General features: G+C 70.4%; 171 protein-coding genes, 4 tRNA genes and 1 rRNA gene. 104 read left to right on the forward strand and 72 right to left on the reverse strand.

The features are described 5' to 3' along the window. Positions 1 to 116: 116 nt before the first annotated feature. The 10 genes from ACFOY2_RS19515 to ACFOY2_RS19560 are packed head-to-tail and all read left to right on the forward strand — an operon-like array spanning position 117 to position 10,153. The gene (locus ACFOY2_RS19515) at positions 117 to 1,151 is read left to right on the forward strand and encodes a LacI family DNA-binding transcriptional regulator (protein WP_379529476.1); all 1,035 of its coding nucleotides are present in this window, start codon (positions 117 to 119) and stop codon (positions 1,149 to 1,151) included. Beyond that, positions 1,148 to 2,062, forward strand: a complete 915-nt coding sequence (locus ACFOY2_RS19520; protein WP_379529477.1) for a carbohydrate ABC transporter permease — start codon at positions 1,148 to 1,150, stop codon at positions 2,060 to 2,062. The genes ACFOY2_RS19515 and ACFOY2_RS19520 overlap by 4 nt, the downstream gene beginning before the upstream one ends. Next, a complete protein-coding gene (locus tag ACFOY2_RS19525) occupies positions 2,059 to 2,907 on the forward strand; it encodes a carbohydrate ABC transporter permease (protein ID WP_379529478.1) in 849 nt (282 codons plus the stop codon). Before ACFOY2_RS19520 ends, ACFOY2_RS19525 begins: the two co-directional genes overlap by 4 nt. Positions 2,908 to 2,916: 9 nt before the next feature. Beyond that, positions 2,917 to 4,221 carry an ABC transporter substrate-binding protein gene (locus tag ACFOY2_RS19530; RefSeq protein WP_379529479.1) on the forward strand — a complete coding sequence of 435 codons (1,305 nt, stop codon included), beginning with the start codon at positions 2,917 to 2,919 and terminating at the stop codon, positions 4,219 to 4,221. Next, the gene (locus ACFOY2_RS19535; RefSeq protein ID WP_379529480.1) at positions 4,218 to 5,237 is read left to right on the forward strand and encodes an ADP-ribosylglycohydrolase family protein; all 1,020 of its coding nucleotides are present in this window, start codon (positions 4,218 to 4,220) and stop codon (positions 5,235 to 5,237) included. The genes ACFOY2_RS19530 and ACFOY2_RS19535 overlap by 4 nt, the downstream gene beginning before the upstream one ends. Positions 5,238 to 5,243: 6 nt before the next feature. Further along, positions 5,244 to 6,203, forward strand: coding sequence for an ADP-ribosylglycohydrolase family protein (locus ACFOY2_RS19540; protein ID WP_379529481.1), 960 nt, complete (start codon positions 5,244 to 5,246; stop codon positions 6,201 to 6,203). After that, on the forward strand, positions 6,200 to 7,339 hold the full coding sequence (locus tag ACFOY2_RS19545) for an ADP-ribosylglycohydrolase family protein (RefSeq protein ID WP_379529482.1): 1,140 nt from the start codon (positions 6,200 to 6,202) through the stop codon (positions 7,337 to 7,339). Before ACFOY2_RS19540 ends, ACFOY2_RS19545 begins: the two co-directional genes overlap by 4 nt. Next, positions 7,336 to 8,739 (forward strand): ADP-ribosylglycohydrolase family protein, encoded by a 1,404-nt coding sequence (locus ACFOY2_RS19550; protein ID WP_379529483.1) that lies wholly within the window; start codon positions 7,336 to 7,338, stop codon positions 8,737 to 8,739. The genes ACFOY2_RS19545 and ACFOY2_RS19550 overlap by 4 nt, the downstream gene beginning before the upstream one ends. Then, positions 8,736 to 9,623: a ribokinase gene (gene rbsK, locus ACFOY2_RS19555; RefSeq protein ID WP_379529484.1), complete on the forward strand. Its 888-nt coding sequence runs from the start codon at positions 8,736 to 8,738 to the stop codon at positions 9,621 to 9,623. Before ACFOY2_RS19550 ends, rbsK begins: the two co-directional genes overlap by 4 nt. A 32-nt stretch (positions 9,624 to 9,655) precedes the next feature. Beyond that, positions 9,656 to 10,153: a nucleotidyltransferase domain-containing protein gene (locus ACFOY2_RS19560; protein ID WP_379529485.1), complete on the forward strand. Its 498-nt coding sequence runs from the start codon at positions 9,656 to 9,658 to the stop codon at positions 10,151 to 10,153. Here ACFOY2_RS19560 and pyrF read toward each other — a convergent pair. Next, complete coding sequence (pyrF, locus tag ACFOY2_RS19565; RefSeq protein WP_379529486.1) at positions 10,144 to 10,962, reverse strand: orotidine-5'-phosphate decarboxylase; 819 nt, start codon at positions 10,960 to 10,962, stop codon at positions 10,144 to 10,146. The two genes, ACFOY2_RS19560 and pyrF, sit on opposite strands and share 10 nt — an antisense overlap. A gap of 125 nt (positions 10,963 to 11,087) precedes the next feature. On the opposite strand from pyrF, the gene ACFOY2_RS19570 reads away from it, so the two are divergent. Beyond that, positions 11,088 to 11,564 carry a DUF2283 domain-containing protein gene (locus ACFOY2_RS19570; RefSeq protein ID WP_379529487.1) on the forward strand — a complete coding sequence of 159 codons (477 nt, stop codon included), beginning with the start codon at positions 11,088 to 11,090 and terminating at the stop codon, positions 11,562 to 11,564. Here ACFOY2_RS19570 and ACFOY2_RS19575 read toward each other — a convergent pair. Then, on the reverse strand, positions 11,561 to 11,932 hold the full coding sequence (locus ACFOY2_RS19575; RefSeq protein WP_379529488.1) for a hypothetical protein: 372 nt from the start codon (positions 11,930 to 11,932) through the stop codon (positions 11,561 to 11,563). The genes ACFOY2_RS19570 and ACFOY2_RS19575 overlap by 4 nt on opposite strands. A 37-nt stretch (positions 11,933 to 11,969) precedes the next feature. Here ACFOY2_RS19575 and ACFOY2_RS19580 point away from each other — a divergent pair, with 37 nt between their 5' ends. Further along, on the forward strand, positions 11,970 to 12,764 hold the full coding sequence (locus ACFOY2_RS19580; protein WP_379529489.1) for a Cof-type HAD-IIB family hydrolase: 795 nt from the start codon (positions 11,970 to 11,972) through the stop codon (positions 12,762 to 12,764). Between the two features lie 49 nt (positions 12,765 to 12,813). On the opposite strand, the gene ACFOY2_RS19585 is transcribed toward ACFOY2_RS19580, so the two are convergent. The 5 genes from ACFOY2_RS19585 to ACFOY2_RS19605 form a co-directional block, all read right to left on the reverse strand. Further along, complete coding sequence (locus ACFOY2_RS19585; RefSeq protein ID WP_379529490.1) at positions 12,814 to 13,068, reverse strand: hypothetical protein; 255 nt, start codon at positions 13,066 to 13,068, stop codon at positions 12,814 to 12,816. Positions 13,069 to 13,096: 28 nt separating this feature from the next. After that, on the reverse strand, positions 13,097 to 13,666 hold the full coding sequence (locus tag ACFOY2_RS19590) for a TIGR00645 family protein (protein ID WP_379529491.1): 570 nt from the start codon (positions 13,664 to 13,666) through the stop codon (positions 13,097 to 13,099). A 50-nt stretch (positions 13,667 to 13,716) separates the two neighbouring features. Beyond that, positions 13,717 to 13,866 (reverse strand): hypothetical protein, encoded by a 150-nt coding sequence (locus ACFOY2_RS19595; protein ID WP_357816042.1) that lies wholly within the window; start codon positions 13,864 to 13,866, stop codon positions 13,717 to 13,719. 95 nt (positions 13,867 to 13,961) lie between these two features. Beyond that, a complete protein-coding gene (locus tag ACFOY2_RS19600) occupies positions 13,962 to 14,171 on the reverse strand; it encodes a hypothetical protein (protein WP_379529492.1) in 210 nt (69 codons plus the stop codon). Between the two features lie 96 nt (positions 14,172 to 14,267). After that, a complete protein-coding gene (locus ACFOY2_RS19605) occupies positions 14,268 to 14,927 on the reverse strand; it encodes an endonuclease V (RefSeq protein ID WP_379529493.1) in 660 nt (219 codons plus the stop codon). A 55-nt stretch (positions 14,928 to 14,982) separates the two neighbouring features. Here ACFOY2_RS19605 and ACFOY2_RS19610 point away from each other — a divergent pair, with 55 nt between their 5' ends. Beyond that, positions 14,983 to 16,050 carry an alpha/beta hydrolase gene (locus ACFOY2_RS19610; RefSeq protein ID WP_379529494.1) on the forward strand — a complete coding sequence of 356 codons (1,068 nt, stop codon included), beginning with the start codon at positions 14,983 to 14,985 and terminating at the stop codon, positions 16,048 to 16,050. A gap of 60 nt (positions 16,051 to 16,110) precedes the next feature. After that, the gene (locus ACFOY2_RS19615) at positions 16,111 to 17,730 is read left to right on the forward strand and encodes an AMP-binding protein (RefSeq protein ID WP_379529495.1); all 1,620 of its coding nucleotides are present in this window, start codon (positions 16,111 to 16,113) and stop codon (positions 17,728 to 17,730) included. Between the two features lie 68 nt (positions 17,731 to 17,798). Here ACFOY2_RS19615 and ACFOY2_RS19620 read toward each other — a convergent pair whose 3' ends face one another. From ACFOY2_RS19620 to ACFOY2_RS19640, 5 genes are read right to left on the reverse strand one after another with little or no spacing between them, the layout of a single operon-like run. Continuing rightward, the gene (locus tag ACFOY2_RS19620) at positions 17,799 to 18,479 is read right to left on the reverse strand and encodes a type 1 glutamine amidotransferase (protein ID WP_379529496.1); all 681 of its coding nucleotides are present in this window, start codon (positions 18,477 to 18,479) and stop codon (positions 17,799 to 17,801) included. Next, entirely contained in the window at positions 18,472 to 18,870 is a 399-nt protein-coding gene (locus tag ACFOY2_RS19625) for a DUF5655 domain-containing protein (protein WP_379529497.1), read from the reverse strand. Before ACFOY2_RS19625 ends, ACFOY2_RS19620 begins: the two co-directional genes overlap by 8 nt. Beyond that, on the reverse strand, positions 18,867 to 19,694 hold the full coding sequence (locus ACFOY2_RS19630; protein ID WP_379529498.1) for a bifunctional 5,10-methylenetetrahydrofolate dehydrogenase/5,10-methenyltetrahydrofolate cyclohydrolase: 828 nt from the start codon (positions 19,692 to 19,694) through the stop codon (positions 18,867 to 18,869). The genes ACFOY2_RS19625 and ACFOY2_RS19630 overlap by 4 nt, the downstream gene beginning before the upstream one ends. After that, positions 19,691 to 20,296, reverse strand: coding sequence for a cyclodeaminase/cyclohydrolase family protein (locus ACFOY2_RS19635; RefSeq protein WP_357816064.1), 606 nt, complete (start codon positions 20,294 to 20,296; stop codon positions 19,691 to 19,693). The genes ACFOY2_RS19630 and ACFOY2_RS19635 overlap by 4 nt, the downstream gene beginning before the upstream one ends. 28 nt (positions 20,297 to 20,324) lie before the next feature. Further along, the gene (locus tag ACFOY2_RS19640; RefSeq protein ID WP_379529499.1) at positions 20,325 to 20,822 is read right to left on the reverse strand and encodes a hypothetical protein; all 498 of its coding nucleotides are present in this window, start codon (positions 20,820 to 20,822) and stop codon (positions 20,325 to 20,327) included. A gap of 191 nt (positions 20,823 to 21,013) precedes the next feature. On the opposite strand from ACFOY2_RS19640, the gene ACFOY2_RS19645 reads away from it, so the two are divergent. Then, positions 21,014 to 21,922 carry an SMP-30/gluconolactonase/LRE family protein gene (locus ACFOY2_RS19645; protein ID WP_379529500.1) on the forward strand — a complete coding sequence of 303 codons (909 nt, stop codon included), beginning with the start codon at positions 21,014 to 21,016 and terminating at the stop codon, positions 21,920 to 21,922. Positions 21,923 to 21,965: 43 nt separating this feature from the next. Here the strand turns inward: ACFOY2_RS19645 and ACFOY2_RS19650 are convergent, their stop codons facing one another. The 12 genes from ACFOY2_RS19650 to ACFOY2_RS19705 all read right to left on the reverse strand — a co-directional run bounded on the left by ACFOY2_RS19650 (position 21,966) and on the right by ACFOY2_RS19705 (position 29,226). Continuing rightward, positions 21,966 to 22,730 (reverse strand): chitosanase, encoded by a 765-nt coding sequence (locus tag ACFOY2_RS19650; protein WP_379529501.1) that lies wholly within the window; start codon positions 22,728 to 22,730, stop codon positions 21,966 to 21,968. 52 nt (positions 22,731 to 22,782) lie between these two features. Further along, positions 22,783 to 23,394, reverse strand: a complete 612-nt coding sequence (locus tag ACFOY2_RS19655) for an FMN reductase (RefSeq protein ID WP_379529502.1) — start codon at positions 23,392 to 23,394, stop codon at positions 22,783 to 22,785. 41 nt (positions 23,395 to 23,435) lie between these two features. Beyond that, the gene (locus ACFOY2_RS19660) at positions 23,436 to 24,506 is read right to left on the reverse strand and encodes an LLM class flavin-dependent oxidoreductase (protein WP_379529503.1); all 1,071 of its coding nucleotides are present in this window, start codon (positions 24,504 to 24,506) and stop codon (positions 23,436 to 23,438) included. 71 nt (positions 24,507 to 24,577) lie between these two features. Next, positions 24,578 to 25,198 carry an NAD-dependent epimerase/dehydratase family protein gene (locus ACFOY2_RS19665; RefSeq protein WP_379529504.1) on the reverse strand — a complete coding sequence of 207 codons (621 nt, stop codon included), beginning with the start codon at positions 25,196 to 25,198 and terminating at the stop codon, positions 24,578 to 24,580. Positions 25,199 to 25,220: 22 nt separating this feature from the next. Then, positions 25,221 to 25,811, reverse strand: a complete 591-nt coding sequence (locus tag ACFOY2_RS19670) for a DUF4291 domain-containing protein (protein WP_379529505.1) — start codon at positions 25,809 to 25,811, stop codon at positions 25,221 to 25,223. A gap of 49 nt (positions 25,812 to 25,860) precedes the next feature. Next, the gene (locus ACFOY2_RS19675) at positions 25,861 to 26,295 is read right to left on the reverse strand and encodes a nuclear transport factor 2 family protein (protein WP_379529506.1); all 435 of its coding nucleotides are present in this window, start codon (positions 26,293 to 26,295) and stop codon (positions 25,861 to 25,863) included. Between the two features lie 15 nt (positions 26,296 to 26,310). Then, positions 26,311 to 26,823, reverse strand: coding sequence for a nitroreductase family protein (locus ACFOY2_RS19680; protein WP_379529507.1), 513 nt, complete (start codon positions 26,821 to 26,823; stop codon positions 26,311 to 26,313). Positions 26,824 to 26,963: 140 nt separating this feature from the next. Next, positions 26,964 to 27,038: transfer RNA gene (locus ACFOY2_RS19685), tRNA-Val, on the reverse strand. A 1-nt stretch (position 27,039) separates the two neighbouring features. Further along, a tRNA-Cys gene (locus ACFOY2_RS19690) sits at positions 27,040 to 27,113 on the reverse strand. 15 nt (positions 27,114 to 27,128) lie between these two features. Beyond that, positions 27,129 to 27,200, reverse strand: a tRNA-Gly gene (locus ACFOY2_RS19695). Positions 27,201 to 27,283: 83 nt separating this feature from the next. Beyond that, positions 27,284 to 28,018 carry an SDR family NAD(P)-dependent oxidoreductase gene (locus ACFOY2_RS19700; protein ID WP_379529508.1) on the reverse strand — a complete coding sequence of 245 codons (735 nt, stop codon included), beginning with the start codon at positions 28,016 to 28,018 and terminating at the stop codon, positions 27,284 to 27,286. Positions 28,019 to 28,032: 14 nt separating this feature from the next. Then, on the reverse strand, positions 28,033 to 29,226 hold the full coding sequence (locus tag ACFOY2_RS19705; protein ID WP_379529509.1) for a hypothetical protein: 1,194 nt from the start codon (positions 29,224 to 29,226) through the stop codon (positions 28,033 to 28,035). A gap of 111 nt (positions 29,227 to 29,337) precedes the next feature. Here ACFOY2_RS19705 and ACFOY2_RS19710 point away from each other — a divergent pair, with 111 nt between their 5' ends. Genes ACFOY2_RS19710 through hutH form a run of 3 tightly spaced genes read left to right on the forward strand, consistent with a single transcriptional unit; the run spans position 29,338 to position 32,213 of the window. Further along, positions 29,338 to 29,889, forward strand: coding sequence for a hemerythrin domain-containing protein (locus tag ACFOY2_RS19710; protein ID WP_379529510.1), 552 nt, complete (start codon positions 29,338 to 29,340; stop codon positions 29,887 to 29,889). A gap of 49 nt (positions 29,890 to 29,938) precedes the next feature. Beyond that, the gene (locus tag ACFOY2_RS19715) at positions 29,939 to 30,646 is read left to right on the forward strand and encodes an ArsR/SmtB family transcription factor (protein WP_379529511.1); all 708 of its coding nucleotides are present in this window, start codon (positions 29,939 to 29,941) and stop codon (positions 30,644 to 30,646) included. Positions 30,647 to 30,662: 16 nt separating this feature from the next. Then, positions 30,663 to 32,213: a histidine ammonia-lyase gene (hutH, locus tag ACFOY2_RS19720; RefSeq protein WP_379529512.1), complete on the forward strand. Its 1,551-nt coding sequence runs from the start codon at positions 30,663 to 30,665 to the stop codon at positions 32,211 to 32,213. Here the strand turns inward: hutH and ACFOY2_RS19725 are convergent. Further along, positions 32,194 to 33,360, reverse strand: a complete 1,167-nt coding sequence (locus ACFOY2_RS19725; protein WP_379529513.1) for a Rid family hydrolase — start codon at positions 33,358 to 33,360, stop codon at positions 32,194 to 32,196. The two genes, hutH and ACFOY2_RS19725, sit on opposite strands and share 20 nt — an antisense overlap. Positions 33,361 to 33,417: 57 nt before the next feature. Here ACFOY2_RS19725 and ACFOY2_RS19730 point away from each other — a divergent pair, with 57 nt between their 5' ends. The 4 genes from ACFOY2_RS19730 (at position 33,418) to ACFOY2_RS19745 (ending at position 36,841) form a co-directional block, all read left to right on the forward strand. Then, entirely contained in the window at positions 33,418 to 34,335 is a 918-nt protein-coding gene (locus tag ACFOY2_RS19730; protein WP_379529514.1) for a LysR family transcriptional regulator, read from the forward strand. After that, positions 34,302 to 35,312 (forward strand): chorismate-binding protein, encoded by a 1,011-nt coding sequence (locus ACFOY2_RS19735; protein ID WP_379529515.1) that lies wholly within the window; start codon positions 34,302 to 34,304, stop codon positions 35,310 to 35,312. Before ACFOY2_RS19730 ends, ACFOY2_RS19735 begins: the two co-directional genes overlap by 34 nt. Then, on the forward strand, positions 35,313 to 36,143 hold the full coding sequence (locus ACFOY2_RS19740) for an aminotransferase class IV (protein WP_379529516.1): 831 nt from the start codon (positions 35,313 to 35,315) through the stop codon (positions 36,141 to 36,143). It begins immediately after the preceding gene. Between the two features lie 227 nt (positions 36,144 to 36,370). Then, a complete protein-coding gene (locus ACFOY2_RS19745) occupies positions 36,371 to 36,841 on the forward strand; it encodes a hypothetical protein (RefSeq protein ID WP_379529517.1) in 471 nt (156 codons plus the stop codon). 9 nt (positions 36,842 to 36,850) lie between these two features. Here the strand turns inward: ACFOY2_RS19745 and ACFOY2_RS19750 are convergent, their stop codons facing one another. Continuing rightward, the gene (locus tag ACFOY2_RS19750) at positions 36,851 to 38,239 is read right to left on the reverse strand and encodes an LVIVD repeat-containing protein (protein WP_379529518.1); all 1,389 of its coding nucleotides are present in this window, start codon (positions 38,237 to 38,239) and stop codon (positions 36,851 to 36,853) included. Positions 38,240 to 38,320: 81 nt separating this feature from the next. Between ACFOY2_RS19750 and ACFOY2_RS19755 the strand changes: the two genes are divergently transcribed. Continuing rightward, entirely contained in the window at positions 38,321 to 38,938 is a 618-nt protein-coding gene (locus tag ACFOY2_RS19755) for a DUF305 domain-containing protein (RefSeq protein WP_379529631.1), read from the forward strand. A 135-nt stretch (positions 38,939 to 39,073) separates the two neighbouring features. Here the strand turns inward: ACFOY2_RS19755 and ACFOY2_RS19760 are convergent, their stop codons facing one another. Then, positions 39,074 to 39,490: an SsgA family sporulation/cell division regulator gene (locus tag ACFOY2_RS19760; RefSeq protein ID WP_020547189.1), complete on the reverse strand. Its 417-nt coding sequence runs from the start codon at positions 39,488 to 39,490 to the stop codon at positions 39,074 to 39,076. A gap of 474 nt (positions 39,491 to 39,964) precedes the next feature. Here ACFOY2_RS19760 and ACFOY2_RS19765 point away from each other — a divergent pair. From ACFOY2_RS19765 to ACFOY2_RS19775, 3 genes are all read left to right on the forward strand, one after another. Next, a tRNA-Val gene (locus ACFOY2_RS19765) sits at positions 39,965 to 40,039 on the forward strand. A 464-nt stretch (positions 40,040 to 40,503) separates the two neighbouring features. Beyond that, positions 40,504 to 41,442, forward strand: a complete 939-nt coding sequence (locus tag ACFOY2_RS19770) for a phosphotransferase enzyme family protein (protein ID WP_379529519.1) — start codon at positions 40,504 to 40,506, stop codon at positions 41,440 to 41,442. Between the two features lie 349 nt (positions 41,443 to 41,791). Continuing rightward, entirely contained in the window at positions 41,792 to 43,120 is a 1,329-nt protein-coding gene (locus tag ACFOY2_RS19775; protein WP_379529520.1) for a hypothetical protein, read from the forward strand. A 166-nt stretch (positions 43,121 to 43,286) separates the two neighbouring features. On the opposite strand, the gene ACFOY2_RS19780 is transcribed toward ACFOY2_RS19775, so the two are convergent. After that, complete coding sequence (locus ACFOY2_RS19780; RefSeq protein WP_379529521.1) at positions 43,287 to 44,351, reverse strand: aldo/keto reductase; 1,065 nt, start codon at positions 44,349 to 44,351, stop codon at positions 43,287 to 43,289. Between the two features lie 247 nt (positions 44,352 to 44,598). Between ACFOY2_RS19780 and ACFOY2_RS19785 the strand changes: the two genes are divergently transcribed. After that, complete coding sequence (locus ACFOY2_RS19785) at positions 44,599 to 45,498, forward strand: LysR family transcriptional regulator (protein ID WP_379529522.1); 900 nt, start codon at positions 44,599 to 44,601, stop codon at positions 45,496 to 45,498. Between the two features lie 79 nt (positions 45,499 to 45,577). Next, complete coding sequence (locus ACFOY2_RS19790) at positions 45,578 to 46,321, forward strand: SDR family NAD(P)-dependent oxidoreductase (RefSeq protein ID WP_379529523.1); 744 nt, start codon at positions 45,578 to 45,580, stop codon at positions 46,319 to 46,321. A 24-nt stretch (positions 46,322 to 46,345) separates the two neighbouring features. Here the strand turns inward: ACFOY2_RS19790 and ACFOY2_RS19795 are convergent, their stop codons facing one another. The 3 genes from ACFOY2_RS19795 to ACFOY2_RS19805 are packed head-to-tail and all read right to left on the reverse strand — an operon-like array spanning position 46,346 to position 51,583. Further along, positions 46,346 to 49,558, reverse strand: coding sequence for an ATP-binding protein (locus tag ACFOY2_RS19795; RefSeq protein ID WP_379529524.1), 3,213 nt, complete (start codon positions 49,556 to 49,558; stop codon positions 46,346 to 46,348). After that, positions 49,555 to 50,847 (reverse strand): oxygenase MpaB family protein, encoded by a 1,293-nt coding sequence (locus ACFOY2_RS19800; RefSeq protein WP_379529525.1) that lies wholly within the window; start codon positions 50,845 to 50,847, stop codon positions 49,555 to 49,557. The genes ACFOY2_RS19795 and ACFOY2_RS19800 overlap by 4 nt, the downstream gene beginning before the upstream one ends. A 25-nt stretch (positions 50,848 to 50,872) precedes the next feature. After that, positions 50,873 to 51,583, reverse strand: a complete 711-nt coding sequence (locus ACFOY2_RS19805) for a Crp/Fnr family transcriptional regulator (RefSeq protein WP_357816143.1) — start codon at positions 51,581 to 51,583, stop codon at positions 50,873 to 50,875. A gap of 185 nt (positions 51,584 to 51,768) precedes the next feature. Between ACFOY2_RS19805 and ACFOY2_RS19810 the strand changes: the two genes are divergently transcribed. Then, complete coding sequence (locus ACFOY2_RS19810) at positions 51,769 to 52,341, forward strand: RNA polymerase sigma factor (RefSeq protein ID WP_379529526.1); 573 nt, start codon at positions 51,769 to 51,771, stop codon at positions 52,339 to 52,341. Positions 52,342 to 52,345: 4 nt separating this feature from the next. Here the strand turns inward: ACFOY2_RS19810 and ACFOY2_RS19815 are convergent, their stop codons facing one another. The 3 genes from ACFOY2_RS19815 to ACFOY2_RS19825 all read right to left on the reverse strand — a co-directional run bounded on the left by ACFOY2_RS19815 (position 52,346) and on the right by ACFOY2_RS19825 (position 55,597). After that, positions 52,346 to 53,626 carry a hypothetical protein gene (locus ACFOY2_RS19815; protein WP_379529527.1) on the reverse strand — a complete coding sequence of 427 codons (1,281 nt, stop codon included), beginning with the start codon at positions 53,624 to 53,626 and terminating at the stop codon, positions 52,346 to 52,348. Between the two features lie 270 nt (positions 53,627 to 53,896). After that, positions 53,897 to 54,316, reverse strand: a complete 420-nt coding sequence (locus tag ACFOY2_RS19820; RefSeq protein WP_379529528.1) for a hypothetical protein — start codon at positions 54,314 to 54,316, stop codon at positions 53,897 to 53,899. 120 nt (positions 54,317 to 54,436) lie between these two features. Then, entirely contained in the window at positions 54,437 to 55,597 is a 1,161-nt protein-coding gene (locus tag ACFOY2_RS19825) for an alpha-hydroxy acid oxidase (RefSeq protein WP_379529529.1), read from the reverse strand. 58 nt (positions 55,598 to 55,655) lie between these two features. On the opposite strand from ACFOY2_RS19825, the gene ACFOY2_RS19830 reads away from it, so the two are divergent. Then, positions 55,656 to 56,324 (forward strand): HD domain-containing protein, encoded by a 669-nt coding sequence (locus ACFOY2_RS19830; RefSeq protein ID WP_379529530.1) that lies wholly within the window; start codon positions 55,656 to 55,658, stop codon positions 56,322 to 56,324. Here ACFOY2_RS19830 and ACFOY2_RS19835 read toward each other — a convergent pair. The 4 genes from ACFOY2_RS19835 to ACFOY2_RS19850 all read right to left on the reverse strand — a co-directional run bounded on the left by ACFOY2_RS19835 (position 56,274) and on the right by ACFOY2_RS19850 (position 58,982). Then, complete coding sequence (locus ACFOY2_RS19835) at positions 56,274 to 56,540, reverse strand: DUF4031 domain-containing protein (RefSeq protein WP_379529531.1); 267 nt, start codon at positions 56,538 to 56,540, stop codon at positions 56,274 to 56,276. The genes ACFOY2_RS19830 and ACFOY2_RS19835 overlap by 51 nt on opposite strands. Before the next feature lie 22 nt (positions 56,541 to 56,562). Then, complete coding sequence (locus ACFOY2_RS19840) at positions 56,563 to 57,318, reverse strand: HAD family hydrolase (RefSeq protein WP_379529532.1); 756 nt, start codon at positions 57,316 to 57,318, stop codon at positions 56,563 to 56,565. 19 nt (positions 57,319 to 57,337) lie between these two features. Then, positions 57,338 to 58,519 (reverse strand): cytochrome P450, encoded by a 1,182-nt coding sequence (locus tag ACFOY2_RS19845; protein ID WP_379529533.1) that lies wholly within the window; start codon positions 58,517 to 58,519, stop codon positions 57,338 to 57,340. Positions 58,520 to 58,709: 190 nt separating this feature from the next. Further along, positions 58,710 to 58,982, reverse strand: a complete 273-nt coding sequence (locus ACFOY2_RS19850; RefSeq protein WP_379529534.1) for a hypothetical protein — start codon at positions 58,980 to 58,982, stop codon at positions 58,710 to 58,712. A gap of 315 nt (positions 58,983 to 59,297) precedes the next feature. Between ACFOY2_RS19850 and ACFOY2_RS19855 the strand changes: the two genes are divergently transcribed. Next, a complete protein-coding gene (locus ACFOY2_RS19855; RefSeq protein ID WP_379529535.1) occupies positions 59,298 to 60,539 on the forward strand; it encodes a hypothetical protein in 1,242 nt (413 codons plus the stop codon). Positions 60,540 to 60,556: 17 nt separating this feature from the next. Next, positions 60,557 to 61,252 carry a DUF2786 domain-containing protein gene (locus tag ACFOY2_RS19860; protein ID WP_379529536.1) on the forward strand — a complete coding sequence of 232 codons (696 nt, stop codon included), beginning with the start codon at positions 60,557 to 60,559 and terminating at the stop codon, positions 61,250 to 61,252. A gap of 150 nt (positions 61,253 to 61,402) precedes the next feature. On the opposite strand, the gene pgm is transcribed toward ACFOY2_RS19860, so the two are convergent. Then, positions 61,403 to 63,040, reverse strand: coding sequence for a phosphoglucomutase (alpha-D-glucose-1,6-bisphosphate-dependent) (gene pgm / locus ACFOY2_RS19865; protein WP_379529537.1), 1,638 nt, complete (start codon positions 63,038 to 63,040; stop codon positions 61,403 to 61,405). A 97-nt stretch (positions 63,041 to 63,137) separates the two neighbouring features. Between pgm and ACFOY2_RS19870 the strand changes: the two genes are divergently transcribed. The 3 genes from ACFOY2_RS19870 (at position 63,138) to thrS (ending at position 66,702) form a co-directional block, all read left to right on the forward strand. Beyond that, entirely contained in the window at positions 63,138 to 64,037 is a 900-nt protein-coding gene (locus tag ACFOY2_RS19870) for a TIGR03564 family F420-dependent LLM class oxidoreductase (protein ID WP_379529538.1), read from the forward strand. Between the two features lie 39 nt (positions 64,038 to 64,076). After that, positions 64,077 to 64,673, forward strand: a complete 597-nt coding sequence (locus ACFOY2_RS19875; RefSeq protein ID WP_379529539.1) for a glycoside hydrolase family 25 protein — start codon at positions 64,077 to 64,079, stop codon at positions 64,671 to 64,673. A 64-nt stretch (positions 64,674 to 64,737) separates the two neighbouring features. After that, positions 64,738 to 66,702, forward strand: coding sequence for a threonine--tRNA ligase (gene thrS, locus ACFOY2_RS19880; protein WP_379529540.1), 1,965 nt, complete (start codon positions 64,738 to 64,740; stop codon positions 66,700 to 66,702). A 137-nt stretch (positions 66,703 to 66,839) separates the two neighbouring features. Here thrS and ACFOY2_RS19885 read toward each other — a convergent pair whose 3' ends face one another. Beyond that, complete coding sequence (locus tag ACFOY2_RS19885; protein WP_379529541.1) at positions 66,840 to 67,559, reverse strand: PIG-L deacetylase family protein; 720 nt, start codon at positions 67,557 to 67,559, stop codon at positions 66,840 to 66,842. A 110-nt stretch (positions 67,560 to 67,669) separates the two neighbouring features. Here ACFOY2_RS19885 and ACFOY2_RS19890 point away from each other — a divergent pair, with 110 nt between their 5' ends. Further along, the gene (locus ACFOY2_RS19890) at positions 67,670 to 68,200 is read left to right on the forward strand and encodes an HIT family protein (RefSeq protein ID WP_357816193.1); all 531 of its coding nucleotides are present in this window, start codon (positions 67,670 to 67,672) and stop codon (positions 68,198 to 68,200) included. 16 nt (positions 68,201 to 68,216) lie between these two features. On the opposite strand, the gene ACFOY2_RS19895 is transcribed toward ACFOY2_RS19890, so the two are convergent. From ACFOY2_RS19895 to ACFOY2_RS19905, 3 genes are all read right to left on the reverse strand, one after another. Further along, the gene (locus ACFOY2_RS19895; protein ID WP_379529542.1) at positions 68,217 to 70,265 is read right to left on the reverse strand and encodes a hypothetical protein; all 2,049 of its coding nucleotides are present in this window, start codon (positions 70,263 to 70,265) and stop codon (positions 68,217 to 68,219) included. A gap of 132 nt (positions 70,266 to 70,397) precedes the next feature. Then, on the reverse strand, positions 70,398 to 71,963 hold the full coding sequence (locus ACFOY2_RS19900; RefSeq protein WP_379529543.1) for a glycoside hydrolase family 10 protein: 1,566 nt from the start codon (positions 71,961 to 71,963) through the stop codon (positions 70,398 to 70,400). Between the two features lie 130 nt (positions 71,964 to 72,093). Next, entirely contained in the window at positions 72,094 to 74,232 is a 2,139-nt protein-coding gene (locus ACFOY2_RS19905) for an elongation factor G-like protein EF-G2 (RefSeq protein ID WP_379529544.1), read from the reverse strand. Between the two features lie 146 nt (positions 74,233 to 74,378). Between ACFOY2_RS19905 and pgsA the strand changes: the two genes are divergently transcribed. From pgsA to ACFOY2_RS20015, 22 genes are all read left to right on the forward strand, one after another. Then, complete coding sequence (pgsA, locus tag ACFOY2_RS19910; protein ID WP_357816204.1) at positions 74,379 to 75,002, forward strand: phosphatidylinositol phosphate synthase; 624 nt, start codon at positions 74,379 to 74,381, stop codon at positions 75,000 to 75,002. Continuing rightward, a complete protein-coding gene (locus ACFOY2_RS19915) occupies positions 74,999 to 75,907 on the forward strand; it encodes a phosphatidylinositol mannoside acyltransferase (protein ID WP_379529545.1) in 909 nt (302 codons plus the stop codon). Before pgsA ends, ACFOY2_RS19915 begins: the two co-directional genes overlap by 4 nt. After that, positions 75,904 to 77,034, forward strand: a complete 1,131-nt coding sequence (locus tag ACFOY2_RS19920) for a glycosyltransferase family 4 protein (RefSeq protein WP_379529546.1) — start codon at positions 75,904 to 75,906, stop codon at positions 77,032 to 77,034. The genes ACFOY2_RS19915 and ACFOY2_RS19920 overlap by 4 nt, the downstream gene beginning before the upstream one ends. After that, on the forward strand, positions 77,031 to 77,573 hold the full coding sequence (locus ACFOY2_RS19925; protein ID WP_379529547.1) for a hypothetical protein: 543 nt from the start codon (positions 77,031 to 77,033) through the stop codon (positions 77,571 to 77,573). The genes ACFOY2_RS19920 and ACFOY2_RS19925 overlap by 4 nt, the downstream gene beginning before the upstream one ends. Positions 77,574 to 77,636: 63 nt before the next feature. Continuing rightward, positions 77,637 to 78,659: a DUF3048 domain-containing protein gene (locus ACFOY2_RS19930; protein ID WP_379529548.1), complete on the forward strand. Its 1,023-nt coding sequence runs from the start codon at positions 77,637 to 77,639 to the stop codon at positions 78,657 to 78,659. A 115-nt stretch (positions 78,660 to 78,774) separates the two neighbouring features. Continuing rightward, complete coding sequence (gene pdxS / locus ACFOY2_RS19935; RefSeq protein WP_379529632.1) at positions 78,775 to 79,689, forward strand: pyridoxal 5'-phosphate synthase lyase subunit PdxS; 915 nt, start codon at positions 78,775 to 78,777, stop codon at positions 79,687 to 79,689. 295 nt (positions 79,690 to 79,984) lie between these two features. Beyond that, positions 79,985 to 81,670 carry an alkaline phosphatase D family protein gene (locus ACFOY2_RS19940; protein ID WP_379529549.1) on the forward strand — a complete coding sequence of 562 codons (1,686 nt, stop codon included), beginning with the start codon at positions 79,985 to 79,987 and terminating at the stop codon, positions 81,668 to 81,670. 108 nt (positions 81,671 to 81,778) lie between these two features. Beyond that, positions 81,779 to 82,201 (forward strand): MarR family winged helix-turn-helix transcriptional regulator, encoded by a 423-nt coding sequence (locus ACFOY2_RS19945; protein ID WP_379529550.1) that lies wholly within the window; start codon positions 81,779 to 81,781, stop codon positions 82,199 to 82,201. Between the two features lie 61 nt (positions 82,202 to 82,262). Beyond that, positions 82,263 to 83,471 (forward strand): MFS transporter, encoded by a 1,209-nt coding sequence (locus ACFOY2_RS19950; protein WP_379529551.1) that lies wholly within the window; start codon positions 82,263 to 82,265, stop codon positions 83,469 to 83,471. Positions 83,472 to 83,481: 10 nt separating this feature from the next. After that, positions 83,482 to 83,832 (forward strand): hypothetical protein, encoded by a 351-nt coding sequence (locus ACFOY2_RS19955; protein WP_379529552.1) that lies wholly within the window; start codon positions 83,482 to 83,484, stop codon positions 83,830 to 83,832. 64 nt (positions 83,833 to 83,896) lie between these two features. After that, positions 83,897 to 84,475, forward strand: coding sequence for a pyridoxal 5'-phosphate synthase glutaminase subunit PdxT (pdxT, locus tag ACFOY2_RS19960; protein WP_379529553.1), 579 nt, complete (start codon positions 83,897 to 83,899; stop codon positions 84,473 to 84,475). 3 nt (positions 84,476 to 84,478) lie between these two features. Beyond that, on the forward strand, positions 84,479 to 85,231 hold the full coding sequence (locus tag ACFOY2_RS19965; protein WP_379529554.1) for a YebC/PmpR family DNA-binding transcriptional regulator: 753 nt from the start codon (positions 84,479 to 84,481) through the stop codon (positions 85,229 to 85,231). A gap of 166 nt (positions 85,232 to 85,397) precedes the next feature. Further along, positions 85,398 to 87,041, forward strand: a complete 1,644-nt coding sequence (locus ACFOY2_RS19970; protein WP_379529555.1) for a carbohydrate ABC transporter permease — start codon at positions 85,398 to 85,400, stop codon at positions 87,039 to 87,041. 11 nt (positions 87,042 to 87,052) lie between these two features. Next, positions 87,053 to 88,195, forward strand: coding sequence for a GNAT family N-acetyltransferase (locus tag ACFOY2_RS19975; protein ID WP_379529556.1), 1,143 nt, complete (start codon positions 87,053 to 87,055; stop codon positions 88,193 to 88,195). 307 nt (positions 88,196 to 88,502) lie between these two features. Continuing rightward, entirely contained in the window at positions 88,503 to 89,033 is a 531-nt protein-coding gene (gene ruvC, locus ACFOY2_RS19980; protein ID WP_379529633.1) for a crossover junction endodeoxyribonuclease RuvC, read from the forward strand. 379 nt (positions 89,034 to 89,412) lie between these two features. Beyond that, complete coding sequence (ruvA, locus tag ACFOY2_RS19985; RefSeq protein ID WP_379529557.1) at positions 89,413 to 90,033, forward strand: Holliday junction branch migration protein RuvA; 621 nt, start codon at positions 89,413 to 89,415, stop codon at positions 90,031 to 90,033. Between the two features lie 513 nt (positions 90,034 to 90,546). After that, on the forward strand, positions 90,547 to 91,578 hold the full coding sequence (gene ruvB / locus ACFOY2_RS19990; protein WP_379529558.1) for a Holliday junction branch migration DNA helicase RuvB: 1,032 nt from the start codon (positions 90,547 to 90,549) through the stop codon (positions 91,576 to 91,578). Positions 91,579 to 91,789: 211 nt separating this feature from the next. Beyond that, positions 91,790 to 92,170 carry a preprotein translocase subunit YajC gene (gene yajC / locus ACFOY2_RS19995; protein WP_357816249.1) on the forward strand — a complete coding sequence of 127 codons (381 nt, stop codon included), beginning with the start codon at positions 91,790 to 91,792 and terminating at the stop codon, positions 92,168 to 92,170. A gap of 43 nt (positions 92,171 to 92,213) precedes the next feature. After that, entirely contained in the window at positions 92,214 to 94,058 is a 1,845-nt protein-coding gene (gene secD / locus ACFOY2_RS20000; RefSeq protein WP_379529559.1) for a protein translocase subunit SecD, read from the forward strand. Position 94,059: 1 nt separating this feature from the next. Beyond that, entirely contained in the window at positions 94,060 to 95,046 is a 987-nt protein-coding gene (secF, locus tag ACFOY2_RS20005; RefSeq protein WP_379529560.1) for a protein translocase subunit SecF, read from the forward strand. A gap of 258 nt (positions 95,047 to 95,304) precedes the next feature. Then, positions 95,305 to 95,823 (forward strand): adenine phosphoribosyltransferase, encoded by a 519-nt coding sequence (locus ACFOY2_RS20010; protein ID WP_357816257.1) that lies wholly within the window; start codon positions 95,305 to 95,307, stop codon positions 95,821 to 95,823. A 204-nt stretch (positions 95,824 to 96,027) separates the two neighbouring features. After that, the gene (locus ACFOY2_RS20015) at positions 96,028 to 98,220 is read left to right on the forward strand and encodes a RelA/SpoT family protein (protein WP_379529561.1); all 2,193 of its coding nucleotides are present in this window, start codon (positions 96,028 to 96,030) and stop codon (positions 98,218 to 98,220) included. A 22-nt stretch (positions 98,221 to 98,242) separates the two neighbouring features. On the opposite strand, the gene ACFOY2_RS20020 is transcribed toward ACFOY2_RS20015, so the two are convergent. The 3 genes from ACFOY2_RS20020 to ACFOY2_RS20030 all read right to left on the reverse strand — a co-directional run bounded on the left by ACFOY2_RS20020 (position 98,243) and on the right by ACFOY2_RS20030 (position 101,589). Then, positions 98,243 to 99,334, reverse strand: coding sequence for a cupin domain-containing protein (locus tag ACFOY2_RS20020; RefSeq protein WP_379529562.1), 1,092 nt, complete (start codon positions 99,332 to 99,334; stop codon positions 98,243 to 98,245). A 78-nt stretch (positions 99,335 to 99,412) separates the two neighbouring features. Beyond that, positions 99,413 to 100,642 (reverse strand): DUF349 domain-containing protein, encoded by a 1,230-nt coding sequence (locus ACFOY2_RS20025; protein WP_379529563.1) that lies wholly within the window; start codon positions 100,640 to 100,642, stop codon positions 99,413 to 99,415. A 62-nt stretch (positions 100,643 to 100,704) separates the two neighbouring features. Next, entirely contained in the window at positions 100,705 to 101,589 is an 885-nt protein-coding gene (locus tag ACFOY2_RS20030) for a peptidylprolyl isomerase (RefSeq protein WP_379529564.1), read from the reverse strand. 138 nt (positions 101,590 to 101,727) lie between these two features. On the opposite strand from ACFOY2_RS20030, the gene ACFOY2_RS20035 reads away from it, so the two are divergent. Genes ACFOY2_RS20035 through aspS form a run of 3 tightly spaced genes read left to right on the forward strand, consistent with a single transcriptional unit; the run spans position 101,728 to position 105,397 of the window. Beyond that, positions 101,728 to 102,408: an MBL fold metallo-hydrolase gene (locus tag ACFOY2_RS20035; RefSeq protein ID WP_379529565.1), complete on the forward strand. Its 681-nt coding sequence runs from the start codon at positions 101,728 to 101,730 to the stop codon at positions 102,406 to 102,408. Then, complete coding sequence (hisS, locus tag ACFOY2_RS20040) at positions 102,408 to 103,664, forward strand: histidine--tRNA ligase (RefSeq protein WP_379529566.1); 1,257 nt, start codon at positions 102,408 to 102,410, stop codon at positions 103,662 to 103,664. The genes ACFOY2_RS20035 and hisS overlap by 1 nt, the downstream gene beginning before the upstream one ends. Continuing rightward, positions 103,661 to 105,397 (forward strand): aspartate--tRNA ligase, encoded by a 1,737-nt coding sequence (gene aspS / locus ACFOY2_RS20045; protein WP_379529567.1) that lies wholly within the window; start codon positions 103,661 to 103,663, stop codon positions 105,395 to 105,397. Before hisS ends, aspS begins: the two co-directional genes overlap by 4 nt. Positions 105,398 to 105,451: 54 nt before the next feature. Here aspS and ACFOY2_RS20050 read toward each other — a convergent pair whose 3' ends face one another. Further along, positions 105,452 to 106,342 carry a peptidylprolyl isomerase gene (locus ACFOY2_RS20050; RefSeq protein ID WP_379529568.1) on the reverse strand — a complete coding sequence of 297 codons (891 nt, stop codon included), beginning with the start codon at positions 106,340 to 106,342 and terminating at the stop codon, positions 105,452 to 105,454. A gap of 169 nt (positions 106,343 to 106,511) precedes the next feature. On the opposite strand from ACFOY2_RS20050, the gene ACFOY2_RS20055 reads away from it, so the two are divergent. The 9 genes from ACFOY2_RS20055 (at position 106,512) to ACFOY2_RS20095 (ending at position 116,769) form a co-directional block, all read left to right on the forward strand. Next, positions 106,512 to 106,991, forward strand: coding sequence for a DUF2231 domain-containing protein (locus tag ACFOY2_RS20055; RefSeq protein WP_379529569.1), 480 nt, complete (start codon positions 106,512 to 106,514; stop codon positions 106,989 to 106,991). Between the two features lie 119 nt (positions 106,992 to 107,110). Next, complete coding sequence (locus ACFOY2_RS20060; RefSeq protein WP_449290138.1) at positions 107,111 to 108,352, forward strand: replication-associated recombination protein A; 1,242 nt, start codon at positions 107,111 to 107,113, stop codon at positions 108,350 to 108,352. Between the two features lie 501 nt (positions 108,353 to 108,853). After that, positions 108,854 to 109,243 carry a DUF948 domain-containing protein gene (locus tag ACFOY2_RS20065; protein WP_379529571.1) on the forward strand — a complete coding sequence of 130 codons (390 nt, stop codon included), beginning with the start codon at positions 108,854 to 108,856 and terminating at the stop codon, positions 109,241 to 109,243. Between the two features lie 8 nt (positions 109,244 to 109,251). Then, positions 109,252 to 109,470 (forward strand): hypothetical protein, encoded by a 219-nt coding sequence (locus ACFOY2_RS20070; protein ID WP_379529572.1) that lies wholly within the window; start codon positions 109,252 to 109,254, stop codon positions 109,468 to 109,470. A gap of 21 nt (positions 109,471 to 109,491) precedes the next feature. Then, positions 109,492 to 112,164: an alanine--tRNA ligase gene (alaS, locus tag ACFOY2_RS20075; protein ID WP_379529573.1), complete on the forward strand. Its 2,673-nt coding sequence runs from the start codon at positions 109,492 to 109,494 to the stop codon at positions 112,162 to 112,164. Position 112,165: 1 nt separating this feature from the next. Further along, positions 112,166 to 112,645 (forward strand): Holliday junction resolvase RuvX, encoded by a 480-nt coding sequence (gene ruvX / locus ACFOY2_RS20080; protein ID WP_357816294.1) that lies wholly within the window; start codon positions 112,166 to 112,168, stop codon positions 112,643 to 112,645. Next, positions 112,642 to 113,997, forward strand: coding sequence for an endolytic transglycosylase MltG (gene mltG, locus ACFOY2_RS20085; RefSeq protein WP_379529574.1), 1,356 nt, complete (start codon positions 112,642 to 112,644; stop codon positions 113,995 to 113,997). Before ruvX ends, mltG (ACFOY2_RS20085) begins: the two co-directional genes overlap by 4 nt. A 214-nt stretch (positions 113,998 to 114,211) precedes the next feature. Beyond that, positions 114,212 to 115,369, forward strand: a complete 1,158-nt coding sequence (gene mltG / locus ACFOY2_RS20090; protein ID WP_379529575.1) for an endolytic transglycosylase MltG — start codon at positions 114,212 to 114,214, stop codon at positions 115,367 to 115,369. Between the two features lie 542 nt (positions 115,370 to 115,911). Beyond that, the gene (locus tag ACFOY2_RS20095) at positions 115,912 to 116,769 is read left to right on the forward strand and encodes a shikimate dehydrogenase (protein WP_379529576.1); all 858 of its coding nucleotides are present in this window, start codon (positions 115,912 to 115,914) and stop codon (positions 116,767 to 116,769) included. Here the strand turns inward: ACFOY2_RS20095 and ACFOY2_RS20100 are convergent. Both ACFOY2_RS20100 and ACFOY2_RS20105 read right to left on the reverse strand, forming a co-directional pair. Then, positions 116,741 to 117,160: a type II toxin-antitoxin system VapC family toxin gene (locus ACFOY2_RS20100; RefSeq protein ID WP_379529577.1), complete on the reverse strand. Its 420-nt coding sequence runs from the start codon at positions 117,158 to 117,160 to the stop codon at positions 116,741 to 116,743. The two genes, ACFOY2_RS20095 and ACFOY2_RS20100, sit on opposite strands and share 29 nt — an antisense overlap. Beyond that, positions 117,157 to 117,438 carry a type II toxin-antitoxin system Phd/YefM family antitoxin gene (locus tag ACFOY2_RS20105; protein WP_379529578.1) on the reverse strand — a complete coding sequence of 94 codons (282 nt, stop codon included), beginning with the start codon at positions 117,436 to 117,438 and terminating at the stop codon, positions 117,157 to 117,159. Before ACFOY2_RS20105 ends, ACFOY2_RS20100 begins: the two co-directional genes overlap by 4 nt. A 253-nt stretch (positions 117,439 to 117,691) precedes the next feature. On the opposite strand from ACFOY2_RS20105, the gene infC reads away from it, so the two are divergent. From infC to ACFOY2_RS20145, 8 genes are all read left to right on the forward strand, one after another. After that, on the forward strand, positions 117,692 to 118,372 hold the full coding sequence (infC, locus tag ACFOY2_RS20110) for a translation initiation factor IF-3 (RefSeq protein WP_449290139.1): 681 nt from the start codon (positions 117,692 to 117,694) through the stop codon (positions 118,370 to 118,372). A gap of 124 nt (positions 118,373 to 118,496) precedes the next feature. Further along, a complete protein-coding gene (rpmI, locus tag ACFOY2_RS20115) occupies positions 118,497 to 118,691 on the forward strand; it encodes a 50S ribosomal protein L35 (protein ID WP_379529579.1) in 195 nt (64 codons plus the stop codon). Positions 118,692 to 118,715: 24 nt separating this feature from the next. Beyond that, a complete protein-coding gene (gene rplT, locus ACFOY2_RS20120; protein ID WP_219538506.1) occupies positions 118,716 to 119,099 on the forward strand; it encodes a 50S ribosomal protein L20 in 384 nt (127 codons plus the stop codon). Positions 119,100 to 119,255: 156 nt separating this feature from the next. After that, positions 119,256 to 120,059, forward strand: coding sequence for a TrmH family RNA methyltransferase (locus ACFOY2_RS20125; protein ID WP_379529580.1), 804 nt, complete (start codon positions 119,256 to 119,258; stop codon positions 120,057 to 120,059). A 50-nt stretch (positions 120,060 to 120,109) separates the two neighbouring features. Further along, positions 120,110 to 121,201, forward strand: a complete 1,092-nt coding sequence (locus ACFOY2_RS20130) for a sensor histidine kinase (protein ID WP_379529581.1) — start codon at positions 120,110 to 120,112, stop codon at positions 121,199 to 121,201. A 125-nt stretch (positions 121,202 to 121,326) separates the two neighbouring features. Then, positions 121,327 to 122,367 (forward strand): phenylalanine--tRNA ligase subunit alpha, encoded by a 1,041-nt coding sequence (pheS, locus tag ACFOY2_RS20135; protein ID WP_379529634.1) that lies wholly within the window; start codon positions 121,327 to 121,329, stop codon positions 122,365 to 122,367. Beyond that, positions 122,367 to 124,922: a phenylalanine--tRNA ligase subunit beta gene (locus tag ACFOY2_RS20140; RefSeq protein WP_379529582.1), complete on the forward strand. Its 2,556-nt coding sequence runs from the start codon at positions 122,367 to 122,369 to the stop codon at positions 124,920 to 124,922. Before pheS ends, ACFOY2_RS20140 begins: the two co-directional genes overlap by 1 nt. A 55-nt stretch (positions 124,923 to 124,977) precedes the next feature. Continuing rightward, on the forward strand, positions 124,978 to 125,211 hold the full coding sequence (locus tag ACFOY2_RS20145; RefSeq protein ID WP_379529583.1) for a hypothetical protein: 234 nt from the start codon (positions 124,978 to 124,980) through the stop codon (positions 125,209 to 125,211). Between the two features lie 2 nt (positions 125,212 to 125,213). On the opposite strand, the gene ACFOY2_RS20150 is transcribed toward ACFOY2_RS20145, so the two are convergent. Further along, positions 125,214 to 125,819, reverse strand: coding sequence for a Uma2 family endonuclease (locus ACFOY2_RS20150; RefSeq protein ID WP_379529584.1), 606 nt, complete (start codon positions 125,817 to 125,819; stop codon positions 125,214 to 125,216). A 110-nt stretch (positions 125,820 to 125,929) separates the two neighbouring features. On the opposite strand from ACFOY2_RS20150, the gene ACFOY2_RS20155 reads away from it, so the two are divergent. After that, positions 125,930 to 126,670, forward strand: coding sequence for a metallophosphoesterase family protein (locus ACFOY2_RS20155; protein WP_379529585.1), 741 nt, complete (start codon positions 125,930 to 125,932; stop codon positions 126,668 to 126,670). 209 nt (positions 126,671 to 126,879) lie between these two features. Here the strand turns inward: ACFOY2_RS20155 and ACFOY2_RS20160 are convergent, their stop codons facing one another. The 3 genes from ACFOY2_RS20160 to ACFOY2_RS20170 form a co-directional block, all read right to left on the reverse strand. After that, positions 126,880 to 128,184 carry an MFS transporter gene (locus tag ACFOY2_RS20160; protein ID WP_379529586.1) on the reverse strand — a complete coding sequence of 435 codons (1,305 nt, stop codon included), beginning with the start codon at positions 128,182 to 128,184 and terminating at the stop codon, positions 126,880 to 126,882. Between the two features lie 94 nt (positions 128,185 to 128,278). Further along, on the reverse strand, positions 128,279 to 128,632 hold the full coding sequence (locus ACFOY2_RS20165; protein ID WP_379529587.1) for a nuclear transport factor 2 family protein: 354 nt from the start codon (positions 128,630 to 128,632) through the stop codon (positions 128,279 to 128,281). 14 nt (positions 128,633 to 128,646) lie between these two features. Beyond that, positions 128,647 to 129,051: a hypothetical protein gene (locus tag ACFOY2_RS20170; RefSeq protein WP_379529588.1), complete on the reverse strand. Its 405-nt coding sequence runs from the start codon at positions 129,049 to 129,051 to the stop codon at positions 128,647 to 128,649. Positions 129,052 to 129,310: 259 nt separating this feature from the next. On the opposite strand from ACFOY2_RS20170, the gene ACFOY2_RS20175 reads away from it, so the two are divergent. Then, positions 129,311 to 131,485: a glucuronyl esterase domain-containing protein gene (locus tag ACFOY2_RS20175; protein ID WP_379529589.1), complete on the forward strand. Its 2,175-nt coding sequence runs from the start codon at positions 129,311 to 129,313 to the stop codon at positions 131,483 to 131,485. Between the two features lie 371 nt (positions 131,486 to 131,856). Here the strand turns inward: ACFOY2_RS20175 and ACFOY2_RS20180 are convergent, their stop codons facing one another. Further along, the gene (locus tag ACFOY2_RS20180; RefSeq protein WP_379529590.1) at positions 131,857 to 133,518 is read right to left on the reverse strand and encodes a class I adenylate-forming enzyme family protein; all 1,662 of its coding nucleotides are present in this window, start codon (positions 133,516 to 133,518) and stop codon (positions 131,857 to 131,859) included. 258 nt (positions 133,519 to 133,776) lie between these two features. Between ACFOY2_RS20180 and ACFOY2_RS20185 the strand changes: the two genes are divergently transcribed. Beyond that, positions 133,777 to 135,441, forward strand: coding sequence for an endo-1,4-beta-xylanase (locus ACFOY2_RS20185; protein WP_379529591.1), 1,665 nt, complete (start codon positions 133,777 to 133,779; stop codon positions 135,439 to 135,441). Positions 135,442 to 135,583: 142 nt separating this feature from the next. Here the strand turns inward: ACFOY2_RS20185 and ACFOY2_RS20190 are convergent, their stop codons facing one another. Next, entirely contained in the window at positions 135,584 to 135,916 is a 333-nt protein-coding gene (locus ACFOY2_RS20190; protein ID WP_379529592.1) for a DUF4326 domain-containing protein, read from the reverse strand. 70 nt (positions 135,917 to 135,986) lie between these two features. Further along, the gene (locus ACFOY2_RS20195) at positions 135,987 to 136,592 is read right to left on the reverse strand and encodes a VOC family protein (protein WP_379529593.1); all 606 of its coding nucleotides are present in this window, start codon (positions 136,590 to 136,592) and stop codon (positions 135,987 to 135,989) included. 61 nt (positions 136,593 to 136,653) lie between these two features. On the opposite strand from ACFOY2_RS20195, the gene ACFOY2_RS20200 reads away from it, so the two are divergent. Next, positions 136,654 to 137,127, forward strand: coding sequence for an NUDIX hydrolase (locus ACFOY2_RS20200; protein WP_379529594.1), 474 nt, complete (start codon positions 136,654 to 136,656; stop codon positions 137,125 to 137,127). A gap of 10 nt (positions 137,128 to 137,137) precedes the next feature. Here the strand turns inward: ACFOY2_RS20200 and ACFOY2_RS20205 are convergent, their stop codons facing one another. Genes ACFOY2_RS20205 through ACFOY2_RS20215 form a run of 3 tightly spaced genes read right to left on the reverse strand, consistent with a single transcriptional unit; the run spans position 137,138 to position 140,242 of the window. Further along, on the reverse strand, positions 137,138 to 137,959 hold the full coding sequence (locus ACFOY2_RS20205; RefSeq protein WP_379529595.1) for a carbohydrate ABC transporter permease: 822 nt from the start codon (positions 137,957 to 137,959) through the stop codon (positions 137,138 to 137,140). Positions 137,960 to 137,972: 13 nt separating this feature from the next. Beyond that, positions 137,973 to 138,890 (reverse strand): carbohydrate ABC transporter permease, encoded by a 918-nt coding sequence (locus ACFOY2_RS20210; protein ID WP_379529596.1) that lies wholly within the window; start codon positions 138,888 to 138,890, stop codon positions 137,973 to 137,975. After that, positions 138,887 to 140,242 carry an extracellular solute-binding protein gene (locus ACFOY2_RS20215; RefSeq protein ID WP_379529597.1) on the reverse strand — a complete coding sequence of 452 codons (1,356 nt, stop codon included), beginning with the start codon at positions 140,240 to 140,242 and terminating at the stop codon, positions 138,887 to 138,889. The genes ACFOY2_RS20210 and ACFOY2_RS20215 overlap by 4 nt, the downstream gene beginning before the upstream one ends. An 86-nt stretch (positions 140,243 to 140,328) precedes the next feature. Here ACFOY2_RS20215 and ACFOY2_RS20220 point away from each other — a divergent pair, with 86 nt between their 5' ends. Continuing rightward, positions 140,329 to 141,495, forward strand: coding sequence for an ROK family transcriptional regulator (locus ACFOY2_RS20220; RefSeq protein ID WP_379529598.1), 1,167 nt, complete (start codon positions 140,329 to 140,331; stop codon positions 141,493 to 141,495). 17 nt (positions 141,496 to 141,512) lie between these two features. On the opposite strand, the gene ACFOY2_RS20225 is transcribed toward ACFOY2_RS20220, so the two are convergent. Beyond that, positions 141,513 to 144,485 (reverse strand): alpha-mannosidase, encoded by a 2,973-nt coding sequence (locus ACFOY2_RS20225; RefSeq protein ID WP_379529599.1) that lies wholly within the window; start codon positions 144,483 to 144,485, stop codon positions 141,513 to 141,515. 264 nt (positions 144,486 to 144,749) lie between these two features. Here ACFOY2_RS20225 and ACFOY2_RS20230 point away from each other — a divergent pair, with 264 nt between their 5' ends. After that, complete coding sequence (locus ACFOY2_RS20230; protein WP_379529600.1) at positions 144,750 to 148,484, forward strand: S8 family peptidase; 3,735 nt, start codon at positions 144,750 to 144,752, stop codon at positions 148,482 to 148,484. Here ACFOY2_RS20230 and ACFOY2_RS20235 read toward each other — a convergent pair. Then, complete coding sequence (locus tag ACFOY2_RS20235) at positions 148,469 to 149,017, reverse strand: TetR/AcrR family transcriptional regulator (RefSeq protein ID WP_379529601.1); 549 nt, start codon at positions 149,015 to 149,017, stop codon at positions 148,469 to 148,471. The genes ACFOY2_RS20230 and ACFOY2_RS20235 overlap by 16 nt on opposite strands. A gap of 71 nt (positions 149,018 to 149,088) precedes the next feature. On the opposite strand from ACFOY2_RS20235, the gene ACFOY2_RS20240 reads away from it, so the two are divergent. Next, complete coding sequence (locus tag ACFOY2_RS20240) at positions 149,089 to 149,889, forward strand: SDR family NAD(P)-dependent oxidoreductase (RefSeq protein WP_379529602.1); 801 nt, start codon at positions 149,089 to 149,091, stop codon at positions 149,887 to 149,889. Positions 149,890 to 149,899: 10 nt separating this feature from the next. Here the strand turns inward: ACFOY2_RS20240 and ACFOY2_RS20245 are convergent, their stop codons facing one another. Genes ACFOY2_RS20245 through ACFOY2_RS20255 form a run of 3 tightly spaced genes read right to left on the reverse strand, consistent with a single transcriptional unit; the run spans position 149,900 to position 152,891 of the window. Continuing rightward, entirely contained in the window at positions 149,900 to 150,634 is a 735-nt protein-coding gene (locus ACFOY2_RS20245) for a carbon-nitrogen hydrolase family protein (RefSeq protein ID WP_379529603.1), read from the reverse strand. 20 nt (positions 150,635 to 150,654) lie between these two features. Further along, the gene (locus ACFOY2_RS20250) at positions 150,655 to 151,731 is read right to left on the reverse strand and encodes a serine hydrolase domain-containing protein (RefSeq protein WP_379529604.1); all 1,077 of its coding nucleotides are present in this window, start codon (positions 151,729 to 151,731) and stop codon (positions 150,655 to 150,657) included. Further along, positions 151,728 to 152,891, reverse strand: a complete 1,164-nt coding sequence (locus ACFOY2_RS20255; protein ID WP_379529605.1) for an anhydro-N-acetylmuramic acid kinase — start codon at positions 152,889 to 152,891, stop codon at positions 151,728 to 151,730. Before ACFOY2_RS20255 ends, ACFOY2_RS20250 begins: the two co-directional genes overlap by 4 nt. A gap of 174 nt (positions 152,892 to 153,065) precedes the next feature. Here ACFOY2_RS20255 and ACFOY2_RS20260 point away from each other — a divergent pair, with 174 nt between their 5' ends. The 3 genes from ACFOY2_RS20260 (at position 153,066) to ACFOY2_RS20270 (ending at position 156,301) form a co-directional block, all read left to right on the forward strand. Continuing rightward, complete coding sequence (locus ACFOY2_RS20260; RefSeq protein ID WP_379529606.1) at positions 153,066 to 153,953, forward strand: sulfotransferase family protein; 888 nt, start codon at positions 153,066 to 153,068, stop codon at positions 153,951 to 153,953. A 97-nt stretch (positions 153,954 to 154,050) separates the two neighbouring features. Then, positions 154,051 to 155,658 carry an arylsulfatase gene (locus ACFOY2_RS20265; RefSeq protein WP_379529607.1) on the forward strand — a complete coding sequence of 536 codons (1,608 nt, stop codon included), beginning with the start codon at positions 154,051 to 154,053 and terminating at the stop codon, positions 155,656 to 155,658. Between the two features lie 124 nt (positions 155,659 to 155,782). Beyond that, complete coding sequence (locus tag ACFOY2_RS20270) at positions 155,783 to 156,301, forward strand: peptidoglycan recognition protein family protein (RefSeq protein WP_379529608.1); 519 nt, start codon at positions 155,783 to 155,785, stop codon at positions 156,299 to 156,301. A 7-nt stretch (positions 156,302 to 156,308) separates the two neighbouring features. Here the strand turns inward: ACFOY2_RS20270 and ACFOY2_RS20275 are convergent, their stop codons facing one another. The 6 genes from ACFOY2_RS20275 to ACFOY2_RS20300 all read right to left on the reverse strand — a co-directional run bounded on the left by ACFOY2_RS20275 (position 156,309) and on the right by ACFOY2_RS20300 (position 164,470). Beyond that, positions 156,309 to 156,845 carry an NUDIX hydrolase family protein gene (locus ACFOY2_RS20275; protein WP_379529609.1) on the reverse strand — a complete coding sequence of 179 codons (537 nt, stop codon included), beginning with the start codon at positions 156,843 to 156,845 and terminating at the stop codon, positions 156,309 to 156,311. Between the two features lie 127 nt (positions 156,846 to 156,972). After that, positions 156,973 to 157,974: an NrfD/PsrC family molybdoenzyme membrane anchor subunit gene (nrfD, locus tag ACFOY2_RS20280; protein ID WP_379529610.1), complete on the reverse strand. Its 1,002-nt coding sequence runs from the start codon at positions 157,972 to 157,974 to the stop codon at positions 156,973 to 156,975. Continuing rightward, on the reverse strand, positions 157,974 to 158,777 hold the full coding sequence (locus ACFOY2_RS20285) for a 4Fe-4S dicluster domain-containing protein (RefSeq protein ID WP_379529611.1): 804 nt from the start codon (positions 158,775 to 158,777) through the stop codon (positions 157,974 to 157,976). Before ACFOY2_RS20285 ends, nrfD begins: the two co-directional genes overlap by 1 nt. Before the next feature lie 3 nt (positions 158,778 to 158,780). Further along, a complete protein-coding gene (gene fdh, locus ACFOY2_RS20290) occupies positions 158,781 to 162,005 on the reverse strand; it encodes a formate dehydrogenase (RefSeq protein ID WP_379529612.1) in 3,225 nt (1,074 codons plus the stop codon). Positions 162,006 to 162,065: 60 nt separating this feature from the next. Beyond that, positions 162,066 to 163,472, reverse strand: a complete 1,407-nt coding sequence (locus tag ACFOY2_RS20295; RefSeq protein WP_379529613.1) for a rhamnulokinase — start codon at positions 163,470 to 163,472, stop codon at positions 162,066 to 162,068. Then, the gene (locus ACFOY2_RS20300) at positions 163,469 to 164,470 is read right to left on the reverse strand and encodes a LacI family DNA-binding transcriptional regulator (protein WP_379529614.1); all 1,002 of its coding nucleotides are present in this window, start codon (positions 164,468 to 164,470) and stop codon (positions 163,469 to 163,471) included. Before ACFOY2_RS20300 ends, ACFOY2_RS20295 begins: the two co-directional genes overlap by 4 nt. Positions 164,471 to 164,712: 242 nt before the next feature. Here ACFOY2_RS20300 and ACFOY2_RS20305 point away from each other — a divergent pair, with 242 nt between their 5' ends. From ACFOY2_RS20305 to ACFOY2_RS20365, 13 genes are all read left to right on the forward strand, one after another. Further along, entirely contained in the window at positions 164,713 to 166,638 is a 1,926-nt protein-coding gene (locus ACFOY2_RS20305; RefSeq protein ID WP_379529615.1) for a beta-galactosidase, read from the forward strand. A 123-nt stretch (positions 166,639 to 166,761) separates the two neighbouring features. Further along, on the forward strand, positions 166,762 to 167,079 hold the full coding sequence (locus tag ACFOY2_RS20310) for an L-rhamnose mutarotase (protein ID WP_379529616.1): 318 nt from the start codon (positions 166,762 to 166,764) through the stop codon (positions 167,077 to 167,079). 10 nt (positions 167,080 to 167,089) lie between these two features. Then, complete coding sequence (gene rhaI, locus ACFOY2_RS20315; RefSeq protein WP_379529617.1) at positions 167,090 to 168,247, forward strand: L-rhamnose isomerase; 1,158 nt, start codon at positions 167,090 to 167,092, stop codon at positions 168,245 to 168,247. A 6-nt stretch (positions 168,248 to 168,253) separates the two neighbouring features. Beyond that, positions 168,254 to 170,284 carry a bifunctional aldolase/short-chain dehydrogenase gene (locus tag ACFOY2_RS20320; protein WP_379529618.1) on the forward strand — a complete coding sequence of 677 codons (2,031 nt, stop codon included), beginning with the start codon at positions 168,254 to 168,256 and terminating at the stop codon, positions 170,282 to 170,284. A 286-nt stretch (positions 170,285 to 170,570) separates the two neighbouring features. After that, positions 170,571 to 171,593, forward strand: a complete 1,023-nt coding sequence (gene argC / locus ACFOY2_RS20325) for an N-acetyl-gamma-glutamyl-phosphate reductase (protein WP_357816413.1) — start codon at positions 170,571 to 170,573, stop codon at positions 171,591 to 171,593. A 46-nt stretch (positions 171,594 to 171,639) separates the two neighbouring features. Then, on the forward strand, positions 171,640 to 172,791 hold the full coding sequence (gene argJ, locus ACFOY2_RS20330) for a bifunctional glutamate N-acetyltransferase/amino-acid acetyltransferase ArgJ (protein WP_379529619.1): 1,152 nt from the start codon (positions 171,640 to 171,642) through the stop codon (positions 172,789 to 172,791). Further along, positions 172,788 to 173,660: an acetylglutamate kinase gene (gene argB / locus ACFOY2_RS20335; RefSeq protein ID WP_379529620.1), complete on the forward strand. Its 873-nt coding sequence runs from the start codon at positions 172,788 to 172,790 to the stop codon at positions 173,658 to 173,660. Before argJ ends, argB begins: the two co-directional genes overlap by 4 nt. Then, positions 173,660 to 174,826, forward strand: a complete 1,167-nt coding sequence (locus ACFOY2_RS20340; RefSeq protein ID WP_379529621.1) for an acetylornithine transaminase — start codon at positions 173,660 to 173,662, stop codon at positions 174,824 to 174,826. The genes argB and ACFOY2_RS20340 overlap by 1 nt, the downstream gene beginning before the upstream one ends. Further along, the gene (argF, locus tag ACFOY2_RS20345; RefSeq protein ID WP_379529622.1) at positions 174,823 to 175,761 is read left to right on the forward strand and encodes an ornithine carbamoyltransferase; all 939 of its coding nucleotides are present in this window, start codon (positions 174,823 to 174,825) and stop codon (positions 175,759 to 175,761) included. The genes ACFOY2_RS20340 and argF overlap by 4 nt, the downstream gene beginning before the upstream one ends. Then, positions 175,761 to 176,264 carry an arginine repressor gene (locus ACFOY2_RS20350; RefSeq protein ID WP_379529623.1) on the forward strand — a complete coding sequence of 168 codons (504 nt, stop codon included), beginning with the start codon at positions 175,761 to 175,763 and terminating at the stop codon, positions 176,262 to 176,264. Before argF ends, ACFOY2_RS20350 begins: the two co-directional genes overlap by 1 nt. 28 nt (positions 176,265 to 176,292) lie before the next feature. Continuing rightward, the gene (locus ACFOY2_RS20355) at positions 176,293 to 177,492 is read left to right on the forward strand and encodes an argininosuccinate synthase (RefSeq protein ID WP_379529624.1); all 1,200 of its coding nucleotides are present in this window, start codon (positions 176,293 to 176,295) and stop codon (positions 177,490 to 177,492) included. 105 nt (positions 177,493 to 177,597) lie between these two features. After that, on the forward strand, positions 177,598 to 179,019 hold the full coding sequence (gene argH, locus ACFOY2_RS20360) for an argininosuccinate lyase (RefSeq protein WP_379529635.1): 1,422 nt from the start codon (positions 177,598 to 177,600) through the stop codon (positions 179,017 to 179,019). Further along, positions 179,001 to 179,690: a DNA-3-methyladenine glycosylase gene (locus ACFOY2_RS20365; protein ID WP_379529625.1), complete on the forward strand. Its 690-nt coding sequence runs from the start codon at positions 179,001 to 179,003 to the stop codon at positions 179,688 to 179,690. The genes argH and ACFOY2_RS20365 overlap by 19 nt, the downstream gene beginning before the upstream one ends. On the opposite strand, the gene ACFOY2_RS20370 is transcribed toward ACFOY2_RS20365, so the two are convergent. Then, positions 179,630 to 179,938, reverse strand: a complete 309-nt coding sequence (locus tag ACFOY2_RS20370; protein WP_379529626.1) for a PH domain-containing protein — start codon at positions 179,936 to 179,938, stop codon at positions 179,630 to 179,632. The two genes, ACFOY2_RS20365 and ACFOY2_RS20370, sit on opposite strands and share 61 nt — an antisense overlap. Positions 179,939 to 180,125: 187 nt before the next feature. On the opposite strand from ACFOY2_RS20370, the gene tyrS reads away from it, so the two are divergent. Further along, positions 180,126 to 181,391, forward strand: coding sequence for a tyrosine--tRNA ligase (tyrS, locus tag ACFOY2_RS20375; protein ID WP_379529627.1), 1,266 nt, complete (start codon positions 180,126 to 180,128; stop codon positions 181,389 to 181,391). Between the two features lie 132 nt (positions 181,392 to 181,523). Here tyrS and ACFOY2_RS20380 read toward each other — a convergent pair whose 3' ends face one another. Beyond that, positions 181,524 to 182,966, reverse strand: a complete 1,443-nt coding sequence (locus tag ACFOY2_RS20380; RefSeq protein ID WP_379529628.1) for a glycosyltransferase family 39 protein — start codon at positions 182,964 to 182,966, stop codon at positions 181,524 to 181,526. Between the two features lie 32 nt (positions 182,967 to 182,998). Between ACFOY2_RS20380 and ACFOY2_RS20385 the strand changes: the two genes are divergently transcribed. After that, positions 182,999 to 183,589 carry an HAD family hydrolase gene (locus ACFOY2_RS20385; RefSeq protein WP_379529629.1) on the forward strand — a complete coding sequence of 197 codons (591 nt, stop codon included), beginning with the start codon at positions 182,999 to 183,001 and terminating at the stop codon, positions 183,587 to 183,589. A gap of 1,479 nt (positions 183,590 to 185,068) precedes the next feature. Beyond that, positions 185,069 to 185,157: ribosomal RNA gene (locus ACFOY2_RS20390) — 16S ribosomal RNA — on the forward strand; the annotation flags it as partial.

The following is a 185,157-nucleotide window of genomic DNA, read 5'->3' on the forward strand; positions in this document are numbered from 1 at the left end:
CCTGGCGTTATGCGATCGTGACTTGACCTGCAAGTTACATACAGGTTTCATGTCGCACACGCAGTAAACGTTTACAGGGCTGATCGTAAACGATTACACACCATGGAAGGACAACCTTGGCCGACGGACCCACGATCACCACGATCGCCGAGCGTGCCGGTGTCTCGATCGCCTCCGTATCGCGGGTCCTCAACGGCCTGCCGACCAGGCAGGAGACCGTGCGCAAGGTGATGGCCGCCGCCGACGAGCTCGGTTACGTGCGCAACGCCGTGGCCAGGTCGCTCAAGTCGCGCCGCACCCACCAGGTGGCCTTCGCCATGGCCGACGTCGGCAACCCCGCCTACCTGGCCATGCTGCGCCAGATCCAGCCCGTGCTCAAGGCCGCCGGCTACCGGCTCGTCCTGCACTCCACCGACGCCGTCGTGGCCGACGAGATCGACGTGCTGCACAGCCTCGGCGAGCGTTACGTGGACGGTCTGATCATGGTCCCGCTGCGGGTCACCGAGGCCCACCTGGAGATGCTCTCCGCCGCCAGGGCCCCCGTCGTGATCATCGGCCAGGTGCCAGAAGGGTCGCGCGTCGACAACGTACGGGCCGACTCCCACACCGGCGTCGGGCTGGCGATCGACCACCTGCACCAGCTCGGCCGCCGCAGGATCGGCATGATCAACGGCCCGCTCGACACCGTCCCCGGCGCCGCCAGAGCGGCCGGTTACCGGCAGGCGCTCGCCGACGTCGGCCTGCCCTACGACGACGACCTCGTCCAGATCGGCGACTTCTACCGGGCCGAGGGCCGCCACGCGGTGACCGAACTGCTCGCCAGGGTCCCCGACGTGGACGCGCTGTTGTGCGCCAACGACCTGATCGCGCTCGGCGCGCTCGACGTGCTGCGGGCCGCCGGCAAACGGGTGCCGCGGGACGTGGCGGTGGTCGGCATGGACGACACCGACCTGGCCGCGGCCTCCTGGCCGTCGCTGACGAGCGTGTCGCTCGGGTCGGCCGAGCGCGGCAAGGTCGCCGCCGAGTTGCTGCTCGAACGCCTCCAGGGCGGCGACCGCGAGCCCCGCCTGGTCACCGTGCCGCCCCGGCTCGTTGTCCGGGCGTCCACGGCGGGCGAATCCGACGCGCAAGGGAAGGGGAACCTCGAGTGACGGCGACCGTGACAAAGCCGGCGCCGCCGCGCGGATCACGTGCCAGGCCCCGCAGGATCTCGCGTCAGACGCGCGAGATGTGGCTGCTCATGCTGCCCGCGCTGGTGCCCGTGCTGCTGTTCAGCGTGGGCCCGCTGCTGTACGGCATCGGCCTGGCGTTCACCGACGCCCGTAACACGCGCGTCCATGAGACGAGCTTCGTCGGCCTGGACAACTTCGTCGAGCTGCTGGGCGCCGAGGACTTCTGGTCCTCGTTCAGGATCGGCCTGATCTGGGCCTTCTCGGTGACGGCGCTGCAGTTCCTGGCCGGCCTCGGCCTGGCGCTGCTGCTGAACGAGAAGCTGATGTTCAGCGGTGTGGCGCGGGTGCTGGCGGTGGTGCCGTGGGCGATGCCGCCCGTGGTCATCGGCCTGATGTGGAAGCTCGTCTACCACCCCGACGCGGGCATCCTGAACGACATCCTGAACACCGACGTCAACTGGCTGGCCGACTTCTCGCTCGCGCTGCCCGCCATCATCGTGGTCGGCGTCTGGACCGGCATGCCGCAGACGACGGTCGTCCTGCTCGCGGGCCTGCAGAACGTGCCCAGGGAGCTGCACGAGGCCGGCGAGATGGACGGCGCCGGACCATGGCGGCGTTTCTGGAACATCACGTTGCCGCAGCTCCGTCCGGTGATCGTGGCGATCACTTCGCTCGACTTCGTGTGGAACATCAACCAGTTCGGCCTGGTGTACGTGCTTACGCAGGGCGGGCCCGGCGGGCAGACGCGGCTGCCGATGTTGTTCGCCTACGAGGAGGCGTTCAGGTACCGGATGGCCGGTTACGCCTCGATGCTCGGCCTGGCCATGGCGATCGTCGTGCTCGCGGTGCTCGGGCTGTACCTGTGGCGGCAGATGAGGGAGGCCAAGTGAGAAGCCGCGTGGGTCCCACCAAGATCGTCGTCCAGGTCCTGCAGTATCTCGCGCTGTTCGCGTTCATCGCCTTCCTGGCCTTCCCGCTGCTGTGGCTGCTGTCCACGGCGCTGAAGACGCCGCGTGAGCTGGCGCTGACCGACCCGACGTGGATCCCGAGCCTGCCGACCCTGGCCAACTTCCGCGACGCGTTCGGGGAGCAGGACCTGGTGGGCGCGGCCGCGCGCAGCCTGGCCGTGGCGCTGTTCAGCAGCTTCATCACCGTGCTGATCTCGCTGCCCGCCTCCTACGCGATGGCGCGCTACCGGAGCCTGGTCAACCGGATCGCGATCGGGTGGGTGCTGGTCAGCCAGGTGTTCCCGTTCATCCTGATCATCATCCCGCTCTTCATGATCCTGCGGGACCTCGACCTGGTGAACACGCTGCCGGGGCTCGTGGTCGTGCACGTGACGTTCACGCTGCCGTTCGCGCTGTGGATGCTGCAGGGCTACGTGCGCGCGGTGCCGCCCGAGCTTGAGGAGGCCGCGGCCGTGGACGGCGCGTCCCGGCTGCGCTCGATCGCGAGCGTGGTGGCGCCGCTGCTCGCGCCGGGCGTGGTGGCCACGCTGCTGTTCGCCTTCATCTCCTCGTGGAACGAGTTCATGTTCGCGCTGGTGATCCTCCAGGATCCCGACGTCATGACGCTTCCTCTCACGCTGGTGAGGTTCACCGGCCCCGAGGGGGTGGCCAGGCTCGGTCCGCTGGCCGCGGCGTCGCTCATGGCGACGATCCCGAGCCTGATCTTCTTCGCAATCATTCAGCGGCGACTGAAGTCCGGCCTGATGGCCGGCGCCGTCAAGGGCTAGGAGGCTCACATGCGAATCAAGTCCGCTCTGGCGGCGGCGACGGTCGTCGCGCTCGCCGCCGCGTGCGGCAGTGGAGGGGGCGGCGAGTCCTCGTCCTCCTCCAACGAGCCGGTCAAGATCAATTTCCTCAGCCTGGCGTGGCAGAAGGAATCCGTCGCCGCGAACAAGCAGCTCGTGGACGAATGGAACAAGGCCAACCCCAAGATCCAGGTCACCTACGTCCAGGGCAGCTGGGACAACGTCAACGACCAGCTCGTCACCCAGTTCGCCGGCGGCACGGCGCCCGACGTCATCCACAACGACTCGCCCGCGCTGTCCGGGTTCGCCTCCGACGGCTACCTGCTCGACCTGAGCGCCAAGCTGCCGGCCGAGCTCAAGAGCGACATCCCGCAGGCCGCCTGGGACACCGTCACCTTCGACGGCGGCAAGGGCCAGCAGGGCGTGTACGGGGTGCCGTTCCTGCAGGAGTCACAGGTCATCATCGCCAACAAGAAGCTGCTGGACGCCTCGGGGGTGCGCGTCCCCACCTCCGACAACCCGTGGACGTGGGACGAGTTCTCCGAGGCCGCCAAGAAGATGACCAAGGGCGGCGCGTTCGGCGTGGCCTGGCCGATGAAGTCGCCGGTCAACAAGACCCTCAACCTGGCGCTCAGCTTCGGCGGCACGTTCTTCCAGAGCGCCGCCGGCAAGACCACGGTCAAGGTCGGGCCGGAGGAGCGCGAGGTGCTGCAGCGCATCCACGACCAGCTCAACAAGGACAAGTCGGCCGACCCGGGCGCGCTCGGCCAGGGCACCGCGGACCCGCTGCCCAACTTCTACGACGGCAAGTTCGCGATGCTGCCCGCCGGCGTCTTCCTGCGCCAGCAGGTCGTGGAGCAGGCCCCTGAAGGGTTCGAGTGGGTGACGCTGCCCGCGCCCAAGGGCACCAGCGCCCAGCAGGGGGCGGTCTCGCAGACGCTGTCGATCGCGCAGGACAGCGAGCACCCGGACGAGGCCATGAAGTTCATCTCGTTCTTCCTGAACAGCACCAACCAGGTCAAACTTGCCAAGGGCGACTGGCTCCTGCCGACCTCGCAGAAGGCCGCCGCCGACCCGTCGATGACCACGAAGGAGAACGGCTGGGACGTGGCCACCGCCTCCGCCAAGAACCTCGTCGTCGCGCCGTTCCTCAAGGTGAACGGGTTCGACGAGTGGCGGACCAAGGTCGCCACGCCCGCGCTGCAGGAGTACTTCGCCAATAAGATCACCATTGACGAGGTGTCGGCGAAGCTCGTGGAGGACGGCAACAAGGTGCTGGAGCGGTACCAGCGGTGACCTGTCGCGACAGAGCCCGGGGGTGTCTGCTCGGCCTGGCCGCCGGCGACGCCCTCGGGGCACCCGCAGAGAACCTGACGCCGTCGGAGATCAGGCGGCGGTGGGGGCGCCTCACCGAGATCGAGGGCGGCGGCACGGACGACACCGAGTACGCCATCTTCGCCGCCTCGCTGCTGGTACGGCACGGGCACGAGCTGACCTCCGGCGACGTGGCCGCGGCCTACCGCGCCGAGATCATCCCGCGGGTGACCGGGCCGATGCGCGGGGCGGGCTTCTCCGAACTGGGCACCGTCGAAGCGCTTCGCCGCGGCCTCGCGCCCCCGCTGACCGGGCTCGTGCACGCGCACGGGTGGTCGGACGGGCTGGCCATGCGGGCCGCGCCGTACGGGATCTTCTGCCCGGGTGACCCCGTCGAGGCGGCCCGGCTGGTCGAACAGGACGGGCTGGTCAGCGGGTCGGGCGAGGGCATCGTCGGTGGGCGGGCCGTCGCCGGCGCGGTGGCCGCCGCCATGGACGGGGCCGCGCCCCGCGACGTGGTACGCGCCGCGCTGTCGGTGATCCCGGCGGACTCCTGGACGGCCAGGAACGTCGTACGGGCCTGCGAGGTGCTCGGCTGGACGCCCGGCGAAGCCGAGAGGACCGGCGGCGCTGAGAGGCCCGGCGGTGCCGAGACGTCCGACGGCGGCGACGATGTCGTCGAGGCGCTGCACGAGGCCGTGGTCGTCCGGCACTATCCCTGGACCGACATCGCCCCCGAGGCCGTGGCGCTGGCGCTGGCCGCGTTCCTGGTCGGCGACGGCGAGGTGGAGGCGTCCGTGACGTTCGGGGTGAGCCTGGGCAGGGACGCCGACACGATCGGCGCCATCGCCGGAGCGATCGCGGGAGCGAGCAAGGGCGAGCGGGGCGTCCCCGAGCGGTGGGCCGCCAGGATCACCCCAGTGACGGGCAAGTGCCTGCCCGTCGTGGCAGGAAGACACGTGCTGGACGTCGCCGACGAACTGGCGGAAGGACTGTAGATCACGATGTCGGGGGACAGAATCAAGGGAGCCTTCATCGGGCTCGCCGTGGGCGACGCCGCGGGCTGGCCGGCCGCCAGACACCGCGCGGGCCTGCACGCCCCGTGGAGCCGGCGCCTGCACCGGGAGCTCGACGCGTTCGCCGAGGAGCACGGGGTCACCACGCTGCCGGTGCCGTTCGCGCTGAACCAGCCCACCGCGCCGCTGGCCGTCGGCCCGTCCGACGACGCCGAGTGGCTCGCCTGGACGGCGCTCACCGTCGACCGGCCGCGCGCCGAGGCGTTCGCGGAGCTCAAGGGCGTGCGGGCGCGCATCTCGGTCGCCACCGCGCTCGACAATCTGGCCAAGGGCGTGCCGCCGCCCGCCTCCGGGCACGACAACCCGCACCACTTCGACGACGCCGCCGCCGTCAGGGCCGTCGCCTTCGGGGCACTGGGACGCGACCCCACACAGGACGCCCAGGTGACGAACGCCCTCGACGGCGTCCTCGGCGCCCAGGCCATGGCCGCCGCGGTGGCCGAGGCCGTGGCGTCCGGGTCGGTGGCGGCGGCGGTCGAGGCGGCGCTGGCCGTCCTGCCGGAGGAGAGCGCCATCGGCCACAACGCCCGCGTGGCGCTGGCCGCGGCGCGCGCGGCGGGCGACCCGTTCGCCGCGGTGCCCGCGCTGGACGCGGCGCTGCTCGACCACGTCTACAGCTACGGCGTGGGCGCCGCGCAGACGGTGCCCGTGGCGCTGGCGCTGGCCGAAGCGGCGGGCGGCGCCCTGGTACGGGCGGTGCCCGCGGCGGCGTGCCTGGCCGCGCTGGCCGACTCGGCGCCCGCGCTGACCGGAGCGCTCACGGGAGCCTGCGGCGGGTACGGGGCGATCCCGGAGGGGTGGATCGCCTCGGCCCGCACGCTGGCCGGTTGCTGCCTGCCTGACCTGGCGGGCCTGGATCTGATCGAACTACTGGAGGGAATCGCATGACGCCGCTTGAGGACAGGGCCACCGGCTGCTTGGCGGGGGCGGCGGTCGGTGACGCGCTGGGCGGCGCCACCGAGGGCTGGACTCCCGAGCAGATCGTCGAGCGGTACGGGGGCCGCGTCGAGGGCATCGTGCCGCCGTTCAACGAGGACTGGCGCAACGCCCGGCCGATCGCGCCGTACCACAAGGGCGACGGCCACATCACCGACGACACGTTGATGACGCACGCCCTGGTGCGCGTGTACGAGAAGGCCGGCGGGCACCTGAACGCGTACTCGATGGCCGAGCACCTGGTGCCCGAGCTCATGGGGGAGCGGCGGTGGATTCCCGAGCTGGAGGCCGAGGCGCTGCCGCTGCAGCGGATCTTCCTGGCCGAGAAGTGGATCGTGGCCAGGCTGCACTACGGGCACGTGGACCCGCGTGAGGCCGGTGTCGGAAATATCGTGAACTGTGGCGCGGCCATGTACGTCGCCCCCGTCGGCATCGTCAACGCCGCCGACCCCGACGCCGCCTACGCCGAGGCCATCGACCTGACCGGGGCCCACCAGTCCAGCTACGGCCGCGAGGCCGCCGGGGTCCTGGCCGCCGCCGTCGCCGAGGCCATGCGGCCGGGCGCCACCGCCGACTCCGTGGTCGCCGCCTGCCTGCGCCTGGCCAAGGACGGAACCAGGGCCGCCATCGAGTCGGTCTGCGAGGCCGCCGCCGGTCTCGGCCACTGGGACGGGTCGTTCGAGGCGCTGCGCGCCGCCATGCGGCCCTACGACACGGTCGCCGACACCTACCGCGACCAGGGGCTGGGCGCGCGGCGGCCGAGCCGGGTGCACAGCATCGAGGAGCTGCCGCTGGCGCTCGGGTTCCTGGTGATCGCCAAGGGCGACTACCGCGACACCGTCCTGGGCGGCGTCAACTACGGGCGCGACGCCGACTCCATCGCCTCCATGGGCGGGGCCGTCGCGGGCGCGCTCGGCGGGCTCGGCGCCGTCCCGGCCGGGTGGGTGGAGCAGGTGGGGGCGGCCAGCCGCACGGACCTGGTGGCCCCCGGGATCGCCATCGCCGACGTGGCACGCCGGGTGCACGCCGACGACCTGGTACGGCGGCGCGGCCACGAGGCCGCCTTCGCCGACCTCGATCGCCGATGATCCGCCTCACCTGGGTCCAGCCGGAGGACCTGATCGGGCACGAGCTCCGCCAGGCGGGCGAGGACGGCCGGGACGAGGGGCGCGTACGCGATATCGCCGACCGCTGGCACAAGGCGGGCGGCCACGACGCGCCACCTCGGGCAGGAGCCTCAGAACCCGCGGCGGCGAGGCTGCGCGGACTGGCCGAGGAACTGCTGGACGAGCTGGCCGCCATCCCCTCACCCCTGGCCGAGCCATCGGACCTGGACGGCATCATCGCCGCCTGCCCCCAATGGCCGGGAATGCCCGGCGCTGCAGCCGGTGCGGCCCCCGAGACTTGGACCGACGTCGCCTCTTCCGGCGTGCGGGCCGACGGTGTCGTCGCCGTGGATCCGGCGCGGGTGCTCGGCGCCTGGCTCGGGCGCGCGGCCGGGTGCGTGCTCGGCAAGCCCGTCGAGAAGATCCCGCGCGCCGGCATCAGGGAGATCGCCGAGGCCACGGGCAACTGGCCGATCAGGGGCTGGTTCACCGCGCGCGGCCTGCCCGGCGACGTCGCCCGCCGCTGGCCGTGGAACCGCCGCAGCGCCGTCAACTCCCTGGCCGAGAACGTCGACGGCATCCCCGAGGACGACGACCTCAACTACCCGCTGCTGGCCCTGTCCGTCCTGGAGCGCCACGGCCGGGGCTTCACCACCGAGGACGTCGCGAAGCTCTGGCTGGACGAACTTCCGGCCGGCCGGACGTTCACCGCCGAGCGCGTGGCGTACCGCAACCTGCTGGACGGCGTCGAGCCACCTCTGACGGCCACGTACCGCAACCCGTTCCGCGAGTGGATCGGCGCGCTGATCAGGACCGACGTCTACGGCTGGGTCAATCCCGGCGCCCCGGCCGAGGCGGCGGAGCTGGCCTGGCGCGACGCCCGCCTGACGCACACCGCCAACGGGATCTACGGCGCGATGTTCGTGGCGGCCATGTGCGCCGCCTCCCTGACCGTCTCCTCGGCGGAGGAGGCGGTGCGGGCGGGCCTGTCCGTGGTGCCCGCCGGCTCCCGCCTGCACGAGGCGGTACGGCTGGCCGCCGAGGACGCCGCCGCCGAGCCGGACTTCGAGCGGGTCGTCGACCGCCTGCACGAGCGACACGGCGCGCTGCACTGGGTGCACACGATCAACAACGCCGCCCTCGTCGCCGCCACCCTGATCCACGGCGGAGGCGACTTCACCGCCACGATCGCGGGAGCGGTCGCCGGCGGCTGGGACACCGACTCCGCGGGCGCCACCGCCGGCTCGGTCGCGGGCGCGTTGAACGGCGGCGTGCCCGGCCGCTGGCGCCTGCGCGACAGCCTCGCCAGCAGTCTGACCGGCTTCGACGGGGTGAGCCTGGATGAGCTGGCGGCACGGACGCAGGAGATGATGGGGGCATGATCTCGGTTTTCGGCAGCGCCAACATGGACCTCGTCGCGTATGTCTCCGAAGCCCCCAAACGGGGCGAAACGGTGACCGGGCAGCGGTTCCGCACCGTGCCCGGCGGCAAGGGCGCCAACCAGGCCATCGCCGCCGCCCGCGCCGGCGCGCGGGTGGCCTTCCTCGGGGCGGTCGGCGACGACGGGTTCGGGGCCGAGATGCGCGCCACGCTGGCCGAGGCCGGAGTCGACGTACGCGGCCTGCGCCAGGTGCCCGGGCCCAGCGGCATCGCGCACATCGTGGTCGACGACGCGGGCGGCAACTCGATCATCGTCGTCCCCGGAGCGAACGGCACCATCACCGGCCCTTCCGGCGACGACCTGGCCGCCATCGCCAGGTCGAGTGCCCTGCTGCTGCAGCTCGAACTGCCGATGGAGGCCGTCGTGGCAGGGGCGCAGGCGGCCCAGGTCGCCGGCGTGCCCGTCTTCCTCACCCCGGCGCCCGCCAGGCCGCTGCCGCCCGAGCTGGTCGGCGCGGTCACCACCATCGTCCCCAACGAGCACGAGGCCGCCGCCATCACCGGCGTCACCGGCGCGGACGCCGCCCTGGAGGCGCTGCTCGAACAGGTCGAAGAGGTGGTGATCACGCTCGGCTCCGACGGCGCGCTCTACGGGTCCCGCTCGGGCAGGCGCCTGCGCGTGCCCGCGGTGAAGGTCAAGGCCGTGGACACCACGGCGGCGGGCGACACGTTCGTGGGCGCCCTGGCCGTGGCCCGCCACTCCGAGGGCATGGACATGGCGGACGCCCTGCGCTTCGCCTCGGCCGCGGCGGCGCTGTCGGTGCAGCGCGAGGGCGCCAGCACCTCGATGCCGACCCGGATCGAGATCGAGAACTCCATGCCCTGACAGGAAACCGACCGCGCTATGGTGTCGAAGTGATGTTCGAGGCGAAGACGGTCGTCCAGGTGGTGGAGTCGCTGCGCGCGGCGGGGTGCGAGGTCTGGATCGGGGGCGGCTGGGGCATCGACGCGCTCGTCGGCCGCCTCACCCGCGACCACAACGACCTCGACCTGCTGCACCGCGTCGAGCAGGAGCCCGAGGTGATCGCCGTCCTGGAGGCGGCCGGCTACACCGAGCGCGCGGGCGTCGTGCCCGGCCGCCCGGCCCGCTTCGTCATGGCGGGGCCGGGCGAGATCGACCTGCATCCGCTGGAGTTCGGCGCCGACGGGTCGGCGATCCAGCGGCTCGACGACCGGGGCGGCCACTTCGCCTATCCCGCCGACGCCTTCACCCGGGGCGTGATCGAGGGCGTCACGGTGCCGTGCCTGTCGGTGGCCCAGCAGGTGGCCTTCCACCAGGGCTACGAGCCCAGGGAACGCGACACGCACGACATGGCGCGGCTACGCGAGGCGTTCGGCGTGGCGACTCACTTCTGAGCGACGACGCCCAGCAGGGCCGCGCACTCGTCCCTGAGGGTGATGGTGCGTGAGCGCAGCCGCTTGGGGTCGGCCAGCACCGCCCTGGAGACCGACGGCACCACGGCGTGACGCACGGGCCCGAACAGCCGCGCCACGTCGGCGGGGGTCGCGCCCTGGGCGCCCAGCCCTGGAGCCAGGATGGGGCCGTTCAGGTCGGCCGGCGAGTGCTCCAGCTCCGGCAGCGTCGCTCCCATGACCAGCCCGACGGGCCCGAACGGGAAGTGGCCCTTGTTGGCCGCGGTGGCTCCGGCCACCACCTGGTCGGCCACCAGCCGCTGCAGCGGCGCCGCCTCCGGGTTGGAGGTGCGGGCCAGCACGAACACGCCCGCGTCGTTGGCCACGGCCGAGGCGATCGCGCCCGCCAGCGACTCGAACCCCAGGTACGGGCTGAGCGTCACGGCGTCGGCGGCCAGCGGACTGCCCCGGTCGAGGTAGGCCTCGGCGTAGGCGGCCATCGTGGAGTCGATGTCACCGCGTTTGACGTCGAGCACCACCAGCGTGCCCGCCTCGCGCAGCGCGGCGATGGTGCGTTCCAGGACGGCGATTCCGCGGCTTCCCCAGCGCTCGTAGAAGGCCGACTGCGGCTTGACCACGGCGGCCACGTCGCCGACCGCCTCGACGACCGAACGGCTGAAGCGTTCGAGACCGAGCGGCGAATCGTCCAGACCCCATGCGGACAGCAGCGCCGGGCTGGGATCGATGCCCACGCACAGCGGTCCGCACGCGTCGAGCCTGGCTCGCAGGCGCGCCCCGAAGGACTCGTTCATTTCACGGCTCCTCACGACCGTGAGCAGCCTAGCCCGAGGCGCCTGCCGGCAGGAAGGTCACCTCCGGCGACCGATATGGATCGGGCCGCACTCTTCCGGGAGCGCCAGGCGGGTAGTCAGCAGACATGTACGAGATCGCCCATCGGGTGCTGATGCTGCGTACCGATCCGCCGAGTGACGTGGTGGTCACGATCGGCGTGCCGTACGAGGAGCCGACCGGCGAATGGTCGTGCCCCTACCGGATCGACGGGCTTGACGGGTGGGAGCACGAGAGGAAGGTCACCGGCTTCGACTCGCTGGAGGCCGTCGAGCTGGCGACGGTGATGGTGCGGGCCGCGCTGGCGGGCTCGCACGAGGCCAGGGAAGGGCTGCTGAGCTGGGCCGACGGGCCGCCGAGGCAGCGGGCGAAGACGGTGTACGTGACGTGGGAACGGCATGCCGACATCGCCTATGTCGCGATGAAGCATGACGCGGTGCCGGGGGAGGCCGTCCGTCAGGTCGTCGCGGAGGACGTCATCCTCGACTACGGCGACACCGGCCAGCTCCTGGGCCTGGAGGTGATGAACGCCGAGAGCCGCCTGCCCGCCGAGATGCGCCTCTAGCGCGACGAACCACGCGCCAGCAGCCACCGCCACCGGGGTAGCTCCAGCACCACGGTGACCACGGCCGCCACCGACACCAGCGCTGCGGCGACGGCGTGCCAGACCACCCACGCCGCCGCGACGGCGGCGATCAGGTGCAGCCCCACCAGCACGATCGTCACGTACCCCGGCACGGCGACGATCACGTGGCGCTTGTCGCCCGGCGTGGAGAAGACCATCGGCAGCCCGATCAGCGCCACCGCTGACAGCACGGCCAGCGGCACGGAGGTCGACCACAGCGCCCACGGGGTGGCGACCCAGGCGATGAGCTCCATCCCGAACCGGAACACGGACGAGGCCCGGTCGTCGGGACGGTCGATGGGGGACACTCATGCACCTTACGCCTCAAACTGGATAATAGGGATCGTGATCTCTCCTCGCATCGTGGCCACCGATCTTGACGGCACCCTCCTCGCCACCGACGGCACCATCAGCACCCGCACCACAAACGCCCTCAAACGGGCCCGTGAGGCCGGGGCGGAGATCGTCTTCGTCACCGCCAGGGCGCCGCGCGGCGTCCGCGAACTCGCCGGTCAGGCGGGCGTGACCGGCAGCGTGATCTGCAGCAACGGCGCCATCGTGTACGACCTGGCCACGGACGAGATCACCACCAGCCACCCGATCGACCCCGCGGCGGGCAGGAAGATCGGGGACATCCTGGCCCAGGCGCTGCCCGGCGTCGGCCTGGCCGTCGAGACGGGCCGCAACGTGCTCACCGAGGCCGCCTACACCCGGCGGGTCGCCCACGACCTGGCCTACTACCGCGAGGTCGCCTGCGTCTTCGAGGAGCGGGAGCCGATCGTCAAGCTGCTGGCCCAGTCGAGCGGGCACACGGCCGACGAGATGCTCGCGGCCGTGTCCGCGATCATGGACGGGCAGGCCGAGGTCACGCACTCGGGCGTGGACGGGCTGCTGGAGATCAGCGCGCCCGGCGTGACCAAGGCGTTCACGCTCGGCCGGCTCTGCGAGGAACGGGGCGTCGGCCCGCACGAGGTGGTGGCCTTCGGCGACATGCCGAACGACCTGGCCGTGCTCGGCTTCGCCGGCGCCGGGTACGCCATGGCCAACGCGCACCCGCTGGTGCTGGCCGCGACCGAGCACCATGCGCTGTCCAACGACGAGGACGGGGTGGCCGTCGTGCTGGAGGGCCTCTTCCGCTGACGGGTGTGCCCGCCCCGCCCCGCGACCGGGGCGGGCACACCGGGTCTGTTCACGCGTCGTCGTCGGACACGCGTGAGGTGCCCTCGCATCGGCTGGGGTTCTTGCTGAGCACCTGCAGCACTCCTCCGCACGTGCTCACCGGCAGCGACACGGGCTCGATGATCTCGTCATTGAAGATGATCACATCGCCGACGAGGGAGGTGGGGGGCTTCTGGGGGGCTTCCTCGGCGTGCGCGGCGTGCGCGGCGGACAACATCCCGACGATCGCCGCGATCATGGCGCCCTTGGCCGTTACCACGGCCACGCGCACGATCGTGTTCCGGCCGGACGGTTCATGCGGCCACCCGCTCCTGTGAGAGGGGGGTGACCTGCTCGCCGTCGTTCGTGCCCTGTTTCGGACGGCCCCCGGCCATGATCCGATCGATCAGCGCGAGCGCCAGCGCCGAGACCACGAAGGTCAGATGGATCAGTGTTTTCCATAGAAGCTCCCTGTCGGTGATGGCCGGTCTGGCCGCGTTGATGAAGATCTGGAGAAGGTGGATGGAGGAGATCCCGATGATCGCCATGGCCAGCTTGACCTTGAGCACGTTGGCGTTGACGTGGGAGAGCCATTGCGGTTGGTCGGGATGTCCTTCGATGCGCAGACGTGACACGAACGTTTCATAGCCGCCGATGATCACCATGATCAGCAGATTGGAGATCATCACCACGTCCACGAGGCCGAGGACGATCAGCATGACGGCGGTCTCCGGGGGTGACCCGAGGAACCCGAGTTTGATCAGGTGCAGCAGCTCCATCATGAACCGCCACACGTAGACGACCTGGGCGGCGATCAGGCCCATGTAGAGCGGCGCTTGGATCCATCGGCTGAGGAACATGACGTAGCCGATGTATCCCACCATCGTCCGTGATTTCGCCGGGCTGTCAGCCACGGACAACCGTGCGATCTGCACTAGGACGTGAGGACGTTGATCTGCTGGATCCAGGACTCGACCGCGACGAGCGGCGGTCCGCCCGAGCCGAGCTGCTGGAGGACGATCGGCGGGGTGGCGACGGCCGCCAGTGCGAGGGCGGCCACGGCGGTCAGGGCACGAACCTTCAACGGGACTCCTTGCGCTTGCGCTACGGGGACTGGGTGACGGGCGTGCGGGAACCAGACGGCGCGGCGCACACGCGCCGCGCCGCCCCGGCCTGGAGTCAGGGCTGCAGGCAGGCCGCAGAGGGCACTTCGGCGGGTACGGCGGGAGCCATCGGATCGATCAGCGCCACGGACTCGGTGACGGAGCTGCCCAGGCACGTGACGATCGCGACGGGGTCGACCACGGCGTGGGCGGCGGGAGCGGCGAGCAGGGTCAGGCCGCCGGCGAGCAGCGCGGCGGCGGTGATCCGGCGTGGACTGGAATGCATGGAACCTCCTGGGTAAACGTAAAGAACAACCTTTCCCTTGCTACCCAGGGTAGTCGTACGGTAACGCTTCGTATATTAGAATTCGATGAGGGTGTGTCACCCCGGATGACGGGCCAGATGATCGGCCTGGCGGATCGGCTCGGGCAGGCGGTAACGGGTGGCCAGCCGCAACACCTGCTCCGTGGCCGTGTCCAGGGAGATGCGATGCCCCTGGGAGACGTAGACCGGCTTGACGCCGTCCTGCGTGCGCAGCGCCCGGCCCACCGTGACGCCGTCGTGCACGATGGGCGTCCACGCGCCGCGCTCGGGGGCCGGCGTCTCGTGGCTGCCCACGAACGGCGTCTTGCCCACCCCCAGCGCCGGCAGCCCGGTCAGCACCCCCAGGTGGCAGGCCAGGCCGAAACCGCGCGGATGCGCCAGGCCGTACCCGTCGCAGACCAGCAGGTCGGGCGTGACGGACAGCTCCTCCAGCGCCTCGACCAGCGCGGGCAACTCGCGGAAGGCGAACAGGCCGGGCACGTAGGGGAAGGCCACGCGCCCGTGGACCACCGCCCGCGCCACCGGCTCGAGCGAGACGGCGTCGAGCACGACCACGGCGGCCGTCAGCCGGTCGTCACCGTGATAGTGCACATCGAGGCCCGCCACCAGGGTGAAGGTGTCGGGCCCTGCGAGCTCGACGCGCTCGCGGAGGCGATCCTGGATCGACTCCGCCTCGGCGACGGTGGTGGGCCATGGGTGAAGCTGTCGTACCTGCACCCGGCCCAAGGTATCGGCCGGGTGACGTCCCGCCGCCGTTGTAGGGTTGGCTCCCGTGCGCGAGGTGCTGGTGGTCGTCGGCCCCGGGGTGGCCGCCGACGCCGCGTTGCTGGGTGAGGTGGCCGAGCGGGAGTTCGCCGCGCTGGGCGTGCGCGGCGCGGTCCGTCACGTGCGTGACGCCGCCGATCTGCCGACCGTCGCGGACGGGGTGTCGCTGGTCGTGATCCCCGGGCCCCAGTTGCGGGCGCCCTTGGGGCGGCCCGTGGTCCGGGTGGACGTCGAGCGGGCCGACCGGGTGGAACCGGGCCCCGGGGTCGCGCACATTCACGGACGGGGCATCGCCGGGGTCGCGTGGGGCATCAGGCACGCCGTGCACCGGACGCGGCATCCCGCGCGGCGGGTCCCCTACGGGCCGGAACGGGACCAATGGGGCGAGCTGTACCTGCCAGGGGACGTCGCGGGTGTGCCGGTTGTGGCGCTCGTGCACGGTGGCTATTGGCGCTCGATCTGGGCGGCCGACCTGATGGACGCGCTCTGCGCCGACCTGGCCGGGCGCGGGCTCGCGGTGTGGAACCTGGAGTACCGGCGTCCCGACCTGCACGGGTGGGCGGCGACGACCGCCGACGTGGCGGCCGGGCTGGAGGCGCTGGCCGGCCTCGACGCGCCGCTCGACCTCGGCAGGGTCGCGGTGGCGGGGCATTCGGCGGGGGCGCAGCTCGCGCTGCGGGCCGTCGCCGACGGGGCGCCGGTGGCGCTGGCGGTCTCGCTGGCGGGCGTGCTCGACCTCGTCGAGGCCGACCGGCGGTGGCTGAGCGCGGGCGCCGTCTCCGCCGCCCTCGGCGGACCCGCCGCCGAGCGCGACCGGCGCGTCGGTCGGCGCGACCAGTACGGTGCGGCGTCGCCGTTGCTCAGGTTGCCCCTCGGGGTGCGGCAGCTCGTCGTCCAGGGTGCGGCCGACGATCTGGACCTCGTCGACTTCGGCCGGCGGTACGCGCGGGCGGCCGTGCAGGCGGGCGATGAGGTGACATATCTGGAAATGGCGGGCGATCACTTCGACGTCATCACCCCGGGCACCCCGATCTGGCAGGCCACTGCCGAAGCTGTCACCGCCGCCCTGACCTGACCCGGGCTACGCGCCGCCGGGGTCTGGTGCGTACGCGGGAGCCGGGCTGACACTGTGGGCATGCTGTCGTACTCCAGCGCCACCGCAGGCGTTCCCCTGCTCGGCGAGACGATCGGCCAGAACCTCGAACGCACCGTGGCCCGCTTCGGCGACCGAGAAGCCCTCGTCGACGTGCCCACGGGCCGCAGATGGACCTACACCCAACTCAACGACGACGTGGACGACCTGGCCAGGGCACTGCTGGCCAGAGGCGTGGCCAAGGGCGACAGGGTCGGCATCTGGGCGCCCAACCGCGCCGAGTGGCTGCTCGTCCAGTACGCCACCGCCAAGATCGGCGCGATCCTGGTCAACGTCAACCCGGCCTACCGCACCCACGAGCTGCGGTACGTGGTCGAGCAGTCGGGCATGCGCCTGCTGTTCAGCGCGCTGACGCACAAGAGCGGCGACTACCGCGCGATGGTCGAGGAGATCGGCTTCCGCGACGTCGTCTACCTGGACGACCAGAGCTGGGACACCCTGGCGGAGCAGGCGGAGCGGACGGACCGGGCCGCGCTGGAACGGCGCATGGCGGAGCTGGCCTTCGACGACCCGATCAACATCCAGTACACCTCGGGCACGACCGGCTTCCCCAAGGGCGCGACCCTGTCACACCACAACATCCTCAACAACGGCTACTTCGTCGGCGAGCTGATCCACTACACCGAACACGACCGGGTCTGCCTGCCGGTGCCGTTTTACCACTGTTTCGGCATGGTCATGGGCAATTTGGGCGCGACCTCGCACGGCTCCTGCGTGGTGATCCCGTCGCCGGGGTTCGACCCGGAGGCGACGCTGGCGGCCGTGCAACAGGAGAGGTGCACGTCCCTGTACGGCGTGCCGACGATGTTCATCGCGGAGCTGGCCGTGGCCGCCGGCTACGACCTGTCCTCGCTCAGGACCGGCATCATGGCCGGCTCGCCGTGCCCGGTCGAGGTCATGAAGCGCGTCGTCGGCGAGATGAACATGCGCGAGGTCGCCATCTGCTACGGCATGACCGAGACCTCGCCGGTGTCCACGATGACCAGGTCCGACGACGACCTGGCCCGCAGGACCGAGACGGTCGGCCGGGTGATGCCGCACGTCGAGGTGAAGATCGTGCACCCGGAGACCCGTCTCACCGTGCCCAGGGGCGAGCCGGGCGAGCTGTGCACCCGCGGCTACTCCGTCATGCTCGGCTACTGGAACGAGCCGGGCAAGACCGCCGAGGCCATCGACGCGGCCCGCTGGATGCGCACCGGCGACCTGGCCACCATGGACGACGACGGCTACGTCAACGTGGTCGGCCGGATCAAGGACATGATCATCAGGGGCGGCGAGAACGTCTATCCGCGCGAGGTCGAGGAGTTCCTCTACGGCCATCCGGACATCTCCGACGTGCAGGTCATCGGGGTGCCCGACGAGAAGTACGGCGAGGAGGTCATGGCCTGGGTCGTCATGCGGCCCGGCGCCGAGCCGCTGACGGCCGAGCACATCAGGCGGTTCTGCGCCGACAGGCTGGCGCACTACAAGATCCCCAGGTACGTGCACGTCGCCGACGCCTTCCCGCTGACCGTGACCGGGAAGATCAGGAAGGTGGAGATGCGGGAGCGGTCGGTGGAACTGCTCGGACTGCGGGCCGCCGCCGAGGTCCGCAACGCCTGACAAGCGACGCCGACCGCAGCGTCCGGGGCCGAGCCACGGGCGTCGCGGACCGCGACACCTGACGGGAGCTACTGGGCGAGAGCCGCGAACCGCATCGTCACCTCGCGCCAGATCGGCGTCGAGATCGGCTCGTCGGCCACCGCCTTGGCATGCACCTCGTCGGGGTCGAAGCCGTCGGCCCGCCACTCGCGTATCCGCTCGGGCAGCACCTCGGGATGGAACTGCACACCCCACGCCCGCTCGCCCACCCGGAACGCCTGGTAGGGGCAGGCCGCGGTCTCGGCCAGCCAGACGGCCCCCGAGGGCAGCCTGGTGATGGCGTCCTTGTGGTGCTCGACGGCGGGCACCACCGAGGGCAACCCGTGGAAGAGCGGGTCGCCAGCGGCCTCGGGTCGCAGGGTGAGCGGCAGGCTGCCGTTCTCGGGCGCGCCCGTGTCGCCGGTCACCTCGCCGCCCGCGACCTGCGCGAGCATCTGCCCGCCCAGGCAGATGCCGAACAACGGCACGCCCTCGTCGAGCGCCTGCCCGACCAGCCGCCTGGCGTCGGCCAGCCACGGGGCCCTGGCGTCGTCGCCCGGCAGGTAGCCGCCGCCCAGCATGATCATGGCGTCGTGGCCGAGCCGGTCGGGCAGGAGAGCGCCCTCATGGGCGAGGACGACGTCCGGCTTGAGCCCAGCCTCCTCCAGCCAACCGCCCACGCGGCCGGGGCCGCCGCTCCTGCTGTTCTGCACGATCAGCACGTCACCCATCGCAGGCCTCCGCCATGAAGTCGAGGATCGGCTCGTCCACGTCCTCCACGCGGGTGAGCTTGAACAAGTGCACCGTGCGCCCGCCCGCCATCGGCAGCACCCTGGCGATGAGCGGGTGCTCGACCCGCCGGGGCAGCACCAGTTCCAGTGACAGGCTGCGGGCCTTCGGGCGTATCTCGGCGAACTTGTGCCGGCTCTTGAGGAACACCCCGACCCGCACGGCGTCCTCGTGAATCGGGCCGAGCCCGGCGACCAGCCGGTCGTAGATCTCCCGGTAGACCGGTGGGAAGGGCGCGAACGTCTCGTCCACCGTGCAGCCGGGCACGCACACATGGGACTGCCGCTGACGGGCGAACTCGCGATCGCACTGCGGGCACGTCCAGCGGGTCACGGCAGGTTCGCCGCCCTGGCGGTGTGGCGCAGCAGCAGCGCGGTGGTCACCGGGCCGACGCCGCCGGGCACCGGGGTGAGCGCGCCCGCCACGCCCGCGACCGCGCCGGAGTCGACGTCGCCGGTCAGCCCGCCGTCGTCGGTCGGGTTGGTGCCGACGTCGATCACCACCGCGCCGGGGGCCACGTGCCCGGCCCCGATCAGCGCGGCCCGGCCGGCGGCCGCGACCAGCACGTCGGCCGTGGAGGTGACGGCGGCCAGGTCGCGGGTGCGCGAGTGGCTGACCGTGACGGTGGCGTGCCGGTCGAGCAGCAGGTGGGCCAGCGGCTTGCCGACCACGGTCGAACGGCCGACCACCACCGCCCGCCGGCCTGTCAGGTCGACCTCGTAGTGGTCGAGCAGCGCCATGACGGCCGCGGCCGTTGCGGGCGGGAACGCGGGCAGCCCGGCCGCCAGGCGGCCGAGCGAGAGCGGGTTGGCGCCGTCGACGTCCTTGCGGGGGTCGATGGAGGCGGCCAGTTCCTGCGCCGAGGCGCCGGCGGGCAGCGGGGTCTGCAGCATGACGCCGTGCACGTTGGAGTCGGAGCTGAGCCTGGACAGCGTCTGGCCGATCTGTTCGGCCGTGGCCCGCGGGCCCAGGTCGACCACGTCGCAGGCGACGCCCACGCCGGCCGCGGCCTTGGCGATCGAGCGGACGTACCACAGGCTCGCCTCGTCGGCGGTCGCGACCACCACGGCCAGTCTCGGCTGGGGGCCCGCCGCGGCCTCGGCCTCCGTCTGGGTCCTGATGGCGGCGGCCAGGTCTTTGCCGGACAGGGTCTTCACGACGTGATCTCCTCGCGTACCTCGGCGGTGACCCAGTCTGCCCTGGCGACGGCGGTGTCGACACCGCCGACACGGTGGTTCAGCTCCTCGCGTACTCGCGGGTCCTTGATGCCGGCCAGGTTGATCTCGACGTTCATCCTGGCCGTGGTGAGCGCGGCGCGCGCCGCGTCGGCGGCGGCGGCCACGTCGGTGACCACGTTGCGGTTGGCGATGGGCAGCAGCAGCTCGCACAGCTCGACCACCCGGACGGCGGTCTCGACCACCCTGGCGGGCGGCTCGGCCGCGCCGGCCAACGCCCTGGCGATGGCGGCGCTGCGCTCCTCGCCCTTGGGAAGGCGGTAGGCGTCGGTGACCGCGGTGAAGGCCGCCGCGTCCTCTTCGGCCAGCCGCAGCGCCCGCGCCCGCAGGCTGTCGGTCTCGGCGATCACCGCGACCACGGTCTCGGCGTGGGAGGTGTACCTCTCGCCGGTCGTGTAGCGGGCGACCATGCCGAGCAGCGCGGCGGCCTGCGCCGCGTGCAGGGCGGCCGTCGCGCCACCTCCCGGCGCGGGCACGCGGTCTGCCAGCTCGGTCAGGAAGTCGACGATCTTCAAGTCGCGCATGGCGGCATTCTGCCAGGCGACCCGGTCCTCATTCGCGGTACATCGGCCGTGTGGTGTCGTCCGGGTAGTACGGCGACTGGGCGGGAGCGTAGTCGGGCTCGTAGACGGCCCGTTCGGCGGCCGAGCGCCACCGCGAAGGGAACAGCGACGTGACCACCAGGGCGATCCCCAGGAACAGCAGGACTCCCGAGGAGGCCAGGGTCTGGAAGCCCGGCTCGAACGTGACGGGCAGCCATCCGTCCGGCAGCAGCCGAAGCCCCTGCGACTCCAGGGTCGGCATGACGCCGAGCGCGCCGAAGGCCAGGCCGCCCAGCAGGGAGGCGATGGGCGACAGGCGCGAGCCGAACAGGAAGGCCGCCACGATCGCCGACGCGGCCAGGGCGGCCAGCCCCAGCCAGGAGATCTCGAACGCGGTCCTCGATCTGAGCAGTATTTCGCCGACGCCGAACCACAGCCCGGCGGCGACCAGCGGAGGGAGGAGCAGTCCCGCGACCACTCCCAGAACATGACGGGCACCGTTTGACATAACTAAACCCCGTTTGTTCGCTTCGTACCACAACCTACCGCTTGATCCCTCAGTGTGGTGTGCTCTTCGAGCCAAGCCTGATGCCGACGAACCGACCCCTTCGGTTCGTGCGCGAGGAAATTTCTCCAAACTCCCTGTGAAGCCCGTTCTGGGTCTTTGCGGAGACGATCTCCCCGGGCATCGTGAGCCGCATGAGATCCACGATCCTGAAGACCGCACTGGGCGCCATCATCGTGATCTTGCTCGGCGCCGCGCCCGCGCATGCCACGGGCAAACCCGACACCTTCGCGCTGCCCAACGGGTTCCAGCCGGAGGGGATAGAGATCGGGCCCGGCCCCTTCGCCTACTTCGGCTCCCGCGTGAGCGGTGACATCTACCGGGCCGACCTGCGCACCGGCAAGGGGTCGGTCGTCAGCAAGGGCCCCGGCACGCCCTCGCTCGGGCTCAAGACCGACGGGCGCCGGCTGTTCGTGGCCGGCGGCACGGGCGGCAACGCGCGGGTGATCGACCTGCGGACCGGCGAGGTCCTCAAGTCCTACCAGCTCACCGCCGACCCGGCGTTCGTCAACGACGTCATCCTCACCGGCGACAGCGCCTACTTCACCGACTCGCGCAACCCCGTCCTGTACAAACTGCCGCTCGGACGCGGCGGCGCGCTGCCCGACGCCGCCGTCACGATCCCGCTCAGCGGCGCCATCCAGTACGAGACCGGCAACAACGCCAACGGCATCGCCCTCAGCCCCGACCGCAAGTCATTGCTGATCGTCCAGTCCAACACCGGCAAGCTCTTCGAGGCCGACCCGGCCACCGGCGTCACCACCGAGGTGGACCTGGGCGGCGAGACGCTGGTCAACGGCGACGGGCTGCTGCTGTCCGGCCGCACCCTGTACGTCGTGCAGAACCGCCTCAACGCGATCGCCGTCATCGACCTGGCCAGGGACGGCTCGTCGGGCAAGGTCGCCAAGCGGCTGACCGACCCCCGCTTCGACGTCCCGACCACGGTCGCCGCCTTCGGCCACCGCCTCTACCTGCCCAACGCCCGCTTCACGACGACCCCGGCCCCGGACACGCCGTACTCGGTGGTCGCCGTCAAACCCTGACGAACGGCAGTCGCCCCGTCGTCACCGGCGGAGCGAGTCGGGGTCAGCTCTTGATGGTGTAGCTGTCGCCGTAGACCTTCCAGGTCAGCGGCGGGTTCAGCTCGAGGTTGCCGTTCTTGAGGAAGACCCGCTGCATGGTGTCCACCCGGGTCGTGTCCTCGTGCGCGTCCTCGGCCTTCATGGCCGTCCTGCGGGCGTCCATGAAGGCGTTCAGGTACCTCACCTCGTCCCCGCCCTGCGCCGGCGGCTTGGCCTTGGCCAGGGCGTTCTTCCTGATGCCGCCGAAGCTGAGCTTGCCGGTCCCCGGCCCGTGCATCACCATGGCGTCGTAGTAGGCGAACTGCCCCAGCGCCCGCAGCCCGTCCTTCCTGGCCTGCCAGACGGCCGGGTCGAAGTACACCCGGTCCCGCTCGTCGTTCTGCGCCTGCTGGAAGACGGGGTCCTTGGCGGCCGTCTTCCAGTCCTTGGTGAAGGTCGGGTCGAGCCCCTTGTGGGAGTCGGTGCCGTTGACCTTGCGCAGAGCGGGCAGGTACTTGGCCAGGACGTTGCCCGGCTTGCGCTTGGCGTAGAGCTCGACGAGTTCCAGCATGTCGCTCGTGCCGGAGCAGAAGCCGATGATCCCGGCCGTGTAGCCCCGGTCGTCCTCGATGTCCTCGATGTAGCCGTACTGGGCCTTCCAGTCGAGCGAGGAGTTCTCCGCGCTGGACACCAGCCGCATGGCGATGTCCTTCTTGTGCGGCTCGTTGAGGTCGACGGGGGCCGGAGCCGTGACGGTGAGGGAGAGGGCCAGGAGTGGGGCGGTCAGCACGTGTGCTCCTGTCAGAGTACGTTAGGAAAGTTTCCTAACGGACCATACTCCCTCAGGCGCCGGAAATTCCGTCGGTTCGGCGAAGAGCCGCGAGTTGCTCCTCGAACGGGACCAGTCTCTCCTCCTCCGGCCTTCGCGTGTGCGTCAGCAAAGCGGCCAGTTCGTCGGCGGCCCGCTCGATGCGCTCGCCGAGCCCGTCGGTGAAGGAGTCGGCCGCGCCGCCCCAGTCCTCCGAGGCCGCGTACACGGCGGTCGGGACGACCACGGCCCGCAGGTAGGCGAAGAGCGGGCGCAGCGCGTGCTCCAGGGCCAGCGAGTGGCGGGCGGTGCCGCCGGTGGCCGCGATGAGCACCGGCTTGCCCGTCAGCGCCGTGTTGTCCAGCACGTCGAAGAACGACTTGAACAGGCCGCTGTAGGAGCCGCTGAAGATCGGCGTGACGGCGACGAGCCCGTCGGCTTCCGTCACCGTCTCGATCGCCGCCCGCAGCTTCGCGTTGGGGAAGCCGGTCACGAAGGCGCCTGCGATGTCCACGGCCAGCTCGCGCAGCTCGACGACCTGGGTGCGCACGTCGGCGCGGCGCGAGACGGCCGAGGCCAGGCGGTCGGCGAGCAGGCGGGTGGAGGAGGGCTGGGTCAACCCCGCCGTGACGACGACGAGCTTCATAGAGGATGGGTCTCCTTCCGGATGTGGCGGGCCGTGAGCCGTCAAACGGCCGCGAGCAGCGAGGCGTGGGTCGGCGCGTCCGGCACCTCGGCGGGACGGCCTGCGGCGAACTCCTTGCGCAGCACCGGCACGACCTCCTCGCCCAGCAGGTCGAGCTGCTCCAGCACGGTCTTGAGCGGCAGCCCCGCGTGGTCCATCAGGAACAACTGCCGCTGGTAGTCGCCGAAGTGCTCCCTGAACTCCAGCGTCCTGTCGATGACCTGCTGCGGGCTGCCCACGGTGAGCGGCGTCTCGGCGGTGAACTCCTCCAGCGAGGGGCCGTGGCCGTACACGGGGGCGTTGTCGAAGTAGGGACGGAACTCGCGCACCGCGTCCTGGGAGTTCCTGCGCATGAACACCTGGCCGCCCAGGCCCACGACGGCCTGCTCGGGCGTGCCGTGGCCGTAATGGGCGTACCTCTGCCGGTAGAGGGTGATCAGGCGGATGAAGTGCTCTTTGGGCCAGAAGATGTTGTTGGCGAAGAAGCCATCGCCGTAGTACGCGGCCTGCTCGGCGATCTCCGGGCTGCGGATCGAGCCGTGCCACACGAACGGCGGCACGCCGTCCAGCGGGCGGGGCGTGGAGGTGAAGCCCTGCAGCGGCGTGCGGAAGCGGCCCTCCCAGTCGACCACGTCCTCACGCCAGAGCCGGTGCAGCAGCGCGTAGTTCTCGACCGCCAGCGGGATGCCCTGCCTGATGTCCTGGCCGAACCACGGGTAGACCGGCCCGGTGTTGCCCCGGCCCAGCATGAGGTCGACCCGCCCGTCCGCCAGGTGCTGCAGCATGGCGAAGTCCTCGGCGATCTTCACCGGGTCGTTCGTGGTGATCAGGGTCGTGGCGGTGGACAGCACCAGGCGTTCGGTCCTGGCGGCGATGTAGCCGAGCATGGTGGTGGGCGAGGACGGGACGAACGGCGGGTTGTGGTGCTCGCCCGTCGCGAACACCTCCAGCCCGACCTCCTCGGCCTTGAGCGCGATCGTCACCATGGCCTTGATCCGCTCGTGCTCGGTCGGCGTCCTGCCCGTGGTCGGGTCCATGGTCACGTCGCCCACGCTGAAGATCCCGAACTGCACTTGGTCACCATCCACGACTGTTGAATCTTTGACGGCTACGCCAGCGCCGGAGGGCGCCCGGTTATTCCAACCTATGAGGCCAGGGCGTTGATGTCGGCGGGGCCGAGGACGCGCTTGCCCGCCCCGCGCTCCGCCACATTGATCATGGCCTGGCCGATGCGCTCGGTCGTGGTCACCGTCGTGGGGAACAGCCGCCGCACAACCGGGAACACCGGCCTGGTCACGACGTAGGCCAGCCGGTAGAACCGCGTTCGGGAGCCGGACACGGGCCGGACGTAGCCGGGACGGAACACGTACGCCGAAAGCGGCAGGGCGAGCAGCGCGTTCTCCGTCACCCTGTCCCGGGCGTCGGCGCTGGAGACGTACACGAAGGTCGAGCCAGGACTCAGCCGCGCCAGCGTGGCCGCCACCGACAGCGTGAAATCGTGAGTGACGCGCCGGTAGGCGGGCTCGCTCATCCCGGCAGAGGAGACTTCGAGGCAGAAGAAGCAGGCGTCGTAGCCGGCCAGTTCGGCCTCGATCGGCCCCAGGTCGAGCAGATCGCCGTGGACGATCTCGCGGAGCTTGCCTCCTGAGACGCCCGTGGCGGCCCGCCCCACGGACAGCACGGCGCTCACCCGGTCGTCCAGCAGGCATTCCCGCAGGACCCCGCCCCCGATCATGCCGGTGGCCCCGAACAGGATCACTCTCATCAGACACCTCCGAGGAGACCCCTCACCCACCAGGCGGTGACCAAGCCTGAAGCGTCTCCACGATGTCGGTAGACAGAGGATATGGCCGCTCGGCGGGTAGCAGCGGGCTCACGTCGTCTCCGCGCGTCAGCGCCGCGCGCACCTCGCGGGCCAGGTCCGTGACGTCCTCGATGCCCAGCGTCCACTCCTCGACGTAGCGCCGCACCGCCTCGCCCGACAGCCCGACCTGGATCGACCGGTACGGCAGCGCCTCATGCCTCGGCCCCCGCTCGGGGTCCCACTGGATCCGCACCGGGCTACGCCGCAGGCGTGCGCCCCAATCGGGGCGGCGGTCGTCGTGGCTCGGGCACGAGTGCGCGAGCGCCCACGCGAACCCCTCCCGGCTGAGCGAGATCGCCAGCACCCGCTCCTGCCCCGCCTTGGTGGCGTACCCGCAGCGGTACATCATCCACAGGAACGACGGCTTGATCCAGGTCATGCGCTCCCGTTTGAACGGGGGCACGAACCGCCGCGCCGCCAGGGCCGGTTCGGCGATGGCGGCGGCGTAGGCCTGGTAGACGGTGATCGACTCCTCGGTGTAGCGGGCACGTATCTGCCGGTTCGGGACGTTCATGGAGCCGAGCGTGGCGAAGAACGCGGCCGGAGCACAACCGGATTACGCGTCAGTGGGCGGTGCGCCAGCTCTGCTCCTCCACCAGCTCCGCGCTACGCCACCCGTCGGGGGTGCGCCGCAGGCGGTGGTGGTACCAGCCGCCCCCGTGCAGGAAGCCCTCGGTACCGGCCGCGACCATGTCCCGCGTCGGCGCGAGGGTGTCGGTGAAGGGGGCGCTCACGCGCGCTTCACCGTCCTCCCCGAAGTCGATCGCCGGGGCGCCGATCAGGTGCAGGCGGCCGGGCCAGTGCGACAACACCTCCGCCAGCCAGGTTTTGGCCTCGTCCCGCGATCCCCTGATGCCTCCCGAGGAGGTGTAGTCGATCGTCGCGTCCTGGCTGAAGACGTCGTCGAGCAGATCCCACTGCCCGGAGTCGACGGCGCGGGTGTAGCGGGCCAGCAGATCGGCGATTTCGAGGCGGTCGGCGATTTCCTGAGCGTCCATGGGGTGATCGTCGCGCTACGGGCGCTCGATGACCAGATCACTCAGCGGCAGCCTTCCCTGAGGGACGGCAGGAACGCCGCGCGGGGCCGGGGCAGGACGGCCGAGCGAGACGGCCGTACGGACGTGCCACGGATCCCGCACGCCCGCGAGCTCCGTGGCCTTCCGGGCGTTCTCGGCGGGGAAGAACGAGGCGGGGCAACTCCCCAAGCCCAGAGCGTGGGCGGCCAGCATGAGGTTCTGGGCCGCCCTGCCCGCGTCGAACTCGGCGTCCTGCGTGCTCAGCGACGCGTCCACGGCCAGCAGAACGACCACGGGCGCCCCCGCCAAATGCCCTGCGTAGGCGCCGAGGCGGCTCAGCTCGCGCAGGAGGCCGCGGTCGCGGACCACCACGAACCGCCACGGCTGCCGGTTACGCGCCGACCCGGCCCACCGCGCGGCCTCCAGGACGGCCGTGAGCTGGTCTCGGGTGACGGGCTCCGCCGTGAACGCGCGGGTCGCCCTGAGGCTCTTGATCAACTCCATGGACATGCCCGCCAGGCTAGCCGCACGTCAATCCTGGACGCCGGGGTGAAACCGGCCGTCGGGAGAGCGCCGTTGCCACCGACGAGCATAGGGATCGCAGATCACGAAATAAGCCCCAGACCGGTGGTCTGGGGCTTATCGAGAAATGGTGGACGATACTGGGATTGAACCAGTGACCTCTTCCGTGTCAGGGAAGCGCTCTCCCGCTGAGCTAATCGTCCTTGGAGGTGGCGACGGGATTTGAACCCGTGTGGACGGCTTTGCAGGCCGCTGCCTCGCCTCTCGGCCACGCCACCGAGCCGGAAGCTCCGAGCGGAAGACGGGATTCGAACCCGCGACCCTCACCTTGGCAAGGTGATGCTCTACCACTGAGCCACTTCCGCGTGCCGCTTCGGTATCACCGGGCGACTGAGAGAACTCTAGCGAATCCTGGCCGAGTCCCCAAACTGGATTATGCCCACCCAGGTCACGTGTGGCCGCCGTTGACCGTGATGCGTTCCCCGGTGATGAACGAACCGCCGTCGGAGGCCAGGAACGACACGGCCGCCGCCACGTCTTCCGGCGTGCCCATCCGGCCCAGCGGCACCTGCTCGCGGTAGCCGCTCGGGTCGAGGTCGCCGTGCCGTTCCACCGGGATCCAGCCGGGGGCCACGATGTTGGCCGTGATGCCGTGGGGGCCCAGTTCGCGCGCCCACGCCTGGGTCATGGCGTGCTGGGCGCCCTTGGCCGCGACGTAGGCGGACATGCCGGGGAGCTTGCGGTCCACGACGTCCGAGCCGATCTGGATGATCCGGCCGCCGCGCCGCTCCTTCATGCCGGGCAGCACCGCCCGCACCAGCAGCGTCGGGCTCTTGACGAAGAACAGGAGCTGGTCGAGGTGGGCCTGCCAGGTGAGGTCCTCGATCGGGACGGCCGGCTGCGGGCCGGTCGCGTTGGCGACCAGCACCTCCACCTGGCCGAGCCGGTCCACGACACTGGCGATCAGGGCCGTGACGGCGGGCTCGTCCGTGACGTCGGCGGGGAACGCCTCGGCGATGCCGCCCGAGGCGCGGATGCCGGAGGCCACCTCTTCCGCCCCGGCATGGTCGGAGCGGTAGTTGACCGCGACGGCGAGCCCGTCGGCGGCGAGCCTGCTCGCGATCACGGCGCCCAGGCCGCGCGATGCGCCCGTGACGAGGGCGACAGGAGGTGCCTTTGCCATGGGCTCGACTCTAATCACTTCAGCAGGCCCGCAGGACGCGGCGCCTCCGTCTCCAGCCGGTACTCCCGCCCCGAGATGGCGCGGTTGCCGTCGATGACGCGCTCGGACGGCGGCTTGTCCCGGCCCATGACGGCCGCCTGCGTCCTGGAGAAACGCTCGTGGGCCTCGCGGACGTACCCGGTGCCCATCGTGGTGCGCTCGAGCTGGGTGGCGAGCAGTTCGCGGATGTAGCCCTTGTTCGGCTCGAACGTCACGGGCGGCGGCAGCGCGGGCGCCAGCACCTGGTCGGGGTCGCGTCCTTCACGCTCCCTGAACAATTCGGCGGCCAGCCGCAGGTGCTCCAGCTCCATGGACAGGTGCAGCTCCCAGAGGTTCTTCACCCTGGGGTCGGACTCGGTCTCCATGAAGGAGAAGTACAGGTAGCACTCGTTGTACTCGTGGTACAGCAGCCGCTCCCACCAGCTCTCGTCCGGGTCGGCCAGCGACTCGTAGTGGGTGACGTGCCCCTCCTCCGCCATCGCGATCTCCTGGAAGAGCTGCCGCGCGATCGGCTCCATGCACATGGGGCCGGCGTTCATGGAGAAGGTCATGATCTGCTGCTCGGCCGACAGGATCGTCAGGGCGTGCAGGCGCGACAGCGGCTCGGTGGCGCCCTTCCTGTACGGTTCGCGCACGTCGTCCAGCGGATCGCGGTGCTGGAGGGAGGTCGGACGCCCCGGCAGCACCTCGGTGGCCTGCTCGACGATCTTCTCGGCGCCGCGGTGCTCGATCATCTCGTACAGGTTCGCGTACCGGTAGAGGTGGTCGACGTGCTCCAGCAGCCCGAACTCGTAAGCCTGCCTCAGGTTCGGGTCCGGCTCCATCCTGGCCACCCAGGCCGTCAGGTCCACCGCCGCCTGCTGGTGGGCGATCGCCGTCTCCGGCACCGAGGCCGTGCCCGGCAGCAGCCAGCCGACCGCCTTCTGCTGCTGCGCCTCGATGTAGCGCAGCCGCGCCAGCCGCTGTTTGACCTCCAGGTCGGGGCAGTGGCGGGCGAACTGGTGGCTGAACCGGATCGCCTCCGCCTCGACGCCGTTCATCGTGATGATGCGGCAGCGTGTGTAGGGGTCGGCATGGTCGGCGCCGATGGGCGTGACGTTCAGCGCGTGCCAGTCCCGTAGCTGATCGTCCAGCGGGATACCCCGCTCCTGGAGTGGGTCGAAGGCCATGTCGCCGCCCGTACCCGTCGCCTGTGCCCGCAACCTCCGCGTTCGGTGCGCGAAAGCCCCGCGTTCGGTAAGGGCACGCGTGCCCTAAGAGGGCAGGGGTAGGGCGCTGGCGTGGGGGAACAAGATGTGATCGACCTGCTGATCGCCCAGCACGGGCAGATCAGGGACCTGTTCGACGAGGTGGAGCAGGCGCCGCCGGACAAGGTGGAGGAGGCGTTCGGCCGCCTGACGCGCATGTTGTCGGTGCACGAGACCGCCGAGGAGGAGATCGTCCACCCGTACGCGCGCAGGAAGCTCGACAACGGCCAGGGCGTGGTCGCCGACCGGCTGAGCGAGGAGAACCGCGCCAAGCGGCTGCTGCGGGACCTGCACAAGGCCGGCGTGGACGACCCCAAGTTCTGGGAGAAACTCGGCGAGCTGCGGGCGGCCGTGACCGTCCACGCGCGCAGCGAGGAGCGCTACGAGTTCGCCAAGCTGCGCGAGAACACCTCCTTCGTCGAGCGCAGGGCCATGGCGGCGGCGGTACGCGCGGCCGAGGCCATGGGCCCCACCCGCCCGCACCCGGGCGTGGAGTCGGCGACCAAGAACGTGATCGTCGGCACCCCGGCCGCGATCATGGACAGGGCCAGGGACCTGATCAGGAAGGCGCTCGGCAAGGGCTGAGCCGACCTTTCGACGAGCGTCGAAATGTCGGTGGACTAGCGTCGTGAGCATGGAGTACATCGCCCGTGACGCCGACATCGCGCCCGTCGCCGCGCTCATCGCCGACCCCACCAGGGCGGCGATCCTGACGGCCCTGCTCGGCGGCAGGGCGCTGGCAGCGGGGGAGCTGGCGCGGGTCGCCGGAGTGTCCGCGGCCACCGCGAGCGCCCACCTGGCCAGGCTGCTCGACGGCGGGCTCGTGGACGTCGTGCGCCAGGGCCGCCACCGCTACTACCGGCTGTCCGGGCACGAGGTGGCCGAGGTGCTGGAGGTGCTGGCCAGAGTCAGCGCGCGGCCGCCCGTACGCTCCCTGCGCCAGTCCCGGCAGGCCAGACTGCTGGAGGAGGCCCGCACCTGCTACGACCACCTCGCGGGACGGGCCGGAGTCGACCTGCTCGACCGGCTCAGGCAGGGCGGCTACTACGAGGCCTGCGACCTGACCCTGGCGGGGGAGCGGCTGCTGGCCGGGTTCGGCGTGGACGTGGCGCGGGCGCGCGCGTCCAGGCGCAGGTTCGCGCCCGAGTGCCTGGACTGGACCGAGCGCAGGTCGCACCTGGGCGGGGCGCTGGGCGCGGCGATCACGGAGGTGCTGCTGGAGCGCGGGTGGTTGCGGCGCGGGACGATCCCCAGAGCGGTGATCCTCACCGAGGAAGGCAGGCAGGGCCTGTCGGCGTTGTTCGTGAGTAAGGAGCTAACATCGCATTCGCCAGTTACCTAGCAGCGAGAGAGACATCATGCGCGACAACGGAGTCGTGACCGTCGGCCCAGAGCCCCTCACCTTCGACGACGTCATCCGGGTGGCCCGCCGCGGAGCCGCCGTCCAGCTCACCGACGACGCCATGGCCGCCATATCCGCCGCCCGCCAGCGGGTCGACGAGCTGGCCGAGAGCCCGATGCCCGCCTACGGCATCTCCACGGGGTTCGGGGCCCTGGCCACCCGGCACATCGACCCGGCGCTGCGCGCCCAGCTCCAGCGCTCCCTGGTGCGCTCCCACGCGGCCGGCAACGGCCCCGAGGTGGAGACCGAGGTGGTGCGCGCCCTCATGCTGCTGCGCCTGCACACGCTGGCCACCGGCCACACCGGCATCAGGCCCACCACGGCCAGGACCCTGGCCGCGCTGATCAGCGCGGGGATCACGCCGGTCGTGCACGAGTACGGCAGCCTCGGCTGCTCGGGCGACCTGGCCCCGCTCGCCCACGTCGCGCTCACGCTGATGGGCGAGGGCGTCGTGCGCGACAGCTCGGGAAGGCTCCAGCCGGCGGCCGAGGCGCTCAAGCAGGCCCGCATCGACCCCGTCGAGCTGGCCGCCAAGGAGGGCCTGGCCCTGATCAACGGCACCGACGGCATGCTCGGCATGCTCATCCTGGCCATCCACGACCTGACCGGGCTCGTCAGGACCGCCGACGTGAGCGCCGCGATGAGCGTGGAGGCGCTGCTGGGCACCGACCGGGTCTTCGCCCCCGAGCTGCAGGCGCTGCGCCCGCACCCGGGCCAGGCGCGCTCGGCGGCCAACATGACGAAGATCCTGCGCGAGTCCGGCATCATGGCCAGCCACCGCGACCCCGAGGCGTGCACCCGCGTCCAGGACGCCTACTCGCTGCGCTGCGCCCCCCAGGTCGCCGGGGCCGCCCGCGACACGATCGCGCACGCCGCGACCGTGGCCGGATGGGAGCTGGCCAGCGCCGTCGACAACCCCGCCGTGCTCGCCGACGGCCGCGTGGAGTCCAACGGCAACTTCCACGGCGCCCCGATCGCCTACGTCCTGGACTTCCTGGCCGTCGTGGCCGCCGACCTGGCCTCGATGTCGGAACGCCGCACCGACCGCTTCCTGGACGTGGCCCGCAACCACGGCCTGCCCGCGTTCCTGGCCGACGACCCCGGCGTCGACTCCGGGCACATGATCGCCCAGTACACCCAGGCGGCCATCGTCTCCGAGCTCAAGCGCCTGGCCGTCCCGGCTAGCGTCGACTCCATCCCCAGCTCGGCCATGCAGGAGGACCACGTCTCCATGGGCTGGTCGGCCGCCCGCAAGCTGCGCAGATCCGTGGACGGCCTGACCCGCGTGCTGGCCGTCGAGGTGCTCACCGCCGCCCGCGCGCTCGACCTGCGTGCCCCGCTGGAGCCCGCGCCCGCCACGGCCGCCGTGGTCAGGGCGCTGCGCGAGACCGTCCCCGCCCCGGGGCCCGACAGGTTCATGGCGCCCGAGATCGACTCCGCCGTGCGCCTGGTGGCCGAGGGCGGCGTCGTGGCGGCGGCGGAGTCGGTCACCGGCCCGCTGGACTGAGGGCCACGATCAGGTCCACCTCCAGCAGCAGGCCCGGCATGAACAGCTTCGAGACCTCCACGGTCGTGCTGGCCGGGGGCGTGCCGGTGATGTATTTGCGGCGCACGGCCCCGTACTCGCGGCGCAGCTCCATGTCCGTCAGGTACGTCCTGATGAACGCCACGTCCGCGAACCTCGCCCCCTGGTCGGCCAGGATGCGGGAGACGACCTGGAAGACGTGCTCGGCCTGGGCCGTCATGGAGCCCTCGCCGACCAGGTTCCCCTCCTCGTCGAAGGCGGCCTGGCCGGAGACGTAGAGCATGTCTCCCACCCGTACGGCGTGGGAGTACATGCCGTTCGTCGCAGGGACGGCCGAGGGATTGAGCGGCACCACGCGCGGCGCCGCGCCCTCCAAGGTGTGCTCGGCGATGGCCGTCAGGTCGCGCCCGCCCAGCCCGGCAGCCCGCGCTTCCTGCAGCCTGGCCCGCGCGGCCGTGGCCAGCGTCGCGCCCTCCCACGCCCCCAACTCCAGGTCCTTGGCCGCATGCGCGAGCGAGTAACGCGTCTCGGCGGACGGGACGCGCAGCCGCTCGGCCGGCACGCCCAAGGGGGTGCCCGACAACACCTCGATCAGCGCCCCATGGTCGACGCCGTGCGCCCGGCCGTAGGCGAAGGTCTCGGCCAGCAGCACCTGAGCGGGCACGAGCGCGCTCATGACGGCGATCTTCATGGCCGCGCCCGCCCCGAGCGGCCCGAGCTCCCGCACGGAACCGAACACCGCGAGCACCTCCCGGCACCCCGACAGGTCGCCGCCGGCCAGCACGGTCAGCGTGCCGTCGGCGGCCGGGCCCACACTGCCCAGCACCGGGGCGTCCACCAGCGCCACCTGCTGCGGCAGCAGCGCCCGCAGCTCCCGCACCGCCTCCGGGCCGATCGTGGACATCTCCACCACCGTCGTGCCGGCCCGCAGCCCCGGCAGCGCCGCCGTCAGCACCTCCCGCACCGCCGCGGGGTCGCTGAGCATCGTGATGACCAGTTCGGCGCCGTCCACCGCCGCCGCCACAGGCACGCCGCTCGCGCGCGTCCACGTCGTCACCTTGTGCCCGGCCTCAACGAGTCGCCGGGCCATCGGGGCGCCCATGCGCCCCTGCCCCAGGAAAACAATCATGCGCCCAGTGAACCGCGCCACGAGGCATTCCACCACCGACTAGATTGCATATCAGCCATGCCGAACACGAATGCCTTCGACACCGCCGCGCTCCGGCTCTTCGACGAGGTCGCCAGGAGCGGCTCGTTCACGGCCGCCGCCGAGCTGCTCGGATACACGCAGTCGGCGGTCTCCCGCCGCGTCGCCGCGCTGGAGCGGGCCGCCGGAGGGCCGCTCTTCGAGCGCCTGGCCAGAGGGGTGCGGCTGACGCCCGCCGGCGCGGCCCTGCACCACCACGCCGTCGCCGTCCTGGAACGGCTGGAACGCGCGGGCGAGGAACTGGCCGCCATCCACCGGGGCAGGGGCGGGACGCTGCGGCTGGGCGCTTTCGCCACCGCCAACGTCGATCTCGTGCCCGGGACGCTCAAACGCTTCGCGCAGCGGCGGCCCGACGTCGAGTTGCGCCTGGTCGAAGGGCTCACCGCGCGGCTCATGGACCGCCTGCGCGCAGGGGCTCTCGACCTGGCCGTGATCAGCGACTACCCGGCGGGGCTGCCAGGCGAGGGCGCGCGCCTGGTGCCGCTTCGTGAAGACCGCCTGCTCGTCGCGCTGCCCAGCGGGCACCGGCTGGCCGGCGAAACCGACGTCGACCTGCGGGAGCTGGCCGGGGAAACCTGGATCGAGGCCGCGCCGCGCGGTCAGTCGACGCTGCTGCTGACCGCGTGCGCGGCGGCCGGGTTCACCCCGCGCGGCGGGCTGCGGGTGGCGGAATGGACGGGCAAGTTCGGATTCGTCGCGGCCGGGCTCGGAGTGACGCTGGTGCCGGAGCTGGCGGCGCGGGCCGTGCCGAAGGATCTGGTGCTGCGGCCACTGAGGGGAATGGCCCCCGCACGCAAGGTGTACGCGGCTCTGCCCGAGACGCCACTGCCCGCCGCGCTGGAGCTCGCCCAAATGCTGGGAGAATGGGAGGTGTGTACGACGGTTTCGCCCACTTAGGCCACGTGTTCGCCACCGATCTACGCGACGTGACCTCCGACCTGGCCGCACTCGACGGCGAGGGCTGGTGGGCCGTTGTCGTCGACTACGAGGGCAAGGTGACGTGCGCCCGGTTCGACCGGGTGCGCAGGGCGCCCCTGCCCGCGCCCCCGGCCCCCTGGCACGGGCCACGCCCCGACCAGTGGCGCAGCTCACTCGACCAGGCCGCCTACGAGCGGGGCGTGCACGCCATCCGCGACTACATCGCCCAGGGCGAGGTCTACCAGGCCAACCTCTGCCGCGTCCTGAGCGCTCCCGTCCCCCACGACGCCGACCCGCTCGCGCTGGCCGCCAGGCTGGCCGAGGGCAACCCCGCGCCCTACGCCGCCGTCGTCCAGGTGCCCGGGCTCAGCGTGGTGTCGGCCTCGCCCGAGCTCTACCTGTCGCGCGACGGAGACGTCGTGGAGTCCCGGCCGATCAAGGGCACCGGCGCCACCGCCGGCGACCTGCTGGAGAAGGACTACGCCGAGAACGTCATGATCGTCGACCTGGTCCGCAACGACCTCGGCAGGGTCGCGGAGGTCGGCTCGGTCGAGGTGCCCTCGCTGTGCGCGGTCGAGGAGCACCCCGGGCTCGTCCACCTCGTCTCCACTGTACGGGCCAGACTGGCGCCGGGCGTGGGCTGGCCGGAACTGTTCGCGGCCACTTTCCCACCCGGATCTGTCACGGGCGCGCCCAAGTCGTCGGCATTGCGGATCATCAATGAGCTCGAACCAGCACCTCGCGGGCCGTACTGTGGGGCCGTGGGCTGGGTCGACGCCGACCGGGGCACGGCGGCGCTGGCCGTCGGCATCAGAACATTCTGGATCTCGGCAGGCGAGATCCGGTTCGGCACGGGAGCGGGCATCACCTGGGGCAGCGACCCCGGGCGCGAGTGGCTCGAAACCGAGCTCAAAGCGGCCAGGCTCATCAGACTGGCATCCACAGGAGGAATCTGAATGAACATCCCTGTCTGGGTCAACGGCGAGCTGCTCGACCCCGCTCAGGCCACCGTCTCGGTGTTCGACCACGGGCTCATGGTCGGCGACGGCGTCTTCGAGACGATCAAGATCGTGAACGGCAGGTCGTTCGCGCTCACCCGCCACCTCGACCGGCTCACGCTCTCCGCCCAGCGCATGGACCTGCCCGAGCCCGATGTCGACGCCATCGCCGACGGCATCGGCAAGCTGCTGGAGGTCGCCCCCGCCTGGGCGCTCGGCCGCATCCGCGTCACCTACACCAGCGGCCCTGGGCCGCTCGGCTCCGACCGCGGCGACCAGGGCACCACCTCCGTCGTCATCGTCGACGAGCAGAAGCCGTTCCCCGCCGCCGCCAACGTCGCGGTCGTCCCGTGGCCGCGCAACGAGCGCGGAGCCCTGGCCGGGGTCAAGAGCACCTCCTACGGCGACAACGCCAAGGCGCTCCTGCACGCCAAGAAGCGCGGGGGCGGGGAGGCCATCTTCGGCAACCTCGCGGGCGACCTCTGCGAGGGCACCGGCTCCAACATCTTCATCGTCCGGGGCGGGCGCCTGCTCACGCCGACGCTGGAATCGGGCTGCCTGGCCGGGGTGACCCGGGCGCTGGTGCTCGAATGGTGCGGCGGCGCCGAGGCCGACGTGCCGCTCTCGGCGCTGTACGAGGCCGAGGAGGCGTTCCTGACCTCGACCACCCGCGACATCCAGCCGATCAGGCTGGTGGACGACACCGAACTGCCCGCCGCTCCCGGGCCGATCACCACCAAGGCCATGCGGGTCTTCGCCGAGCGCTCCGCCGCGGACCTCAACCCGTAGCCCTCCTCACCGGCCTCCCGCGGCCCGCCTTCCCGGCCGGCCGCAGGGGCGGTTGGGGCCGCCGGGACCACTGGGACCACCCGCTGTGGTGGGTTCGTCGCGGTGGGGGAAGAAGCGGCCTCAGCCGGGTTACGCTTTCGCTGAAGGATTCGCTGTAGGAACACCTCCGAACACTGTGAGTCCAGATGAGTGGGGATGGCGGCGCTCCGGCGCCACCGGTTTCGAGAATGGGCGCGATCGTCACGGTGGAACGCCTGCTGGCCCGGACTCCCGCCGTGGCGGTCCTGCTTCCGCTGATCCAGGTCTACGACTCGGGCTGCCTGCTGAACATCGACGTGGTGGCCCGCAACGACACCGCCCCCCGGGGCCTGGCGCTGCAGCTCGACTCGGCGTACTCCGGCGAGGAGAGCACGTCGCTGCACATCACGCTGCGCTACCCGTCCGGCCTCGTGGTCGCCTCCGACACCGACCACCACTGCGCGCCGCCGTGCCTGTCCTGGTTCCCCGGGGGAGTACGCGGCGACGCGGCGTTCACGCTCTACCAGGTTCCCCTGTGGCTGTTCCCGCTGCCGCCTGCGCAGGACTTCCTGCTCACCGTCGAGTGGCCATGGGCCGGGATCGAGCCCGAGGCCCTATGGCTCGACGGCGCCGCCATCGCGGAGGCGGCGGCGCGGTCGGCGTCCTGCTGGCCGCTGTAGCCCGGCGGGTCAGTAGGACTTCTGCGTCTGGACGTTGAAGTCGTCCATCTTGACCTGCTTGGCCGGATCGGTGAGCGGGTCCTTGATCTCCAGCACGTCCAGGCCCTCCTGGATGTCGCTGGAGTAGATGTAGCCGTTGTAGTAGTAGGCCGACCAGGAGCCGGCCAGGCTGCCGCCCTGGAACGGGCCGCGCTCGAAGTAGCCGATCTCCTTGGGGTTGGCGGAGTCGGTGAAGTCCCAGATCGACACGCCGCCCTGGTACCACGACTGGACCATGATGTCCTTGCCGGGCACCGGGATCAGCGAGCCGTTGTGGGCCACGCAGTTCTCGTCGGGGGTCTGCTCCCGGGGGATCTTGAAGTAGCCGCGTAGCTCCGGCTTGCCGTTCGTCAGGTCGTAGACGGCGTTGGCGCCCTTGGTGCGGGGCGTGTTGCGGTCGCACGTGGCCTGGCTGCCGCCGCCCAGCTCGTCGCTGAAGACGATCTTGGTTCCGTCGTTGTTGAACGTCGCCGAGTGCCAGATCTGGAAGTTCTGTTTGTCCGTGAGTTGTTGGACGAGCTTCGGGTTGACCGGGTCGGAGATGTCGAGCAGCACGCCGTCACCGAAGCAGGCGGCCGCGGCCAGCTTCTTCTCGGGGTAGGCGGTGATGTCGTGGCAGCCGGAGCCGAACTCGGTGTTGCTGCGGTCCGGGAAGATGTCCGGCTTGGCCACGACTTTTGCTGACTCGGGGGACTTTGTTGGGATTTCTACGATTTGGATGAGTTCGTGGGGTGGCTTGCAGGTCTCCGACTCGGGCTCGGGGCCGGGCGAGGAGACGTACACGTACAGGGTCTCCCCGGCCGGGACCATCGTGTGCGTGTGCGAGCCGCAGTCGGTCGCGACGGCGGTGATGTACCTGGGGCTCTTCTTGTCGCTGATGTCGAAGATGCGCAGGCCCTCCCACGAACGCCGGTCATCGCCAGAATCGCACTCGGGGCCGGCGCGCGGCTCGTCGATCGAGAGGATGAGCAGGTCGCCATAGACGGAGACGTCGTTCTGCTGCGCGGGACACGCCACCTGGCTCACGATCTGCGGCTTGGTGGGATCACTGATGTCAAAGATGGAGAACCCGCCAAAATTGCCCACATAGGCGTAGTCGCCCTGGAAAGCCAGGTCCGTCCCGACGTCGTCCTCCCCGTCGAGCGGGGCCGTCTTCGGCACGTGGGCCACCTGCCGCACGTTGTCACTGGTCATCACGTCGCCGGTGACATTGTCGGACCCGCCGGGCGGAGCGCTGGTCTCCTGCTGTGAGGCGTTGTTTCGCGTGGGCGCCTCCGGAGACTCCTGATTTGCCGCGCACGCGGAGACCAGCAGTAATACCGTACAAAGCAACGCTCCGCGCAACTTGGCAGAGATCAACGCGCCTTCCCCTTTGTCTCGTCGTTCACTATGGAAGCTATGTCAGCAGGTTCGCAGTCGCGTACGGTGTTCATCACGGTTATGGCGATATTCGCCCTTACAGCCTGCTCTGAGCAGCAGCCTGCGCAGCCCTCCGCCATCGGCACGGAGGCGCCCGTGATCGTGCCGGGCCGTCCAGGAGGTCCCGCCCGTACAGCGACGCCAGGCGAACGGATCGGGCAGTCCCCCATTCCCACCGTCGCCCAGGACGTCCGCTTCGCGGAATCCATGATCCCGCACCATCGTCAGGCTCTGGAAATGACCTCCCTCGTCGAGGCCCGGACCACCACGTCGGAGATCCGCGCGTTCGCCCGCCAGATCGCCGCCGCGCAGACACCGGAGATCAAGGCCATGACCCGCTGGCTGACCGAACTCGGCCGCTCCGGCACCGCGAAACACGGCCACGAGCAGATGAGCGGGTACGGGATGGCCACCCGGCAGGAGCTGAACGCGCTGGGCGCGGCCAAGGGCGCCGCCTTCGACCGGCTGTTCCTGCAACTGATGACCCGGCACCACGAGGGGGCGGTGAAGATGGCGGGCGAACAACTCGCCTCGGGCCGCGACCAGCGCATGCGCCTGATGGCCAAGGACGTGTACTCGGGGCAGAGCATCGAGATCTCGCGCATGCGCACGGCCCTGAACGCCCTGCCCTCGTCCTGAAACGTCCGGCAGGGGCCAGGCGCCGTCCGGGGCTCCTGGACGGAGGGACGGCGCTCCGGGTCGGGGGAGGTGAGGGCACTCAGGAGGGCAGGGCAGGAAAGCGCACGGAACCTGCCCCGAAGGACGAAAGGCCGGTCAGGACGGCCAGAGCATGTTGGTGAGCTCGGCGTCCAGGTCCATGAAGTCGGTCTCCCGGCCGGCGGGCACCTTCTCGTAGGTCCGGTGCAGGAACTCGGTGAGCGGGGCCAGCGGCACCTCGAACAGCGCCTGCCCGAACGGGGAGGTCAGGCTGATGTGGAGCGTACGCTCGCCATCGGCACGCGCGGGCCAGACCTGCACGTCTCCGTCGCCGACACGCCTCACGATGCCCACGGTCAGCAACTCGCGGGCGAAGATCCACTCGACCGGTTCGTCGTTCCCTACGTGGAAGGCCATGCGGATGGCGTACGGATCGTCGGCTGTGTAACTCAGTCCGGCGAGCAGGGGGACGGTTGTACGGTCGGGGACCACAAGCCGAAGGCCAAGCTCGGCGGAGACGGTGGTGCTGTTCATCGTCAGCCAAACCTTTTCGTCGTAGGTCCCCTCTTCGGGGCTTTCACTGCTCTGACGGACTTCGTCCTGAGCTATGACGCGGAACGAAGAAACCTGTAGGAAAGATTCCGCTCCCAGGGCCTTCTGTAACGCACATCACAGGTGGACATTTAGGCATCTACCAGGCTAAACGGCATCAATCGGGTCGTATTTACGAGGGTTTTGCGCTTGCTGAGCCCGCCCTGGAGAGCCTCGGACATGAACGTTTCTCTCAAAAGATCGCGACCGCTGCCTTCCGGGAACACGACGATGGTATGCCACGGACCCGCCATGCTGGTGGGCAACCGCCGCGTTTCACCCGAATCCCTCTGGCCGGTTCCGGAACCGCGCCCGCCACCGGCCCTCGGACGCCCGCCCCGCGCGGCTTCGCTTCGCGAACAGGTGCCAGAGTGCGGTATGGTTTTCCCCGTCGGCACCGCAAGGAACCGGCAGGGCGGGCGATTAGCTCAGCGGGAGAGCGCTTCGTTCACACCGAAGAGGTCACTGGTTCGATCCCAGTATCGCCCACCAGCACGTCAGAGGCCGTTTCCCACATGGGAGGCGGCCTCTCTCCGTCTCTGGGGGCCCAGGGGCCAGAGCCGCTTCGCGATGTCTTGAGGGCCGGCCTCTCGGCCCCGATGGTGCGTCCCCCACGGGGCGGCTGGGCATCCCTCCGATCCTCGCGGGCGTGCGCGGCTGCCACTTGGGACCAGGGTGAATATATGTGGCGGGAGAGGCGACGATTGATATTTCGCCAGGACATAAGCCATTAGTAGAACATGATCTAATCTGGGCCCTTTGTCCGATCATGAGGTGAACTTCCGGGAATTGGCCTGCGTATCCCGAACGTCGTGTCGGATCTCGGACCAACTTCCTTGGGGCAAGGACAATTTTGCCGTCGATCGGCCGCAAAGCATGACGTTCCGGACACGAAGTCGGCGACGGCGGATGTGGTGTGAGCAGGCAACGGACGTGAGGCAGAGGAGAGGACTGGCGTGACGGTGGTGACGGCGGACGTGGTGCGGGCCATGGCGGACGTGGCGCGGGTGTTTCGGCTGGGGAAGCCGCTTGGCCCGCCGGTTTACGCGGCGCGCGGTGAACTGGGGCTGATTTGGCGGCTCGACACCGAGGGCGGCTCCTGGGCGGTCAAGGAGTTGCTCTCGCCCGTGGACGAGGGGGTGGCGCGGGCGGACACCGCCTTTCAGCATGCCGCCGCCGACGCGGGCGTGCGCCTGCCGCGACCCGTGCTCACCTCGGAGGGCGATGTGCTGCTGCGGGGGAGGTTCCGGGTGTACGAGTGGGTCGACCTGGTGGTCGGCGAGCAGGTCACCGGGGCGGAGTTGGGGGCCGTGACGGCTCGGCTGCATCGCGTCGGGCACCCGGCCTCGGGGACGGTGCTGCCATGGTTCTCCGAGCCTGTCGGACGTGCCGGGTGGCAGGCGCTGCTGGCGGCCGGAGGGGAGTGGGAGCAGGCGCTCGGACGGGTGCTGCCCGAGCTGATCGCGCTGGACGATCTGGTCGTCGCGCCCGATGGAGGGCACGTCACGACCTGCCACTGTGATGTCGGCGTCGGGAACGTACGGCGCGCCGCCGACGGCGGGGTGATCGTGTTGGACTGGGAGAACTGCGGGCCCGCGCGGCCGGGGTGGGAACTGGCGAAGATCCTCCTCGATCTTCCGCAGGACGAGGCGGTGGCCGCCTACTCGGCCTATCGGGCATCGGGTGGTCCCGAGGTGATCTCCGGGCCGGGTGACTTCTCCATGGCGATCGCCGAGCATGGGCATCTGCTGGAGTTCTACGCCAGGCGGGCGCTGTCGGAGCAGGAGTCCCCGGACAACCGGGCCAGGGCTCGCGACCGAGTGAGCACGATGCTGAGCCGGCCACTGACCACCAAAAAGATCGACACTCTTCTCGCGGCCCTACGACGCCCTTAGCAGGCTCCCCGTCCGAACGCAGGCGGCCTCAATCGTGGCGATGGACGTGTCTTGCGCGCGGACGCCAAGTTCATGCCAACCGGTACCCGTAATGTCAACGATCATGTCATATCCGCCTCAAGGACCGGGAGGCTCCGTCACCCCGCACTCCTCGATGGGCGGTCCGCACCAGCACCGTCGACCCGCGCCAGGCCGGCCTCACCACGGTCCGCCTCATGGGCCGCCGCCGGGCCCGCCCCACAGGCCACCCCCAGGTCCGCCTCACGGGCCGCCGCCGGGACCACCGTACGGGCCGCCGGGGATGCCGCCTCGCGGGCCGTACCCGATGCCACGGCAGAAGAAGACAGGCGTGTTCGTCGCGGTGGGGGTCGCCGTGGTGCTCTTCCTCGGAGTCGCGGCGGCGGGCGTGTTCGCGCTGCTCCCCGACGGCAACGGCGCGGGCATCGCGGCCGTCGCCGACGAGGCCGACGACGACGAGTCGCGCACGGACGCACGGCCGAGCGTGACGGCGAAGGCGAAGGCGAAGGTGGATCTGACCGTGTTCAAGGGAGAGCACATCTGCTCTGCCCTGGCGCCTGAGACGCTGAAGAAGCTCGTCCCCGAGGCGGAGGAGAACCCGGCAGACGGCACTTTCGGCCCCATCAAGACCGCGAAGTGCGAATGGAAGTCTGGGGACCAGGCGAATCAGCGGACCGAGCGCAACCGTATGCTCAACGTGGAGTTGACCACGACCATCCGCGGGGAGGACGGCCCGGAGGAGGACTTCGCCCGGGACCGGGAGGTCGCCGAGGAGGCGTCGGGAAAGACCATCAGGGGCGGATTCACCTACGACGAACTGAGGGACGTGCCGGGAATCGGCGAGGCCGCCTTCGCCAACACGTTCGCCGAAAGCGGGGCTGACCGGCTCAGCAACGGCGCGGAGATGACCGTCCGCGTCGCCGGCGGCGTGGTAACCGTCCTGTACCTCGGCCATGACCAGACGGGCGGCGTGTTCGGCAAGCGCTCTGCCGTCTCCTCCGACACGATGATGAACGGAGCCAAGAGCGCGGCGAAAGAGATCGTCGCCGTGCTCGCGAAGAAGCCCGTCGAGGCGCGTGTGGCCGAGCGGCTCACCGGTGACATCCGCGGACAGGACCTGTGCAAGGTGGTACCGCGACAACTCATCGACAAGCACACGCCCAATCCCACCGTCGACGCGAAGAACCGGAGCAACAGCAACAGCAGGAACGGCAAGATCAAGGAGGCTTCCTGCTCCTGGTCGGGACGCCCGGTCCCGGGCCAGGAGGGGCCCACGTACCTGTTCAGCCGCCTGAACGTCCTGGTGAGCACGGTGGAGAAGCAGCCCGGCGCCGCGTTCGCGGGGGAGAAGAAGGCGGCCCAGTACCAGCCGTCCAACCCCACCGGAGGGGTTCGGGAAGGGCCGGTCAAGAACGTTTCCGGCCTCGGTGAGGCCGCCTTCTCCCAGGCCGTTGAGACAAAGCTGGGGGAGCAGCATTCACGGACCGGCCAGGTGTGGTTCCTCACGGGCAAGCGGATCGTCCAGGTCCGCTACGAGGGTTCCAAGGCGCTGAGGACGCCCGGCGCGGCGCTCAGCACGACGCCCCTGGAGGAGAGAGTGGTGTCCGCCGCCGCCAAGACGATCGCCGAGGGCCTTTCCGCACGCATCGCCGGGGACTGAGACGAGCACCTCCTCCAGGGGTGACGCCAGTGCCGGTGACGCCCCGAGCGCCGTTCTTCTCATAGCTGGAAGCGGCCGTACGCGGGCCGGCCTTGGTGAATTTCGTCATGGGGCCCTCCTTTATGGATCACGAAAAGAGGGCCCCGCTTTTCCGGGCGCGGGCGGCTTACGAGGGCCACCAAGGACTGCGGACGCGGATGGCGGCCTGACCGCGAGAGACGAGGCCCACGTAATTCTTGCCGGGGTACCACGGCCTCGTGGCGATCTGGTCGAAGCCGGGAATGCTCTCCATGTGCTGGACCATCCGCCGCCGCATGGCGGCGTCCGGCATCGGGCCGCGCATGGCCGCGGCGTTCTCCTCCGCGTGGTCGGGGTTGGAGGTGGCGGGAAGCGCGCAGGTGACCGCCGGATTCGAGATCACCCATTTCAGGAAGTACTGCGACCAGGTGTCGATCCCGAGTTCCTTGGCGAACGCGGGCAGCGGCCGCCCTTCGACGACCTGGTTCAGCCGCGCCTTCTCCAGGGGCATGTTCACGAGCACGGCGGTCCCCTTCTCGGCCGCCGCGGGGAGAACCCGTTCCTCGGCCGCGCGGGTGTGGATCGAGTAGTGCACCTGGACGAAGTCGAGCTCGGCCCGCTCCACCCAGCTCGCCAGGATGGGGAAGTAGGGCGGTTCGTGGTGGGTGACACCGAGATGCCGGATGCGTCCCTCCTTCTTCCATGCGTGCAGAAGGGGCACGATCACGTCCACGTTCACGAGGCTGTGGCACTGCATCAGATCCACCGGCCGCTTCAGCGACATGCGCTCGACCGTGCGCCGCAGGCTCGCGGCGGCGTCCCCGTCGTCCCACAGATAATCGCCGGTGGACCAGATCTTGCTTGCCAGGAACAGCTTGTCGTCGATGCGCAGCTCGCGGACGATCCGGCCGAGGTTCGCCTCCGACGCGCCGTAAAGCGGCGAGCAGTCGAACACCCTGCCGCCCGCCCGCCAGTGGCGCCTGACCACTTCCCGCAGGCGATCGCGCTGCAGCTCCGCGGTGGTGTCGAAGGCCATGAACGTGCCGAGCCCGATCGCCGGCACCCGCTGCTTGCTCTTCGGTACCGTCCGCGTCACCAATTCGTCGGGTGCGCCTGCCGCTTCGGCGGGCACGCCCGCCATGCCCACGCCGAGCGCGCCGAGCCCGCCGGCCACCATCATCTGCCGCCGCGAGGGCGTCCATTCAGTCGTCATACGGAGATGCTTCCTTGGCCGGACGCCAAAAGGCCAAGTCCGGTCAGGACGGGTGACATACCTCGCGGGTATGCCACCGGGTGGAGGACCGAACCGGGCGCTGCCGAGGCCGGGGCGCGGGACAAGAGCGCGCCCTGGAAAGAGCAGGCCGATGGAATCAGTGAGCAGCGGGCGCGCGCAAGGCGGTATCCGGCCCGCCCGAGCGGCCGTTACATCAGGTTCACCTGGTGATGGATACCTTGCCGGTATGCCGGTTGATCTGCGCCTGATGCGGTACGTGATCGCGGTCGCGGAGGAGGGCAGCTTCGAGGCCGCCGCCGAGCGGTTGCACATGACCCAGCCGCCGCTCAGCCGCCAGATCCGCGACCTGGAGCGCGAGCTGGGCGTGAACCTCTTCCACCGCCGCCCCACCCGGCTCACCGAGGCGGGCCGGGTGTTCGTGGACGCGGCCCGGCGGGTGCTGGCCGAGGCCGAGCAGGCCGTCGAACACACCCGCAAGGCGGCCGGGGTCGACCACGGCGCGGTGCGGATCGGCTACACGGTGACGGCGGCCTTCGACGAGATGCCCAAGCTGTTCGCCGCGATGCGCGCCCGCCACCCCGGCATCCGCATGGAGGCCCGCGAGTCGTGGGACGCCGAGCTCACGGCGGCGGCCGGTGACGGCGAGCTGGACGTGCTGCTGGGACGGCATCTGCAGGTGCCTGCCACGTTCCTGACGGCGGTGCTGCGCAGGGAGGACTTCGTCGTGGTCGTGGGCGCGGGGCATCGGCTGGCCGGGCGGGCGCGGGTGCGGCTGCGGGACCTGCGCGGTGAGACGCTGCGTTTCTTCCCCCGCAGGTTCGCCCCGCTCTACCACGACGAGGTGCTGGGGGCGCTGCGCAGCACGGGGGAGGACTTCGACGTCTGGGAGAACCCACTGCCCGGATTGCGCAACCTCGGGGTGAGCCTGAACGACAGCGGGTTCATGCTGCTGCCGCGGTCGCTGGGCCGCCAGCTGCCCGGCGGGATCGCCTACCTGCCGATCGTGGACGAACTGCCGCCGATCGAGCTGCGGCTGTCCTGGGAGCGCAACCCGTCGCCCGCGGCCACCGCCCTGGTGCGGACGGCCCGCAGGCTCGCCCGCAGGGAAGGCTGGAGCCAGGATTGACCAGGGCCCAGGGCTCAGCGCCGTCGGTAGCTCTGGCCATGCGCGGATAGTTCGCCAGGTTCCTGCTAGTGTGCGGCGAATGAGCGGACGTGGAGTTCTTGTCACGGGTGCGTCGCGGGGCATCGGCCGCGCCATCGCCTCGGCCTTCGCGGCCCAGGGCGACCGGGTCGTGATCCACCACCGCGACTCGGCCAAGGAGGCCGCGAGCCTGCTCGACGAGCTGCCCGGTCAGGGCCACGTCATCGTCCAGGCCGACCTGGCCGACCCCGGCGCGGTCCTGCGCATGACCGACGTGGCCGCCCAGGCGCTCGGCGGGATCGACGTGCTGGTCAACAACGCGGGCGTCTTCCTCCACCACCCCGTCACCGAGACCTCCTACGAGGAGTGGCAGGCCGCCTGGCGGCGCACGCTGGAGGTCAACCTGGTGGGCCCCGCCAACGTCATCTGGTGCGCGCTCAAGCACATGCCCTCGGGCGGCAGAATCGTCAACGTCTCCTCACGCGGCGCCTTCCGCGGCGAGCCCGACGGCCCCGCCTACGGCGCGAGCAAGGCCGGGCTGAACGCGCTGGGCCAGTCGCTGGCCATCGCGCTGGCCCCGCACGGCGTCGCCGTGGCCACCGTGGCGCCGGGCTTCGTCGAGACCGACATGACCAACGAGCACCTCAAAGCGCCGCGTGGTGACGCGATCCGGGCGCAGAGCCCGTTCGGCCGGGTGGCGCGGCCGGAGGAGATCGCGGCGGCCGTGGTGTACCTGGCCTCATCGGCCGCCGAATGGGCCAGCGGCGCCGTACTCGACCTGAACGGCGCCTCCTACCTGCGCTGACCTGCCCCGAGCGAGGAGGCCCGATCAGGTCTGGGAAAGCCGGCGCTCCAGCAGCACCGCTCCCCGGCCCGCCAGCAGCGAGGCGCACCACTCCCGCAGGTCCTGCGGCTTGGGCCCGCTCGCCGCGCCCCCCTCCAGCAGTTCGGCCCAGTCCAGCAGCGACTCGGCGAGCATGAGCGGCACCCCGCGCCGCTCGTGCACCTCGGCGGCGGCCTCGAAGTGTTCGGCGGCCCGCTGCGGGTCGCCCGTCGCCACGCTCAGGTGGGCCAGGTAGTGGTGGCCGCACGGGTGGCACACCGTGCCGTGCCCGAACGTCTCGCCGTCGCCGGACAACCAGTCGTAGAGCTGCTCGGCCAGCTCGGTGCGGCCCAGCCGCGAGGCGGCCACGGACAGGTTGTCAAGGGCGGGCCGGTGCGCCATGTTCCGCGGCGGCGCCGCCCCGTGCTCGGCCAGGATGCGGTCGAGCGCCGGCCCCGCCTCCTCGTCACCCAGCTCGCACAGGAAGCGCAGCACCGCGTGCACCGGATCGACCCTCGGCGCCTGGGCGGCGCGGCGCATCCGGTCGCGCAGCTCCCACAGACGGCCCTGCAGCCGCCTGATCTCCCCGATCTGCTCGGAGAAGATGGCCACGGCCTCCAGTCGGCGGCCGATGTCGGTGCCGAGCCGCAGGGCCGACTGCGCCTCCGACTCGGCCTGCGCCAGGTCGCCCTGCATCAGCGTCAGACCGGCCTTGGAGTAGCCGATCAGCCAGTTGAGATGCGGCTGGGCCAGCCGGCGGGCCAGCTCGTCGGCCTGGTCGAGCAGCGACGCGGCCTTGGCCATGTCGCCGCTGTCGAGGACCGGGGGAGTGCGCTGCACGAAGGCGTGGAACAGCGCCAGGTCGTCGCCGGTGCGCCGGGCGGCCTCCAGCATCTCGTCGCCGTCGCGGTGGCGCTGGTGCAGCGGGTCGGCCGGGATGATGGTCAGGCTGCGCATGCCCAGCACGCCGGCCAGCGTGCGCGGGTCGCCGGCCTTGCGGGCCAGGGCCACGGCCTCGTCGCTGAGGGCGAAGCGCCGCTCGCCGTCGCGCGCCCAGATGAGCTCGGAGGCGAGCTGGGCCGCCAGCAGCGCCCTGGTGCTCACGTCGGTGGAGTCGACGACCTTGCGGGCCTCGGTCAGCAGCGCGATGCGCTGCGTGTCGGGCGCCGCGGAGATGTGGGTGAAGCCGCGGTCGCCGCCGAGCGCCGCCGTGACGATGAGGTCGCCCCGGTCGCACTCCCTGGCCAGGTCGGCCGCGCGTGACAGGGTCGGCCTGGCCTCCGGGTGCCCGGCCAGCCACATCGCCCTGCCGCACTCCACCATCAGCTCCGCGCGGCGCTCCAGGCTCGCGCCCGGGAAGCCCTCCAGCAGGTCGAGCGCCCGCTGGTACCAGGTCACGGCCTCGCGGTGGGCCAGCCCGGCCAGCGCGTGCTGCGCCGCGCGCACCGCGGCGTCGGCCGCCGCGCTCACCCTGACCGGGTCGTGGCCGTGCTCGGCGGCGGCCACCAGGTGGCTGGCCACGACGTACGGCCGCGACTCCATCGCCTTCGGATCCGTCCGGCACAGCGCGTCGGCCACCCGCCCGTGCAGCAGACCGGCGCGCGGCGCCGACAACGAGGCGTACAGGGCGTTCCTGGTCAGCTCGTGGGAGAACTGGCACGACCCTCGGGCCGACATGGTCACCAGGCCCGCGGCCATCGCCTCCTCGACCGCGGCCACGAAGCGGGCCTCGTCGATGCCGAGCCCGGCGCGCAGCTCCGCCGACTCCATCCGCTCGCCGACGGCCAGCAGGTTGACCAGGTCGCGGGCGTCCTGGTGGAGCTGTGCCAGCCTGGCCATGACCATCCTGGTGACCGAGTCGGGCACGGCCAGCGCGTCGAGGTCCTTGCCCGCGGTCATCTCCCTGACCACCTCGGTGATCAGGAACGCGTTGCCGCCCGTGACGCGGTGCAGCAGCGCGGCGTCGCCGCCGCCGCGCACCTCCGCCAGCGTGTGGGTGACCTCGTCGAGCCCGAACGAGGGCACCTGGATGACCCGGCCGCCCGCGGTCAGCTTGTGCAGCTCGGGAATGGCCGAGTCGGCCGGCACCGGCCGCGAGGTGGCCAGGACCAGCATCGGCAGGGAGTCGGCGTCCCACATGAGGGCGTTGAGCATCTGCAGCGACTCCAGCGTCGCCCACTGCAGGTCGTCGATCACCAGCAGCACGGGCCGCACCGTGGCCAGGCGCTCGATCAGCGTGCGGGCCGCGGCCATCAGGTGGTAGCGCTCAGAGACCGGCTCGGTGGCGGGCGGCACCTGCAGCGACAGCGGCGGCGCGGCCAGCGAGGGCGCCAGCCGGACGAGCTGGCCGCACTGCTGGTCGATCCCGGCGCGCAGCAGCAGCGCGGGCGAGGTGCGGGCCAGCCGCTCCACCGCGCCCGCGATCGGCTCGTACGCCTGCCGCGCCGGATCGGTGCACCGCCCCGCCAGCACCGTGAACTGCCGCTTGAGCGCCCGCCCCGCCACCACCGAGGCCAGCCGCGTCTTGCCGACCCCCGGCTCGCCCTGCAGGATCACCAGGCCGCTGCCGAACTCGGCCGCGGCCAGCTTCTCTTCCAGCGCCCGCAGCTCCTGGTCGCGGCCGACGAACGGCAGCACGTGCCCGTTGTCCAGCCACGTGGGCAGGCCGCCGCTCTGGTGGTGGTCGGCCGCCTGCCAGTGCAGCTCGTAGGTGTGCAGCGGCTCGCGCAGCCCCTTGCCCGGCAGCCGCCCCAGGTCCTTGAACTCGTGCCTGCTGCGGCCCTGCGCCAGCCGGCGCACCAGATCGGTGCACAGCACCTGGCCGCCCTCCGCCACGGCGACCAGGCGGGCCGCCTCCACCGTGGGCAGCCCGCTGACGTCGTCGCGGCCCCAGGCCACGTCGCCGGCCGCGAGCGCGGCCCTGATGGAGATCTTCTCCATGGCCCGCTCGTTCTCGTCGGCCACCGCCTGCTCGACCGCGATGATCGCGTCGAGCCCCGCCGTGGCCGAGTCGAACACGGCCATCAGCCCGTCGCCCAGGCTCTTGGTGAACGTCGAGCCGTTCGCCGTCACCACCGAGCTCAGCAACTGGTAGAGGCGGCGGAAGACGACGTTGGCCCGCTCCTCGCCGAGCCTGATCCGCAGCGCGGTGGAGCTGACCACGTCGGTGAACAGGATGGTCGCCGTGGTCAGCGTGCCTGGCGGGTGCGGACCGGTCACGTGCGCAGCCCCTTCAACCCCTGCGCGGGCGCTCGAAGCCTGCGCCGGACGGCACGGCGGACCGCGCGGGTCCGCACCGCGGGCTTCGACTGCCTGATCCGCCAGGCGCGGGCCAGTTCGTCGGGGATCCTGAAGGCCGCCTGCCCGTCGGAGTGGCGGTCGATCAGGGCGACCACGATGTGCCGCCCGGCCCTGCGTACCAACCAGCGAACCACGCCGTCGAGCGGTCCGGCCAGCCACGAGTGCCGGTGAGCGGCACGCGCCAGCGAGAACAGCGAGGTGAACCACCAGGCCGCCGGCGGCACACCGAGCAGCTCGGGCACCCGGTCGGCGCCGTGGGCGGCGTCGCGGAAGACCCAGTGCACCAGGCTGCGCGGCAGCTTGCGCCACCCCAGGTGCATGAACTCCTCCATCTCCTCCAGCAGCCGGGCCATCAACCGGCGGCCCTCGTCGCTGGATTCGTACAGGCGGCCCAGGCGCCGGCTGACCGGCTCGACGTCGGAGAGCGTGAGGGGCCCGTCGCGGCAGGCGTCGACGCCCATCAGATGGCCGAACACGCTCCAGGTGTAGAGGTGGGCTTCGCGCTGCTCGTCGGACAGCACCACGCCCATGCTCTCAAGAGCCTCCCACGTCACGACGGAGAAGTCGAAGATGGTGGCCAGCAGGAGCTCCTGATTGACCGGGGGTCCGAACCGCTCGGTGTCCCAATGGTCGCCGAACCGCTCGTTGACTAACGCGCGCACGAACGAGTGCAGGATCCGCAGCCCGATCGCCGTGGTGTGGCCGGGCCGCCCCGGCTGGAGGCTGTCGGTGGCCTTCAGGCCCATGACGTCGACCAGCATCTGCCCGGTCTCGGCCACCCTGCGGGTGAGACTGTGGGTGGCCAGGTTGGAGACGCCGGCCAGCACCTTGGCGCTGGAGACCTCCACGTACGCCATCGGCAGGCACTTGCAGAACAGCGCGGCCGACTGGTAGAGCCCGTAGTCGGCGAACACGGCCTGCCCCTTGGCCAGCATCTCCCTGTCGTCGCCCCACTCGGGCAGCTCCTTGGCGAAGTCGAGGGCGTCGAAGACGGCCGAGGCGGGCGGCTCGCCGGAGGGCGACCTGGCCTCCCGCTTGGCCCGCCCCAGCTCCTCGGTCACCGCTTTGACCAGCTCCAGCGGGCCCATGCCCGGAGGCTGGGCGTCCAGATAGCCGGCCACCACCTTGTCGATGTCGGGATCGGCCTGCTGCCGCAACTGCCGGAAGCGCTCCTCCGGCCAGCGTTCGTCGGCGAGTCGTTCATTCATGTGTGCCCCGTGTCGTGAGATTCGGTCAGAGCCCGCCCCGTCTGCGCAGGGCGGTGACGTCCAGCAGGGTGATGGTGCGGCCCTGGACCGTGATGAGGTTCCGCGCCACCAGGGACTGCAGGGCCCGGTTCACCGCCGGGCGCGAGGCGCCGATCAGCGCGGCGAGGTCGGACTGGGTCAGCCCGGGCAGGTCCACCACCCCGTCGGACTGGCCGTGCCTGTCGGCCAGCTGCAGCAGCAGCTTGGCCAGCCGCCCGCCCAGATCGAGGAAGGCCAGGTCGGCCGCCTGGTCGGTGAGCCTGCGCACCATGTGGCCGAGCATGCGCAGGAACTCGTCGGCCAGCCCCGGGTGCTCCCGCATCAGCTCCAGCAGCCGCGCCCTGGGCAGCGAGAACACCCAGGCGGGCCGCACGGTGACGATCGAGGCCGAGCGCGGCGAGCCGTCCAGCAGCGCCATCTCGCCGAAGGTGTCGCCCCTGCCGAGCATGTTGAGGACGATCTCGTCGCCGTTCTCGGTGGTGAACACCACCTTGACCAGGCCGTCCAGCAGCACGTACAGAGACTCTCCAGGGTCCCCCTGATGGATGATGATCTGCCCGGACCGGTATCTGCGCGCCATCCCGGCCCGCGCGGTGCTCTGAATGCCGCTCTCTCCGAGTACGCGGAACAACGGGATCTGCGCCAGCACTTCGGCGACCGGCTGGACGTCGTATGGAACCCCGCTGCGCCCGCTCATGCAAGAACTCTAGGCCGCGATCCCGGCCTGAGCAGCACGAGGTAATGGATCTCCCGATTGTGACGCAGAACACACTCGCACTGTGACAAGCGCGACAGACTGCGCCGATCACGGCGAGCACCGTTGGGGTGCCGGCCGGTAACGGAGACCTCCTTGAAGAAACGCGGACCGGCAGGGAGATCGACATGCACGTGGAGACCATCGAACGCCCCGACACCGCCACCCTGGTCTCGGCCGCCCAGGAGGGCGACGCCGAGGCGTGGGAGCGGCTGATCGAGGAGTTCAGCCCCATGCTGAAGGCGCGCATCCGCAGGTTCAGGCTGAGCCATGAGGACGCCCAGGACGTACTCCAGACGACCTGGCTCCTGGCCTGGCAGAACCTCAGAAGCGTCGAGGACGGCCAGCGGATGGCCGGCTGGCTGGCCACCATCGCCTTCCGCGAATGTCTGAAGCTCACCAAACGCACGAAGGAGATCTGCACGCCGGACCTCGACTCGCTGGGCAGCACGGACGACGTGGACAGGGAACTGGCCAGGATCTGGCTGGCCACCACGCTGGCGGAGCTGGTCGAGGAGCTGCCGACAGCGCAGCGGGTGCTGTTCAGAGCGCTCACGGAAACCTCCGAGCCCCACTACGTGGACGTGGCACGCAGGCTGGGCAGGCCGGTCGGGAGCATCGGGCCCACCCGCGCCCGCTGTTTCGCGAAGCTACGCGGGCTTCTTCAAGCCCGCGAGATCACCAGGGACTTCCTGGACTGACCGGTCAGGGCTTCGCCATCGGATCAAGCTGGATCGCCTCCAGGAAGGGTTCGAAGTCGAAGTGCGCCATCTCGTGGGCGTCAGGGTCGGTCTCGGTCGGGTAGGAGTAGTAGCGCTTGCGGCCACGACGGCGTAGCCCTGGCTCTGCCCTGGTGGAGAACCTGTCGCTGATGGCCTCGGGCACCAGGCCCCGCGTCATCTCCTCGGCCAGGCCCTCGGCGACGTCCTTGGCGAAGGGCACGTCGTAGAGCGCGGCCACGTTGTGGTAGACGCGGAAGTAGCTGACGATGAAACGCATGCGGTCGCGGTAGGACACCCAGTCGCGCACACCGGCCGTGGAGGCCTCCTGGTCCTCGGTGATGAACTCCTCGGCCAGCTTGCGCACGCGCTCGTTCTGGATCGGCGCCCACACCTCGGCCAGGTCGACGCCGTCGGGCGCGGTGAGCGGCCTGCCGACCTTGATGTCACTGAGCGGGGTCGCCACGGCGAACAGGTGGCGGGTGTAGAGCGAGGACCACGCGGCCTCCAGCTTGCGCGTCAGCCACGGCTGGTCGTCGTGCCGCGCGCTGTAGAGGCGGAAGCGGGCGAACGGCTTCCTGGTCACCAGCGAGCGCAGCGACCGCCACGACACCCGCGTCAGCCACCGGACCGGCCGGTAGAGCACTAACTCCAGCGCCGCCTGCGCGCGGGCCTGCTCGTAGGCCGACAGTGCGACGGCGGCCCCGAACATCAGCTCGCCCCGCTCCTCGGGGTCGGTGGCCCGCGCGCCCTCCACCAGGAGCTCGGCGGCCTCCTTCAGGTAGCGCGAATCGGCCGGCGAGAGCAGATCGGCCAGGAACTCCGGCGGCTGCGGCGTCAGGTCCGAATCCGGGCTCACCTTCAAGAAGCGATCAGGCGTGTCGTTCCACAGGTTGACGGCCAGGCTCGCGGTCTCCAGGAAGATGGCGCGGTTGGCCAGCGCGAGCCCGAGCTGGTAGCTGGGCCCGAGCAGGGTGAGCAGCGCCGCGCGGAACAACCTCCTGAACCGGGACGGCACGCGCAGCCGGCGGCCGAAGTCCTCGATGAACGGCGAGTCGGGGCCGAGGTCGAGGCTCTCCCCGATCGCTTTGGAGGTCCAGGTGGCGTAGCAGTACCAGTTGTTGGCCTCTTTGCCGAGGCGCACGGCCAGGTCGGAGGCGACACGGTGGTAGGCGTAGGCGATGACCATCGCTTCCAGGGCCGGGCTCCGGTCCTTGTACGCGGCGATGCGCAGCACATCGTCCGCGGTCATCGGAGTGTGGGACATGAGGTCTCCCGTTCGCTGATCCCTTCGCCTCACGGAGATAAGAGTGTTTCCAGCGGCGTCAGATACCAGCCGATGTCAGTTAGGGTGCGGCGGCCGGCCTTTCCCCGTGGCCGCCAGCCAGGAGCGTAGGACGCGCGACTTGCGGCGGGCTTGCAAGGCGATCATCGGCCAGGCCGGAGCCCCGTCACACGGGATTGAGCACGAGATCGTCGCGGGAGGGCATGACGGCATCCGCCGCCGCCCCGAGCGGGTCGCCCGGGGCGGCGCACCTCATTCCTCGACCAGGATCTTGCTGATGACCACGAATCCGCCGAGCGCTCCCAAGGTGCCGGCGGCGGTCATGGTGGTGAGGTTGACGACCAGGTCATAAGTGCCGGGGGTGAGCTGCCCGCGCATGGGGACAGAGGCCGTATATCGCCCCGAGCCAGGTGTGAAGGTCATCTCCACCGGTGGAGAGGGATGGCGCGACTCACCGCCTCCCAGCAGGTCGGCGATGATCTCCAACTGCCACCGCCCGGCCAGCCAGTCGACGAGTTCGCCGGTGACCTCCCAGCTCACGTCCACCGTCCAACCCTCGCTCTGCCGCACGACATTGGTGGGTTGGGCACCCGGGTCGACAACCTGGCCGTGGAGAACACCGGCCAACTGCTCGGCCGGCACCTTCATCACCTGGAATTCCCCGCTAGCCATCTCGCTCCTCTTCTCGTGGGAACTGGTCCCGTGTGAAGGTGCAGAGCGGAGACAGCGGCGGCTAAATACGAGTCCTTTCTGCCTCAAATGCCGGACTTTTTCGGTCAGGCCCGAGTTCCGCTAACGCAACCGGACGGCGTCGGGGCCGAGCTCGGCGACACCTGCGACGCCCAGCAGTTGCAGGGTGCGTACGAGCTCGGCCCGCAGCAGCTCCAGCACCCGCCGCACACCCGGCTCGCCACCGGCCATCAGGCCATACAGGTAGGCCCGGCCGACGAAGCACGCCCTGGCGCCGAGCGCGAGCGCGGCGGCGATGTCGGCCCCGGTGCGGACGCCGCCGTCGAGGAAGACCTCCGTGCGCTCACCCACCGCCGCCACCACGTCGGGCAGCAGCTCCAGCGGCGTGGGGGCGCGGTCGAGCTGCCGCCCGCCATGGTTGGACACCACCAGGCCGTCGACCCCGGCCGAGGCCAGCTCCTTGGCGTCGTCGACCCGCTGCACCCCCTTGACCAGCAGCCGGCCCTGCCACGCCGACCTGATCCACTCCAGGTCGGCCATGGTCACCGACGGGTCGAACATCATGTTGGTGATCCCGGCCAGGTCGTCGGGCGCGCCGTCGACGGTGGCGAACCTGAGCGGCTCGCCGGTCAGGAAGTCGAACCACCAGGCCGGATGTCGCACCGCCTGCAGCACGCTGCGCCAGCGCAGCGACGGCGGGACCGTCAGGCCGTGCCGCACGTCGCGCAGCCGGGCCCCGGCCACCGGCACGTCCACGGTCACCACCAGCACGTCCATGCCCGCCTCGCGCGCCAGGGCGAGCGTCTCCAGGGTGCGGGCGCGGTCGCGGACCACATACAGCTGGAACCAGTTCCACCCGCCTGGCGCGGCGGCGGCCACGTCGGCGGCCGTCGTGGTGCCCATCGTCGACAGCGTGTACGGCACCCCCGCCTGTTCGGCCGCCCGCGCCACCGCACGCTCACCCGCGCGGTGCATCATCCGGGTGAACCCCGTCGGACCGAGCACGACCGGCATGGCGATGCGCCGGCCCAGGATCTCGACGGCGGTCGCCGCCTCGGAGACGTCACGCAGGACATGAGGACGGAACTCGACCCGCTGGAACGCCTCGACCGCCCTGGCCATCGACCGTTCGCCCTCGGCGGCGCCGTCGACGTAGTCGAAGACCATGCGCGGGGCGCGCCTGCTGGCCAGCAGCCGCAGATCGGCGACGTCGGCCGCGGCCGCGACCCGGGCCGCCCTGGACAGGCGGGGCCGCTGGGGCATGACCGCCCGCAGCTCCCGCCATCGGGGCAGGCGCCGGGGGTCCTCTGCCGGTGTGCCGATGCCAAGGACGCTATCAAAGTACGGTGGAAGGGTGATCGCCGACTTCGTCCCGCTCGTGGGAGACTCGCCGGCCGCCCGCGCCACCGCCGCCGAGCTCGTCGCCCGCTGGTCGCAGCCGCACCGCCGCTACCACGACCGCGCCCACCTGGCCGCCGTGCTCACCGCCGTCGACACCCTCGCCGACCAGGCCCGCGACGCCGTCGCCGTGCGCCTGGCGGCCTGGTTCCACGACGCCGTCTACGACGGGCGTCCGGGCTGGGACGAGGAACGCAGCGCCCAGCTCGCCCAGTCGCGGCTGCACCGCTGCGGGGTGCCCGCCCGCAGGATCGCCGAGGTGGCCCGGCTGGTCCGCCTCACCGCCGCCCACGACACGCCGGCCGACGACGACCCCGACGGCGCCGTCCTGTGCGACGCCGACCTGGCCGTCCTGGGCAGCCCCGGATACGACGCCTACGCCGCCGCCATCAGGCAGGAGTACGCCCACATACCAGACGAGCTGTTCACGAAGGGCCGCGCCGAGGTGCTGGCCCGCCTGCTCGCCGTCCCCCGCCTCTACCGCACGGCACACGCCCGCGACCTGTGGGAGGAGCGGGCCCGAGCCAACATGAGCGCCGAGCTAGCCGCGCTGACGGCGCCGCCGCAGCCCCGAGGCGACCAGCCTGCGTAGCAGCTCGCGCGAGGTCACCGCCTGCGCCCCCAACGCCACCGCGCGGGCGTGCACGGTCTCCGGCACGTCGTAGTGGTCGCGGTCGAACGCCCGCTCCGGCACCCCGAGCCGGACGGCGAAGGCGTGCAGCTCCTCCAGGGAGCGGTCGCTGACGAGATGCGACCACATCAGGCCGCGCGGCCCCGGCCAGTTGGGCGGGTCGATGAGAACGCTCACGCCGTCAAGGGTAGGACGCGCTTCAGGACGTCGACGGCAGGATCCTGCCGCGCACGGTCAGCTCGCCCAGGTCCGACAGCACCACGTCGGCGCCGCGGGCCCGCAGCTCCGCCGCGCCGCCGCCCTCCCTGGCCACCGCCACCACCAGCCCGAAGCCGCCCTTCCTGCCCGCCTCGATGCCCGGCAGCGCGGCGTCCACCACCGCCACCTTGGCGGCGGGCAGGCCCAGGCGGCGGGCCGCGTCCAGGAACAGGGCGGGGTCGGGCTGGCCGGGCAGGTTCAGCAGGGCCGCGTCGTTGCCGTCCAGGACCAGGTCGAACAGGTGCATGACGCCCGCGGAGCCCACCAGCCTGCGGCCGTGCATGCTGGCGGAGACCGCCGCCGTCCTGGCGCCCCTGCGGCGCAGCTCGTGCAACAGCACCACGGTGGACGGGAACGCGGCCACGCCGTACTTGTCCACCTGCGCCTTGAAGATCCGGTCCTTGGCCACGCCGAGCCCGTGCACGGTCGGCGTGCCAGGGTCGTCGTCGGGCGCGCCCTCCGGCACGGTCAGCCCGCGCGCGGCCAGGAAGGTGCGGATGCCGTCAAGTCGCGGCCGGCCGTCGACGAAACGCACGTAGTCGTCGTGGATGTCGAACGGCGCCGAGCGGCCGCGCAGGAACGCGTCGAAGACGTGCTTCCAGGCGGCCGCGTGCCCCCGAGCGGTGTCGGTGACCACGCCGTCGGAGTCGAACACGACGGCGCTGATCGTGGTCAGGTCGATGACATGCTCGTTCACACTTGTGAACGTAGCCGCTCTACCAGGCGACGGGTAGCTCCTTGACCCCGTAGACGATGGCGAGTTCCCTGAACGGCACCTCTCCGGCCACACGCAGGCCGGGGAAGCGGCGCAGCAGCGCGCGGAAGGCGATGCGCATCTCCATCTGCGCCAGCGGCGCGCCGACGCAGCGGTGGATGCCGTGCCCGAACGCCATGTGCGAGCCGGCCATCTCCCTGCCGGGACACACCTGGTCCATGTCGCCGCCCAGGGCGGGGTCGCGGTTGGCGCCGGTGAGCGAGCAGAGCACCATCTGGCCCTTCTTGATCTGCACCCCGTGCAGCTCCAGGTCCTCGCGGGCGAAGCGCGGGAAGGCCACCTGGACGACCGTCATGTAGCGCAGCAGCTCCTCGACCACGTCGTTGACGTAGTCGTCGACCTCGCGCACCTTCGCGGCCTCCTCCGGGTGCCGCAGCAGCCACAGGGTGCCCAGGGCGAGCATGCTGGTGCTCGTGTCGTGGCCGCCGGTGAGCAGGCCGTCGGCCATGCTGGCCAGCGTGCGGTCGTCGAGTTCGTCGCCGTGCTCGCGCAGCAACTGCCCGAGCAGCCCGTCGCCCGGGTTCTGCCGCTCCCTGGCCACCAGGTCGGTCAGGTACGTCATCGCGTCGTTGATCGCCTGCAGCGACGCCTCGGGGCCCGCCGTGAAGTCGAATCGGTCCTTGCTGAACCTCACGAAGTCGGAGCGGTCGTCGTAGGGGACACCGAGCAGCTCGCACACCACCAGGGACGGGATCGGCAGCGCGAACTCCTCGACCAGGTCCACCGTCCGCCCTTCACCGCCCTTGGCCTCGATCCGGTCCAGGTACTCCTCGACCATGGCCTCGATCCGCGGCTCCAGCCTGCGCAGCCGCCGCATCGTGAACTCGGGCGTCAGGTACTTGCGCAGCCGCGTGTGCTCGGGCGGGTCGCGGAAGCCGAGCCCGCCGGGGTCCTCCTGGTTCGAGCCGAGGCCGATCACGCCCGCGAAGTCGTTGCTGAAGCGTTCGTGGTCGCCCAGAACGCCTCGGACGTCGTCCCAGCGGGTGACGAGGAACACGGTCTGGTCGCCGGGGATCTCCATCGGGAAGACCGGATGCTCGGCCCGGATCCGAGCGAGCTCGCCCACGGGGTCGAAGCCGTCGCGCATGAACTGGACGAGGGGGAACTCTTCTGTGTCTGACATCGATATCCTGCCTGCTGGGATACACCACACCATGTCGGGATAAATCCCTGCATAGATGGTCCCATCCGGACAGGTGAATGTTGCCCTCCGAAAGGACGAATTTCCACCTCCGCCTCCACCCCCGGATGGAACCCTCCGTCGCCCAAACCGCCTCCGGAGGGACACGCCCTTCGCCGAACTCCGGGGCCCCTCAACGCGCGGGCACTCCACCGGCCAGATCCCCATCACCCGGGATCATCTCCACGCGTTCCCGCACCTGCCGCGGCGGCTCGGGCAGCGGCGCCTGGGCCGGCAACGACGGGGGAGCGGGCTTGGGCCTGCGCGGCTCCCGCACCCCACCCTGCGGATCATCGAACGGACGGTCGTCGCCGTCGTCCCAGTGGGGCTCCCCGGGACCGAACCCGGGAGGCCACGCGGGCGCACCACTGGGCAGAGCGCGGCGTCTACGCGATCGCTTGCTCACTGTCCCTCCTCGCGCACCATTGTGCGCCCGCGCCACCCGCCGAACCAGCCTGACTCCACGCCTGTAACCACCACGTCACCCCACCGCCCGAACCCCACTGCCCATGCTCCTCTGCCGCCGCGATCAAGACCTTCATGATCCATCCCCTTGGGCCTGGCATAATCCCTCTGTCATCGCGGAGCCCGCCCACGGCCGATACGGAAGGGAAACAGGGGCAAAATGGGGCGGCAGACGTCGTTTGGCGTACAAGATGGCGACATTCTGCGATGATCCCGTCGCATAGAGCCGTAGTTTGAGCCCCACGGATAGTGACTGATGCCGACATTTGAGGAAATAGCAGCTTTCATCACCGAGAAGCCGCTCGCCACCGCCGTCATCGCGGTGCTGAGCCTGATCGGGCTGGCACTGGCGGTCCTGGCGCTCAGGATCGCCTGGCGCGCCGCCTCGTGGTTGATCACCCGATACGTCGCCCCCCGTCCCATCGAGGACCTGCTCACCATCGTGGCCGCGTCCATCGCCACGGGCGTGTCCGCGCAGGGCATGTGGCGCTTCTCCGGCGACGTCCTCGGCCTCGACGGCCCGCTGAGACTGCTGCTGTTCGCGTTCATCGAAGTCGCGATCATCACCTCCGCCGTCCGCGCCCGCCGCAACATGCGCGAGAACTTCTCCGCCGGCATCGACGGCATCGCCGTCTGGGCCCTGACCTGCCTGACCGCCGTGCTGTCCAGCATGGACGCGCGCAGCCTGCCCGAAGCGCTGTTCCGGCTGGCCGCGCCGCTGGTGGCCGCCTGGCTGTGGGAACGCGGCATGGCCATCGAACGCCACCGCATCCGCGGCACCGGCCGCATCAACTGGCGGCTCACCCCCGAGCGGCTGATGGTCAGGATGGGCCTGGCCGAGGTCAGCGACCGCACGGCCAGCGAGGTCGACGCCCACCGCAGGCTGACCAGGGTCGCGCTGGCCGCCAAGCGGGCCAAGGCGCTGCGCGAGGGCGGGGCGTCCGACCGCAAGATGCGCGCCGCGCTGGCCAAGCTCGACAAGGCCATGGACCAGGCCGTCGAGCACACCGGCCTGGCCGTCGACCAGTCCCGCCAGGAGGCGCTGCTGGCCCAGATCGGTGCCCTGTACAACACCACCGCCCTCATCGACGCCGCCCCCCGCGTGCCCTGGGAGCCCGAGGCCGACCACCGCCCAGTGCCGGCGCGCCCGGCGCTGCCGCCCGCGCTGGCCGAACTCGTCGACGAGGAGGACGACGACGTCGAGGTGCTCGACACCACCCCGCACGTCGTCAGCACGGCCGAGCGCGCCGCGCGCATGCGGGCCGCCCGCGAGTTCTGGGACCGGCAGATCGCCAAGGGCATCGTGCCGCGCACGGTGGACATCGCCCAGGAGATCGGCATCTCCCTGGCCACGGCGCGCGAGTATCGTGCCCTGTGGAAGCTGGAGCCGCAGGCGCACGCCCTCATCGAGGCGCTGTTCCAGCAGCACGGAATCGTCGACACAGGGGCGTTCCCGGCCATCGCGGACGACGGGCGGGTGCTGACCACCAAGTTCTGAGAACCGGGGGAGCACGGGTGCGGGAGCGCACGCTCGAACGCGTCAGGAAACTCCTGGCCAAGGCCGAACGCACCGACAACGAGCACGAGCGGGCCACGTTCATGGCGGCCGCGTCGGCGCTGATGGCCAAACACGGCATCGACTCGCTCCCCCCGGCCGGCACCCGGCAGACGCCCGGCGACCGGGTCGTCACGCTGCCGAACCCGTGGGCCAGGGAGAAGGCCCGCCTGGTGAGCCTGGTCGCCCAGGCGGTGCGGTGCCGTCCGCTGCTCATCGGGCGCGGCGTGGACGGCGGGCAGCGGGTGCACGTGTTCGGGTTCGCCGCCGACCTGGAACGCGCCGACCTGCTCGCCACGTCACTGCTGCTCCAGATGGCCTCAGGGCTGGCCAGGACCGAGCTGCCCGAGCACGTCACGGCCGTGCGGGCCTACCGCAGGTCATGGCTGCTGGGGTTCACCGACGAGGTGTACCGGCTGCTGTGCGAGGCCGAGTCGGCGGCGCGGGACCAGGCCGGTACGGGCGCCGCGCTGGTGCTGGCCGACCGCAGGGCCGAGGTGGAACGGGTGGTGGCGGCGCACTACCCGAGCATCAGGATGAGCATCCCGACGACGAGCGGCACCGGCTACCGCGACGGCGTCGCGGCAGGCCGCCGCGCCGACCTCGGCCGCACCGGGATGGACGCCGCCACCGCACCCGAGATCACCCCGGCCTGACCACCGCCGTTCTTCGGCGGGGCTCTTTCACAAGCCTTTTGGGAACCCCCACGGGCAGCCGCCGATATGCGTGTCGGAGACCCGCTGCGCTCGCCGTAGCCCTGATGAGAGCCGACGCGGGGCAGGCCACCGTGGACACCCTCTCCGAGCTCATCCCCGTCCGAGGGTGGCCGACACCAGTGCGCGGGCCTCCTCCTGCACCTTGGTCAGGTGGTCGGGGCCCTTGAAGGATTCGGCGTAGATCTTGTAGACGTCCTCGGTGCCCGACGGCCGGGCCGCGAACCAGGCGTTGTCCGTGGAGACCTTCACCCCGCCCAGCGCGGCCCCGTTGCCGGGCGCGGACGTCCGCACGGAGGTGATCGGCTCGCCCGCCAACGACGTGGCCGTCACCTGCTCGGCCGACAGCTTGCCGAGCACCGCCTTCTCCTCGCGGGTCGCGGGGGCGTCCACCCGGGCGTAGGCGGGCTCGCCGAACCGCTCGGTCAGCTCCTCGTACAGAGCGCTGGGCGACTTGCCGGTGACGGCCAGGATCTCCGAGGCCAGCAGGGCCAGGATGAGGCCGTCCTTGTCGGTGGTCCACACGGACCCGTCGCGGCGCAGGAACGAGGCCCCGGCGCTCTCCTCGCCGCCGAACCCGAGCGATCCCTCCAGCAGTCCGGGGACGAACCACTTGAAGCCGACCGGCACCTCGTGCAGCCGCCGCCCCAGGGATCGCGCCACCCGGTCGATGATCTGGCTGCTGACCATGGTCTTGCCCACCCCGGCGCCGGCGGGCCAGCCGTCGCGGTGGGTGAACAGGTAGGAGATGGCCACGGCCAGGTAGTGGTTGGGGTTCATCAGGCCGGCGTCGGGGGTGACGATGCCGTGGCGGTCGGCGTCCGCGTCGTTTCCTGTGGAGATGTCGTACTTATCGCGATTGGCGATGAGCGAGGCCATCGCGTACGGCGACGAGCAGTCCATCCGGATCTTGCCGTCCCAGTCGAGCGTCATGAACCGCCACGTCGGATCGACCAGCGGGTTCACCACGGTCAGGTCGAGGCGGTGGCGCTCGGCGATCTCGCCCCAATAGGCCACGCTCGCCCCGCCCAGCGGGTCGGCCCCGATCCGCACCCCGGCCGACCTGATCGCGTCGAGGTCGAGCACGGAGGGCAGGTCGTCCACGTACGCGCCGAGGAAGTCGTAGCGCCCCGCCATCTTCAGCGCGTTCGTGTACGGCACCCGCCGCACCTGCTTCAGCCCGTCGGCCAGCAGCCGGTTGGCCCGGTCCTGGATCCATGAGGTCGCGTCGGTGTCGGCGGGGCCGCCGTTGGGCGGGTTGTACTTGAAGCCGCCGTCGCCCGGCGGGTTGTGGGACGGCGTGATCACGACCCCGTCAGCCAGTCCTCCGGCGCGGTCGCGGTTGTGCCGCAGAACGGCGTGCGAGAGCGCCGGCGTCGGCGTGTAGCCGTCGCGCGTGTCGATCAGCACCTCGACCCCGTTGGCCGCGAAGACCTCCAGCGCCGACACCCGCGCGGGCTCCGACAGCGCGTGCGTGTCGATGCCCAGGAACAGCGGCCCGTCGGTGCCCTGCTCCCGCCGGTAATCGCAGATGGCCTGGCTGGTGGCCAGGATGTGGTCCTCGTTGAACGCCGTCTTCAGCGACGACCCGCGATGCCCCGACGTGCCGAACGCGACCCGCTGCCCGGCCTCCTCCGGATCGGGGTGCAGGGCGTGGTAGGCGGTCACCAGCCTGGCGACGTCGACCAGATCGGCGGGCTGAGCGGGCTGTCCCGCGCGCGCGTGGGTCATGCGCTCCACTTTACAAATGGGCTCCGTTCAGCGGGTGATCGCGGTGCGGCGTGGGAAGATACTGTCGCGTCAGTCACCCGAACGGAGTTCTGTTCCCATGCGTTATGGATATTTCCTGGCTGAGCGAAACGTCCCCGACCCGATCGGCGACCTGCGCGACCAGATCGGCGAGGCGGCCGCCATGGGGTTCTCCTCGGCCTGGCTGTCGAACATCTTCGGCCTCGACGCCCTCACCGCCCTGGCCGCCGCCGGAGCCCAGGGGCCGGCCATCGAGCTCGGCACCGCCGTCGTGCCGACCTACCCGCGCCATCCCGCCGTGCTCGCCCAGCAGGCCATGACCGCCAACGCCGCGCTCGGCGGGCGGCTCGCGCTCGGCATCGGCCTGTCGCACAAGGTCGTCATCGAGGACGTGTTCGGCTACAGCTTCGAGCGTCCAGGCCGTCACATGAAGGAGTACCTCGACATCCTCATCCCGGCCGGCCGGGGCGAGCACGTGACCTACGACGGCGAGACGCTCAAGGCCCACCTCAAGCTCACCACGCCGGGCGCCGGCTTCCCGGTGCTGGTGGCCGCGCTCGGCCCCCGCATGCTCAAGCTCGCCGGCACCGTGGCCGACGGCACCGTGTTGTGGATGACCGGGCCCAAGACGGTCGCCGAGCACATCGCGCCCACCATCAACGCCGCCGCGGCCGAGGCGGCCCGCCGGCCTCCCCGCATCGTCTGCGCGCTGCCCATCGCCGTCACCGACGACCGCGAGGCCGCCGTCCGGCGCGCCGACGAGATCTTCGAGGTCTACGGACAACTGCCTTCCTACCGTGCGATGCTCGACAGGGAAGGCGCGGCGACCCCGGGCGAGGCGGCGATCATCGGCGACGAGGAGACGGTGCTGGCCACGCTTGCCGAGCTGGAACGGGCCGGAGTCACCGATTTCGTCGGCTCGCCGTTCGCCAACCGCGAGCGCACGCTCAACCTGCTGGTCGGCGCGGTGAAGGGCTGATCAGCGCACATTTCAATAAACTCCGACAAGGTGAAGCGCTTGCTCCATGGCATAGACGTGTCGAACTGGCAGGGCGCCGTCGACTGGGCCGATCACGCGGAGGCAGGGGTCGCCTTCGGCTTCGCCAAGGCGACGGAGGGCGGCGACTTCACCGACAAAAGGTTCGCCCGCAACTGGGACGGCATGCGCGAGAGCTGGATGGTCTGCGGCGCCTACCACTACGCCAGGCCCAAGGGTGATCCCGTCGAGCAGGCCCGGCACTTCCTCGGCGTGATCAGGTCGGCGGGTGGGCTGCGCCGCGGCGACCTGATCGCGCTCGACCTGGAGACCGACGAGGGTCTGCGACCCGAGCGGGTCGCCCGCTACGCGCGCCGCTGGTGCCACCAGGTCGAGCGGTATACCGGCGTGCGGCCGTTCATCTACACCTACAACTCCTTCGCGCGCCGCGGAAACTGCGCCGGCCTGGGCGAATACCCGCTCTGGATCTCCAGCCCCGACAAGTCCAGGGGCACGCCGGCGGTGCCGCGGCCCTGGCGCGAGTGGACGATCCACCAGTACGCCAACAGCCCCGTCGACCGCAACGTCTTCCACGGGAGCCGGGAGGACCTGACAAGGCTGGGGTTCGACCCGCGATAGCATCGGGGTTCACCACCGACCAGCCTCGGTGCCGGGCATCGAGCGCTATCCAAAGGGAGACATCGTGTCAGCCGAGCTACGCATCACCCTCGCCGGAGCCGAGCGTGTGGTCGCGGCCGGCACGACGGCCGGTGAGGCGCTCGAGGCCGACGGCCGCACGGTCATCGCGGCCAGGGTCAACGGCGAGGCGCGCGACCTGGCCCACCCGCTGGCCGAGGGCGACGCCGTCGAGCCGATCGAGATCTCCAGCGACGAGGGCAGGGCGATCGTCCGCCACTCCACCGCGCACGTCATGGCCCAGGCCGTGCAGGAGCTGTTCCCCGAGGCCAAGCTGGGCATCGGGCCGCCCGTCGAGAACGGCTTCTACTACGACTTCGACGTCGAGCAGGCCTTCCACCCCGACGACCTCAAGCGCGTCGAGAAGCGCATGCGGGAGATCGTCAAGCAGGGGCAGCTCTTCTCCCGCCGGGCCGTCTCCGACGACGAGGCGCGCCAGGAACTGGCGGCAGAGCCGTACAAACTTGAGCTGATCGGCCTCAAGGGCGGCGCCGCCGACGAGGAGGCGGTCGAGGTGGGCGCCGGGCAGCTCACCATCTACGACAACCTCGACCCCAAGAGCGGCGAGTTGCAGTGGAAGGACCTGTGCAGGGGCCCGCACGTGCCCTCCACCCGGTCGATCCCGGCGTTCAAGATCATGCGCTCGGGCGGCGCCTACTGGCGGGGCAGCGAGAAGAACCCGCAGCTACAGCGCATCTACGGCACCGCGTGGGAGTCTCGCGACAAGCAGGACGAATACCTCAAGCTGCTTGAGGAGGCCGAGAAGCGCGACCACCGCAAGCTGGGCGCCGAGCTCGACCTGTTCAGCTTCCCGCCCGAGCTCGGCAGCGGCCTGCCCATCTTCCACCCCAAGGGCGGCATCATCCGCAAGGAGATGGAAGACTACATGCGCCGGCGGCAGGCCGAGGCGGGCTACGAGTTCGTCAACACGCCGCACATCACCAAGTCGGCGCTGTTCGAGACCTCGGGCCACCTGCCCTGGTACGCCGAGGACATGTTCCCGGCGTTCGAGCTGGAAGGCATCGAATACCGCGTCAAGCCGATGAACTGCCCGATGCACAACCTGATCTTCAGGGCGCGCGGGCGTTCCTACCGCGAGCTGCCGCTGCGGCTGTGTGAGTTCGGCTCGGTCTACCGCTACGAGAAGTCCGGCGTGGTGCACGGGCTGACCCGGGTGCGCGGGATGACGCAGGACGACGCGCACATCTACACCACCAGGGAGCAGATGGCCGACGAGATCAAGTCGCTGCTGAGGTTCGTGCTCAGCGTGCTGCGCGACTTCGGTCTGTCGGACTTCTACCTGGAGCTGTCCACCCGCGACGAGTCCGACAAGTTCATCGGCGACCCCGCCGAGTGGGACGAGGCGACCCGGGCGCTGCACCAGGTGGCCACCGAGTCGGGGCTGACGCTGGTCGACGACCCGGGCGGCGCCGCCTTCTACGGGCCGAAGATCTCGGTGCAGGCCAAGGACGCGATCGGCCGCACCTGGCAGTTGTCCACCATCCAGCTCGACCTCAACCAGCCCAAGCGCTTCGGGCTCGAATACCAGGCCGCCGACGGCAGCAGGCAGACGCCGGTCATGATCCACCGGGCGCTGTTCGGCTCCGTCGAGCGCTTCCTCGGCGTGCTCACCGAGCACTACGCCGGCGCCTTCCCGCCCTGGTTGTCCCCGGTCCAGGTCGCGGGCATCCCGATCGCCGACGCGCACGTGCCCTACCTGCAGGACGTCGCCAAGAAGCTGCGTGAGCGCGGCATCAGGATCGAGGTCGACGCCTCCGACGACCGCATGCAGAAGAAGATCCGCAACGCGCAGAAGTCCAAGGTGCCCTTCATGCTGCTGGCCGGCGACGAGGACATCGCCAACGGCGCGGTGTCGTTCCGTTTCCGGAGCGGCGAGCAGAAGAACGGCGTGCCGGTGGAGGATGCGATCGCCGAGATCGTCAGCGCGGTGGAGCGGCGCGTCCAGGTCTGATCGACTTCGCCGCAACGGCGGAGCCGCCATACGTCGGCGGCTCCGCCGTTCCGCATTTACTTGGCCAGCGGCTGTCCCTGCTTGTCGGTGAACGTGGACGGTGCGTCTAATATCCCGATAAATCCTTTACTGGTGAATTAACAGGGAAATAGGCGGAATGTAATGGCTGGTCGTCCGCCGAATCGGGCCGCCTCCTGCTGGGCGAACCCCTCGATCAGGTTGCGGACATAGGCCTCCGGCGGCTCCGTGGTGAGCGCGGCGATGTAGGCGCGGTGCTCCAGGAGGGATCGCACACCCTGCTCCAGGGTGTGGGTGACGTCCACGGCGTGGGTGGGGGAGTCGCTGCCGGCGACGGCGACCCAGCGGACGCCGTCCCACGGCTCCTCAAGCCCGCGAAATATCCACCTGTTCCCCGCATCCCCCGCGGCATCCAGCACGGCCCTGCCGACAGCCCGGTGGTCGGGCGAGTTCCAGTGCGTCCCCTCCCACGTGTCATCCGCGTTCAAGGTGATGACAAGCTCGGGCCGATGCCTGCGGATGGCGGCGGCCAGATCCCTCCTGAGCGCGACGCCGTACTCGATCACACCGTCGGCATGGTCGAGGAACTCCACGCTCCGCACCCCGACGACGGCCGCACTGGCCCGCTGCTCCCGCTCCCGCACCGGCCCCGCCTCGGCCGGGTCGAGCGTGTCGATGCCCGCCTCACCCCTGGTGGCCAGCACGTACGACACCTCGCGCCCGGCGGCGGTCCACGTCGCGATGGCGGCCGCACAGCCGTACTCGAGATCGTCGGGATGCGCCACGATGGCCAGCGCCCGCTGCCAGTCGTCGGGCATGGGCGTGAGTTGATTCGTCATGCCTCACACACTAGACAGGCCTGCCACGGCCGCCGAGCAAGAAAAACGGCGGGGCCGCGCGGGCGAGGGCCGGGGACGGAGACGCTGCCCGTGGTCATATGCTGCTAGTTATGCACGATCAGGCAGAGGGCGGGGCACCCGACAACTTCCAGCGTCTGTGGACCCCGCATCGCATGGCCTACATCAAGGGCGAGAACAAGCCCACGGGCACCGGCCCCGGTGATGGCTGCCCGTTCGACGCCATCCCCAAGATGAGCGACGAGGACGGCCTGATCGTCGCCAGGGGGCAGAGCGTGTACGCCGTGCTCAACCTCTACCCCTACAACTCCGGCCACCTGATGGTCGTGCCCTACCGGCATGTCTCCGACTACGACGAGCTGGTGGCCGAAGAGCTGGTGGAGCTGGGGGAGTTCACGCAGAAGTCGCTGCGGGCGCTGCGCAAGGCCAGCGGCGCCCAGGGATTCAACGTCGGCATGAACCTCGGCCACGTCGCGGGCGCGGGCATCGCCGCCCACCTGCACCAGCACGTGGTGCCCCGCTGGGGCGGCGACACGAACTTCATGCCGGTCGTCGCCCAGACCAAGGTGCTGCCGCAGCTCCTTCACGACACCCGCCAACTGCTCGCCGACGCCTGGGGCTGACCCGGCCGGGCTCAGCTCACGAGGCCCGCTCCCGCCCCAGCGCCCCGATCCCGGTGGCCAGCAGCAGCGGCACCGCCAGCGCCAGCGCCATGGACAGCACCGCCGCCCCCGAGTCGTTCACGAGCATCCCCACCACGCCGCTGACGAGCGTGCCGATCAGCCCGGCGCGCAGCGCGGGGGAGTGCTCGAACGCCGCAGGCACCACCCCGGCCGAGGCCTGCTCGGGACGCAGGATCGCGTAGATGAGGAAGGCCAGGGCCGCGATCACGATGGGCATGAGGTTCGGGCTGAGCAGGGTGGCCAGCATGGCCTGCAGCTTGCGCCAGATGACGTCGAGCGCCTCCCCGGTGAGCACCTGCCCCACGAACCGGCCCAGATGCGTCTGCTCGCCGGGAGGCCGCAGGTAGTTGATCCAGGCGAACGCCATCACGATCACCCCGCCGGCCACCAGGAACGCCCCCAGCTTCACCAGTGAGACCCGCTTGCCCGCCAGGAGCAGCGCGGTCACGGCGATGCCGGGCACGAAGGCGATGACGCCGCCGAAGTCGCTGCCCATCCCGGAGCCGCCGAGCACCATCGCGAACGTCCCCAGCCCCACGATGGCGGCGATTCCCACCCGGCCCGGCCATCGGTGGGCGATCACCGTGGTGGCCAGCAGGGTGCCGGTCGCCAGCAGCGCGAACGGGATGTTGCCGAGCCCGTAGTAGCGGGCCCCGACGTCGGCGCTGTAGCCCATGACGCTGTTGAGCTGCAACGTCGTTCCGGTCAGCAGGTCGCCCGCCAGGGTCAGCGCGGTGATCCCGGCGACCACGGCGAGCGGGCCGAGCGGCCGGCGCCGCCACGGCCCCGCGAACGCCATCCCCGTGATCGTCGCGGCCCAGCCGAGCACGCCTGCGACCAGGTGGGGCAGGCTCGACCAGGGCAGCAGGTTGACCAGGTAGCTGGAGGCGGGCAGGGAGGCCAGGGCAACGGCCGCCAGACGTACCGGAGCGAGGGCTTTGCGCCGGCGCAGCAGCAGGAACGCCACCAGGTAGAACAGCACCTGCAGCACGGCCACGACCGTGAAGTAACCGCCCTTCACCGAGCGGATCGCCTGGGCGGTGGCGTCGGCGTGGCTCAGCCGTTCGAACGTGGCGCCCCGCTCGCCGACCTGCAGCGGCCCGCCCACGACGGTGGCGGGCATCGCGACGCCGAGCTTGGTGAGCGCGGTGGCGGTCAGGTCGGGCAGGATCGAGATGTCATCGCGGCGGGTGGAGGCCGCCCCGAGCAGGCGCCCCTCGGCGCCGGGCTCGCGCAGCGCGGCCACCCGCAGATGGGGGACCGAGCCGTGGTCGGACAGGCCCGCCAGCAGCACGGTCGTGTCGGCGGGCAGGATCGACAGCAGCGCGCCCGCGTGGGCGTCGGCCAGGCGCAGCGCGTCGCGGCGTTCGGCCGGGCCGAGCTGGTCGGGTGTCTTGGGCAGGCGCTCGCCGCTCAGGTAGGGGCGGATGAGGTCGTCGACGTCCATGGCGATCATGCGGCACTGCTGGAGGTCGGCGCCGCGCACCTGCAGCGGCGAGGAGTGGTAGCGCGGCACCGCGCCCTGCTGGTCGGCCAGCGCGAGCGCGGCGCCGGGGCCGATGGCGATCGAGCACTGGCCGGCCGCCTTCAGCGACTGGCCCAGCGTGCCGGCGTTACGCTGCCCCGCCACGTCGATCAGGTAGCGGTAGTCGGGGATGACCGCGCCGGCGCCGCTCGGCTGGGGCGTCGGGGGTGCGCCGCAACTGTAGCCGACGGCCGACCTGGTGCCCGCGGAGACGGTCAGCCAGCCGTCGTAGGGGCAGGTCACGCTGCCGACGGTGCGTACGGACAGCGAGCCGATCGCGCTGGACCTGGCCAGCTCCCACAGGTTGGGGGTGTCGGCCTGGGTGAGGTCGTTCCAGTGGAGCCCCGGCACCCCGATGAGGGCCACCCGCCCTGCCGCGCCGTCGCCGGCGCCAGCGCTCCCGGTGGCGTCCGCCGCGCCCGTGAAGCCGGTCAGTAGCTGGCCGAGGAGCAGGGCCAGCATGATCACCGTCAGCTTCACTCCGATGACCTCCCGTGATCGATGGTCGCCATGGCGCGGCGGGGCTGCCTTGAGCCCGGTGGCGCCGGACATGACTACCCTCTCATGCCCGGCAGATCACGGTACGCAGTTATGGCCGATCAGCGGCCCCGATCAGACCTCGTCCACCTTCACCTTGACGGCCTCGCTCTGGTGGTGCAGGCGGTCGAGCGCGGTGACCAGGTAGGTGCCGGCCGACTTGGCGGTGTAGGACGGGCTGGTGACGATCGCGACCAGGTTGCGGGCGTCGGTGGTGCGGCAGTCCTTGCCGGACTTGGGCACCTGGTAGACCGCGTACGCCCGCGCGTCCTTGGACGGCTTCCACGACAGCGTGGACCCGCCGGCCTTGACGCCGGCGGGCGCGGCCGGGGCCTGGCCGCCGAGGCTCTTGATGAGCGGCAGCAGCGCGGGACGGCTGTAGTGGCGCTCGGCGATCTTGCCGACGGCGCCCAGCGGGTCGGAGAGGACCTGCTTGGCGCTGAAGTAGACCGAGCCCTTGACGTGCTCCTGCTCACGGTTCAGGCCCACCTGCGCGGCCATCTCGCCCGGCTTGGTCCACGCCTTGTCGTCCTTGGCGCCGACCCGGTAGAGGCCCTGGCCGATGTAGAGCTGCACGTCGCTGCCCTCGACCGCCTCCGACCACCAGCGCACCAGCGTGGTGTAGTCGGCGAGCTTGTGGCCGCGCGGCCAGTAGAGCTGCGGCAGCAGGTAGTCGACGGTGCCCTCCTTGACCCAGGCGAGCGCGTCGGCGTAGATCGAGTCGTAGGCGGACATGCCGTTGGTGTCGGAGCCCGAGGGGTCTTGTGCCTTGTTGCGCCAGATGCCGAACGGGCTGATGCCGAACTTGACGTACGGCTTGGCGTCGTGGACGGTCTTGTCGACCTCGGCGACGAGTTTGTTGACGTTGTCGCGCCGCCACTCGGCGAGCTTCTTGCCCTTGCCGTACTTCTTGAACGTCGCCGAGTCGTCGAACGTCGCGCCCGCCACGGGGTAGGGGTAGAAGTAGTCGTCGAAGTGCACGGCGTCGATGTCGTAACGGTCGACGACGTCCTTGATGACCTTGTTCACGTGGTCGCGGACGGCGGGCAGGCCGGGGTTGTAGTAGAGGCGGCCGCCGTACTTGACCGTCCAGTCGGGGTGGCGGCGCGCGGGGTGGCCGGCGGGCAGCTTGGCGGCGCTGTCGCCGTAGGCGGCGCGGTAGGGGTTGAACCAGGCGTGGAACTCCATGCCGCGCTTGTGGGCCTCGTCGATGAGGAACGGCAGCGGGTCCCAGCCGGGGTCCTTGCCCGCCGTGCCCGTCAGGTACTGCGACCACGGCTCGATCGACGACTTGTACAGCGCGTCGGAGGCGGGCCTGACCTGCACGAAGACCGCGTTCATGTTGCGCTTGGCGGCGCTGTCGAGGATCTTGGTGTAGTCGGCCTTCTGTCGTTCGACGCTCTGGCCGGGCTTGGACGGCCAGTCGATGTTCTGGGTCGTGGCGATCCAGACGCCGCGCAGCTCGCGCTTGGGATAGCGGGCGTCGGCCTTGCAGGCCGCGGCGGCGGGTGCGGCGATGGAGGGCTTCTTCTTGCTCGCTGCCGGACTCTCTCCGGCTCCGGGACCGAAGACATAGGCCGTGGCCATGGTGGCGACCGCCAGGGCGGCAGCGGCGAGGAGGGGGCGTCCAGCAGTTCGCATAGTGCCCCCAGTTTGTCATTTGCGCCGGGGTGCTCGAGACGGAAAACCGAAATAGAGTCGTGATGTTTCTGTTACAAGTGTGTATGGCTGGGCCGGGAGGGAGTAAAACCCTCCCGGCTCCCAACGGCCCCTATTCCGTCGACGTCACCTTACCTGCGAGGTTCGGCGGCAGCGGCTCGTAGCGCAGGAACGTCCGGGTGAAGGTCCCGGTGCCATGTGACATGGATCGCAGATCGATGGCGTAGCGCGTTATCTCCAGCTCGGGCACCTCCGCCTTGACCAGGGTGCGCCCGGTGCCGACCGGCTCGGTGCCGAGCACCCGGCCGCGCCGCGACGACAGATCGGACATCACCGACCCCACGTAGTCGTCGGCCACCAGGATCGACACCTCGTCCACGGGCTCGAGCAGCAGCGTCGGCACCTTGGCCGCGGCCTCCTTGAGCGCGAGCTGCCCGGCGATCTGGAAGGCCATGTCGGAGGAGTCGACGGAGTGGGCCTTGCCGTCGTACAGCGTGACGCGCACGTCGACCATCGGATAACCGGCGACGACGCCCCGCTCCATCTGCGCGCGCACGCCCTTCTCCACCGACGGGATGAACTGGCGCGGCACCACGCCGCCCACGATCTTGTCGACGAACTCGAAGCCCGCGCCGGACGGCAGCGGCTCGACCTCGAGGTGACAGATCGCGTACTGGCCGTGGCCGCCGGTCTGCTTGACGTTGCGGCCCATGGCCTGGCACCTGCCGCCGAACGTCTCGCGCAGCGGCACCCGCAGCTCGACCCGCTCCACCTCGACGCCGTGTCGCTTGGCCAGGCGATCGAGCAGTACGTCGGTGTGCGCCTCGCCCATGCACCACAGCACGAGCTGGTGGGTCTCGGCGTTGTTCTCCAGGCGCAGCGTCGGGTCCTCGGCGACCAGGCGGCCGAGCGCCTGCGCCAGCTTGTCCTCGTCGGCCTTGGACCTGGCGTTGATCGCGACGGGCAGCAGCGGGTCGGGCATGGCCCAGGCGGTCATCAGCAGCGGATTGTCGACGTCGGAGAGCGTGTCGCCGGTCTCGGCCCGCGACAGCTTGGCCACGGCGACGATGTCGCCGGCCACGCCTCGGGCCGCGCCGCGCTGCTGCTTGCCCAGCGGGCTGGTCAGCGTGCCGATGCGCTCGTCCACGTCGTGGTCCTCGTGGCCGCGGTCGGCCAGGCCGTGCCCGGACACGTGGACGGTCATGTCGGGGCGCAGCGTGCCGGAGAAGACACGGACCAGGCTGATGCGGCCGACGTACGGGTCACTGGTGGTCTTGACCACCTCGGCCACCAGCGGGCCTTCGGGGTCGCACGCGATGCCGTCGACCGCTTTGCCGGACAGGTTGGTGATCTCGGGCATGCGGTGTTCGAGCGGAGAAGGGAAGCCCTGCGTCATGAGTTCGAGCAGCTCCTGGGCGCCGACGCCGAGGCCGCTGCAGAGCACCGGGTAGAAGCTGCCGCGGGCGACGGCCTTCTCCAGGTCGTCGATGAGGACCTTGGTGTCGATGGGCTCGCCCTCGAGGTAGCGTTCCATGAGCGATTCGTCCTCGCTCTCCTGGATGATGCCCTCGATCAGCACGCCGCGGTGCTCGTCGATCTGCGACTCGTATTCCGCGCCCGGGTCCTTCTCCGTACGGGTGCCCGTGGCGTAGTTGTAGAACTTCTGCGCCAGCAGCCCGATCAGGCCGTTGACGTGCCCATTGGTGATCACCGGCAGATACAGGGGCGCGACGCCGTCGCCGAAGACGTCCTGGCAGGTGGCGAGCACCTCGTCGAAGTCGGCCCGCTGATGGTCGATCTTGGTGATCACCACCGCGCGCGGCATGCCGACGTGGGCGCACTCCTCCCAGAGCATCTGGGTGAGCCCGTCGACCCCGTCGGAGGCCGACACCACGAACAGGGCGGCGTCCGCCGCCCGCAGCCCGGCCCGCAGATCGCCCACGAAGTCGGCGTAGCCGGGAGTGTCCAGAAGGTTGATCTTGATGCCGTTGTACACCAGCGGCGCCACGGCGAGGTTGACCGAGCGTTGCTGGCGGACCTCGACCTCGTCGAAGTCGGTGACCGTGTTGCCGTCCTCCACGCGTCCTAGGCGCTGGATGGTGCCGGTGGCGGCCAGCAGCTGCTCGACGAGGGTCGTCTTACCCGCTCCAGAGTGGCCGACGAGCACGACATTGCGTATCGCGTCCGCGCTGTCGGCCGCAGGTGCCCTGCCGGCGGCTCCCACGGCGCCGCCCGAGTTTCTTTCCGCCACATCGCCTCCCACATCGTCGGTGTGTTTTCCAACGACCGCGCCCGCACGGAGGGTGAAAGAAACCGCATGGACGCGGTGTGTTCACCAAATACCCATGTGGCGGATATCACAAGGGGGGTGGGGCAAAGAAAGTTCTCAGGTCCGTGATGGCCTACGATCGGACGGCGATGCTCAAACTCCTGCGCCCGGCCATGACCCGGATTCTCACCCCGCTGGGCAGGGCCCTCGTCGGCCGCGGGATCGGCCCGGACGCCGTCACGGCGATCGGCACCCTCGGCACCGTCGTGTCCGCCCTGCTGTTCTTCCCCATGGGGCAGCTCACCGTGGGTGCCCTCGTGATCACCGTCTTCGTGCTGTTCGACCTGCTCGACGGCGTGGTGGCCCGGCTCGGCGGGAAGGGGGGCAGCACCTGGGGGGCGTTCCTCGACTCCACGCTCGACCGGGTCGCCGACGCCGCCATCTTCGCCGGCCTGATCTTGTATTTCATATCGAGACACGACACTCTGATGGCCGCGGTGACGCTGGCGTGCCTGATCGCGGGCGCGCTGGTCTCCTACGCCAAGGCCAGGGCGGAGGGGCTCGGGCTGACGGCCGACGTGGGGCTGGCCGAGCGGCCCGAGCGGCTGGTCGTCGCGCTCGTCGCGGCCTGCTTCTCGGGGCTCGGGGTGCCCTACATCCTGCCCGCGGGCATGTGGCTGCTGGCCGCGGCCAGCCTGTTCACCGTCGGACAGCGCGTGTGGATCGTCTACCAGCAGACGAGGGAGAGATGAGCGAAAAGGCCTCTGCCGCCGATCGTGTCGTGGCCGCGGGGTTCGCGGCCGGCTGGACGCTCGTGCCGCTGCTTCCCGAGCGGCCGACGGCCGCGGTGTTCCGCTTCCTCGCCGACCGGGTGTGGAGCAGGCGGGGCAAGTCCGTGCGCCGGCTGGAGTCCAACCTGGCCAGGGTGACCGGGCTCGACGTGGACAGCCGTGAGGTCCGCGAGCTCGGCAAGGCCGGCATGCGCTCCTACTTCCGCTACTTCCACGAGATCTTCCGGCTGCCGTCGATGAAGACCGAGGAGATCGTCCGCCGCAGCCACGTGATCGGGGCCGAGCACGTCCACACCAACGTGGCCGCCGGGCGGGGCGTGGTTCTGGCGCTGCCGCACATGGGCAACTGGGACCAGGCGGGAGCGTGGCTGGTGGGCGTGGGGCATCCGTTCGCCACCGTGGCCGAGCGGCTGCGGCCCGAGTCGCTGTTCCGCCGCTACGTGGCCTTCCGCGAGGGGCTCGGCATGGAGGTGCTGCCGCTCACCGGCGGCGACGGCCACAACTTCGGCACCCTGGCCACCCGCGTGCGCAAGGGCGGCGTGGTGTGCCTGCCCGCCGAGCGCGACCTGACCAAGAGCGGTGTCGAGGTGCGCTTCTTCGGCGCGAGCACCAAGGTGCCCGCGGGCCCGCCGCTGCTGGCCGTGCAGACCGGGGCCGCGCTCCTTCCCGCCATCCTCTACAACGTCGGCGACGACTGGGGCATCCACATCCACGAGGAGATTGCGGTCCCCTCCGAGGGCAGCAGGCAGGAGAAGGTCGCGGCGGTGGCCCAGAGCCTGGCCGACGTCTTCGAGAAGGGCATCTCCGAGCACCCGGAGGACTGGCACATGATGCAGCGGCTGTGGCTGGAAGACCTCGCGCGATGAGAGTCGGCATCGTCTGTCCCTACACGTGGGACGTGCCCGGTGGGGTCAAACAGCACGTCGACGACCTGGCGCAGGCGCTGATGGCCCAGGGGCACGAGGTGTCGGTGATCGCGCCGGCGGCCGACGACGACGAGTTGCCCCCGTACGTGACCGGGGCCGGGCGGGCGGTGCCCGTGCCGTACAACGGGTCGGTGGCCCGGATGTCGTTCGGGTTCCTGTCGGCGGCGCGGGTGCGGCGATGGGTGCGTACGGGCGAATTCGACGTGCTGCACATCCACGAGCCGCTGATCCCGAGCCTGGGGGTGCTGGCCTGCTGGGCGGCCAAGGGGCCGATCGTGGCCACCTTCCACGCCTCCTTCACCCGATCGCGGGCGATCGCGGTGGCCGAGCCGCTGCTGCGCAGCGCGCTGGAGAAGCTGAGCGGGCGCATCGCGGTCTCAGACGCGGCCAGGAAGAGCCTGGTCGAGCAGTTCGGCGGCGACACCGTCCTGATCCCGAACGGCGTGACCGTCTCCCGCTACGCCGAGGCCGAGCCGCTCGACGGCTGGGGGCCCGACGGCGCGACGCTGGGCTTCCTCGGCCGGATGGACGAAGAGCGCAAGGGCCTGCCGATCCTGCTCGACGCGTTCAAGCTGCTGGCGGCCGAACGGCCGGAGCTCAAGCTGCTCATCGCCGGCCCCGGCGACGCCAAGGACGTCTACGAGCGGGTGCCCAAGCCTTTCCACGACCGGGTGACGGTGCTCGGCATGGTGAGCGAGGCCGACAAGATCCGCGCCTACCACTCGGTCGACGTGTACTGCGCGCCCAACACGCGCGGGGAGAGCTTCGGCATCGTGGTGGCCGAGGCCATGGCGTCTGGGGCGACGGTGCTGGCCAGCGACATCCCGGCTTTCCGCAGGGTGCTGGGAGAAGGTCAGGCGGGCGCGCTGTTCGTCAACGGCGACGCGGCCTCGCTGGCGCGTGAGGCGGGCGCGCTGCTCGACGCGCCGGAACGGCGGGCCAAGCTGGCCGCGGAGGCGCTGGTGGCGGTCAGGAAGTACGACTGGTCGACGGTGGCGCGCGACGTCGTCCGCGTCTACGAGACGGTCACCATGAGTGGCGCGGGCCGCGTGGAGGAAGATCTGTGACATCCACCATGATCGTGCTGATCGTGGGCATCGTCGTCGTGCTCATGGCCGTCTACATCTCCTGGCGCGCAGGCCGGCTCGACCGCCTGCACATCCGGCTGGAGCTCGCCCAGGAGGCGCTGGACGCCGCGCTGATGCGCCGCCGCGCGGTGGTGCTGGAGCTGGCCGGGGCGCGGCTGCTCGACCCTGCCACGTCGCTGGTGCTGGCCGCGGCCGCGCACGAGGCCAGGTCGGCGGGGCCCGACGAGCGCGAGCACGCCGAGAGCGACCTGTCGCGGGCGCTGCGGGCGGTGGTGGACCAGGAGCGGTTCAGGGAGAAGTTGTCGGAGGCGCGCGGGGGCGGCGACCTGCTGGAGGAGCTCGACGCGGCCGTGGCCAAGGTCGTCTACTCCCGCCGCTTCTACAACAACGCCGTCGGGGTCACGCGTACGGCCCAGCGTCGCCGGCTGGCCAGGACGCTGCGCCTGGCGGGGCACACGGAGTACCCCCAATTCTTCGAAATTGATGACAATCCGCCCGCGACCATGGCAACTGAATGACCTAATTTGGGGAAGCCAGTAAGCTTCATCCCGTTTTCTGGGCTGAAGCGAGGAGTGTTACACGTGCAGCTACCCCGGATGATCACGGTCACGCTGGCCGGAGCGGCGGTGCTGCTGCCCATGGCGGCCTGCTCTTCCAACGAGCCCGCGCCAGGCAAGGCGGCGGCGCCCCAGGCGGCCACAGCCGCGCCCAGCGAGGAACCGACTGAGGAGCCCAAGGGCCACCCGTTCACCGGCAAGCCCTACGACGAGCTGCGGCCCGTGCTGGCGGTGAAGATCGAGAACACCGCGGCGGGCAAGCCGCAGATGGGTCTCAAGAGCGCGGACATCGTCTACGTCGAGCAGGTCGAGGCCGGGCTGACCCGGCTCATGGCCATCTTCTCCTCCAAGCTGCCGCCCAAGGTGGGCCCGGTCCGCAGCGCCCGCATCTCCGACCTGCACATCGCGCCGCAGTTCGGCAAGCCGGCCTTCTCCTACTCGGGCGCCCAGACGAAGATGTTGCCGTTCATCGCGCAGGCGTCGCTGTTCGACGTCGGCGACACCCGCAACCCCGGCGCGTACTTCCGCCAGCCGGGCCGCTTCGCCCCCTACAACCTGTTCGCCAACACCAAGGAGCTCCTGACCAAGGCCCCGAAGGCGTCCAAGGCCAAGGACATCGGCTTCACCTTCGGCGAGGCGCCCGCCGAGGGCGGCGTGGAGCGCAAGTCGTACACGGTCAAGTGGCCCGCCGCGCGCCTCACCTTCGCCTGGTCGGAGGAGAAGAAGCAGTGGATGATCTGGCAGGACGGCAAGAAGGACATGGCCGCGGAGGGCGGCCAGCAAAGCGCGCCGACGGTCGTCATCCAGTACACCAAGACCGAGCGCTCGGAGTTCCACGACAAGAACTCCAGCTACACGCCGCTGGTGCACACCACGGGCAAGGGCTCGGCGATCGTGCTGCGCGACGGTAAAGCTTTCAAGGCCAGGTGGGAGCGGGAATCAGAGAAGTCGGGCACGACGTTCACCACGGAGAGCGGCGAGCCGATGAACTTCGCGCCCGGTCAGGTCTGGGTCGCGCTCGCCAGCAGGAAGCCCGTCATTCCGTAGCGCCTCTCTGTACAGATGCGGCGATAAATCCTGACATCTTGGCATGTCGGGGGAGGGGTCCTTCAGGACCTACGATGGGGTTGAAAACCTACCGATCGCCGTGAGAGCCGTGAGGATGACCGTGTCCAGCAGCACGCCAGAGAGCACCCCCGTCACCGGAACCGCCCGCGTCAAGCGCGGCATGGCCGAGATGCTCAAGGGCGGCGTCATCATGGACGTCGTCACGCCCGAGCAGGCCAAGATCGCCGAAGACGCCGGCGCGGTTGCCGTCATGGCCCTGGAGCGGGTGCCCGCCGACATCCGTGCCCAGGGCGGCGTGTCCAGGATGAGCGACCCCGACATGATCGACGGCATCATCGCCGCCGTGTCGATCCCCGTCATGGCCAAGGCCCGCATCGGTCACTTCGCCGAGGCCAAGGTGCTGCAGTCGCTGGGTGTCGACTACGTCGACGAGTCGGAGGTGCTCACCCCCGCCGACTACGCCAACCACATCGACAAGTGGCAGTTCACGGTGCCGTTCGTGTGCGGCGCGACCAACCTGGGCGAGGCCCTGCGCCGCATCACCGAGGGCGCGGCCATGATCCGCTCCAAGGGCGAGGCCGGCACCGGCGACGTCTCCAACGCCGTCACCCACATGCGCACGATCCGCGCCGAGATCAAGCGCCTCACCTCGCTGCCCGACGACGAGCTGTACGTCGCCGCCAAGGAGCTGCAGGCCCCCTACGAGCTCGTCGCCGAGGTGGCCAAGACCGGCAAGCTGCCCGTCGTGCTGTTCACCGCCGGCGGCATCGCCACCCCCGCGGACGCCGCGATGATGATGCAGCTCGGGGCCGAGGGCGTGTTCGTGGGCTCGGGCATCTTCAAGTCGGGCGACCCGGCCAAGCGCGCCGCCGCCATCGTCAAGGCCACCACCTTCTACGACGACCCCGACGTCATCGCCAAGGTCTCGCGCGGCCTGGGCGAGGCCATGGTCGGCATCAACGTCGACGAGATCCCCCAGCCGCACCGCCTGGCCGAGCGCGGCTGGTAATCTCCCGGCGCGTCGTTGCAGGTCAAAGGCCCGTGGCGCATGGGATGATCGCACACAACAGGCGGGGGACGACCCTTTCCCCGCCTGGCGGGGGCGCCACGGCAGGCCGCGTCCGGCGGTCCGCTCGCAGGTTGGCGGGACCTGCGCCCGCAACAAAATGACGGTGGAAAATGCCGGAGAAGGCGGCATCCGCGAAGGATGTCGCCTTTTTCGTGTTGTGTGGCGTTCACCGATTAGTCATGATCTTGAGTCAAGCTGACCGGCGACCCTCACATGATCGTCTCAGGAGCCACACATGTCACACCTGAACCGACGGCACTTCCTCGTCACGGGGTTAGCCGCAGGTGCCGTGGCCGCCATCCCGGCCACCGCCGCGCACGCCGACGAACCCGACCCCGCCGCCGAGACCACCCAAAGCCTGGCTTCTCGCGGGCTGCGTACCGACCCGTTCAAGCTCGGCGTCGCCTCGGGCGATCCCGACCACGAGGGCTTCGTGCTGTGGACCAGGCTCGCCCAGGAGCCTCTCGCCGAGGACGGGTTCTGCGGCATGCCGCAGCGCCCGTTCCCCGTGCTCTGGCAGGTCTACGCCGACGAGCGCGGCCGTCGCGTCGTGCGCACCGGCGTGAGCGTGGCCGCTCCCGAGTGGGGCCACAGCATCCACGTCGAGGTGGACGGCCTGAGCTCCGACCGTGAGTACTGGTACCGCTTCCGCGTCGGCCCGTACGTCTCGCCGATGGGCCGCGCCCGCACCGCGCCGCACCCCCTGTCGTACGGGAGCGGGCTGGCCATGGCGTTCGTCTCCTGCGCCCAGTACGAGCACGGCTACTTCACCTCGTACCGCAGGCTCGCGGAGGAGAACCCGGACCTCATCCTGCACCTGGGCGACTACCAGTACGAATACACCAAGAACTCCTACACCATCCCCGGTGGCAACGTCCGCCACCACGAGGGCCCCGAGACCGAGACCCTCGCCAACTACCGCCAGCGCCACGCCCAGTACAAGGCCGACCCCGACCTGCAGGCCGCGCACGCCGCCGCGCCGTGGCTGGTCGTGTGGGACGACCACGAGCTCGACAACAACTGGGCCGACGAGTTCCCGGAGAAGCCCGAGGTCCCCCAGCCGAACTTCCTGTCCAGGCGCGAGGCCGCCTTCCGGGCCTACTACGAGAACATGCCGCTGCGCCGCACGTCCATCCCGCGCGGGATCGACATGCAGCTCTACCGGCGCGTCCGCTGGGGCCGGATGGCCACCTTCCACATGCTCGACACCCGCCAGTACCGCGACGACCAGGGCTGCGGCGACGGCTACCGCGACTGCCCCGCCGCCGTCGACCCGGCCCGCTCCATCACCGGCGCCGAGCAGGAGACCTGGCTGCTGGACGGATTCCGTCAGTCGCGGGCACAGTGGGACATCCTCGGCCAGCAGGTGTTCTTCGCCCAGCGTGACAACAACGCGGGACCCGCCAAGATCACCAGCCAGGACGCCTGGGACGGCTACGTCGCCTCCCGCCAGCGCATCACCCAGGGCTGGATCGACGCCAAGGTCCGCAACCCCGTCGTGCTGACCGGCGACGTGCACGCGCACTGGGCCAGCGACCTCAAGCTCGACTACGACGACCCGACGGGGCCGACCGTGGGCTCCGAACTGGTGGCCACGTCCATCTCCACGGGCGGAAACGGCTCCGACTCCGACCCGTCTACGCACCCGTTCCTGACGATCAATCCGCACCTGAAGTTCTACAACAACCAGCGCGGGTATGTGCTGACGAAGATCGAGCGGGAGCAGATGGCCGCCGACTTCAAGGTGCTGCCCCGGGTGCAGACGCCGGGGGCCGAGGCGTACACGCGGGCCACGTTCGTCATCGAGGACCAGGTGCCGGGGGTGCAGCAGACCTACCTGCGGCCGCTCGACCCGACGCTGCGCATCCAGGGCCAGATGTCGGTGGAGGACACGGTGCGCTGGGAGACCGAGCGTCCCTGACACCTTCCCGCTTGAGGGCCGGATCGCACGTCGATCCGGCCCTTTCGCTTTGCTGCTTCGAACGCGCTGCGCCGGAATATTAGCCTGACTAACTTAGTTGGGCTAAGCATGAGGGAAGACCCCATCCGTTTGGCCGAAGAGGTCTCGTCCGTGCTGCGCCACCTCGTCCTCCTCCTGAGGCGCACGGTCGCCGGCCAGCCCGTCACCAGCCAGCAGTACGCCGTCCTGGGCTCGCTGGAACGCACCCCCCGCAGGATGACGGAGCTGGCGGAGGAGCATGCCGTGCAGCTGCCCACCATGACCGTCCAGATCAACAGGCTGGAGGACGCGGGCCTGGTGGCACGCGGCGCCGACCCGGCCGACGCGCGGGTCAGGACGGTGGAGCTCACCGACGAGGGCCGCGAACGCCTGCTGGCCGTGCGCCAGGCCAGGATCGGCCACCTCACGCGGGAACTGGCCGCGCTGACAGAGCAGGAACGCGCCGCCCTGGCGGCCGCCCTGCCGGTTCTGGCGAAACTCGGCCGCTCATAGCCCGGACTCCGAGCTCTCGATACGCCCCCGATCGCGCCGACCCGTGTCGACAAGGAGAAGCATGCAATCCAGCGGCGGAATCCTTCGCCAGCCCATGTCCGTCTGGGCCACCGCGTTCGCCGCGGTCGTGGCCTTCATGGGCATCGGCCTGGTCGATCCCATCCTCCCCTCCATAGCCCAGGGCCTGAAGGCCACGCCGAGCGAGGTGTCGCTGCTGTTCACCAGCTACTTCCTGGTGACGGCCGTGGCCATGCTGATCACCGGCTGGGTCTCCAGCCGCATCGGCGGCAAGCGCACGCTGCTGGCCGGGCTGGCTTTGGTGATCGTGTTCGCCGCGCTCGCCGGCACCTCCACCAGTGTCGCCGAGCTGGTCGGGTTCAGGGCCGGCTGGGGCCTGGGCAACGCGTTGTTCGTGGCCACCGCCCTGGCCGTGATCGTCGGCGCCGCCAGCGGCGGCGCGGAGTCGGCCATCATCCTGTACGAGGCCGCGCTGGGCCTGGGCATCTCCATGGGCCCCCTGGTGGGCGCGCTGCTCGGCGACTGGAACTGGCGGGCCCCCTTCTTCGGCACCGCGGCCCTCATGGCCGCCGGTTTCGTCCTGATCGTCACCCTGCTCAAGACCACGCGGAAACCGGACGTCAAGACCAGGCTCAGCGCCCCCATCAGGGCCCTGGCCCACGGCGGCCTGTCCACCACGGCCTTCACCGCGCTGTTCTACAACTTCGCCTTTTTCACGGTCCTGGCGTTCACCCCGTTCATTCTTCACATGTCCGCCTACGGCATCGGCGCCGTCTTCTTCGGCTGGGGCGTCTGCGTGGCGCTGGCCTCGGTCTTCGGCGCGCCGCCGCTGCAGCGCAGGATCGGCTCGGTGAACGTCCTGCACCTGGCGCTGGCCCTGCTCGCCGTCTTCCAGATCGGCATCGCGCTGTCGGGGCACGTCGGCATCATCGTGTTCACCGTCCTGTCGGGCATCCCCATCGGTCTGAACAACACGGTCTTCACCGAGGCGGCCATGGAGGTCTCCGACTCGCCCAGGCCCGTCGCGTCCGCCGGTTACAACTTCGTGCGCTGGATGGGCGGCGCGCTGGCGCCGTTCATCGCCACCAAGCTGGGGGAGGAGATCGGCGTCTTCGTCCCGTACGCGCTCGGCGCCGCCTGTTGCGCGGCCGGCATGGCCATCCTGTATGTCCGGCGCCACCACCTGCGCGTCCTGTCCCGCGTGGACGCCGACCACATGCCGCGGGGCGCCGAAGCGATGCCCGCTCAGTAGCATTCCCGACATGGTGCGACATGTGGTGCTGCTTGTGGCCGGCCTCCTCACGGCCCCCGCACCCTCACGGTTATCCGTCATGACCTGGAACGTCTGCGCCGGGACGAACTCCGCCTGCCCTCTCTACCGCGCCGGAGCCGTCGAACTGGCGGACGCCGCCGGCCGCCGCGCCGTCGCCCCGGCCTACCGGGCCTACCAGGAATGCGATCAACGCGGTGCGCGGCGCAGCGGACGATGGACCCGCGAGGGCAAGAAGCTCGACTACCTGTTCGCCCCCAAGGGCAGCGTGCGGCGCTGCCGCGTCGAGCACGACGTCACCCTGTCCGACCACAAGCCCGTCTACGCCGGCTTGGCCCTGTAGGAAGAGGCCAGGCGATCCTGGTGTTGAATGTTGGGAACCCGGACACCTGACGGAAGGATCGACTGTGCCCACGATCGGTGTACTCGCCCTCCAAGGAGACGTGCGCGAGCATGTGCGCATGCTCCAGGAGGCCGGCGCGCCGGCGACCGCCGTGCGCAGGCCCGCCGAGCTGGACGCGGTCGACGGCCTGGTCATCCCCGGCGGTGAGTCGACCACCATGTGGAAGCTCGCCGAATCCTTCGACATGCTGGAGCCCCTGCGGATGCGGATCAAGGAGGGCATGCCCGCCTACGGCTCCTGCGCCGGTATGATCATGCTGGCCGACAGGATCGAGGACGGTGTCGCGGGGCAGCAGACGATCGGCGGCATCGACATGGTCGTCAGGCGCAACGCCTTCGGCCGTCAGGTCGACTCCTTCGAGTCCGATCTGGACTTCGCGGGAGAGCGGGTGCACGCCGTGTTCATCCGCGCGCCCTGGGTCGACAGCCTCGGCGCCGACGTCGAAGTGCTGGGCAGGTGCGAGCCGGGGGATAGGATCGTCGCGGTCCGTCAAGGGCCGTTGCTCGCGACGTCGTTCCACCCCGAGCTCACCGGGGACGTCCGTGTGCACCGTTACTTCGTAGACATGGTGAGGGAGCTCTAGGTAATGTCCGGCCACTCAAAATGGGCGACGACGAAGCACAAGAAGGCCGCGCTCGACGCCAAGCGGGGCAAGCTGTTCGCGAAGCTCATCAAGAACATCGAGGTGGCGGCCAGGACCGGTGGCCCTGACCCGGACGCCAACCCCACCCTCTTCGACGCCATCTTCAAGGCGAAGAAGAACTCCGTGCCCAACGACAACATCGAGCGCGCCCGCAAGCGCGGCGGTGGCCTCGAGGCGGGCGGAGCCGACTGGCAGACCATCACGTACGAGGGGTACGGGCCCGGCGGCGTCGCGGTGCTCATCGAGTGCCTCACCGACAACCGCAACCGCGCCGCCTCCGAGGTCCGCGTCGCGCTGACCCGCAACGGCGGCTCGCTGGCCGACCCCGGGTCCGTTTCGTACATGTTCAACCGCAAGGGTGTCGTCATCGTGCCCAAGCAGGACGGGCTTGACGAGGACACCGTGCTCATGGCCGTTCTCGACGCGGGCGCCGAGGAGGTCAACGACCTCGGTGAGTCGTTCGAGGTCGTCTCCGAGGCCGGAGACCTGGTGCCGGTGCGCAAGGCGCTGCAGGACGCCGGGATCGACTACGACTCCGCCGAGTCGAGCTTCCTGCCCACGATAAGCGTGGCGCTCGACGAGGAGGGGGCCAAGAAGGTCTTCCGTCTCATCGACGCGCTGGAGGACAGCGACGACGTGCAGAACGTCTTCGCCAACTTCGACGTCTCGGACGAGGTGCTGGCGGCGCTGGACTGAGCGGCCCGGCCTCCACTCCAAGGGCTCGGTTCCACCGGGCCCTTGTTCGTGTGCGGGGGCTGGGTCTCTGTTCGGGTGGGGCATACGTCCTTTGTGTGCCCGTGGGCGCCGGTCGCGTACGTTTCCGGCGTGCGCCAGGGCCCCCGGGCGGCTAGGGTCGGGCGACGTGACTTCCCCCGCCCCCGCTCCCCAGACCTCCGCTCCGGCGCTCGGCTGGCTCCTGGCCGTGCCGGCGTTGCTCGGCACCCTGATCTCGCTGGTGCTGCCGACGGGCCAGACGATCTGGCTCAGCCTCCACAGCGGGGGCGTGCTGCGCGAGAGCACCTACACGGGGACGTCCAACTACACCAAGCTGCTGGGCGACGACGCGTTCTGGCAGGCGCTGGGGTTCTCGCTCTCGCTGACCCTGTTCCCGCTGCTGACGGCCGTGGTGGTGGCGCCGCTGCTGGCCCTGGCGCTCGACCGGGCCGGCACGTGGCCCAGGAGAGCAGGGCGGATCGTGCTGTCGCTGGCCGTCGTCACGTTCTCGCCTGTGGGGGTGGCGGCGGCGTGGATGCGGGGGATGGCGCCGGAGGCGTCCGGGCTGCTCGGCCTCGTCGAAGGGCTGCGCGAGCCGGCGACCGCCCCTGGAACGCTCCGCCTGATCGTCGCGGCGGCCACGTTCGGGGTGATCTGCGCGTTGGCGGTGACCGCGTTCCTGCCGGCTCTGCGCGGGTCGCGGGTCGCGCCCGCGATGCTCGTCGTGGGGGCGCTCGTCGCGATCGCCACCGTCGCCGTGGGGCTTCAGGCGTTCTCCATCGGGCTCGTCCTCACCCGGGGCGGCCCTGAGCGCTCCACAGAGACGCTCGCGGGTCTCCAGTACGACTTCGCCTTCAGAATGGCCGAGTTCGGCCCTGGGGCGTCCGTCGCGGCCCTCACGGGGGTGATCCTCGGGGTGCTGGGCATCGTCGCGACCGTCATCGCGGTGGCCGCCCGTCTGCGCATCACGGTCGTCCCCGCGTCTCATGCCGGGATGCCCTCGGCGTCAAGTGACACGCCGGAAGGCGTGGGCGTCCCCGAGCGTCGGTCGCCGAGTGCCGTGGCCGTCGGGGCGGCGGCGCTGGTGGTGCTCGTGGCCGTCGGGCTCTTTTTCACCTGGCCCTGGATCGACGGCGTGCTCGCCTCCACCGGCAGCCAAGCCGGCGCTCTGGGCGCGCAGGTGAACACCTGGGTGCCCGCCGTCAGTGGCGCGATCATCTCTGTGGGCGTCGCCTACCTGGGGGCCCTCGGCATCGGAGGGCTGCGCCCGCTCGGACGTCACAGCGAGTGGCTGCTGCTGGCGTTCGCTCCCTGGCTGTTCGTCACCACCGGCCCCCTCGGCGTCGCGAACTGGCAGAACATGCGCAACCTCGGCCTCATCGACTCCTTCCTCGCCCTCTTCCCGCCCGTGCTGGTCAGCGTCCCGGCCCTGCTGGTGCTCACCCTGCTCTGCGCAGGGCTGGCCGAGCGCACCGACAAGGACTTCTTCGCCGGAGTCTTCCTGCCCTCGCTGCCGATGGCGGGCATCCTGGCCGGAGCCGTCGCGCTGATGAACGCCCAGGACCTCCTCTGGCCGCTGCTCGTCGTCCAGAAGTCAGCCCTGTTCACCGCCCCGGTCGCGCAGACCGCCCAGCTCGGCGCGTTCGCCACCACGACGCCCGACGTGGGGGCCGCCACGCCGCTGATCGCGGTCGTCGTCGCGCTGGCCGGCGCCGTGGCCGCCCAGCTCCTCTACCTCGACCGGCTGGCCATCACCGCAAACGATTCGCGTTCACACACGCCCGCTGCGTAGGTTGGCTCTTCGTGGAAATTCGCGACCTGACCCCCGATGACCTTGACGACGTGCTCGATCTTCGCAGGCGCTCGTTCGGGCCCCTGTCCGCGGCCGACCAGGACAGATGGCGGCAAGCGGTGCTCCCGGTGCTCGGCGAGCGCCGTTACCTGGGGGCCTTCGACGGCTCGCGGCTGGCCGCCGCCGCGCGGGCGCGCCAATTCACCCAGTGGTGGCACGGCAGGCCGCAGCCGATGGCCGGCGTCGCGGGCGTCACCGTCAACCCCGAGGATCGCGGACGCGGCCTCGGCACCCAGATCATGCGTGCCGTCCTCGACCGGTGCGCGGAGTTCGGCGAGGCGATCTCCGTGCTCTACCCGGCGACCACGCCGATCTACCGCTCGCTCGGCTACGAGCACGCGGGCGCCCAGTACAAGGTGAGCCTCCCCGCGGAGTCGCTGCGCCAGATCCGGCCGTCCGGGCAGGTCAAGCTGCGCAGGATGGGCCCCGCCGACACCGCGGAGGTCATCTCCGTCCTCCACCGCGCCCACGGCGCCTCCCGCGCCAGCGGCCCCGTCTCCTGGGACGAGCGCACCTGGAGCCTCTGGCTCGGGAACGAAGAAGACTTCCTCTACCTGGCCGACGACGGGTTCGTCATCTACCGGTGGCGCGGCGAGGACATCGAGGTCGAGACCCTCGTCGCCGCCTCCCCCGACACCGCCAGGGCCCTGTGGTCCATGGTCGGCAGCGCCTCCTCGATCGCCAAGCACGTCGTCGCCTCCGTCGCGCCCGACGACCCGGTCCTGTGGCTGCTGCGCGAGCGGTCGAAGGAGCCGATCAAGACGGTGCGGTGGATGTTCAGGGTCCTGGACGTGGCCTGCGCCGTCGAACGCAGGGGCTACCCGCAGCACGTGACCTGCGACGCCGTCGTCACCGTCGACGACCCCCTCAGGGGCGCCGGCAGTTGGCGGCTCGAGGTGGCGGGCGGCTCGGGCACGGCCACACCCGTCGCGGAGACGGGTGTCACGATCAGCGTGAACGGCTTGTCTGCCCTGTATGCCGGGGTTCCCGCGGCGACGCTGCGGCTGTCGGGGCTCATGAGCGGCGACGACCGCCACGACGACGCCTTGGACTCCGCCTTCGCCGCCAAGGCATACATGCTCGACTACTTCTAGGCCGTACGCCCTTCTCCGAGGGGTGGTGGGGGTGTGGGGAGGTCCTGGGCACCTGAAGTTCGCTGGAAGGCATGTCACGCTGCTCGGCCAACTCCCCATCCCCGCCCGGTCCTCCATCCCCGCCCGGTCTGCCACTCTGGATCCCGCTCCATTGGCTTCGGCTCGTCCCAAGCCCCGAACTTCGTCCCGTATCTCGGCCTCAGCGCAAGAGGGCCGATGGGGAAGGCGTTTCGCGGTGCGACGGCCCGTCAGCCGGAGTAGAGTCTGATGCCGAACAGATGTTCGGCGGGCGCGGGGAGGCATGCCGGTGCGGGTGATGGGCGTCGATCCTGGGCTGACCCGGTGCGGTCTGGGAGCTGTCGAAGGGCGTCCTGGGGCGCCGCTGACGATGGTGGCCGTCGGGGTCGTGCGCACGGGGGCCGACGAGGAGCTCGGCGCGCGACTCGTCGGCATCGAGGCCGGGATCGAGCGCTGGCTCGACGACGTGCGGCCCGACGCGGTCGCGGTTGAGCGCGTCTTCAGCCAGCACAACGTACGCACCGTCATGGGCACCGCCCAGGCCGCCGGCATCGCCGTGCTCTGCGCGGCCAGGCGCGGGCTGCCCGTGGCGCTGCACACGCCGTCCGAGGTCAAGGCCGCGATCACCGGCAGCGGCACCGCCGACAAGAAGCAGATCGGCGCCATGGTCACCCGGCTGCTGCGCCTGCCTGAGATGCCCAAGCCCGCCGACGCCGCCGACGCGCTCGCCCTGGCCATCTGCCACGTCTGGCGCGGTGGCGCCCAGCACCGCCTCGCCGCCGCCCTCGCCAAGGCCAACCGGAGGGACACGAGGCCGTGAATCACGTTCGACGGCGTGTTGGGTCCGGCGGTGCGAGAGGATATCGGGCTGTGACGGTGCCGGCGATGACACGTGGCGAAGCGCCTGCCGCCACCCGTGATCGCGCGACGACGGGCGGCAGGGCTCTTGAGATGGTTCGCCGGCGCGTGGCGACCGGCAGCAGAGCCGCTGAAATCGACGGCGGCCGGGGTGCTGTGGGCTTTGGCGGTCGCCGTGTGAGGGGCCGGGGTGTTGTGGCCGTCGGTGGTTGCCGTCTCAGGGATGGCCAGGGTGCTGTGCCCGTCGGCGGTCGCCGTCTCAGGGGTGGCCGGGTTGGTTCGGTTGTTCGTGGTCGTGCGTTGGCTCAGGTCGTGCGTGTCGGTGGGAAGGATGTCGGGCTGTGATCGCGTCGGTGGCGGGCAAGGTGGCGGCGATCGCCCCGGACGGGGCCGTGATCGAGGTCGGCGGGGTCGGCATTCTCACCCATTGCACCCCCGGCACGCTCGCCGCGCTCCGGCTGGGCGAGGAGGCGCGTCTGGCGACGTCGCTGGTGGTGCGCGAGGAGTCGCTCACTCTTTACGGGTTCGCCGGCGATGACGAGCGGGCCGTGTTCGAGCTGCTGCAGACGGCCAGCGGGGTCGGGCCGAAGCTGGCGCTGGCGATGCTCGCCGTGCACACGCCCAACGCGCTGCGGGTCGCCGTGGCCAGCGCCGACCTCAAGGCGCTCACGCAGGTGCCGGGGATCGGGCAGAAGGGGGCTCAGCGCATCGTGCTGGAGCTCAAGGACCGGCTCGGCACCCCGGAGGAGGCCGTGAACGCGGCCCTCAACGGGGAGCGGCGGCCGGCGCTGTGGCGCGACCAGGTGCACTCGGGGCTGGTGGGGCTGGGGTACTCCAGCAAGGACGCCGACGAGGCCGTCGCCATCGTGGAACCGGACGCAGAGGCCGAGCTCGCCGCCGGGCGCCAGCCGCAGATCGCCACGCTCCTGAAGGCCGCACTTCGTTCCCTGAGCGTCCGATGATCGTTTTTCCCCTGGGCGCCGTTCCTTCTGACGTGGTTCCGATCTTTTACGGCGGGGCCGCATGCGCCGTCGTCCCCGTTCTGTCCTCCATCCTTTACGGCGGGGCCAACGTGCCCGCACGCGCCGACCTCCCTTTCCCTCTGTCATGGCCGGTAGTGAAGGCTCACGGGGTGCTCGCCGTGACGAGCGCATTCTTGGCCGGGCTCCGTGGCCCGGTCGGCCGCCGACCGCATTGCGCCGAACACCGCCGCACCACGTCCCGCCGTCTCGGCGCGGTGGGGGTTGGCGGCCGTACGGCGAGATCTTCGCACCCCAAGGCGGCGCTGTCCGGCCCTGAGACGTTCTCCCGGGACGAGCCGCGCATCGGCTCTTGCTTGGCTCGCATCGGTTCTGGGTCGGCTCGCATCGGTTCTGGTTGGGGTTGGAAGGGCGGGAGGGTGGGGTGGGAGAGGGTGGTGGTTGGGTGTTTGGCATTGATGGCAGGGTGGGGTGAGTGTGGAAGGAGGGGCTGGCGTGGGGTTTGAGCGGGAGCTGGTGTCGTCCGATGCCGGAGGCGACGATCTGCAGATCGAGGCGGCGCTCCGTCCCAAGCGGCTGAGCGAGTTCATCGGCCAGGGCCGAGTGCGTGAGCAGTTGTCCCTCGTCCTCGAGAGCGCCCTGCGCCGCCAGTGTCCGCCCGACCACGTGCTGATGAGCGGTTCCCCTGGGCTGGGCAAGACGACCCTGGCGATGATCATCGGGGCCGAGCTCAACGCGCCCCTGCGGATCACCTCGGGCCCCGCGCTGGAGCGCGCCGGCGACCTGGCGGCCATCCTGTCGACGCTGTCGGAGGGCGAGGTGCTGTTCATCGACGAGATCCACCGGATGGCCAGGCCCGCCGAGGAGATGCTCTATCTGGCGATGGAGGACTTCAGGGTCGACATCGTCGTCGGCAAGGGCCCGGGAGCCACCGCGATCCCGCTCGAGATCGCGCCGTTCACGCTCGTCGGGGCCACCACCCGCGCCGGACTGCTGCCCGCGCCGCTGCGCGACCGGTTCGGCTTCACCGCCCACATGGATTTCTACGAGGTCGCCGAGCTCGAACAGGTTCTCTACCGTTCGGCCAAGCTGCTCGGCGTCGACCTGCCCGTCGACGGCGCCCACGAGATCGCCAGGCGCTCGCGCGGCACGCCCCGCATCGCCAACCGGCTGCTGAGGCGGGTACGCGACTTCGCCGACGTGCGTGCCGACGGGGTGATCGACCGCGACATCGCCGCGGCAGCCCTTAATCTGTATGAAGTCGACGCGGAGGGGCTCGACCGGCTCGACCGGGCGGTGCTCGGCGTGCTGCTGAAGAAGTTCGGCGGCGGCCCCGTCGGGTTGTCGACGCTGGCGGTGGCCGTGGGGGAGGAGCCGGAGACGGTCGAGGTGGTGGCCGAGCCGTTCCTCGTGCGCCAAGGACTGCTGGCCAGAACGCCGCGCGGACGGGTCGCGACCGCGGCCGCATGGACACACCTTGGAATGACTCCGCCACCCGACGCATTCGGGGCCGCGGTTTTCGACTGATCACAGAACGGTTGCAACCGTTTCAAATTGGGAACTTCCCCGCGCGCCGAAACGCTGCCTCGTTGCCGCGTTTCGCAACAAGCGCCTACACTCCGTGGCTTGGCTGGCTGTGTAGGCTGACGGGCTGAGCGGCGCGGCCCGACGCAACGCACGGAATTTCCGGCGCGGGGCCGGTGTCAACTTCTTGTACGACAATGGAAGGTCGCCCCTTATGGACATGGGACAACTCGGAAGCATCCTGCCGCTGATTCTTCTGGTGGTGGTGTTCTACTTCCTGCTGATCCGCCCTCAGCGCAAGCGCCAGCAAGAGGCGGTTCAGATGCAGAACTCCCTGACTCCGGGGACGCGTGTCATGACGACGACGGGCCTGTTCGGTACCGTGGTCGCGCTGGACAATGAGGATGTGATCCTCGAGGTGGCCCCGGGGATCGAGACTCGCTGGGTGAAGGCCGCCATCGGCCGCGTCGTCTCGCCTGGCGAGGCACCCTCGGCCGAGCAGTCGGCCGATCATGACGACGAAGAGGGTAAGAAGGAGGCCGAGGCCACCGTTGACCGCAACGGCGACCAGGACTCCAGCACCAAGCAGTCCTAACCAAGCTCTGCGCCGAACCTCTATCTGAAAGAACTGACGACCAGTGGCCCGACCGACCAGCCGCCACAGCCGACCGGGGCGTACGCTCCTGGTGCTGCTGGCGCTCATCCTCGCCCTGGGCGGGACGATGCTCCTGCAGAAGGCGTTCACGCCCAAGCTGGGACTCGACCTCGCCGGCGGTACGACGGTGACTTTGTCTCCCGTGACTCAGAACAACGCGACTCCGCCGGAGGAGATCCTCGACCGCGCGGTCAACATCATCCGCGAACGAGTCAACGGCACCGGCATCTCCGATGCGGAGGTCGCCAAGTCAGGCGACAACATCATCATCTCCATTCCGGGCGTCGGACAGAGTGAGGCCATCAAGCTGGTCGCCACCACCGCGGAACTGCGCTTCCGCCAGGTGCTGGCCATGGAGGCCACTCAGGCGCCGCCGGACCTCGCCACCAACGCGCCGACGCCGGGTGCCTCGCCGTCGACCTCCGGAAGCCAGTCGGCCGCGCCGAACGCGAGCCAGTCGGCGGCTCCGGAGGAGAACGGCTCCGCCAAGCCGAGCACGTCGGCCGAGGAGCCCAAGGCGAGCGCGTCCCCGACCGGCAAGGCCCTGTCGTCCGCGCTGACCGCGCCGACGCCCGGCGCCTCGGCCTCGGCGGAGGCGCCGACCGCCACCCAGGACGGCGACGGTCAGAAGCAGGAGACCAAGAAGGGCCAGAACGACAAGGCCTCGCCGTCCGCGGCGCCCACCGGCCAGCCCAGTCAGCCGCCCGCGCAGAACCCCAACGAGGGCATCGACACCCAGGGCATCGACCCCACGGTGCTGGCCCAGTTCCAGAAGCTCGACTGCGCCGACCCGAAGAAGCGCGGCCAGGGCGTCCAGGACGACCCGAAGAAGCAGTTCGCGGCCTGTGACACCGACGGCAGCGCCAAGTATGTGCTCGACGTCGCCAAGGTCGTCGGCACCGACATCGGCACGGCTTCGGCGGGCGTCCAGCAGGGCACCACCGAGTGGGTCGTCCAGCTCGACTTCAAGAGCAAGGGCGCGGGCGAGTGGAGCAAGCTCACCACGACCGCCTACAACTCCCAGGCCCCGCGCAACCAGGTCGCGGTCGTCCTCGACGGCGTGGTCATCACCGCCCCCAACATCATCGGCCCGATCCCCGGCGGACGTGCCGAGATCACCGGCGGTTTCGACCAGATCAGCGCCACCAACCTGGCCGACCAGCTCAAGTACGGCGCGCTGCCGCTGAAGTTCGAGCGCAGCTCGATCGACACCGTCTCCTCGACGCTGGGCCAGGACCAGCTCCAGGGCGGTCTGATCGCGGGCCTCATCGGCCTCGTGCTGGTCGTCGTCTACTGCCTGCTCTACTACCGGGGCCTGGGCATCGTGGCGGTGCTGAGCCTCGTGGTGGCCACGATCCTCACCTACACGGCGGTGGTCGTGCTCGGCCACAACGCCGGCTTCCGGCTGTCGCTGCCGCACATCATCGGCCTGGTGGTCTCGATCGGAATCACCGCCGACTCCTTCATCGTGTATTTCGAACGCATACGTGATGAGATGAAGGAGGGTCGGCGGTCGCTCCGCGCGGCCGTCGAGGTGGCCTGGGTTCGTGCCCGGCGCACGATCCTGATCGCCGACGCCGTCATGTTCATCGCCGCGATCGTGCTGTACTTCCTGGCGGTGGGCGGTGTGGCCGGGTTCGCGTTCGCGATGGGCCTGACCACGCTGATCGACGTCGTGGTGGTGTTCCTGTTCACCAAGCCGTTCATCGCCCTGCTCGCGAGGCTGAAGTTCTTCGCCAAGGGGCACCCGCTGTCCGGTCTCGACGCCGAGCGCATGAGCGAGGCGACGGGGCACAACAGCCGTCCGACCACTCCGCAGGAGGCCTGAGATGGGACTGGGGCGTCGCCTCTATCGCGGCGAGATCGATGTCGACTTCGTCGGCAAATGGAGGCTGTGGTACAGCCTGTCCGGCATCCTGCTGCTCATCTCGCTGGCCGGGTTGCTGATCAACGGCCTCAACCTGGGCGTGGAGTTCCGGGGTGGCTCTGTCTTCTCGTTCAAGGCGCCGGCCAGCGTCAGCATCGAGCAGGTGCGCCAGTCCTTCACCGACGAGGGCGTGCACCAGGTGATCGCCCAGACCACCACCGGCGGCTGGCGGGTCACCACCGAGAGCCTCCCTGAAAGCACCATGAACCAGGTGCAGACCGCCATCGCCAAGGACTTCAACGTCCCGACCAGCGAGGTCAGCATCCAGTCCATCGGCGCGTCCTGGGGCGGTGAGGTCTCCCAGAAGGCCTGGATCGGCCTGGGCGTGTTCATGCTGGCGATCATTTTGTATCTGTCGATGGCGTTCGAGCCGAAGATGGCGATAGCGGCCATCGTCGCGCTCATCCACGACCTCGTCATCACGGCCGGCATCTACGCCTGGTCGGGCTTCGAGGTCACGCCCGCGACGCTGCTGGGCTTCCTGACCATCCTCGGTTATTCGCTCTACGACGCGGTCGTGGTGTTCGACATGATCAAGGAGGTCACGGCCAAGCTGGGGCACACCTCCAAGCAGACGTACTCGATGGCGGCCAACAACGCGCTCAACCACACGCTGATCCGGTCGCTGAACACCTCGCTGGTCGCGATCCTGCCGGTGGCGGCGATCCTGTTCATCGGTACCACGCTGCTCGGCGCGGGCACCCTGAAGGACCTGTCGCTGGCGCTGTTCGTCGGCATGATCGTCGGTACGTACTCGTCTCTGTGTGTGGCGACGCCGCTGCTGGTGACGTTGAAGGAGCGGGAGCCGAAGTACCAGGCCATCGCCAAGCGCCTCGCCTCGACGGGGGGCGGCAAGAGTTCCAAAAGCGCAGCGGTAGCCAAGGGCTGACCTGCCGCTTCCGACGCCCTCACCCTTCCAGGGGTGGGGGCGTCGTCGCGTGTGGGGGCGTCAGGGGGCTTTGGGGTGGGGCAAGAGTGCAGAGGGCGGGTGAGGGGTGTTCGGGGCTGGAAAGGGGCTTGGCGGGCCGTATAGGACGTTCCTGGGGCTCCAGGGGGCCGGCCGGAAAGAGCGGGGCGGGACGAAGCGGGGCAGGGATGCACCATCATGGAGCCCGGCACACAGCCGTGGAGAAATGCGAGGAACCCCATGAGTGAGCTGAACGCGATGATCCTTGACCGGATCAGGGACATTCCCGACTACCCCAAGCCGGGCGTCATGTTCAAGGACATCACCCCGCTCCTGGCGGACCCGGTGGCGATGGCGGCCGTGGTGGAGGAGCTGGCCGGGTTGGGCCAGGTGGACAAGATCGTGGGGATCGAGGCGCGCGGCTTCATTCTGGCGGCCCCCGTGGCCTACCGGGCGGGCGCCGGGTTCGTGCCGGTGCGCAAGAAGGGGAAACTGCCCGCCGCGACGCTGGAAGAGTCCTACGATCTGGAGTACGGCTCCGCGACCATCGAGGTCCACCGTGACGCCTTCGCACCCGGCGACCGTGTTCTGATCGTCGACGACGTGCTGGCCACCGGTGGCACCGCCAAGGCGGCCGTGGAGTTGGTGAAGAGGGCAGGAGGCGAGGTCGTCGGCATCGCCGTGCTCATGGAGCTGGGCTTTCTCAAGGGACGTGAGCAGCTGCAGGGGGTGGAGTTGCACTCCCTCGTGATCGTCTGAGCCCGGGTCCCGGCGGTCCAGGTTCGCCGCCTGGATACACTGGTGGATCTGGACCCGAACGTGAGGAGCATTTTCGCGGAGGGAGCCATTGCGTGAGGAGTCTGTGTGCCCCGTGATGTGGTCGTGCCCGACGTAAGCGACTCTGGCAGTGCCGAGGCGCCCGGTGCACCAGCGGTGCGCCGAAGGCGGTTTGGGGGAGGGGCCATGAACCCGGTGCTGGAGCCGTTGTTCCGTACGGTCCGCGCCACCCACCCCAAGGCCGACCTGCGCCTGATCGAGCGCTCCTACGACGTCGCCGCCTACCATCACCGCGACCAGAAGCGGAAGTCCGGCGACCCGTACATCACCCATCCGCTGGCCGTGGCGACGATCCTGGCCGAGCTCGGCACCGACGACGAGACGTTGTGCGCGGCGCTGCTGCACGACACGGTCGAGGACACCGCCTACAGCCTCGACGAGCTGCGCGGCGACTTCGGCGAGACGATCGCCTCCCTGGTCGACGGGGTCACCAAGCTCGACAAGGTGAAGTTCGGCGACGCGGCCCAGGCCGAGACCGTGCGCAAGATGGTCGTCGCCATGTCGCGCGACATCCGCGTACTGATCATCAAGCTGGCCGACCGGCTCCACAACATGCGCACCATGCGCTACCTGCCCGAGCACAAGCGCCACCAGAAGTCGCGCGAGACGCTGGAGATCTTCGCGCCGCTGGCCCACCGCCTGGGCATGAACACGATCAAGTGGGAGCTCGAAGACCTCGCCTTCGCCATGCTCTACCCCAAGCGCTACGACGAGATCGCGCGCATGGTGTCGGAGCGGGCGCCGCGCAGAGACCTGTTCCTGCAGGAGGTCATCGAGAAGGTCTCCGGCGACCTGCGCGAGGCGAAGATCCGCGCCGTGGTCAAGGGCCGACCCAAGCACTACTACTCGGTCTACCAGAAGATGATCGCGCGCGACGTGGCGTTCGACGACATCTACGACCTGGTGGGCATCCGCGTGCTGGTCGACACCGTGCGCGACTGCTACGCGGCGCTCGGCACGATCCACGCCCGGTGGAACCCGGTGCCCGGGCGGTTCAAAGACTACATAGCGATGCCCAAGTTCAACATGTACCAGTCGCTGCACACGACGGTGATCGGTCCAGAGGGCAAGCCGGTGGAGCTGCAGATCCGCACCCACGCGATGCACCACAGGGCCGAGTACGGCGTGGCCGCGCACTGGAAGTACAAGGAGGAGGTCGGTGCCCCCGGCCCCACGGGCAAGGTCAAGCCGGGCAACGACATGGCCTGGCTGCGCCAGCTCCTCGACTGGCAGAAGGAGACCGCCGACCCCGGCGAGTTCCTCGAGTCGCTGCGCTTCGACCTGTCGGTCTCCGAGGTCTACGTGTTCACCCCGAAGGGCCAGGTCATCGCCCTGCCCGAGGGGGCCACGCCGGTCGACTTCGCCTACGCCGTCCACACCGAGGTGGGCCACCGCTGTATCGGCGCGCGGGTCAACGGGCGGCTGGTGCCGCTGGAGTCGCGGCTCGGCAACGGCGACACGGTCGAGATCTTCACCTCCAAGTCGCCCGACGCCGGGCCTTCGCGCGACTGGCTGAAGTTCGTCAAGTCGGGCCGGGCCCGCAACAAGATCAGGCAGTGGTTCTCCAAGGAGCGCCGCGAGACCGCGATCGAGGCGGGCAAGGAGGCCATCGGCCGGGCCATGCGCAAGCAGGGTCTGCCGCTGCAGCGGCTGATGTCGGGAGAGTCGCTGCTGGCGCTGGCCCGCGACCTGCGCTACCCCGACGTGTCGGCGCTGTATGCGGCCGTGGGCGAGGGGCACATCGCGGCCCAGGCCGTCGTGCAGAAGCTCGTGGCCTCGATCGGCGGCGTCGACAGCGCCGAGGAGGACATCGCCGAGACCTCGCTGCCCACCCGGCTGCGCGGCCGTCCCAGGGGCGGTGGCGGCGCCGGCGTGGTGGTGGCGGGCGACGCCGACGTGTGGGTACGCCTGTCGAAGTGCTGCACCCCGGTCCCCGGCGACGAGATCGTCGGATTCGTCACCCGGGGCCACGGCGTGTCCGTGCACCGGGCCGACTGCACCAACGTCCAGCAGCTCAAGACGCAGCCCGACCGGCTGGTCGAGGTGAGCTGGTCGCCAAGCGACGACAGCGTGTTCCTGGTGGCGATCCAGGTCGAGGCGCTCGACCGGCCGCGCCTGCTGTCCGACGTCACCCGCACCCTGTCCGACCAGCACGTCAACATCCTGAGCGCCTCGGTCACCACGTCCCGCGACCGGGTGGCGATCAGCAAGTTCACCTTCGAGATGGGCGATCCCAAGCACCTGGGTCACGTGCTGAAGGCCGTGCGCGGCATCCAGGGCGTCTTCGACGTCTACCGGGTGAGCGGGGCGAGCAACTAGCCGCCCCGCCCCCCGGCGGGGGTCAGCGGGGGCGCAGGTCGGGCAGGTTGACCACGATGGCCTCCTGCGTGCTGCGCGCGATCACGACCACCGCCTCCTGCGACGGATCCGGATTCTCCTCCCGATGGGGGACGTAGGGCGGCACGAAGACGTAGTCGCCCGGCCGGGTCTCCAGCCGCACCTCCTCGCCCCCCTCCAGGAACACGAACGACGGCGTGCCGCTGACCACGTAGATGGCCGTCTCGGAGGCTCCGTGATGGTGGTTGGACGAGCGGGTCGCCGGGGCGACGTGGGTCTGGCCCATCCAGAGCCGCTCGGACCCGGCGGTGGCGCCGCTGATGGCCGCCAGCCGCCGCATGCCGGAGCTCTGCGCCGTCTCGCCCGAGAGCGTCCCTGAGGGCACGTGACGCAGTGGCCCATGGAAAGGGTCGCCCTCGGCCCGGTAACCCTCCCAGAGGCGCCCTCCGGCCCGTTCCAGGACGCCTGAGGCGACGGCCGCCAGGCGTGCCGGATCCTCGTGGGCCTCCAGGAGCTCCTCGGCCAGTTCAGGATCGTGCGCGCGCAGCTCGCGCAGCAGCCACTTGCCGCTGCCCTGCCACCACTGCCCCACGCCGAGCGCCATCCTGGCCGTCGCCTGCACCACCTGCCAGCGGATGAAGGCGCGCTCACCGGGATCGGTGGCGCCCTCCAGGTCGTCCAGCAGGTCGGACAGGCCGTAGCGGGCCCGCTCGGCCTGCGCGGAGGTCAGGTCGGGCGGCCCGGCGGCCAGCCGCTCGCCCAGGGCCGCCTGCAGGTCGCTGGCCCGCCCGCCGGTGCGGTCGACCAGCACCGCGCCGTCCACGCACATGCGGGCCAGGCTGGGCTGCCGCCGGTCGAAGTCCTTGTCCAGGTAGGCGCGCAGGCTCGTCTCACTGTGCACGAACAGCTCCACCGGCCACCCCCGCCACCGCAGCGACTCGCGATAGGGGGTGGTCAGCCCGTCGAGCACCACGACGACGTCGAGGTCGGAGGTTCTGGTGCGGCGCTCGGTGAGCACGCTGCCGCCGACGAAGGCATACAAAGCGCCCGGGAACATCTCCTCGACGAGGGCGCGTGCGACGCTGACGGGATCCATGCCGCCAGCCTAGATCTCAAAGGGCTTCCCGCGCAGGGGATACGCGTCCCGGTGGAGGCGCTTCGGCCTCCACCGGGATCAACTGAACTCGGTCAGCGTGCGCTCGGCCTCCTCCAACCACGAGCGGCGGGCGATGAGCGCCTCCTCGGTCTCCTTGATGTCCTTGGCGCGCCCGGCGGCCTGGGCCTTGGCCAGCCGCTTCTCCAGCTGCTCGATCGAGGTGCGGAGCTGGTCGACCGTGCTCTGCGCGCGTGCCCTGGCCTCGGGGTTGGAGCGCTTCCACTCGGCGTCCTCGGCCTTGCGCACGGCGTCGTCCACCTTGCGCAGCCCGCCTTCGAGCCGGTCGCGCTGCTCGCGCGGCACGGGGCCGGCGGCCTCCCACCGCTCCAGGATGTGGCGCAGCGCCGACCTGGCCGTGCGCACGTCGGTGACAGGAAGGATCTTCTCGGCCTCGGCCAGCAGCTCCTCCTTGACCTCCGCATTGGCCGCCAGCGAGGCGTCACGCTCGGCGAAGACCGCCGAGCGCGCCTGGAAGAACTGGTCCTGGGCGCCCTTGAAGCGGGCCCACAGCTCGTCCTCCGCCTCGCGCGAGGCCCGGCCCGCGCTCTTCCACTGCTGCATCAGCTCGCGGTAGATCGCCGCGGTCGTGCCCCAGTCGGTCGAGCCGGCGATCGCCTCGGCCTCGGCGACGATGCGCTCCTTGGCCGCGCGCACGCCCTCGCGCTGCTCGTCCAGCCCCGCGAAGTACACCTTGCGCCGCTTGGCGAAGGCCGTGCGCGCCGCCGACAACCGCTTCCACAGCGAGGCCTCGGTGACCCTGTCGATGCGGTCGGCGGCCTTCCACTCCTCGACGAGCTGGCGCAGGCGTTCGCCGCCCGACTTCCAGTGGGTGGTCTCGTCGGCGATGCGCTCGGCCTCGGCGACGATGCGCTCCTTGACCGCCCTGGCCTCCGCGCGCGCCACCTCGCGAGCTGCCTTCACCTCCTCGCGGCGCTGGCCGACCAGCTCCGTCAGGCCGTCGAGCCTGGCCGTCAGCGCGGCCAGGTCGCCGATGGCGTGGGCGTCCGCGACGGCCTCACGCAGCTTGGCGATGCTCGTCTCGGCCTGGGCCGGAGCCAGATCGGTGCCCCTGACGCGCTGTTCGAGCAGTTGCACCTGGCCGGCCAGCTCGTCGTACTTGCGATGGAAGTAGGCCAGTGCCTCTTCGGGTTCACCGGCCTGCCAGGAGCCGACGGCTCGCTCTCCCTCAGCCGTACGCACGTAGACGGTGCCGTCGTCGTCTACCCGGCCCCACGGGTCGGTGCTCACCGTGTCCTCCCGCACTATCCATCAGACCCTTCGGGACTACTTCGTCCCTAGTTTGTATTACGTCAGCTCTTGCCGGCGATTGTCACGTCTTTGATTTCGACGGTTTCCTTCGGCGCCCCCGTCCCGTCACCCATGGCGTCGGCGATGATGCCTGCTTTGTTCACCTTGTCCAGGATGTCGAGCCCCTTGGTGATCGTACCCACCGGCGTGTAATCCGGGGTGAGCCCGATGTCTCCGTAAACGAGGAAGAACTGGCTCCCGGTGCTGCCCTTCGCCTGCGTTTTGGCCATCGCCATCACGCCGCGCTTGTACTGGGCGCCCTGGAGGTTCTCCTCGGCCATCACGTAGCCGGGCCCGCCGGACCCGTCACCCTGGCTCTTCCCGTCGGCCTTGGCCGTCGGGTCGCCGCACTGCAGCATCGGGAACTGCTGGCTGCCCAGCCGGTGGCACTTGCTGCCGTCGTAGTACTTCTTGTTCGCCAGGAACTCCAGCGAGTTGGTCGTGCACGGCGCCTTGGCGTTGTCGAGCTCGACCACGATGTCGCCCAGATTCGTGTTGAACGTCATCGTCTTGATCGCCGGAGTCGTCTTGACCTTCGCCGGCGGCATGCCGACATCCTTGACCTGCCCGCCGGACGTGTCGGCGACGTAGTCGCAGGAGCCCGTCGCCGCGTCGTAGGGCTTCGGCCCCGCGGGCGGCTGCTCCGCGGCGGCGGTGTCGGCCGCCGAGGCCGAGGCCGAAGGCGAGGCCGCCGCCTCGGTCTGCGTGTCATTGCCCCCGAGCACCGCCACCGCGGCAACGATGCCGCCGACCACGATGACGACGCCCACGGTGGATCCGATGATCGCCGTGCGCTTGGCCTTGTGCTCTCGCTCGATTCGGCGCTGCATCTGCCGCTCGTAGTGCTCGCGCGCGAGCTGCTTCTGCCGGTCCTTCCCCGTGGCCACCGCTTTGCCTCCCATAGTCAATCAACTGAGGTGGGCGAATCGTATCGGCCAACGGGTAATGATTCGCAGCCCGGCGACCCGCACCGGTACCCTTCGGTTACATTCCCATTGGCTTTTCGACGAGATCACCTGAGGCAGATGCTCATCGCAGGCTTCCCCGCAGGGGCCTTCCAGACCAATTGTTACGTCGTCGCGCCGGCCGCCGGCGAGGAGTGCGTGATCGTCGATCCCGGCCAGGACGCCACGGAAGGCGTCGAGGAGCTGCTGCGCGAGCACCGGCTCAAGCCGGTCGCCGTGCTGCTCACCCACGGCCACCTCGACCACGTCTGGTCGGTGGCCCCGGTCTGCGGCGCCCGTGACGTCCCCGCGTGGATCCATCCCGAAGACCGCCACCTGCTGAGCGACCCGGCCGCGGGCTGGTCAGGCACCAGCGCCTCGCTGTTCGGCGGCATCACGCTGAGCGAGCCCGACGACGTGCGCGAGCTGTCCGACGGAGCCGTGCTCCGGCTCGCCGGCCTGGAGCTCGTGGTCGACCACACGCCCGGCCATACCAGGGGGTCGGTGAGCTTCCGGCTGCCCGGCGACGAGATCATGTTCTCGGGCGACCTGCTGTTCGCCGGCTCCATCGGCCGCTGCGACCTTCCCGGCGGCGACTATCCGACGATCCTGCGCAGCCTGGCTACCAAGTGTCTGCCGCTGCCTGACGATACGGTCGTCCTGCCGGGCCACGGACCACAGACCACGATCGGCCGCGAGCGCGCGAGCAACCCGTACCTGAAAGAGGCTGCGCCGCACGCCGGTCCCACACGAGGGATCTAATGAGCTTCCAAGCACCCAAAGGTGTCAAAGAATACGTTCCACCTCAGGCGTCGACGTTCTACGCGATCCGCGCGGCGTTCGCGGAGACGGCCCGGCGCGCCGGATACGCCCACCTGGAGACGGCGGTCTTCGAGGACACCCAGCTGTTCGCGCGCGGCGTCGGCGAGTCCACCGACGTCGTCAGCAAGGAGATGTACACCTTCACCGATCGCGGCGGCAGGTCGCTGACGCTGCGCCCGGAGTTCACCGCCGGCGTGCTGCGCGCGGTCCTGGAGTACGGCCTGCACCGCGGCCAGCTCCCGGTGAAGGTTTGGACCGATGGGCCGGTGTTCCGCGCCGAGGCGCCCCAGGAGGGCCGCTATCGCCAGTTCTTCCAGCTCGACCTGGAGGCGATCGGCAGCGAGGACCCGGCCGTCGACGCCGAGACCATCGCGCTGGCCTGGCAGTGGTACTCCGCGATCGGTCTGACCCAGGTGCGGCTGCTGCTCAACTCGCTGGGCTGCAAGGAGTGCCGCCCGATCTACCGGGCCCGGCTGCAGGAGTTCCTGCGCGCGCTCGACCTCGACGAGCCCACCAGAGCCCGAATCGAGATCAACCCGTTGCGCGTGCTCGACGACAAGCGTCCCGAGGTGCGCGCGCAACTCGAGGGCGCCCCGCTCATCGGCGACCACCTCTGCCCCGACTGCAAGGCCTACCACGACCGCGTCAAGCAGTTCCTGGCCGATCTGGACATCCCGTGGCAGGACGCGCCCCGGCTGGTACGCGGGCTCGACTACTACACCCGCACCACCTTCGAGTTCGACCACCCGCTGCTGGGCGCGCAGTCCGGCATCGGCGGCGGCGGCCGCTACGACGGGCTGTCGGAGGCCATCGGCGGTCCGCCGCTGCCCGGCATCGGCTTCGGGCTCGGCCTCGACCGCACCGTCATCGCCCTTGATCGCGAAGGCGTCGCTCTCGACACCCCGCCCCGCTGCGAGGTGTACGGTGTGGCGCTGGGCGATGAGGCGGCGCGGGCGATGTTCAGGCTCCTGAGCGAGCTGCGCGCGGCCGGCGTCGCCGCCGACATGGCCTTCGGCGGCAAGGGGCTCAAGGGGGCCATGAAGGGGGCCGACCGTTCCGGCGCCCGCTTCGCGCTGATCCTGGGCGAGCGTGACCTGGCGGCCGAGGCCGTGCAAGTGAAAGACCTGACCACCGCTGAGCAGACCGAGGTGCCCTTGGCCCAGGTCGTCGATGTTTTGAAGGGGAAAGTGCAGTGATCCGCACGCATACCGCCGGGTCGCTCCGCCAGGAGCACGCCGGGCAGCAGGTGACGCTCGCGGGATGGGTGGCCCGCCGCCGCGACCACGGCGGGGTGGTCTTCATCGACCTGCGTGACGCCTCCGGCTCGGCGCAGGTGGTCTTCCGCGAAGAGGACCACGCCCACGACCTGCGCGCCGAATACTGCGTGAAGGTCGTCGGCCAGGTCCGGGTGCGCCCCGAGGGCAACGAGAACCCCGATCTGCCCACAGGCGCGATCGAGGTCGTGGCCGACCGGGTTGAGGTGCTGAGCGAGTCCGCGCCGCTGCCGTTCCCGATCGAGGGCAACGTGGGGGTGTCGGAGGAGGCGCGGCTGAAGTACCGCTACCTCGACATCCGCCGCCAGCAGGTGGCCGCCGCCATGCGCACCCGCTCCAAGGCCACCTACCTGGCCAACGAGGTCATGCACGAGCTCGGCTTCGTCTACGTCGAGACGCCCACGCTGACCCGCTCCACCCCGGAGGGCGCGCGCGACTTCCTGGTGCCCGTGCGCCTGCAGCCGGGCAACTGGTACGCCCTGCCGCAGTCGCCCCAGTTGTTCAAGCAGCTCCTTCAGGTCGCCGGCCTCGAGCGCTACTACCAGCTCGCCAAGTGCTACCGCGACGAGGACCTGCGGGCCGACAGGCAGCCGGAGTTCACCCAGATCGACGTCGAGATGTCCTTCGTGGACCAGGAGGACGTCATCGAGGTGGGCGAGCAGCTGATCGGCAGGCTGTGGAAGGAGATCGTCGGTTACGAGCTGCCGACGCCGCTGCCGCGCATGACCTACGCCGACGCCATGGCCCGTTACGGCTCCGACAAGCCCGACCTGCGCTTCGGCCAGGAACTCGTCGAGATGACCGAATACTTCTCCGACACCTCCTTCCGCGTCTTCCAGGCCGACTACGTCGGCGCGGTGGTCATGCCGGGCGGGGCCGCGCAGACCCGCAAGGAGCTCGACGGCTGGCAGGACTGGGCCCGCTCGCGCGGCGCCAAGGGCCTGGCCTACGTGCTGGTCCAGCCGGACGGCACGCTCGGCGGCCCGGTCGCCAAGAACCTTTCGGAGCAGGAGCTGTCCGGTCTGGCCGCGAAGGTCGGGGCCGAGCCGGGCGATGCGATCTTCTTCGCCGCCGGCGCCAGGAACGCCGCGCGCGACCTGCTGGGCGCGGCCCGGCTGGAGATCGGCCGCCGCTGCGGGCTGATCGACGAGTCGCAGTGGGCGTTCCTGTGGGTCGTGGACGCCCCCATGTTCGAGGAGGACGGCGAGGGCGGCTGGACGGCCGTGCACCACCCGTTCACCGGCCCCAAGCCGGAATGGGCCGACAACTTCCAGGACCACCCCGGCGAGGCGCTCGCCTACGCCTACGACATGGTCTGCAACGGCATGGAGATCGGCGGCGGCTCGATCCGTATCCACCGGGCCGAGATGCAGCAGCGCGTGTTCGACGTGCTCGGCATCTCCAAGGAGGAGGCCGAGAGCAAGTTCGGCTTCCTGCTGGAGGCCTTCAAGTACGGCCCTCCGCCGCACGGCGGCATCGCCTACGGCTGGGACCGGATCTGCATGCTGCTGTCGGGCGGCGAGTCGATCCGTGACGTGATCGCCTTCCCGAAGACGGCCTCCGGCTTCGACCCGCTCACGGGCGCGCCCACGCCGATCACCGTGGACCAGCGCAAGGAGGCGGGCGTGGACGCCCGCCCCAAGACCGAGGCCTGACGACGACGAAAGGGGGGAACGGCGCCCGCCGTTCCCCCCTTTCGCGTTCCCCGGCTACTTGAGCGTGACCTTCTTGATGATGATCGGGTTCTTCGGCGCGGTGGAGCCGCCGTCGCCGGTGATGTCGTCCTTGTTGATGAGGAAGCCGTCCTTGGCGACCTTCTCGATGATCTCCAGGCCGGAGGTGACCATGCCCAGCGTCGAGTAATCCGGCTGGATCTGGGTGTTCTCGTCCGACACCGAAATGGCGAACTGGCTGCTGTTCTGGCCCTCCGCCCCCTCGGGCTGGGTCAGGAACACCACGCCCCTGGTGTAGGGGACCACGCCCACGGCCTCGTCCAGGAACGTGTAGCCCGCGTTGCCCTGGCCGTCGGTCGGGTTCTTGCCGTCGGCCTTGGCCTGCGGGTCGCCGCACTGCAGCAGGAACAGGCCGGCCGTCTCGGGCGTCACCAGCCGGTGGCACTTGGTGTTCTCGTAGAAGCCCTTCTTGGCCAGGAACGCCATCGAGTTGACCGAGCACGGGGTGGAGTTCGGGTCGATCTCGATCACGATGTCACCGTGGTTGGTGGTCACGGTCATCGTCTTGAGCTTGAGGTTGGGCCTCTGGCCCGGCAGCCCCACGAACTTGTGGGGAACGGAATTGTCACGCTTGTAGGCGCAGGAGATGTCCTTCGCCTTCTTCGGAGCCGTGCTCGGCAGGCTCGTCGGCGGTGGGGAGGTCGATGCCGAGGCCGACGGCGTGCTCGCCGCCGAGACCTTCTGGGAGTCGTCCCCGCCGACCAGGGTGGTCGCCGCGAAGACTCCGCCCGCGACCACGACCACGGCCACGCCCGCGCCGATGAAGGTGTTCCGCCTCGCCTTGGCGGTCTGTTCGGCGGCTGCGCGCTTCTCCTGCCGCTCCTTGTGCTCCCGCGCCAGCTCGCTCTGGCGGTCGTCGCCGCTCACCGCTTGTCTCCTTCATCTTTGCCGACACATGACCAACAACTCGCCGAATGCTACCGGTCACTGACATGTGCCGGATGTAAGTGGAGAAAGCGGTCGGCTGTGCTCAGAGTGACGGCGAACCGTACGGTGCTGGAATTCGTAGTTGAAATGAGCACTAAAGGAGTCACCCATGTTCGACCAGATCCTGGGCCTGCCGGCCCATCCCCTGATCATCCACTTCGCCGTGGTGCTGACCCCGCTGCTGGTCGCCGTCGCCGTGGCCTACGCGCTGATACCGCGCTGGCGGACGTTCGCGGCGTGGGCGGTGGTGCTGCTCTCCCTGGCCACGCCCGTGGCGGTCTTCGCGGCCAAGGAGAGTGGCGAGAGCCTCAAGGAGGCCCGCTTCGCCACGGTGGACGGGCCGCTGGCCGGGCGCATCGCCACGCACCAGAGCTTCGCCACCCCGCTGCTGCTGTCGGCGCTCGGGCTGGCCGCGGCGGCGCTGCTGCTCGTGTACGCCACCAGCCCGGCCCGCGACTCGGTCGGCCGCGACAGGTTCGGCCGCCCCGCGACGCTCACGCTGTCGGCGGCGACGCTGGTGCTGGCCGTGGTGGCCGGATATTTCGTCTTCCGCGCCGGAGACTCCGGGGCCAGAGCCGTCTGGGGGTAGGGGCTCGGTCCTGCGCCATCAGGGCCCTTCGGACCCTGGTCAGCGTGTAATCTCGCGTTGTGGATAGCCTGTTCGATTCTGCGGCCGAGGAGGCCACCCCACAGCCCCTCGCGGTACGGATGCGGCCGCGCACGCTCGACGAGGTGATCGGCCAGCGTCACCTGCTCGGCTCAGGCACCCCGCTGCGGCGCCTGGTCGAGAGCGAGGCTCCCATGTCGCTGTTCCTGTGGGGGCCGCCCGGCACCGGCAAGACCACGCTGGCCTACGTCGTCTCCAACGTCACCAAGCGCCGCTTCGTCGAGATCTCCGCCGTCTCCGCCGGGGTCAAGGACGTGCGGGCCGCCATCGACAACGCGCGGCGCGAACTCGGCATGAGCGGCCGGCAGACCGTGCTGTTCGTGGACGAGGTGCACCGCTTCAACAAGGCCCAGCAGGACGCCCTGCTGCCCGCCGTGGAGAACCGCTGGGTCACCTTCATCGGCGCGACCACGGAAAACCCGTTCTTCTCCGTCATCTCGCCGCTGCTGTCACGCTCGTTGCTGCTGACGCTGGAATCCCTGTCCGACGACGACGTGCGGGCCGTGCTGAAGCGGGCCGTGGCCGACCCGCGCGGCCTCGGCGAGGGCGCCACCCTGGCCCCCGAGGCCCTGGAACATCTCGTACGCCTGGCGGGCGGCGACGCGCGCAGGTCGCTGACCTACCTGGAGGCGGCCGCGCTGCTGGCCGACGACATCACCGTCGAGGTCGTGGAGAAGGCCGTCGACAAGGCGGCCGTCCGCTACGACCGGCAGGGCGACCAGCACTACGACGTGATCAGCGCCTTCATCAAGTCGATGCGCGGATCCGACGCCGACGCCGCGCTCCACTACCTCGCCCGCATGATCGAGGCGGGGGAGGACCCGCGCTTCATCGCGCGCCGCATCGTCATCTTCGCCTCCGAGGACGTGGGCATGGCCGACCCCACCTGCCTGCAGACGGCGGTGGCCGCGGCCCAGGCCGTGCAGCTCATCGGGCTGCCCGAGGGACAGATCACCCTCGCCCACGCCGTCATCCACTGCGCCATGGCGCCCAAGTCCAACGCCGTCGTCAAGGCCATCGGGGCGGCCGTCGGCGACGTCCGGCGGGGGCTCATCGGCCAGGTGCCCGGCCACCTGCGCGACGCCCACTATGCCGGGGCGGCCAAACTCGGCCACGGAGACGGCTACAAGTACCCGCACGACTTCGACCACGGGCTGGTGCGCCAGGAGTACGCGCCCGAGCAGGTGCGCGACAAGCGCTACTACGAGCCGACACGCCACGGGGCCGAGGCGCCGGTGGCCGAACGGTGGGCCAAGATTCGCGACTTCCTGCGCGGCTCCTGAGCTCACAGGAAAACCCAGGGCATTCGCGACAATCCCCTCGATGTAACGGCCGCTGCCGCCCGGCAGCGACGTCTTCGACGTGCGGTCCCTCAGGATGGCGACGGTTACCTCCAGTGGCGCAGCGCCTCATCGGACTGTCGCCTGCGCTCGCCGGCCGCTTGCGGTCTCGTCTCGGCCGTCGCTTGCGCTCCTTGGAGCGCTGTTCCGCGTCGCTGGCGCTCGGGGTGATGCCCGTCGCCCGGTGTGCTCGCGTATGCGGCCCTGCTCTCATGGGGCCACCACATGGGCGGCTGCCGCGGCGGCAGAGCGGCTGAACACGCCGTGGACACGGCGCTCAAGGAGCGGCTGGTCGCGCCGGAGGTCAGGGCCGTGCGCGTCCTGGGGCGGGCCCCCGGGCCCAGGCGGGGCGGCCTGACCTCCGGCGGGCGAGATCACAAACGTTGTCACTCGAACGCGGTAAGGTCGTGCCGTTCCGGCCCAGCGTACGAGGGAGATGAGCGCATGCTTACCGCTGGAGAGGTCGCCGGGCTGATCGCGGCGACGGGCTGGGTGGTCCTGGTCTGCGTGCTGGCCATGGTGCTCGTCAAGCTGGCCAAGCTGCTCACGGAGACCACCAAGGCCGTCTCCGACCTCAACGACCGCCTGACGCCCCTGCTCGACGACGTGAGCATCACCGTCAACGAGACCAACAGGCGGTTGGTCGCCGTCGAAGCGATCACCAAGGACGTCAAGGAGGTCAGCGGCCACGCCGCCAAGCTGAGCGCGGTCACGCAGACCATCTTCACCGGACCGCTGATCAAGGTGTCGTCGCTCGGCTACGGCGTGCGGCGCGCCATCGAGGCCCGCAGGCCGCCCAGGCGCGCGTCCGGGCAGGCGAGGCGGGCGCGATGATCCGGAGGTTGTTCTACCTGTCGCTCGGCGCGTTCATCACGTTCTGGGTGATGCGCAGACTGCAGGCCCTTCATCCCAGCCACGTCGTCCACAGGACGGCCGACAACGCCGCGGGCATGCTCCGGCAGGTGAGAGACTTTACTTCTGACGCGCTCGGCGAGGCCGCCGAGCGTGAAACCGAGTTGCGAGCACGCTTCGGGCTCGGCAACGCTGAAGACGACAACTGACTAACGTAAAGGATGGCCAAGATGGAGTCGGCAGAGATCGCCCGCCGCTTCCTGCGCTTCTTCGAGGAGCGTGGGCACAAGGTAGTGCCCTCGGCCAGCCTGATCGCTGAGGACCCCACGCTTCTCCTGGTTCCTGCCGGTATGGCGCCGCTCAAGCCGTACTTCCTGGGGCAGCGCAAGCCTCCGGCGCCCCGGCTGGCCACCGCGCAGAAGTGCGTGCGCACCCCCGACATCGACGAGGTCGGCAAGACCACGCGGCACGCGACGTTCTTCCAGATGCTGGGCAACTTCTCCTTCGGCGACTACTTCAAGCCCGAAGTGATCCCGTTCGCGTGGGAGCTGCTCACCAAGTCCGAGTCCGACGGCGGCTTCGGCTTCCCTGAAGAGCGGCTCTGGGCGACCGTCTACCACGACGACGACGAGGCCTACGACATCTGGCGCAACCGCGTCGGCGTGTCCGAGGCGCGCATCCAGCGCCGCGGCCTCGAGGACAATTACTGGCACATGGGCGTGCCCGGCCCCGGCGGCCCCTGCTCGGAGATCTACTACGACCGCGGCCCCGAGTACGGCAAGGAGGGCGGCCCCGTCGCCGACGAGGACCGCTACCTCGAGGTGTGGAACCTCGTCTTCATGCAATACCAGCTCAGCGCGGTCCGCACCAAGGTCGACTTCGACGTGGCCGGCGAGTTGCCCGCCAAGAACATCGACACCGGCATGGGCCTGGAGCGCATGGCGACGATCCTGCAGGGCGTCGACAACCTCTACGAGATCGACACCACCTACAAGATCCTCGACAAGGCGGCCGAGCTCACCAAGACCCGCTACGGGCGCGACCATCGCGCCGACGTCAGCCTGCGGGTCGTCGCCGACCACGTCCGCACCGGCACGATGCTGGTCGCCGACGGCGTGCTGCCCGGCAACGAGGGCCGCGGCTACGTCCTGCGCCGCATCCTGCGCCGCAGCATCCGCAACCTGCGCCTGCTCGGCTCCGGCGACGAGCGCTACATGCACGCGCTCACCGACGTGGCGATCAATGTCATGGGCGAGCAGTACCCCGAGCTCAAAGCCGACGCGCCGCAGATCCACGGGATCGTCGACGCGGAGGAGGCGTCCTTCCTCGGCACGCTCCGCACCGGCACCGCGATCTTCGACGTGGCCGTGGAGGAGACCAAGCGCAAGTCCGGCACCATGATCGCCGGCGACCAGGCGTTCAAGCTCCACGACACCTACGGCTTCCCGATCGACCTGACGCTGGAGATGGCGGCCGAGCACGGGCTCAAGGTCGACGAGGAGGGCTTCCGCCGCCTGATGAAGGAGCAGCGGGAGACGGCCAAGGCCGACGCCGCGGCGAAGAAGACCGGCAACGCCGACATCTCCGTCTTCGGCGAGCTGCTGGAGTCGGCGGGCAAGGTCGAGTTCCTCGGCTACGACCAGACCGAGGCCGACACCAGCATCGTCGGCATCCTCGTCGACGGCGTGTCCGTTCCCACGGCGGGCGCGGGCACGACCGTGGAGGTCGTGCTGCAGCGCACCCCGTTCTACGCCGAAGGCGGCGGCCAGCTCGCCGACCAGGGCCTGATCCGCACCAGCGGCGCCGAGGTCGAGATCGTCGACGTGCAGTCGCCGTTGGCGGGGCTCGTCGTGCACCGGGGCAAGGTCCGCAGCGGCGAGCTCAAGATCGGCGACGAGGCGCAGGCGGAGATCGACCTCGAGCGCCGCCGCGCGATCTCGCGCAGCCACAGCGCCACCCACCTCGTCCACCGCGGCTTCAAGAACGCGCTCGGCGAGACGGCGGCGCAGGCCGGTTCTGAGAACTCGCCCGGTCGCTTCCGCTTCGACTTCACCGCGGCGGGCGCGGTGCCGCCGAGCGTGCTGCGCGACGTCGAGGACGAGGTCAACGCCGTGCTCATCAACGACCTCAAGGTCAACGCCTTCTACACCTCGCAGGCCGAGGCCAGGGCGATGGGCGCGCTGGCCATGTTCGGCGAGAAGTACGGCGACGAGGTCCGCGTGGTCGAGATCGGCGACTACTCGCGTGAACTGTGCGGCGGCACCCACGTCCACAGCTCCGGCCAGCTCGGCCTGGTCAAGGTGCTGGGCGAGCAGTCGGTCGGCGCGGGCGTGCGCCGGGTCGAGGCGCTGGTCGGCATCGACGCCTTCCGCTTCCTGGCCCGCGAGAGCGTGCTGGTCGCCCAGCTCACCGAGCAGCTCAAGGCGCGGCGCGAGGAGCTGCCCGAGCGCATCGACGGCATCGTCACCCGGCTGCGCACAGCGGAGAAGGAGCTGGACAAACTCCGCTCCGCGCAGGTGCTCCAGGTGGCGGGCGACCTCGCGTCCCAGCCGCGTGACCTGCAGGGTGTCTCCGTCGTGACACACCGCGCGCCTGATGGCACCGGCGCCGACGATCTGCGTAAGCTCGCGCTTGATGTGCGTGGCAGGTTCCCGGCCGACAGGCCGGCGGTCGTCGTGATCGCCGGCGCCCCCTCCGACCGGCCGGTGGTGGTTGCCACGGTCAACGAGGCGGGGCGCGAGCGGGGGCTCAAGGCCGGGCAACTGGTAGGCGTCGCCGCCAAGGCTCTTGGGGGTGGCGGTGGCGGCAAGGACGATGTCGCGCAAGGCGGCGGCACACGGCCGGAGGCGATCGGCGACGCGCTTCGCCTGGTCGAACAGGCCATCGGAGAGCAGCTCGGCTGACATGAGGTTCGGTTCACGGATCGGCGTGGACGTCGGCTCCGTACGCGTCGGCGTGGCCCGCAGCGACCCTTCGGGGATGCTGGCCACGCCGGTGGAGACCGTCCGACGTGGAAAGGGCGACCTCGACCGCATCGCCGCGATCGTCGCGGAGCACGAGGCGATCGAGGTCGTGGTCGGGTTGCCCAGGTCGCTGTCGGGGCGTGAGGGCCAGGCGGCTGAGCTGGCGCGCCAGTTCGCCGTCGCGCTCGCGCGCCGGCTGGCCCCGACGCCCGTGCGGCTGTTCGACGAGCGGCTGACCACCGTGGCCGCGCAGCAGGGGCTGCGGGCCAGCGGCGTGAAGGCCAAGAAGCAGCGCGGGGTCGTCGACCAGGCGGCCGCGGTCGTGCTGCTGCAGGACGCGCTCGACTCCGAGCGCGCCACGGAAAGACCACCAGGCAGGCCCGTCGAACCGCCCACCGCGGCCGACGGACCTGCCTCATGAACGGCACGCCTGAGGACGAGGACGACGTCGGCGACGTGATCCCGTTCCGTTCCGGAGACGGCGCGCCCGAAGATGGCGAGCCGCAGGGCGGCAGACGGCCTCGGCCCGAGCCTGAGCCTGAAGACGGCGAGCCGCAGGGTGGCAGACGGCCCCGGTCTGGGCCCGTGCCTGAAGACGGCGAGCCGCAGGGCGGCAGACGGCCCCGGCCCGCGCCCGTGCCCGAAGATGGCGAGCTACAGGGCGGCAAACGGCCCCGGCCCGCGCCCGCCCCCGGCCCTGCGGCCGCTGAGGCCGAGGTCATTCCGTTGCGCGCGCGGCGCCGAGGGGCCATGCGCAAGGCCGGCCTCGTTTCCGCGGGGCTGGTCGCCGGGGTGCTGGCCCTGGGGGTAGGGGCGGTCGCGGTGCTCAAGCCGTACCTGAGCCCCGACGACTTCGACGGGCCGGGCAGCGGCACGGTGACCGTGCGGATCGCGCCCGGTTCGAGCGCGGAGGCCATCGGCTCCACGCTGGCCGAGGCCGGGGTGGTGGCCAGCGCGCGGTCGTTCGTGAACGCGGCCGAGAAGCGCGCGGTCAGCGACCGGTTGCGGCCAGGCCACTACCGGCTGCGCAAGGGCATGGCGGCGGGGGCGGCGCTCGACCTGCTGCTCGCGCCCGCTTCCAGGGTCGTGCGGCGGGTCACGCTGCCCGAGGGCATGCGGGTGAGTGAGGTGCTGGCCCGCGTCGCCAAGCAGACCGGACTGTCGCTCAAGGAGTTGCAGGGCGTCGACCAGGCTCTCATTGGGCTGCCCAAATACGCGCAGGGGCTCGAAGGGTTCCTGTTCCCGGCCACGTACGAGATTGAGCCCGGCGACACGGCCGTGGACGTGCTGGCGGCGATGGCCGAACGTTTCGCCGCCGCGGCCAGGGAGGTCGGGCTGGAGGAGCAGGCCGCCCGGATGCACCTGACGCCGCTCCAGGCCGTCACGGTGGCCAGCATGATCCAGGCGGAGGGTGGCACCGACGAGGACTACCCGAAGATCTCCAGGGTGATCTACAACCGCCTGGCGAAGGGCACCAAGTTGGAGATCGACAGCACCGTCCTCTACGCCCAGAACCGCCGCACACTCAAGATTACGGAGCGTGACACCAAGGTCAACTCTCTCTACAACACCTACGTGCATAAGGGGCTCCCGCCCGGACCCATAGCCAACCCCGGAGAGAAGGCGCTGATAGCCGCCTTGAACCCCGCCGAGGGCGATTGGCACTGGTTTGTGACGACGGATCCGGCGCATAGAATCACCAAATTCACCAACAAAGAGAGCGAGTTCGTGAGATACCGGGAAGAGTTGAATAAGAACCTCGGGGCGAGCTGATGTTCGACGGGACCTTCACTGATCCCGCACAAATGCCTCAAAACGGGGCATCTGTCCTCTTCTCATCCCGTAGCATGGCTACTCAGTGTGATCTCCGCTGGCCATCGTGGCACGATGGCCGGTGGTTCCCCCAGTTCCGCTCGGTTACCCGTGCCGGTTGGGCAGTTCTGCTTGACGTCCGGCCGGCCGCACCGGGAGATTGGCCAGCGCACCTATGAACGATCTCGATCTGAACACCTTGCTCGGCGCCGAGGACGACGAAGGTCGTACCCGGCGCCGCACCCGTGGCTCGGGCAAACGCGGCGGGCGCCGGCGGCGCAGGCGCCGCAACCGAGGCGGGTTCCTCGCGCCGTTGCTCGCCTTCGTGGTGCTGGCGGGCATCATCGGCGGTGGCGGCTACTACGGCTACCTGTGGGTCAGCGACGCGCTCGTACCCGACGACTTCACCGGTCAGGGCACCGGCGAGGTCGTCCTCGAGATCCAGCAGGGCCAGAGCGCTTCTGAAGTGGCGACGGAGCTGGAGCGGCTGGGAGTCGTGGCCAGCGCCAAAGCGTTCGTCAACGCGATCGGCAACGCCAACAAGAGCGCCTCGCTGCAGCCCGGCGAGTACAAGCTGCGTAAGAAGATGTCGGCCGCCAGCGCGGTGGCGATGCTCTCCCCGCAGAACCAACTGCTCGTCCAGGCGAGGATCCCGGAAGGCTGGCGACTGTCCGACACCCTCGCCAAGCTCGCCGAGCAGACCGGCAAGCCGGTCAAGGAGTTCCAGGCCGCGGCCAAGGACACCGACGCGCTCGACCTGCCCTCCTACGCCGGAGGCAAGTTGGAGGGGTACGCCTTCCCCGCCACCTACCGGTTCCAGCCGAAGACCACGCCGAAGCAGATGCTGGCGGCGATGGTCGAGCGCTTCAAACAGACGGCGGAGCAGTACGACATCGAGGACGGCGCCAAGGCGCTCGGGCGCTCGCCGCGCGACATCATCATCATCGCCAGCATCATCCAGGCCGAGGCCGGTCGGTACGAGGACATGGGGAAGATCTCCAGGGTCATCTACAACCGGCTCAACCACGAGCCGGAGATGGAGCTGAAGATGGACAGCACGATCATGTACGCGCTGAAGAAGAACGGCCACGCCGCCACCGACGCGGAGACGAAGATCAATCATCCGTACAACACCTACCGGCACCTCGGCCTGCCGCCTGGGCCGATCGCCAACCCGGGTGACCACGCCATCGAGGCGGCGCTGAATCCGGAGAAGGGGTCCTGGCTCTTCTTCGTCGCCACCGACCCGAAGAGGAGCAACGTCACCGAGTTCGCCACCACAGACGCGGAATTTGCGGCGCTGCTGGCCAAATACAAGGCCAACGGCAACTGACGACCGGCCGCGCCCGGGCGGCGTGAAGGCCGGGCCGGGCATCCGGGCGGGGTGGCTGCCGACGGCCGTCTGGACGCGGTGGCGGCTTTGATGGCTCCCCGGGCACCGTGGTGGCCACTGGGTTCCTGGGCGGCCGTTGACGGTTGGCCGGGACGTCGCGAGTGGGGCTGACGGTTGCCGGGTGCAGCGGCGGCTGAGGGCTGGGCCCCGGCCGCCGCGAGCCGCGACGGCTTCGCCGACCCGGCGCTCGGAGCCCGCCTACCCACCCCGGTGCCGTTTGGACGGTCTCGCTGGTTCGTCACCGTGCCGAGCGGTGGCCGCGCCGGGGGTCGTGCCGCGCCGTGGTGCCGCCCTCCCCTCGCCGACCGCCCCAGGAGCTCACCCTTGGGGGGAACCATTGCGTGGGGAGCTGCCCGGTGGGAGGCCCGTTCGAGGGCCGGGTCCGTCGTTGGGCGGGCGGGAGCGGTATCCGGGTGTTGGGCCGAGGGGCGTTTGCGGGGGTGGGGTTGGCGTAAGGTCGTGCTGTTCGGAAGGAGTGGGGGATGCGCGCTGCGGTGATGGGATCGCCCATCGGTCATTCGCTCTCGCCGTACCTGCACAGGGCCGCCTACGAGGCCATGGGCCTCGACGACTGGCGTTACGAGGCGTTCGAGTGCGATGAGGCGCGGCTGCCGGGGTTGATGCGGGAGCTGGTGCCGGTGCGCGGGCAGGAGCCCGGCGACGGGGACGCCTGGGCGGGCCTGTCGCTGACGATGCCGCTCAAGCGGGCCGTGCTGCCCCTGCTCGACACCGTGTCCGAGCTGGCCGTCGAGGTCGGCGGGGCCAACACCTTGGTGTTCCGCGACGGGCGGGGTCACGGCGACAACACCGACGTCTACGGCATCGAGCAGGCGCTGGCGGAGGCGGGGGTGCCGGCGCCACGGTCGGCGACCGTGCTCGGCGGAGGGGCGGACACCGCCTCCGCGCTGGCGGCGCTGCGCAACCTCGGGCTGTTCTCGGCGACCCTGCTGGTACGCGATCCGTCCAGGGCCGGAGAGACGGCAGAGGTGGCCGAGCGGCTGGGCGTGGCGCTGGCGGTGGAGACCTTCGACAAACTCGACGCCTTCACCGGGGTGGATCTGGTGGTGTCCACGCTGCCGGGCGGGGCGGCCGACGCCTACGCCGACCGGCTGGCGGGGGTGCCCGCGCTGTTCGACGTGGTGTACTCGCCCTGGCCGACGCACGCGGCGACGGCCGTTCTGGAGGCGGGCGGCACGGTGGTCGGGGGGTTCGCGATGCTGCTGCACCAGGCGGTGCGACAGGTGGAGCTGATGACCGGCCGCACCGATGTGCCGGTGGAGGCCATGCGCGCGGCCGGTGAGGCCGAGATTTTCAGGCGGTCGGCCAGTCGAACGGATTGATCGTCTTCACGTCAAGCCCAGTGAAGTCCTTCACGTTGCGTGTGACAAGGACCCAGTCGTGCGTACGGGCGGTGGCGGCGATGAGCCCGTCGACGATGGGCAGCGGCCGGATGGCGTGGAGCCGACCCCATTCCTGCGCCACGGCGACGGTTACCGGCAGGACCCGGGTCCTGAACTCGTGCTGCAGCCGGCCGAGCCATGACTCGTAGGTGTCCGCCCGCATCGGGTCGCGGCGGCGCAGAATCTCCACGCCTTTGCGGATTTCGCCGAACACCATGACGCTCAGGTAGATGTCGGGGCCGGTGATGGTGTCGAGCCAGGCCTGCACATTGTTGTCTCTGGTGCGCTTGGTCATCTCCGAAACGACATTGGTGTCCAGGATGTAGCTCACTCGATGCCCTCGAAGTCGATCTCCCTCATCGCGGTGCTCTTGTCGCGGGTGAGGTCGAGCTCGCTCAGGTCGGGTCCTGACAGCAGGAACTCCTTGAAGTCTGGTTGCTTCCCCTTCAGTTGGCGGTACTCCTCCATATCGAGGATGACCGCCACATCCTTTCCATGCCTGGTGACGATCTGCGGGCCCTCGTCCTGGGCCTTCCTGACGACTTCGCTGAAGCGCTGCTTGGCCTCCTGGAGCTGCCACTTTGTCGCTTCTGCGGTTCTTGTGGTCATGCGGCCCCTTTCTGTCTATTCTGGACAGAAGTTTATCGTGGCGACCTTGGCCTGCGGGGATGATTCGAGCATGCTGCGTGGTTGTGGTAATGTAGCTCCCTGATCGGTCCGGCATGCCTTGCTGGACGCGCAAGCGGAGGTCTCCCTCCCACCTGAGTCGCCAGAAGGCGGCCGGGTCCAGGATCACGCCGGACTACTCCGGGGAGCTCAAAGGCCACGAAGCCGAAGAGCTCAGTGGCCCCGCATGCGCGACGTGCGGGGCTTTTCGCGTTCAGCGAGGGGCTCCCCGTACGACGAGCACGTAGGGATCGCAAACCTAGGAGGCCCCATCAGCACTGAGCCCCGCATCAACGAGCGTATCCGAGTTCCCGAGGTTCGCCTCGTGGGCCCGAACGGCGAGCAGGTAGGCATCGTCTCCATTCACGACGCCCTGAAGCTCGCCCAGGAGGCCGACCTCGACCTCGTCGAGGTCGCGGCCACGGCTCGACCGCCCGTGTGCAAGCTCATGGACTACGGCAAGTTCAAGTACGAGTCCGCGATGAAGGCGCGCGAGGCGCGCAAGAATCAGGCGCACACGATCATCAAGGAGATCAAGCTCCGGCCGAAGATCGACCCGCACGACTACGAGACCAAGAAGGGTCACGTGGTGCGGTTCCTCAAGGCGGGGGACAAGGTCAAAGTCACGATCATGTTCCGTGGACGCGAGCAGTCCCGGCCCGAGCTCGGCTTCCGGCTGCTGCAGCGGCTGGCGGACGACGTTCAGGAGCTGGGGTTCGTGGAGTCCCACGCCAAGCAGGACGGCCGTAACATGATCATGGTGATCGGTCCGCACAAGAAGAAAGCCGAGGCCAAGGCCGAAAAGGCCGCAGCCAAGGCTCAGCGTGGCAGCGAGGACGCTTCCGTACAGGAGGAAGCTTCCGTACAGGAAGCATGACCCGCGGTTGGGGTTAGCCTTACAGAGCACCCCGATTACGCCACCGGCAGACGAAGACGCCGCTACCGGGTCGGCCAGCACCGGCCCGGTCAGAGGCACGACCGAAACGAGGAGAGACGGCGACATGCCGAAGATGAAGACGCACAGCGGTGCGAAAAAGCGGTTCCGGGTCACCGGTTCCGGCAAGATCAAGCGTCGCCGTGCCAATCGTGCGCACTACAACGAGTGGAAGTCGTCCAGGCTGACGCGCCGTCTCAAGTCCGAGGTCGTCCTTTCCGACGCCGATTCCAAGAAGATCAAGAAACTGCTCGCCAAGTAGCGCGAACCCCCGGGGAGAAGAAACATGGCACGCGTGAAGCGGGCGCTCAACGCCAAGAAGAAGCGCAAGGTCGTCCTCGAAAGGGCGAGCGGTTACCGTGGCCAGCGGTCACGTCTTTACCGCAAGGCCAAGGAGCAGATGCTCCACTCGATGACGTACGCCTACCGGGACCGCAAGGACCGCAAGGGCGCCTTCCGTCGTCTGTGGATTCAGCGCATCAACGCCGCCGCCCGTCAGAACGGCATGACCTACAACCGCCTGATCCAGGGTCTGCGTCTGGCCAACATCGAGGTCGACCGTAAGATCCTCGCCGACCTCGCGGTCAACGACAGCCAGACCTTCGCCACGCTCGTCGAGGCCGCCAAGAAGGCGCTCCCGGCGAACGTGAACGCTCCGGCCGCGAGCTGAAAACAGTCTTGACCGACGGGAAACCTGTTCTTTGGCCTGCCGTCCCTCCGCGTGCCCGGTTGAGGCCGTGGTGGCAGTTTGCCCGGCAGGTTTCTCATCGGTAACGGGGCCCACCGCTGACGGTGGGCCCTTTGCCGTATGTACCAGGGGGAGAGCATGGCGGGGTCTGAGCTGACCAATGTGAGGTCGCCGCGGGTGAAGGCGGCCAGGCGGCTCACCAAGCGGGCCTTCAGGGAACAGGACCGCAGGTTCCTGGCCGAGGGGCCGCAGGCCGTGCGCGAGGCGCTCAGGCTCGACGGCGTCACGCTGGAGCTGTTCAGCACGGCCGAGGCCGAGCTGCGCCATCCCGAGCTGATCACCGAGGCCACGCTCAAGGGCGTCCCGATCCACCGGGCCAGTGGCGAGGTCATGTCGGAGCTGTCCCAGACCGTGACCCCGCAGGGGCTGGTGGCGGTCTGCGAGCTGGTGCACGTGCCCCTGGAGGAGGCGCTGAAGGGCACGCCCAGCCTGGTGGCGCTGCTGGCCCACGTACGCGACCCGGGCAACGCCGGCACCGTGATGCGGGCGGCCGACGCGGCGGGGGCCGACGCGGTGGTGTTCACCGACGCCTCCGTCGATCCGTACAACGGCAAGTGTGTGCGCGCCTCGGTGGGAAGTCTGTTCCATCTTCCCGTCGTCATCGGTGCACCGGTCGGCGCCGCCGTGCGTCAACTGAGGGAGCGGGGGCTGCGCGTGCTGGCGGCGGACGGCACGGGCAAGCACACGCTCGACGATGTCGATCTTTCAGGTCCGACGGCCTGGATCTTCGGCAACGAGGCATGGGGACTGCCGGAGGAGGTGCTCGCCGAGGCGGACGATGTGGTCAGAGTGCCCATCTACGGACAGGCTGAGAGCCTCAACCTGGCCACCGCGGCGGCGGTATGCCTTTACTCCTCGGCCAGGGCGCAGCGAGTGCCCTAGCCCGGTGGAAACCCGCTATTGTCGGCGTTGTAGGCGGAGGAGGCGAGGTCGTGCACGGCGCAGACACCGACGGTCGAGTGGTAGCGGCCGCGTGCACGATAGCCATCGACGACCTTCCCGACGGCCTCATCGTGACCGACAGGTTCGGCTGTGTGGTGGCGGTCAACCGGGCCGCCTCGAGGCTGACGGGCGTCCCCATGGAGCGCGCGGTCGGTAGGCAGATGAACGACGTGTTCCCGTTCCGGGATCATGACGGGCGCGAGTGGTGGAAGGCCCTCGACCCGGAGGGCGGGCTGCGTACGCGCAGCAGAGTGCCGGAGCGGCCGCTGCACCTGCCGGGCGGCCAGGAGCTCTACGTCGCCGCCAGGCTCGTCCGCGAGCCCGAGCGCGGCGGCGAGGTCGAGCGCGTCGCGATCACCCTGCGCGACGGCGGTGCCCGCGCCCGGCTCGAACGCAGCCGCGCCGACCTGGTCTCGACCGTGGCTCACGAGTTGCGCTCGCCGCTGACCAGCGTCAAGGGGTTCACGGCGACCATGCTGGCCAAATGGACGCGTTTCACCGACGAGCAGAAGCGCGTCATGCTCGAAACCGTCAACAACGACGCCGACCGCGTCACCAGGCTCATCACCGAGCTGCTCGACGTCTCGCGCATCGAGTCGGGGCGGCTGGAGGTACGCCGCCAGGTCGTCGACATCTCCGCCAGGACACGCCGGCTCATCGCGGGCCGGGTCGCGGCCGGCGAGGCCGAGGAGCGCTTCAAGCTGATCGCCGGCGACGACCTGCCCGAGATGTGGCTCGACCAGGACAAGATCGACCAGATTCTGGGTAACCTGGTGGAAAACGCGCTGCGCCACGGGCGTGGCACTGTGACAATCGAGATCGAGTCCGTCGGATGGGGAGTCGCCGTGTCGGTGCGCGATGAGGGCGAGGGCATCGAGCCCGAGCTGGCTCCGCGCGTCTTCAGGCAGTTCTGGCGGGGCGGCAACAGCCGTAGGCGCGGTGGCACCGGGCTCGGCCTGTTCATCGTCAAGGGCCTGGTCGAGGCGCACGGCGGCACCATCATCGTGCAGCGGGCGCCCGAGGGCGGGGCGGAGTTCCGATTTACCGTGCCCACCGGCACACCCGACTTCGCGGCTGTCTGACGAGTCGGCCCGGTGGGCGGGTCCCACTAGACTCTTTTCCGCTCAAGCCCTGGATACGGAGCTCACTCTTGTCTGACTACGACCCCGTCGAGGTGACACCGTTGCATGCCGACGAGGTGTCCCGCATGGAGGCCGACGCCCTCGCGGCGATCAAGGCGGCCGACAGCCTCGACGCACTCAAGCAGGCCAGGTTGGCGCACGCGGGTGACCGCTCGCCCATCGCCCTGGCCAACCGCGAGATCGGCGCCCTGCCGCCGGCCGCCCGCGCCGAGGCGGGCAAGCGCGTCGGCGGCGCCCGCAAGACGATCAACGAGGCGCTGGCCGCCCGCCAGGCCGAGCTCGAGGCCGAGCGCGACGCGCGGGTGCTCATCGAGGAGAGCGTCGACGTCACCCTTGCCTGGGACCGGCGGCCGCACGGCGCCCGCCACCCGCTGACCACGCTGCAGGAACGCATCGCCGACGCCTTCGTCGCCATGGGCTACGAGGTGGCCGAGGGGCCCGACCTCGAAGGCGAGTGGTTCAACTTCGACGCTCTCAACATCGCCAAGGACCACCCGGCCCGCTCCGACCACGACACGTTCTTCGTCGAGTCCACCGAGTCGGGCATGGTGCTGCGCACGCAGACCTCGCCGGTGCAGATCCGCGCGCTGCTCCAGCGCGAGCTGCCGGTCTACGTGATCTCCCCGGGCAAGACGTTCCGCACCGACGAGCTCGACGCCACCCACACCCCGGTCTTCCACCAGACCGAGGGGCTGGCCGTCGACGAGGGCCTGACGATGGCCCACCTCAAGGGAACGCTCGACCGGTTCGCCGAGGTGATGTTCGGCAAGGGCATCACGACCCGGTTCCGGCCCAACTACTTCCCGTTCACCGAGCCGTCCGCCGAGATGGACCTCAAGTGCTTCGTCTGCCGCGGCGCATCCGCCGTGCCGGGCAACCCGCCCTGCCGCACCTGCAAGTCGGAGGGCTGGATCGAGTGGGGCGGCTGCGGCATGGTCAACCCCCGCGTGCTGGTGGCGTGCGGGGTCGACCCGTCGCGTTACTCCGGCTTCGCCTTCGGCATGGGCATCGAGCGGACGCTGATGTTCCGCCACAACGCCGAGGACATGCGTGACATGGTCGAGGGCGACATGCGCTTCACCCTCCCGTTCGGAATGGAGATCTGATGAAGGTCCCGCTTTCCTGGCTGCGGGAGTACGTCGATCTCCCGGCGGTCACGGCCCACGAAGTGGCCGACAAGCTCACCGCGGCCGGGCTCAAGCTCGAGTCGATCACCTCGCACGGCCACGACGTCAAGAACGTCGTCGTCGGCGAGGTGCTCGAGATCGAGGAACTGTCCGGGTTCAAGAAGCCGATCAGGCACTGCAAGGTCGAGACCGGCGAGGCGACGCCCCGGATGATCGTCTGTGGCGCCACGAACTTCCAGGCCGGCGACCGGGTGCCCGTCGTCCTGCCCGGTGGCGTGCTGCCCGGCGGGTTCGAGGTGGGCTCGCGCAAGACGTACGGGCGCATGTCGGAAGGCATGATCTGCTCCGAGCGGGAGCTCGGGCTGGGCGACGACCACAACGGCATCATGGTGCTGCCCGCCGACACCCCGATCGGCACCGACGTGGTCGAGCTGCTCGGGCTGCGCGACGACGTGATCGAGCTGGAGATCACGCCCGACATCGGCTACGCGCTGTCGATCAGGGGCGTGGCGCGTGAGGCGGCGACGGCGTTCGGGGTGGCCTTCCGCGACCCCGCCGACGTCGAGCCGCCCGCCGCGACCGGCCCGGCGTGGCCGGCCTCGATCGGCGACCCGACCGCGTGCGACCGGTTCGTGCTGCGCGAGGTCCGCGGCTTCGACCCGGCCGCGCAGAGTCCGCTCTGGATGCGGGTACGCCTGACGCGCGCCGGTCTGCGGCCCGTGTCGCTGGCCGTCGACATCACCAACTACCTGATGCTGGAGCTGGGGCAGCCGCTGCACGCGTTCGACCGGTCCACGCTGGACGGCGAGATCGTCGTGCGCCGGGCCAGGCCGGGTGAGCGCCTGGAGACGCTCGACCACGTGGTCCGCGAGCTCGACCCCGACGACATCCTCATCACCGACCAGTCCGGGCCGATCTCGATGGCCGGCACGATGGGCGGCCTGAAGACCGAGATCTCCGACGCTTCCACCGACATCGTCATCGAGGCCGCCCACTTCTCCGCGACCGGCACCTCGCGCGGGTCGCGCAGGCACGGGTTGGTGTCGGAGGCGTCCAAGCGGTTCGAACGCGGCGTTGACCGGGAGCTGCCGCTGGTCGCCTCGTGGCGGGCCGTGCAGCTGCTGGCCGAGCTGGGCGGCGCGAGCGTCGAGCCCGGGGTCACGCACGCCCAGGTCGACGTGGAGCCCGCGCGCATCGCGATCCCGGCCGGTTACCCGAGCCGGGTGGCCGGGGTGACCTACTCCAAGGAGACCGTCGTCTCCCGCCTCGAACAGGTCGGTTGCGTCGTCGTCGACGGCGACGACCCGGCTGTGCGCAAGGGCGGCGCCGACCCGACCGGGGTCGTGACCGGCGGCGCGCTGGCGGCCAGGCTGGCCGTCAACGGCGACGACATGATCACGGTGACGCCGCCGTCGTGGCGCCCCGACCTCACCGACCCCAACGACCTGGCCGAAGAGGTCATCCGGCTCGAAGGCTACGAGAACCTGCCGTCCGAGCTGCCCTCCGCGCCGGCCGGGGCCGGGCTCACTGAGGGCCAGCGGCTGCACAGGCGGGTCGGCAGGGCGCTGGCCGGGGGCGGCTACGTCGAGGTGCTGAACTACCCGTTCATCAGCGGCGACGACTTCGACAAGCTGCTGCTGCCCGCCGACGACGCGCGACGCCAGGCCATGCGGCTGGCCAACCCGCTGTCGGAGGAGGAGCCGCTCATGCGCACGACGCTGCTGCCCGGGCTGCTCAAGACTCTCGTGCGCAACGTCGGGCGCGGGTTCGCCGACGTGGCGCTGTTCGAGACGGGGTCGGTCTACCGGCCGCGCGAGAACGCCCCCAAGGTCGCCCCCGTGCTGGGCGTCGAGCGCAGGCCCACCGCGGAAGAGCTGGCCTCGATCGAGGCCGCGCTGCCCGACCAGCCGCTGCGGGTCGCCGTCGTGCTGACCGGAGAATTCGAACGCTCCGGCTGGTGGGGCGGCGGCCGTCAGGCCTCATGGGCCGACGCGGTGCAGGCCGCGCGGCTGGTGGCGGCCGAGTCGCGGGTCGAGCTGTCGATCAGCGCCGACCAGCACGAACCCTGGCACCCCGGCCGGTGCGCCGCCCTCTACGCCGGCGACACCCTGGTGGGTCACGCGGGCGAGCTGCATCCGAGGGTCATCGAGGCGTACGGGCTGCCGCCGAGGACCTCGGCCATGGAGCTGGAGCTGTCGCGGCTGGAGTCGCTCATGCCCGGCCCCGTCGAGACGCCCAAGGTGTCGGCCTACCCGGTGGCCACCCAGGACGTGGCGCTGATCGTCCCCGACTTCACGCCGGTCGCCGACGTGGAGGCCGCCCTGCGCGACGGGGCGGGAGAGCTGCTGGAGTCGATCCGGCTGTTCGACGTCTACGCCGGTGAGCAGGTGGGCGAGGGGAACAAGTCGCTGGCCTACTCGATGCGGTTCCGGGCCGCCGACCGCACGCTGACGGTCGAGGAGACCACGGCGGCGCGGGACGCCGCGGTGGCGATGGCGGCCGATCGCGTGGGCGCCCAACTGCGGAGCTCCTGAGCGGGAGGGGCCGGTGCGGAGCCGGCCCCTTTCGTGGGTTTTAGAATGCGGACGCATGAGACAGCTACTGGTGTTCAGCGAGCGCGACGACGCGGAAGAGGTCGCTGAGACGCTGGGGGAGTGGTTTCCTTCGCTCGGGGTGCCGAGGGTGGTGCGGGAGACGCTCGCGGGGGAGGACGACGCCGAGGACGCGCAGTGGCTGGTCGTGGCCGAAGGGCTCGACGAAGGGGCGCTGGGCAAGGTGGATGAGCTGGTGGAGCGGTACGAGGGGTGGCGCGAGGCGGGCTGAGCTCAGAGGTCGTCGATCTCGGTGAGGTCGATGTCGAGGTCGAAGGGGACGGTGAGCTTCAGCCGGTCACGGTGGATGCCGGTGATCACGTAGGAACGGGTGACGGGGTCCAGTTCGTAGACGTACGCCGTTGGCCCGCCGGAATTCTTCTCGATTAGCCAGAAATGCGATATGCCAGCTTCGGCATAGAGCTGAGGCTTACGTCGATGATCGCGGACCTTCGACTCAGGCGATACGACCTCGACAATCAGGACGACGTCCCCGGCTTTGTAGTAGGTGTCGTCGTTCCCACGGACCGCCTCGGTTTTGATGACCATGAGGTCGGGCTCGGGCCGTTGAGCCTTGGCGAGGATGAGACTCATCTCGCGGCGCACCCTCATGCGTGCGGGAGCCGCTTGGCGGAGAGCAACGGTCAGAAGATCGACTAGCAGCGTGTGGAAGGACGCTCGAGGACGCACGAACACCAAGCTTCCATCAATCAACTCTGTGTGCGCAGGCAAATCCGGAATGTGATCGAGAGCTTCTGCGGCGAAGCCTCCCGGTGGCGGGAAGACCCAGTCGGGCAGCGAGGAAGACGTCATCTCCGGGATCACCGCTTCGGCTGTCATGCCCCAACGCTACGCAATCTCATGGCATCACGTTCTGTTATGAGCTGAATACGTTCGTCGGTCGCGAACAGAGGGTCCTGGGCCACGCGGGGTGGGGGAGAGTTGGTGGCATGCGAATCGCTGTGTTGTCTGACATTCATGGGGTGTTGCCCGCGCTGGAGGCGGTGCTGGGCGAGCCAGAGGTGGCAGGGGCCGATCTGGTCGTGCTCACCGGGGACATGGCCGCGGGGCCGATGCCGGTCGAGACGCTTGATGTGCTCGTTTCGCTGGGGGAGCGGGCGCTGTGGGTGAACGGAAATGCCGACAGGGAGCTGGTGGAGGTGGTTCGGGGGAAGCCGAGCGAGTACGCCGTCAGTCAGTGGGCGGCCGAGCGGTTGCGGGGCGACCAGGTCGAGTTGCTGGCCGCGTTGCCCGATCGGCAGATGGTGGAGCTGGGGCGCCTGGGGACGACGTTGTTCGTGCACGCCACGCCGCGAAGCGACGAGGAGATGATCCTCGTCGACAGCTCGCTGGAGCGGTGGGGGGAGGTGCTGGCGGGGGAGGGCGCCGACACCGTCGTCTTGGGCAACACGCACATGCCGTTCGTACGGCTGGCCGATCGGGTGCTGGTGGTCAATCCGGGGTCCGTCGGGATGCCGTACGGGAGAACCGGGGCGCACTGGGCGCTGCTGGACGGGGAGACGGGGGCGGTCACGCTGCGGAACACGCCGTACGACGCGGTTGCGGCGGGGGAGCGGCTGGTGGCGGAGAGCGGGTTCGAGGGGATCGAGGAGTGGGTGGGGGAGTACGTGCTCAACGTTTACTCCGATGCCGAGGCGCTGCGCGCGTTCGCCAAGGCGGAGAAGAGGTAGCCGGTCGCGCCCGATGGCTCGGTGGGCCAGGGGTCGGCTGTGCGGCGGGCCGTCAGACGTGGCTCGGTGATCTGGTGGTCGTCGGGCCCCCGCCGGGCGGCGGCCGCCAGCCCGTCTGGCCGCCGCGGCCCCGGCGCCTGCGCGAGTGGCCCCGCAGGGTGAGTGAGGTGTGGGTTCGTGATTCGGTGATCGTCGGGCGTGGGCGGTGGTCAGGGATGTGAGGCCGTTGTCACTTCGGCCTGTCGGCGGGCCTTCTCCGCCAGGGCGTGCTCGTCGGTTCTGGCGTCGTAGCGGCGGAACTTCGGCATCGTGGAGCCCAGGCCGAGGACGGCGGCGACGCACAGCAGGCCGCCCGCCCCGAGGGAGAAGCGGGTGCCGCCGAGGTCGGCCATCAAGCCGGCCCTGGTGTTGCCCAGCATCGGGCCGCTGGCGTACGAGAGCAGTTCGATGCCCGCCAGTCGCCCCCGCAGTTCCGGCGGGATCGTCTGGTTCCACATCGTCATGCGGAAGATGCCGCTGATCATGTCGGCCGCACCCGCGAGGGCGATGCAGACGATCAGGAGCCAGATGTTGGGGGCCAGAGCGCAGAGGGCGACGGCGGCGCCCCAGAGCACGGCGGCGACGATCACGCCGAGGCCGTGGCGTTGCACGCGGGCCGTCCAGCCTCCGGTGAGCGAGGCGATCAGGGCGCCCACCGCGGCGGCCGAGTACAGCAGCCCGAGCGCTTGCGGCGCACGCAGCTCGTCGGCCAGGAACGGGAAGAGCGCCGTCCCCATCGCGAACACCATGGCGGCCATGTCCACCAGGTACGTGCCCATCAGGTCGCGGCGGCCCACCGCGTACCGCACGCCTTCGACCAGCGACTTCAGCGACGCGGGCGCGGCGTCGGCGGCGGGCGGCAGCGACCTGATCGGCCACAGCAGGGCCAGCGACAGCACGAAGGTGGCCGTGTCCACGCCGTACGCCGCCGCCGCGCCGAAGGCGCTGACCAGCAGGCCGCCGAGGGCCGGGGCCGCGATGGCGCCGAAGTTCCAGCGCAGGCTCGACAGCACCGCCGCCGCGCTCTGCTGCTCGTGCTTGACCACCTGTTGCAGCACGGCCTCCAGGCTGGGGCGCTGCAGGCAGGCGATGCCCGTGGCGAGGGCGCCCACCACGTACACGACCCAGACCTGAGGGTCAGGGAGCAGCGCGTTGATCAGCAGGGCCGCCGAGGTGATCAGCAGGCCCAGCTCACTCAGGACGATGATCTTGCGGCGGTCGAGAGAATCGGCGATCGCCCCGCCCCACAGGCCGCACACCACCATTGGCACGAACTCCGCCAGGCTCACCAGCCCGACCGCCAGATAGGAGCCCGTCAGCTCCTTCACCTGGAACGGGATGGTCACCATGGTGATCATCGTGCCGAACATCGTGATGACGCCGGAGGAGAAAAGCAGGCGGTAGTCGCGCGAATCCCGCAGCGGGCTCAGATCGAGCACCAGGTGGCGGAGGAGGCGTTTCAGTCCACGGAGCACGAGGTCCGATTCTCGGACGGCGGACGGGTTCCGGGCAAACCTATTTCCGGTAAGGGTGAGGCCCCCGACCGGAAGCGGGGGCCTCGCGGAGCGGTCAGGCGGCAGGGACCTTGTCGAGGAAGCCGAGGACCCTGCGGATCCGGCCGTCCTCGGCCAGCTCCACCACGTCGAAACCGGTCGCGACCGGCTCTCCGTCCTCGGGACCGAGATGCCAGGTGAACCTGCTGATGTGGTGGTGGGCGTCGTACAGGTCGCCGGGGGTGAACACCAGGCCGGGGAACATGCCCTGCGCGCCCTCGATCACGGCGGCGATGGCGGCGTGTCCGGCCACGTCGGCGAGTGGGTCGGTGTAGGTGCCTTCCTCGGTCCAGAGCTCGGCCACGGCCTTGGCGCGGGCGGCCGGGTCGGTTTCGTTCCAGGCGGCCACGTAGCGTTCGACGAGGTTCATGGTCGGTTCCTTGTTCAGTCGCGGATCTTGCGGAGGCCCATGATCTGGAGTTCGGCGAACACACCGACCACCAGGGCTTGGGCGATGGCCCAGATGGCGCCGATCGTGGTGAAGTCCGCCACGCCGGTGACCACGGCCGCGATGCTGCCCAGGGTCCAGACGACGTTCAGGGCGATCGCGGCCTTGGTGGCGGCGAGGCTGATCGAGCGGCGGGCGGCGACCAGGCCGACGGCGGCGCCGTACACGAGGAGGAAGATCCCGATCCCGCGCAGGAGGGCCGCGTCGGGGCCGAGCAGGGTGCTGACGGGGGTGGCGAAGGCCAGGTAGACCAGCCCGTTGCCGCCGGTGACGATGGCGTCGGCGGCCAGCACGAGGCGCAGGAACTTGGTCCGGTCGGCGGTGACGGTCAGTGCGGTCATTTGGGGCTCCTCGCGTGGTTCGTGCTGACACCTGAACGATGCCAGTCACCTTGTAGGGGCCGCGATTACGCGCCAGGTAATGGCCGCGCGACGGGGTCGAATCAGCGCCTTCCGAAAGTTTCTGTGGCGGTGTTGCTGTATGGCCAGATCAGATGGGTGATGATACGTCGGTCCTTGAAATATTTCGGCTCTTCGTTGACATGTTTCGAGCGGATTCCCAGACTGATCGCCAACATCCCACCCGGAAGGGAGAGCCCCAGTGATCACCAGCTTGGCTCGCTCCAAGATCCGTTCGAGGGCCGTCGCGCTGGCGATGGCGGCGACGCTCTCGCTCGCCGGAGCGGTGACGGGAGCAACCACCCAGGCCGCCGCGGCCGCTGGAGTCGAGAACGAGGGCGCCGACTGCGTGGTGCCCGGCCTGCCCGACGCGGGATCCTTACCCACCGACGCCAGGCTGCCCGACCCGTTCAGGAAGCTCGACGGGACGCGCATCTCCGCCAGGTCCGAGTGGCGGTGCCGGCGGGAGGAGATCAAAAGGCTGGCGGAGAAGTTCGTCTACGGCGACAAGCCGGTCAAGCCGTCGAGCGTCACGGGGACGGTCTCCAGAACCGGCATCACCGTGAACGTGAACCACAACGGCAAAAGCGCCTCCTTCTCGGCGAGCGTGTCCCTGCCGAGCGGTCCAGGGCCCTTCCCCGCCATCGTCGTCCTGGGCGGGTTCGGCGCGGACACGGCCGCCATCCAAGCGGCCGGCGCCGCCGTCATCAGCTACGACCCCTACGCGGTCGGGCGTGAGGGCACCCCGAGAAACAACAAGCAGGGCGCCTTCTACAGCATCTACGGCTCGTCGAGCAGCACGGGGCTGCTGCTCGCCTGGGGCTGGGGCGTGAGCCGGATCATCGACGTCATCGAGCAGTCGGACGGCGCCATTCTCAGAGCGGACGCGACCGGCGTCACGGGATGCTCGCGGTTCGGCAAGGGCGCCTTCGTGACCGGCGCGTTCGACCAGCGCATCGCCCTGACCATGCCGATCGAGTCGGGCAGCGCGGGCGTGCCCATCTTCCGCGGGATTCCGGGCGAGGGCGCCCAGAGCCTGAGCAGCGCGTACGGAGAGCAGCCGTGGCTCGGCGACGCCTTCGGCTCCTTCACCAGCAGCCCGACCAGGCTGCCGGTGGACACGCACGAGATGGTGGCCATGGTCGCGCCGCGTGGGCTGTTCATCATGGACAATCCACACATCACCAACCTGGGTCCCCGATCCGCTAGCGTGGCGGCCCTGGGCGGGGCGGAGGTCTACAAGGCGCTCGGGGCGGGGGACAACATCACGTACTGGTCCGACATCCAGGACGGCAACCACTGCGCCAACAGGCCAGAATGGCGGACCCCGTTGCAGCAGAGCATCCAGAAGTTCCTGCTGAAGACGGGCAACGCTCCCGGCGCGATGAGGATCTCGTCCAGGGCGAGCGGCAATCTGGCCGAATGGAGAGACTGGCAGACCCCGGCACTCGGCGATTCCGGCGACACCACCCCGCCGAGCACGCCGGGCACCCCCACCGCCTCGAACGTGACCGCCACCAGCGCCGCGCTGACCTGGGCCGCCTCCACCGACCAGGGCGGGTCGGGCCTGGCGGGCTACAACGTCTACCGCGAGCAGGGCGCCACCGACCCGCAGCTCGGCCAGTCCACCACGAACTCGATCACGCTCACCGGGCTGAGCCCTTCGACGCAGTACCAGGTGTACGTACGGGCGCGTGACGGCGCGGGCAACCTGTCCGGCGGCTCGCCACCGGTCACCTTCACCACGGCCGCCACCGGTGGCGACACCTCGCCGCCGACGGCCCCGGCCGGCCTGGCGGCCTCGGGGACCACGTCCACCGGCACGAACCTGAGCTGGACGGCCTCGACGGACGACGTCGGCGTCGCCGGCTACGACCTCCTGCGCGCGACCGGCGCGAGCGGCGGCACGTTCACCCAGGTCGGCACCTCGGCCACGACCTCGTACGGTGACACGGGCCTGACCCCGAGCACCACCTACCGCTACCAGGTCAGGGCGCGGGACGCCGCGGGCAACACCTCGCCGGTCTCGAACACCGTGCAGGTCACCACCCAGCCCGGCACGCCCACCGGGGCCTGTACGGCCGCACCGACCGTGCAGACCCAGTGGGCCACCGGGTATGTCGTCCAGCCGCTGACCATCACCAACACCGGCACCTCCACGATCACCGGATGGACGGTCACCTTCACCCTGCCCGCCGGGCACACGCTGACCGGCTCGTGGAACGGCACCGCGACCGTCAGCGGGCAGAGCGTGACCATCAGGAACGTCGCCCACAACGGCACCCTCGCCCCCGGGGCCGCCACCACCAGCGTCGGCTTCCAGGCGAGCCGCCCGAACGGGAACACCGCCCTGCCGTCCGGATACACCTGCGCCTGACAGCTCGGCACACCCCGGCCCGGTGCGAGCGGGCCGGGGCCCGGCACCACCGTGGATCGCCGAGGACGAGGATGGCCGGACGCGACGCGGCGGAGGCCCGCCCGGTACGGCACCAGGCCGGGCGCGCGGCCGGGAAAGCCGAAAGGGACTCGGGCCGCCAGACTTACGGCCGCGAAAGCGAATCAGGGCTCGGTTGGGCGTGTGGTTGGGAAGGCGGATCAGGTGGGCGTGCGGCCGGAAAGCCGATCAGAGGCTGGGGCTGGGCGTGCGGTTGGGAAGGCGGGTCAGGGGCTCGGGCTGGGCGTGCGGCCGGAAAGCCGATCAGGGGACGGGCTTGGGCGTTTGGTCGGGAAGGCGGATCAGGGGGTTGGTCAGGGGCCGAGGATTTCGCGGCGCAGCCGGGTTTTGAGGATCTTGCCGCCGGGGTTGCGGGGCAGTTCGGTGTCGCGGAACCAGACGTGTACGGGGATCTTGAACTTGGCGATCCGATCAGCCAGGAACGTCCGTAGCCCTTCGGGCGTGACCGACTGCCCGGGGGCCAGCCGGATGACCGCGCCGACCTCTTCGCCCAGTTCGTCGTGCGGCACCCCGATCACGGCCGCGTCGTCCACGGCCGGGTGCTCGAAAAGGGCGGCTTCGACCTCGGCGCAGTAGACGTTCTCCCCACCCCTGATCACCATGTCCTTGGCCCGGTCGACGATGTAGACGAACCCCTCCTCGTCGATCTTGGCCAGGTCGCCGGTGTGCAGCCAGCCGCCCACGAACGTCTCCGCCGTGGCCTCCGGCTTGTTCCAGTAGCCCATGATGACGTTCGGGCCGCGTACGCACAGCTCGCCGACCTCGCCGGGCGGCACCTCCTCGCCCATCGGGTCGACCACGCGCACGTCCACCACGGGGGAGGGCAGGCCGATGCTGTCGGGCCTGGCCTGGTAGTCGGCGCCGCCGTGGCCGATGGCCAGGGCGGTGGTCTCGGTCATGCCGTAGCCGTTGGAGGGGGCACGCTCTGGGAGGTTTTCTGTGATGCGCTCCAGCAGTTTGGGCGGGGCGGGGGCGCCGCCGTAGCCGACGGTGGTCAGGGAGCTCAGGTCGTGCCTGCCGAAGTCGGGGTGGGACATGAGCTGCCAGGCGCTGGTCGGGACGCCGATCATGGCGGTGACCTTCTCCCGCTCGATCAGCCGCAGGGCCTGCCCTGGGTCCCACTTGTACATCAGCACCAGGCCGCCGCCGCTGAACATCGTGGTGGTCATGGCCGAGAAGCAGCCGGTGACGTGGAAGAGGGGGACGGTCAGCAGGGTGATGCGGCGTGTGCCCGTCGCCGCGGCGACGTCCTTGCCCGCCATGGCCACCGCGCGCAGGAGGCCGTAGGCGACCGTCATGGGGGATTGGCCCAGGTTGCGGTGGCTGCCCAGCGCGCCCTTGGGGTTGCCGGTCGTCCCCGAGGTGTAGAAGATCGTGGCGGGGTCGTCGGGGGAGAGCCGGACGTCGGGGAGTCGCACGTCGGCGGTGACCTCGCCCAGCACGTCGTCGAACGCGCGCGCCCCCGCCGGGACCTCGCCCCTGGTGACGATCAGCGGCACGCCCGTCGAGGTCAGCCTGCTCGCGCGCTCGCCGTCCGCGATCAGCAGTTTGGCGCCGGAGTCGCGCACGCCGTAGGTCAGCTCGGGCTCCGTCCACCAGGCGTTCAGCGGTACGGCGATGGCCCCGGCCGCCAGCACCGCGGAGAAGGAGATCACCCATTCCGGGTAGTTGCGCATGGCTACGGCCACCCGGTCGCCCTTGGTCACGCCGTACTCCTCGACCAGGCGGCCGGCGAGGGTGGCGGCGCGGCGGAAGACGTCCTCGAACGTCAGGTGCTCGTCCTCGTAGACGAGGAAGACCTTGTCGTCGTGGAACCTGCTCATCTCCAGCAGGGCGCGGAAGTGGGCGGGGGCGTGCTTCCACGTGCGGACCCCGGTGTCGCCGATCTCCTCGATCTCGAAGAGCTGGCCGGGGCCGGTGAGCTGGGCCGTGACCTGGGCGTGCGTGAGGGCCATACGCAGAACTCCCGCAATAGACGATTATTCCGGATAATTCACAGTACCGACCGGTAGGTACGTCCCGCTAGACCGGGGAAAACGGGACGCCCATTGGTGAAAGTTTCATGTCTATACCGATAGTTTCTAGCTCCCAACTGCTGCGTTACTCCGCGTGTGAACCCGCCATTGACCCCATGCCAGCATGTCAATACCGTCTGCGGTGCGATCCGATCGGGATCGAAACTTTCGGAATCGAGAGCCTGCCTCCGGAGGTAGATGTCCGTGCGTTCGTCCTCAGTCAAAATCCTCGCCGTGGTGGCGGGGATGCTGGCAACCTTCCTCCTGCCCGCCACCTCCGCCGAAGCGTCCGGGCCCCTGCGCACGCACGCGGCCGGCCGCGGCAAGTTCATCGGTGCGGCGCTCGCCACGGGCCCGCTGTCCAACGAGACGTCCTACCGCAACCTCGCGGCCACCGAGTTCAACCAGGTCACCGCGGAGAACGCGATGAAGTGGGACGCCACGGAGCCCAGCCAGGGCCAGTTCAACTTCTCCGGCGCCGACGCCATCGTCAACTTCGCCACCCAGAACAACCAGCAGGTCCACGGCCACACGCTCGTGTGGCACAGCCAGACGCCCGGCTGGGTGCAGAGCCTGAGCGCCACCGCGATGCGCACGGCGATGCAGAACCACATCAGCCAGGTCGTCGGCCGCTACGCCAGTAACGCGAGCGTGGTCTCGTGGGACGTGGCGAACGAGGTCTTCGACGACAACGGCAACATGCGCACCTCCTTCTGGTACAACACACTGGGCCAGAGCTACATCGCCGACGCCTTCCGCGCCGCCCGCGCTGCCGACCCCGACGCGCGGCTGTGCATCAACGACTACAACGTCGAGGGGATCAACGCCAAGAGCACCGCGATGTACAACCTGGTGTCGTCGCTGCGGCAGCAGAACGTGCCCGTCGACTGCGTCGGCTTCCAGAGCCACCTGGCCATCCAGTACGGCTTCCCGACCGACCTGCAGCAGAACCTCCAGCGCTTCGCCGCCCTCGGCGTCCAGGTCCGGATCACCGAGCTGGACGTGCGCATGCAGATGCCCAGAGACGCCACCAAGGACGCCACCCAGGCCACCTACTACCGCAACGTCGTCAACGCCTGCCTGGCCGTCACCGCCTGCGCCGGCGTGACGATCTGGGGCTTCACCGACAAGTACTCCTGGGTGCCCGACACCTTCTCCGGGCAGGGCGCGGCGCTGATCTACAACGAGAGCTACCAGCAGAAACCCTCCTACACGGCGGTGCACGACGCGCTGGCGGGCGGCTCCACCACCGACCCCACGCCGCCGACCACGCCGGGCACGCCCACCGCGAGCAACGTCACCTCCAACTCGGCCACGCTGACGTGGACCGCCTCCACCGACAGCGGCGGCAGCGGGCTGGCCGGATACAACGTCTACCGCGAGCAGGGCACCACGGACCCGCAACTCGGGCAGAGCACCACGAACTCAATCACGCTGACCGGGCTGAGCCCCTCGACGCAGTACCAGGTGTATGTACGGGCGCGCGACGGCGCGGGGAACCTGTCGTCGAACTCGCCCCTGGGCACCTTCACCACGACGACGGGCCCAGGCGGCGGTGGCGGCTGCACGGCCACCGGGACCGTACAGAACCAGTGGGCCAACGGGTACGTCGTGCAGCCCGTGACCGTCACCAACGCCGGCACCTCCGCCATCAGCGGCTGGACCGTCACCTTCACCCTGCCCGCCGGGCACACGCTGAGCGGCTCGTGGAACGCCACCCTGACCGCCGGCGGGCAGACGATCACGGCCAGGAACCTGAGCTACAACGGCAACCTGGGCCCGAACGCGAGCACCACCTTCGGCTTCCAGGTCACCAGACCGAACGGCGACACGCAGACGCCGTCCGGCTACACCTGCGCCTGACCGGGCCTCCCCCTGGACATCGCGCGCCGGTGTCCAGGGGATCCGGGTGGGCCCTTTTCGCGACCGCGTCCGGTAAACACTGCGGCTGTCGGACTCCATGTCGCAGACGATGACTTGCCGGTCCGTCAAGCGGCAGGTCGCTTCACGGGGCCCGGCCCGCGGCGACGGCGAGCAGCACGTCGGCGTGGCACTCCTGGTCGGGCCGGCACCAGCAGGCGAGGTCCCTGCCCGCGAGCTCGCCGCGGCACCGCTCGACGAGTTCGGGATGCTCGCGCAGGTGGACGCGGTAGAACTCCATCATCTCCGGCCGGTCGTGGACCCGGCCGCCGCAGGTTCTGCAGCCCTTCGTGCTCAGGCTGTGCGGGTTGGCGAACGGGCTGGCCTTGAGCCCCGGCGCGGCGCGGCCGACGTACACCGCGCCCCGGGGCACCCGGGCGTGGAACCGGTCGCCCTCGATCTTGACTCGATGTGCCATGAGGGAATTGTCTCCGCGAGGAGCCCCTTCACTCGGTCACCGAGGTCGATCTTCTCCACGTATCGGCCCGTCAGGGCTCCAGGGTGATCCCTTCGCGTCTGAGGTCCTCGACGATGCCGTCCACCAGGCGCGTGGCGACCGTGTGGTGCAGACGGCCGTCGTCACGCAGCTCGCGTACGGCCGGCACCGGGTCGGGGTCGGCGAACAGCCGCTCGTCGGTGTAGTCGACCGGCCGCCCCGTCGGGTCGATCGTCCACCAGGACGCCTCCAGCGCGATGCCGTTCGGATCACTGAAGTAGATCGAGCGCAGGAAACCGTGGTCGACGACGTCGGTGACCTCGCAGCCGTGCTCCTTGAGCCGGTCGCGCAGCCGGATGAGCGCGTCCTCGTCCGGCAGGTGCAGCGCCAGGTGGTCGAACTGCGCCGCCTTCGCGTACGGCACGCCCGCCGGCTTGGCGAAGCTGTCGAGCGGCTGGTCGGCGTACTCGAAGAAGGCGACGGTGTTGCCCGGTGCCACCTCGAAGAAGTAGTGCTTGAACGCGGGGATCGCGAGGGTCGTGACCAGGCGGGCGTCGAGCACGCCGTGCCAGAAGCGCACGGTGGCGTCCATGTCCTCGGTCACCAGGGCCAGGTGGTGCACGCCGCGCCAGTGCACCGTGTCCGGAGTCGCAGCCATACCTCAACCGTACGCCTTTCAACTATCTACGTTAAGGGGCGGCGACACCGATACTGGGGCGGTGAAGATCCCCATTCGGCACTCCGCACGGGTGGTGCTGGTGAGCGACGCCGACCGGCTGCTGTTGTTCTCCGCCCGGAGCGCGGACGTCGTCCGCTGGTTCACCGTCGGCGGCGGCCTCAACCCAGGCGAAAGCCACGCACAGGCGGCCCTGCGCGAACTACGGGAGGAAACCGGCCTGACGGGGGTGCGCCTGGGGCCGGAGGTCTGGCGCGGCCGGCCGTGGACGACGTCGCGGGACGGCGTCGCGCACGAGGTCAGGCAGCGCTACTTCCTGGCCAGGGTCCCGGCCTTCGACGTCGACACCTCGGGCTTCGAGGAGGTGGAGCGGGCCGCGATCACCGGGCACCGGTGGTGGAGCCAGGCCGAGCTGGCCGCCACGACGGACCTGTTACGACCGGCCGGGCTGCCGGAGCTGCTGGGCAGGCTGCTGCGCGAGGGCCCGCCCGATCGGCCGATCATCGTGGACGGCTGAGCGCGCCGCGTCAGCCCTTCACGGACCCGGCGAAGCTGAACGAGCTCGCCAGATACTTGTTGACGGCGACGTACAGCACCACCGCGGGGGCCGTGTAGAGGATCGAGAAGGCGGCGAGCTGGCCGTAGGCGACCTGCCCGTACTGCGAGAAGAACGTGAAGACGGTCACGGCCGCCGGCTGCTTCTCCGGGGCGTCCAGCAGGACGAACGGCGCGAAGAAGTTCCCCCACTGCCCGACGAAGACGAAGATGGCCACCACGGCGATCCCGGGGGCCATCAGCGGGCCGACCACGGTCGTCAGCGAGCGCAGCCAGCCCGCGCCGTCGACCCAGGCCGCCTCCTCCAGGCTCAGCGGCACCCCGTCCATGAAGTTCTTCATCATCCAGATCGAGAACGGAAGCGAGCTGGCCGTCAGGAACAACACCATCGCCGGCACGGAGCCGTACAGGTGGAACCGGAAGAACATGGCGTAGACCGGCACCAGGATCGCCGTCACCGGCAGGCCCGTGGTGAAGAGCAGCGTCAGCATGAAGTGGCGGCGGTAGCGCAGCTGGTAACGCGACAGCGGGTACGCCGCCAGGCCCGCCACCAGCACCGTCAGCACGGCCGTGGCGCCCGAGATGATGATCGAGTTGATCAGCGGCAGGATGATCGTCTCCCAGGTCAGGACCGCCTTGAAGTTGTCCAGGGAGAATTCGAGCGTGGGCCTGGCCGCCAGCGTGGCCTCCGGCTGGACCGAGGCGATCAGCACCCACAGGAACGGGCCGAGGAAGGCCAGCGCGATGACGGCCAGCGCCAGCCACGCCGCCCCTCTGGCAGCCAACCTAGTCACGAGACTTCCTTCGTCATGCGTCCTCCACTTTGATCAGCCGCAGGTACACGAGGGAGAACAGGGCGCCGATCACCAGCATGACCAGGGCGATCGCGGAGCCGTAGCCGATCTCGAAGTAGCGGAACGCCTGCTCGTACATGAACAGCGGCGTCGTCTGGCTCTCGGTGCCAGGACCGCCGCCGGTGAGCGCGTAGATGAGCCCGAAGCTGGCCAGCGTCTGCAGGGTGATCAGCATGAGGTTGGCCATGATGGACCTGCGGATCAGCGGGAGCGTGATGTGCAGGAGGCGGCGGGCGGGGCTCGCGCCGTCCACGGCGGCGGCCTCCACCAGGTCGGCGGGCACCTCTGACAGCGCCGCCGAGTACACCAGCATCGAGAAGGCCGTGCCGCGCCAGATGTTGGCCAGGATCACCGCGACCATCGGCGCGGTGTAGAGCCACTCCTGGGAGATGCCCAGCACCGAGTTGAGCGTGCCCTCCTCGGCCAGGAACGAGTACCAGCAGGCCGCCGCGACCACCTCGGGCACCACCCAGGCCGCGATCACGATCCCGTTGACGACGCTGCGGGTGAGGCGGCCCCGGCCGCGCTGGAGGAGGGCGATGATCAGGCCGAGCGTGTTCTGGCCGATGACCGCCGAGCCGATGACGAAGACGAACGTGAGCAGGAAGGAGTTGAGGAAGTTCGGGTCGCCGAAGAGCCTGACGAAGTTCGCCAGGCCGACGAACTGGGAGTTCACCGAGGCGGAGCCGGTCAGGGTCTCGTTCGTGAAGGCGATGTAGATGCTCCACAGGATGGGACCGGCCAGGAAGAGCGCCAGGAGGACGAACGCCGGGCCCAGGGGGAGGAGCCAGCGCAGGAGGCCCCGCCGTGACGAGCCGCGCGGCGGCGGGCTCGTCACGGCGGGTGATGGCGGCGCGGTGGCGACCGTCATCGGGCCAGGACCTTGTCGGCGCCTCCCACGGCTGTGGGCAGCGCCTTGACGTAGGCGGCGGTGGCCTCCTCAGGGGTCTGCGAGCCCGTCGTGATCGCCTCCATGGCCTCCTGGACCTGGGCCGACACCTTCGGGTAGGCCTCGTAGGCCGGGCGGTAGTGGGTGACCGCGGCCAGGTCGGTCCAGAACTTCACGCTCGGGTTGTCGGCGCTGTACTTCGGGTCGGCGGCCACGTCCTTGCGGGGGGCCAGGTCGCCCGTGCCCACCGAGTAGCTCATCGAGTTCTCCTTGTTGGCGGCCACCGTGATGAAGTCGAACGCCTCCTGCTTGTGTTGGGTGTAGGAACTCATGGCCATGACCCAGCCGCCCGACATGCTGACCGCGCCGGGCTCCTCGCCGTTCTGCGTCGGCATGCGCGTCCAGCCGATCTTCTGCGTCCACTCGGGCCACGGCTTGACGCCGCCCGGCTTCCAGGCCGAGGAGGCCCAGGCGCCGTCGAGGTTGATGCCGAGCTTGGCGGTGGGGAACCACTCAAGGTTGATCTTGTCGCCGAGCTTGGCGTTGTGGGCGTCGGCCTGCTTGGGGCCGAGTTCCTCGCGGTAGACGGTGTTGACGAAGGTCAGGGCGTCGGTGAAGTTCTTGCCTCCGGCCACCCACTTCTTCTGCGTGTCGTCGTAGAGGGTGCCGCCCGGCGTGCCGTACAGGAGCATCTCGAAGCCCTGCATGGTCGAGGCCTCACCGTGGATCTTGGCGGAGTACATGCTGAAGGGGACGACGCCGGAGACCTTCTGCTTGATCGTCCGGGCGGCCGTCAGGACGTCGTTCCAGGTCTTGGGCTCCCAGGGGACGGGCAGCCCGGCCTGGGCGAAGACGTCCTTGTGGTACCAGAGGCCGCGGGTGTCGGTGCTGATCGGGACGCCGTAGATCTTGCCGTCGCCGCCCTTGGCGGCCTGCTTGACCGAGTCGGGGAACTGGGCGCTCCAGTCGGGCCACTTGGTGAGGTATTCGTCGAGCGGCGCCAGCTTGCCGGCCGCGACGTCGGCGTTGACCTGGAACGTGTCGTGGAAGTAGAGATCGGGAGCCGAGTCGGCGGAGCGGTTGAGCAGGGCGAGTTTCGTGTAGTACTGCTCGTTGGTGCCCTGTACGGCGGTCAACTTGATCTTGATGCCGGGGTGGGCGGCCTCGTACTGCTTCTTCGCCTCGCCGAGCATCTTCTGCAGGTACGGCCAGCTCGGCTCCACCCTGTAGACGACCTCGAGTTCCTTGCTGCCGGAGGCATTCGGATCGCTGTCGGCGCCGCATCCGGCGACCAGCGTCAACGCCAGGAGGGACCCGGCCAGCCTTCGTATCATCACGGCCTCCCCGTGTTGCCTTGGGTTGCCGAGAACGTAAATCTTTTTGATTTACTAAGTCAACACTTTGTGGTGATATGGCTCACATGCAGCTGGGCACGAACCTGCCCAGGGTCGGGAGCTACAACCGGGCCGTGGTGCTGGAGGCGATCCAGGCTTCCGACGGGATCAGCCGGGTGCAGATCGCCGCGCGCACGCGTCTGACCGCGCAGACCGTCTCCGTCATCGTGCGCAGGTTGCTGGAGGAGGGCCTGGTCGTCGAGGACGGGTCGGCGCCGTCGAGCGGCGGCAAGCCGCGGCGGATCCTGCGGGTGGACGCGCAGGCCGGGTACGCGATCGGCGTGCACTTCGACCCCAAGGAGATCTCGTGCGTCCTGGCGGACCTGGCGGGGCGGCCGGTGGCGCGCCTTCGCCTGCCCGTGCGGGCGGGGCTCAAGCCGGACGCGGTGGTCAGGCAGATGGCCAGGTCGGCCAGGAGGATCCTGCGCGAGGCGGACGTGGGCGACCACAAGGTGCTGGGCGTCGGTCTGGCCTGCCCGGGGCCGCTGGACGGCGACGGGGTGATGGTCAGCCCGCCCCGGCTGCCCGCGTGGGACCAGGTCCCGATCAAGGGGCTGCTGCGCGAGTACACGAAGTTCCCCGTGACCGTCGACAACGACGCCACGGCGGCGGCGATCGGCGAGCGGTGGGCGGGGATCGCGCGGTCCACGCCGAGCTTCGCGTACCTGTATCTGGGCACTGGGGTCGGTGGCGGGATATTTCTGGATAACCAGGTGTATCGGGGGCGGTCCTTGAACGCCGCCGAGTTCGGCCACATCACCGTCGAACCCGACGGGCCCGCCTGCTACTGCGGCAACCGCGGCTGCGTCGAGGCGGTCTGCTGCCCGAGCGCCATCGAGGCCGCCTCGGGCCGGGCGCACGCCGCCGTCTGCGCCGCCGCCGCCCGAGGCGAGCCCGAAGCCCGCCGGGTGATCGACCGGGTGGCGGGCCGCCTGGCCGATGCCGCCGTGAGCGTGGTGAACATGCTGGACATCGACCTGCTCGTGCTCGGCGGCCCGGCGCTGCGGGAGGTCGGCGGGATCTACCGCGAGGTGGTCGCGCGGGCGGTGTCGAGCAGGTCGCTGGCCAGGCGGCTGCACGCCGTACGCGTGGAGACCTCGCCGATCGCCGCCGACGCCGCCGCGATCGGGGCCGCCTCACTGGTCTTCCACGCGACGTACGCGCCCCGCCTGGGCACCCTGCTCATCGAGTGATCAGGGGATCACGAGCGTCATGCGCGCTTCAGCCGCAGCGTCACCAGCTCGAACGGCCGCAGCGTCAGCGGCACCGCGCCGCCCTCGTGCCGCACCTGCCCGACAGGGCGTTCCAGCAGGTCCGTGGCCACAACCTCGGCGACGGGGAAGCCCGCCGTCAAGGTGGCGCGGGCCCGGCCGCCGCGCGACTCGTAACAGCGCACCACCACATCGCCGCTCTCGTCGTCGGCCAGCTTGACCGCGCTCACCACCACCGCGTCGTCGTCCACGCCGACCAGCGGCTCCACCGCCGCCGCGCCGGGCACCCGGCGCTCGGGCAGGTTCACGAAGTGCCCCTCGCGTACCGCGTCGCCGATCGTCGCGCCCGGCACCAGCGCGTGGCGGAAGCGGTGAACGCCCTGGTCGGTCTCCGGGTCGGGGAAACGCGGGGCGCGCAGCAGCGACACCCGGAACGTGGTCGCAGAGCCCGTGCGGGTGACGTCGTGCCCGTAGGTCGAGTCGTTGACCAGCGCGACGCCCCACCCGGGCTCCTCCACGTGCACGAACCGGTGGTTGCACGCCTCGAACTTGGCCGCCTCCCAGCTGGTGTTGGTGTGGGTGGCGCGGAAGGCGTGGCCGAACTGGCTCTCGGAGGCGTACCTGTCGGCGTGCACGTCCAGCGGGAAGGCCAGCTTGAGGAACTTCTCCGTCTCGTGCCAGTCGACCTCGGTCTCGATGTCCAGCCGCCGGCCCGACAGCGTCAGGAGCTGCGTCACCGCCGAGGCGCCGAAGGAGCGCCTGATACGCACCGAGCCGTCGGCCAGGCTCACCTCCTCGGCGTCCACCAGGTCGGTGACCGTGTTGCGGTAGAAGCGGTCGACGTCCCAGGCGTCCCACTTGTTGGGGAAGTCGGGGTGGAGCTGCAGCAGGTTGGCCGCCTGCCCCGGTGGCAGCGTCTCCCTGTCCGCCCGAGGGTCGAACACCGACACGACCAGGCCGCGGGCGTCGATCTCCACCCTGAGCTCGTCGTTCTCCAGGACGAAGCCACCGCCGTCGCGTTCGCGGGCCTCCGCCCGGCGCACGCCGGAGACGGCCAGGGCGCCCCCGCCGGGCACGCCGTCGCGGGTGTGCGGGGCGCCGTTGAAGACCACCGTACGGTCACCGTCACCGGCCAGGGCGCGCTGCGCGGTGTCGATGATCTCGTTCAGCTCCGCGGCCACCGCCTCGTAGGTCCGCCGCGCCTCCCGGTGCACCCAGGCGATCGACGAGCCCGGCAGGATGTCGTGGAACTGGTGCAGCAGTACCATCTTCCAGATGCGGTCGAGCCGCTCGTACGGGTAGGGCGCCCCCGCCCGCACGGCCGCCGTGGCCGCCCACAGCTCGGCCTCCCGCAGCAGCGACTCGCTGCGGCGGTTGCCCTGCTTCGTCTTGGCCTGGCTGGTGAGCGTGGCCCGGTGCAGCTCCAGGTAGAGCTCGCCCACCCAGACGGGCGGGTGCGGGTAGTCGGCCTCGGCCTTGGCGAAGAAGTCGGCGGGCGGCTCCCAGGTGACCGAGGGCGAGCCCTCCAGGTCGCGCACCCTGGCCGCCTTGGCCACCATCTCGCGCGTCGTGCCCCCGCCGCCGTCGCCCCAGCCGGTCGGCGCCAGGGAGCGCCGCGCCAGGCCCTTGTCCTTGAAGTTGCGGGCCGCGTGCGCGAGCTCGCCGCCGGTCATCGCGCAGTTGTAGGTGTCCACCGGCGGGAAGTGCGTGAAGATCCGCGTCCCGTCGATGCCCTCCCACAGGAACGTGTGGTGCGGGAACACGTTCGTCTGGCTCCACGAGATCTTCTGCGTGAGCAGCCGCTTCGACCCCGCCGCCTTGATGATCTGCGGCAGCCCGGCCGCGAACCCGAACGTGTCCGGCAGCCACACCTCCTCGTTGTCGATGCCGAACTCGTCGATGAAGAAGCGCTTGCCGTGCACGAACTGGCGGGCCATCGCCTCGGAGCCGGGCATGTTCGTGTCGGACTCCACCCACATGCCGCCCGTCGGGACGAACCTGCCGGCGGCCACGGCCTTGGTCACCTTCGCCCACACCTCGGGCCGGTGCTCCTTGATCCATGCCCACTGCTGCGCCTGCGACATCGCGAAGACGAAGTCCGGCTCGTCCTCCAGCAGCGCGGTCATGTTCGAGGCGGTGCGGGCGACCTTGCGCACGGTTTCGCGTAGCGGCCACAACCAGGCCGAGTCGATGTGGGCGTGCCCGACCGCGCTGATCCGGTGCGCCGACGGCGCCGCCGGGGACGACAACACCCCGGCCAGTTCGGCGCGGGCGGCCGCCGCCGTCGCGCCCACGTCCTGCAGGTCGATCGCGTCCAGCGCGCGCTCCACGGCCCGCAGCAGCTCCCAGCGGCGGGCGCCGTCCGCCGGCAGCTCCGCCATCAGCTCGCCCAGCACCTCCAGGTCCATCACGAGCTGCCACACGTTCTCGTCGAAGACGGCCAGCTCCATGCGGCCCAGCCGGTAGAGGGGGTCGGTGCCCGCCGTCTCCTTGTCGCCCAGGCGCGTCGGCTGGAACGGGGGGTCGCCGAGGATCACCGGGTTGGAGGCGGCCTCGATGTGCAGGCGGACGGGCTCGCCCGGGTCGGCGTCGATGCGTACCCACTGGTTGCGGGGGTTGAGGCCCTTCACCGGGGTGCCGTCAGGGCGATAGACCAGGCCCTCGCACTGGAAACCCGGCGAGCTCTCGTTGAACCCCAGGTCCAGCAGCGCCTCCACGGTCCGGCCCGCCCACTGTGCGGGGATCGTGCCGGTGACGGTGAACCAGCTCGTGCCCCAGGGCGCTCCCCAGGCCGCGCCGGGCGCGATCGGCGCGGGCGTCGCCGCCAACCCCTCGGCCACGGGGACGGGCTCGCCCGGCGCGTGCCAGACCGCCACCTCCAGCGGCACGGACTCGGGGTAGACAGCCGGACGGACACGCTCGTTCAGCACCCGCTTCAGCCGGGCTTCGACCAGGTTGCGGTCGTCATGCATCAGAGAGCTCCCTAGCAAGAAGTGACGAATCAGCCGTTAGCACGTTAAGCACCCTGATCGCGACCGGGCAATGCCGGGGTCCGTCCCGTGCGGACCCACGCCCGTGCGGACCCTGCTTCCGACATGGCGGGTTCACGACAAGTCGGGTTCTGGCCACGGCAAGTTCATAGACATGGCAGGTCAGGATGACTAGGAAATCGGTAGTCGTGCTTACCGATTCTCTGGAGGTCGTTCATGCTGCGTGTGTTAGGGAGTCGGGGGCGAGTGCGGCGAGGGACGGTGATGGCCGCCTCGGTGGCCGTCACCGCCTCGCTGCTCTCGGCCCCCGGCGCGCATGCGAGCGCCGCGCCGCCGCCCATCACGTTCACGGGCGGCGGCACGGCGCATGACGAGATCACCCTCATCACGGGTGACCGGGTGCGCGTACGGGACGTCGACGATGAGCACCAGACGGTGACCGTCACGCCGGCCCCGCGGGCGGACGGCTCCGTGCCGACGTTCCAGGTGCGCGAGAGCGGCGACGGGACCACCGTCATCCCCGACGACGTCGCCGCCCTGGTCCCAGGGCGCCTCGACGGCGCGCTGTTCAACGTGACGACGCTGGCCGAGCAGGGGGACGACGCCTCCATCCCGCTCATCCTCACCTACGAAGCGAACGCCACCAAGGCCGCGATCCCGGCCGTCAAGCAGGAACGCGCGCTGGAGAGCATCGGCGGCGTGGCCGCGTCGGTGGCCGCCGCGGACGCGGCCGCGTTCGGGGCGGAGCTGGCCAAACTGGCCTCCTCCTCCCCGCAGGCACGCGCGGCAGGGCCGCTGGCGGGCGTGTCGAAGATCTGGCTCGACCGCAAGGTCAAGTCGGCGCTGGAGCAGAGCGTGCCGCAGATCGGCGCGCCCGAGGCGTGGGCGGCCGGCTTCGACGGCACCGGCACCACCGTGGCCGTGCTGGACACCGGCGTGGACGCCACGCACCCCGAACTCGCCGGCAAGGTCACCGACCGGCGCGACTTCACCGACGGGGACGCCGCGGGCGACCCCAACGGGCACGGCACCCACGTGGCCAGTACGATCGCCGGCGTCGGCTCGGCGGACGGCGGCAAGGGCGTGGCGCCCGGCGCGAAGCTGCTCGACGGCCGCGTGCTGGACGCCGACGGCTACGGCAGCGAGTCCGGGATCATCGACGCCATGGAGTGGGCGGCGGGCGAGAAACGTGCCGAGATCGTCAACATGAGCCTGGGCGCGCGCTACTCCGGCGGCCCGCTCACCACGGCGGTGGGCGAGCTGACCCGCCAGTACGGCACGCTGTTCGTCGTGGCCGCAGGCAACAACTTCTGCGAGCGCTGCGTGTTCTCGCCCGGCGACGCCCCCGAGGCGCTGACCGTGGGCGCGGTCGACAAGCAGGACGCGCTCGCCGACTTCTCCAGCAAGGGCCCGGTCGCCGGCATGGCGGTCAAGCCCGACGTCACCGCGCCGGGCGTGGACATCAAGGCCGCGAAGTCCGGCGGCGGCCACCTCGTGGCCTCCGGCACCTCGATGGCCGCCCCGCACGTCGCGGGCGCGGCGGCGCTGCTGCGCCAGGCGCGGCCCGGCGTCTCGGGCGGCGAGGTGAAGTCGCTGCTCATGGGCACGGCCCGGCCGGGCAAGGACATTCCGGTGGACCACCAGGGCGCAGGCCGCATCGACGTGCGGGGCGCCCTCAAGGCCGCCGTGGTGGCCTCGGCGGGCTCGGCCGACTTCGGCCGGCTGTATCCGGGCGAGGAGAAGAGCCTCACGGTGACCTACCGCAACCTCGGCTCCTCGCCCGCAGAGCTGGCGTTGTCGAGCGGCGCGGCGTTCACCGTCGAGCCCGCCAGGCTCACCGTCCCCGCCTCGGGGACCGCCGAGGCCAAGGTCACGATCAAGGCGGGCGAGCCCAGCCTGCTGAGGCAGGAGCTGACGGCCGCCGTCGCCGGCGGCGAGAGCGTGCGCACGCTTCTCACCGCCGACGTCGAGGTCAGGCGCGTCGAGCTGCGCGTCCGAGGCTTCGCCAGGGACGGCCGTGCCGCCCTCGGGCGCTTCGCCGTGCACAATCTCGACGAGGGCACCCTGGTCGAGCGCGCGCTGCCGGGCGAGCCCGCCCAGGAGTGCAGCGAGGAGAAGTACGGCACGGGCACCTGCCTGCTGGTCAAGCCCGGCACCTACTCCGTGCTCGGTCACGTCTTCACCATGCCCGCCACCCAGGACAGCACCGCCGAGGGCACGCCGCTCAACACGAGCCTGGTCGGCAACCCCGAGCTGAAGATCACCGGGAACACCGAGCTCGTCCTGGACGCCCGCAAGGCCGTCGAGGTCAAGGTCGAGACCCCCGACCACGAGACGAAGCGGAACAGCGGGGCCGCCGCCGCCCTCCTGTGGTACCGGTCGGGAGAGCGGGGCGCCGCGCTGCGCGAGAGCATGATGTTCTCCAACGGCGCGCAGATCGAGGAAAGGCTGTTCGTCCAGCCCACCGGGAAGGTCAGCACGGGCACGTTCACCGCGGCCACCCGCTGGCGGCTGACGGCCCCCGAGATCACCCTGTCCACGCCCGGCCTGAACCTGGAGCCGCAGTACGTCGAGCCGTCCGGGTTCAGCGACTTCTCCGCCGAGTTCCCGCGCCTGGACGGCACCCGGCTCCTCATGGCGGTGGACGCCGGCCGGGGCAGCGCCCAGGAGATCGGGGCCCGCGACCTGCGCGGCAAGCTCGCCGTCATCCGCCGCACCCCGGGCGTGGCGGTCTCCGCCCAGTCCAACGCGGCCGCGGCCGCCGGGGCGGCGATGGTGGCCGTCTACAGCGACCGGCCCGGCAGCGACATCAGCGCCGGCGGCACCGGCGTCAAGCTGAAGGTCCCGACCGTGCGGCTCTCGCACGAGGAGGGGCTCAAGCTGGTCGAGCGGCTGCGCCGCCTGCCGGTTCCGATCGTGGCCAAGGGCGTCGTGGCCAGCCCGTACGTCTACGACCTGTACCTGCGCGAGAAGGGCCGGGTTCGCGACTCGCTGAGGTACGTGGTCCGCGCCAGGTCGCAGGCCAGGATCGAGACCGGCTACCACAGCCAGCTCGCCGACGGCGTCACGGTCAACGAGGCCCGCTACGCCTTCGAGCCGTTCGACACGTCGTCGATCTCCTTCTACTACGCCATGGCCAAGACGCCGCGTACCCGGATCGACTACGTCACACCTGACCCCGACCTGCGCTGGACGTCGTCGGCCTCCACGCCGGAGTGGCCCTACAACCACCAGTGGCCGCACCAGGACACCCCGCGCATCAACATGTCCTCGCCCGAATTCCGGCCCTACGAGGCTGGGGAGCGGGTCGAGGGGACCGTGTTCAAGCAGCCGCTGCTGCCCGGCGTCAACCCGAACAGGCCCGTAAGCCGGTCGGGCGACGTGCTGAGCCTGGAGATGGAGGGCTTCGTGGACGCCCAAGGCAACTCCGGCTCCGCCCACACCAGCGACTTCGCGCGCGGCCTGAAGACCGACGTCCGGCTCTACCAGGACGACACGCTGCTGTGGCAGACGAACTACCAGGCGTCGGCGTCGGGTACGGTGACGCCGGAAAAGGCCGGCTATCGCATCGAGTACACCCTGACCAACGAGGCCGAGTGGGCGAAGATGTCCACCCGCACCAAGGCCGTGTGGAGGTTCGCCTCGGAGCACACCGCGGAGCCGACGGCGCTCCCGCTGCTGATGGCCACCTTCGACACGCCGGCCGACCTGCGTAACCAGGCCGGTTCGCGCAAGCTGGGCCTGTCGCTGCGCCACCAGCAGGGGGCGCGGCAGGACGCGATCGGGAACGTCTCGCTGGAGGTGTCCAACGACGACGGCGCCACCTGGAAGCAGGCCCGCCTGCGCGACAAGGGCGGCAGGTCGTATGAGACGACGGTCGATCGGTCGCCGTCGGGGTTCGTCTCGCTGCGGCTGAAGGCGGCCGACGTCAAGGGCAACAGCCTGACGCAGGAGGTGATCCGCGCCTACGCCGTGCGCTGAACGCCGTGCATGAGGGTGTCGATCACCTTCGTGGCGAGCGTGTCGGGATCGCGGTCTGGGGGAGCGCCGTGCGCGGCCTCCCCCAGCAGCGCGAGATAGACCTGCCTGGCCCAGACCCTGTCGGCGTCGGGCCCGAGCAGCTTGGTGAACACCCCCTCGCACAGTTGCATCACCTCGCCCTGCACCGCCTGCGCCTGCGGGCTGAGCGGCACCTGGCGGGCCAGTGTGAAGCGCCAGCCGGGCTTGATCTGCAGGATGTTGGCGGTGGCCTGGTGGAGCGCCACCAGCGGGGGCGCGGTGTGCGGGCGGGCGGCGTGCACCGCCTCCAGGATCTCCCGCCAGGCGGCCACCTCCATGGCCTCGATCAGCGCCTCCCTGCTGGCGAACCTGCGGTGGATGGTGGCCCTGGCCACGCCCGCCGCCTCGGCGATCTGCTCCATCGTGGCCACCGGGTTGGCGCTGAGCACGTCTTCCGCCGCCGCCATGATCGCCCGCATGCTGCGCTCGGCGTCCGCCCGGAGTCTGCTTCCCATGGAGGAGACGTTACAGCGTAAAAGTGAGACGATCTGTTGCAGATAATTTTTGATCTGCTACTTTTTCTCTCATGACTACCGCACTCGTCACCGGAGCCTCCTCCGGGATCGGCGCCGAGTTCGCACGCCAGCTCGCCGCCCGTGGGCACGACCTCGTGCTCGTCGCCAGATCGGCCGCGGCGCTGGAGCAGCTCGCCGCCGACCTGCGCGCGGCCCACGGCGTCCGCGCCGAGGCACTCGTCCAGGACCTGTCCGCGCCCGACGCCGCCACCCGGGTCGCCGAGGAGGTCGCCGCCCGGGGCCGCACCATCGATCTGCTCGTCAACAACGCCGGCTTCGGCACCGCCGGGCACTTCGCCCAGATCCCCGCAGAACGCGAGCACGAGGAGCTCATGGTCAACGTCGTCGCCCTGGTGGGGCTGACGCACGCGTTCGTGCCAGGCATGCTCGCCCGAGGCTCGGGAGCGGTGGTGAACGTCGGCTCCACGGCCGGGTTCAACGTCGCCCCCTACTTCGCCACCTACGGCTCGTCCAAGGCGTTCGTGCTCAGCTTCAGCCTGGCCCTGTGGAGTGAGCTGCGCGGCAGCGGGGTGAAGGTGCTCGCGGTCGCGCCGGGGCCGACGCAGACCCGCTTCTTCGAACGGGTCGGCACCGAGAAGGCCGCGATCGGGGCCAAGCTCGCCCCGCCGGAGCCGGTCGTCACCTCAGCCCTGCGCGCCCTCGACCGCGACCGCGGCTACGTGGTGCCGGGGCGCGGCAACTTCGGGATGGCGCACCTGATGCCCCGGCGGCCCCGCAAACTCCTGGCGCTGATCGGCCGGCGCGTCACCCGCCAGGTGGCCGACGCGCTGTCGCCCAGCGCGGCCCGCTGAACCGCCCGCCCTACCGGACGAAGCCGCGGTCCGCGCGGTCGCGACGGAAGGCGTCCAGGCGGGCGAAGTCGAGATCGTGCGCGGAGACGGGCAACTCGGGCGGGCCGGTGAAGAAACCCGAGCGGGTCCGAGGGCACGGGTTGGCCAGGCCGGTGACCCCGGCGCACGGGTGGCCGTGGTAGGTCGTCTCGTGGTGCCAGTCGCTCACCGCCACGTACGTCATGAACTCATACGCCCGCGCCACGCTCATGTGCTGCCATAATTCCCGGGCCGGGGCGGGGCCGTCCCAGCGGGTGACGGACATGGCCGGCACGAGGACGGCGTCGAGGCCGTCGCGTCCCGCCAGGCTCGCCGAATACCACAGGTCCGCGCAGAGCAGGACGAGCAGGCGGCGGCCGTGCAGCTCGAAGCCGGGGCCCGGCCGGCCGGGGACGACGCCGGAGGCCAGCTCCACCCCGTACGGGTGGACCTTGTCGTACTCGCTCAGCAGGTTGCCGCCGGCGTCGAACACCGCGCCCCTGTTGACCGCGCCGTCGTAGTGCGAGCCGCCGACGACCGTCATGCCCGTCCCCTCGGCCAGGGAACGGACACGGCTGAGGTAGTCGGGGCGCGACATGCTCGAACCCGCCAGCTCGGGCAGCAGCAGCACCTCGCCCGCTCCCGTGGGGACGATCTGCTCGATCGCGTCGAAGTTGGCGTGGCCGTCGGGGGACCAGTGCGGGGGCTGAACCAGGAGGATCTTCACACCTCCTGCTTACCCGACGGTCAGGCGGATCTCGATCGTTCCGCGGCGGTCCGCAGCAGATCGCGCCACAGGGCGTCGGTGGGCGTCGGCGTGCCCTGGACGAGCAGGCGGTTGCTCGCCACGACCAGGGCGATATCGCGGCGCGGCACGAAACCGATCGCGCAGCCGACATAGCCGGGATGGCCGAGCACGGTGACCGTCTCGTCCCGCAGGGTCAGCTCGTACCTGCGAAAGCCCAGCGCCTGCTCGGGGTCGGGGCCCGGCGCGAAGAACTCCCGCACGACCTCGGGCCGCCACAGCCGGTCGTAGTCCTCGTAACGTGACAGCGCGGCGCAGTACTTCAGCAGGTCGGGCACGGTCGAGAAGAGCCCGGCGTGCCCGGCGACGCCGCCGAGCGCGTGGTGGGCGTTGCCGTCGGCGACCTGGCCGACGACCGGCGCCATGCGCCAGCGGGTGAAGTCGGAGCTGCGGTACGGCACCGGGTAGGGCCGCCCGGTGTCGAGCATGGTCATCTCGGCGCGGTCGTCGAGGATGCTCATGGCCGCCTCGGCGCTCGTGGGACGGGAGTACGTCGTCGAGGTCAGGCCCAGCGGCCGGGTGACCAGCTCCGCCACCGCCCGGTCCAGCCGCAGCCCCGTCACGGCGGAGATGACCTGGCCGAGCATGATGAAGCCGAGGTCGGAGTAGTGGCGGGCGCGGCCGGGGCGGTAGCGCGGCGGCGGCATGGCCGGCTGGACGTACAGCGGCCACCACTCCCACAGGCCGCCCCGGTGCAGCAGCAGCTCGCGCACGGTGATCGCCTCGTAGGAGTGCGACAGGTACGTGCGCAGCGGCGCGTCCAGGTCCACGAGCCGGTCGGACACCAGGCGGATGAGCGCCGTCGTGGTGGCGACGATCTTCGTGACCGAGGCGAGGTCGTGGTGGGTCTCCAGGGTCATCGGGTCCTGGCCGGCCAACTCGCCGTCGTTCCAGCGCACGGTGCGGTGGCCGGTGCACTCGTTCAGGTCGAACCACGGGGTGCGCGCGGCCGTCACGATCCCGGCGGGGGCCACCGCGTCCGCCTCGGCGAACTGGTCGGCCGGTGTGGGCTGCCTCATCGCGTCAGCACCAGCGTGCGCGGCGGTGTGGCCAGCGGCGCGGGCAGGACGAGCGGGCCCGCGCCCGGCGTCAGGGCGCCCAGCACGCGGGCCGCCCGCGCGCCCGTCCCGCCGGGCGCGGTGCCGGGAAGACCGTGCGCGCTCAGCCAGCCGATCAGCGCGAACGCGATCGCCTCCTTGTCGTCGGCCGGCGCCCCGTAGTCGTCGGACAGGGCCACCTCCACGCCGGGCAGCGCCTCCCGCAGCCCGCGCATGATGACGGGGTTGCGGCAGCCGCCGCCCGAGACGACCAGCGTGCCCACGCCGGCGGCCAGCACGTCGGCGGCGACCGTCCGCACGGTCAGCTCCGTCAGCGTGGCCACCAGATCGGCATCGGCGAGGTCGAGGCCCGACCTGGCCAGGGCCGAGTCCACGTACCCGAGGTGGAACAGCTCCTTGCCGGTGCTCTTGGGCGCGGCCAGCCGGTAGTACGGCTCCTCCAGCAGCACCTCCAGCAGCCGCTCGGACACCCGTCCCGAAGCCGCGATCGTGCCGCCCTCGTCGAACCCGCGCCCGTTCAGCCCCCTGCTCGTGACCACGGCGTCGATGAGCGCGTTGGCGGGCCCGATGTCGTAGGCGAGCAGCTCCTGCCCGCGCACCACGGTCATGTTGGCGATGCCGCCCAGGTTGAGCACCCCCGCGCCGCCCTCGCGCCCTCCCAGCAACATCCCGTCCAGCAGGGACACCAGCGGCGCCCCGTGCCCGCCCGCGGTGATGTCGCGGATGCGCACGTCCGACAGCACCGGCACGCCGGTGCGCTCGGCGATCCACGCGGGCTGCCCGATCTGCAGCGTCCCCCGCGCGTGCGCGCCCTCCACCCAGTGGTAGACGGTCTGCCCGTGCGAGACGATCAGGTCCAGAGGCCCGCCCCGCTCCAGCGCGTCCGCTGCCGCCGCGGCGAAGCTCTGCCCGATGAGCGTGTCCAGCTCGCACACCTGCGCCAGCGTCGTCGGCGCGGGCGGCAGCGCCGCGACCAGCCGTGAGCGCAGCTCCGCCGGGTACGGCGTGCTCGCGGTGAAACCGACGCGCCCTTCCAGCACGTCACCGGCCAGGGAGAAGTCCACCACGGCCGTGTCGATCCCGTCGTGCGAGGTGCCGGAGATCATTCCGAGAACCCTCATGCCCGCCCTCCCGACGGCGAGCGGGTAGGGGCGGGGATATGAGAGTTCGGTGACCTACGTGGCGACATGAGCCTTACGTTAGTGTGTTCGACGCGTGCGCCGTCCGTCAGCCCGCAGCATCTTCACAGCGAGGATTCACCTGAGGTTCACTGGCCCTCTCTACCTTAGAGGCCCATGAGCTGGAAGTATCGGGCCAACGCCACACTTGAGGGCCTGACGGGATACACCGTGACGCGGCGGCTGCGCAAGGAGCCGCCGAAGCCGCCGCCCCCACCGCCGCTGGAACTCCAGCGGCTCCCCGGAGACGCCGCGCGGCCTCCCGTCGATCCGGAGCACGACCGCCTGCTGCGCGAGCCGGTGTTCCTGCTGTCGTCGGTACGTTCGGGGTCCACGCTCCTGCGCGTCATGCTGAACAGCCACTCACAGGTGCACTCGCCGATCGAGACGCACTTCAGGCGGATGAGCGTGGGCCTGGGCACCGATCCCGTACGGCAGGCCATGGAGGCGCTCGGCCACAATCACAGTGACATCGAACACATCGTCTGGGACCGGATGCTCCACCGCGAGCTGACCCGCAGCGGCAAGCCGGTCCTGGTGGAGAAGACCCCGAGCAACGTCTTCGCCTGGCGGCGCATCTCGACCTGCTGGCCCGACGCGCGCTTCGTCTTCCTGCTGCGCCACCCGATGTCCATCGTGCAGTCCTGGCACGAGGCCGACCCGGACAAGCGGCCCATGAGCGAGGCCGTGCCGCGCACGCTGAGCTACATGACCTACCTGGAGGAGGCCCGCACCCACCTGGAGGGCCTGACCATGCGCTACGAGGCGCTGGTCGCCGACCCCGAGGCCGAGCTGCGGCGGCTCTGCCTGTTCCTGGGCGTCGAGTGGGAGCCCGTGATGCTGAACTACGGGAGCAAGGACCACGGCGGTTTCGTCAAGGGCATCGGCGACTGGCGTGACAAGATCCGCACCGGGACCGTGGTCGCGGGCCGTCCGCTGCCCTCGCCCGACGAGATCCCCGACGAGCTGCAGGAGATATGTCGCCAATGGGGCTATCTGTCATGACACCATGCTGTGACAGAGTTCGCCTGTGATTTGCCCGCCATTCGCCTGGGGCTCCGATATCTTGCCCTTCGTGATCAACGGGCCCTCGCGTCGTGCCTTGTTTGCCGGAACCTTCGCCAGCTTCGCCATGCCCACTATTGGGCCCGCTTTCGGGCCCTCGCCCGCCGAGGCCGCCGAGGCGGTCGCCGGCTTACCCTCGCGGCCGAACATCATCGTCATCCTGGCCGACGACCTGGGCTGGGGTGAGATCGGCAGCCAGGGACAGCGCCTGATCAAGACGCCGAACCTGGACCGGCTCGCAGCCGAGGGCGTGCGGTTCGACACCGCGTACTCGGGGGCGCCGCTCTGCGCGCCCTCGCGCTGCGCGCTGCTGACCGGCCTGCACGCCGGCCACGGCACGGTGCGGGAGAACCCGGAGGGCGGGCCGCAGCGCTCGCTCACCGACGCCGACCTCACCTTCGCCGAACTGCTGCAGCTGTCCGGCTACCGGACGGCCTGCATCGGCAAGTGGGGCTTCGGCCCCGAGCGGGCCGGCCAGGCCTCGCACCCGAACCTGCGCGGGTTCGAGGAGTTCTTCGGCTACATCGCCCACGCCCACGCCCACCACTACTTCCCCAAGTACCTGTGGCACAACGGCACCAAGGTGCGGCTCAACGGCAAGCAGTACGCGCCGCACCTGTTCCGCGAGCGGGCCATCGAGTTCATCCAGCAGGACAGCGACGACCCGTTCCTGCTGTACTTCGCCACCAACCTGCCGCACTCGCCGAGCGTGATCCCCGGGGACGCGGGCCAGTACGAGAACCGGCCATGGAGCGGTCCGAACCGCCGCCACGCCGCGCAGGTGGCCAGACTCGACACCGACGTGGCCTCCCTGATCCGCGCGCTGCGCGAGGCGGGCGTGGCCGACGACACGCTCGTGCTGTTCACCAGCGACAACGGCCCCCACCGGGAGAAGGGCGTGACGCCCTGGCTGTTCGACTCCAACGGCCCCTTCCGCGGCGACAAGCGCGAGGTGTACGAGGGCGGCATCCGCGTCCCGCTGATCGCCTGGTCGCCCGGCCTGCGCCACCGCGTGGTCAGCCAGCCCGTGGCCTCCTGGGACGTACTGCCCACGCTTGCCGACCTGGCCGGGGTCCCGATCCCCGCCCACCTCGACGGGCGCTCCTTCAAGGGGCTGCTCACGGGCGCGGGCGCCCCCAAACACGACCACCTGGTGTGGAACCGCCCGCGCAAGGCCCAGGCGATCCGCCGCGGCCGGTGGAAACTGGTGCGCTGGGCCCCGAAGATCGGCGGCGCGGGCCCCGAGGGCCGGATCGAGCTGTACGACCTGCACACCGACCGGGGCGAACAGCACGACCTCGCCGCCGAACGGCCAGAGCTGACCGAGGAGCTGACGCGCACGCTCGACGCCTCCATCGGCCCCGACCCGCGCACCCCCTACGGGCTCAAGACGCAGGTGAAAGGCGACCAACTCGTCGTCACCCTGTTCAACGGCTCGTCGGTGGCCTGGCGCGAGGTCCAGCTCGGCATCGACGGCTCGCGCCGGGCACGGGCCCACACGGTGACCAGGGTGAACCCGGGCATGTCGATCTCGGTCGGCTTCCCGCTGCCCGCCACCGGCACCGTCACGGCCAGGGCCGGCTTCAGGGCGGGCGGCCGCGCGCACGTCTTCCGCAAGGCGCACCGCAAAAGTTCCCTCACCTAGGGCCGTAGGTTCGGCATGGAAGCCTCACTTGGACGGCACCTCACTCTACTAACGAAGAGTGATGACGCGACTACGCGAAGTTGGCACCGTGGTAGCGGGCGAGGGCCGTCCAAGAGGGGAACACATGAATCTCATCACCCGTGCGGAGTGGCACGCGAAGAAACCCAGCGCCAACTACACGCGCCTGTCCTCCACCCGAGGCGTCAAGATCCACTACACCGGCGGGCGGGTGCAGGACGACCTGCCCGCGTCCGGTAACCACGACCACTGCGCGGAGCTCGTCCGCGCCATCCAGCGCATGCACATGTCGGGCGGGCGTGGCGAGACCTACATCGACCTGGGCTACAACATGGTCGCCTGTCCCCACAGGGAGATCTTCATGGGCAGGGGGCCGCACGTCCTGCCCGCCGCCAACGGGGCCGGGCTCAACTCCGGCCACTACGCCGTGCTCGCGCTGATCGGCAGCTCGGGGTTCACCGAGCCCAACGACGACCTGCTTAATGGCCTGGTCGACGCGATCGAGTACCTGCGCGAGCACGGCGACGCCGGACACGAGGTCAAGGGGCACCGCGACGGCTACGACACCTCGTGCCCCGGCGACCCGCTCTACCGGTGGGTGCGCCAGGGCGCCGAACGGCCGTGACGGGAGGTCACGGCAGCGCGCCGACGTAGGCCAGCGCCTGCTTCAGCAGCACGCCCTGCCCGCCGGCCATCTCCTGCTGCACCATCGGGGAGGCCGCCTCGTCGGGGGTGAACCAGACCAGGTCGAGCGCGTCCTGCCGGGGCCGGCAGTCACCGGCGACGGGGACGACGTAGGCCAGGGAGACCGCGTGCTGGCGCGGATCGTGGTACTGGGTGACACCGGGCGTGGGGAAGTACTCGGCGACGGTGAACGGCTGCGGCGAGGCGGGGATGTGGGGGAGCGCCACGGGGCCGAGGTCCTTCTCCAGGTGGCGCAGGAGCGCGTCGCGGACCCGCTCGTGGTGCAGTACCCGTCCCGAGACCAGCGCCCGGCTGACCGTGCCGTCCGGCGCGATGCGCAGCAGCGTGCCGATGCGGGTGACCACGCCGGTCTCGTCGACGCGCACCGGCACGGCGTCGATGTACAGGATCGGCAGCTGGCCCCGCACCGACTCGAGGTCCTCCGGTGCGAGCCAGCCGGGCGTGGTTTCGGTCTGTTCGGTCATAGTGGTCGATCGTAGTCTTACCTGTGCGCCGGCACCCGGCCGGGAAAGGACCGGCCCGCCAGCCACGACGCCGTGCAGATCACCAGCACGATGCCGAGGAACGGGAGGTACTCCGCGATCTTCTTGTTCATCCGAGGTCACGCTCCGCTCTCGCCTTGGCCAGCCGCTTGCGCTGCGGCCGGACGGTGTACTTCGGGTCGTTCGCCGACTCCATCCCCGCCCGGAAAATCCCGAACCGGGTGCATGCCGACCCTGCCAGCAGGGCCGCGCCCGCCGCCACGGCCGCGATTCTGCTGCGGCGGCCGACAGTGATGCCGGCCAGCGCGCCCGCCAGGCACAGCGCCTCTCCCGCGCGCAGCAGCCGGCTGCGTCGCAACGGCTCGGCCAGCGGGCCCAGCCGCCGCTCCATCCGGGTGGCGGCCACGCACTCCACGGCCGTGCCCAGCACCGCCGCCCGCCGCGCAGGGGCCGCCTCCTCGAGCGGCGCGGCCAGCATGCCCAGCCCGCCGGCCGCCGCCGTGGCCGATCCGGCGAACAGGAACGGCATCTCGCGGTAGGCCTCGTGCCAGGCCGGGACGGCGGTGTCGCAGATCAGCGCGGCGGTGTAGGTCGCCAGCGCGGGCCCGGTCAGCCCGGCCCCGACGGCGGCGGCCCGGCCGAGCCGGGGCAGACGCCCGCTCACGTCCGAGGCCGCCGCGCACCCGGCCTGGGGCCCGTACGCGGTCAGGATCCACGTGCCGACACTCATCGGCGAGGTCACCTTGAACACCCGCAACATGTTGACGAACCGCTCGGGCCGCCCAAGATCATGAATGAGCGCGTACATCGACCCGCCGAGCGCGCACAGGGCCGCGACCTTGCCCGACCTGGCCAGGCGCGGCCTGCCGGTGAGCTGCGCGGCGGCGGCCAGCGTCGAGCAGGCCCCGGCCAGGCCGCCCAGGAACAGGTAACCGGCGATGTCGGGCGCCCGCCACGTCGGCTCGTTCAGCACCGGCCGCCCGTAGTAGGAGTCGAAGTCCGCCCTCGGCACCATCAGCCGCTCGCGCCTGCGCCCCGCCGAGCCCGGCGTCGCCTCGCGCGCTCCGCGCAGCCGCGGCGAGCCGTCCATGCGGACGTCGGTCTGGCTCATCAGCGCCCCCTCCACGCCACCGCGGCCATCCCGGCCAGCAGGCCCAGCGCCGCGACCCCGACGTGCCGCCACATCGACGGCAGGTCCCTGGTGGTAACCACGGGATCCGGCGGCAGGCCGTACACCTCGGGCTCGTCGAGCAGCAGGAAGAACGCGCCCGTGCCGCCCACGCCGTCACCGGGGTCGTGGCCGTACAGGCGGGCCGAGGTGGCGCCCGCCTCGCGCACCTGCTCCAGGCGGCGCTCCGCCCGCTCGCGCAGCTCGTCGAGGTCGCCGAACTGGATCGAGTCCGTCGGGCACGTCTTGGCGCAGGCGGGCTCCTGCCCGGCCCCGAGACGGTCGTAGCACATCGTGCACTTGGCCGCCACGCCGCTGCTCTCCCGCTTGCCGATCACCCCGAACGGGCAGGCGGGCACGCAGTAGCCGCAGCCGTTGCAGATGTCCTCCTGCACCACCACCGTGCCGTACTCGGTGCGGAACAACGACCCGGTCGGGCACACGTCGAGGCAGGCGGCATGCGTGCAGTGCTTGCACACGTCGGAGGCCATCAGCCAGCGGAAGTCCATGTCGCCGACCCCGGGCTCCTGGTGGCCGAGCGGCCGCCGCTGCTCGATGAAGGCGACGTGCCGCCAGGTGTCGGCGCCCAGCCCGGCGGTGTTGTCGTAGGACATGCCGGTGAAGTCGAGGCCGTCCTCAGGTACGGCGTTCCACTCCTTGCACGCCACCTCGCACGCCTTGCAACCGATGCAGATGCTGGTGTCGGTGAAGAATCCGACGCGGCCGGAGACGGGCTGCTCACGCACGGCTCACACCTCCGTTCCTGTGCGCTCGTCCACGCCGGCACGCCGCCGGTAGGCCCGCACCAGCTCGGGCAGCGCGGGCCCGCGCGGCCTGCGCCCCGGCCTGATGTCGGCCGACAGGGCCTTGACCTCCTGGATGTGGGAGTTCGGGTCCAGCGAGATCGCCGCCAGCTCGTTGGCGGCATCGCCCGTGGCCAGCCCGTTGGGGCCGTAGTGGAACGGCAGCCCGATCTGGTGCAGCACCCGCCCGTCCAGACGCAGCGACGGGATCCGGTCGGTGACCATTACCCTGGCCTCGATGGCGTTGCGCGCGGTGATGATCGTCGCCCAGTCGCCGTGCACGAGCCCGCGTTCGGCGGCCAGCGCGGGCGAGACCTCGCAGAACATCTCCGGCTGCAGCTCGGCCAGGTACGGTGTGTGCCTGCTCATCCCGCCGGCCGTGAAGTGCTCGGTCAGCCGGTAGGTCGTCACCGCGTACGGGTAGACCGACGCCCCCGGCTCGTCGCCGCTCGGCTGATACAGGTTGTGCTCGTGCGCGTAGAGCTTGCGCGCCGGGTTGCGCTGCTGCCCGTACAGCGGGTTGGCCACCGGCGAGTCCTGCGGCTCGTAGTGCGTGGGCAGCGGCCCGTCCACCACGCCCGAGGGCGCGAACAGCCAGCCCTTGCCGTCGGCCTGCATGATGAACGGATCGGTCCCCGACAGCGCCGCCGTGCCCGTCGCGTCGGGCGGCGGCCGGTAGGAGGGGCTCTTTCCCGCCTCGAAGTCGGGCACGTCGTAGCCGGTCCACACGCCCTTGCCGGCGTCCCACCAGACGAGCTTCTTGCGCTCGCTCCACGGGCTGCCGTCCGGCCTGGCCGAGGCCCTGTTGTAGAGCAGGCGCCGGTTCTCCGGCCACGCCCACCCCCACTCGGCGGCGATCCAGTCCTGCTCCGAGGCCGGTTTGCGGCGGGCGGCCCCATTGACGCCGTCCGCGTACACGCCGCAGTAGATCCAGCAGCCGCACACGGTCGAGCCGTCGTCCTTCAGCTCGCCCGCGCCGGACAGCGGCCCGTGCTCGTCCCAGCCGTTGATCTCGGCCAGCACCGCCTCGGACGACGGCTCGGCCAGCTCGCCCTCGACCGGGTAGTCCCACGTCAGCTCCAGCACCGGCGCGTCCATCGGGTCCCGCGAGCCCGCCAGCTTCTCCCGGATGATCCGGCCCAGGTGGTACATGAACCACAGGTCGCTGCGGGCGTCCCCGGCGGGCTCGACGGCCTGGTGGTGCCACTGCAGCAGCCGGTTGGTGTTGGTGAAGCTGCCGCTCTTCTCGGTGTGGCAGGCCGCGGGCAGGAAGAACACCTCGGTGGCGATGCCGGCGGTGCTCAGCTCGCCGGTCTCGATCTCCGGGCCGTCCTTCCACCAGGTGGCGCTCTCGATCAGGTTGAGGTCGCGTACCACCAGCCAGTCGAGCGCGGCCATGCCCAGCCGCTGCATCTTGGTGTTGGCCGAGCCGACCGCGGGGTTCTCCCCGAGCAGCAGGTAGCCCTTGCAGGTGCCGTCGAGCTGCGCCAGGACCGTGTCGTAGGTGCTGTGCGAGCCCGTCAGCCTGGGCAGGTAGCCGAAGCGGTAGTCGTTGTCCGCCCGCGCGGACTCGCCCCACCACGCCTTCAAAAGGCTCACCAGGTAGGCGGGCATGTGGGCCCAGCAGCCCTTGTTCGGCGCGTCGGCGTGCAGGAAGTCGCGCAGCCGCTCGTTCTCGTGCGCGTGCGGCATCGGGATGTAGCCGGGCAGCAGGTTGAACAGCGTCGGCACGTCGCTGGAGCCCTGGATGCTGGCGTGGCCGCGCAGCGCCTGGATGCCGCCGCCGGGCCGGCCGATGTTGCCCAGCAGCAACTGCAGGATGCTCGCCGCCCTGATGAACTGCGAGCCGTCGCTGTGCTGCGTCCAGCCCACCGCGTAGACGAACTCGGCCGTCTTGTCCGGCCCGGAGTTCTCCGTCAGATGCCGGCACACCTGCTCGAACAGGCGCCTGGGCACCCCGCACACCCGCTCGACCATCTCGGGCGTGTAGCGGGCGAAGTGGCGGCGCAGCACCTGCATCACGCAGCGCGGATGGCGCAGCGTCTCGTCACGCTCGGGCGTGCCCTCCAGCGGCAGACCGGTGCCGCCGAGCACCTCCACGCGGCCCGGCGGCAGATGGCCGACCCGGCGCGCGTAGTCGACGTCACGGGCGCCCGACGCGGGGGCGATCCGCGCGCCCTCGTACTGCCAGCTCTCGTCGTCGTAGAGGCGGCTTTCCGGATCGAAGCCGGAGAACAGGCCGTCGAGGTCCTCGGCGTCGCGGTAGTCCTGCCTGAGGATGTCGGCCGCGTTGGTGTAGGCGACCACGTAGTCGTGGAAATACAGGTCGTTGTCCAGCACGTGGTTGATGATCGCGCCGAGGAAGGCCACGTCGGAGCCCGCCCTGATCGGCACGTGCAGGTCGGCCAGCGCGCTGGTACGCGTGAAGCGCGGATCGACGTGGATGATCACCGCGCCGCGCGCCTTGGCCTCCATCACCCACTGAAAGCCCACCGGATGCGCCTCCGCGAAGTTGGAGCCCTGGATGACCACGCAGTCGGAGTGCTGCAGATCCTGCAGGAACGTGGTCGCCCCGCCGCGCCCGAACGACGTGCCCAGCCCCACCACGCTCGAGCTGTGGCACACCCGGGCCTGGTTCTCTATCTGCACCACGCCGAGCGCCGTCAGCAGCTTCTTGATGAGGTAGTTCTCCTCGTTGTCCAGCGTCGCGCCGCCCAGGCTCGCGATGCCCAGCGTCCTGGCCACGCGCATGCCGTCCCGCTCCTGCTCCCACGTGTCGCGCCTGGTGGCGATGATCCGGTCGGCGATCATGTCCATGGCCGTGTCCAGGTCGATCTCCTGCCAGTCGGCCGCGCCAGGCGGCCGGTACAGGGCCCGGTCACAGCGGCCCGAGGCGGTGGTGAGCTGCAGGGTGGCCGCGCCCTTCGGGCACAGCCGGCCGCGGCTGATGGGGGAGTCGGGGTCGCCCTCGATCTGGACGACCTTTCCCTCGCGTACGTACACGTTCTGCGCGCAGCCCACCGCGCAGTACGGGCACACCGACTTGACCACGCGGTCCGCCTCGGCCGTACGGGCGCGCAGCCCCGCCGTCCTGGCCGACTTCACCGCCGAGCCCCGCCCGGAACGGTCACCGCCGGTCAGTTGCCGCAGCAGCGGCCACGCGAAATCCATGAAGCCCCCCGATGCCCCTGGTCGGCTACCTGCCCTGACCTGGCCGGGGGAAAACGCAGGTCAGAGGCGGGCCGCGGCCTCCCGCCAGGCCGCGCCGTCGCCGGACGGCTCGTAGCGGCGCAGCGGCTCGGAGGCGGCCACCAGCGAGCGCATCTCCTCCAGATCGGAGACCAGGCCCGCCGCGCGGGCCTGCACCAGCACGTTGCCGAACGTCGTCGCCTCCGCGGGACCCGCCACCACCGGCAGCTCGCACGCGTCGGCCGTGAGCCGGCACAGCAGCTCGTTCCGCGACCCGCCGCCCACCAGGTGCACGACCTCGACCTCGCGCCCCGACAACTCCATCGCCTGCCGCACCGCCAGCCGGTGACCGAGCGCCAGGCTCTCCAGCACGCACCGCGTGAACGCCGCGGGACTCGACGGCGGACGCTGCCCGGTGCGGCGGCACTCGGCCGCGATCCTGGCCGGCATGTCACCCGGCGGCAGGAACACGGGCTCGTCCGGGTTGACCACGGCGGCGAACGGCCGCTCGCCCGCCGCCGCCTTCAGCAGCTCGCGCAGGTCGGAGCCCGGCCAGGCGCGCAGGCACTCCTGCAGCAGCCACAGGCCCATGACGTTGCGCAGGTAGCGGACGGTGCCGTCGACGCCGGCCTCGTTGGTGAAGTTCGCGGCGCGGCTTTCCTGCGTCAGCACCGGGCCGGGCAGCTCGACGCCGGCCAGCGACCACGTGCCGCAGGAGATGTAGGCGAAGGCCGGGCCCGAGGCGGGCACGGCGGCCACGGCCGAGGCGGTGTCGTGCGAGGCCACCGCCCTGACGGGAGCCGACCAGCCGATCTCGGCGGCCACGTCGGGCCGCAGGCCGCCGGCGTCCTCGCCCGGCTGCCGCAGCGGCGGGAACAGCCCGGCGGGCAGGCCCAGCCGCTCGGCCAGCGGTAACGCCCACGCCCTCGTGCGCACGTCGAGCAGCCCGGTCGTCGAGGCGTTGGTCACCTCGGCGCCCAGTTCGCCGGTCAGCCAGTAGCCGATCAGGTCGGGGATCAGCAGCATGGTCGCCGCCCCGTCGAGCCGGTCGGCCAGCAACTGGTAGAGCGTGTTGAAGGGCAGCACCTGCAGGCCCGACGTCTCGTACAGCGCCGCCGCCCCGACCTGCGCGGCGACGTGCTCGGCCACCCCCTGGGTGCGGTCGTCGCGGTAGTGCACCGGATTGCCCAGCAGCGCGCCCGACTCGTCGAGCAGCCCGTAGTCGACCGCCCACGAGTCGACGCCGATCGAGGAGACCGGGCCCGCGGCCCGCAGACCGGCGAGGATCTCCCGGTACAGGCCCAGGATGTCCCAGTGCAGGCGGCCCGCCACACGCACGGGGCCGTTGGGGAAACGGTGCGCCTCGGTCAGCCGCAGCCCGCCGGACAGCTCCGCCAGCATCACCCGGCCGCTGGAGGCCCCGAGGTCGACGGCGGCGAAACGGGTCATTGGGTCGACTCCCTGGCGATGAGCTCCGGCTGGAACATGATGTGCTGGTGCGCGTGCGTCTCGGGGTTGTCGCACTCGTCCAGCAGCAGCTCGGTGGCGATGCGGCCGAGCTGGTAGGTGGGCTGGCGCATCGAGCTGAGCGACACGGTCGAGGCGGCGGCGAAGTCGATGTCGTCGTAGCCCATCAGCGCCACGTCCTCCGGCACGCGCACCCCGGCGCGCAGCAGCGCGCGCAGCACGCCGAGCGCGAGCAGGTCGTTGGCGCAGAAGACGGCCTCGGGCAGGCCCGCCGCGATGAGGTCGGCCGCGGCCTTCTCACCCGCGCGGGCGGTCATCGTGCTCGCCTCGGCGACCCGCAGGTCCTCGGGGTCGAGGCCGGCAGAGCGCATGGCCACCTTCGCGCCCTGCCTGCGTTCCACGCACTGCCTGATCGTCAGCGGGCCCGTGACGTAGGCGACGCTGGTCGCGCCCCTGGCCAGCAGGTGCGCCACCGCGGCCCGGCCGCCCGCGACGTCGTCCACGGCCACCGCGCACTGGTCGGGCCGGTGCGCGGGATGGTCGACGAGCACCACGCTGATGCCGTGCTCGCGCAGCCGCTCCAGCCGCGCGGGGTCCTCGCCGGACGGGGTGATCAGCACGCCGCGCACCCGGTGCTCGGCCAGCACCCGCAGGTTGCGGTCCTCCTTGTCCTGTGAGCCCGCCGAGTTGCCCAGGATGACCGCGTACCCCAGGTCGCTGGCCACGTCCTCGACCCCGGCCGCGACCTCGGTGAAGAACGGGTTGCCAATGTCGATCACGCTCAGGCCGATCGTCCTGCTGTGCCCGGCGCGCAGCGTCGAGGCGGAGCCGTGGCGGACGAACCCCAGTTCGTTGATGGCCGCCTCCACCCGCTCCCGCGTGGCGGGTGCGACTTTGCCTGGGCGGTTCAGTACGTTGGAGACCGTGCCTGGGGAGACGCCGGCGAGCGCGGCGACGTCCTTGATGCTGACCATGGCCATGAAGAGCAATTAAAACGTACTAATCACGAGTCCGCCAGTCGCGGCACCGGTCGGCACGCGTATTCCTACTCCCGCCATCGCCCAGATACTCACCTGGGAGTAAATCGTTCTACTCCTGCCCTCGGTCTTGAAGCCCCCAACCCCTTCGCCGACGCCCCAGGCTTGTGCCAGTTGGTAGGGGAACGTTTTAATCCCACGGGACAACGCTGACTGTGACCGCTACCTTCGAAAGGCAGACCTTCATGTCGGACGTCATCGCCTATGGCGGGGACTGGAACCCCGAGCAGTGGCCCGAGGAGACGTGGGAGCAGGACGTCGCGCTGATGCGCGAGGCCGGCGTCAACCGGGTCAGCGTCGGCATCTTCTCCTGGTCGCTGCTGGAGCCCGCCGAGGGCGTGTTCGACTTCGACTGGTTCGACCGGGTGATGGACCTGCTGGCCGCCAACGGCATCCTGGCCAACCTGTCCACCCCCACGGCCTCCCCGCCGCCGTGGTTCGGCGACGCCTACCCCGAGGCGCTCCCTGTGGACGCCGACGGGCGCAGGCTGCACCACGGCAGCCGGCAGGGCTTCTGCCCCAGTTCCCCGATCTACCGCGAGAAGGCGCTGCGCATCGCCGAGCAGGTCGCCACCCGCTACCGCGACCACCCGGCGCTGGCCATGTGGCACGTGCACAACGAGTACGGCTGCCACAACGCCCGCTGCTACTGCGACACCTCCGCCGCGGCCTTCCGCTCCTGGTTGCGCGCCCACTACTCCTGCCTGGAGGCGCTCAACGAGGCGTGGGGAACCGCGTTCTGGTCGCAGCGATACGGCGACTGGGCCCAGATCCTGCCGCCCAGGGCCACGCCCAGCTTCACCAACCCGGGCCAGCAGCTCGACTTCCGCAGGTTCAGCTCCGACGCGCTCGTCGAGCTCTACGTCGCCGAGCGCGACCTGCTCAAGAAGCTCACCCCCGACGTGCCCGCGACCACGAACCTGATGGCCGGCGCCCACTGGGACATGGACTGCTGGGCCTTCGCCGCCGAGCTGGACGTCGTCTCCACCGACCACTACCTGGTCGGCGCCCGCCCTGAGCCCCACATCGACCTGGCCTTCGCCGCCGACTACGCCCGTTCGCTGGCCGGCGGCCGCCCGTGGCTCCTGATGGAGCACTCGACCAGCGCCGTCAACTGGCAGCCGCGCAACCTGGCCAAACGGCCGGGCGAGCTGCGCCGCAACTCCCTGCAGCACCTGGCCAGGGGCGCCGACGGCATCATGTTCTTCCAGTGGCGGGCCTCCCGCGCCGGGGCCGAGAAGTGGCACTCGGCGATGGTGCCGCACGCGGGCACGAGCACCAAGATCTTCCGCGAGGTCGTCGCGCTCGGCGCCGAACTGGCCGGGCTCGCCGACGTGGTGGGCAGCACCGTCAGGGCCGACGTGGCGATCCTGCTCGACCACTCCAGCGTCTGGGCCCAGGACCACCCCGCCCAGCCGACCGCGGACCTGGACCCGGTGGAGGAGGCCAAGCGCTGGCACGCCGCGCTCTGGCGGGCCGGCCTCACCTGCGACCTCGCCCACCCCGAGGGCGACCTGAGCGGCTACCGCCTGCTCCTGGTGCCCGCGCTCTACCTGGTGAGCGACTCGGGGGCGGCGAACGTGGAGGAGTTCGCGCGCCGGGGCGGGGTCGTGCTCGTGGGGCCCTACAGCGGGATCGTGGACGAGCACGACCGGGTGCGCCTGGGCGGCTACCCCGGGGCGTGGCGGGACCTGCTCGGCGTGACCGTCGAGGAGTTCTTCCCGCTGGAGGGGACGATCGCGCTCGACTCGGGCGCGACGGGCGGCGTCTGGAGCGAGCTGGCGCGGACGACCGGCGCCAAGGTCCTGGACACCTACGCGACGGGCGAGCCCGCCTGGACCCGCAACGAGTTCGGCGACGGGGCCGCGCACTACCTGACGACCAGGCTGGAGGACGACGCCCTGGCCGAGGTCGTCGCCGCCGTCTGCGCGGAGGCGGGCGTGGAGCCGGTCGCCGAGGCGGCTCCCGGGGTGGAGGTGGTGCGGCGTTCGCACGCCGACGGGCGGTCCTACCTGTTCGCGATCAATCACACCGGCCAGGACGCCGTGGTGCGGCCGCCGGGCGGCGCGCCGGTCACGGTGCCGGCGGGAGACGTCCGGATCATCCATTAAAACGTGTCACCATCCCCACGCCGGGTCGCCGCCGTATCGGGGGTGGCTATCGCATTGACACTGAGCACCAGGAATCGTAGTTTCCTGGGCGAAGCATTAAAACGTTTTGAAGGGAGTGTGTCCGTGCAACGCGTCTGCTTCCTGCTCAAGGTCCGCCCAGACCGCCTGGAGGAGTACCGGGAACGCCATCGCGAGGTCTGGCCGGAGATGCGAGAGGCGCTGGCGCGCACCGGCTGGCACAACTACTCGCTCTTCCTCAGAGACGACGGCCTCCTCGTGGGCTACCTGGAGACCGACGACTTCGAGGCCGCCAAGAAGGCCATGGCCGAGACCGAGGTCAACGCCAGGTGGCAGGCCGAGATGGCGCCGTTCTTCGAGAGCCTCGACGGCCGCCCCGACGAGGGCATGCACCCGCTGGACGAAGTGTTCCACCTGGATTGATCGGGGAGTAATGACAGACATCAAGGCCGCGCTGCGGGCGCAGCACATCGAGACACCGTCCTGGGCCTACGGCAACAGCGGCACCCGGTTCAAGGTGTTCGCGCAGAAGGGGGTGCCGCGCGACCCGTACGAGAAGCTCGCCGACGCCGCCCAGGTGCACGCCCACACCGGCATCGCCCCCACGGTCGCCCTGCACATCCCGTGGGACAAGGTGGACGACTACGCCGACCTGGCCAGGCACGCCCGCGACCTGGGCGTGGGCATCGGGGCGATCAACTCCAACGTCTTCCAGGACGACGACTACATGCTCGGCAGCGTCACCCACCCCTCGGCGCGGGTGCGGCGCAAGGCGACCGGCCACCTGCTCGAATGCGTGGACATCATGGACGCCACCGGCTCCGACACGCTGAAGCTGTGGTTCTCCGACGGCATCAACTACCCGGGCCAGGACGACCTCAGAGCCCGCCAGGACCGCCTGGCCGAGTCGCTGGCCGAGGTCTACGACCGCCTCGGCGAGGGCCAGCGCTTCCTGCTGGAGTACAAGCTGTTCGAGCCCGCCTTCTACGCCACCGATGTGCCCGACTGGGGCACCGCCTACGCCCACTGCGTCAAGCTCGGCCCCAAGGCGCAGGTCGTCGTGGACACCGGCCACCACGCGCCGGGCACCAACATCGAGTTCATCGTGGCGTTCCTGCTGCGCGAGGGCAAACTCGGCGGGTTCGACTTCAACTCCCGCTTCTACGCCGACGACGACCTGATGGTGGGCGCGGCGGACCCGTTCCAGCTCTTTCGCATCATGTTCGAGGTGGTGCGCGGCGGCGGCCTGGAGGCGGAGACGGGCGTGGCGTTCATGCTCGACCAGTGCCACAACATTGAGCCGAAGATCCCGGGCCAGATCCGCTCGGTCATGAACGTCCAGGAGGCCACCGCCAAGGCGCTCCTGGTGGACCGGGAGGCCCTGGCCGCCGCCCAGTCCGAGGGCGACGTGCTCGGCGCCAACGCCGTGTTCATGGACGCCTACAACACCGACGTGCGGCCGCTGCTCGCCGAGTTGCGCGAGGAGTCGGGGCTGGCGCCCGACCCGATGGCCGCCTACGCCACGTCCGGATACTTCGAGAAGATCGCCGCCGAGCGTGTCGGCGGCAACCAGGCCGGCTGGGGGGCCTGACCGACCATGAGGGAACTACTGGAACGCTCGCACCGCCTGGGCGCCGACCCGCGCAACACCAACTACGCGGGCGGCAACACCTCGGCCAAGGGCAGCGCGCCCGACCCGGTCACCGGCCAGGACGTCGAACTGCTCTGGGTCAAGGGCTCGGGCGGCGACCTGGGCACCCTGAAGGAGTCCGGGCTGGCCGTGCTCCGCCTCGACCGGCTGCGCGCGCTCAAGGGCGTCTACCCGGGCGTGGAGCGCGAGGACGAGATGGTCGCCGCGTTCGACTACTGCCTGCACGGCAAGGGCGGGGCCGCGCCGTCGATCGACACGGCCATGCACGGCCTGGTCGAGGCCGCGCACGTCGACCACCTGCACCCCGACGCCGGCATCGCGATCGCCACCGCGGCCGACGGCGAGGAGCTGACCAGGCGCGTCTTCGGCGAGCGCGTGGTGTGGGTGCCGTGGCGCCGGCCCGGCTTCCAGCTCGGCCTCGACATCGCCGCCATCAAGGCCGCCAACCCGCGGGCCATCGGCTGCATCCTCGGCGGCCACGGCATCACCGCCTGGGGCGAGACGTCGCAGGAGTGCGAGGCCCGCTCGCTGGAGATCATCCGCACCGCGGAGGCGTACCTGGCCGAGCACGGCCGCCCGGACCCGTTCGGCGCGGTGATCCACCAGACGCTGCCGGAGGCCGAGCGGCACGCCCGCGCCGCCGCGCTGTTCCCGGTGGTGCGCGGCCTGGCCTCCACCGACAGGGCGCAGGTCGGCCACTACACCGACACGCCCGAGGTGCTGGACTTCGTCTCGCGCGCCGAGCACCCGCGCCTGGCCGCGCTGGGTACGTCCTGCCCCGACCACTTCCTGCGGACCAAGGTCGCGCCGCTGGTGCTTGACCTGCCGCCGGACGCGCCGCTGGAGCAGGCCGTCGAACGGCTGCGCGAGCTGCACGCCGCCTACCGCACCGGCTACACCGCCTACTACGACCGGCACGCGGGCCCCGACTCGCCGCCGATGCGCGGCGCCGATCCGGCGATCGTGCTGGTGCCGGGCGTCGGCATGTTCTCCTTCGGTAAGGACAAGCAGACCGCGCGCGTGGCGGGCGAGTTCTACCTCAACGCGATCAACGTCATGCGCGGCGCCGAGTCCGTCTCCGCCTACGCCCCCATTCCCGAGTCGGAGAAGTTCCGCATCGAGTACTGGGAGCTGGAGGAGGCCAAGCTCCGCCGCATGCCCAAGCCCAGGCCGCTGGCCACCCGCGTCGCGCTGGTCACCGGCGGCGGCTCGGGCATCGGCGCCGCGACGGCCCGCCGCCTGGCCGCGGAGGGCGCCTGTGTGGTGATCGCCGACCGCGACGTGGCCGCCGCGGAGAAGGTGGCCGCCGAGATCGGCGCCGGCGCGTACCGCACGTCCGACGTCGCCGTGGCGGTCGGGGTGGACGTCACCTCGGAGGAGCAGGTCGTCGCGGCGGTACGCGCGGCGGTGCTGGCGTTCGGCGGCGTGGACCTGGTCGTCAACAACGCCGGCCTGTCGTTGTCGCGCGCGCTGCTGGAGACCACTCTGGCCGACTGGGACCTGCAGCACGACGTCATGGCCAGGGGTTCGTTCCTGGTCTCCCGCGAGAGCGCCCGGGTGATGATCGACCAGGGCATGGGCGGCGACGTCGTCTACATCTCCTCCAAGAACGCCGTCTTCGCCGGCCCGAACAACGTCGCCTACGGCGCGGCCAAGGCCGATCAGGCGCACCAGGTGCGGCTGCTGGCGGCCGAGCTGGGCGCGCACGGCGTCCGCGTCAACGGCATCAACCCCGACGGCGTCGTGCGCGGCTCCGGAATCTTCGCCTCCGGCTGGGGGGCCAACCGCGCGGCCGTGTACGGGGTCGAGGAGGACAAACTCGGCGAGTTCTACGCGCAGCGGACCCTGCTCAAGCGCGAGGTCCTGCCCGAGCACGTGGCCTCGGCCGTCTTCGCGCTCACCGGAGGCGACCTCACTCACACGACCGGGCTGCACATCCCGGTGGACGCGGGCGTGGCAGCCGCATTCCTGCGCTGACACCGCACGCCGCCGCCGTGACCGCGCACCCCGTGGTCACGGCGGCTCGCTTTTCCGCACCCGCGATCGTGGACGTGCAACACGCCCAAGATCGCCCAAAGCGGGGCGAGCAGCGCTTTTCTCATAGGCTGATGAACGGTCCGGTTTTCGTCGCCTACCTGTCGCCGACTGGGGGAACACAGGTCTCATCATGTGGTGCCCGGGTTGCATGTTCATCCTCTGGAGTGCATTATCTTCACAGAAGCAAGTTCATAAGCAACTGTGCATGATTATGCAGGAGGGTTGAATGAGGGCAGCGATAGCGGGAGCGAGCGGCTACGCCGGAGGCGAGCTGCTCCGGCTTCTGCTCGGCCATCCCGAATTCGAGATCGGCGCGCTCACCGCGGCCTCCAGCGCCGGCAGCCGCCTCGGAGCCCATCAACCCCACCTGCCACGACTGGCCGACCGCGTCATCGAGGACACCACGGCCGAGGCCCTGGCCGGGCACGACGTGGTCTTCCTCGCCCTGCCCCACGGCCACTCGGCCGCCGTCGCCGCCGAACTCGGCCCTGAGACCGTCGTGGTCGACTGCGGTGCCGACCACCGCCTCGCCGACCCCGCCGCCTGGCAGGAGTTCTACGGCGGCGACCATGCAGGCACCTGGCCCTACGGCCTGCCCGAGCTGCCGGGACAGCGCGAGATCCTGGCCGGGGCCACCCGCATCGCGGTCCCCGGCTGCTACCCGACCTCCGTCCTGCTCGCCCTCGCGCCCGCCTTCGCCGCACGTCTGGCCGGCCCTGACGTGGTCGTGGTGGCCGCCAGCGGCACCAGCGGCGCCGGCAAGTCGCCCAAGTCTCATCTGCTCGGCAGCGAGGTCATGGGCTCGGTCGGCGCGTACGGCGTGGGCGGCGTCCACCGGCACACCCCGGAGATGGAGCAGGGCCTGTCGGCCGTCGCCAAGACCCCGGTGCGCGTCTCCTTCACCCCGACGCTGGCCCCCATGAGCCGCGGCATCCTCGCCACCTGCACCGCCCCCGCCGCGCCCGGCGTGACCAAGGAGTCGCTGCGGACGGCGTACGAGGTGGCGCTGAAGGACGAGCCGTTCGTCAACCTCCTGCCGGAGGGCGTCTGGCCGGCCACCGCCATGACCTACGGCGCCAACACCGCCGCCCTGCAGGTGACGCTCGACGAGCGCGCCGGCCGGGTCATCGCCGTCATCGCCATCGACAACCTCACCAAGGGCACGGCCGGAGGCGCCATCCAGAGCGTCAACCTCGCCCTCGGCCTGCCGGAAGAGCTCGGTCTCCCCCTGACAGGAGTCGCACCGTGAGACAGCGCAGCGAACGAACCAATGAGCCGACGAAGGAGCTCGCCGCATGAGCGTGACCGCACCTCTTGGGTTCAGGGCTGCGGGCGTCGCCGCAGGGATCAAGCAGGGCGGCGCCCGTGACCTGGCCGTCGTCGTCAACGACGGGCCGAGCCGCGCCGCCGCGGGCGTCTTCACCGCCAACCGCGTGAAGGCCGCCCCCGTGCTGTGGTCGCAGCAGGTCCTGGCGGGCGGACGCGTGCGGGCCGTGGTGCTCAACTCCGGCGGCGCCAACGCCTGCACGGGACCAGAAGGCTTCCAGGACACCCACGCCACCGCCGAGAAGGCGGCCGGGCTGCTGCTCGACTCGGCGGGCGAGATCGCGGTCTGCTCCACCGGCCTGATCGGCGAGCGGCTGCCGATGGAGGAGCTGCTGAACGGCGTCGAGACGGCCGCGGGGCAGCTCTCGCGCGACGGCGGCCTGGCCGCGGCCGACGCCATCCGCACCACCGACACCGTCTCCAAGATCTCCTTCCGCCGGGGCGAGGGCTACATGGTCGGCGGCATGGCCAAGGGCGCCGGCATGCTGGCCCCGGCGATGGCCACGATGCTCTGCGTGATCACCACCGACGCCGACCTGACCAGCGACGAGCTCGACGCCGTGCTGCGCGGTGCCACGGCCACGACGTTCGACCGGCTCGACGCCGACGGCTGCATGTCGACCAACGACACCGTGCTGCTGCTCGCCAGCGGCGCCTCCGGGGTCAAACCGGACCTGGCGGAGTTCGAGGAGAAGGTCACCGAGGTCTGCGCCGACCTGGCCAGGCAGCTCCTGGTGGACGCCGAGGGCGCCTCCAAGGCCATCGCCATCGAGGTCGTCGGCGCCGCCTCCGAGCGCGACGCCGTCACGGTCGGCCGCGCGGTCGCCCGTTCCAACCTGCTCAAGTGCGCCATCCACGGTGAAGACCCCAACTGGGGCCGCGTCCTGGCCGCCGTCGGCACCACCGACGCCGCCTTCGAGCCCGACCGGCTCAACGTGGCCATCAACAACATCTGGATCTGCAGGGCCGGCGCGGTCGGCGACGACCGCTCCAAGGTGGACATGCGCCCCAGAGACGTGACGATCACCGTCGACCTGTCGGCGGGCGCGGCCTCGGCCACCGTCCACACGACGGACCTGACGGCCGACTACGTCCACGAGAACTCGGCGTACTCCTCATGAGGCTCTCCACCGCGCAGGCCAAGGCCGAGTCCCTGATCGAGGCGCTGCCCTGGCTGACCCGCTTCCACGGCGCGACCGTCGTCATCAAGTACGGCGGCAACGCCATGATCGACGAGGCCCTCAAAGAGGGGTTCGCCGAGGACATCGTCTTCCTGCACCACGTGGGCCTGCGCCCGGTGGTCGTGCACGGCGGCGGCCCGCAGATCAGCAGCGCCCTCGACAGGCTGGGCATCGAGTCCACCTTCACCGCCGGGCTGCGGGTCACCACGCCCGAGGCCATGCAGGTCGTCAGGATGGTCCTGGTCGGCCAGGTCAACCGCGACATCGTGGGTCTGATGAACCGGCGCGGCCCGTTCGCCATCGGCATGTCGGGCGAGGACGCCCACCTGTTCACGGCCGTGCGCAAACAGGCGATCGTGGACGGCGAGCCCGTGGACATCGGCCAGGTCGGCGAGATCATCAAGGTCGACCCCGGCGCGGTGCGCGCCCTGATCGACGACGGCCGCATCCCCGTCATCTCCAGCGTCGCCAGGGGCGACGACGGCGAGATCTACAACGTCAACGCCGACACCGCCGCCGCCGCGCTGGCCGTGGCGCTCCAGGCGGAGAAACTGGTCGTGCTGACCGACGTCGAGGGCCTGTACGCCAACTGGCCCGACGACACCGACGTCATCGACAAACTCGACGCCGACGAACTGGCGGCGATGATGCCGTCGCTGTCGAGCGGCATGGTCCCCAAGATGGAGGCGTGCCTGACCGCGGTCCAGGGCGGTGTCCCGCAGGCCCACGTGCTCGACGGCCGCGTGTCCCACTCACTGCTGCTGGAAATCTTCACCAATGAGGGAATCGGAACGATGGTGATGCCCTGATGGACCTTCTGCACAGGTTCGAACAGGCCTTCATGCCCAACTACGGCCTCCCCCCGATCGCCCTGGCGCGAGGCGAGGGCAGCCGTGTCTGGGATGTGGACGGCAAGGAGTACCTCGACTTCATCGGCGGCATCGCGACCAGCTCGCTCGGTCACGCCCACCCCGCCCTGGTCGAAGCCGTCTGCAAGCAGGTCGCCACGATCGCCCACACCAGCAACCTGTTCATGCACGAGCCGGAGGTCCTGCTCGCCGAGCGGCTGCTGGCCCTGCTGAACGCCCCCGCCAGGGTCTTCTTCGCCAACTCCGGCACCGAGGCCAACGAGGCCGCCTACAAGCTGGCGCTCAAGTACGGCCGCCGCGAGGGCCGCTCCTACTTCGTCGCCGCCGAGAACGGCTTCCACGGCCGCACCATCGGCGCCCTGTCGCTGACCGGCAAGGCGGCCATCCGCGACCCGTTCGGCCCGTTCCCGGTGGATGTGCGCTTCGTCCCCTACGGCGACGCCGACGCGCTCAAGGAGGCCGTGACCGGCGACTGCATCGCGGTCTTCCTGGAGCCGACGCAGGGCGAGGCCGGCGTGGTGCCGCCGCCCGACGGCTACTTCGGGGCCGCCCGCGAGATCTGCGACTCGACCGGCGCGCTGCTGGTGGCCGACGAGATCCAGTCGGCCATCGGCCGCACGGGCCACTGGTTCGCCCACCAGGCCGACGGTGTCACCCCCGACATCCTGACCCTGGCCAAGGGGCTGGGCGGCGGGCTGCCGATCGGCGCGTGCGTCGGGTTCGGCGACGTCGGCAAGCTGTTCGACAAGGGCGATCACGGCTCGACGTTCGGCGGCAACCCGGTCGCCTGCGCCGCCGCGCTGGCCGTGCTCGGCAACGTCGACCTCGGCCACGTCAGGTCCGTCTCGGCGCGGCTGCGCGACGGGCTGCGCTCGATCGACCACCCGCTGCTCAAGGGTGTGCGCGGGCGCGGGTTGTGGCTGGCCACCGTGCTGCGCGAGCCGCGCGCGGCCGCGGTGCAGCGGGCCGCCGCGGAGGCCGGGTTCCTGGTCAACGCCCTGCAGCCGGACGCGGTACGGCTCGCGCCGCCGCTGGTCGTGACGGCCGGCGAGGTGGACGCGCTCGTGGCCGCGTACCCGGGGATCCTCACGGAGGCGAGCAAATGAACGGCGCGGACTCGGCGCGAATCCGGCATTTCCTTCGGGATGATGATTTGTCGCCTGCCGAGCAGGCGGAGGTCATCGAACTGGCCGCCGCCATGAAGAAGGACCGCTTCGGCTACCGTCCGTTCGAGGGCCCGCAGACCGTCGCGGTCCTGTTCGACAAGCCGTCCGCCCGCACCCGCGTCTCCTTTCATACCGGCATCGGCGAACTCGGCGGCCTGCCGCTGGTCGTCGACAACGTCTCGGCCCTGATGGGCCGAGGCGAGCCGCCCGCAGACCTGGCCAGGGTCCTCGACCGGCAGGTGGCGGCCATCGTGTGGCGGACCAGCGGCCAGGAGCTCATCGCCGAGATGGCCGCCCACTCGCGGGTGCCGGTCGTCAACGCGCTGACCGACGAGTTCCACCCCTGCCAGATCCTGGCCGACCTGCAGACCGTCCACGAGAGGCTGGGCAGGACCGCCGGCCTCACGCTCACCTACCTGGGCGACGGCGCCAACAACATGGCCCACTCCTACCTGATCGGCGGCGCCACGGCCGGCATGCACGTGCGCGTCGCGGCCCCGCCCACCTACCAGCCCGACGCGGTCATCCTCGATCAGGCCGCCGCCATCGCCGCCAGGACCGGCGGCTCGGTGGTCGCGCTGTCCGACCCGGTCGCCGCCGCCACGGGCGCGCACGTGATCGCCACCGACACCTGGGTGTCGATGGGCCAGGACGGCAAGGACGAGCGGGTGGCCGCGCTCAAGCCGTACCAGGTCAACGACGAACTGCTCCAGCACGCCGCGCGGGACGCGATCGTGCTGCACTGCCTGCCCGCCTACCGAGGCTACGAGATCACCGCCGAGGTGCTCGACGGCCCCCGCAGCGTCGTGTGGGACCAGGCGGAGAACCGGCTGCACGCGCAGAAGGCCCTGCTGCACTGGCTGGTGTCCCACTGATGATCCCGATGACCAAGGCCGCTCGGCAGGCGAAGATCACCGATCTGCTGCAGCGTCAGGCCGTGCGCTCCCAACCGGAGCTGGCCAAGCTGCTCGCCGAGAGCGGTGTCGAGGTCACCCAGGCCACGCTCTCGCGTGACCTCGACGAGCTCGGCGCGCTGAAACTGCGCGCCGAGGACGGCTCGCTCGTGTACGCCCTGCCTGGCGAAGGTGGCGGGCGCATCCCGCTGGCCCGGCTCGGCACCGGCGAGTCACCCGCCGCGCGACTGCGCCGCATCGCGGAGGAACTGCTGGTCGGAGCCGAGGCATCGGCCAATCTGGTCATCGTGCGCACCCCGCCGGGCGCCGCCCAGTTCCTCGCCTCGGCCATCGACCACGCCGACTGGGAGTCGATCCTCGGCACCGTGGCGGGCGATGACACGATCCTGGTCATCGGCCGCGACCCGGCGGGCGGGGCCGCCGTCGCCGACGCGCTGCTGAAGGTCGCCGACCGGCGGAGCTGACCACCGACAACGCACTGGAGTTAGCAACATGTCCGACAAAGTCGTTCTCGCCTACTCAGGAGGTCTTGACACCTCGGTCGCCATTCCGTACCTCGCAGAGAAGATGGACGCCGAGGTCGTCTGCGTCGCCCTCGACCTCGGGCAGGGCGGCGAGGACATGGAGGTCATCCGGAAGCGGGCCATGGACTGCGGCGCCGTCGAGTCGATCGTGGTGGACGCCAAAGAGGAGTTCGCCGCCGACTTCTGCGTGCCCGCCCTCCAGGCCAACGCCCTCTACATGGACCGCTACCCGCTGGTGTCGTCCCTGTCGCGCCCGCTCATCGTCAAACACCTGGTGTCGGCGGCCAGGCGGTTCGGCGGCACGATCGTCTCCCACGGCTGCACAGGCAAGGGCAACGACCAGGTCCGCTTCGAGGCCGGCCTGGCCGCCCTGGCCCCCGACCTGCAGGTGATCGCGCCCGCCCGCGACTTCGCCTGGACGCGCGACAAGGCCATCGAGTACGCAGAAGCCAAGGGCCTGCCCATCGAGACGTCGAAGAAGAACCCGTTCTCCATCGACCAGAACCTGTGGGGCCGCGCCGTCGAGACCGGCTTCCTGGAGGACATCTGGAACGGCCCCACCGAGGAGGTCTACTCCTACACCGCCGACCCGGCCCAGCCGCGCCCGGCCGACGAGGTCGTGATCGCCTTCGAGGAAGGCGTGCCGGTCAGGATCGACGGGCGGGCGCTGACGCCGTTCCAGATCGTGGACGAGCTCAACAGGCGAGCCGGCGCCCAGGGCGTCGGCCGCATCGACATGGTCGAGGACCGCCTGGTCGGCATCAAGTCACGCGAGGTGTACGAGGCGCCGGGCGCGATCGCGCTCATCGCCGCCCACATGGAGCTGGAGAACGTCACCGTCGAGCGCGACCTGGCCCGCTTCAAGCGCGGCGTGGACCAGCGCTGGAGCGAACTCGTCTACGACGGCCTGTGGTTCTCGCCGCTGAAGAGCGCCCTCGACGCGCTCATCGCCGAAGCTCAGAAGCACGTCTCGGGCGAGGTCCGCATGACCCTGCACGGCGGCAGGGCCACCGTCACGGGCCGCCGCTCCGAGAAGTCCCTGTACGATTTCTCGCTGGCCACCTACGACACCGGCGACACCTTCGACCAGTCGCTGGCCAAGGGCTTCGTCCAGCTCTTCTCGCTTCCTGCCAAGATCGCAGCGGGCCGGGACGCCAAGAGAGCCTGAATGCACTATGGTCGCGCCGGGGCGCAGCAGCGCCGGGCGAGAGAACGAGGAACGATGCCGAACAGTCCAGAAGCGGACGCTTTCGCCGAAGAGGTCACGAAGGAGATGACGGTGAGTGATGGCAAGCCGATGCGGCTGTGGGGCGGGCGTTTCGAAGCAGGCCCGTCCGACGCGCTGACCCGGCTGTCGGTGAGCGTGCACTTCGACTGGCGGCTGGTGCCCTACGACCTGGCCGCCTCCAGGGCGCACGCCAGGGTGCTGCACAGGGCGGGGCTGCTGAGCGAGGAGGAGCTCGAGCGCATGATCGGCGCGCTCGACGACCTGGAGCAGGCCTGCAAGGCGGGCGAGTTCCGGCCGACGGTCGCCGACGAGGACGTGCACACCGCGCTGGAACGCGGCCTGCTTGAGCGGCTCGGCTCGCTCGGCGGCAAACTCAGGGCCGGACGCAGCCGCAACGACCAGATCGCCACCGACCTGCGCCTCTACCTGCGCGACCACGCCCGCACGATCGCCTCCCGGCTGGTCGAGCTGGAGACCGCGCTGATGGCCCAGGCCGAGGAGCACGCCGAGACCGCCGCGCCCGGCATGACGCACCTGCAGCACGCGCAGCCGGTCTCGTTCGGCCACCAGCTCCTGGCCCACGTGCACGCCTTCGCCCGCGACATCGACCGGCTCACCGACTGGGACAAGCGCGCCGCGATCTCCCCGCTCGGCGCCGGCGCCCTCGCGGGCTCCTCGCTGCCGCTCGACCCGCAGGCCGTGGCCGAGGAGCTGGGCTTCTCCGCCGCCGCCCCCAACTCCATGGACGCCGTCGCCGACCGCGACTTCGCCGCCGAGTTCCTCTTCGACGCCGCCATGATCGGCGTGCACCTGTCGCGGCTCGGCGAGGAGATCGTCCTGTGGGCCTCGCAGGAGTTCCGCTGGATCGAGATGGACGACGCCTACTCCACCGGCTCGTCGATCATGCCGCAGAAGAAGAACCCCGACGTGGCCGAGCTGGCCCGCGGCAAGTCCGGCAGGCTCATCGGCAACCTCATGTCGCTGCTCACCACCCTCAAGGGCCTGCCGCTGACCTACAACCGCGACCTGCAGGAGGACAAGGAGCCGGTGTTCGACGCGGTCGACACACTGCTGCTCGTCCTGCCCGCGACGGCGGGGCTGGTGGCGACCATGCGGGTCAACACCGCCCGTCTCGAAGCCTCCGCGCCCGACGGGTTCGCCCTGGCCACCGACCTGGCCGAGCTGCTCGTGCGCCGCGGCGTGCCCTTCCGCGAGGCCCACGAGGCCGTCGGCCACCTCGTGGTGTGGTGCCAGGTCAACGACAAGGACCTCGGCGAGCTGACCGACGACGAACTCGTCAAGGTGTCGTCCCACCTGACACCCGACGTGCGCGACGTGCTCAACGTGCCAGGAGCCCTGGCCGCGCGCAAGGCCCACGGCGGCACCGCGCCCGACCGCGTCCGCGACCAGCTCGTCACGCTGCGGGAGGCCGTCGACGCGCAGGCGGCATGGGCGGCGGGAAGCTGAGCTCCGCAGCGCTGCCGCGGAGTTTCTTCGACCGGCCGTCCCACGAGGTCGCGCCCGACCTGCTCGGGCGCGTGCTCGTCCACGGCTCTGTCGCCGTGCGCCTGACCGAGGTCGAGGCGTACGGCGGCCCGGGCGAGGACCCTGCCGCCCACACCTACCGAGGCAAGACGCCCCGCAACGCCGTCATGTTCGGCCCGCCTGGCCACCTGTACGTGTACTTCACCTACGGCATGCACTTCTGCGCCAACCTGGTGTGCCTGCCCGACGGCCACGGCTCGGCCGTGCTGCTGCGGGCAGGCGAGGTGGTGGACGGCGTGGACGAGGCCCGCACCCGGCGCTCATCGGCCGGCAACATCCGGGAGCGCGACCTGGCACGCGGCCCCGCCAGGCTCGCCGTCGCCCTCGGCCTGCTCCGCGAGCACAACGGCCTGGACGCCATCCGGGACGGATCAGCCGCAGGACGCCCCCGGCAGTCGGCCACCATGCTCGAAGGCAGCCCCGCCGACCCGTCCGCGATCAGGTCGGGCCCGCGCACCGGCATCTCCACGGCCAAGGACACACCGTGGCGGTTCTGGATCGACGGCGACCCGACCGTGTCGCCGTACCGCGCTCACGTGCCCCGCCGCCGCAGCGCCGCAGCCACCTCCGTCGGGGAGGTGCCCAGCTCATGAGGGCTGAAGATGTGCAGGTAGTCACCGGTGTCGATCTCCAGCATCTCGCTGCGCAGCCCCCACCGCCTGCGGATCTCCACCTTGACGTCCCAGATCGCCTCCCACGGCACATGCCGTCGGCCCGCGAACCCCTGCACCACCGTGATGCCGCTCTCGTCGGCCGACAGCCGTACGGGGGCGATCACGTCCCGCAGGCCCATCGCGCCGAGCAGCACGGCCGCGGGGACGGCCAGGATCACGCCGCGCACATCGTCTGCAACCCACCAGTAAGCGGCGAGTCCGGCACACGCCACAGCCCCTAAGATCTTGAAAACGGCCAGCTCGCGACGGACCCTCCACATGGAGACAGAGCGTATCCAAGTGGCGGTCAACCCGCGCGATCGGGCACGCTGTAACCACTTAACCCGTGCAACGTCTACATGGAAAGCCGGCACCGTGACCGACATTCTCGACGACCTCGCGTGGCGAGGCCTGATCGCTCAGTCCACCGACCTCGACGCCCTGCGCGCGTCCATGGCCAAGGGACCGATCACGGTCTATTCCGGTTTCGACCCCACCGCTGCCTCGCTGCACGTCGGCCACTTCGTGCCGCTGCTCACGCTGCGCCGCCTGCAGCTGGCGGGGCACCGCCCGATCGGCCTGGTCGGCGGCGCCACCGGCCTGATCGGCGACCCGAGCGGCCGCAACACCGAGCGCTCGCTCAACGCCACCGAGGTCGTCGCCGACTGGGTCGAGCGGCTGCGCGGCCAGGTCGGCCGCTTCCTCGACTTCGACGCCCCGTCGAACCCCGCCCGCATGGTCAGCAACCTCGAATGGACCGGCGAGCTGAGCGCCATCGACTTCCTGCGCGACATCGGCAAGCACTTCCCGGTCAACCGCATGCTCGCCCGCGAGGCGGTCTCCGCCCGCCTGCAGGGCGAAGGGCTCAGCTACACCGAGTTCAGCTACCAGATCCTGCAGGCCAACGACTACCTCGAACTGTTCCGCCGCTACGACTGCACCCTGCAGATCGGCGGCAGCGACCAGTGGGGCAACATCACCGCCGGCGCCGACCTGATCCGCCGCGTCGAGGGCGGGCACGTCCACGCCATGACGCTGCCGCTGATCACCAAATCCGACGGCACCAAGTTCGGCAAGACCGCGGGCGGCGCCCTCTGGCTCGACCCGGAGATGACCTCGCCGTACGCCTTCTACCAGTACTTCCTCAACTCCGACGACCGCGACGTGATCCACTACCTCAAGGTGTTCACGTTCAGGACCCGCGAGGAGATCGAGACGCTGGAGAAGGCCGTCGCGGAACGCCCCTTCGCCCGCGAGGCGCAGCGCACGCTGGCCGAGGACCTCACCGAGCTGCTGCACGGCAAGCAGGAGCTGGACGCCGTGGTCGCCGCCTCCAAGGCGCTGTTCGGGCAGGGCACGCTGGACGACCTGCCGGCCTCCACGCTCAAGGCCGCCCTGGCCGAGGTGCCCAAGGCCACCGTGCCCGCCCTCGGGACGCCCTTCGTCGACCTCCTGGCCGACAGCGGCCTGGTCGAGTCGAAGTCGGCCGCGCGGCGGGCGGTCAAGGAGGGCGGGGCGTACCTGAACAACATCAAGATCACGGATGAGGGGTACGTGCCGGGGGCCGACGATCTGCTGCACGGGCGGTTCATGGTGCTGAGGCGCGGCAAGAAGTCGATCGGCGGGGTCGAGGTCGGCTGACCCGTTTCGTCAGAGGGCCCTTCCTGGCGGGGAAGGGCCCTCACTCTTTCTCGCCTGGCCTGCGGCCTCCCGGAGACCTTGGACACCCGCGCCGCCGGCTCCGTGAGGTAGGGCTGTTTCCTGGGGTGGCGGCTATTTCTTGACGAACAGCGCGACCGTCAGGCCGGGCAGGTCGCCGGAGTGCTTGGCCAGGCTCAGTTCGTACCCGGCCCGCTCGACCTCCCCGACCCGCGGGACCCCGTCGCCTTCCAACCCGGACTTCTTGGTCCCGCGCCAGACCACCCAGACCCGCTCGCGTCCCTTGAGCGCGGCAGCGACGTCAGACCGTTCCGGGTAGCCGAAGCCGTCGGGGTCCGGGTCGTCGCCGGTCTTGAGCACGTCGACGGGCATCAGCGAGTCGGCGTAGTAGTCGAATCCCGTGCGGACCTGGCTCTGGCCGTAGACGATCGCGTCGTCGGGCTCGGCCTTGACGACACGCAACGCCCAGGGGATGTTCTCGAAACGGCCGTTCTCCTCGCGTACGTCCACATGCTCCTGGAACGACAGCGCGCAGCCGGCCAGCAGGACCACGACGGCCGCCACGACGTGGAAACGGGGGAGCGCCGCCACGGCCAGCCCCGCCAGGAGCGCCAGAGCGGGGGCGGTCACGAACAGGTAGCGGTCGACGTACACCGGAGTCACGAGCTGGGAGACCGCGAGCAGCAGGATCGGGGGCAGGATCAGCCACCCGGCCAGCGCGATCGTCCACTCCCTGTCCGATCGTCTCAGCCACAACAGCACCACGCCCGCCACCGCCATCGCCAACAGCAGCACCCCCAGCCCCGTGGCTCCCGCCGCCATCTTGGGGAACTTCAGCCACACCTCCGGCCCCCGCTGCGGGATCCAGCTGATCGCGTGCCGCTCGCCGAACCCGACCAGCCCCAGCACCAGCGCGGGCACAGAGCCGACCGCGAGCGCCGCGAACATGCGGACCAGCACGTCCCTGCGCACCAGCGCCAGATGGGCGGGCAGCACGAGCACCGCGAACAGGTGCGTCGAGCACACCAGCGCCACCGCCACCCCGTAGACCACCCACCGCCTGGTGACCGAGTGCTCCAACGCCCGGTGCAGCGCCCAGAAGGAGAACACCACCGCGGCGGCGGCGAAAGCGTACGACCTGGCGAAAGCGCCGTAGTGGGACACCGAGGGCAGGATCGCGAACACGGCCGCGGCGATCACTCCGGCGCGGACGCTGTGCAGCCGCCGGCCCAGATCGACCAGGAACCAGGCCGCGACCCCGATCGCCACGGCCGACGGCAGCCGCAACCACAACTCCGCCGAACCCGCCATCGACCAGAAGTGCATGAAGAGGTAGTAGGGCAGGAAATGGCCGTCGATGTGCCGGGCCAGCTCCCACATGCCGGGCAGCGATCGGGCGGCCGCGCTGATCGTGGCCAGTTCGTCGCCGTTCAGGGTGGCCGAGCCCGTGCCCGAGAAGGCCGCCCCACCGGCCAACAGCGACATCCACCATGGGGTGAATGTGCGCTTGCGCTGGGCGGGCCGGGCCGGGGGTGCGAGAGTGGCGGCAGTGGTCACCGGGGCAGGATACGCGCCATAAGGTCGGGTGTATGGCCAACGTGATCGTGTTCGACCTTTATGGCGTGATTGCGCGTACGCAATCTGCTGAAGCACGCGAGCGGATCGTCGAACTGGCCGGAGTGCCCGAGGAGCGGTTCTGGGAGGCGTACTGGGCTTGCCGGCCCGCCTACGACGCCGGCCAGGACGGGGCCTCCTACTGGCAGGCGGTGGCCGGGCGGCTGGGAGTCTCGTTCGCCGACGCCGGGGCGTTGCTGGCGGCGGACCTCGACAGCTGGTGCCGGGTGGACGACTCCATGGTGGAAGTCGTGCACGAGCTGGCGGATCAGGGGGTTCGGCTGGGGCTGCTGTCGAACATCGTCGCGGAACTGGTGCCGGTGTGGGAGTCGCGGCACTCGGAGTGGCTGGGGCGATTCGCGGCATTGACGTACTCGTGCCGGATCGGGGTGGTCAAGCCGGAGCGGCGGGCGTACGAGATCTGCGCCGAGATGATCAGGGCGGCGCCCGGCGAGATTCTGTTCTTCGACGACAACGAGGTGAATGTCATCGCTGCTCGGGAGGCGGGGATGGCGGCGGAGGTGTTCGTTTCGGCGGAACAGGTGCGGGCGTTGGCGAAGGGGTGAGGGCTGGGCGACTGACTTCGCCTATCACCTGCCTTCAACCTGAAGCATCACCTCCGCCCGTCCTCCGCCCGGCTGATCGCCGGGCGCCGCACCGCGACCCTCTGTCGGCCTTTACCGAACCATGGCCCGCCCCAAACCGCCCGTCCTGCGCTCACCTCCTTGCCTGTCGGTCAACCGTTTGTCCGCCGACCGTCTGTCCGGCCGGCGGTCCGCCCCATCTGGCCGCCGCTCGCCCGCTCGCCCGCTCGCCCGCTCGCCCGTCCGCCTCTGCCCACCTGCTCATCTTCTGCCCGGCCATCCACTCGGGCTACTCCGCCCGCCCACTTGGCCGCCCGCCCGTACGCAGGTCAGTCCTTCCGCTGCCTGTCCTTTTGTTGCTTGCCCGCCTGATGCTTCCTGAGTCCTTACCTTCCGCTCGTCCGGTCAGCCGGCTCGCCTTTCCGACCGCTGGTCAGTCCGTCCGACCAGTCGGCCGCCCACTCATTCCTCCGACACCCGACTGTTCACCGGCACCGCCTGTCCGCTTGTCTGACCGCCAGGCGCTCGCCTGTACCGGCTCGTGGGCTGACTCGCGTCGGACCGATCCGGGACTTGGTTCCCCTGAGCCAGAGCACATCCACGGCGAGGCAACCTGGGCCCACAACCCCGTCCACCCGACCCATCGCACCCAAACTGCTCGCCCACGTGCCCCGATACGGAGCATGTGTCGGCTTCATAACGATCACTAGGCGCCTGTCAAGCCGTGTAAATCGGGCATCGAAGCCCCCGGCCCTCAGATCTTCACCCCACCCATCAAAAGACCTCCCCGCGTTCTCCACCGCGTCCCGCGATGCTCGATTTCTCTGCCTACACCGCTTCTGACTGGGGAATATGTGTCGCGCAGAGTGCGCCGAACCTGCGGAAGGTCAGACGATGGCGGCCGCGCCGACGCACTCGTAATGCCAAGCCGAGGTGCTGGGCGGCAGGACATGGCGCGAAGCTGCTGGGCGAGGCGATTTGACGTGTCGCGGATCGCGACCTAATCTTTCACTTCGCCCCGGGAGTGAGCCGGACGCCGGTCAGGCGGACGGGCCCCCAGGGCAAGCCCCTTGAATTGACGAGCCACTCGGCGCAACTGCTTCGGCATGCTTACGCACGAGGTCGTCTGCGGGCGCGTTCGATGCCACCGGAAAATCGGTTGATTCGACACGCCTCGGGTGACACGGTAAGTTACGAGGGTTGCCCCAGATCCGGGGCGCACTATCTTAGATAGTTCGACCGATTCACGGCAAGCCTACGGGTTTGACAAAGAATCGGAAGACTCTTTAAGATGAATGAGACGTAAACAGCGCCTCTGAGGCGAGACTGAAGGGTCTCGGTGAAGATGTTCGCGTCCGTTTCTTGAGAACTCAACAGTGTGCTAAAAGCCAGTGCATGATTTACATGTAAAACCCTGTCATTCATTTGACGGATTGCTTGGACAGCTTTTCCAAAAAGCATTGTTTGGAGAGTTTGATCCTGGCTCAGGACGAACGCTGGCGGCGTGCTTAACACATGCAAGTCGAGCGGAAAGGCCCTTCGGGGTACTC

The sequence above is a fragment of the Nonomuraea purpurea genome, assembly GCF_042650645.1.
Taxonomy (GTDB): Bacteria; Actinomycetota; Actinomycetes; order Streptosporangiales; family Streptosporangiaceae; genus Nonomuraea; species Nonomuraea purpurea.

Bases quoted from the DNA above. Each gene is read 5' to 3' on its own strand.
- ACFOY2_RS19550 (WP_379529483.1), top strand. From the start codon at position 7,336: ATGATCCGCCTCACCTGGGTCCAGCCGGAGGACCTGATCGGGCACGAG.
- ACFOY2_RS20250 (WP_379529604.1), bottom strand. From the start codon at position 151,731: ATGAGGCAGCCCACACCGGCCGACCAGTTCGCCGAGGCGGACGCGGTG.
- ACFOY2_RS19530 (WP_379529479.1), top strand. From the start codon at position 2,917: ATGCGAATCAAGTCCGCTCTGGCGGCGGCGACGGTCGTCGCGCTCGCC.
- ACFOY2_RS19540 (WP_379529481.1), top strand. From the start codon at position 5,244: ATGTCGGGGGACAGAATCAAGGGAGCCTTCATCGGGCTCGCCGTGGGC.
- ACFOY2_RS19545 (WP_379529482.1), top strand. From the start codon at position 6,200: ATGACGCCGCTTGAGGACAGGGCCACCGGCTGCTTGGCGGGGGCGGCG.
- ACFOY2_RS20300 (WP_379529614.1), bottom strand. From the start codon at position 164,470: ATGGCCATGGTCAGCATCAAGGACGTCGCCGCGCTCGCCGGCGTCTCC.
- ACFOY2_RS20255 (WP_379529605.1), bottom strand. From the start codon at position 152,891: ATGAGGGTTCTCGGAATGATCTCCGGCACCTCGCACGACGGGATCGAC.
- ACFOY2_RS19830 (WP_379529530.1), top strand. From the start codon at position 55,656: ATGCCAAGGACGCTATCAAAGTACGGTGGAAGGGTGATCGCCGACTTC.
- ACFOY2_RS20125 (WP_379529580.1), top strand. From the start codon at position 119,256: ATGGCGGGGTCTGAGCTGACCAATGTGAGGTCGCCGCGGGTGAAGGCG.
- ACFOY2_RS19735 (WP_379529515.1), top strand. From the start codon at position 34,302: ATGGGAGGTGTGTACGACGGTTTCGCCCACTTAGGCCACGTGTTCGCC.
- ACFOY2_RS19790 (WP_379529523.1), top strand. From the start codon at position 45,578: ATGAGCGGACGTGGAGTTCTTGTCACGGGTGCGTCGCGGGGCATCGGC.
- ACFOY2_RS19940 (WP_379529549.1), top strand. From the start codon at position 79,985: ATGTCACACCTGAACCGACGGCACTTCCTCGTCACGGGGTTAGCCGCA.
- ACFOY2_RS19725 (WP_379529513.1), bottom strand. From the start codon at position 33,360: ATGATTGTTTTCCTGGGGCAGGGGCGCATGGGCGCCCCGATGGCCCGG.
- rplT (WP_219538506.1), top strand. From the start codon at position 118,716: ATGGCACGCGTGAAGCGGGCGCTCAACGCCAAGAAGAAGCGCAAGGTC.
- ACFOY2_RS20055 (WP_379529569.1), top strand. From the start codon at position 106,512: ATGTTCGACCAGATCCTGGGCCTGCCGGCCCATCCCCTGATCATCCAC.
- ACFOY2_RS20020 (WP_379529562.1), bottom strand. From the start codon at position 99,334: ATGGATCCCGTCAGCGTCGCACGCGCCCTCGTCGAGGAGATGTTCCCG.
- rbsK (WP_379529484.1), top strand. From the start codon at position 8,736: ATGATCTCGGTTTTCGGCAGCGCCAACATGGACCTCGTCGCGTATGTC.
- ACFOY2_RS20365 (WP_379529625.1), top strand. From the start codon at position 179,001: ATGGGCGGCGGGAAGCTGAGCTCCGCAGCGCTGCCGCGGAGTTTCTTC.
- ACFOY2_RS20105 (WP_379529578.1), bottom strand. From the start codon at position 117,438: ATGACCACAAGAACCGCAGAAGCGACAAAGTGGCAGCTCCAGGAGGCC.
- ACFOY2_RS20305 (WP_379529615.1), top strand. From the start codon at position 164,713: ATGTCGGACGTCATCGCCTATGGCGGGGACTGGAACCCCGAGCAGTGG.
- secF (WP_379529560.1), top strand. From the start codon at position 94,060: ATGGGACTGGGGCGTCGCCTCTATCGCGGCGAGATCGATGTCGACTTC.
- ACFOY2_RS19805 (WP_357816143.1), bottom strand. From the start codon at position 51,583: ATGAGCGGGCGCAGCGGGGTTCCATACGACGTCCAGCCGGTCGCCGAA.
- ACFOY2_RS20190 (WP_379529592.1), bottom strand. From the start codon at position 135,916: ATGGCACATCGAGTCAAGATCGAGGGCGACCGGTTCCACGCCCGGGTG.
- ACFOY2_RS19570 (WP_379529487.1), top strand. From the start codon at position 11,088: ATGTACGAGATCGCCCATCGGGTGCTGATGCTGCGTACCGATCCGCCG.
- ruvX (WP_357816294.1), top strand. From the start codon at position 112,166: ATGAGGTTCGGTTCACGGATCGGCGTGGACGTCGGCTCCGTACGCGTC.
- pgm (WP_379529537.1), bottom strand. From the start codon at position 63,040: ATGACCCACGCGCGCGCGGGACAGCCCGCTCAGCCCGCCGATCTGGTC.
- ACFOY2_RS19640 (WP_379529499.1), bottom strand. From the start codon at position 20,822: ATGTCAAACGGTGCCCGTCATGTTCTGGGAGTGGTCGCGGGACTGCTC.
- ACFOY2_RS20320 (WP_379529618.1), top strand. From the start codon at position 168,254: ATGAGGGAACTACTGGAACGCTCGCACCGCCTGGGCGCCGACCCGCGC.
- ACFOY2_RS19965 (WP_379529554.1), top strand. From the start codon at position 84,479: ATGTCCGGCCACTCAAAATGGGCGACGACGAAGCACAAGAAGGCCGCG.
- ACFOY2_RS19670 (WP_379529505.1), bottom strand. From the start codon at position 25,811: ATGAACGTCCCGAACCGGCAGATACGTGCCCGCTACACCGAGGAGTCG.
- ACFOY2_RS19655 (WP_379529502.1), bottom strand. From the start codon at position 23,394: ATGAAGCTCGTCGTCGTCACGGCGGGGTTGACCCAGCCCTCCTCCACC.
- argH (WP_379529635.1), top strand. From the start codon at position 177,598: ATGACGGTGAGTGATGGCAAGCCGATGCGGCTGTGGGGCGGGCGTTTC.
- ACFOY2_RS19890 (WP_357816193.1), top strand. From the start codon at position 67,670: ATGCACGATCAGGCAGAGGGCGGGGCACCCGACAACTTCCAGCGTCTG.
- ACFOY2_RS20260 (WP_379529606.1), top strand. From the start codon at position 153,066: ATGAGCTGGAAGTATCGGGCCAACGCCACACTTGAGGGCCTGACGGGA.
- ACFOY2_RS19675 (WP_379529506.1), bottom strand. From the start codon at position 26,295: ATGGACGCTCAGGAAATCGCCGACCGCCTCGAAATCGCCGATCTGCTG.
- ACFOY2_RS19950 (WP_379529551.1), top strand. From the start codon at position 82,263: ATGCAATCCAGCGGCGGAATCCTTCGCCAGCCCATGTCCGTCTGGGCC.
- argF (WP_379529622.1), top strand. From the start codon at position 174,823: ATGAACGGCGCGGACTCGGCGCGAATCCGGCATTTCCTTCGGGATGAT.
- ACFOY2_RS19760 (WP_020547189.1), bottom strand. From the start codon at position 39,490: ATGAACAGCACCACCGTCTCCGCCGAGCTTGGCCTTCGGCTTGTGGTC.
- ACFOY2_RS20150 (WP_379529584.1), bottom strand. From the start codon at position 125,819: ATGACAGCCGAAGCGGTGATCCCGGAGATGACGTCTTCCTCGCTGCCC.
- rpmI (WP_379529579.1), top strand. From the start codon at position 118,497: ATGCCGAAGATGAAGACGCACAGCGGTGCGAAAAAGCGGTTCCGGGTC.
- ACFOY2_RS20165 (WP_379529587.1), bottom strand. From the start codon at position 128,632: ATGAACCTCGTCGAACGCTACGTGGCCGCCTGGAACGAAACCGACCCG.
- ACFOY2_RS19800 (WP_379529525.1), bottom strand. From the start codon at position 50,847: ATGAATGAACGACTCGCCGACGAACGCTGGCCGGAGGAGCGCTTCCGG.
- ACFOY2_RS20220 (WP_379529598.1), top strand. From the start codon at position 140,329: ATGCAGCTGGGCACGAACCTGCCCAGGGTCGGGAGCTACAACCGGGCC.
- ACFOY2_RS19700 (WP_379529508.1), bottom strand. From the start codon at position 28,018: ATGGCAAAGGCACCTCCTGTCGCCCTCGTCACGGGCGCATCGCGCGGC.
- ACFOY2_RS19870 (WP_379529538.1), top strand. From the start codon at position 63,138: ATGCGTTATGGATATTTCCTGGCTGAGCGAAACGTCCCCGACCCGATC.
- ACFOY2_RS20210 (WP_379529596.1), bottom strand. From the start codon at position 138,890: ATGACGGTCGCCACCGCGCCGCCATCACCCGCCGTGACGAGCCCGCCG.
- mltG (WP_379529574.1), top strand. From the start codon at position 112,642: ATGAACGGCACGCCTGAGGACGAGGACGACGTCGGCGACGTGATCCCG.
- argJ (WP_379529619.1), top strand. From the start codon at position 171,640: ATGAGCGTGACCGCACCTCTTGGGTTCAGGGCTGCGGGCGTCGCCGCA.
- pyrF (WP_379529486.1), bottom strand. From the start codon at position 10,962: ATGAACGAGTCCTTCGGGGCGCGCCTGCGAGCCAGGCTCGACGCGTGC.
- ACFOY2_RS19815 (WP_379529527.1), bottom strand. From the start codon at position 53,626: ATGTCCCACACTCCGATGACCGCGGACGATGTGCTGCGCATCGCCGCG.
- ACFOY2_RS19900 (WP_379529543.1), bottom strand. From the start codon at position 71,963: ATGCGAACTGCTGGACGCCCCCTCCTCGCCGCTGCCGCCCTGGCGGTC.
- ACFOY2_RS19665 (WP_379529504.1), bottom strand. From the start codon at position 25,198: ATGAGAGTGATCCTGTTCGGGGCCACCGGCATGATCGGGGGCGGGGTC.
- ACFOY2_RS19825 (WP_379529529.1), bottom strand. From the start codon at position 55,597: ATGCCCCAGCGGCCCCGCCTGTCCAGGGCGGCCCGGGTCGCGGCCGCG.
- ACFOY2_RS20385 (WP_379529629.1), top strand. From the start codon at position 182,999: ATGGCCAACGTGATCGTGTTCGACCTTTATGGCGTGATTGCGCGTACG.
- ACFOY2_RS20140 (WP_379529582.1), top strand. From the start codon at position 122,367: ATGAAGGTCCCGCTTTCCTGGCTGCGGGAGTACGTCGATCTCCCGGCG.
- ACFOY2_RS20350 (WP_379529623.1), top strand. From the start codon at position 175,761: ATGATCCCGATGACCAAGGCCGCTCGGCAGGCGAAGATCACCGATCTG.
- ACFOY2_RS19780 (WP_379529521.1), bottom strand. From the start codon at position 44,351: ATGACGACTGAATGGACGCCCTCGCGGCGGCAGATGATGGTGGCCGGC.
- ACFOY2_RS20225 (WP_379529599.1), bottom strand. From the start codon at position 144,485: ATGCATGACGACCGCAACCTGGTCGAAGCCCGGCTGAAGCGGGTGCTG.
- ACFOY2_RS19845 (WP_379529533.1), bottom strand. From the start codon at position 58,519: ATGTCAGACACAGAAGAGTTCCCCCTCGTCCAGTTCATGCGCGACGGC.
- ACFOY2_RS19740 (WP_379529516.1), top strand. From the start codon at position 35,313: ATGAACATCCCTGTCTGGGTCAACGGCGAGCTGCTCGACCCCGCTCAG.
- yajC (WP_357816249.1), top strand. From the start codon at position 91,790: ATGGACATGGGACAACTCGGAAGCATCCTGCCGCTGATTCTTCTGGTG.
- hisS (WP_379529566.1), top strand. From the start codon at position 102,408: ATGAGCTTCCAAGCACCCAAAGGTGTCAAAGAATACGTTCCACCTCAG.
- ACFOY2_RS19810 (WP_379529526.1), top strand. From the start codon at position 51,769: ATGCACGTGGAGACCATCGAACGCCCCGACACCGCCACCCTGGTCTCG.
- ACFOY2_RS20010 (WP_357816257.1), top strand. From the start codon at position 95,305: ATGAGTGAGCTGAACGCGATGATCCTTGACCGGATCAGGGACATTCCC.
- ACFOY2_RS19820 (WP_379529528.1), bottom strand. From the start codon at position 54,316: ATGGCTAGCGGGGAATTCCAGGTGATGAAGGTGCCGGCCGAGCAGTTG.
- ACFOY2_RS19620 (WP_379529496.1), bottom strand. From the start codon at position 18,479: ATGGGTGACGTGCTGATCGTGCAGAACAGCAGGAGCGGCGGCCCCGGC.
- pdxS (WP_379529632.1), top strand. From the start codon at position 78,775: ATGACCGTGTCCAGCAGCACGCCAGAGAGCACCCCCGTCACCGGAACC.
- fdh (WP_379529612.1), bottom strand. From the start codon at position 162,005: ATGGATTTCGCGTGGCCGCTGCTGCGGCAACTGACCGGCGGTGACCGT.
- ACFOY2_RS19745 (WP_379529517.1), top strand. From the start codon at position 36,371: ATGGGCGCGATCGTCACGGTGGAACGCCTGCTGGCCCGGACTCCCGCC.
- argB (WP_379529620.1), top strand. From the start codon at position 172,788: ATGAGGCTCTCCACCGCGCAGGCCAAGGCCGAGTCCCTGATCGAGGCG.
- ACFOY2_RS19855 (WP_379529535.1), top strand. From the start codon at position 59,298: ATGCCGACATTTGAGGAAATAGCAGCTTTCATCACCGAGAAGCCGCTC.
- ACFOY2_RS19680 (WP_379529507.1), bottom strand. From the start codon at position 26,823: ATGTCCATGGAGTTGATCAAGAGCCTCAGGGCGACCCGCGCGTTCACG.
- ACFOY2_RS19635 (WP_357816064.1), bottom strand. From the start codon at position 20,296: ATGCGCGACTTGAAGATCGTCGACTTCCTGACCGAGCTGGCAGACCGC.
- ACFOY2_RS20035 (WP_379529565.1), top strand. From the start codon at position 101,728: ATGCTCATCGCAGGCTTCCCCGCAGGGGCCTTCCAGACCAATTGTTAC.
- argC (WP_357816413.1), top strand. From the start codon at position 170,571: ATGAGGGCAGCGATAGCGGGAGCGAGCGGCTACGCCGGAGGCGAGCTG.
- ACFOY2_RS20155 (WP_379529585.1), top strand. From the start codon at position 125,930: ATGCGAATCGCTGTGTTGTCTGACATTCATGGGGTGTTGCCCGCGCTG.
- ACFOY2_RS20060 (WP_449290138.1), top strand. From the start codon at position 107,111: ATGCGGCCGCGCACGCTCGACGAGGTGATCGGCCAGCGTCACCTGCTC.
- rhaI (WP_379529617.1), top strand. From the start codon at position 167,090: ATGACAGACATCAAGGCCGCGCTGCGGGCGCAGCACATCGAGACACCG.
- ACFOY2_RS20270 (WP_379529608.1), top strand. From the start codon at position 155,783: ATGAATCTCATCACCCGTGCGGAGTGGCACGCGAAGAAACCCAGCGCC.
- ACFOY2_RS19600 (WP_379529492.1), bottom strand. From the start codon at position 14,171: ATGCATTCCAGTCCACGCCGGATCACCGCCGCCGCGCTGCTCGCCGGC.
- pgsA (WP_357816204.1), top strand. From the start codon at position 74,379: ATGGCCTACGATCGGACGGCGATGCTCAAACTCCTGCGCCCGGCCATG.
- ACFOY2_RS19645 (WP_379529500.1), top strand. From the start codon at position 21,014: ATGAGATCCACGATCCTGAAGACCGCACTGGGCGCCATCATCGTGATC.
- ACFOY2_RS19715 (WP_379529511.1), top strand. From the start codon at position 29,939: ATGGAGTACATCGCCCGTGACGCCGACATCGCGCCCGTCGCCGCGCTC.
- alaS (WP_379529573.1), top strand. From the start codon at position 109,492: ATGGAGTCGGCAGAGATCGCCCGCCGCTTCCTGCGCTTCTTCGAGGAG.
- ACFOY2_RS20170 (WP_379529588.1), bottom strand. From the start codon at position 129,051: ATGACCGCACTGACCGTCACCGCCGACCGGACCAAGTTCCTGCGCCTC.
- mltG (WP_379529575.1), top strand. From the start codon at position 114,212: ATGAACGATCTCGATCTGAACACCTTGCTCGGCGCCGAGGACGACGAA.
- ACFOY2_RS19955 (WP_379529552.1), top strand. From the start codon at position 83,482: ATGGTGCGACATGTGGTGCTGCTTGTGGCCGGCCTCCTCACGGCCCCC.
- ACFOY2_RS19785 (WP_379529522.1), top strand. From the start codon at position 44,599: ATGCCGGTTGATCTGCGCCTGATGCGGTACGTGATCGCGGTCGCGGAG.
- ACFOY2_RS20095 (WP_379529576.1), top strand. From the start codon at position 115,912: ATGCGCGCTGCGGTGATGGGATCGCCCATCGGTCATTCGCTCTCGCCG.
- ACFOY2_RS19915 (WP_379529545.1), top strand. From the start codon at position 74,999: ATGAGCGAAAAGGCCTCTGCCGCCGATCGTGTCGTGGCCGCGGGGTTC.
- ACFOY2_RS20275 (WP_379529609.1), bottom strand. From the start codon at position 156,845: ATGACCGAACAGACCGAAACCACGCCCGGCTGGCTCGCACCGGAGGAC.
- ACFOY2_RS19920 (WP_379529546.1), top strand. From the start codon at position 75,904: ATGAGAGTCGGCATCGTCTGTCCCTACACGTGGGACGTGCCCGGTGGG.
- ACFOY2_RS20065 (WP_379529571.1), top strand. From the start codon at position 108,854: ATGCTTACCGCTGGAGAGGTCGCCGGGCTGATCGCGGCGACGGGCTGG.
- ACFOY2_RS20145 (WP_379529583.1), top strand. From the start codon at position 124,978: ATGAGACAGCTACTGGTGTTCAGCGAGCGCGACGACGCGGAAGAGGTC.
- ACFOY2_RS19705 (WP_379529509.1), bottom strand. From the start codon at position 29,226: ATGGCCTTCGACCCACTCCAGGAGCGGGGTATCCCGCTGGACGATCAG.
- ACFOY2_RS20235 (WP_379529601.1), bottom strand. From the start codon at position 149,017: ATGGGAAGCAGACTCCGGGCGGACGCCGAGCGCAGCATGCGGGCGATC.
- ACFOY2_RS20355 (WP_379529624.1), top strand. From the start codon at position 176,293: ATGTCCGACAAAGTCGTTCTCGCCTACTCAGGAGGTCTTGACACCTCG.
- ACFOY2_RS20240 (WP_379529602.1), top strand. From the start codon at position 149,089: ATGACTACCGCACTCGTCACCGGAGCCTCCTCCGGGATCGGCGCCGAG.
- ACFOY2_RS19615 (WP_379529495.1), top strand. From the start codon at position 16,111: ATGCTGTCGTACTCCAGCGCCACCGCAGGCGTTCCCCTGCTCGGCGAG.
- ACFOY2_RS19590 (WP_379529491.1), bottom strand. From the start codon at position 13,666: ATGGTGGGATACATCGGCTACGTCATGTTCCTCAGCCGATGGATCCAA.
- nrfD (WP_379529610.1), bottom strand. From the start codon at position 157,974: ATGAGCCAGACCGACGTCCGCATGGACGGCTCGCCGCGGCTGCGCGGA.
- ACFOY2_RS19560 (WP_379529485.1), top strand. From the start codon at position 9,656: ATGTTCGAGGCGAAGACGGTCGTCCAGGTGGTGGAGTCGCTGCGCGCG.
- ACFOY2_RS19945 (WP_379529550.1), top strand. From the start codon at position 81,779: ATGAGGGAAGACCCCATCCGTTTGGCCGAAGAGGTCTCGTCCGTGCTG.
- ACFOY2_RS20180 (WP_379529590.1), bottom strand. From the start codon at position 133,518: ATGGCCCTCACGCACGCCCAGGTCACGGCCCAGCTCACCGGCCCCGGC.
- ACFOY2_RS20015 (WP_379529561.1), top strand. From the start codon at position 96,028: ATGAACCCGGTGCTGGAGCCGTTGTTCCGTACGGTCCGCGCCACCCAC.
- ACFOY2_RS20340 (WP_379529621.1), top strand. From the start codon at position 173,660: ATGGACCTTCTGCACAGGTTCGAACAGGCCTTCATGCCCAACTACGGC.
- ACFOY2_RS19730 (WP_379529514.1), top strand. From the start codon at position 33,418: ATGCCGAACACGAATGCCTTCGACACCGCCGCGCTCCGGCTCTTCGAC.
- ACFOY2_RS19885 (WP_379529541.1), bottom strand. From the start codon at position 67,559: ATGACGAATCAACTCACGCCCATGCCCGACGACTGGCAGCGGGCGCTG.
- ACFOY2_RS20215 (WP_379529597.1), bottom strand. From the start codon at position 140,242: ATGATACGAAGGCTGGCCGGGTCCCTCCTGGCGTTGACGCTGGTCGCC.
- hutH (WP_379529512.1), top strand. From the start codon at position 30,663: ATGCGCGACAACGGAGTCGTGACCGTCGGCCCAGAGCCCCTCACCTTC.
- ACFOY2_RS20195 (WP_379529593.1), bottom strand. From the start codon at position 136,592: ATGGCTGCGACTCCGGACACGGTGCACTGGCGCGGCGTGCACCACCTG.
- ACFOY2_RS19755 (WP_379529631.1), top strand. From the start codon at position 38,321: ATGGCGATATTCGCCCTTACAGCCTGCTCTGAGCAGCAGCCTGCGCAG.
- ACFOY2_RS20295 (WP_379529613.1), bottom strand. From the start codon at position 163,472: ATGACCCGTTTCGCCGCCGTCGACCTCGGGGCCTCCAGCGGCCGGGTG.
- pheS (WP_379529634.1), top strand. From the start codon at position 121,327: ATGGAGGCCGACGCCCTCGCGGCGATCAAGGCGGCCGACAGCCTCGAC.
- ACFOY2_RS20185 (WP_379529591.1), top strand. From the start codon at position 133,777: ATGTCCGTGCGTTCGTCCTCAGTCAAAATCCTCGCCGTGGTGGCGGGG.